The organism is Archangium lansingense, from assembly GCF_026626635.1.
GTDB lineage: Bacteria > Myxococcota > Myxococcia > Myxococcales > Myxococcaceae > Archangium > Archangium lansingense.
Genome location: NZ_JAPNKA010000001.1, coordinates 1,547,476 through 1,778,161, shown reverse-complemented (window position 1 = coordinate 1,778,161; position 230,686 = coordinate 1,547,476). Strand labels below are relative to the sequence as shown.

The 230,686-nt window shown below is 67.8% G+C and carries 189 protein-coding genes and 2 pseudogenes (2 of these 191 running past the window's edge); 95 read left to right on the top strand and 96 right to left on the bottom strand.

Translation table 11 applies throughout. The features are described from left to right. A protein-coding gene (locus OV287_RS07205) for a sensor histidine kinase (RefSeq protein ID WP_267533245.1) crosses the window boundary here: on the bottom strand, positions 1–166 show its 5' end (the start). The gene continues 1,298 nt to the left of window position 1, outside the view; the window shows 166 of its 1,464 coding nt (coding positions 1–166); the start codon lies at positions 164–166; its stop codon lies off the left edge, out of view. Positions 167–356: 190 nt separating this feature from the next. Here OV287_RS07205 and OV287_RS07200 point away from each other — a divergent pair, with 190 nt between their 5' ends. Continuing rightward, positions 357–1,661, top strand: a complete 1,305-nt coding sequence (locus OV287_RS07200; RefSeq protein WP_267533244.1) for a hypothetical protein — start codon at positions 357–359, stop codon at positions 1,659–1,661. A 60-nt stretch (positions 1,662–1,721) separates the two neighbouring features. On the opposite strand, the gene OV287_RS07195 is transcribed toward OV287_RS07200, so the two are convergent. Together OV287_RS07195 and OV287_RS07190 are read right to left on the bottom strand one after the other, a co-directional pair. Beyond that, positions 1,722–2,366 (bottom strand): hypothetical protein, encoded by a 645-nt coding sequence (locus OV287_RS07195; protein ID WP_267533243.1) that lies wholly within the window; start codon positions 2,364–2,366, stop codon positions 1,722–1,724. Continuing rightward, positions 2,363–2,941 carry an RNA polymerase sigma factor gene (locus tag OV287_RS07190; protein WP_267533242.1) on the bottom strand — a complete coding sequence of 193 codons (579 nt, stop codon included), beginning with the start codon at positions 2,939–2,941 and terminating at the stop codon, positions 2,363–2,365. Before OV287_RS07190 ends, OV287_RS07195 begins: the two co-directional genes overlap by 4 nt. Before the next feature lie 385 nt (positions 2,942–3,326). Between OV287_RS07190 and OV287_RS07185 the strand changes: the two genes are divergently transcribed. Genes OV287_RS07185 through OV287_RS07170 form a run of 4 tightly spaced genes read left to right on the top strand, consistent with a single transcriptional unit; the run spans position 3,327 to position 11,069 of the window. Continuing rightward, complete coding sequence (locus tag OV287_RS07185; protein ID WP_267533241.1) at positions 3,327–4,976, top strand: SulP family inorganic anion transporter; 1,650 nt, start codon at positions 3,327–3,329, stop codon at positions 4,974–4,976. 22 nt (positions 4,977–4,998) lie between these two features. Continuing rightward, positions 4,999–8,190 (top strand): YbcC family protein, encoded by a 3,192-nt coding sequence (locus OV287_RS07180; RefSeq protein ID WP_267533240.1) that lies wholly within the window; start codon positions 4,999–5,001, stop codon positions 8,188–8,190. Further along, complete coding sequence (locus tag OV287_RS07175) at positions 8,177–9,595, top strand: NADH-quinone oxidoreductase subunit 5 family protein (RefSeq protein WP_267533239.1); 1,419 nt, start codon at positions 8,177–8,179, stop codon at positions 9,593–9,595. The genes OV287_RS07180 and OV287_RS07175 overlap by 14 nt, the downstream gene beginning before the upstream one ends. 1 nt (position 9,596) lies before the next feature. Beyond that, positions 9,597–11,069, top strand: coding sequence for a complex I subunit 4 family protein (locus tag OV287_RS07170; protein ID WP_267533238.1), 1,473 nt, complete (start codon positions 9,597–9,599; stop codon positions 11,067–11,069). Positions 11,070–11,174: 105 nt separating this feature from the next. Here the strand turns inward: OV287_RS07170 and OV287_RS07165 are convergent, their stop codons facing one another. Continuing rightward, on the bottom strand, positions 11,175–12,803 hold the full coding sequence (locus OV287_RS07165) for an acetate--CoA ligase (RefSeq protein ID WP_267542306.1): 1,629 nt from the start codon (positions 12,801–12,803) through the stop codon (positions 11,175–11,177). Positions 12,804–13,049: 246 nt separating this feature from the next. Here OV287_RS07165 and OV287_RS07160 point away from each other — a divergent pair, with 246 nt between their 5' ends. After that, positions 13,050–13,559 carry a hypothetical protein gene (locus tag OV287_RS07160; protein ID WP_267533237.1) on the top strand — a complete coding sequence of 170 codons (510 nt, stop codon included), beginning with the start codon at positions 13,050–13,052 and terminating at the stop codon, positions 13,557–13,559. A gap of 134 nt (positions 13,560–13,693) precedes the next feature. On the opposite strand, the gene OV287_RS07155 is transcribed toward OV287_RS07160, so the two are convergent. Continuing rightward, complete coding sequence (locus OV287_RS07155) at positions 13,694–18,997, bottom strand: trifunctional serine/threonine-protein kinase/ATP-binding protein/sensor histidine kinase (RefSeq protein WP_267533236.1); 5,304 nt, start codon at positions 18,995–18,997, stop codon at positions 13,694–13,696. 415 nt (positions 18,998–19,412) lie between these two features. Between OV287_RS07155 and OV287_RS07150 the strand changes: the two genes are divergently transcribed. Next, a complete protein-coding gene (locus OV287_RS07150; protein ID WP_267533235.1) occupies positions 19,413–24,692 on the top strand; it encodes a trifunctional serine/threonine-protein kinase/ATP-binding protein/sensor histidine kinase in 5,280 nt (1,759 codons plus the stop codon). Between the two features lie 9 nt (positions 24,693–24,701). Here OV287_RS07150 and OV287_RS07145 read toward each other — a convergent pair whose 3' ends face one another. Beyond that, positions 24,702–25,901: a cytochrome P450 gene (locus tag OV287_RS07145; RefSeq protein WP_267533234.1), complete on the bottom strand. Its 1,200-nt coding sequence runs from the start codon at positions 25,899–25,901 to the stop codon at positions 24,702–24,704. A 130-nt stretch (positions 25,902–26,031) separates the two neighbouring features. Continuing rightward, a complete protein-coding gene (locus OV287_RS07140) occupies positions 26,032–26,916 on the bottom strand; it encodes a LysR family transcriptional regulator (RefSeq protein WP_267533233.1) in 885 nt (294 codons plus the stop codon). A 134-nt stretch (positions 26,917–27,050) separates the two neighbouring features. Here OV287_RS07140 and OV287_RS07135 point away from each other — a divergent pair, with 134 nt between their 5' ends. Beyond that, positions 27,051–27,683, top strand: coding sequence for a CHRD domain-containing protein (locus tag OV287_RS07135; RefSeq protein ID WP_267533232.1), 633 nt, complete (start codon positions 27,051–27,053; stop codon positions 27,681–27,683). A gap of 127 nt (positions 27,684–27,810) precedes the next feature. Here OV287_RS07135 and OV287_RS07130 read toward each other — a convergent pair whose 3' ends face one another. Next, positions 27,811–28,800, bottom strand: a complete 990-nt coding sequence (locus tag OV287_RS07130; RefSeq protein ID WP_267533231.1) for a type VI immunity family protein — start codon at positions 28,798–28,800, stop codon at positions 27,811–27,813. A 639-nt stretch (positions 28,801–29,439) separates the two neighbouring features. On the opposite strand from OV287_RS07130, the gene OV287_RS07125 reads away from it, so the two are divergent. From OV287_RS07125 to OV287_RS07105, 5 genes are all read left to right on the top strand, one after another. Beyond that, complete coding sequence (locus tag OV287_RS07125; RefSeq protein WP_267533230.1) at positions 29,440–29,646, top strand: hypothetical protein; 207 nt, start codon at positions 29,440–29,442, stop codon at positions 29,644–29,646. Between the two features lie 960 nt (positions 29,647–30,606). Further along, positions 30,607–31,719 carry an S-(hydroxymethyl)glutathione dehydrogenase/class III alcohol dehydrogenase gene (locus OV287_RS07120; RefSeq protein WP_267533229.1) on the top strand — a complete coding sequence of 371 codons (1,113 nt, stop codon included), beginning with the start codon at positions 30,607–30,609 and terminating at the stop codon, positions 31,717–31,719. After that, positions 31,719–32,570 (top strand): S-formylglutathione hydrolase, encoded by an 852-nt coding sequence (fghA, locus tag OV287_RS07115; RefSeq protein WP_267533228.1) that lies wholly within the window; start codon positions 31,719–31,721, stop codon positions 32,568–32,570. Before OV287_RS07120 ends, fghA begins: the two co-directional genes overlap by 1 nt. A 181-nt stretch (positions 32,571–32,751) precedes the next feature. Next, positions 32,752–33,783, top strand: a complete 1,032-nt coding sequence (locus OV287_RS07110) for a polysaccharide lyase family 20 protein (RefSeq protein WP_267533227.1) — start codon at positions 32,752–32,754, stop codon at positions 33,781–33,783. Between the two features lie 166 nt (positions 33,784–33,949). Further along, the gene (locus OV287_RS07105; protein ID WP_267533226.1) at positions 33,950–38,419 is read left to right on the top strand and encodes an AMP-binding protein; all 4,470 of its coding nucleotides are present in this window, start codon (positions 33,950–33,952) and stop codon (positions 38,417–38,419) included. On the opposite strand, the gene OV287_RS07100 is transcribed toward OV287_RS07105, so the two are convergent. Then, the gene (locus OV287_RS07100) at positions 38,356–38,625 is read right to left on the bottom strand and encodes a hypothetical protein (RefSeq protein WP_267533225.1); all 270 of its coding nucleotides are present in this window, start codon (positions 38,623–38,625) and stop codon (positions 38,356–38,358) included. The two genes, OV287_RS07105 and OV287_RS07100, sit on opposite strands and share 64 nt — an antisense overlap. A 242-nt stretch (positions 38,626–38,867) precedes the next feature. Between OV287_RS07100 and OV287_RS07095 the strand changes: the two genes are divergently transcribed. From OV287_RS07095 to OV287_RS07085, 3 genes are all read left to right on the top strand, one after another. Beyond that, the gene (locus OV287_RS07095; protein WP_267533224.1) at positions 38,868–39,365 is read left to right on the top strand and encodes a Wall-associated protein precursor; all 498 of its coding nucleotides are present in this window, start codon (positions 38,868–38,870) and stop codon (positions 39,363–39,365) included. Further along, positions 39,355–40,047: an imm11 family protein gene (locus OV287_RS07090; protein WP_267533223.1), complete on the top strand. Its 693-nt coding sequence runs from the start codon at positions 39,355–39,357 to the stop codon at positions 40,045–40,047. Before OV287_RS07095 ends, OV287_RS07090 begins: the two co-directional genes overlap by 11 nt. A 265-nt stretch (positions 40,048–40,312) precedes the next feature. Continuing rightward, a complete protein-coding gene (locus OV287_RS07085; RefSeq protein WP_267533222.1) occupies positions 40,313–40,984 on the top strand; it encodes a hypothetical protein in 672 nt (223 codons plus the stop codon). Here the strand turns inward: OV287_RS07085 and OV287_RS07080 are convergent. After that, entirely contained in the window at positions 40,932–41,642 is a 711-nt protein-coding gene (locus OV287_RS07080; protein ID WP_267533221.1) for a DUF3883 domain-containing protein, read from the bottom strand. The genes OV287_RS07085 and OV287_RS07080 overlap by 53 nt on opposite strands. Before the next feature lie 731 nt (positions 41,643–42,373). On the opposite strand from OV287_RS07080, the gene OV287_RS56190 reads away from it, so the two are divergent. The 3 genes from OV287_RS56190 (at position 42,374) to OV287_RS07070 (ending at position 44,333) form a co-directional block, all read left to right on the top strand. Further along, positions 42,374–42,934 carry a hypothetical protein gene (locus OV287_RS56190; RefSeq protein ID WP_308809550.1) on the top strand — a complete coding sequence of 187 codons (561 nt, stop codon included), beginning with the start codon at positions 42,374–42,376 and terminating at the stop codon, positions 42,932–42,934. A gap of 74 nt (positions 42,935–43,008) precedes the next feature. Next, the gene (locus OV287_RS56185) at positions 43,009–43,866 is read left to right on the top strand and encodes a hypothetical protein (RefSeq protein WP_308809549.1); all 858 of its coding nucleotides are present in this window, start codon (positions 43,009–43,011) and stop codon (positions 43,864–43,866) included. Next, positions 43,863–44,333, top strand: a complete 471-nt coding sequence (locus tag OV287_RS07070) for an NUDIX hydrolase (RefSeq protein WP_267533220.1) — start codon at positions 43,863–43,865, stop codon at positions 44,331–44,333. The genes OV287_RS56185 and OV287_RS07070 overlap by 4 nt, the downstream gene beginning before the upstream one ends. A 108-nt stretch (positions 44,334–44,441) precedes the next feature. On the opposite strand, the gene OV287_RS07065 is transcribed toward OV287_RS07070, so the two are convergent. Continuing rightward, on the bottom strand, positions 44,442–45,194 hold the full coding sequence (locus OV287_RS07065) for a TetR/AcrR family transcriptional regulator (protein WP_267533219.1): 753 nt from the start codon (positions 45,192–45,194) through the stop codon (positions 44,442–44,444). A gap of 169 nt (positions 45,195–45,363) precedes the next feature. Here OV287_RS07065 and OV287_RS07060 point away from each other — a divergent pair, with 169 nt between their 5' ends. Continuing rightward, positions 45,364–46,143 carry a DUF2306 domain-containing protein gene (locus OV287_RS07060; RefSeq protein WP_267533218.1) on the top strand — a complete coding sequence of 260 codons (780 nt, stop codon included), beginning with the start codon at positions 45,364–45,366 and terminating at the stop codon, positions 46,141–46,143. A gap of 67 nt (positions 46,144–46,210) precedes the next feature. On the opposite strand, the gene OV287_RS07055 is transcribed toward OV287_RS07060, so the two are convergent. Then, the gene (locus tag OV287_RS07055; RefSeq protein WP_267533217.1) at positions 46,211–48,022 is read right to left on the bottom strand and encodes a serine hydrolase; all 1,812 of its coding nucleotides are present in this window, start codon (positions 48,020–48,022) and stop codon (positions 46,211–46,213) included. Positions 48,023–48,334: 312 nt separating this feature from the next. On the opposite strand from OV287_RS07055, the gene OV287_RS07050 reads away from it, so the two are divergent. The 3 genes from OV287_RS07050 to OV287_RS07040 all read left to right on the top strand — a co-directional run bounded on the left by OV287_RS07050 (position 48,335) and on the right by OV287_RS07040 (position 54,831). Next, positions 48,335–49,750 (top strand): DUF2380 domain-containing protein, encoded by a 1,416-nt coding sequence (locus OV287_RS07050; protein WP_267533216.1) that lies wholly within the window; start codon positions 48,335–48,337, stop codon positions 49,748–49,750. Positions 49,751–49,753: 3 nt separating this feature from the next. Then, positions 49,754–50,224, top strand: coding sequence for an NUDIX hydrolase (locus OV287_RS07045; protein WP_267533215.1), 471 nt, complete (start codon positions 49,754–49,756; stop codon positions 50,222–50,224). Positions 50,225–50,799: 575 nt separating this feature from the next. Beyond that, positions 50,800–54,831 carry a serine/threonine-protein kinase gene (locus OV287_RS07040; protein ID WP_267533214.1) on the top strand — a complete coding sequence of 1,344 codons (4,032 nt, stop codon included), beginning with the start codon at positions 50,800–50,802 and terminating at the stop codon, positions 54,829–54,831. A 6-nt stretch (positions 54,832–54,837) separates the two neighbouring features. On the opposite strand, the gene OV287_RS07035 is transcribed toward OV287_RS07040, so the two are convergent. Next, positions 54,838–56,658, bottom strand: a complete 1,821-nt coding sequence (locus OV287_RS07035) for an OPT/YSL family transporter (protein ID WP_267533213.1) — start codon at positions 56,656–56,658, stop codon at positions 54,838–54,840. Further along, entirely contained in the window at positions 56,655–58,970 is a 2,316-nt protein-coding gene (locus OV287_RS07030) for a serine histidine kinase EspA (RefSeq protein ID WP_267533212.1), read from the bottom strand. Before OV287_RS07030 ends, OV287_RS07035 begins: the two co-directional genes overlap by 4 nt. A 208-nt stretch (positions 58,971–59,178) precedes the next feature. Here OV287_RS07030 and OV287_RS07025 point away from each other — a divergent pair, with 208 nt between their 5' ends. Together OV287_RS07025 and OV287_RS07020 are read left to right on the top strand one after the other, a co-directional pair. After that, the gene (locus OV287_RS07025; RefSeq protein WP_373371811.1) at positions 59,179–60,573 is read left to right on the top strand and encodes a serine/threonine-protein kinase; all 1,395 of its coding nucleotides are present in this window, start codon (positions 59,179–59,181) and stop codon (positions 60,571–60,573) included. Between the two features lie 326 nt (positions 60,574–60,899). Further along, positions 60,900–61,832, top strand: a complete 933-nt coding sequence (locus tag OV287_RS07020; RefSeq protein ID WP_267533211.1) for a hypothetical protein — start codon at positions 60,900–60,902, stop codon at positions 61,830–61,832. Here OV287_RS07020 and OV287_RS07015 read toward each other — a convergent pair. Both OV287_RS07015 and OV287_RS07010 read right to left on the bottom strand, forming a co-directional pair. Next, positions 61,829–62,611 (bottom strand): YqjF family protein, encoded by a 783-nt coding sequence (locus tag OV287_RS07015; RefSeq protein ID WP_267533210.1) that lies wholly within the window; start codon positions 62,609–62,611, stop codon positions 61,829–61,831. The genes OV287_RS07020 and OV287_RS07015 overlap by 4 nt on opposite strands. Positions 62,612–62,708: 97 nt before the next feature. Then, positions 62,709–64,319 (bottom strand): Na+/H+ antiporter, encoded by a 1,611-nt coding sequence (locus tag OV287_RS07010; protein ID WP_267533209.1) that lies wholly within the window; start codon positions 64,317–64,319, stop codon positions 62,709–62,711. Positions 64,320–64,518: 199 nt separating this feature from the next. Here OV287_RS07010 and OV287_RS07005 point away from each other — a divergent pair, with 199 nt between their 5' ends. Next, positions 64,519–65,721: a hydroxymethylglutaryl-CoA synthase gene (locus OV287_RS07005; RefSeq protein WP_267533208.1), complete on the top strand. Its 1,203-nt coding sequence runs from the start codon at positions 64,519–64,521 to the stop codon at positions 65,719–65,721. A gap of 21 nt (positions 65,722–65,742) precedes the next feature. On the opposite strand, the gene OV287_RS07000 is transcribed toward OV287_RS07005, so the two are convergent. Further along, entirely contained in the window at positions 65,743–67,065 is a 1,323-nt protein-coding gene (locus tag OV287_RS07000) for a M24 family metallopeptidase (RefSeq protein ID WP_267533207.1), read from the bottom strand. Positions 67,066–67,268: 203 nt separating this feature from the next. On the opposite strand from OV287_RS07000, the gene OV287_RS06995 reads away from it, so the two are divergent. After that, positions 67,269–67,496 (top strand): hypothetical protein, encoded by a 228-nt coding sequence (locus OV287_RS06995; RefSeq protein WP_267533206.1) that lies wholly within the window; start codon positions 67,269–67,271, stop codon positions 67,494–67,496. A 21-nt stretch (positions 67,497–67,517) separates the two neighbouring features. On the opposite strand, the gene OV287_RS06990 is transcribed toward OV287_RS06995, so the two are convergent. The 5 genes from OV287_RS06990 to OV287_RS06970 form a co-directional block, all read right to left on the bottom strand. Then, a complete protein-coding gene (locus OV287_RS06990; RefSeq protein WP_267533205.1) occupies positions 67,518–68,594 on the bottom strand; it encodes an NAD-dependent epimerase/dehydratase family protein in 1,077 nt (358 codons plus the stop codon). A gap of 93 nt (positions 68,595–68,687) precedes the next feature. Beyond that, positions 68,688–69,302, bottom strand: coding sequence for an MBL fold metallo-hydrolase (locus OV287_RS06985; RefSeq protein ID WP_267533204.1), 615 nt, complete (start codon positions 69,300–69,302; stop codon positions 68,688–68,690). A gap of 21 nt (positions 69,303–69,323) precedes the next feature. Further along, positions 69,324–70,676, bottom strand: coding sequence for a coproporphyrinogen-III oxidase family protein (locus OV287_RS06980; protein WP_267533203.1), 1,353 nt, complete (start codon positions 70,674–70,676; stop codon positions 69,324–69,326). Beyond that, positions 70,673–71,812: a DegT/DnrJ/EryC1/StrS family aminotransferase gene (locus OV287_RS06975; RefSeq protein WP_267533202.1), complete on the bottom strand. Its 1,140-nt coding sequence runs from the start codon at positions 71,810–71,812 to the stop codon at positions 70,673–70,675. Before OV287_RS06975 ends, OV287_RS06980 begins: the two co-directional genes overlap by 4 nt. Before the next feature lie 22 nt (positions 71,813–71,834). Then, positions 71,835–72,263 (bottom strand): hypothetical protein, encoded by a 429-nt coding sequence (locus OV287_RS06970; protein ID WP_267533201.1) that lies wholly within the window; start codon positions 72,261–72,263, stop codon positions 71,835–71,837. Positions 72,264–72,610: 347 nt separating this feature from the next. On the opposite strand from OV287_RS06970, the gene OV287_RS06965 reads away from it, so the two are divergent. Together OV287_RS06965 and OV287_RS06960 are read left to right on the top strand one after the other, a co-directional pair. After that, complete coding sequence (locus OV287_RS06965; protein WP_267533200.1) at positions 72,611–74,566, top strand: thiamine pyrophosphate-binding protein; 1,956 nt, start codon at positions 72,611–72,613, stop codon at positions 74,564–74,566. A 46-nt stretch (positions 74,567–74,612) separates the two neighbouring features. Continuing rightward, positions 74,613–76,166 carry a peptide MFS transporter gene (locus OV287_RS06960; protein WP_267533199.1) on the top strand — a complete coding sequence of 518 codons (1,554 nt, stop codon included), beginning with the start codon at positions 74,613–74,615 and terminating at the stop codon, positions 76,164–76,166. 22 nt (positions 76,167–76,188) lie between these two features. Here the strand turns inward: OV287_RS06960 and OV287_RS06955 are convergent, their stop codons facing one another. The 21 genes from OV287_RS06955 to OV287_RS06860 all read right to left on the bottom strand — a co-directional run bounded on the left by OV287_RS06955 (position 76,189) and on the right by OV287_RS06860 (position 100,485). After that, entirely contained in the window at positions 76,189–77,553 is a 1,365-nt protein-coding gene (locus OV287_RS06955; protein ID WP_267533198.1) for an amidohydrolase family protein, read from the bottom strand. Between the two features lie 282 nt (positions 77,554–77,835). After that, entirely contained in the window at positions 77,836–78,369 is a 534-nt protein-coding gene (locus tag OV287_RS56385; protein ID WP_373371810.1) for a Mov34/MPN/PAD-1 family protein, read from the bottom strand. Next, the gene (locus OV287_RS06950) at positions 78,356–80,188 is read right to left on the bottom strand and encodes a HesA/MoeB/ThiF family protein (protein WP_267533197.1); all 1,833 of its coding nucleotides are present in this window, start codon (positions 80,186–80,188) and stop codon (positions 78,356–78,358) included. The genes OV287_RS56385 and OV287_RS06950 overlap by 14 nt, the downstream gene beginning before the upstream one ends. Continuing rightward, on the bottom strand, positions 80,185–81,276 hold the full coding sequence (locus OV287_RS06945; RefSeq protein WP_267533196.1) for an SMODS domain-containing nucleotidyltransferase: 1,092 nt from the start codon (positions 81,274–81,276) through the stop codon (positions 80,185–80,187). The genes OV287_RS06950 and OV287_RS06945 overlap by 4 nt, the downstream gene beginning before the upstream one ends. A gap of 61 nt (positions 81,277–81,337) precedes the next feature. Continuing rightward, on the bottom strand, positions 81,338–82,762 hold the full coding sequence (locus OV287_RS06940; protein WP_267533195.1) for a hypothetical protein: 1,425 nt from the start codon (positions 82,760–82,762) through the stop codon (positions 81,338–81,340). Then, on the bottom strand, positions 82,759–83,175 hold the full coding sequence (locus OV287_RS06935; RefSeq protein WP_267533194.1) for a hypothetical protein: 417 nt from the start codon (positions 83,173–83,175) through the stop codon (positions 82,759–82,761). The genes OV287_RS06940 and OV287_RS06935 overlap by 4 nt, the downstream gene beginning before the upstream one ends. A 49-nt stretch (positions 83,176–83,224) precedes the next feature. Further along, a complete protein-coding gene (locus OV287_RS06930) occupies positions 83,225–86,197 on the bottom strand; it encodes a CHAT domain-containing protein (RefSeq protein WP_267533193.1) in 2,973 nt (990 codons plus the stop codon). Then, positions 86,197–86,742, bottom strand: a complete 546-nt coding sequence (locus OV287_RS06925) for an RNA polymerase sigma factor (RefSeq protein ID WP_267533192.1) — start codon at positions 86,740–86,742, stop codon at positions 86,197–86,199. Before OV287_RS06925 ends, OV287_RS06930 begins: the two co-directional genes overlap by 1 nt. Positions 86,743–86,825: 83 nt before the next feature. Next, complete coding sequence (locus OV287_RS06920; RefSeq protein WP_267533191.1) at positions 86,826–88,775, bottom strand: SAVED domain-containing protein; 1,950 nt, start codon at positions 88,773–88,775, stop codon at positions 86,826–86,828. A gap of 6 nt (positions 88,776–88,781) precedes the next feature. Continuing rightward, positions 88,782–89,663: a nucleotidyltransferase domain-containing protein gene (locus OV287_RS06915; protein ID WP_267533190.1), complete on the bottom strand. Its 882-nt coding sequence runs from the start codon at positions 89,661–89,663 to the stop codon at positions 88,782–88,784. A 291-nt stretch (positions 89,664–89,954) separates the two neighbouring features. Beyond that, positions 89,955–90,860: a MerR family transcriptional regulator gene (locus OV287_RS06910; RefSeq protein WP_267533189.1), complete on the bottom strand. Its 906-nt coding sequence runs from the start codon at positions 90,858–90,860 to the stop codon at positions 89,955–89,957. A gap of 27 nt (positions 90,861–90,887) precedes the next feature. Further along, positions 90,888–91,748: a MerR family transcriptional regulator gene (locus OV287_RS06905; protein WP_267533188.1), complete on the bottom strand. Its 861-nt coding sequence runs from the start codon at positions 91,746–91,748 to the stop codon at positions 90,888–90,890. Beyond that, positions 91,745–92,428, bottom strand: coding sequence for a lysophospholipid acyltransferase family protein (locus OV287_RS06900; RefSeq protein WP_267533187.1), 684 nt, complete (start codon positions 92,426–92,428; stop codon positions 91,745–91,747). Before OV287_RS06900 ends, OV287_RS06905 begins: the two co-directional genes overlap by 4 nt. Then, positions 92,425–92,772, bottom strand: coding sequence for a lycopene cyclase domain-containing protein (locus OV287_RS06895; protein ID WP_267533186.1), 348 nt, complete (start codon positions 92,770–92,772; stop codon positions 92,425–92,427). Before OV287_RS06895 ends, OV287_RS06900 begins: the two co-directional genes overlap by 4 nt. Further along, positions 92,769–93,155 carry a lycopene cyclase domain-containing protein gene (locus tag OV287_RS06890; RefSeq protein WP_267533185.1) on the bottom strand — a complete coding sequence of 129 codons (387 nt, stop codon included), beginning with the start codon at positions 93,153–93,155 and terminating at the stop codon, positions 92,769–92,771. The genes OV287_RS06895 and OV287_RS06890 overlap by 4 nt, the downstream gene beginning before the upstream one ends. Next, complete coding sequence (locus OV287_RS06885; RefSeq protein WP_267533184.1) at positions 93,152–94,288, bottom strand: glycosyltransferase family 2 protein; 1,137 nt, start codon at positions 94,286–94,288, stop codon at positions 93,152–93,154. Before OV287_RS06885 ends, OV287_RS06890 begins: the two co-directional genes overlap by 4 nt. Next, on the bottom strand, positions 94,285–95,262 hold the full coding sequence (locus OV287_RS06880) for a carotenoid 1,2-hydratase family protein (RefSeq protein ID WP_267533183.1): 978 nt from the start codon (positions 95,260–95,262) through the stop codon (positions 94,285–94,287). Before OV287_RS06880 ends, OV287_RS06885 begins: the two co-directional genes overlap by 4 nt. Then, positions 95,259–96,716: a phytoene desaturase family protein gene (locus OV287_RS06875; protein WP_267533182.1), complete on the bottom strand. Its 1,458-nt coding sequence runs from the start codon at positions 96,714–96,716 to the stop codon at positions 95,259–95,261. The genes OV287_RS06880 and OV287_RS06875 overlap by 4 nt, the downstream gene beginning before the upstream one ends. Positions 96,717–96,816: 100 nt before the next feature. Next, complete coding sequence (locus OV287_RS06870; protein ID WP_267533181.1) at positions 96,817–97,845, bottom strand: phytoene/squalene synthase family protein; 1,029 nt, start codon at positions 97,843–97,845, stop codon at positions 96,817–96,819. Then, positions 97,842–99,386, bottom strand: coding sequence for a phytoene desaturase family protein (locus OV287_RS06865; RefSeq protein WP_267533180.1), 1,545 nt, complete (start codon positions 99,384–99,386; stop codon positions 97,842–97,844). The genes OV287_RS06870 and OV287_RS06865 overlap by 4 nt, the downstream gene beginning before the upstream one ends. 13 nt (positions 99,387–99,399) lie before the next feature. Continuing rightward, a complete protein-coding gene (locus OV287_RS06860) occupies positions 99,400–100,485 on the bottom strand; it encodes a polyprenyl synthetase family protein (protein ID WP_267533179.1) in 1,086 nt (361 codons plus the stop codon). Positions 100,486–100,598: 113 nt separating this feature from the next. Between OV287_RS06860 and OV287_RS06855 the strand changes: the two genes are divergently transcribed. Both OV287_RS06855 and OV287_RS06850 read left to right on the top strand, forming a co-directional pair. Then, positions 100,599–101,153: a peroxiredoxin family protein gene (locus tag OV287_RS06855; RefSeq protein ID WP_267533178.1), complete on the top strand. Its 555-nt coding sequence runs from the start codon at positions 100,599–100,601 to the stop codon at positions 101,151–101,153. Further along, complete coding sequence (locus tag OV287_RS06850) at positions 101,150–102,052, top strand: TIGR01777 family oxidoreductase (RefSeq protein ID WP_267533177.1); 903 nt, start codon at positions 101,150–101,152, stop codon at positions 102,050–102,052. Before OV287_RS06855 ends, OV287_RS06850 begins: the two co-directional genes overlap by 4 nt. A gap of 6 nt (positions 102,053–102,058) precedes the next feature. On the opposite strand, the gene OV287_RS06845 is transcribed toward OV287_RS06850, so the two are convergent. Further along, entirely contained in the window at positions 102,059–103,543 is a 1,485-nt protein-coding gene (locus OV287_RS06845) for a serine hydrolase (RefSeq protein WP_267533176.1), read from the bottom strand. Positions 103,544–103,737: 194 nt separating this feature from the next. Here OV287_RS06845 and OV287_RS06840 point away from each other — a divergent pair, with 194 nt between their 5' ends. Continuing rightward, the gene (locus tag OV287_RS06840) at positions 103,738–104,928 is read left to right on the top strand and encodes a metallophosphoesterase (protein WP_267542304.1); all 1,191 of its coding nucleotides are present in this window, start codon (positions 103,738–103,740) and stop codon (positions 104,926–104,928) included. Positions 104,929–104,974: 46 nt separating this feature from the next. Beyond that, on the top strand, positions 104,975–105,610 hold the full coding sequence (locus tag OV287_RS06835) for a TetR/AcrR family transcriptional regulator (RefSeq protein WP_267533175.1): 636 nt from the start codon (positions 104,975–104,977) through the stop codon (positions 105,608–105,610). Between the two features lie 105 nt (positions 105,611–105,715). Here OV287_RS06835 and OV287_RS06830 read toward each other — a convergent pair whose 3' ends face one another. Further along, on the bottom strand, positions 105,716–110,389 hold the full coding sequence (locus tag OV287_RS06830) for a lamin tail domain-containing protein (protein WP_267533174.1): 4,674 nt from the start codon (positions 110,387–110,389) through the stop codon (positions 105,716–105,718). A gap of 256 nt (positions 110,390–110,645) precedes the next feature. Between OV287_RS06830 and OV287_RS06825 the strand changes: the two genes are divergently transcribed. Further along, positions 110,646–111,197, top strand: coding sequence for an FHA domain-containing protein (locus tag OV287_RS06825; protein ID WP_267533173.1), 552 nt, complete (start codon positions 110,646–110,648; stop codon positions 111,195–111,197). A gap of 24 nt (positions 111,198–111,221) precedes the next feature. Here the strand turns inward: OV287_RS06825 and OV287_RS06820 are convergent, their stop codons facing one another. From OV287_RS06820 to OV287_RS06805, 4 genes are all read right to left on the bottom strand, one after another. Next, positions 111,222–111,914, bottom strand: coding sequence for a tetratricopeptide repeat protein (locus tag OV287_RS06820; protein ID WP_267533172.1), 693 nt, complete (start codon positions 111,912–111,914; stop codon positions 111,222–111,224). Continuing rightward, positions 111,886–113,343, bottom strand: a complete 1,458-nt coding sequence (locus OV287_RS06815; protein WP_267533171.1) for a serine/threonine-protein kinase — start codon at positions 113,341–113,343, stop codon at positions 111,886–111,888. Before OV287_RS06815 ends, OV287_RS06820 begins: the two co-directional genes overlap by 29 nt. Before the next feature lie 177 nt (positions 113,344–113,520). Next, a complete protein-coding gene (locus OV287_RS06810) occupies positions 113,521–114,942 on the bottom strand; it encodes a MopE-related protein (RefSeq protein ID WP_267533170.1) in 1,422 nt (473 codons plus the stop codon). A gap of 2 nt (positions 114,943–114,944) precedes the next feature. Beyond that, positions 114,945–116,198 carry a PEGA domain-containing protein gene (locus OV287_RS06805; protein ID WP_267533169.1) on the bottom strand — a complete coding sequence of 418 codons (1,254 nt, stop codon included), beginning with the start codon at positions 116,196–116,198 and terminating at the stop codon, positions 114,945–114,947. 238 nt (positions 116,199–116,436) lie between these two features. Between OV287_RS06805 and OV287_RS06800 the strand changes: the two genes are divergently transcribed. Beyond that, entirely contained in the window at positions 116,437–116,988 is a 552-nt protein-coding gene (locus OV287_RS06800) for a hypothetical protein (RefSeq protein ID WP_267533168.1), read from the top strand. Here OV287_RS06800 and OV287_RS06795 read toward each other — a convergent pair. Then, the gene (locus OV287_RS06795; protein WP_267533167.1) at positions 116,970–117,440 is read right to left on the bottom strand and encodes an SMI1/KNR4 family protein; all 471 of its coding nucleotides are present in this window, start codon (positions 117,438–117,440) and stop codon (positions 116,970–116,972) included. The two genes, OV287_RS06800 and OV287_RS06795, sit on opposite strands and share 19 nt — an antisense overlap. 2 nt (positions 117,441–117,442) lie before the next feature. Continuing rightward, positions 117,443–117,991 (bottom strand): hypothetical protein, encoded by a 549-nt coding sequence (locus tag OV287_RS06790; RefSeq protein ID WP_267533166.1) that lies wholly within the window; start codon positions 117,989–117,991, stop codon positions 117,443–117,445. 98 nt (positions 117,992–118,089) lie between these two features. Here OV287_RS06790 and OV287_RS06785 point away from each other — a divergent pair. The 4 genes and pseudogenes from OV287_RS06785 to OV287_RS06770 form a co-directional block, all read left to right on the top strand. Continuing rightward, positions 118,090–118,761 (top strand): annotated as a pseudogene (locus OV287_RS06785) (AHH domain-containing protein); the annotation flags it as partial. Continuing rightward, positions 118,758–119,366: an imm11 family protein gene (locus OV287_RS06780; protein ID WP_267533164.1), complete on the top strand. Its 609-nt coding sequence runs from the start codon at positions 118,758–118,760 to the stop codon at positions 119,364–119,366. The pseudogene OV287_RS06785 and the gene OV287_RS06780, both read left to right, overlap by 4 nt. 55 nt (positions 119,367–119,421) lie before the next feature. Next, entirely contained in the window at positions 119,422–120,768 is a 1,347-nt protein-coding gene (locus OV287_RS06775) for an AHH domain-containing protein (RefSeq protein WP_267533163.1), read from the top strand. A 59-nt stretch (positions 120,769–120,827) separates the two neighbouring features. Then, positions 120,828–121,373, top strand: a complete 546-nt coding sequence (locus OV287_RS06770) for an imm11 family protein (RefSeq protein WP_267533162.1) — start codon at positions 120,828–120,830, stop codon at positions 121,371–121,373. Between the two features lie 44 nt (positions 121,374–121,417). Here OV287_RS06770 and OV287_RS06765 read toward each other — a convergent pair whose 3' ends face one another. The 4 genes from OV287_RS06765 to gcvA all read right to left on the bottom strand — a co-directional run bounded on the left by OV287_RS06765 (position 121,418) and on the right by gcvA (position 126,421). Continuing rightward, complete coding sequence (locus tag OV287_RS06765; RefSeq protein WP_267533161.1) at positions 121,418–122,224, bottom strand: hypothetical protein; 807 nt, start codon at positions 122,222–122,224, stop codon at positions 121,418–121,420. Between the two features lie 118 nt (positions 122,225–122,342). Then, on the bottom strand, positions 122,343–123,302 hold the full coding sequence (locus tag OV287_RS06760) for a DUF2381 family protein (protein ID WP_267533160.1): 960 nt from the start codon (positions 123,300–123,302) through the stop codon (positions 122,343–122,345). Between the two features lie 110 nt (positions 123,303–123,412). After that, entirely contained in the window at positions 123,413–125,392 is a 1,980-nt protein-coding gene (locus OV287_RS06755) for a serine/threonine protein kinase (RefSeq protein ID WP_267533159.1), read from the bottom strand. Positions 125,393–125,506: 114 nt separating this feature from the next. Beyond that, positions 125,507–126,421, bottom strand: a complete 915-nt coding sequence (gcvA, locus tag OV287_RS06750; RefSeq protein WP_267533158.1) for a transcriptional regulator GcvA — start codon at positions 126,419–126,421, stop codon at positions 125,507–125,509. Positions 126,422–126,628: 207 nt separating this feature from the next. Here gcvA and OV287_RS06745 point away from each other — a divergent pair, with 207 nt between their 5' ends. After that, on the top strand, positions 126,629–126,910 hold the full coding sequence (locus OV287_RS06745; protein ID WP_267533157.1) for a hypothetical protein: 282 nt from the start codon (positions 126,629–126,631) through the stop codon (positions 126,908–126,910). A 74-nt stretch (positions 126,911–126,984) separates the two neighbouring features. Next, positions 126,985–127,767, top strand: a complete 783-nt coding sequence (locus tag OV287_RS06740; RefSeq protein WP_267533156.1) for an SDR family NAD(P)-dependent oxidoreductase — start codon at positions 126,985–126,987, stop codon at positions 127,765–127,767. 46 nt (positions 127,768–127,813) lie between these two features. Here the strand turns inward: OV287_RS06740 and OV287_RS06735 are convergent, their stop codons facing one another. The 3 genes and pseudogenes from OV287_RS06735 to OV287_RS06725 form a co-directional block, all read right to left on the bottom strand. Further along, positions 127,814–128,044, bottom strand: a complete 231-nt coding sequence (locus tag OV287_RS06735; RefSeq protein WP_267533155.1) for a hypothetical protein — start codon at positions 128,042–128,044, stop codon at positions 127,814–127,816. A 304-nt stretch (positions 128,045–128,348) separates the two neighbouring features. Next, positions 128,349–129,357, bottom strand: a pseudogene (gene sitA5 / locus OV287_RS06730) (SitA5 family polymorphic toxin); the annotation flags it as partial. A gap of 129 nt (positions 129,358–129,486) precedes the next feature. Further along, on the bottom strand, positions 129,487–130,650 hold the full coding sequence (locus OV287_RS06725) for a M20 family metallopeptidase (RefSeq protein WP_267533153.1): 1,164 nt from the start codon (positions 130,648–130,650) through the stop codon (positions 129,487–129,489). Positions 130,651–130,845: 195 nt separating this feature from the next. On the opposite strand from OV287_RS06725, the gene OV287_RS06720 reads away from it, so the two are divergent. The 3 genes from OV287_RS06720 (at position 130,846) to OV287_RS06710 (ending at position 133,991) form a co-directional block, all read left to right on the top strand. After that, entirely contained in the window at positions 130,846–131,280 is a 435-nt protein-coding gene (locus OV287_RS06720; protein WP_267533152.1) for a host attachment protein, read from the top strand. Between the two features lie 202 nt (positions 131,281–131,482). Next, the gene (locus tag OV287_RS06715) at positions 131,483–133,378 is read left to right on the top strand and encodes a methyl-accepting chemotaxis protein (RefSeq protein ID WP_267533151.1); all 1,896 of its coding nucleotides are present in this window, start codon (positions 131,483–131,485) and stop codon (positions 133,376–133,378) included. 10 nt (positions 133,379–133,388) lie between these two features. After that, positions 133,389–133,991 carry an HAD family hydrolase gene (locus tag OV287_RS06710; RefSeq protein WP_267533150.1) on the top strand — a complete coding sequence of 201 codons (603 nt, stop codon included), beginning with the start codon at positions 133,389–133,391 and terminating at the stop codon, positions 133,989–133,991. A 6-nt stretch (positions 133,992–133,997) separates the two neighbouring features. Here the strand turns inward: OV287_RS06710 and OV287_RS06705 are convergent, their stop codons facing one another. Beyond that, entirely contained in the window at positions 133,998–134,651 is a 654-nt protein-coding gene (locus OV287_RS06705; RefSeq protein ID WP_267533149.1) for a glutathione S-transferase family protein, read from the bottom strand. A 39-nt stretch (positions 134,652–134,690) separates the two neighbouring features. Continuing rightward, positions 134,691–135,287 (bottom strand): adenylate/guanylate cyclase domain-containing protein, encoded by a 597-nt coding sequence (locus OV287_RS06700; RefSeq protein WP_267533148.1) that lies wholly within the window; start codon positions 135,285–135,287, stop codon positions 134,691–134,693. Between the two features lie 233 nt (positions 135,288–135,520). Between OV287_RS06700 and OV287_RS06695 the strand changes: the two genes are divergently transcribed. After that, on the top strand, positions 135,521–135,916 hold the full coding sequence (locus tag OV287_RS06695) for a hypothetical protein (RefSeq protein WP_267533147.1): 396 nt from the start codon (positions 135,521–135,523) through the stop codon (positions 135,914–135,916). 109 nt (positions 135,917–136,025) lie between these two features. Beyond that, positions 136,026–136,565: an OsmC family protein gene (locus OV287_RS06690; protein WP_267533146.1), complete on the top strand. Its 540-nt coding sequence runs from the start codon at positions 136,026–136,028 to the stop codon at positions 136,563–136,565. A 272-nt stretch (positions 136,566–136,837) separates the two neighbouring features. On the opposite strand, the gene OV287_RS06685 is transcribed toward OV287_RS06690, so the two are convergent. Next, on the bottom strand, positions 136,838–138,835 hold the full coding sequence (locus OV287_RS06685; RefSeq protein ID WP_267542303.1) for a S46 family peptidase: 1,998 nt from the start codon (positions 138,833–138,835) through the stop codon (positions 136,838–136,840). A gap of 192 nt (positions 138,836–139,027) precedes the next feature. Here OV287_RS06685 and OV287_RS06680 point away from each other — a divergent pair, with 192 nt between their 5' ends. The 12 genes from OV287_RS06680 (at position 139,028) to OV287_RS06625 (ending at position 149,876) form a co-directional block, all read left to right on the top strand. Continuing rightward, positions 139,028–140,161, top strand: a complete 1,134-nt coding sequence (locus tag OV287_RS06680) for an esterase/lipase family protein (RefSeq protein ID WP_267533145.1) — start codon at positions 139,028–139,030, stop codon at positions 140,159–140,161. A gap of 36 nt (positions 140,162–140,197) precedes the next feature. Beyond that, positions 140,198–140,920: an esterase/lipase family protein gene (locus tag OV287_RS06675; protein ID WP_267533144.1), complete on the top strand. Its 723-nt coding sequence runs from the start codon at positions 140,198–140,200 to the stop codon at positions 140,918–140,920. A gap of 54 nt (positions 140,921–140,974) precedes the next feature. Continuing rightward, positions 140,975–141,502: a gamma carbonic anhydrase family protein gene (locus OV287_RS06670; protein ID WP_267533143.1), complete on the top strand. Its 528-nt coding sequence runs from the start codon at positions 140,975–140,977 to the stop codon at positions 141,500–141,502. Between the two features lie 156 nt (positions 141,503–141,658). Beyond that, positions 141,659–142,210 carry a DNA starvation/stationary phase protection protein Dps gene (gene dps, locus OV287_RS06665; RefSeq protein ID WP_267542302.1) on the top strand — a complete coding sequence of 184 codons (552 nt, stop codon included), beginning with the start codon at positions 141,659–141,661 and terminating at the stop codon, positions 142,208–142,210. Between the two features lie 87 nt (positions 142,211–142,297). Then, positions 142,298–143,146 carry an SDR family oxidoreductase gene (locus OV287_RS06660; RefSeq protein WP_267533142.1) on the top strand — a complete coding sequence of 283 codons (849 nt, stop codon included), beginning with the start codon at positions 142,298–142,300 and terminating at the stop codon, positions 143,144–143,146. Continuing rightward, positions 143,143–143,769 (top strand): glutathione S-transferase N-terminal domain-containing protein, encoded by a 627-nt coding sequence (locus tag OV287_RS06655; RefSeq protein WP_267533141.1) that lies wholly within the window; start codon positions 143,143–143,145, stop codon positions 143,767–143,769. Before OV287_RS06660 ends, OV287_RS06655 begins: the two co-directional genes overlap by 4 nt. Before the next feature lie 52 nt (positions 143,770–143,821). Further along, on the top strand, positions 143,822–145,288 hold the full coding sequence (locus OV287_RS06650) for a protein adenylyltransferase SelO (protein ID WP_267533140.1): 1,467 nt from the start codon (positions 143,822–143,824) through the stop codon (positions 145,286–145,288). A gap of 63 nt (positions 145,289–145,351) precedes the next feature. Beyond that, a complete protein-coding gene (locus OV287_RS06645) occupies positions 145,352–146,359 on the top strand; it encodes an FG-GAP repeat domain-containing protein (protein WP_267533139.1) in 1,008 nt (335 codons plus the stop codon). 86 nt (positions 146,360–146,445) lie between these two features. Continuing rightward, positions 146,446–146,922: a hypothetical protein gene (locus OV287_RS06640; protein WP_267533138.1), complete on the top strand. Its 477-nt coding sequence runs from the start codon at positions 146,446–146,448 to the stop codon at positions 146,920–146,922. Between the two features lie 82 nt (positions 146,923–147,004). Continuing rightward, entirely contained in the window at positions 147,005–147,553 is a 549-nt protein-coding gene (locus tag OV287_RS06635; protein ID WP_267533137.1) for an inorganic diphosphatase, read from the top strand. Between the two features lie 13 nt (positions 147,554–147,566). After that, positions 147,567–148,457 carry a CHAD domain-containing protein gene (locus OV287_RS06630; RefSeq protein WP_267533136.1) on the top strand — a complete coding sequence of 297 codons (891 nt, stop codon included), beginning with the start codon at positions 147,567–147,569 and terminating at the stop codon, positions 148,455–148,457. Between the two features lie 168 nt (positions 148,458–148,625). After that, entirely contained in the window at positions 148,626–149,876 is a 1,251-nt protein-coding gene (locus OV287_RS06625; protein ID WP_267533135.1) for an Hsp70 family protein, read from the top strand. Positions 149,877–149,888: 12 nt separating this feature from the next. On the opposite strand, the gene OV287_RS06620 is transcribed toward OV287_RS06625, so the two are convergent. The 3 genes from OV287_RS06620 to def all read right to left on the bottom strand — a co-directional run bounded on the left by OV287_RS06620 (position 149,889) and on the right by def (position 153,341). Continuing rightward, complete coding sequence (locus OV287_RS06620) at positions 149,889–151,229, bottom strand: alpha/beta fold hydrolase (protein ID WP_267533134.1); 1,341 nt, start codon at positions 151,227–151,229, stop codon at positions 149,889–149,891. 135 nt (positions 151,230–151,364) lie between these two features. Continuing rightward, on the bottom strand, positions 151,365–152,645 hold the full coding sequence (locus OV287_RS06615) for a cellulase family glycosylhydrolase (RefSeq protein ID WP_267533133.1): 1,281 nt from the start codon (positions 152,643–152,645) through the stop codon (positions 151,365–151,367). A 93-nt stretch (positions 152,646–152,738) separates the two neighbouring features. Continuing rightward, entirely contained in the window at positions 152,739–153,341 is a 603-nt protein-coding gene (def, locus tag OV287_RS06610; protein ID WP_267533132.1) for a peptide deformylase, read from the bottom strand. A gap of 124 nt (positions 153,342–153,465) precedes the next feature. Between def and OV287_RS06605 the strand changes: the two genes are divergently transcribed. After that, positions 153,466–154,485 (top strand): M28 family peptidase, encoded by a 1,020-nt coding sequence (locus OV287_RS06605; RefSeq protein WP_267533131.1) that lies wholly within the window; start codon positions 153,466–153,468, stop codon positions 154,483–154,485. Between the two features lie 58 nt (positions 154,486–154,543). Continuing rightward, a complete protein-coding gene (locus OV287_RS06600) occupies positions 154,544–154,960 on the top strand; it encodes an SRPBCC domain-containing protein (RefSeq protein WP_267533130.1) in 417 nt (138 codons plus the stop codon). A 16-nt stretch (positions 154,961–154,976) separates the two neighbouring features. Here OV287_RS06600 and OV287_RS06595 read toward each other — a convergent pair whose 3' ends face one another. Beyond that, positions 154,977–155,336 (bottom strand): helix-turn-helix transcriptional regulator, encoded by a 360-nt coding sequence (locus OV287_RS06595; protein WP_267533129.1) that lies wholly within the window; start codon positions 155,334–155,336, stop codon positions 154,977–154,979. Positions 155,337–156,315: 979 nt separating this feature from the next. Beyond that, positions 156,316–156,555 carry a hypothetical protein gene (locus OV287_RS06590; RefSeq protein WP_267533128.1) on the bottom strand — a complete coding sequence of 80 codons (240 nt, stop codon included), beginning with the start codon at positions 156,553–156,555 and terminating at the stop codon, positions 156,316–156,318. A 198-nt stretch (positions 156,556–156,753) separates the two neighbouring features. Here OV287_RS06590 and OV287_RS06585 point away from each other — a divergent pair, with 198 nt between their 5' ends. Beyond that, the gene (locus tag OV287_RS06585) at positions 156,754–157,983 is read left to right on the top strand and encodes a cyclic nucleotide-binding domain-containing protein (RefSeq protein ID WP_267533127.1); all 1,230 of its coding nucleotides are present in this window, start codon (positions 156,754–156,756) and stop codon (positions 157,981–157,983) included. Here OV287_RS06585 and OV287_RS06580 read toward each other — a convergent pair. Then, complete coding sequence (locus OV287_RS06580; RefSeq protein ID WP_267533126.1) at positions 157,980–158,573, bottom strand: chalcone isomerase family protein; 594 nt, start codon at positions 158,571–158,573, stop codon at positions 157,980–157,982. The genes OV287_RS06585 and OV287_RS06580 overlap by 4 nt on opposite strands. A gap of 165 nt (positions 158,574–158,738) precedes the next feature. Here OV287_RS06580 and OV287_RS06575 point away from each other — a divergent pair, with 165 nt between their 5' ends. The 8 genes from OV287_RS06575 to OV287_RS06540 all read left to right on the top strand — a co-directional run bounded on the left by OV287_RS06575 (position 158,739) and on the right by OV287_RS06540 (position 165,720). After that, the gene (locus tag OV287_RS06575) at positions 158,739–160,103 is read left to right on the top strand and encodes an erythromycin esterase family protein (protein WP_267533125.1); all 1,365 of its coding nucleotides are present in this window, start codon (positions 158,739–158,741) and stop codon (positions 160,101–160,103) included. Positions 160,104–160,149: 46 nt separating this feature from the next. After that, a complete protein-coding gene (locus tag OV287_RS06570) occupies positions 160,150–160,932 on the top strand; it encodes an alpha/beta fold hydrolase (protein ID WP_267533124.1) in 783 nt (260 codons plus the stop codon). A gap of 16 nt (positions 160,933–160,948) precedes the next feature. Then, positions 160,949–161,740 (top strand): ZIP family metal transporter, encoded by a 792-nt coding sequence (locus tag OV287_RS06565; RefSeq protein WP_267533123.1) that lies wholly within the window; start codon positions 160,949–160,951, stop codon positions 161,738–161,740. A gap of 78 nt (positions 161,741–161,818) precedes the next feature. After that, a complete protein-coding gene (locus OV287_RS06560) occupies positions 161,819–162,244 on the top strand; it encodes a hypothetical protein (RefSeq protein ID WP_267533122.1) in 426 nt (141 codons plus the stop codon). Positions 162,245–162,304: 60 nt separating this feature from the next. After that, entirely contained in the window at positions 162,305–163,186 is an 882-nt protein-coding gene (locus OV287_RS06555) for a GspE/PulE/PilB domain-containing protein (RefSeq protein ID WP_444546328.1), read from the top strand. Positions 163,187–163,217: 31 nt separating this feature from the next. Next, complete coding sequence (locus tag OV287_RS06550) at positions 163,218–164,492, top strand: alpha/beta hydrolase family protein (protein ID WP_267533121.1); 1,275 nt, start codon at positions 163,218–163,220, stop codon at positions 164,490–164,492. A 114-nt stretch (positions 164,493–164,606) separates the two neighbouring features. Next, positions 164,607–165,374, top strand: a complete 768-nt coding sequence (locus OV287_RS06545) for a hypothetical protein (RefSeq protein WP_267533120.1) — start codon at positions 164,607–164,609, stop codon at positions 165,372–165,374. Positions 165,375–165,492: 118 nt separating this feature from the next. Next, positions 165,493–165,720 carry a hypothetical protein gene (locus OV287_RS06540; RefSeq protein WP_267533119.1) on the top strand — a complete coding sequence of 76 codons (228 nt, stop codon included), beginning with the start codon at positions 165,493–165,495 and terminating at the stop codon, positions 165,718–165,720. On the opposite strand, the gene OV287_RS06535 is transcribed toward OV287_RS06540, so the two are convergent. The 3 genes from OV287_RS06535 to OV287_RS06525 are packed head-to-tail and all read right to left on the bottom strand — an operon-like array spanning position 165,647 to position 167,949. Beyond that, complete coding sequence (locus OV287_RS06535) at positions 165,647–166,519, bottom strand: nucleotidyl transferase AbiEii/AbiGii toxin family protein (RefSeq protein WP_267533118.1); 873 nt, start codon at positions 166,517–166,519, stop codon at positions 165,647–165,649. The genes OV287_RS06540 and OV287_RS06535 overlap by 74 nt on opposite strands. After that, entirely contained in the window at positions 166,516–167,190 is a 675-nt protein-coding gene (locus OV287_RS06530) for a hypothetical protein (RefSeq protein WP_267533117.1), read from the bottom strand. The genes OV287_RS06535 and OV287_RS06530 overlap by 4 nt, the downstream gene beginning before the upstream one ends. A gap of 12 nt (positions 167,191–167,202) precedes the next feature. Next, positions 167,203–167,949, bottom strand: a complete 747-nt coding sequence (locus tag OV287_RS06525; protein ID WP_267533116.1) for an RNA ligase family protein — start codon at positions 167,947–167,949, stop codon at positions 167,203–167,205. A 108-nt stretch (positions 167,950–168,057) separates the two neighbouring features. Here OV287_RS06525 and OV287_RS06520 point away from each other — a divergent pair, with 108 nt between their 5' ends. Then, positions 168,058–168,180 carry a hypothetical protein gene (locus OV287_RS06520; protein ID WP_267533115.1) on the top strand — a complete coding sequence of 41 codons (123 nt, stop codon included), beginning with the start codon at positions 168,058–168,060 and terminating at the stop codon, positions 168,178–168,180. Here the strand turns inward: OV287_RS06520 and OV287_RS06515 are convergent. From OV287_RS06515 to OV287_RS06505, 3 genes are all read right to left on the bottom strand, one after another. After that, positions 168,170–169,843: a glycoside hydrolase family 183 protein gene (locus OV287_RS06515; protein ID WP_267533114.1), complete on the bottom strand. Its 1,674-nt coding sequence runs from the start codon at positions 169,841–169,843 to the stop codon at positions 168,170–168,172. The two genes, OV287_RS06520 and OV287_RS06515, sit on opposite strands and share 11 nt — an antisense overlap. A gap of 278 nt (positions 169,844–170,121) precedes the next feature. Next, positions 170,122–172,452, bottom strand: coding sequence for an alpha-2-macroglobulin family protein (locus OV287_RS06510; protein WP_267533113.1), 2,331 nt, complete (start codon positions 172,450–172,452; stop codon positions 170,122–170,124). Beyond that, complete coding sequence (locus OV287_RS06505) at positions 172,449–175,523, bottom strand: MG2 domain-containing protein (RefSeq protein WP_267533112.1); 3,075 nt, start codon at positions 175,521–175,523, stop codon at positions 172,449–172,451. Before OV287_RS06505 ends, OV287_RS06510 begins: the two co-directional genes overlap by 4 nt. A gap of 295 nt (positions 175,524–175,818) precedes the next feature. Between OV287_RS06505 and OV287_RS06500 the strand changes: the two genes are divergently transcribed. Beyond that, the gene (locus tag OV287_RS06500; protein WP_267533111.1) at positions 175,819–176,046 is read left to right on the top strand and encodes a hypothetical protein; all 228 of its coding nucleotides are present in this window, start codon (positions 175,819–175,821) and stop codon (positions 176,044–176,046) included. A 15-nt stretch (positions 176,047–176,061) separates the two neighbouring features. Here OV287_RS06500 and OV287_RS06495 read toward each other — a convergent pair whose 3' ends face one another. After that, complete coding sequence (locus OV287_RS06495; RefSeq protein ID WP_267533110.1) at positions 176,062–176,823, bottom strand: GNAT family N-acetyltransferase; 762 nt, start codon at positions 176,821–176,823, stop codon at positions 176,062–176,064. 206 nt (positions 176,824–177,029) lie between these two features. Here OV287_RS06495 and OV287_RS06490 point away from each other — a divergent pair, with 206 nt between their 5' ends. Beyond that, positions 177,030–177,500: an Lrp/AsnC family transcriptional regulator gene (locus tag OV287_RS06490; RefSeq protein ID WP_267533109.1), complete on the top strand. Its 471-nt coding sequence runs from the start codon at positions 177,030–177,032 to the stop codon at positions 177,498–177,500. Between the two features lie 2 nt (positions 177,501–177,502). Next, on the top strand, positions 177,503–178,714 hold the full coding sequence (locus OV287_RS06485) for an aminotransferase-like domain-containing protein (protein WP_267533108.1): 1,212 nt from the start codon (positions 177,503–177,505) through the stop codon (positions 178,712–178,714). A 21-nt stretch (positions 178,715–178,735) separates the two neighbouring features. On the opposite strand, the gene OV287_RS06480 is transcribed toward OV287_RS06485, so the two are convergent. Continuing rightward, on the bottom strand, positions 178,736–179,182 hold the full coding sequence (locus OV287_RS06480) for a nuclear transport factor 2 family protein (protein WP_267533107.1): 447 nt from the start codon (positions 179,180–179,182) through the stop codon (positions 178,736–178,738). Between the two features lie 167 nt (positions 179,183–179,349). Next, positions 179,350–180,180, bottom strand: a complete 831-nt coding sequence (locus tag OV287_RS06475) for a GlxA family transcriptional regulator (RefSeq protein WP_267533106.1) — start codon at positions 180,178–180,180, stop codon at positions 179,350–179,352. 57 nt (positions 180,181–180,237) lie between these two features. Between OV287_RS06475 and OV287_RS06470 the strand changes: the two genes are divergently transcribed. From OV287_RS06470 to OV287_RS06440, 7 genes are all read left to right on the top strand, one after another. Beyond that, positions 180,238–180,627, top strand: coding sequence for a PaaI family thioesterase (locus tag OV287_RS06470; protein ID WP_267533105.1), 390 nt, complete (start codon positions 180,238–180,240; stop codon positions 180,625–180,627). A gap of 258 nt (positions 180,628–180,885) precedes the next feature. After that, a complete protein-coding gene (locus OV287_RS06465) occupies positions 180,886–181,329 on the top strand; it encodes a hypothetical protein (protein WP_267533104.1) in 444 nt (147 codons plus the stop codon). Between the two features lie 62 nt (positions 181,330–181,391). Beyond that, positions 181,392–182,060 (top strand): hypothetical protein, encoded by a 669-nt coding sequence (locus OV287_RS06460; RefSeq protein WP_267533103.1) that lies wholly within the window; start codon positions 181,392–181,394, stop codon positions 182,058–182,060. A gap of 268 nt (positions 182,061–182,328) precedes the next feature. After that, positions 182,329–183,360, top strand: coding sequence for a hypothetical protein (locus tag OV287_RS06455; RefSeq protein WP_267533102.1), 1,032 nt, complete (start codon positions 182,329–182,331; stop codon positions 183,358–183,360). Between the two features lie 40 nt (positions 183,361–183,400). Next, the gene (locus OV287_RS06450) at positions 183,401–184,426 is read left to right on the top strand and encodes a ferredoxin reductase domain-containing protein (RefSeq protein ID WP_267533101.1); all 1,026 of its coding nucleotides are present in this window, start codon (positions 183,401–183,403) and stop codon (positions 184,424–184,426) included. A 49-nt stretch (positions 184,427–184,475) separates the two neighbouring features. Then, entirely contained in the window at positions 184,476–185,837 is a 1,362-nt protein-coding gene (locus tag OV287_RS06445; RefSeq protein WP_267533100.1) for a tetratricopeptide repeat protein, read from the top strand. A 302-nt stretch (positions 185,838–186,139) separates the two neighbouring features. Then, positions 186,140–188,932, top strand: a complete 2,793-nt coding sequence (locus tag OV287_RS06440; RefSeq protein ID WP_267533099.1) for a discoidin domain-containing protein — start codon at positions 186,140–186,142, stop codon at positions 188,930–188,932. An 85-nt stretch (positions 188,933–189,017) separates the two neighbouring features. Here OV287_RS06440 and OV287_RS06435 read toward each other — a convergent pair whose 3' ends face one another. From OV287_RS06435 to OV287_RS06420, 4 genes are all read right to left on the bottom strand, one after another. Next, positions 189,018–191,339, bottom strand: a complete 2,322-nt coding sequence (locus tag OV287_RS06435) for a Kelch repeat-containing protein (RefSeq protein ID WP_267533098.1) — start codon at positions 191,337–191,339, stop codon at positions 189,018–189,020. 53 nt (positions 191,340–191,392) lie between these two features. Further along, entirely contained in the window at positions 191,393–193,090 is a 1,698-nt protein-coding gene (locus OV287_RS06430; RefSeq protein ID WP_267533097.1) for a Kelch repeat-containing protein, read from the bottom strand. A 114-nt stretch (positions 193,091–193,204) separates the two neighbouring features. Continuing rightward, entirely contained in the window at positions 193,205–193,507 is a 303-nt protein-coding gene (locus tag OV287_RS06425; RefSeq protein WP_267533096.1) for a putative quinol monooxygenase, read from the bottom strand. 66 nt (positions 193,508–193,573) lie between these two features. Beyond that, complete coding sequence (locus OV287_RS06420) at positions 193,574–194,368, bottom strand: hypothetical protein (protein ID WP_267533095.1); 795 nt, start codon at positions 194,366–194,368, stop codon at positions 193,574–193,576. A gap of 642 nt (positions 194,369–195,010) precedes the next feature. On the opposite strand from OV287_RS06420, the gene OV287_RS06415 reads away from it, so the two are divergent. Continuing rightward, entirely contained in the window at positions 195,011–195,223 is a 213-nt protein-coding gene (locus tag OV287_RS06415; RefSeq protein ID WP_267533094.1) for a hypothetical protein, read from the top strand. A gap of 84 nt (positions 195,224–195,307) precedes the next feature. Here the strand turns inward: OV287_RS06415 and OV287_RS06410 are convergent, their stop codons facing one another. The 6 genes from OV287_RS06410 to OV287_RS06385 form a co-directional block, all read right to left on the bottom strand. Beyond that, positions 195,308–196,147 (bottom strand): HNH endonuclease, encoded by an 840-nt coding sequence (locus tag OV287_RS06410; protein WP_267533093.1) that lies wholly within the window; start codon positions 196,145–196,147, stop codon positions 195,308–195,310. Next, positions 196,147–197,859 carry an AAA family ATPase gene (locus tag OV287_RS06405; RefSeq protein WP_267533092.1) on the bottom strand — a complete coding sequence of 571 codons (1,713 nt, stop codon included), beginning with the start codon at positions 197,857–197,859 and terminating at the stop codon, positions 196,147–196,149. The genes OV287_RS06410 and OV287_RS06405 overlap by 1 nt, the downstream gene beginning before the upstream one ends. Positions 197,860–198,106: 247 nt before the next feature. After that, a complete protein-coding gene (locus OV287_RS06400) occupies positions 198,107–200,359 on the bottom strand; it encodes a hypothetical protein (protein WP_267533091.1) in 2,253 nt (750 codons plus the stop codon). A 160-nt stretch (positions 200,360–200,519) separates the two neighbouring features. Then, positions 200,520–200,951: a hypothetical protein gene (locus tag OV287_RS06395; protein WP_267533090.1), complete on the bottom strand. Its 432-nt coding sequence runs from the start codon at positions 200,949–200,951 to the stop codon at positions 200,520–200,522. Between the two features lie 33 nt (positions 200,952–200,984). Continuing rightward, positions 200,985–202,091 (bottom strand): chymotrypsin family serine protease, encoded by a 1,107-nt coding sequence (locus OV287_RS06390; RefSeq protein WP_267533089.1) that lies wholly within the window; start codon positions 202,089–202,091, stop codon positions 200,985–200,987. A gap of 594 nt (positions 202,092–202,685) precedes the next feature. Continuing rightward, positions 202,686–203,273 (bottom strand): hypothetical protein, encoded by a 588-nt coding sequence (locus tag OV287_RS06385; RefSeq protein ID WP_267533088.1) that lies wholly within the window; start codon positions 203,271–203,273, stop codon positions 202,686–202,688. Between the two features lie 188 nt (positions 203,274–203,461). On the opposite strand from OV287_RS06385, the gene OV287_RS06380 reads away from it, so the two are divergent. The 6 genes from OV287_RS06380 to OV287_RS06355 all read left to right on the top strand — a co-directional run bounded on the left by OV287_RS06380 (position 203,462) and on the right by OV287_RS06355 (position 208,914). Further along, positions 203,462–203,935, top strand: a complete 474-nt coding sequence (locus tag OV287_RS06380) for a hypothetical protein (RefSeq protein ID WP_267533087.1) — start codon at positions 203,462–203,464, stop codon at positions 203,933–203,935. 247 nt (positions 203,936–204,182) lie between these two features. After that, a complete protein-coding gene (locus OV287_RS06375) occupies positions 204,183–204,545 on the top strand; it encodes a helix-turn-helix domain-containing protein (RefSeq protein ID WP_267533086.1) in 363 nt (120 codons plus the stop codon). 120 nt (positions 204,546–204,665) lie between these two features. Beyond that, complete coding sequence (locus OV287_RS06370) at positions 204,666–204,941, top strand: carboxymuconolactone decarboxylase family protein (RefSeq protein WP_267533085.1); 276 nt, start codon at positions 204,666–204,668, stop codon at positions 204,939–204,941. A 126-nt stretch (positions 204,942–205,067) separates the two neighbouring features. Next, positions 205,068–205,982, top strand: coding sequence for a hypothetical protein (locus OV287_RS06365; protein WP_267533084.1), 915 nt, complete (start codon positions 205,068–205,070; stop codon positions 205,980–205,982). Between the two features lie 60 nt (positions 205,983–206,042). After that, positions 206,043–208,106 carry a hypothetical protein gene (locus tag OV287_RS06360; RefSeq protein ID WP_267533083.1) on the top strand — a complete coding sequence of 688 codons (2,064 nt, stop codon included), beginning with the start codon at positions 206,043–206,045 and terminating at the stop codon, positions 208,104–208,106. 370 nt (positions 208,107–208,476) lie between these two features. Then, on the top strand, positions 208,477–208,914 hold the full coding sequence (locus tag OV287_RS06355; RefSeq protein WP_267533082.1) for a DoxX family protein: 438 nt from the start codon (positions 208,477–208,479) through the stop codon (positions 208,912–208,914). A 238-nt stretch (positions 208,915–209,152) separates the two neighbouring features. Here the strand turns inward: OV287_RS06355 and OV287_RS06350 are convergent, their stop codons facing one another. From OV287_RS06350 to OV287_RS06340, 3 genes are all read right to left on the bottom strand, one after another. Continuing rightward, positions 209,153–210,457, bottom strand: a complete 1,305-nt coding sequence (locus OV287_RS06350; protein WP_267533081.1) for a hypothetical protein — start codon at positions 210,455–210,457, stop codon at positions 209,153–209,155. Between the two features lie 247 nt (positions 210,458–210,704). Next, on the bottom strand, positions 210,705–212,294 hold the full coding sequence (locus tag OV287_RS06345; RefSeq protein WP_267533080.1) for a hypothetical protein: 1,590 nt from the start codon (positions 212,292–212,294) through the stop codon (positions 210,705–210,707). Positions 212,295–212,630: 336 nt separating this feature from the next. Then, positions 212,631–212,954 carry a hypothetical protein gene (locus OV287_RS06340; RefSeq protein ID WP_267533079.1) on the bottom strand — a complete coding sequence of 108 codons (324 nt, stop codon included), beginning with the start codon at positions 212,952–212,954 and terminating at the stop codon, positions 212,631–212,633. A 273-nt stretch (positions 212,955–213,227) separates the two neighbouring features. Here OV287_RS06340 and OV287_RS06335 point away from each other — a divergent pair, with 273 nt between their 5' ends. Together OV287_RS06335 and OV287_RS06330 are read left to right on the top strand one after the other, a co-directional pair. Next, complete coding sequence (locus tag OV287_RS06335) at positions 213,228–214,142, top strand: formylglycine-generating enzyme family protein (RefSeq protein ID WP_267542300.1); 915 nt, start codon at positions 213,228–213,230, stop codon at positions 214,140–214,142. An 839-nt stretch (positions 214,143–214,981) separates the two neighbouring features. Continuing rightward, positions 214,982–215,602 carry an SMI1/KNR4 family protein gene (locus OV287_RS06330; RefSeq protein ID WP_267533078.1) on the top strand — a complete coding sequence of 207 codons (621 nt, stop codon included), beginning with the start codon at positions 214,982–214,984 and terminating at the stop codon, positions 215,600–215,602. A gap of 1 nt (position 215,603) precedes the next feature. On the opposite strand, the gene OV287_RS06325 is transcribed toward OV287_RS06330, so the two are convergent. Genes OV287_RS06325 through OV287_RS06310 form a run of 4 tightly spaced genes read right to left on the bottom strand, consistent with a single transcriptional unit; the run spans position 215,604 to position 219,045 of the window. Continuing rightward, positions 215,604–216,368: an Imm49 family immunity protein gene (locus OV287_RS06325; RefSeq protein WP_267533077.1), complete on the bottom strand. Its 765-nt coding sequence runs from the start codon at positions 216,366–216,368 to the stop codon at positions 215,604–215,606. A 28-nt stretch (positions 216,369–216,396) separates the two neighbouring features. Continuing rightward, complete coding sequence (locus OV287_RS06320) at positions 216,397–216,981, bottom strand: imm11 family protein (RefSeq protein ID WP_267533076.1); 585 nt, start codon at positions 216,979–216,981, stop codon at positions 216,397–216,399. A gap of 3 nt (positions 216,982–216,984) precedes the next feature. After that, positions 216,985–217,890 carry an AHH domain-containing protein gene (locus tag OV287_RS06315; protein ID WP_267533075.1) on the bottom strand — a complete coding sequence of 302 codons (906 nt, stop codon included), beginning with the start codon at positions 217,888–217,890 and terminating at the stop codon, positions 216,985–216,987. 15 nt (positions 217,891–217,905) lie between these two features. Next, positions 217,906–219,045 carry a hypothetical protein gene (locus tag OV287_RS06310; RefSeq protein WP_267533074.1) on the bottom strand — a complete coding sequence of 380 codons (1,140 nt, stop codon included), beginning with the start codon at positions 219,043–219,045 and terminating at the stop codon, positions 217,906–217,908. A 212-nt stretch (positions 219,046–219,257) separates the two neighbouring features. Between OV287_RS06310 and OV287_RS06305 the strand changes: the two genes are divergently transcribed. Further along, a complete protein-coding gene (locus OV287_RS06305; protein ID WP_267533073.1) occupies positions 219,258–220,058 on the top strand; it encodes a UBA domain-containing protein in 801 nt (266 codons plus the stop codon). Positions 220,059–220,619: 561 nt separating this feature from the next. Continuing rightward, entirely contained in the window at positions 220,620–220,757 is a 138-nt protein-coding gene (locus OV287_RS06300; RefSeq protein WP_267533072.1) for a hypothetical protein, read from the top strand. Between the two features lie 311 nt (positions 220,758–221,068). Here OV287_RS06300 and OV287_RS06295 read toward each other — a convergent pair whose 3' ends face one another. Continuing rightward, the gene (locus OV287_RS06295) at positions 221,069–223,081 is read right to left on the bottom strand and encodes a hypothetical protein (RefSeq protein WP_267533071.1); all 2,013 of its coding nucleotides are present in this window, start codon (positions 223,079–223,081) and stop codon (positions 221,069–221,071) included. Then, positions 223,078–223,593, bottom strand: coding sequence for a hypothetical protein (locus OV287_RS06290; protein ID WP_267533070.1), 516 nt, complete (start codon positions 223,591–223,593; stop codon positions 223,078–223,080). The genes OV287_RS06295 and OV287_RS06290 overlap by 4 nt, the downstream gene beginning before the upstream one ends. Before the next feature lie 1,017 nt (positions 223,594–224,610). On the opposite strand from OV287_RS06290, the gene OV287_RS06285 reads away from it, so the two are divergent. Next, positions 224,611–226,911, top strand: coding sequence for a family 2 encapsulin nanocompartment cargo protein terpene cyclase (locus OV287_RS06285; RefSeq protein ID WP_267533069.1), 2,301 nt, complete (start codon positions 224,611–224,613; stop codon positions 226,909–226,911). Positions 226,912–226,936: 25 nt separating this feature from the next. Here the strand turns inward: OV287_RS06285 and OV287_RS06280 are convergent, their stop codons facing one another. Next, on the bottom strand, positions 226,937–228,169 hold the full coding sequence (locus OV287_RS06280; protein ID WP_267533068.1) for a hypothetical protein: 1,233 nt from the start codon (positions 228,167–228,169) through the stop codon (positions 226,937–226,939). 221 nt (positions 228,170–228,390) lie between these two features. Here OV287_RS06280 and OV287_RS06275 point away from each other — a divergent pair, with 221 nt between their 5' ends. From OV287_RS06275 to OV287_RS06270, 3 genes are all read left to right on the top strand, one after another. Continuing rightward, the gene (locus OV287_RS06275) at positions 228,391–230,235 is read left to right on the top strand and encodes a bifunctional metallophosphatase/5'-nucleotidase (protein ID WP_267533067.1); all 1,845 of its coding nucleotides are present in this window, start codon (positions 228,391–228,393) and stop codon (positions 230,233–230,235) included. Between the two features lie 162 nt (positions 230,236–230,397). Next, complete coding sequence (locus OV287_RS56380; protein WP_373371809.1) at positions 230,398–230,502, top strand: hypothetical protein; 105 nt, start codon at positions 230,398–230,400, stop codon at positions 230,500–230,502. 135 nt (positions 230,503–230,637) lie between these two features. Next, on the top strand, positions 230,638–230,686 hold the beginning of the coding sequence (locus OV287_RS06270; RefSeq protein ID WP_267533066.1) for a RidA family protein. It continues 395 nt past the right edge of the window; 49 of the gene's 444 nt are visible here — the first part of the coding sequence; its start codon is at positions 230,638–230,640; its stop codon lies beyond the right edge, outside the window.

Below are 230,686 nucleotides of genomic sequence, written 5' to 3'. Positions count from 1 at the left end.
CCCGGACGAAGGAGCCTCCCAACGTGTGGCCGAGCAGCCGATGATCATGCTGCATGTCCTGAGCCGAGCGGGCCAGCTCTCGCCGCACCTCCACTGTCTCCAGCCCCGCGATGACCACGAAGGCGAGCAGCACCAGGGCGAAAACGAGCTTCCGTGCGAGCTTCATGCCACCTTCCACAGCACGCCCGCCCCGTCCTGTCCAACCTGTCCGATAGCTAGGGGCAGAATGCCCCGTGGGGCGGAATGTCCCGAGCGCCCCCCGCGGCGCCCTCCTAGCGGCGGATGGAACCCCGACGCATCCCGTGCCGTCTCGTCGCACGGGACCGTCATACCGGTCCATCCCCCCAGGAGAAGCCATGAAGAATGCTCGACTCGCCGCCCTGCTCGTCTCGGGTGGGCTCTGCACCGCCACCAGTGCATCCGCCCAGGCCCCCACGCCGGCGGAGGCCACCCCGACCGCCAACTCCCAGCCTGCCCCGGCCCAGCCGGCCGCCGCACCCGCCGTGGACGATGGGAACTTCTTCCGGTTCTACGGCATGTTCAACCCGCGCTTCGTGGCCTCCACCGGCGCGATGGAGTCCTTCAGCCAGCCCAACGCGGTGGCCGTCACCGCCGCGGGCAACCCTGTCCTCTCCGTCGCTCCGGACAAGGCCCGCTACACCTTCCAGGTCGCGCAGTCGCGCGTCGGCTTCTGGCTCAACGAGAAGGGGCCCCTGCGGGCGCAGCTCGAGATCGACTTCGTGGACTTCGCCAAGTCCACCCCCACCACGGCCAGCCTGCCCCGCGTCCGCATCGCCCGAGTGGACTACTCCTTCGCTCCCGGCCACCAGCTCTCCATGGGTCAGGACTGGGATCTCCACGCCCCCCTCAACCCGCACGGCATCAACCTGGTGGGGGCCCTCTTCGAGTCGGGCAACTCCGGCTTCATGCGCCAGCAGCTCAAGTACGTCTACAACGCCCCGGACTTCGAGCTGGGAGCGGCGGTGGGCTTCCCCACCCCGAACAACACGGCCAAGGCGGCGTCGCTGGAGATTGGAACCCTGCCCACCCTGGCGGTGCGCGGCGCGTACAAGTTCGGCAAGAGCAGGGTGGGTGCATCCGCCATCGCCACGCGGCTGCCCTTCAACCTGGGCGAACCGGACGAGCGCATCAGCAACGCCTTCGCCGCGGCCCTCTTCTCCGAGCTCGCCCCCAGCGCGAACACCCAGGTGCGGATGGAGCTCAACTTCGGGCAGAACGCCGCCAACCTGGGCGTGCTGTCGCTGGCGCAGGGCCGGCTCTCCGATGATCTCCAGGAGGTGGGTGGCTACATCTCGGTGCGCCAGAGTCTGACGGACCGGCACGCCGTCTACGGGATGGCGGGTTACCAGAAGGTGCTGGACGCCTCGAAGGTGCTGCCCAGCTACGGCTATGGCGCCCAGTCGGGCGATGGCACGCCGCCGGCCTTCAGCAGCGCCACCCTCGCGAGCAACGGACCAGGCCTGGTGCACAACGGCACGGTGCGCCTGGGCTATGAGTTCAGGCCCGCCCAGAAGCTGGCCCTTGTGCTGGAGGGATTCCTCTTCCAGTCGCGCTTCAGCCTGCTGCAGATGGACCAGGGGCGGACCGGGTCGGAGCGCACGTCGCTGGGCCTCGAGGCGGGCGCACTGCTCAACTTCTGAGACAGGCGCCGCCCCGGAGTGCGGCCTCACCTGCACGGACGAGCCGGAGGGCCAGGCTCGTCAGTGCTCCGCCTCCACCACGAAGTGCTCGTTGATGTGACGGTCGTCCGAGGCGTGCGAGACGCGGAACTCGTAGCGCCCGGGCTTGTGGATGCGCACGCGCAGCGGCTGGGCGGACGGCCCGGTCTGGGCCTCGAACTGGTGCAGGCAGCGATTCCCCTCGCAGCTCACGAGCTGCAGGGAGGGGAGATGCTCGGCGTGGTGCTCGTGGAAGTTCATCTCGGCCGGAGTCTCCATGTGCACCATGGCCATGCCCTTGGGGTGCGCGTCGATGCTCCAGGGGAGCTCGACCCAGCCGAAGCCATCCTTGGGAAGCTGGATGGACACGTGCCGGGACGGAAGGGACTCGCCCGAGACGAACTGAGTGTCATTGCCGCCGTCGAGCTGGACCGTCACCCCCAGCATGAGCGCCCCCGTCAGCACCGCCCCCGCCAACACCCGGAGCCCGGCGGAGGAACGCCAGGGCGCGTGTTTGGGAGGCGGCGGGGAGCGCTGCGGCAGGGCCTTGCTGGACTCGGCCGCCTGGAGCGCCGCATGAATGCGGAACCGGGCCTGTTGCGAGGGACGCTCGGCACGGAACGCCTGGATGGCGATGCGGGCTTCGTCGGGCAGCGGCGGCAGCTTCGTTTCATCGTCCTTGCTCACGGGCTTCCTCCTGTGCGCGCGACGCACGGCTGTTGGTCCAACTCGGCCTGGAAGGCTGTTCCCAGCTGAGCCCGTCCCCGGGAGTGGCGGCTCTTCACCGTCCCCACCGGCAGCCCCAGGATGGAGGCTACTTCCTCGTAGCCCAGCTCTTCCACGTCACACAGCAACACCACCAGCCGGTACTTCTCGGGCAGCGAGTGCAGACAACGCAGCAGCAGCGCCGATTGCTCCGACTGGCAGGCCTGGGATTCCGGGTCCGGATGCTCCACCCCGCCCGTGAAGAGCGCGCCGAGCACCGAGGACGCCCCCTCCAGCACGCTGTCCAGCAGGGAGCGGCGCCGGGCGGCGGACCGCCGACCCTCGATGAACTGGTTGCGGATGATTCCGCACAGCCAGCCAAAGAAGGAGCCGTGCCCCTGGTAGCTGTCCCGGTGGAGGTACGCGCGCACGAGGGAGTCCTGGAGCAGATCCTCCGCTTCCTCCCGGTCTCTGCACAGCGCCAGACAAAACCGGTGCAGCCGGGGCATGAGCTCCTCCACTTCGGTCTCGAAACGGGCCTGCTCGTTATGGGCCACGTTGCCCCTGCCTCTCCCACCCCCCGCCGTGACCTCCATCCACCTGGCCGCCTGTTGTCCCATCCCTCTGCCCGCTGGGTGTGCCGTCCCTTCCGGCCCCGCGAGCACCTCGCCTCTTCATGGTGTCCTCTCTCGAGATGGAATGAACCGTCAGCTGGTTCCCGCGCATCTCGATTTCTTGGGGTTCGAGCCAAAGCGCCGTGAAAACCAACGGATGCGAGCCCTCGCCCGTCCGCATGCCCAACCGGAGTGCGAACGAGCGACGGAGAAAAAATCCAGCGCTGGAACCGGCGCGCAGCTTGTCCCGTCCTCGATGCGTCCGATGCAGAAGTCCGGCGATCCCCTTCGGACCGCCGGCTTGTGTGCACGAGGAGTATTCAATCCAATGCAATCGCCCTCCACGCCGTCTCCCGAGCAGCGTCCCAGCCAGGCGGACACGTCGACCTGGAAGAGTGACCTCGTCTCAGGCTTCCTGGTCTTCCTCATCGCGCTGCCCCTCTGCCTGGGTATCGCCATGGCGAGTGGCTTTCCCCCGGTCTCCGGCATCCTCACTGCGGTGGTGGGCGGCGTCCTGGCCTCATGGCTGGGGAGCGCCCGGCTGACCATCAAAGGTCCAGCCGCGGGTCTCATCGTCATTGCCATCGGCGCTGTGCAGGAGTTGGGCCAGGGGGACATGTCCCTGGGCTACCGCCGAGCCCTGGCCACCATCGTGGTGGCGGCGGTGATACAGATTGTTTTCGCACTGATGCGGGCCGGGAAGCTCGGGGACTTCTTCCCCTCCTCGGTGGTGCACGGGATGCTGGCGGCCATCGGCGTCATCATCTGCTCCAAGCAGGCCCACACGCTCCTGGGCGTGGCGCCGAAGAGCAAGGAGCCGCTGGCGCTGCTGGGCGAGATTCCCCAGAGCCTGGCGAGGATGAACCCGGAGATCGCCCTCATTGGCGTCATCAGCCTGGTGTTGCTCTTCGGGCACATGGCGCTGTCGAAGCAGGTGGCGTTCCTCAAGCGGGTGCCGGCGCCCCTGCTGGTGCTGCTCGTCGCGGTGCCGCTGGGCCTCTACTTCGACCTGGACCACGAGCACACCTTCACCTTCTCCCAGAGCGTGTACTCGGTGGGCCCCAACTTCCTCGTCAATCTGCCGGGCAACCTGCTGTCCGCCGTCACCTTCCCGGACTTCTCCGTCGTCACCTCCGGGGCCTCGCTCAAGTACATCGTCATGTTCGCCCTGGTGGGCAGCATCGAGTCGCTGCTGAGCGCCAAGGCAGTGGACATGTTGGATCCGCAGAAGCGCCGCTCGGACCTGGACAAGGACCTGCTGGCCACGGGCGTGGGCAACCTCATCGCCGGCCTCATCGGTGGCCTGCCGATGATTTCGGAGATCGTCCGCAGCTCGGCCAACATCGGCTACGGGGCGAAGAGCCGGCTGTCCAACTTCTTCCACGGCCTCTTCCTGCTGCTCTTCGTCACCTTCGCGCCGATGCTCATCCATCGGATTCCGCTGGCCGCGCTCGCCGCGATGCTCATCTTCACCGGCGTGCGCCTGGCCTCGCCGAGCGAGTTCGTGAAGACGTTCCGCATCGGCGTGGATCAGCTCACCATCTTCAGCTTCACGCTGGTGGTGACGCTGGCGACGGACCTGCTGGTGGGCGTGGCCGCGGGCATCGTCCTGAAGCTGGTGATGCACCTGCTCAACGGCGCGCCGTTCGGCGGCCTCTTCCGGCCCGTCATCGAGGAGCATCCGCACGCGGAGGGCGTGGTGCTGCGCGTGCGGCAGGCGGCCGTCTTCAGCAACTACCTCAAGCTCAAGAAGCAGATCTCCCGGCACGCCCACGCGAAGCACGTGGAGCTGGACTTCGAGCACGCACGCCTGGTGGACCACACGGTGATGGAGCGGCTGCACGAGCTGGAGGATGAGTTCGCCCGAGCGGGGCGCCACCTGCGCATCCGCGGGCTCGAGCAGCACCGCGGCCTCTCCGCACACCCGCTGGCCGCGCGCAAGAAGCTCCCCGGTACCACCCCCATCGGCGCCCAATAATCCTGAGACAGGAGTTCTTCAGATGAGCCACCCCCGAACCTCCCCTCATGGGACTCCGGCGGACCGAGGCCAGCACCTGCGTGAGGTGCTGGCGCACACGGCCCACCTGCTGCCAGTCCAGGGACCCATCAGCGTGTTCGTGCACCACAACACGCTGCACGCCTTCCAGCACCAGCCCTTCCACGAGGCGGTGGAGGCCGCCAGCGCCGTCTTCGGAACGGAGGGCTACCTGCCGGAGGCGCGCTACCGCGAGCTGTACCGGAACGGCCGCATCACCGCCGAGGACCTCGAGGCGGCCCTGGCCGAGCGCCATGCGGGAGCACCGGTGGACGAGCTCTCCCCCGGCTCCCTCACCCGGCTGGAGGTGGAGCGCCTGGCGCTGCGCCACGCGATGCCGGTGGAGACGCCGGCCTCGCTGCGCTGGAAGATGACGGAGCAGACCTCCTCGCGGCGGTTGCGCCCGGACGTACCGGAGGCGGCGCGAGCCCGGCTGCTGCAGCGCTCCACCGCGGGCCTGCGCACCTGGCTGGAGCGGGTGGGCAAGGACTGGACGATGAACGACCTGGCGGCGGCGCTGCTCGGGCCGGCGTGGAAGTCGGCGGACCCGAAGGCGGTGACGCGGGAGCTGGCGGCGGCCTTCGGTGGCAATGGCAGCCTGCCCTCGCTGCGCGAGCGTCTGGCGAAGGAGCTGGAGGCCTTCGCGGTGAGCGCCCTGTGGGCCGCCTGCCAGCAGCCGCTGCTCGTGCCGGAGCCCTCGCGAGCCCAGGAGGCGACGGCTCCGGAGGCAGTGCGCAGCCACCGAGAGGTGCTGCGGGACGTCACGGGTGAAGACCCGGCTGACCTGGTGCACCCGCACCTCATCCGCGCCTGCGCGGCCTTCCTCGACGAGGGGGTGTCGCACTGGCCCATGCCGGAGCGGGAGCGCGGGCTGTATGCCGCGTGGCGCGCGTTGAAGCTGCGGGGCAGCGGCGTGTTGCCCCACTGGCTGGAGGGGCTGACGGAGGAGCTCACCGAGGCCGAGCGGCAGGGCACGACCTCCGAGCAGGCGGTGCTGACCGCGCTCGACACGCTTGGCGTGCCCGCGGAGCAGTGGGAGGGGTACCTCACCCGAGTGCTGCAGGCCCTGCCCGGATGGGCCGGCATGGTGAACCGCCTGGAGCACACCCCCGCGGACCGCCCGGAAGGAGCGCCTCCGGCCTCGCTGATGGACTTCCTCGCCGTGCGCCTCGCGCTGGAGCTGTATGCGCTGCGTGACGTGGCCCGGCGGCGCCTGGACTACACGGGCCCCCTCTCGGGGCTGCTGGCGCACGTGCGGAGCACGCCTCCTCGGCAGGCCACCCAGGAGCGTCCTCAGGAGGAAGGGAGCTGGCGCTTCTTCCAGCTCGCACAGCTCGCCAGCCTCTCCGCGTTGGATGTGACTGAGCTGCCGCTGTCCCGGCGCCGTGCCCTGCTCGGATGGCTGGAGTCCTTCGACGAGAAGTCCCGCCGCCGCGTGTGGCAGGAGGCCTACGAGCACCACTACCGCATGGAGGTGCTGCACGGCCTCGACCAGAACCGGCGCCGCCCGGAGTCGCTGCGCACGGTGCGCAACGCCCGCTTCCAGGTGTTCTTCTGCCTGGATGACCGCGAGGAGGGCATCCGCCGGCACTTCGAGGAGCTGAGCCCCGTGCACGACACGTTCGGCGTGGCGGGCTTCTACGGCGTGGCCATGGACTACCGGGGCCTGGATGACGCGAGCCATGCCTCGCTGTGTCCGGTGGTGGTGACCCCCGCGCACGAGGTGGTGGAGCACCCTCACCCGGAGCACGAGCACCTGGCGCAGGCCCGCGCGCGGGTCCGCGCCCTGTGGGCCCGCTTCGACCACTGGCTGCATGGCGGGGCGCACTCGCTGGAGCTCGGCTGGCTGCTGACGCCGCTGGTGGGACTGCTCTCCGCGCTGCTGCTGCCACTGCACGTGGTCTTCCCGCACCAGGTGGACCGGATGCGCCGGGCGCTCGCCGCACGGATGGTGCCCCAGCCGCGCACGCGGTTGGCGAGCCTGCGGGACGAGTCGCAGCCCACGCCCGCGGTGGGCAAGGCCCGAGGCTTCAGCCTGGCCGAGAAGGCGGACCGGGTGGCCAACCTGCTGGAGAACGTGGGGCTGGTGGAGGGCTTCGCCCCGCTGGTGGTGCTGTTGGGACACGGGGCGGTGAGCGTCAACAACCCGCACATGTCCGCCTATGACTGCGGCGCCTGCGGCGGACGCCACGGCGGAGCCAACGCGCGCCTCTTCGCGGAGATGGCCAACCGGCCCGAGGTGCGGGCGCTCCTGCGCGAGCGCGGCATCCACATCCCCGCGGGCACCTGGTTCATCGGCGGGATGCACAACACCACCACGGACGAGGTGGTGCTCTACGACACGGAGGAGGTGCCCCGGGCCCTGCGCGGCGAGCTGGACGAGCTGCGGCGGGCGATGGACGAGGCACGAGCCCTCTCCGCGCATGAGCGCTGCCGGCGCTTCGAGTCCGCTCCGGCTCGACTCTCCCCCAGGGCGGCGCTCCGCCACGTGGAGGAGCGCGCGGTGGACCTCAGCCAGGCCCGTCCCGAGCTGGGCCACGTCACCAATGCCAGCTGCATCGTGGGCCGGCGCGCCCTCACCCGCGGCCTCTTCCTGGACCGGCGCGCCTTCCTCGTCTCGTACGACCCCGCCCGCGACGCCACGGGGGCCATCCTCGAGCGCATCCTGCTGGCGGTGGGCCCGGTGGGCGCCGGCATCAACCTCGAGTACTACTTCTCGTGCGTCGACAATGACCGCTACGGCTGTGGCACCAAGCTGCCCCACAACCTCACCAGCCTGCTCGGGGTGATGGACGGAGTGGAGAGCGATCTGCGCACCGGGCTGCCCCGGCAGATGATCGAAATCCACGAGCCCATGCGCCTGCTCGTCGTGGTGGAGGCGAGCGTGGCCACGCTCTCGGCCATCTACGAGCGCCAGGCCCCGATTCGCGAGCTTGTCGGCAACGGGTGGATACAACTCGTGAGCGTGGACCCGGAGACGGGCGCCATGTCTCGCTTCACGCCCCAGGGCTTCCGCCCGGTTGCCCCTCCGTCGGAACAGCTGCCGGTGGTAGCCACCTCGCCCGATTGGTACAGCGGGCAGAGGGACTTCCTGTCTCCGGCGTTGATCCAATCCCTCTCCTCACCTCAGGGAGACTCCAATCATGCAGCTCAGTGATGTCATGGTGGGGTGGATTGCCACCACCGTTCCGTTCTGGCCCTTGCTCGCGTTTCTGGGGCTTGGGCTCGTGACGTTGGTGCACCGCACGCCGCACGAGCGGACGGTGAGCAGGTGCGTGCAGGGAGCGCTGGGGCTGTCGCTGGCCGGCTCGGTGCTGACGGCGCTCTTCATGGCGACGCACCACCAGGATCTGCTGATGGTGGACGTGGCCCCCTGGTTCTCCACGGGGACGTACACCTTCGAGGTGTCCTTCCTGGTGGACAAGCTGTCGGTGACGATGATGGTGCTGGCGAGCGCCATCACCCTGCTCATCGGCCGGTTCTCGGTGAACTACCTGCACCGGGAGCTGGGCTTCACGCGCTTCTTCCTGCTGCTGGCGCTCTTCGCCACGGGGATGTTGCTGCTGGTGGAGGCGGGCAGCATCGACCTGCTGTTCGTGGGTTGGGAGCTGGTGGGGCTCACCTCGGCGCTGCTGATTGGCTTCTTCCACGAGCGGTCGACGCCGGTGCGGGCGGGGCTGAAGGCCTTCACCATCTACCGGCTGTGTGACATCGGGCTGCTGCTGGCGGTGGTGCTGCTGCACCACTACGCCGGGAGCGCGGAGTGGATGGACGCGCTGGGCGAGAGTGCCTGGCCGGGCCCGTCGGTGGTGCTGGGGGTGGGGCCGGCGACGGTGCTGGGGCTGTGCCTGGTGCTGGCGGCCATGGGCAAGTCGGCGCAGCTTCCCTTCAGCAGCTGGCTGCCGCGGGCGATGGAGGGTCCCACGCCCTCGAGCGCGCTCTTCTATGGAGCGCTCTCGGTGCATGCGGGGCTGTACCTGCTGCTGCGGGCGGCGCCGCTGCTGGAGCGCTCGCCGGTGGCGTCCGCGGTGCTGGTGGGAGTGGGCCTGCTGACGGCACTGCACGCCACGCTGGTGTGGCGGGTGCAGACGGACGTGAAGAGCGCGCTGGCCTATGCGGTGCTCACCCAGGTGGGACTGATGTTCGCCGAGGTGGGCCTGGGGTGGTACCGGCTGGCGCTGGTGCACCTGGTGGCGCACGCCTGCCTGCGCTGCCTGCAGTTGCTGCGCGCCCCGTCCGCCCTGCGTGAGGTGCAGGCGCGGCACTCGGCCATCCAGGGCCAGAAGCCGCCGCGAGTGGCGGTGGCCCACCACGTGCTGCCCGAGAGCCTGCGGCAGCGCTTCTACCGGCTGGCGCTCGAGCGCTTCGCGCTGGATGTGCTCCACGAGCAGTGGGCGCTGCGCCCCCTGCTGTGGATTGGCACGTGGATCGACAAGGCGGAGCGGATGTGGGTGGGGCTGTTGAGCGGCTGGATGCCGCGCGCGGCGGAGCCTGGCCCGGTGGCGTCTGAGCGCCGTCCGGCCAACGAGACCTCGCGTAACGAGTCGACAGGAGTGGTGTGACATGCGAGCGGGTTTGATTCCTCTTCTGTCGATGCTGGTGGCGTTGCCAGCGCTGGGCGGCGCGGCGCTCTGGCGGGTGTACTCGCCGGAGCGGGCCCGCCGGGTGGCGGTGACGGTGGCGGCCCTCACCCTGGTGCTGGCATTGGGCGTGCTGGTGCTCTTCCAGGCCGGCGGGGCGGGGATGAGCGGGATGAGCATGGTGGCGATCCTGCTGGCCACGCTGCTCACCCTTGGGCTGGTGGCGGCCGGTCCCCGCCAGATGCTGGACCGCGGGACACTCGGGGCCCTCCTGCTTACCGAGAGCGCCGCACTGGGCTTCTTCTGCACGCAGCACCTGGGACTGATGCTCTTCTTCTGGGTGGCCATGGTGCTGCCGGCCGAGGTGCTCATCTCCCGCCGGGCGAAGGCGCAGCCCGAGGCGCGGGCGCTGCGGACCTTCCGCATCTACCTGCTGGCGGGCTCACTGCCACTGGTGGCCGCGGTGGTTCTGCTGGGGTTGCCGGGCTGGCAGTCCGGGGCGGAGACGCCGCTCGGCCTGTCCGAGCTGCTCGCGCGCGGGGTGCCTGCGCCGCGGCAGACGGCCATTCTCGCACTGCTGATGCTGGCGGTGGCCTTCCGGATGGCGGTGGTGCCCTTCCACTCCTGGCTGCCCGTGCTGCTGGCGCGTGGCCCCTTCGGAGCGGGGCTGCTGATGGTGAACGTCCACGCGGGGCTGTACCTGCTGGTGCGAGTGGCGATGCCACTGCTTCCGGAGGCGTGGAAGGCGGCCAGCCCGCTGCTGGAGGGCCTGGGCCTCTTCGGCGCGCTCTACGGGGCGGTGCTTGCGCTGGCACAGATGGACCTGCGTCGCACGGTGGGCTTCCTGTTGGTGAGCCAGTCGGGGCTGATGCTCGCGGGGCTCGCGGAGCGCAATACCGAGAGCATCGCGGGAGCCCTGCTGCAGAGCGTGGCCGCGGCGGTGCCGCTGACGGGGCTGATGCTGGTGGTTCGGGCGATCGAGGCGCGCACCGGCACCACGGACATGACGCGACTGGGCGGCCTGGTGCGCCGCGGCCCGCGAATGGCGGCCCTCTTCTTCCTGCTCGGCGTCGCCAGCCTTGGCTTTCCGGGCTCGATGAGCTTCGTAGGGGAGGACCTGCTGCTCCACGGCATCCTCGGGGCCCATCCGCTGGTGGCTCTCCCGCTGCTTCTCACCACCGCCATCAACGGCATCACCTTCCTGCGCGCCTTCCAGCGCACCTTCCTCGGGACGCCGGCCCACGGCCAGGCGTCGGTGCTCGATACGGTGGAGGACCTGCTGCCGCGCGAGCGGATCGCCGCGCTGGCGCTGTGTGTGCTGGCCTTCCTGGGAGGAATCCTCCCCGGGCCGCTGCTGCGCCTGCGCGAGCACGAGGTGTCGGCACTGGCGGGCCCGGCGGCCAGCACGGGGCACGCCGAGTCCGGGAGTCACGGTCCAGCACTCGCCTCCCACTGAGCGGGCCTTCTCGCACAACTGCGGCCATTTCCCCTCTCCCGGAGGGAGAGGGAACATTCGGTCACATCCCTGAAGCGGGTTGGCCCGTATTCATCAAAGGCCGGCTCAGTCCTTCTTCGCTGGCTGCTGGGCCATGGCCCGCAGCTCCGTGCGGCGAATCTTCCCGCTCACCGTCTTGGGCAGCTCCGTGACGAACTCGATCTCCCGCGGGTACTTGTACGGGGCCGTCGTCTTCTTCACGTACTCCTGCAGCTCCACGATGAGCTCCGGCGAGCCCGTGAACCCCGGTGCCAGCACCACGTACGCCTTGATGCGCTGACCGATGCGCTCGTCCGGGACGCCTACCACCGCGGACTCCGCCACCGCCGCGTGCTCCAGCAGCGACGACTCCACCTCGAAGGGCCCCACCCGGTAGCCCGACGTCTTGATGACGTCGTCACTGCGCCCCACGAACCAGAAGTAGCCGTCCGCGTCCTTCACCGCCCGGTCTCCCGTGACGTACCAATCGCCGCGGAACGCCGCCAGGTTGGCCGAGTCATCATTGAGGTAGCCGGTGAAGAGACCCACCGGCGGCACCGGCTTCACCCGCACCGCGATGTCTCCCTCCTGGCCCTGCGGTACCTCCTTCCCCTCCCCGTCGATGACGGAGACGTCGAAGCCCGGAGAAGGCTTGCCCATCGAGCCCACCCTCGGCTCCAGCGCGGAGAACATCCCCACAATCATCACCGACTCCGTCTGCCCGTAGCCCTCGCGGATGTGCAGCCCCGTGGCCTGCTTCCACGTGTCGATGACCTCGGGGTTGAGCGGCTCGCCCGCGCTCAGCGCATGCCGGATGGAGGACAGGTCGTACTGCGACAGGTCCTGCAGCACGAGCGCCCGCCAGGCCGTGGGCGGCGCACAGAACGTCGTCACCCGCTGCTGCTCGAGCATCCGGAGAATCTTCGTCGCGTCGAAGCGCCCTCGGAAGTCATACACCACGTTGCACGCGCCCTGGCTCCACGGACCAAACAGCTTGCCCCACGCACACTTGGCCCAGCCCGTGTCCGACAGCGTCAGGTGCCGGTCCTCCGGCGTCAGGTCCAGCCAGTAGCGGCCGGTAATCTGGTGCCCCAGGCCATAGCTGGCCTGCGTGTGCTGCACCATCTTCGGCATGCCCGTGGTGCCCGAGGTGAAATAGATGAGCATCGGGTCATCCGCCCGCGTGCGCTCGAATTGCGCCCCGTGGTGGCTCGTGTCTGCCCCGCCCGACGCGTAGCTCACCCAGGGCGAGGGCGCATTCCCCACCGCCACCCAGGTCTCCACGCGGCCTGTCCCCACCAGGCCCTCGAACCGATCCAGGCAGCTCGCTTCCGAGATGACGCCTTTGGCATCCGCCGCCACCAGGCGGTAGCGGATGTCCTTGGCGGTGAGCATGGGCGTCCCCGGCATGAAGACGATGCCCGCCCGGATGCAGCCCAGCACGAGGAACCACCACTCCGGAATCCGCGGCATCATCACGAAGACGCGGTCGCCCTTGCGCAGACCCTGACTGGTGAGGAACTGCGCCGCATGCAGCGAGCGCTGCTTCACCTCCTTCCACGTGAAGAGCTGCGTGTGCCCGGCCTCGTCACTCCACTGAAGCGAGGGAGCGTCAGGGCGCTCGGCCGCCCAGCGGTCAACGAAGTCCATGGCGAAGTTGAAGTACTCGGGACGCTCCCACTGGAAGGCTCGGCGGGTCGCCTCGTAGTCGGTCATGTTGCGCGGTGAGGGTGTGGACACGACTCGCTCCTGTCGAAGGACTCCCCGAGCCTGCCACGGACGCCCCCTCCCGTGAGCCGTCCGTTCCTCCCGAACCGGGGAACAATCGTTCACGGGCTGGCAAAGCACCGGGCACTGGCGCCAGAATGAAAGCAGTTGACGGCCCGGGAGAAGCGGCGGGGTCTGCACTGGGGCAAGCAGTGGCTGTCACGTCACCCAACCCGACCTTCCCCGAGGAACGCGATGAACGCGATTGCTCTGCCCGCCGGCGCCCAACGCCGCCCCTTCAGCCTCTATGCCCGGGTGCTGGCCACCCAGATTCTCTACATCGCCCCGCTGCTCTGGCTGCTGGAGCTGAGCCAGAACCAGGCGTGGAAGGCGGTGAACGGAACGTACGGCTGGGTGTACCCGGATTCGCCCTACGGCTGGTTCTCGTTCGGGAGCATGGTGCTCTGGGCGGGCTCGGTGTTCCTGATGTGGACGCTGCACTACTACTGGTTCCATCCCAAGGGCATGAAGCTCTGGACGCGCGTCGCCATCGCCTCGGTGGTGTGCTGGGTGGGCGAGTGGGTGGGCGGCTTCATGGCGGTGGAGCTCACCGGGAAGCACCTGCACGTGTGGCCGGGCACGACGCTCGTCTACGTGAGCTTCCCGGCCATCTTCTTCTGGGTGAGCAACGTCATCATCTACCACCTGCTCACCGCGTATGTGATCGACCTCACGCCCGATTACGACGCGCCCGCGGACGTCTGAGCGCCTCATGAATCCCATCGTCCACGCCGAGCTGTCCTGGTTGATCCCTTTCAAGTAGATCCGTGAAGGAGTGCCCGCGGTAATTTCCCCTCTCCCCCCGGGAGAGGGAACATTGGTCACTTTTCTGACGGGGATTAAGGCGTGAAGGGAAGCTCGAAGGTGGCGATGGCGCCCTTTCCCGGCCCATCGCTCTCCAGCGTCAGCCGTCCTCCCATGAGCTGGGCCGCCAGCACACTGGCATGCAGGCCGTAGCCATAGCCGTCCTTGCGCGTGCTGAAGCCCTGCGTGAAGAGGCGCTCGCGGACTCCCGGCGCCAGGCCCTCTCCATTGTCCATCACCTGGATGCGGACCCACTCGCCCTCGGCGGCCAACCGCACCCGCAGGCGCCGCTCCGCCTCGGGAACGGGCTCCAGGGCTCGGCGGGCATTGCTGAGCAGATTGAGGAGGATCTGCAACACCCGGTGCCTGTCCACCCTCACCAGGGGTAGAGCGGCGAGCTCCTTCGTGACCGTGACCTGGGATTGCCGCGAGGCCACCTGGTGGAGACGCAGGGCTTCCTCCACCAGCGCGGCCAGGTCGTACTCGTCCGTCAGCAGCGTGGACTTCGCATGGGCCCGCTGCATCTGGATGATGGCTCGCACCCTGTCCACGTGCCCATCCAGGGTCTCCAGGCCCCGCTGCAGCGCCGCCTGCTCCCGCAGCAGTTCCCCGGCGAGGATGGTGAGGTAGTCCGGCAGGAGGCGACCACGCGGATCCCCGGAGAGGAAGTCCGCCAGTCCTTCACGCTGCGACGCCAGCAGCTCGGCGATCCGCCTCACCTGGCTCACGCGCGAGGCCTCCACCGTCGAGCGGAGCATGCCGGAGTCCACCACGACGCTGGTGAGGGCATTGCCAGCCTCGTGGAGGATGTTGGAGGCGATCTCCGCCATGCCCACCATGCGCGCCGTCTCCACCAGATGGGACTGGGCCTGCTTCAGCTCGCGCGTGCGCTCCTCCACGCGCCGCTCCAGCTCGTCATTGGACCGGCGCAGCGCCGTCTCGGCCCGCCGCACCTCCTCGTACAGGCGCGCGTTCTCCACCGAGATGGAGGCCTGGGAGGCGAGGTGTTTGAGCAGGGCGATGCGGCTCGGGGAGAAGGCCCCGGTGGCCAGGTCGTTCTCCAGGTACAGCAACCCGCCGAGCGCCTCTCCACGTCCCAGGGGGAGGCACAGCAGGCAACGGGCCGTACCGTGCGAGAAGTACGGGTCGTTGGAGAAGGCGTGGGGCTGGGCGGTGTCGTCGAGGAGGACGTGCTCTCCCGAGCGCCGCACGTACGTGAGCAGAGACCAGGGCAGCCGCTGGGCCGTCTCCTCCAGGAGTGAGGTCCGCTCGGAGGTGGAGTCCACGAGGGCCGCCACCTCCAGCGTGTCCTGCCGCAGCAACAGCAGCGCGCCGCGCTGGGCTCCGGCGGTCTCCAGGGCCACCCGCATGAGGGTGTCCACCAGCCGCTCCAGGACGATCTCACTGGAGATGGCCTGCTGGGCTTTGACCAGCGTGAGCGCATCCAGGTGGTTGGTGTCCGTGTCGTAGCTGGTGCTGGAGCCCTCGCGCTTCACGACGGACGAAGCCAGCGCGGGCCACTGCCCATCCAGGTGCCGCGCCTTGCCCTCGGCCCCCCACTGACTCCAGGCCTCGCGGGCCTCGCGGATGAAGAGGAGGGCGGTGGTGGACATCCCCCGCTCCTTCCAGAAGCGCGCCGCCAGCTCACATGCCAGGGCCGCGTTCTGCAGGGAGCCCTGCTCGCGGGCGGACTGGAGCGCCTCCTCGTAGGCGCGGTGGGCCTTCTCCACTTCTCCGTTCAGGCGCGCCAGCTCCGCGAACACCAGTCTCTCGGCCGCGCGGAAGTTCTCCGGGCAGTTCCCGGCCCACTCCGCGAGCTGCCGGTGGTGTTGCTCGATGTCCGCCAGGTATTCGCTCCGCCGCGGCGGTGGAGCGTCCCGGCAACACGCCGCCAGGGTCAGCGCCCGGTACAGGTGATGGAGGTAATCGTAGACCTGCCCCGCGATCGACCAGAGCAGCTCCTTGACGAGCTCGATTGCCTGGCGCGCTTCCTCGTGAGCGCCGCACATGAAACGCGACATCATCTTCACGATGCCGTAGCTGGCGCGCAGCGGGAGCAGACTCCCGGCGGCCAGCCTCGCTTCGAAGGCCGCCTCATCGAAACCCTCTCCGTTCAAGGAGGAGAAGGAGTCGGAACGCCCCTGCAGCTGCGCCACGTAGCGCTGGAAGACGCCCATCATGTGGGCGACGTCCCCGAATCCCACCTTGGAGGCGAAGTCGAACCCCACCACGGCTTCCCGCTGTACGTCCTCCAGCTCGCGCCCCATGGCCAGGGGGAGCAGCGTGCTGTGATTGAAGCAGAGGCTGGCATTACGGAAGTCCCCGGCCAGGACGGACTGCTGGTGGGACTTGTGGATGAACTCCCGCGAGGAAGAGAACGGGTGCACCCAGACCCCATTGATCGACCGGGCATGGAGCGCCTCGCCCTGGAAGGCGGGGCTGTCCTGGCGCTCGGCGAGCCGGCACGCGATGTCGCTGAAGGCCAGCCCCTCCCGGTACCGCTTGAAGATGTTGATGCTCTGGAATCCGAACCACGCATACGCGTGCGCGGAGGACTCCACGTTCCCATGGCGGATGGAGAGCGTCACCATCCGGCAGATGTGGAGGAGGAGCAGGTTCCTCCGGCTGAAGAAGGAAGGCGCGAACAGGGCCGAGAGGACGCTCATGGCCGCCCTCAGGTCCGGGTCCGTCGGGGGCGGCAGCTCCAGGAGGCTCTCGATGGGACGCGCACCCAGCAGGGACCACACCTCCTCGTGGGCGGCCACCACCTCCTCCCAGGAGGGCTCCAGCGGCAGGGGCATGCCGAACTTCTCCAGGCACTCCAGCAGGCAGGCGACGGCGCCCTCCGCATCACTGGACGAGACGAGCAGATCACTCTTGAAGTGATAGGCCTCCGCCATCTCCGCGCGCGTGCGCGCCCGCGGCAGCAGGTCCTCCACCAACCGGCGCGCCTCGGCGATGTTGCCGCTCATCACCTCGCTGCCCGCCTGGGCCAGGCGCAGCTTGAAGACCCGCTCCCCCTCCTCTTCCCAGGGATCGCCGGGCAGCAGGGAGAAGGCCATGGTGAAGCTGGCCACGGCCGAGCGGTGGGCATTGGCGGCCTTGGCCCTCCAACCCGCTTCGGCGTTCAGGTGCGCCAGGCGGGAGCGCTCCGCGGCATCCTTCATCAACTCCACGCTCGCGTTGAGGTGGCCCACCACCTCGAAGAGGCGCTCGTGCAGCTCCTCCGGTGAGAGCCGCTCCAACAGCAGGCGGCCCACGCGCAGGTGGACGGCCTTGCGCTCCTCCTCGGAGAGGAGGCTGTAGGCCGCCTGCTGGATGCGGTCGTGCGAGAAGCGGTACCGCTCCGCATCCACCCGCACCAGCAGCTCCTCCTGGAGCGCCGGCTCCAGGCCCTGCTCCACCTGGGAAACCTCCTGGTGCGACAGGAAGGCCAGCATCTGCACGGGAAAGACATTGCCCACGCACGCGGCCAGCCGAAGCAACTCGCGGGTCTGCTCCGTCAACTGCCGCAGGCGGCCCACCATGAAGTCGACGACGTTGTCCGAATACCCTTTGGCCCGGACGCCCTCGGCGTCCCAGCGCCAGCCGCCCTCCGAGGCCCGCACCACCAATCCGTCCTGATGGAGCGTCTGCAGCCACTGGAGGAGGAAGAAGGGGTTGCCCCCCGTCTTCTCCTGGACGAGGGACGCCAGGGGCACCACCAGCGCCTCACCAGCCCCGGGAAAGGCATCGGCCACCAGCCGCTGCGTCTGCTCCAGGGACAAGGGGGCCAGGTGGATGTCCCCCAACCGCCCCCCTTCCTCGCGCACCTCCGCCAGGGTCCGCGCCAGCGGGTGCGAGAGGCTCACCTCGTTGTCCCGGTAGGCGCCAATCAACAGCAGGGGCGGCGTATCCGGATGCGTGGAGATGTACCGGAGCAGCTCGAGGCTGGCGAAGTCCGCCCACTGCAGATCATCCAGGAAGAAGACGAGAGGGCGCTCGGGGGTAGCGAAGACGCCGAGGAAGCGCTGGAAGACGCGGTTGAAGCGGTTGCGCGCCTCGACGGGGGGCAGCTCGGGGAGGGAGGGCTGCGCGCCGGCGACCCGCTCGAGCTGGGGCACCAGGTCCACCAGCACCTGGCCATGGCCCTCCCAGGCCTCCAGCAGCCGCTGACGCCAGAGCGCCACCTCCTCGTCGCTGCCGGCCAGCAACTGCTGCACCAGCTCCCGGATGGCCCGGGCCAGGGTCGAGTAGGGAACGTCATGCTGGAGCTGGTCGAACTTACCGCTGAGGAAGAAGCCACGCTGCCGCAGCACGGGTCGGTGCAGCTCGCGGACGACGGCGGACTTGCCGATGCCGGAGTAGCCACGCACCAGCATCCACTCCGTGCGCCCCGAGAGCGCCACCCGCTCGAAGGCCTTCAGCAGGGAGTCCACCTCCGCCTCGCGGCCGTACAGCCGCTGGGGGAGTTGGAAGCGGGCGGGAACGTCCCGGCTGCCCAGGGGGAAGGGCTCCAGCGTCCCATCACGCAGCGCCTCCTGGCAGCGCTCCAGGTCTGCCCGCAACCCCTCGGCACTCTGGTAGCGCTCCTCGGCCACCTTGGCCAACAGCTTCATCACCACCGCCGAGAGCGCGGGGGGAATGGACGACACCACCCGGTGCGGAGGCACGGGAGCCTGGGCCAGATGAGCGTGGAACCACTCCAGCACGTCCTGCCCGCGGAAGGGCAGCCGCCCCGTCAGCACCTCGTAGAACGACACGCCCAGCGAGTAGAAGTCCGTGCGGTAGTCCACCGCGCGATTCATCCTCCCCGACTGCTCCGGGGACATGTAGGCCGGAGTGCCCTCGATGAGCTGGTGCTGGAGGACGGCATCCACGTGCTCCACCCGCTGCAGGGTGGCGATGCCAAAGTCGATGAGCCAGGCCGCTCCCGACGAGGACACGAGGATGTTGGCGGGCTTGATGTCCTTGTGAATGACGCCACGCCGGTGGACCTCCGCCAGGGTGGCCGCCAGGGAGAGGGCCCACGTGAGGAAGTGGGACGGCTCGAGGGGCTGGCCTGGCCGCTCCGAGAGGGCGCTGCCCCCCACGTCCTCCAGCAGAAGAACGGGCCGATCCTGGAGCACCTCATGCGCGTGGACGGTGAGCACTCCGGGTGTGCCCCGCAGGTGCCGCAGGAAGTCGTACTCGCGCTGGTAGCGGGCGCGCTCGCGCGGGCCGGGGTGCCAGGCACGTGGCGTCTTGACGATGACGGGCAGCCCGTCGGCATCACGAACCGCTCGGTAGAGGAGGTTGCCCCCCGTCTCCTGGAAGGGGCCCTGGAGCGTGTACCCAGGGAGGAGAGAAATGATGCTCATAGTGTGGGGGGCCTGCTCTTCCACCATGACATACCACCTCCGAAACGCACGCCGCCCTGACGAGTGCAGCGCGGCGCTCTCGCGACGCTCGCCCCCGAGGCCCTGGCACACGTGCGTGCCGCCGCGGGCGGTCCCCGCGGTGAGGACCCTCGGCTTCAACATCGGCAACGGATGGGAAGCAGGGTCCGGCTCCCCGGCCTCCAGAGGAGCCTGGGTGGGGAGCAGAGGGGCGAGCAGGCCATATCGGGCCTTTGTCCAGGGGTGTTTTCTCGATGCGGCCGCTCTGCGGGGGAGGAAGCGCGCTCGGAGGACACACTCCTGCATTGCAGAACCCACTCGGGTCTGGTCCCATCTGAGGGTCGCCCAGGGTGACCGAGCCGCCGTGCGGGGCGGCTCCTAGCCCAGGACTCCCCACATGCTGAACACCCCAGGTTACACGCCACGAGGAACCGTCAAGTCCACGGGCATGAACCTGCTGTTCCACGCCGTGCGCGACGCCGACGGGATTCCGCTCATCCTCAAGACGCCGGCGGCCGCCTCCCCGGGTCCGCGCGAGCGTGAGCGCTACCGCCGCGAGTTCGGCATCCTCCAACGGATCCGGGACGTGCGCGGAGTGACTCGGGCCCTGGGCTGCGAGCAGCTCCAGGAGCGCCCGGTGCTGCTGCTGGAGACGATCGAGGGCTCCCCGCTGTCCGAGCTCACCGGCAGACCGTTCGAGGTGCTCCATGCCCTGGAGCTGGCCATCTCCCTGGCCTCGACGCTCGCGGAGCTCCACCGCCGCGGCGTCATCCATAAGGACATCAAGCCCTCCAACATCATCCTCACGCCCTCGGGAGAGACCTACCTCATCGACTTCGGCATCGCCAGCATCCAGAGCGTCGAGCACGTGGACGCGCTGCAGGCGACGGTGATCGAAGGGACGCTGGCATACATGTCCCCGGAGCAGACCGGGCGCATGAACCGCACGGTGGACTACCGCGCCGATCTCTACTCGCTGGGCATCACGCTCTATGAGCTGCTGACGGGCAGCCGGCCCTTCCATGGGCGCGACGCGCTCGAGTGGTTCCATGCCCACATGGCGCTGGCGCCTCAACCCCCGCACGAGCGGGAGAAGGGGCTGCCGCCCGTCCTATCCGCCATCGTCCTGAAGCTGCTGGCCAAGGTGGCCGAGGAGCGCTACCAGAGTGCGGAGGGGCTGAAGGCGGATCTGGAGCGGTGCCGCGAGGGCCTGAGCCGGGGCACACCGGAGGACTTCCCGCTCGGCGAACACGATGTCCCCACCCGCTTCCAGCTCCCGCAGCGGCTCTACGGGCGCGACACGCAGGCCGCCGCCCTGCTCCAGAGCTTCGAGCGCGTGGCCCGGCACGGTCGGCCGGAGCTCATCCTGGTGCGCGGCTACTCCGGCATTGGCAAGTCCTCGGTGGTGCACGAGCTGCACAAGCCGGTGGTGCGCCAGCGCGGCTTCTTCCTCAGCGGCAAGTTCGACCAGTTCCAGCAGGACATCCCCTACTCCACCCTGGCCCAGGCCATCCGCGGGCTGACACAGCAGCTCCTCTCCGGGACGGACGAGGAGCTGGCTCACTGGCGCAAGCAGCTGCTCGACACCCTGGAGGGCCATGGTCAGGTCCTCTTGGACGTGGTGCCGCAGTGGGAGCTCATCATCGGCAAGCAGCCGCCCGTCAAGGAGCTGCCGCTCGCCGAGGCGCAACACCGCTTCAACCGCGTGTTCCGCAGGCTCCTCGGCGTGTTCGCCACGCCCGAGCATCCGCTCGTCGTGTTCCTGGATGACCTCCAGTGGGCCGACCTGGCCAGCCTCCAGCTCCTCCAACACCTGCTCACCCACACGGAGACACCGCCCGTCCTGCTCATCGGGGCCTATCGGGACAACGAGGTGGGGCCCGCCCATCCGCTCTCAACAGTGCTGGAGACAGTGCGCAGGGCCGGCGCACGGATGACGGATCTCCAGCTCGAGCCGCTAGGCCTCGAGGATGTCCAGCGGCTGGTGGCCGACACCCTCCCCGGCGCCGGGACGGACATCATCGAGCCGCTCGCGGCCACGGCCCGGGAGAAGACCGGCGGCAATCCCTTCTTCCTGCTGCAGTTCCTGCTCACGCTCAACCAGGACGGCCTGCTGGCGCGCACGATCGAGGGCACGTGGCGTTGGGATGCCGAGGGAGCCCGGACAAAGGGCTACTCCGACAACGTCGTGGACTTCCTGGTGGGCAAGCTGCGCCAGCTCCCCTACGGGACGCAGCACCTGCTGCGGCTGGCCGCGTGCGTGGGCAACACCTTCTCCCTGCGCATCCTGCTCCTCATCTCCAACATCGAGGAGGCCACCGAGGTGGAGCAGGACCTGGAGCCCGCGCTCCAGGAAGGCCTGCTGATGTGCGCCGGCTCCGAGCAGTACCGCTTCCTGCATGACCGCATCCAGCAGGCGGCCCATGCCCTCATCCCCGAGGACCAGCGCAAGGCCGTGCACCTGCACATCGGCCGCCTGCTGCTGGCGAGCCTGTCTCCCGAGGAGGTGCATGAGAAGCTCTTCGACGTGGTGGGCCAGCTCAACGCCGGCGTGGAGCTGATCGAAACCCCCGAGGAGCGCCACCGCGTGGCACGCCTCAACGCCGAGGCCGGAGGGAAGGCCAAGGCCTCGACCGCCTTCCGCTCGGCCGTCACCTATCTGTCGACGGCCTTCCACCTGCTCCCCGGAAACCCGTGGGAGGCGGCCCCCGAGCTGGCCTTCAAGCTCCGGCTGGACCAGGCGAACTGCGAGTTCATGAGCGGCAACGCCGCCGAGGCCCGCCGCCTGCTGGAGGAGCTGCTGCCCCGGGCGAGCACCCGTGCGGACCTGGTGACCGTCTACCGGTTGAAGAGCAGCCTCCAGATCGCCGCCGGTGAGATCCACGCCTCCACCCTCAGCCTCGTGGAGTGTCTGACCCTGGTGGGAATGCCCATCTCACCGCACCCCTCCTGGGAGGAGGTGGTCGCCGCCAACGAGGAGGTCCAGGCCCTGCTGGGGGAGCGCCCCATCGAGAGCCTCATTGACCTGCCGCGGATGACGGACCCGGACACGGAGGTGGTGATGCGTGCCCTCGCCTCGCTCTCCGCGCCCGCGTCCTTCTTCGACCGCCACCTGTTCATCCTCGTCCTGTGCCGGATGGCCTCTCTCACCCTCCGCCACGGCATCACCGATGCGGCGGCCTATGGGCTTGGCTGGTACGGCGCGGTGCTGGGCTCCGCCTTCAAGCGGTACCAGGAGGGCAATGCCTTCGGCCGGCTGGCTTGCGCATTCGTCGAGCGCTACGACCTGACCGCCTTCCGCAGCCGGATCATCTACCTGATGGCGATGATCACCTACTGGACGCGGCCCCTCTCCGAGACCCTGGAGCCCCTGCGCAGGGCCTTCCAGCTCGCGCTCCAGGCCAGTGAGTTCCAGACCGCCTGCTACTGCTGCATCAACATCGTCACGGACCGCCTCGCGGTGGGGCACCCCCTGGACGAGGTCCATCAGGAATCCGTCGCGCGGCTCGGCTTCGTCCGCAAGGCGGGCTTCCTGGACGCGCAACACATCCTCCACCACCTCCAGCGCTTCGCTCAGCACCTGCGCGGTTTCTCGCGCTCGTTCGGCTCGCTGAGTGGGGATGACTTCGACGAGGAGACCTTCGAGGCCGCGCTGTCCGCCAACCGCATGAGCACCATGCGGTGCTTCTATTGGATCCTCAAGATGCGGGCGCGCTTCATGAGCGGGGCGTACGCGGAGGCGCGCGAGGCGGGAATCCAAGCAGCCGGGCTCACCTGGTCCACGATCGTCCAGCTCCAGCTCCTGGACTTCCACCTCTACCGCGCCCTGACGCTCGCCGCCTGCTTCCAGGAGCTCAGCACCGAGGAGCAGCAGCAAGCCCTCGAAACGCTGCGGCAGGACCAGCAACAACTGGCCGAGTGGGCCAGCAACACCCCCTCGACCTTCCGCGCGCCCGAGCGAATGGTGTTCGCGGAGCTCGCCCGTCTCACGGGTCGCAAGGATGAAGCCCTGCACGCCTACGAGGAGGCGATCCAGTCCGCCCGCAAGCATGGCTTCATCCAGAACGTCGCCCTGGCCAGCGAGCTCGCGGCCCACTACTGGAACGAGCGGCAAGTGCCCACCATCGCCGAGACCTATGTGCTCAAGGCTCGGGAGGCGTACGTGCGCTGGGGTGCCCATGGGAAGGTCAGGCACCTGGACGCCCAGTGGCCGCACCTGGCCTCCAGCGCGTCCTCCGAGGAGACCGTCACGGACACGAGCTCGACGCAGCTCGACGCGCTCACGGTGGTGAAGGCCCAGCAGGCCATCTCCGGAGAGATTGTCCTCGAGCGGCTGGCGGCCACGCTGCTCCAGGTGGCCATCGAGAACGCGGGTGCACAGCGCGGCGCCCTGCTGCTGCCTCACGGCAACACGCTCTCGGTGGTGGCCCTCTCAGGCGCTGTGCCCGAGGACTCCCTTGCCGTCCCGGACAAGGCCCCCCTGCCGTGGACCCTCATCTCCTACGTCAAACGCACGCGCGAGCACGTGCTCATCGGCGATGCCTCCCAGCCGCACCCCTTCTCGTCTGATGCGTGGCTGGAGCGCGGCCGGGCCCGCTCGGTGCTCTGCCTGCCCCTGCTGCGCCAGGAGGAGTTCCGCGGGCTGCTCTACCTGGAGAACTGCCTCGCCACCAACGCCTTCACGCCGTCGCGCATCTCCCTCCTGGGACACCTCGCCTCGCAGGCCGCCATCTCCATCGAGAACGCGCGGCTGTACGCCGACGTCCAGCGCGCCGAGACCGCCCTGCGCCGTGCCAACGACGAGCTGGAGAAGCGGGTGGAGGAGCGGACGCGGGAGCTGCGGCAGACCCAGGCGCAGCTCGTGGACACGGCTCGGGCGGCGGGTATGGCCGAGGTGGCCACCAACGTGCTCCACAACGTTGGCAACGTGCTGACCAGCGCCATCATCAACGTGCAGATGATGAATCAGACGATGGGCACCTCGCGCCTGGGGCGGTTGAAGCAGGTCTCCGCCATCCTCGAGGCGCACCAGCAGGAGCTGGCGGACTTCATCACCCGGGATCCGCGCGGTACCCACCTGCCGGAGTACCTCTCCGCGCTCACCGACGAATTGCTCCGCGAGCAGGCGGAGCTGAAAGAGGGCCTGGAGGCGACGACCCAGCACGTCGAGCACATCCGGGCCATCGTCCAGGTGCAGCAGACCTACGCGGGGGACACGCTCGTCACCGAGGAGTGCGATCTCCCCCTGGTCGTCGAGGAAGCGCTGAGCATCCAGATGCCAGCGCTCAGGCGCCACAGCGTCAACGTCGTCCGGGAGCTGTCCACGCTCTCCCGGATGCGGTTGGACAAGCACAAGGTGCTGCAGATCCTCATCAACCTGATCAGCAACGCCAAGAACGCCATGGTCGCGCAGCCGCAGGGAGAGCGGAACCTGCACGTGCGGCTCGACGCGGAGGGCGGCGTGGCGCGCATCCAGGTGGTGGACAACGGCATGGGCATCGCGCCAGAGCTGCGCGAGCGGCTCTTCTCCCAGGGCTTCACCACGCGCGAGGGCGGGCATGGACTGGGCCTGCACTCGAGTGCACTGGCCGCCCAGATGATGGGCGGGCGCCTGAAGCTGGAGAGCGACGGGCCGGGCAAGGGTGCCACGGCCACGCTGGAGTTGCCGCTGGCGTAGGCCCTCGGCTCAGCCCAGCACGAGCGGCAGCGACTTGTAGCCGAGGCTCACCGGGGCGGCCCCCTGGCGCACCGCGGCGCCCTCACCCCGGCCGAGCTCCGGGATGCGCTCCAGGAACGCGTTCAGCGTGATGCGGGCCTCGAGCCGGGCCAGCGGAGCACCCAGGCAGAAGTGCGTGCCGAGCCCGAACCCCAGGTGCTGGGAGTTCGTCGGGCGCTCCGGCCGGAACGAGTCCGGATCCTCGAAGACGGCGGGATCCCGATTGGCCGCGCCATAGACGATGTCCACGATCTCCCCCGCGCCGATCTCCACGTCGCCGATCTTCACCGGCTTCGCCGTCACCCGGGGGAAGCGCTGCACGGGGCTCTCGTAGCGCAGCACCTCCTCGATGATGGGATCGACGAGCGAGCGGTCCTCACGGGCCCGGCGCCAGAGCTCCGGACGGTCCGCGAGCAGGGCCATCATGTTGCCGATGAGGTTGGTGGTCGTCTCGTTGCCAGCGACGAGCAACACCGCGGCGAAGCTGCGGATCTCCGTATCGGAGAGTGCCGCGCCCTCGACCTCGGCCTGCACGAGCGCGGAGATCAAATCCTCAGCGGGCTGCGCGCGGCGCGCGGCGATGATCCGGGCCAGGTAGCCCATCATCTCCTGCATCTTGCGTCCGCGCTCCTCCGCGGACATTCCGGCGTAGCCGATCACGGCCTCCGACCAGAGCTTGAACGACGGATAGTCCTCGTCCGGGACGCCCAGCATTCCGGCGATGACCCGCATCGGCAGGGGAACGGCATACGCCGACATCAGCTCCACGGAGCCCTTCCCCGCCGTGTCGAGCAGCTCGTTCGCGAGGCGGCCAATCCACTCCGAGAGCGAGGCGATGCGCTGCGGGCTGAACGCCTTGCTCACGAGCCGCCGCAGGTGGGTGTGGTGGGGCGGGTCATCGTGCAGGAGCGCGAACTTGGGCATCGTCTTGAACACCGTCGGCGTCTGCGAGGAGAACGTGGCGGGGTCGCGGATGGCGGCGAGGACATCGGCGTGACGGAGCAACGCCCAGGCGTAGAGCGGCTCCGTCCGGCCCGTCAGAGGCCCCGCCGGGAGCCGCAGGTAGCGCACCGGGTTGGGGCCCTGGAAGGCACGGTAGGCCGGGTAGGGATTGGCGATTCCCTCGGGGGTGCTGAGCACATCGGGAGAGAGCGGGACGGGAGCGAGCATGGGGCGCATCTGACCGCAGGCGGCTCCAGCGCGGCAATAGCCGGATGGTCCGCGCAGGGACCCGTCCGGTGAAGCCGCCTGGTCCCGGAGTGGGCTTGCACGCTCGACGGCACGCCCGGGGAGCTACCGCTCACAGCGGTTCCAAGGCCCGTCGGATGTGCGTGAGCACCTGTTTGATTTTTGGGATCTCGGAGAGCGCCTCGGGCACGCTGAAGCGAACCGGACGCTCACGCCCCACCAGCTCCGGCAGCACAGGCACCAGCAGGTCCGTGGGAGTGTCTGGATCGGCCAGCTCGACGCTGGGGATCAGCCCTATCCCCTGCCCCGCGAGGCAACAGGAGCGAATCAGGTGGATGTCCGGCGTGATGAGCGCCGGCTCTACCGTGAAGGTGGCGCCCCGGAGCGTGGGCCAGGTGCGTGCATCCTCTCCCGGAGCTTCCCAGGAGAAGAGCTCATGGTTCTGCAGGTCCTGCAGCGAGCCCGGAGTGCCCCGCCGCTGCAGGTACTCCTTGCTGGCGAGCAGCCCCTCTCGCACGCGCATCACCACGTAGGAGAGCCATGGCCCTCGGGGAGTGTCCTCCCCGAAGTGGATCGCCATGTCCACGCCATCCAGCGGCTCGGCCAGGGGGTTGCTGCTGAAACGAGCGTGGACGCGCAACAGCGGATAGGTGGTCCGCAACAACCCGAAGAGCGGGGCGAGGAGGTGCGGCGGCAGCCCCACGGGCAGCACCAGCCGGAGCACCCCCGAGGGCTCCTGACCCACTTCACGGATGGACGCCAGCAGCGCGCTTGTCTCCTGCATCATGATCCGCCCGCGCTGGGCGAGGACCTCACCGGCCTCGGTCAGGATGATGCCCTGCGCCGTGCTCTTGAGGAGCGGCACGCCGGCGCGCGCCTCGAGCGCCTCGACGCGGCGCCTCAAGGTCGTGCGCGATACACCCAGGGACTCCGCGGCGGCCAGGAATGAGCCCGTCTCCACGACGTCGAGAAAGGCGCGCAACTCTTCGAGATCCATGCTCCTACCTCGCTGCTCCTGGCCGCTGTGAGGGCCGCTGTACAGCGCACGGCCACCGCCTGTCCGTCTTTGGCCATCGGCCGCGCGCCGCTGGGGCTACGAAGGAAGCCGCAGTTCCCAAGGAGGAATGCACCATGCGCACGCCTACGGCCCTCGCCTTCGCTCTCGCTCTGTCCACCCTGCCCGCCCAGGCCAAGGACCCTTCACTCGGCGCGACGACCTACACGGTCTACGAGGCCTGGATGAGTCCCGCCCAGGAGCCCGGAGAGGAGACGGAGGTCCCGAAGCCGCTGGAGAAGAGCCTCGGGTCCACGGCCCCGTCGGTGCTTCGCGAGAACCGCAAGTCGAGGGGCCATGGGCAGCTCCGGTTCGCCAAGGACCTGAGCAAGGCCTATGTCGAGGTCCAGATTCAAGGAGTGAACCCCGCCGACATCCTCATGTTCCACATCCACTGCGGCCCCCCGGGGATCCTCGGCCCCATCATCGTGGACTTCGGCGAGTCCGGGAGCCCGGCGAAGAAGTTCGTCGACGGCAAGTTCTCCGTGGAGCTCACCAACAAGAACGTCGTCTTCGTCAAGGACATGCCGGGCCTGAAGCCCTCGCTGCCCGAGGGCTGCCCCTCCGAGCTGGGACTCCCCGGGCAGGTCAAGACGCTCGCCGGCCTCGAGAGCCTGGCGAGGAAGGGCGTGCTCTATTTCAACCTCCACACCAAGGCGCACACCTACTACGGCGAGATGCGCGGTCAGCTCTACGCCGTTCAGGAGTAGCGGAGCGGAAGCGGGAGCGAGCATGACGCTCATCTGAGCGCACAGCATGCCAGCGCGGCAATACCCGGGAGGCCCGAGCAGGAACCCTCCCGGTGGAGCCGCCTGGCCCTGGCCAAAAGGACCTCCATCAATCGAGAAAGCGGCGCCACCACTTCAGTGCCTCTTCCTCGGTGAAGCCCAGGAAGGAATTGCCGGCGGCCATCCAGGTAACGGGAGATGAGCTCTCCAGCGGTTCGAGCAGCGGCGCGAGAACGTGCGAGAGCTCCCGGTAGGCTGGCAGGGTAAGCCCTTGGACCAAATCACCCGACTCAGGCCACTCCCCGAGCGAAACGACCACACGCTTATCGTTGATCGTCTCGACACGAGTGTTGTCGGAGCGTAACCGCGCTCGGAGACCGTGTGCCCCCCCGAGCTTCTTGAGCACTGGCGGAGCGAAGAAGTTCAGCCAGTGGACACCATCCACGTGGAAGCCCACGTCCTCCTCCCAAAGCCAAGCCGGGCGCAGATCGACACCGGGGTAGCGAAAAGCCGCGGCTCGAAGGGCGTCATCCGTGGACCGCAAAGGCCAGTAGAGCTGAAGATTGAGGCCTACATGCCCCGTGGTGAATTGCAGTTGGGAAGCCATCGTGCGAGCGAGCTCAGCCACACGGGCAGGCCCATGGGCTTCCAGGAACTCGGTGGGGACGGTCGCCGTCAGCAGGCTCACCTTGTTCGAAGCAGGCGTCCGCCAGGGGATGCGTGCTCGATACCGGAAGCTGTAGCCAGTCCGAGCGCCACCTCCATCGAGGAAGAGCTGCGTCTCGTAGCGCCTTTTCTCCACTCGATTCGCGTAGGACTCGCTGTAGTCGTCAGCGAAGCGCCAATGCCGCTCGGGCCGGAGACGGTGTCGGATGGACTTCCATCGGTCCGGTGAAAGCGGTGCCCCCTCGTCGTCATCGACGAAAGCCTCGTTGATGCTCTCAGGGCCTTCCCCCACCATCTGCATGTAGCTATCGAGGGCAAGACTCACACCCGAAGCGACGTCCGGATGATCGTGCGGCAGGAAGAATGCGAGCCGGATGACCTCACGGGCGAGCAGCTCCTCGCGGTCAGCGCCGTCCACGAGAGGGACGCCCACAGGGCGAATTCGAGGATAGGGGTACGTCATTGCGGTAGGCGCGTAATACCCAACTGTGCGAGCAACGCGGCGCCACATCTCCCGGTTGCACCGGAAGAGCGCCTTGCCGCTGACGCACAACATGGCCGCCAGACCACCACTGCGGTCCCGGTTACCCTGTTCCCAGACTGCACTGTTGAAGAGCGTGTATGCCGTGTCCGACACCACCACGCCCGACATCTGCCGGCATCCCTAGTGGAGTGTCTACGGAGCTCTTGGACGTATTCGCGCAGTGGGGAGAGACGACTTCCGGGCGCGAGTTCGCGCAACTGGTCCGATGGTCGGACCAGTTCGAGCCACGTGCGACCGGAAGACCTCCCGCCTCCGGGTTTGTGGCCAGGGGGCCAGAGCTCTCTGGTGCTGTACCTCCGGAGAGCAAGGCATCCAGAAGGACCGGTGCTTTCCGTAGCCCTGACCACTCTCCTGACTATGTCCAAAAACTTCGTGGACACGCCCTAGCCCTGGAGGCGCGGCATCCCATAGGCCCGCAATGGCGAGTCGAGCGCGGTATTCAGCGCGATCTCCAAGCGGAGGGCTGACGCGATGTTCCTGGTGGTGTTCTAGAGCGCGTCGCTCCAGGCCACCTCGGACAGGCCCAGGATGAGGCGGCCCAGCGTCCCATTCGAGACGCCTGCTCGCCACGCGCCCACGCCTCGCGGAGGCGTGCAGGTGCTCGGGGCGCAGGCCTATGACTCGGCGCGTGCCCTCCCGTCCTATCACCGGGTGTGCTCGAGGCGGTGGGCCCTCGGGCCCGCGCGCGAGCACGAGCCCGCGTCCTCCGGCAGCACCACCGGTCACGGCGGTTAGTGGTAGCCCTGCCATACGCCCGTAGGAAGCCACACAGCTCCCGTGAGCGCATAGCGCCTCTTGACCTGGATGACGCCCCACCGCTTCAGGTGGACGTCTCCTCGGCCCCTCCACACCCGCGGTCCCGTCAGGTGCCCTGACGGCGTCGCGTTGCGCGAGGAGTTGCGGCGGGGATGTTCCGCCCATCCCCATCAATGGACGCTCCACGTCCGACGGTTCGGTGGATTGAATCCACCTGCCTCGGACGACGCCCTGCAGCCGCGGTGCGCTCACGCTGACTGCCTGACGGATGGCCTTCACCGGCTGCGGACCGGCGGCCAATAGCCGCGCCATTCCCTCGGGCGCGGCAACCCGTGTCCGCACCATGGCGGACCCGACACCGGGTGAGAGTCCCTTCTTCACCTGCGGGGACTCATATCTCCGGGCCTGCCTCGGAGGCTGTGCCTCCTGACCCGGTGGGGACCGTTGAAGCCCGGTCCCCGTTACGACAGGCGGGGTGTCCGCGCGGCTGACCGCGAGGCCCGCGATGAGCGTCCCCCGTACTCGGGCGGAACGCTGCGCTGGCTCCGGCTCCCACTCACGCACCGAGGCCTGGTGCGGGAGAGCCGTGCCCTTTCCGGACTTCCCGGCGGTGTCGTGCCGGTGCCGGCTCAGCTCCTCCAACTGGAGGGTGAGGGAATCAATCGAATCGTCCAGCTGGCCGCACCCGGAGGCCGACACGACGAGCAGCAGCGACACCAGCAGGACACTCGTCCCGCCGGGCCGCCCTACCGCCCTCGCTCTGTCGGCCACGCCTCTCATGCGCCTCGTCCGGTGCTACTCAGGTGACCAGCAAATCCGACCATGTGTTACCGCGACTGTCGGGAAGCGCAATTCTTCGGCCGGTGAAGCCCCCAGGGCCCGCCCCTGCCCGCTACCCTCCGCCGCAACTCGCTACATCCCGCAACTGGAGAGCACAGCATGGACATCAAGGCAGCGGTGGCGTTCGAACCCGGCAAGCCCCTGCGCATCGAGACGGTTCACCTCGAAGGTCCCAAGGCCGGCGAGGTCCTCATCGAGCTGAAGGCCACGGGCATCTGCCACACCGACGAGTACACCCTCTCGGGCAAGGACCCCGAGGGCCTCTTCCCCTGCATCCTCGGCCACGAGGGCGCGGGCGTGGTGGTGGACGTCGGGCCCGGCGTCACCTCGCTGAAGAAGGGCGACCACGTCATCCCGCTCTACACCCCCGAGTGCCGGCAATGTAAGTCCTGCCTGTCGCGCAAGACGAACCTCTGCACCGCCATCCGCGCCACCCAGGGCAAGGGACTCATGCCCGATGGCACCAGCCGTTTCCGGATCGGCAAGGACCCCATCCACCACTACATGGGCACGTCCACCTTCGCGAGCCACACGGTGCTCCCAGAGATCGCCGTGGCGAAGATTCGCGAGGACGCCCCCTTCGACAAGGTCTGTTACATCGGCTGCGGGGTGACCACCGGTATCGGCGCCGTCATCTACACCGCCAAGGTGGAGGCGGGCGCCCGGGTGGTCGTCTTCGGGCTGGGCGGCATTGGCCTCAACGTGGTGCAGGCCTGCCGCATGGTGGGCGCGGACCAGATTGTCGGCGTGGACATCAACCCCTCCCGTCGCGCCATGGCCGAGAAGTTCGGCCTCACCCACTTCGTCAATCCGAAGGAGGTGGGCGCGGACCTGGTGCCCTACCTCGTCAACCTCACCGGAGGCGGCGCCGACTACAGCTTCGAGTGCATCGGCAACGTGCAGACCATGCGGCAGGCGCTCGAGTGCTGCCACCGCGGCTGGGGCGAGAGCATCGTCATCGGCGTGGCCGCGGCGGGGCAGGAGATCAGCACCCGTCCCTTCCAGCTCGTCACCGGGCGCGTGTGGAAGGGCAGTGCCTTCGGCGGTGCCCGCGGCCGCACCGACGTGCCCCGCATCGTCGACTGGTACATGGACGGGAAGATTCAGATCGACCCGCTCATCACTCACACCCTGCCCCTGGAGCGCATCAACGAGGGCTTCGACCTGATGCACCGGGGCGAGTCCATCCGCGCCGTGGTGAGGTACTCGTGATGGATGCAGTCCTCCGGCTCGCCTCCGAGCACCGCTGCTTCGGAGGCACCGTCGCCTTCTACCGCCACGACTCGGCGGTGTGTGGCGGCGAGATGCGCTTCTCCGTCTATGTGCCCCCGCAGGCCCAGGCGGGCAAGGTGCCCGTGCTCTACTTCCTCTCGGGCCTTACCTGCACCGAGGAGACCTTCCAGATCAAAGCCGGTGCGCAACGGCTCGCCGCGGAGCTGGGGCTGATGCTCGTGGTCCCCGACACCAGCCCGCGCGACACCGGCATCCCGAATGAGAACGCCGACTGGGAGGTGGGCACCGCCGCCGGCTTCTACGTGGATGCCACGCAGCAGCCCTGGGCCTCACGCTTCCGGATGTTCAGCTACGTCACCCGCGAGCTGCCGGAGCTCATCGGGAAGAACTTCCCCGCCCGTATGGACCGCGAGGGCATCTTCGGCCACTCCATGGGAGGACATGGCGCCCTCGTCTGCGCCTTGCGCCAGCCCGGCCGCTACCGCTCCGTCTCCGCCTTCGCCCCCATCTGCGCGCCCATGCGCGTCCCCTGGGGAAAGAAGGCCTTCACCACCTACTTCGGGCCCGACACCGAGGCCTGGAAGGAGTGGGACTCCCTCGAGCTCATCCGCTCCGGGCGCTCGCGCCTCCCGCCCCTGCTCGTGGACCAGGGCACGCGCGACAAGTTCCTCGTGGAGCAGCTCAAACCCGAGCTCCTCCGCGAGGCCTGCGACCAGGCGGGGCAGCCCCTGACGCTCCGTTCCCAGGACGGGTACGACCACGGCTACTACTTCGTCTCGACCTTCATCGCGGACCACCTGCGCCACCACGCCGTGGCTCTAACCTCCTGAAATAATAGAGGGCACGTGCCTCCTCGCCGGACGGACTTCCGGCGAGGCGCTCGTGGGTCCCGAGGCTGCACAAGAGGGCCAGGAGGCACCTACTCCAGGGAGGGCTGACAGGGAGTCACACCGGGAAGTCTGAAGGGGGTCCGTTTGTCCGTGGGAACCCAACGGAACGAAAGGACTGAGCTTGAAGCGTTTGCTGAAACTTGCCCCCTTCGCATTGCTGCTGCCCACCCTGGCCACCGCTTCCACCGTGTGGACGGGGGATTTCGAGACGGGCAACACCTCACAATGGGATCGCGCGCAGACTGTCTCCTCGAGCCGCTTGCAGGTGGTCGACTCGACCGTGCGAGAGGGCCGCTACGCGCTGAAGACCATCGTCCGCCAGGGCGATGATCCCATCAACGCCAGCGGCAACCGCAACGAGCTGGTCTACATGGACCGTGAGCCGGCTGGCTCCGAGTTCTTCTACAAGTGGAGCACGCTCTTCCCGAGCAGCTTCCCACGCTCCCCCAAGTGGCAGATCTTCACCCAGTGGCACCACGAAGGAAACGGTGGCTCTCCGCCGCTCGAGTTCTACGTGGTGGATGATCAGCTGCGCCTGCGCGTGGGCGGTAGCAGCGGGAATATCGTCTGGCGGGCCCCGCTCCAGCGCGAGCTCTGGAACGACTTCATCCTGCACGTGAAGTGGTCCCCGGATCCGAAGGTCGGCTTCGTCGAGCTGTACCACAATGGCAAGGTCGTCCTGCCCCTGACGAAGGTGGCCACGCAGTACGCGGGCCAGCTCAACTACCTCAAGCTCGGCCTCTACCGCGATGCGTCCATCGCCCCAGAGGGTGTGGTCTTCCACGACGGCTTCATCCAGGCCACCCAGCTGGAGGACGTCCTACCCGCTCCCGTCGTCGCCACCCCGGAGCCGCAGCCGGCTCCCGAGGGCACGCCGGATGATGGCGCCTCCGGCGAGGGAGATCCCCCTCCTGAGCAGCCCGAGCAGCCCGAGCAGCCCATTGCGCAGATGCCCCCGGACTCCGTCCCGGGCACGGGCGGCCTCGTCCCCGATGACGCGACGCTCGCAGGCACGGCGATGCCTCCCGGGGGCTGCGGTGCCTCCTCGACCGGTGGCGTGCCCCTGCTGGCCGCCGTCGGGCTGGCCCTGGCCACCCTGTTGCGCCGGCGCAAGGCCACACCCGCCCACGCTCGCCGTTCGCGGCGTCGCTGAGCACCCGGGTGGGGTCTGCGTACCCCACCCGGCGCCTCAGAGCTTTTCCCACCGCCATTGAAGCCCACGGGCGGGCGGATGAAGATCCGTCTGTCGGGGACAACTCCAGTTCCCCGGCACCGCCGCGTCCCCCACGCGGCGTCCCCCTGAAGCGGTGCCGAGAGACATGAAGCCCCTGGCAGTGGTGCGGCCCGAGCCCGGCTCGACCTTTGTAGACCTCCTGCGGAGGAGGGCACAGCAGCAGCCCTCGCGCCGCGTCTTCACCCTCCTGGAAGATGGAGAGACGGAGACCCGGCACCTGGACTTCGCGGGATTGGACCGGCAAGCCCGGGCCATTGCCTCCGCGCTCCAGCAGTCCGCCGCGGCCGGGGAGCGGGCCCTGCTCCTCTACCCCTTCGGGCTGGACTACGTCGCCGCCTTCTTCGGAGCGCTGTACGCCGGAGTCGTGGCCGTGCCGGTGTATCCGCCGGACCCCACGCGCCTGCACCGCACGCTGCCGCGGCTGCGCGCCATTGCCCAGGACGCCCAGGCCACCCTGGTGCTCACCACCAGCGCCATCCGCGACCTGGTGGACGGACTCACCAGCCACGCGCCAGAGCTCGCCAGTCTGCGCTGGGTGGCCACCGATGCCCTGGAGCCGGGCGCTGAGCAGCCGTGGCGGCCTCCCGAGGTGACGCCCAGCACGCTCGCCTTCATCCAGTACACCTCGGGCTCCACCGCCGTCCCCAAGGGCGTGCTGCTCACGCACGGCAACCTGCTCCACAACTCGGCCATCATCCAGCGGGCCTTCGGCGGAACGGAGGACTCCGTCGGCGTGAGCTGGCTGCCGATGTACCACGACATGGGGCTCATCGGCTGCGTGCTGCAACCGGTGTACGCCGGCTTCCCCATCGTCCTGCTACCGCCCGAGTCCTTTCTGCAGAAGCCGGTGCGCTGGCTGCAAGCCATCTCCCGCTACCGAGGCACCCATAGCGGCGGGCCCAACTTCGCCTTCGACCTGTGCGCGCGCAAGGTGACGCCGGAGCAGCGCGAGGGGCTGGACCTGAGCAGTTGGAGCTACGCCTTCAACGCCGCCGAGCCCGTGCGCCCCGACACCCTGGAGCGCTTCACCCGCGCCTTTGCATCCCGCGGCTTCCGCCCGGACATGCTGCGTCCTCTCTACGGGCTGGCCGAGGCCACGCTCATGGTGACAGGTGGCTTCCAGGGCACGCGCCGCTCGGTGCGCACGGTGGACGGCGCGGCGCTGGAGTCCTGGTGGGTCGTCGAGCTGCCCGAGGGCACTCCGGGCTCGCGGCGCACGGTGGGCCTGGGCCGCCCGTGGCTGGACGTGCAAGTCGTCATCGTGGACCCCATCACGCGCACGCGCTGCTCCTCGGACCGAGTGGGGGAGATCTGGGTCTCGGGCCCCAGCGTTGCCCAGGGCTACTGGAACCGCCCCGAGGAGACGGAGCACACCTTCCGCGCCTTGCGCGCCGACACGGGCGACGGCCCCTGGCTGCGCACCGGAGACCTGGGTTTCCTCCAGGAAGGCGAGCTGTTCTTCGCCGGCCGCATCAAGGACCTGGTCATCATCCGGGGCCGCAACCACTACCCGCAGGACCTCGAGCGCACCGTCGAGGAGAGCCACCCCGCGCTGCGCCCCGGCTGTAGCGCCGCCTTCTCCATCGACTCCGGACAGGAGGAGCGACTCGTCGTCGTCCAGGAGGTCCACCGCGACCGAGAGGGTGACAGCCTCGAGGACATCACCCACGCCGCCCGGCAGTCCGTCACCGCCGCTCACGGCATCCACCTGGACACGCTGGTGCTGGTGCGCCACGGCACCATGCCCAAGACGTCCAGCGGCAAGATTCAGCGCAACGCCTGCAAGCAGGACTTCCTCGCGGGCACACTCGAGGTGCTTCACACGGCCCGGCTCGCGCCTCCCCGCGCCGAGCCCACCGACGCGAGCCCCTCAGCCTTCCTGCGCGAGCAGCTCGCCCGCTTCATCGGCATCGCCCCCGAGGCGGTGGATCCACGGCGCACCCTGGCGGAGCTCGGGCTGGACTCCATGCGCCAGCTCGAGCTGCAGCAACTGCTGGAGAGCCGGTACGGACTCGCGCTGCGGATGGAGGAGCTGCTGAGCCATCCGCTCGGACAGCTTCTGGAGGAGTTGGGCACGCGCAAGCCGCGCGCGGAGTCGGGCCCCTTCTCCATCGCCTGGGACGTGGCCCGCGATGCCCCCGCCCTCTGGCGCTACCTGCGCAAGGCCGAGCCCTGGGTGGCCGAGGAGCTGGAGCGGATGAAGCGGGACATCCCCGTGCCGCCCACCAACGGCACCTTCGACACCGAGGGCTACTTCCGCCCGCAGGGCCACTTCCGCTCCTTCTACCGGCGAGGCCCCGGCGAGAGCGTACTGGCCATCAAGGGCGCCGAGGTGCGGTGCGAGGATCAGATCGGCTTCTTCCAGCTCCTCCAGCAGCGGCTCTTCGAGCGCTTCGCGAAGCACTCGGTGACGAACACGCTGGAGTACTTCCTCATCCAGGAGCGCAAGGTGCCCGGCGCCGTCACGCTGCCCGAGGCGCTCAACGAAGCGCAGCGCGCCGCCGAGCTACAGGGCCGCTTCCTCGAGGAGTTCCACGAGCCCGGAGGGCTGCCCCTGCCCCTGCTGGTGGTGCGCTGGTCCGAGGAGGTGGTGGCGCGCTTCCGCTCCCGGCTGTTGCCGCTGCTGTCCGGCTTCACGCTCACCATCGCCCAGAACGAGCTGCGCGACGGGCTGGCCTGCTACGTCTACTGGTTTCCCAAGGCGCCCTTCCCGCGCGTGAGTCATTTCGCCGGCACACTCGCCCAGGAGAGCCAGCGCACCGGCTCCGGCGGCTTCTCCAACACGCGCCTCGTCTACGCCACCCTCAAGCACAACCTGGACCCCGAGGCCGTCGTCGACTCCTGGGTGCGGCTCACCGCGCGCTTGCTGCTGCTCGGCTACTTCCCCAGCGACATCCAGCACTTCAAGAACGGGCAGTGCATCGAGCCGCAGAACGTGCTCCTCAACGGCACCTTCGCGGACCTGGACTCCGTCATCCCCATGCGCCAGCTCGGAGGAGATCGCGAGTTCTACGCCAGCTTCCTCGCCATGCTGAACCTGCTGGCGCACACCGTCCGCGTCTTCCTCACCGCCGAGAGCAACGGCACCACCACGCTGCCCAGTCCTTTCCCCCACCAGTTCCAGCGGCCCGACTTCTTGGAGATGCTCTCCGTCCTCCACATCTGGGAGCGGCTGAAGGTGCACTTGCGCGAGCAGCGCCACGGCCTGCGCGGCACGCTGGACCCCAGGCTGGAGGAGCTCGTCTCGTCCAACCTGTCCTTCCCCGTGCTCTTCGAGAAGGTGCTGTTCTCGCTCTACTACGCCGGCCCCACCCTGCCCGAGAGCGCCGTGCACCTGCTGTCCGTCGCCGATGTCTACAACGACGTAGGCTCCGAGGAGCGTCAGCCCGCTCGCAAGGTGGAGTACAGCGCGAAGCTCTCCGTAGACGCCGCCGCACTCGCCACCCTGCCCCGCGCCTTCCTGGAGCAGCTGCGGCTCACGCCCCGCGAGTTCATCCGCGACTGCCTCCACGGGGAGGCCTCGCTGGTCAGCGTGTACGAGACGTTCCTCGGCCGCATCGGCCTCATCGTACTGCCGCTGGAGGACGCCGCCCTCTACGTGGACAAGCAGCGCACCGTGGATGCCGTCGTCCGGGGACTCGAGGAGGCCGCACGCCTGGGCGCCGATACCGTGTCCCTCACTGGACTGGTGCCCTCGGCCACGGACTACGGACACGCCCTCCAGGACGCCATCGCCGGCCGCTCTGGCCTGCCCCGCTTCACCACCGGCCACGCCACCACCGCCGCCTGCTTCGTGATGATGGTGGAGCAGGTGCTGCGCGCCGGGGGGCGAAGGATGGAGGACGAGCATGTAACGCTCCTCGGCGCCGGCTCCATCGGCACCGCCATTCTGCGCCTGCTGCTGCGGACGCTGCCCCACCCGCGCGGCCTGCGGCTGTGCGACGTCCCCGCCAAGCGCGAGCACCTGCTGCACCTCACCGAGGAGCTGATGACGGAGCTGGGCTTCCGGGGGAAGGTGGAGGTGACGTGCATCTCCGGCAACACCGCGCCCGATGAGGTGTACGAGGCCTCCGTCATCCTCAGCGCCACCAGCGCCGCCAACCTGCTCGACGTGGACAGGCTGCGGCCCGGGACGCTCGTGGTGGATGACTCAGCGCCCCACTGCTTCGACCCGCGCCGCGCCATCCGCCGCTTCCAGGAGCGCCGCGATGTCCTCTTCACCGAGGCCGGTGCCATCCGCAGCCACAGGCCCGTCGGAGAGATTCGGGAGATCACCTTCGCCACCGGCTGGGACCACAAAATCCGCGCCGCGCTCAAGCTGCTCCACCCCATCGACGACACGCTCATGGGCTGCGTCTTCTCCAGCATCCTCAGCTCCCGCTTCGAGGATGCTCCCTGCCTCGTGGGCACGCCGACGCCGAGGGACCTCGACCTGCACTACCGCAAGCTGCGCGAGCTGCGGTTCGAAGCGGCACGGCTGTATGTGGAGGACTACGTGCTCGACGAGGACCTGGTGGGCATGTTCCGCGCACGGTTCGGCAGGGGAGCCCGGTAGGAACCCACCCGGGCCCGGGCCCGGGCCTCCGAAAGCAACCCCGCCAGGGTCTCGTGTCCCATCGGCGTCTCCGCCATCACCCGCTCCTGGACGCGGAAGAGGAGCGTGGCCACCTCCAGCAGCAGCGGGCGCAGATGCTTGCCCAACAGCAGTGAGCTGGCCCCCACGCCACAGCCCAGCAGGAACGAGGATAGATCGAGCTTCACGGAGACACCTCCCGGAGTGGCACGCCCCACCTCCACCCGTGACCCTGACCCCTTCTAGGTGGAGCCGCTTACCCCACGGCGCAAGGTGTCACGCCACCTACCCTCTTGTACCGGCGGACGGCGCGCCCCTCCCTCGTCCACTTGCACCCGGGAAGACTCGTGCCTAGGTGCTCACGGCCCCATCAACAAGGCCGCGCGGCGACGGTATCCTCCGGGCCCGCTGACTGACTCGGAGGAGCCCCATGATCGCAAGCCTGCTGCTGCTGCTGCTCACGCAGAGTCCATCCACCCCCGGCGAGACAATGGCGGGGTGTCTATGCGAGGAGCAGATAGCCGATGAGGCCGTGAAGCTCGTGGACAAGATCACGGCGCATATCAGGGGGGCGGAGGAGGTCGTCCGCAAGGGGGATGATGCAGCACAGGCTGCGGCCTCGGACTGTTCCGAGCCCAAGGAGTGCACGGGGCAGAACCACCACGTCATCTCCCGGCCCATCGCCAAGGCGTTGGAGAAGCACAAGACGCTCAAGGGCCAGTACAAGCCACGCGACGAACGCTTCGTCACCCGGGCCGTGGATGAGCAAGCCCATTGCGGCTACCAGCAGTGGCACCGCGACGTGGACGCCGAAGTCATCAAATGGCTCGAGGAGAACGGCGAAGCGACCGCAAAGGAGTTCGAGGCCTTTCTCCGGCTCATCTACAACCGGCCCGACATGCGTGCGAGGTTCCCCAATGGTTTCTGAGCCGGCTGCTTCCCTGCCCTTCTTCGTCCTGGAGAAGGGCGCGCTCTGGTCCCGTTACGATGTCGACGTCGAAACGCTCGAGCCCGTCAACCTCGGAGAGGCGCCTGACTGCCCGCGGTGCGGTGGTGCGATAGGGATGCTGCCGTGGCTGCCCCCCTATCGTGTCGAGCTGGTACTGCACGGAGAGGAACTCGGGGACTTCCTCAAGCCCTCGGGGCATGACCTGCTCGTCTCCGAGCGGTTCGCCCGGGCCTTCCAGGAGGAAGGACTGACGGGGCTGGAGGGCTTCCACCCGGTGGAGGTGGTCCGGGTGCGCCGCAAGCGGCGCGGTCCCAAGCCCGCCCACGTCCCCCACTACCTCGTCGTCAGGACCCGCTTGAGCCGTACGGCCGTGGACCTGGCGCGCAGCCGCATCGTCTACGCCGACAACCCGCCCACGTGCGAGGACTGTCGCGAGGCGACCAAGAACGCCATCTACGGCTACACCCTGGAGGCGGACACCTGGCGCGGAGAGGACATCTTCCGTCCCCGAGGACTGTATGGACGCGTGACCGTCTCCGAGCGCTTCGCCCGTTTCGTCGAGCGCCACGGCTTCACCAACATGGTGCTGACGCCCACCGAGCAGCTCGTGTGGGACCCGGCGGAACTCGGGCCGCCGGGCCCGAAGCAACACCCCGTCTGAGTCATGCCCCGCTTCACCCGGGCGGACTCGTGCCCAGGAGCCCGTGAACCCTCATGCACCCCGAATTCGGGTGGAAATGCCGTCACTCGTTGACGTCAACGAGTGACCGTCCCCTATTTCGGACTCCCTGCCCGGAAAGCAGACGGTTCTGGAACCGCTCCATCGCGCAACCGTCCGAAAACAGGGACCGCCCATCCTGGCACGTGGCTTGCCATGGCCGAGGGCAGCCGCACTCCAGCGGCTCCACCCAGAGGGGGGAAGTACCATGGCAGTGATTCAGGCAGTTGGCACCGACATGACGCTCGAGCAGATCCGCGACACCATCAACTCGCTGATCCAGCAGGGGAACACCGCCGCGCACCAGATCGGCACGCTCTACAACCACGTCGTGGACCGGAAGCTGGCGGAGCTGGCCGGCCACAAGAGCGCCCAGGAGTACTTCAGCAAGAACGTGAAGGCGCTCTCGCAGTCCACCCTGACCGTGTACGGCACCGTGGCCCGCAACTTCCCGGAGGCCATCTGCACGCATTTCGGCGTGTACACCCTGCGCGCCCTGCTCCGCTACGTGGAGGCGACCGGCATCGTGCTGGACAGGGGCAACCCGGGCGCCATGCTCATCGACGTGCCACAGGATGACGGCAAGGTGGTGAACAAGCCCTTCGCCGAGTGCAGCGTGGACGAGGTGGAGCGGGCCACGAAGGCCAAGAAGACCCCGGCCCCGGTGCGTGTCCCCGTGCCGGACCGGGCGCGCCTGCTCTTCTTCGAGGACAGCCTCTTCCGCAACTTCGATGGGGTGGCCCCGGTCCGCCTCAGCTCGCGCACCCAGGACGGCAAGACGCTGCTGAGCGTGCAGGACGTGCCGGTGTCCGAGGTGGCGCGGCTCCTCAAGGCGCTCCAGGAGGGCATGAACGCGGAGCCCACCCTGGCCGCGAAGTAGAAGCACCCATCCGCATGAGCTGAAGCACCCGGGCAGGGAGGGATGCCGACCAGACATGGCCGGTGTTCCCTCCCTGCTTCTTTTCGTGCCCGCCAGGGACGCGGCGCGACGGGAGCGTCGTCCTCAGCTCGACCTCGAACAGCCCCGGGTCGAGCTGCAGGCTGACCACCGTGACGCCCTCTGGCAGCGCCTCCAGCCGCTCGAGAATCCGCGCCGCCACCGGCTGGACGCCGGAGAGAATCCGGAGTTTCGGCGTCTCACCATCAATCTTGTACAAGCGCGCGATCCGATAGCTCCCCGTCTCCGCCGCGAAGCGCAGCTCGGAGATGCTCAGGTGTATCTGCCGGTCGAAGGGGCCTCGCGTCGTCTTCACGTCGATGAAAACCTTCGGTGTGCCGTCAAGCCACCTGGCCGAATGCACTTCATAGTCGTACGCCGAGCGTGCATGAGTCTCCGAAATCCACGTGAAGTCCCCCTCCTCGTGGCCCATGGAGGCAAGCCACGCCCCGAAGAGCTCTTCTCCTCGCTGACCGGTCTCCTCGGCGGCGAGGAGTTGTCGGCGCAGGGCCTCGGATGAGAGGGGGGCGAGCCGGCCGGAGCGCCGGGCTTCGGTGGGCGCAGGAGCGCCCGTGCCAAAGAGCGCATCCCAGGGAATCAAAGAATTTCAGCTCCGAGACCTGCTCATGACTGCCTGGGCACGTCGTCCAGAAAGATGCCCCACTCGAGCAGCCCGGCATCCTCGCGCCGAGGGGAGACCTCCGCCTCCGTCCGCGCCACAAACAACTCCGACACGACCGCCTTCGCTCCATAGGAGTCCTCGCGCAGAGCCCGCCGGCACGCCTGGAGGTCGGTGTGCCCGTCGACAGCTCCACGCCCCTTCCCTTTCCAACAACCTCACACGGGAGCACGAGAATGTGAGGGAGAGCGCCTGCGGGCAAAGCGAACCGCCGCGCGCCTGCTGGGCCCGGGCCAACAAGGCGGGTAGACATACCGCACCTCTCAACGAGCCATGAGGCTTGGGAACTGGAGACTCGCGGCAGCACAGGAAAGCATGGACGGGCCCGTCAACGAGATGAGCAGCAAGGGCGGCCTCTCCCCCTCCTCAATCGTTGACGTCAACGAGCATCGCACATAAACCTACATCACTCATTGACGTCAACGAGTGCGGGGCACATCCAGGTGCTTTCGCGCATGACGGTCCAACTCGTCTCGGCGCGCTGAGCTGACAGCCCCCGCGTTGCTCGCACGGGCTCACACCACACACTTCCTGTGAAGGTCCGGCTTGGGTACCAGACCTGGGAATCCGGATGCATCCACCCGTCTTTTCCCGGCTGTCCGGAGTCGTCGGAGGTGGCCCTCAGAATGGGAGTCCCCCAACCGGAGGTGCTGATGACGTCCATACTGCTGGCGCTGCTGCTCGCCCTGGCTCTGCTGTCCACCGGCTGCGCGTCGCTGACGCCACCGCCCGGCCGGGGGACACACCTGCGCTACACGCCACACGAGGCCGCCCCGCCCGCCTGGGCACAAGGCCCGGGTGAGCCATCCGCGCCCGAGCCCGAGGGCCCGCAGCGGCTGCACCGCCGCCAGGGCGCAAGGGAGACAGTGACGGCGGTGGGCCCTGGCGGCGCGGAGGAGACGGCATGGCAGAGCGCCCTGGCGGCCCACCTGGCGTTTCGCAAGGGCGTCAGTGAGCTGTCCGGCTCCACCCGCCGCATCTCCGGCGAGCTCTCCAGACTCAAGGCCAGCCACCTGGGCATCGCTGGCGCGGGCAACGGCATCTTCGTCCGCTACGTCGATCATGGCGTAGCTCAGGTGCGGTGGATTGAATCCGAGCTGGCCGCCGCCTCGGAGTTGGCCACCGCCGCCTCGGAGGTGGAGGACCCGGACATGCAGCTCGCCCTGCTGCGCCTCGCTGGCCCACGGCTGGAGGTCGCCATGATGGGCTCCTAGCCGTATGGGTTGACTTCCTCAACCTCACCGACGCCGCGCTCTCCCGGCACCTCTATGACGTGGAGACGCTGTTCGTGAAGTTGGAGCGCTGGCAGAAGATGATGGAGCCCTCCATGGAGGCGCTCTCATCCCTGGAGCCAGAGCAGGTGGAGGCAGCGGCGCACGACGTCCCCGCCCTGGTAGGCCACCTCACCGGCGAGTTCGCCGCACTCCTCGAGGCCGTGCACAAGGGGGCGAAAGTCCTCGAGACGGCGCTGGTGCTGAAGGAGTCCATTGAGGCGCTCACCCTATTGTCGGCGCTGAGGTTTTCGCTCCCCGCCATGCGCCCGTCCGCTCCCGCCATGCTCGGCGTGGGCCTCATGGTGGGCCCCAACGGCGTGATGATTGGCACGCGGATTGTGGTGTCCGCCGAGTGGGTGGAGATGATGCGCCAGTTGGTGCGCGCGGGCGTCCTCTCCCTGCCCGCCGTCAGCGCCGCTGTGCGGATTCAGGCCGGCCACGTGATGATGGCTCAGGGACACGGCGACCTCCCACGGGGTGTGCGCGACGCGCTCGGTGATGCGCCCGAGGTGCGGGCCATGCGCGTGACGGGCAAAACGGGCGCCGGTATGGCCGAGCCCCCACGTGACCACGTCATGCCGAAGGAGTTCCGCGAGTGGTTCGAGAGGCGCGGCTTCACCGGCAAGATGAGCATCGAGTGGTTCTGCGTCACGTTGCAGCAGGCTCACCACCAGGCAATTCACGGTGGTGGAAACTGGAAGCTGGGGCGCAAGTGGCCCGGTGAATGGAACCGGATGCTCATGGAGGCGCTGCTTGAAGCCGAGACAACGACCGGTCGGATGTTGACACGGAGCGAGGTCCTGGGAACAGTCGCGAAGCGCATGATGGACTACGACATCCCGATGAACTTCATCCGCTGTCGTGGGAAATGAGCGACGGGCGTGCTTGGGAGGGCAACATCAAAGCGCGCCTGTATGAGCGGGTCCGCGGGCGCGGCTACGACTCGCTCACCGCCTTCGCCGAGGCACGCCCCACCGCCTCGCTGTTGGAACTGGCGGACGAGCTTGGCCCGGATGACATCGCGGCAGTGCAGGTGTTCAGCGGGTTGGTGGCAGAGGCGGAGCGGAGCCGCAGGATCACGCGTTTGGTGCGCGGGCAACTCGTGCGCGAACTGGCTGAAGCACTCCCCAACGGCTGGCCGGCCGTGCTTGACGACGCAAACCGCCTCAAGGTTGCCGTGGCGCTCGCCCATTGGGGGGCCTACACCCCAGAAACACATGAACAGCGCGTCGACAAAGTCGGAGATGCACTCCTCGCCACGCCACCGCCTCCCGGATGGCTCCCGCTCGGCCCCGACGACGAGCTGCTGCTCACCCTCCTGCCCGACGAAGAGGCTTGACCCCCTGCGCCTCCAGGGCAGAGGCCGCCTGACGTGACAGGACGCGGGCGAGCCGCGTCCATAGCATCTGGTGCCCGCTACGGGGGAAACGTCACGTTGCCGAGGGTGCTAGCGGCGAACGAGCATCTCGACACCATCGAGGATGCGCGACAACCCGAAGTCGAATTCGGCGGACTCGCTGGCCTCGTCGTCACCCGGCTCGAAGGCGCCGGCGGCGGAGAGCTCGGCCAGCGCGGGGAAGCGCTCGGCGTCGATCAACCTGGCCAGTGTCCGCCCGTACCAGGCCTGCATCTCCCGGCTGTTCCAGTCCTGGTGCTCTTTCGCCTGCGACAGGCTCAGGTGGAGCTGCGCCTCGCCGCGGACGTAATGGAGGATCAGCATGCACGCCGCCAGCTTCTCATGCGGGCTCAGACCGATACCGGCCATGGTGCCAAGGCCGCAGTCGAGCCAGGCGAGCTGGCCCGGCTCCAACGGTGGCCGGCCAGGGGTGATCTGCAGGATCCAGGGGTGTCGGTAGTAGAGGGCCCGCAGTTCCCGGGCCCAGCGCTCCAGCCCGCCGCGCCAACCGTGGACGGCAAGCTCGATGTCGGGTGGTTCTCCCGGCGCGGTGTCCATCATGAAGACCAGAAGGTCGTCCTTGCTCGCGACGTGCCGGTAGAGCGACATGGTGGCGCAACCGAGCCGTTCGGCGAGGCGGGCCATCGACAGCGCTTGTAGGCCCTCGGCGTCGGCCAGTTCGATGGCCGCGGCGACGATGCGCTCCAAGCTGAGCGCCGGTTGGGGTCCGCGCGAGCGCCGGTCGGCCCGCTTCCAGAGCACCTCCAGGCTGCGCGGGAGCTTGTCGTCGATCTCGTTGCTCATCCTCACCTCCGTTCCCGTGCATGCAGATACAACATCGCCCATTCGCGTGCAGCGCACGCATTGCGTATCTCGTACGCATTGCGTATATTATACGCAGATACCGCCGAGACCCCCTGCTGCCGAGCAAGCAGGTGCGTTTCCGGGTGCCACGACCCGACTGGAGCCACTCATGAGGACGACGACCGACTTGCCGGATGTACAGCCGCGGCCCACCAGTACCGCTGCCTCGACAGGCCGAACCCTGGGGCGGAAGTGGTGGCAACGCCCCTGGATCGCTCCGCTGGCGATCATCTCGATCCTCTTCGTGGCGTTCTCGCTGCCACCTTATCTGTCACTGAACCCAGAACGTTCCCGGGTACCGCAGCCGGATGACTTTGCGGCGCATTACCCGTTCCTGGTCGTGCACGTGGTCTTCGGCGCGGTGGCGCTGCTGACCACCTGGTTGCAGGTGTGGCCATGGTTCCGCCAGCGTCATCCGGTTGCCCACCGGCTCATCGGCCGGGTGTACGTCTTCGGTGGGGTGCTCCCCGCCGGACTCACGGGCCTGGTGATCGGCGTGTTCACTCCCTTCGGCCCGGTGGCCCGAATGAGTACCGTCCTGCTGTCGCTGCTCTGGCTGAGCTTCACGGTCATCGGGTACCGGAGGGCGCGGCAGCGCCGGTATGTCGAGCATCGTCGGTGGATGATCCGCAGCTTCGCGCTCACCGCGTCGACCATCACCAACCGGCTCTGGGGGGTACTCGCGTACCTCGTCCTTGCGCCGCAGTTGGAGACGACCTTCGAGGGCAGCGAGAAGATGCTCTCCTGGACCATCGCTGGCCTGACCACCTGGCTGGGTTGGGTGGTGCCGCTGCTCATCGCCGAGTGGTGGTTGGAGCGCGGTGAGTCCGCCAGGCACGGCGCCCGGCTCCCGGCCACCCTCGCCCCACCCTCCCTGGGGCCGGCGTGAGCAAAAACCAACGGGCCCTTCCCGCCTTGCAGGGGGAAGGGCCCGGAGTCATCTCAGGTGAGGGAGACTACGGATAGCAGGCGCTCCAGTTGGAGAGGGCCGCGCGGATGGGCTCGCGCAGAGGCTCGACCTTGGAGTTGGTGAAGGTGCTGTCCGCCGCGGCCTTGTTGCTGGCTCCGTTGATGAAGATGCCCCACACGTAGTTCTGCGTGACGGGCACGCCGAGAGTGCACCGGGGGACCTCCGCCGCGCCGGCCACCGAGCGGTACTCCAGGCACGAGCCGCTGCCGCACAGCGTGTAGCCGCCAGCCTTGTAGTGGGTGATGAGGCGGCTCTTGTACTGGCTGCGGGCGCTGGCGCTCAACCCGAGGCTCGCCCCCTCCTGGTCCACCAGCGTCATCAGCGCGCTGCGGATGCCGGTGAAGTCACCCGCCTGCTCGGGCATGCGCTGGTACAGGGCGGTGCGGCTGGAGGCGGAGAGCAGCGTGCCGTTGGCGATGCCCTCGTACATGCGGCCGGCATCCGCCAGCGTGAGCACGTTGGCCACCGGGCCACCGCAGCCCGGGTAGTGGTTGAGCTGGGTGGAGGCCATGCCCACGGTATCGGCCGTCTGGTTGATGGGAGCGAAACCAAACTCGTCAATCACCGCGCGGGTGCGCTGGTTGTCGGAGAACTCGAGCATCCGGTAGATGGCGTCTCCCAGCGTCTCCGAGCCGGTGACGGTGCTGGTGGGGCAGCTCCCGCTGGCGGGCGGCGCGTAGACGTTGACGAGCTGGTTCAGGCTCGCGCGGCCAGCGTCCACCTCTCGCATGGCGTGCAGGGCGATGAGCGCCTTGATGGTGCTGGCGGGCTCGAAGGCGCGGGTGTCCTGGAGAGCCGCCTGTACGGAGCCTCCCACCTGCTTGAGGTAGTGGCCCGTGGCGCCATCCGTCCCGTCGCGCATCAGCTCGCCGATGCGCGTGGTGGCCGCGTTCGAGTTATTGACCATGACGGCCGCGAACCTGCGCACGCCACCCGACCAGTACGTCTTCACATCCAGCAGCCGCGCACCATTCTGCGACAGCTTGTCGCCGAGCTGCGACGAGGTGACGCCGTAGTACCACCACCAGCCGATGCCCGGGTTCTGCTCCATGATGACGTTGAACGTGGAGCCGCTGGCGTCCGCGGGTTCGATGTTGGTCAGGAACGCGTTGTTCTGAGAGAGGTAGCTGGAGAGCTGGCTACCGGTGACGCCGTAGTACCACCACCACGCCCGCGCGTCGGAGCCGGTATTGGGAATCATCACCGCCGCGTAGCGCGTGCCGGCGCTGGTGGAGTAGCTCTCGAAGTCCACCAGCCGCGCGTTGTTCTGCTGGAGGGCGGTGCTGATCTGCGCCGGGGTGGCGCCGTAGTACCACCACCATCCCTTGGCATCGGCGCCGGTGTTGCTGATCATCACCGCCGCGAAGTACGTCGTCCCATTGAGCTCATAGGGAGACAGGCTGACGAGGCGCGCGTTGTTGGTGCTGAGGTACGAGGAGAGCTGGCTGCCCGTCACGCCGTGGTACCACCACCAGCCCTTGGCGTAGCTGCCGCTGTTCTTCACCATGGCCACGGTGAAGCGCAGGGGAGACTCCTGCTCCACCTGGAGGCTGACGAGGCGGGCGCCATTGGCGCTGAGCAGGTCCGAGACCTGCTCGGGAGTCTGGCCGTAGTACCACCATGCGGCGGTAGGCGTGGTGTTGAGCGACTCGCCCAGTGCGGCGTCCTCGCGCTGAGCCGGCTCGGCCGCGGCGGAGGTGTCGATGCCCTCCATGGGCTCGACAGGGCCGCATGCGGAGGAGAAGGTCACGCCGGCCAGGGCCAGCGCGGAGAGCAGTCGGGAACGAAGGTTGAACATGATTTGGCTCCTGCCGGGATGGAGCTCCCGGCGGCATTTGCGGTTGCGCTGGAGCCTGATTGCAGCGCGCGTGCCGAGGCTCGAAGCCCTGTCGAGACATGGGTGGACCGTCGTAAGCACGCGAATCCTGGCCGCGGGAGCCCGTGAACCGCGGGCCGATGGCACAGCAGTTGGCACACTTCAGGTGGCACACCGTGTCCGAAGACCTGTGCCACCGCGGTGCAGGCCAGTTACTCCGAGTCCGTCGTCTCCCGGCCGTCCAGAGCCGTCGGAGGTGGCCCTTAGGATGGGAATCCCCGTTCGGAGGCGCTGATGACGTCCACGCGGCTGGCGCTGCTGCTCTCCCTGGCCCTCCTGTCCAACGCCTGTGCGTCGTTGATGCCTCCGCCCGGCCATGGGGGGAGCCTGCGCTACGCCCCGCACGAGGCCACCCGGCCCGTGGTGGCCGGAGAGCCGGGCGAGGAGCCGCCGCTCGCCCTCGCCTCCCAGCCCCCCTCCCCACCTGGGCGCGAGGTACCGGAGCGGCTGCTCCGTCGCCGGGGCTCTCGGGAGGAGGTGACGGCGACCGGCCCCGGCAGCTCCGAGGGGACTGTGAGGCAGAGCGCGCTCGCGGCCCACCTGGCCTTTCACAGTGGCGTGAGTGAGGTGTCCAGCTCCACCCGCCGCATCTCCGGCGAGCTCTCCAGATTCAAGGCCAGCCACCTGGGCATCGCCGGCTGCGCTGGAGGCCTCTTCGTCCGCTACCTCGACTACGGCGAACGTCAGTTGCGGTGGATTGACGCCGAGCTGGCCGCCGCCACCCAATTGGCCACCGCCGCCTCGGAAGTGGAGGACCCGGACATGAAGCTCGCCCTGCTGCGCCTCGCCGGCCCACGGCTGGAGGCCGCCATGCTGGGCTCCACCCTGCTGACCGTCTGGGTTGCCTGGAGCCAGAGCAGGTGGAGGCCGCAGCGGACGACATGCCCGCCCTGGTGGGCCACCTCACCGGCGAGTTCGCCGCACTCCTCGAGGCCGCGCACAAGGGGGCGAAAGTCCTTGAGACGGCGCTGGTGCTGGCTGAAGGAGTCCATGGAGGCGCTCACCCTCCTGTCGGCGCTGAGGTTTTCGCTCCCCGCCGTGCGCCCGGCCGCTCCCGCCATGCTCGGCGTGGGCCTCATGGTGGGCCCCAACGGCGTGATGATGGGGACTCGGATTGTCGTGTCCGCCGAGTGGGTGGAGATGATGCGCCAGTTGGTGCGCGCGGGCATCCTCTCCCTGCCCGCCGTCAGCGCCGCTGTGCGGATTCAGGCGGGCCAGGTGATGATGGCACAGGGACACGGCGAGCTGCCGCGAGGCGTGCGTGAGGCGCTGGGGGATGCGCCCGAAGTGAGGGCTATGCGCGTGACGGGCAAGACAGGCGCCGGCATGGCTGAGCCCCCACGTCACCACGTCATGCCGAAGGAGTTCCGCGAGTGGTTCGAGAAGCGCGGCTTCACCGGCAAGATGAGCATCGAATGGTTCTGCGTCACGTTGCAGCAGTCGCACCACCAGGCAATTCACGGTGGTGGAAACTGGAAGCTGGGGCGCAAGTGGCCCGGTGAATGGAACCGGATGCTCATGGAGGCACTGCTTGAAGCCGAGACAACGACCGGTCGGATGTTGACACGGAGCGAGGTCCTGGGAACAGTCGCGAAGCGCATGATGGACTACGACATCCCGATGAACTTCATCCGCTGTCGTGGGAAATGAGCGATGACCGACGGACGTTCCTGGGAGGGCAACTGGAAGGCGCGCCTGTCTGAGCGGGTCCGCGAGCGAGGTTACGACTCACTCACCACCTTCGCCGAGGCGCGCCCTGCCGTCCCGCTGCACTTGCTGGCCGAGGAGTTGGGTCCGGACGACATTGCCGGCGTGCAGGTGTTGAGTGGGCTGCTCGCTGAGGCGGAGCGGCGCAAGCAGGTCACTCGCTTCGTGCGCGACGTGTTCACGCGCCTGTGGTCCCAGAGCGTGCCCGACGGCTGGCCGTCCGTACTGGACGATGCAAATCGCTTCAAGGTCGCCGAGGCGGTTGGCTCATGGATTGCCTACACCCCCGAAACTCATAAGGATCGTGCCAGGCGGGTCAGAACAGCGCTCCTCGCCACGCCACCTCCCCCGGGCTGGCGGCCACTCGGACCCGACGACGAGCTGCTACTCACGCTCCTGCCCGACGAAGAAGTCTGAGCTTCATCCCCTGGCGAGGGCCATGAGCAACGAACGTGCTTGGGAGGGCAACATTCACTCCTCACAAGCGAGCGCTCGACGACGGACGAGACAGAGGGTCCGGGTGAGCCCAGCGGATAGGGCTGTCGACGGCTACTGAGGAAACATCACGTTGCCGAGAGTGACGGTGCGCTGGCGCTCCGCGTCCCGCCGGGAACCAGCGTGGACACGCTGGGCATCATCATGACGTCACCCGTCTCGACACGGGGCGCATCCCCGCCGCACTCGTTGACGTCAACGAGCATCGCACAAAAACCCACATCACTCATTGACGTCAACGAGTGCGGGGTACCTCCAGGTACTTGCGCGCATGACGGTCGAGCTCGTTCGCGGAGCGCGGGGCTGACAGCCACCGCACCGCCTCGCACGCTCGGGCTCACGCCACACGCGCCCCGTGAAGACCCGGTGCGCCTGGCCGGGCCCACCATTCACGGCTTTCCGAGGATGAGCCCCTCCGTTCCACGACATCTCGACAGGAGCGGGTGTCTCTGTTGTCAAGCGAGGGAAACCTGGCCGGGTTGCGGTAGATTGGGGACGTGCCGCGTTGTGTGACATGTGGGCAGCGTTGGGAGGAGACCCACGCGCACTGTCCTCGAGGAGCTACCCCGACCAACGCCCCTTCCCCGGGGCGTGGCCGGTCGGCGGCGCCGTCCCTCGTCATTGCCGGCTACCGGCTGGAGGAAGAGGTCGCACGCGGCGGCTTCGGCACCCTCTACTCCGCTCGGCGCGAGCACGACGGCGTGCATGTGGCCATCAAGGTGGCCCACCCCGAAGTGCCCCTCGCCCGCACCCAGCTCGCCCGCGAGGCCGAGGTGCTGCGCATCATCGGCCCGCCCACCGTCCCCACCGTGCATGACACGGGCACCCTGCCCAACGGCGCCCCCTACCTCGTCATGCAGTTCATCGCCCAGCCCACCCTGGCGCAGCGCATGGCGCAGGTGGCTGGCCCCATTCCGCTCACCGAGTTCACCTCACGCGCACAGGCCCTGCTGGATGCGCTCGCGGTGGTGCACGGACACGGCTACCTCCACGGAGACCTCAAGCCAGAGAACGTCTTCCTGGAGGACGCCTCGCGCTCCGCCGGCTTCTTCGACTTCGGCCTCTCGCGCGCGGTGAGCACCCCGGCCCTCTCTCCCACCGATGAGCCCACGCCTCCCATCGGTGACTCCTTCGCGGGCACCGTCGAGTACATGTCCCCGGAGCAGTGTTCGGGCCAGGAGAGCCTCGACATCCGCTCGGACATCTACTCCCTGGGCATCCTCTTCTACGAGATGCTCACCGGCCGCCCGCCCTTCTTCGGCACCCCGGCCGACGTCATCCACGCCCACCTGGCGCGCCGGCCCCTGCGTCCCTCGGAGCTGGTGCCCGTGCCCGCCGCGCTCGAGCAGGTGGTGCTGCGCTGCCTCACCAAGGAGCGCGAGCGCCGCTATGACACCGTGGCCGCCCTGCGGCTCGTCCTCCAGGAGGCACTGGCCAGCGCGGAGAAGCCTCCCACCGCAGCCCCCGCCCCGCGCACGCTGGAGAAGGCCGCGCCCACGCCGCCCGCGCCCGTGCGGCGCTCGGTGGCGGTGCTCTTCTTCCGCTCGGGCGCCAACCCCGTCACCGTGCAGAAGGCGCTCGCCAGCTTCAGCGGGCAGATGGCCTCTCATGAGGGCACCCGCTTCGCTGGCGTCTTCGATCCGGACGCGGGAGAGAACCCCGTGCAGCGCGCCCGGCAGGCCGCCGAGGGCCTCGCCGCGCAGAACCTGGCGTCCGCCGCGCTGGTGGACGTGGCCACGGTGACGGTGCAGCGCCGCCCCGGGGGCCCCGCGCGCTACCTCGGCCCCATCTTCTCGCGCAAGGACCGCTACCCCACCGACGACGACCCCTCCACCCTGCTGCTGACCACCGCGGCGACCGAGGCCCTGCCGGACCTACCGTGCGAGCCAGTGACGGGCCGCGAGGGCGTCTTCCGGCGCGCCTCGGCGAGCCTGGGGCGCGAGGACGTCACCATCCTCCAACATGGCAGCGGCGTGTTGGTGGGCCGCGGCAGCGAGCTGGCCGAGTTGATGGAGAGCGCGGGCCAGGCGCTGGTGGAGGGCGCGCCCACGCTCGTCACCGTGCTGGGGGACCGAGGCCACGGGAAGACCCACTTGAGCGCCGCGCTCGTCCAGCGGCTCCAGGTGGGCCTGCCCAACGCGCGGGTGGTGACCTGGCGCGCCCGCGAGCCGGTGCAGGGCGACCCCGAAGGCACCCTGCGCATGCTGCTGCGCGGCGCGCTGTACGACTTCCGCGGCGACACCGAGCTGACGGGCTCCGACCACGAGGGCCGCGCCACCTGCTTCGAGCTGCTGGGGCCGCAGCTCGCCACCGAGCTATGGCCCGGAGTGGCCTCCACCCTGGGGTGGCTGGCTCCGGGCGCCGCCGGACTGCAGAGCTGGGCCGCGGCCCCTGGCGCACTACGCTCGCTGGCCATGCGCGCCGCCGGTGAGCTGCTGGCCGCGCGCGCCCGCCGCCGGCCCCTGTGCCTGCTGCTCGACGACGCGCAACATGCCGAGGAGACGGCCCTGGACGCGCTGGAGTACGCCGCGCTCGCCGAGTCCCGCCTCCCCCTCTGGGTGTGCGTGCTGGCGCGCCCTGGCTTCGAGCGCCTGCGTCCCTCCTGGGGTACGCGCGCCGCACGCCGCCACGTGCTGCCGCTCGGCCCCCTGTCTCCACCCAGCGCGGTGGAGCTGTGCCGCACCCTGCTGCGCCCCGCGGAGAACATCCCCGCCGCCGCGCTCGAGTACCTCGCCGAGCGCGCCCAGCGCGTCCCCCTCTTCCTGGTGGAGCTGGTGCGCGGCCTCAAGCGCCAGGGGCTGGTGCGCCAGCGCGCGAGTGGTGGCAGCTGGTACCTGGCCACGGACGAGCTGGACCGGATGCCGGAGCTGCGGCTGGTGGACTGGCTGGCGGACCGCGAGCTGGGCGCGCTGCCGGTGGAGCTGGCGGCGCACGCTCGGCTGTGCGCGCTGCTCGGCCCGGACTTCACCGCCGCCGAGGCCGAGGGCGTGGTGCACTCGCTGGAGGAGGACGGGGGCGCGGCGGACTTCCCCCTGGACCCGCGCCACGCCACGCGCCGGCTATTGGATTTGGGCCTGCTGGTGAGCCACCGCCAGGAGGGCCTCAGCTTCCGCAACGAGTTGCTGCGCGCCACGGTGGAGCGCTCGCTGCCCGAGGCGGACCGGGTGCGCATCCACCGCGCCGCGTTCCGCTACTACCAGAGCAAGGCGGGAGCCGCCGAGCGTCAGCGCCTGCCTCGCCTGGCCCTGCACGCCGCCGCCGCCGGCCTGCGCGACGAGGCCGCCGCCCTCTACATCGACCTGGCCGAGTCCGCGCGAGGACGGCACGCCTATATCGAGGCCGAGTCCACCTATACGCGCGCGCTCGAGCTGCTGGAGGCCGACGATCGGCGCCGTCGCCTCACGGTGCTCCGGGGACGGGGCCTCATGCGCTACCGCGTGGGGCGCTACGAGGACTCACTGGCGGACTTCGCCGCGGCGCGCGAGCTGGCCCGGCAACTGGAGGCGGTAACGGACGAGGTAGACCTGCTCCTGGACGAGGCCATGGCCTACGACTGGATCAACGACTACGCGAGCTCCGAGAAGCTGGTGTACGCGGCCCAGGAGCTGGCGTTCGCTGGCAACCTCAGCTCCCCGCTGCTGCAGGTGCGGCTGCTGCTGGGCCTGGGGCGCGCGCAGTTCCGCAACCACCAGTGGGAGGAGTGCTGCGAGCCGCTGCGGGAGGCGGCCGAGCGGGCCCGGAAGCTGGGGGATGCCGGCTACGAGTCGCTGGTGGTGGCGCAGCTGCTGCTGGGCGTCATCCTCCCCAACATCGGCCACATCGACGAGGCCGAGCGCATCTTCGAGGAAGTCATCGCCGAGTGCAGCGAGCGCGGGGACCGGCTGCACCTGGGCAGCGCCATCAACAACCGGCGCAACCTGTGGGTGGCGCGCAACGACTTCCAGGGGGCGATGCAGGACCAGGAGCGCTTCCTGCACCTGGGGCGCGAGCTGGGCATGGTGGGCTGGGAGTACTTCGCCGCGCACAACATGGGCGAGCTGCTCTACCAGGCGGGGGACGCGGAGGCGGCGGCCCCGCACATCGCCCGCGCCATGGCGCTGGAGCGCCACCACCCGGAGATGGCGCCGCGGCCCTGGGCGCTGCTGCTGCAAGCCCGGGCGCTGGCCTACACCGGGCAGGAGGAGAAGGCCCGTGCGCTGCTCGAGGACATCCGCCAGACGCTCAAACAGAGCGGGGCGGAGTTCAGCCCCTCGGAGGCCGTCATGTTCGACGCGGTGGAGCTGGCCACGCGCAACGCCACGCCCGAGGAGTGGAAGGCACTGCTGGAGCGCTCCAACGAGTACTCGGTGGAGCAGGAGCCGCTGGAGGTGCTGGAGCTGATGGGGCTGTCCTTGATGAGGCGGGGCAAGCGGGCGGCGGCCATCCGCTGCCTGGAGGAAGCGCTGCGCCGGGCCGAGAAGATTCCCAACGTCATGAGGGACCGGCTCAAGCGCAGCCTGCGGAGCGCGCTCGAGCTCCCCCCGGAGTGAGGCGCTTCACCCCGAGGACTGGAGCAGGCCCAGGCCGAGCAGCGCCGCGATGAAGACACCCAGGAGGGACTCGCCGATGATGGCGCCAGCCCCCGCCGACTGCACCGTCTGCGTGGCGGAGGGGCGGAGACGGCCCACGATGGCGGCCAGCAGCGCCCCCAGGCACAGCGTCACCGCGTAGTAGGGCGGCACGACGAAGCCGATGCCCATGGCCGCCGCCGAGGGCAGCAACCGCGCCAGCCGCCCGCGCGCGCCCACCGACAGCAGCACGCCCGCGAGGAAGGCGAGGCCCGTGGCCAACGTGGACGAGGGCGGCATTCCAGCCAGCCCCCGCGAGGTGAACTCCGCCACCGTCTTGAACTGCTGCCCCGTGGGCACGGGAAGCGCCTCCGAGCCCAGGCCGTGAGCGGACACCAGCAGGGAATAGGCGGGGATGGCCACGGCGGCGCCCAGCAGCACCCCCGGGAGCTGGACGAGGAGCTGGCGCGAGGCGCTGGCGCCCAACAGCCGCCCGGACTGGAGCGACCACAGACTGGCGCTGGTATGCGACGCGGCGCCCGACACCACCGCGCCGGCCGCGACATTGAGGCTGGGCTGCCCCGGCACCACCATGCCGAAGCCCACCTGCGCGAGCTGTCCCACAGGACTCATGGGCGCGATGTCCGTCTGGCCCGTGGCGCGGGCACACACCGCGCTGAGCGGGAAGGTCAGCAGCAGCGCCAGCAGGAAGTACAGCGGGCTGAGCTGGAAGGCGAACCACGCCATCACCCCAGTGAGCAGGATGGCCGGGAGCACCGCCCTGGACACCCACTGACCAGCCGTGGCCTCCCAACCCGCGCCTTGCCGCCCGAGCCCGCGCAGGTCCCTCACCACGGACGGAAGAGCGCGCACCTGGGACACCAGCGACGCGGCCGCGGCGCCCACCATCAACCCCACGCCAGGCCAGAGAAGCCACCCGGAGAACGTCAGGTAACCCGCCTCCTTCACCAGCCCCTCGCGCACCAGCCAGGGGGCCAATCCGCCCCACGCTACTGCCGCGCCCAGCAGGATGCTCAGCCCCACCTGGGGGCCCACCAGCACGCCGATGCCCAGCAGCATCGGATTCCAGCCGATGCCCACCAACAAGCTGTCAGCGCCCAACCCACCCACCTTCAACGTCCCGGGCAACAGCGACGCCGGAGGCACCAGGCCCCGCGCGTCCCTCAACCAGGTGAGCCCCATGGAGGCAAGGCCACTCACCCACAAGCCCCGGGCCCGCGCCGCGTAGGCCGAGCCGGTGGAGTGCAACGTGGAGATGAGCTCCGCGGTGGCGGCACCGGTGGGAAAAGGCAGGGCCTCGTCCTCGAGCAGGCGACGCCGCAGCGCAAAAGCGAACAGCACCCCCAGCGTCCCCAGCCCCACGCCCCACAGCGCCACCGCCCAGCCAGGCGGCTGCGTTCCCAGCATGGCGAGCGCGGGCACCGCACCTAGCAACCCCGCACTGGCGGGCAACGCACCTACGGAGACAGCGGCCGTCTGGGAGAGGTTCGTCTCCAGCGGAGAGAGCGGAGTGCTCCGCCGGGCCACCGCCGATAGGCCACCGAAGGCCAACAGCGCGGACAGCACGCACCCGGACTCCCAGAAGCCCGTCTTCAGCCCCGTGTAGACGTTGGTGACAGCCACCACCGAGCCGATGAGCCCTCCGGCCACCAGCGCACGCACCGTCAGCTCGGGCGAAGGTGGCGCCGGGAGTGACGCCGCGGGAACCGGGTGGAGCGCGGGAGACGCGGACTCGTCCGGGACGAGCACGGGGGTGGCCGCAGCACGCCCGGACGGCCGCTCACTCATCTCGCGCCTCCCTGAGCCACGGCCACCAGTTGGGGCGCGGACGGCGCCGCGGCGGACGCAGGCGACTGGGCGGAGCGGCTCACCAGGGCCCGGAGCTGACGCAAATCCAACGGCTTGCTGAGCTTCGGGTTGGCCACCTCCTGCAGGAAGCTCAGCGCCCGCGGGGTGAAGGCTCCACCCGTCATGAAGACCACGCGCTGGGCCTGGTCCGGCGCGGTGCGGTTCAGCTCGGCGTACAGGTCCATGCCTGTCATCCCCGGCATCATCACGTCACAGAGGATGAGGTCGAAGCGGTTGCCCTGATCCATCAACTTGAGCGCGGCCCGGGCGCCATTCACGGTGGCCACCTCATGGTCCGGCGACAGCGAGCGCTGGAGCGCCCGAGTCACGTAGGGCTCGTCGTCCACCACCAGGATGCGCGCCCGACCCGCGGTGGGCACCGGCGCGGGCTCGGCCCGCACCTCCACCTGCGAACCGGCCACGCCCAGGCTCACGCGGAAGGAGCTCCCCTTGCCCGGCTGACTCTCCACGGTGATGCGGCCGCCCATGGAGTCGATGATGCCGTGGCAGATGGACAGGCCCAGCCCCGTGCCCTCACCCACCGGCTTGGTGGTGAAGAAAGGATCGAAGATGCGCGCCTGCACCTCCGTCGACATGCCCACGCCCGTGTCGCGCACCTCCACCACCACATCGCCCGTGCCGCTCTCGCGGATGACGACACGAATCTCGTGGTCCTTCGCATCCCCCTCGGGAATGGCGTGCGCCGCGTTGAGCAGCAGGTTGAGGAACACCTGGCACAGCCGCGACTCGTTGCCCTGCACCGAGGGCACCGGCTCGAACTGCGTCACCAGCCGCGCCCGGTGCTTGATGACGTTGTCCGCCATCTTGCACGCCAGCTCCACCGCCTTGCTCACCTCCACCGGCCCCAGCCTGTCCTCCTGCTGACCGCGGGCAAACGTCTTCAAGTCGCGCACGATGGAGGCGATGCGCTCGGCGCCCTCCACCGTCTCGCGGATGACCTGGTGCAGCGGATCCACCGTCTCCGCCACCGACGAGCTCCTCAGTCGGTCCAATCCCTCGGAGATGAGGTGCAGGTTGACGAGCATGTAGGCCAGCGGGTTGTTGATTTCATGCGCCACGCCCGCCCCCAGCGTACCCACCGAGGCCAGCCGGTCCGCCATCTGCAACCGCGACTGGAGCAGACGGCGCTCGGTGGTGTCGCGGTGGACCATGATGTGGGCGATGGTCCGGCCCTCCGCGTCGCGCAGCGGCGCCACCACGGACTCGCAGTAGCTCTGCGTGCCGTCGGCCCGCTTGAAGTCCATCTCGCCCGTCCACCGGCCGTCGCGCTCCAGCGCCGCGAGCACTTCCCCCGTGCGCTTGTCCTCCGCACCCGGGTGCAGCAGCGAGAAGAGCGTCTGTCCGAGCGCCTCGGCCTTGCCCCGGCCGAACATCTTCTCCGCGCTCGCGTTCCAGTCGATGATCCGCCCGGTCCGGTCCGTGACGACGACGCCCTCACACAGGCTCTCGAAGATGAGCGCCTGGCGGCGCAGCTCCTGCTCGGCCACCTTGCGCTCGGTGATGTCCATCACCGTGCCGGTAATCCGCACCGGGGTGCCCGTCTCATCGCACAGCACGTCCCCCTTGCAGGACAGCCACCGGCCGCGCGCGCCCGTCATCTCGATGCGGTACTCCACATCCAGGTGCGCGCGCTGGGCGAGCGCCGTGGCCAGCGCCTCGCGCACACGCTGCAGGTCTCCCGGGTGCACCACCTCGGACAAATCCGTGGGGCGCCCCGACAGCGAGCCCACCGGTAGGCTCAGCAACCTGTCCACCTGCTCGGACCACGTCACCGCGCCGGTGACGGCGTTCCAATCCCAGATGCCTACACGCGCCGCGCTCAACGCCTGGCGAAGCTGCTCCTCTCCCTGCTCCACCAGCTCGCGCATGGAGAAGCGCAGCACCGTCACCGTTCCAATCTGGACCCGGTCCCCCTCGTGCAGCTCGGCGGACGCGATGCGCACACCATTGAGGTAGGTGCCGTTGGTCGAGCCCAGGTCCGACAGGTGAAAGCTGCCCTCGGGCGCCCGGGTGATGCGCGCATGCCGGCGCGACACCCCGTGGTCGTTGATCTGAAAGCCCGCGTCCGCTCCCCGTCCAAGCACGTGCTCCGCGGACTCGATGCGGAACACCTTTCCGATCGCCGCCGGCGTCGTCGTGCTCGTGAGGATGAGGCACGCGCTCTCCGAGGACTGGAGCGGCTTCGCGGGCCCTCCACACATCGTGAGATCGTCCACCATCTTCATGGCCATGCTCTTCCCGGGGGCAGGAGTTGTTCAATCAGCCGTGGAAGTATCCAGCAGAGTTGGGGCCCAGAGCACCTCACCCTCCCGGCGTCCTGTGGGCCCCTCCATCCACCACTGGACACAACACCCCACGAGGGTAACTCAAGTGCCGTGCGCTCGACAGAGGGGGGCCCCCCGGCGGAGGCGCTGAGCCGGCGGTGGTAATCTTGAAACGATGGCGGACACGGACAGCACTTTTCACATCCTCCCTCCTCGCGGCGAGCGCACCCCGCCCCGAGACCAGCCCGCCCGCATGCAGCTTGCCCCCGGAGCCCTCGCGGGTGAGTACATGCTCAAGGCAGTCCTCGCCTCGGGGGGCCACGGCGCGGTGTACGAAGCTGAACATCGCATCCTCGGCCGGCGAGCCGCGGTGAAGGTGCTGCATCCGCACCTGACGGACCAGGGAGAGATGTTGCAGCGCTTCGTGCGCGAGGCCCGGGTCGTCAATCAGATCCGCCACCCGAACATCGTGGATGTGTACGACTTCGGCATGCTGCAGGACGGCAGCCCGTACTACGTGATGGAGCTGCTGCCGGGCCGGACACTCAGCCAGCTCCTGCAGGAGCGGGGGCGGCTGACGGCGGAGCGCGCGCTGGCCTACCTGGAGCCGGTGTGCGCGGCGCTGGAGGCAGCGCACCAGGCGGGCGTGGTGCATCGAGATCTCAAGGCGAGCAACGTGGCGGTGGTGTCCGAGGGAGAGCCACCGGTAGTGAAGTTGCTGGACTTCGGCATCGCCAAGTTCATCCACCCCGAGCCGGGGCAGGAGGGGCTGACGGTGGCGGGCCAGCGGCTGGGCACCTCGCAGGCCATGGCGCCCGAGCAGTTCCGCAGCGGCAGCATCGGCCCCACGACGGACATCTACGCACTGGGAGTGCTGCTGTACCAGATGCTCACGGGCCACTACCCCTTCCAATCCGAGGATCGGCTGGAGGTGGAGCGGATGCACCTGGAGGCCCCAGCGCCGAGGCCGAGCACCGAGGTGCCCGTACCGCCCGCGGTGGACGCGGTGGTGCTGCGCTGCCTGGAGAAGGAGGCGGACCGGCGCTACCCGGACGTGGCTTCCTTCCGCGCTGCGCTGCGCGACGCGGTGGCCCCAGCAGGCGCCGAGCGAGTAGCAGCCTCGGGCAAGAGCGTGCGCGCCTTCGCCCTGCACGCCGAGGTGGTGCTCGAGGAGGGCGCTGAGGACGACGCCGCGTATGCCGCTGTCTCCGAGGTGCTCGACGGCCTGGAGCAGGAGCTGCGCGCGGCGGGCTTCGTCCTCGCCGTGCAGACGGGCATGGCGCTGCTGGGCGTGCATCCGCTGGAGGAGCTGCCTCGCACGGATGCCCATGAGTTGTTGGAGACGGCGCGAGCGCTGCACCAGCACGCCCAGAAGCTCGCGGCCGGCACGCGCGTGAGCGTCCACGCCTGCGTCCACGTGGGCCAGGTGGATGCACGACGCGGCCCCGAGGGCCTCGACATCACCGGCGGTCCCCTGGCGGACATCGCCGGCTGGGTGGTGCGCGACGCGAGCGGTTTCGGCATCACCCCCTCGGCCGCGCGCGCTTGCTCTCTGCCGCTGGCCGGCTGAGCCCCACTCCCCTCCCCTCTCAATCACAGACGACGTGAGGCGTTCCCTTGCCTCGCGTCGTCTTCACATTTCCACGTACAGCTCGTGAAAGGTCTTTCACTTGCTGACGTCGTACGTGGGTTGGTTGCCCAGAACCGACATCTCAGGTGTCTCAATTTTGACCGATTAGACGGTTTTAACCTGGGTATCCTTTTTTTCATCGGTCGCAGCAATCACACTGATGGCGTGGAGTTCAGGTTGTCGGGCAGCAATTCCGAGGGGCTCCACGAGGGGGAGTTACAGGCAGATTGAAATATCCCGCGTCATCCGTTCCCAGGGGGTGGACCATGCTGTTGAAGACCTTCGAGTCTCGGCGCAGTGGTTGGGAGTTTCTGGCACTGATGCTGGCCTGCGCTGTTGGCTGCGGACCGGCGGAGGGGCTGCCAGAAGAGACGGGCGGGCAGGAGGAGTGGGGGAGCACAACCCAGAAGATCATCGTGGGCAACGGGCTGAGCCTGAATGGACTGAGCCTGAATGGACTGAGCCTGAATGGACTGAGCCTGAATGGACTGAGCCCCACCGGGCTGTCGTCGAGCAGCTTCAGCACCTGGTTCAATGCCGACCCGACGGTGCGCAACGAGGTGATGAAGTACGTGGTGGCGTGCGCGGTGCCGTCGGGCCAGTCGCGCTCCTACACGAGCGGGGGCACCACCTATACGTGGAACGGAGTGCTGGGGCTCGCCACGGGCTGGGCCGGCGGCTTGGCGGCCACCACGGCGGAGCTGCACGTGGTGTCGGCGTGCATGGCGGCGCATGCCAACAAGTTCGGCATCAACGTCAACATCTCGCTGCTGGGGCTCGACGGGGCCGGCAACACCATCACCTATACGACCCAGGAGCTGACGGACTACAACGTCAAGGAGGCCTGCTTCTTCGGCAACCTCTTCGACGGCAGCACGGGCGTCTTCGGCGGCAACGACGGCCTGTCCCTGACGAGCAGCCAGAGCAGCCCGCGCGTGTGCGGCCTCGCCGGCTCCCCCAATGCCTCTCAGTGCACGCCCATGACGTATGTGGGGAGCTGCTCCACGTACTGCACCCTGGACGCCACCAACACCTTCTACACCTCGTGCACCTACAACAGCGTCACCTACCGGCCCGTCACCACGCGCATGAGGCCGGCGGACTTCTATAGCTGTGGCGACGGGGTGTGCCAGGCCACCGAGAGCTGCGGCACGGGCACCACCGCCAAGAGCTGCGCCGCCGACTGCGGCTCCTGCTAGGCCACGCGCCTGAGGCGGAAGACGTCGACGTCGACACCCTCCGAGAAGAGGGCCAGAGGGGGCTCGGAGGGACGAGGAATGCCAGCGGCCGCCAGGAGAGACTCGTCCAGTCCCTCCACGTCGGCGCCCCGCACCTGGTAGGGCGAATGGTGTACCTGGCCGCGAAAGAGCGAGCCGTTGGCGGTGGAGTAGAGGAAGTAGCGCTCGACGAGGAAGTGCTGGAGCGTGCCCGGGGTGGCGGGGGCGGCAGAGCCCCGGGGCGTGCAACGCACGGAGCACGTGGCGGGCGTGGGCCCGGGCCAGCGGCGCTCGGAGCGATAGGAGTAGGGCTTCCCCTCGCTTCCAGTGGTGAGCTCCATGCTTGCGTAGTGGTAGGGCAGCTTGAACCACGCCCGCGCGAGCCGCACCGCGATGGCGTTGGCGGCCTCCAGGCTGAAGAACCAGACGCCCGGATCCTTCCCCTGGAAGTGCACGTACGTGCGCACGTTGGTCTCGTGGAAGTCCGACAGGAAGCCCACCGCGGGCAAGCCTCGGGGACGCACGCCGCACATGGTGAAGGGCACCAGGCCCACCCAGGCCTTGCCGTCGAAGGTGTCCAGCGTCAGGCCCGGCGGCAGCAGCGGCGCCATCACCTCCGGCGGCAGCGCCCAGTGCAGGAACAGCAGGTGGCGCCAGCTCTGGTACATGACGGGCCGCTCGTCCGGCCGGCGCGTGGGACTGAGGCGATCAATCCCAGGCTCGGCGGAAGTGACGACGGACTCGGCGGGACGCTGGGACACGCAAGGCCTCCTGGGCGGACGGAACCGGCTTCATAGCTCCGCCCGAGGCCGAGGCCCACCACCGTCGGCTCCGCCGGCCCGGACACCGGCCAGCCGCTCAGGTACCGACCGCGCCCGGGGTGGCGGAGGGACCCTGCGCCGGGGGCGTATGACTCTCGGCGACGTCCGCCCGGGCGATCCGCTCGTCCAGGTCCGCCATCAGGTGCTCGAAGGCCTCCTTGCCAATGGCCGCCTTCTGGTACGCCTTGTGGAGCGACTCCTTCTCCACGATGAGCATGCGCCGCACCGCCTCCTGGTGCTCCTCCTCATGGAAGCGCATGGACTGCTGCTTGAGCGCGGTCAGCTCCTGCTGGGCGGCGGCCTCCTTCTGGTGGTACTCCCGCTCGAGCTGCTCCAGCACGTCGGCGGGAATCTCCCGATTGCGGCGCATGCCTTCCAGCGCGGACAGCGCGGCATGGACCGCCCCCAGCCGGCCCCGCGCCAGCTCGTACTGCTCCTGGTACTCATCCTTCATGCCGGTGATGCCCAGCCGCCGCAGCAGCGGCGCCATGGTGAGCCCCTGGAAGACGATGGCGAGCACCACCACGCCGAACGTCATGTTCACCAGCAGCTCCCGGTGCGGGAAGTCCGCCGGCAGACCGAGGATGAGCACCATGGAGATGGCCCCGCGCAGCCCGCTCCAGGTGAGCACCGCGGTCCAGCTCCAAGGCATGCGCTCCGAGGTGAACCGCAGCAGGCCCGACACGCCGTACACCACCAACGCGCGCCCCGCCACCACCGCCACGTACGCCGCGAGAATCGGCTTCCAGGAGGCCAGCAGCGAGCCAACCTCCACCTCCAGGCCGATGAGCAGGAACACCACCGAGTTGAGCGCGAAGGCCAGGTACTCCCAGAAGCTCTCCACCGCCACGCGCGTGGCGGGGCTCATGCCCTCGTGCGCCGCCCAGTTGCCGCACAGCATGCCCGCGACCACCGTGGCAATCACGCCCGAGTAGTGGAAGTGCTCGGCCACCACGAACGAGCCGTACGCGGCGATGACGGTGAGGGTGATTTCCACCATCGCGTCATCCACGCGCTGGATGACCTGGGCGACGGCGAAGCCCACCGCACCGCCCACGAGCATGCCCATGCCGGCCACCTTCACGAAATCCAACACCGCCCCGCCCACCGTGAAGGTGCCTCCGGTGGCCACCGCGACGATGAGCGTGAAGAGCACCACGGCCGTCCCATCGTTGAGCAGGCTCTCGCCCTCCACGAGGATGGCCAGGCGCTTGGGCGCTCCCAGCGCCTTGAAGAGCCCCACCACGGCGATGGGATCCGTGGAGACGATGACCGCGGCGAACACCAGCGCGTGGATGAAGCCGAAGCCGGGCGCGAAGTTCCACCGCGACACCACCGGCGAGAGGATGAGCGCGGTGAGCCCCGCCGACGCCGCCACCCCGGGAATGGCCATCGAGTGGATGGCCAGCTTGTTCTTCCAGAACTTGCGGAACTCCACATGGAAGGCGGCCTCGAAGAGCAGCCCCGGCAGGATGATGGCGAAGAGCAATTCCTTGGTGAGGTGGGGGGGCTCGAAGGCGTGCGCCGAGCCGAGCACCAGCCCCGCCACCACCAGGGCCACCGTGTAGGGGAACTTGAAATAGCGCGCTGCGATCGCCACCGCCGTCGCGATGGAGAAGAGCAGCACGAAGGCCAGCTCGAAATGCATCCCCGAACTCCGTTTGAGCTCAAAAAAGGCCGAACCCTAACCCGAGGTCCCCCCCTTCCGGCAACCCGGCGACATCCTCCCACCTTGTCACCAGGACAAGGGCGACACGGGAGGGTGGAAACACACCCGGCCGATGGGTCAGACTGTTCTCCCCCCAACAACAGTGACCCCCCCCACTGAATAATTGAAGGAGCGCTGGATGCAGGCAGGACTGGAGAGCCTCGGGATCGCGGTGCCGCCTACGTACGTGGAGCTGGCGGAGCTGGCCAAGGCGCGAGGCGTAGCGCCGGGCAAGTACGTGGATGGGCTGGGCGTGACGCGGATGGCCGTGCCGCTGGTGGAAGAGGACACGGTGACGCTGGCGGCGCGGGCGGCGCGGATGGCGATGGAGGCGGCCGGGTGCGCTCCGGAGGACGTGGGCATGCTGGTGGTGGGCACCGAGACGGCGGTGGACCACTCCAAGCCGGTGTCCTCATATGTGCAGGGCCTGCTGGGACTGCCCACGCGCTGCCGCGTCTTCGAGACGAAGCACGCGTGCTACGGCGGCACCGCGGCGCTGCTGCTGGCCATGGACTGGGTGCGCTCGGGCAGCGCCAAGGGGAAGAAGGCACTCATCATCTGCTCGGACATCGCCCGCTACGGCGTGGGTACGCCGGGTGAGCCCACGCAGGGCGCGGGCGCGGTGGCGCTGCTGGTGTCCGACAAGCCGAAGCTGCTGGCCTTCGAGAACGGGAAGACGGGCGCGTACGCCAAGGACGTGATGGACTTCTGGCGTCCGCTCTACTCGAAGGACGCGGTGGTGGACGGGCACTACTCGGTGCAGTGCTACCTGGACGCGCTGGAGGGGGCGTACAGGGCCTACCAGGAAGCGTCGGCAGACGCCAGGGAGGACGCGGGCGGCGAGGGCCAGTACAGCGACCGGTTCGCCGCGCTCGTGTACCACGTGCCGTACGGGAAGATGTCGCGCAAGGCGCACCGGCACGTGCGCACGCTGGACGGGGACAAGGAGCCGGACGCGAGCTTCGACCGGCTGGTGGGCCCGAGCCTCGTGCTGCCCTCGCAGGTGGGCAACATCTACACGGGCTCCATGTACCTGGCGCTGGCGAGCCTGCTGTCGTCCTCGCGCGAGGACCTCACGGGCAAGCAGGTGGGCCTGTTCTCGTACGGCAGCGGCTCGTGCGCGGAGTTCTTCAGCGCCGTGGTGCAGCCCGAGGCGCAGGCGCGCGTGAAGGCGCTGGGCCTGGAGACGCTGCTGGAGAAGCGGCGCGCGCTGAGCATCCCCGAGTACGAGGCCATCATGGCGGCGCGCGAGAAGCTGGACGACAAGCCCGCCGAGGAGACGCCCGGCGAGGGCTTCCGCTACCAGGGCACGCGCGACCACAAGCGCATCTACGCACGCTGAGCCAGCTCGAGCGGGAGGCGGCTATGGAATGACGTAGTACGCCTCCTGCCAGGGCACGAAGAAGTTCCAGCCGTCCGCGGTGAGGTACGCGGGGTCCTCCTGCATCACGAACACCTCCTGGCCGTCCCACTCGGGCACCGGGGTGCGCGTGTTGAGCTCGATGGCGATATACGAACCCTCGCGCAGCTTCTTGGGCTCCTCCTGCCGGCTCGTCGAACGGAAGTCGATGGAGGCGCCCAGCGCGTGCCCCTGGTTGCCCAGCGGGTGCGAGTACACCTGGGCCACGATTCCCTTCTCCCTCACCCAGGCGATCACCATCTCGTACACCTCGGCGGACGGGCGCCCCGGACGCGACGCCACCACCAGCGCGACCTGCACCGCGTTCGTGTTCCCCAGCGCCCGCTTCAGGCCCTGGGGGACGTCCCACTCCCCCTCGCGCAGCACATAAGCCATCTTCTGCCAGTCGCTGTGCAGGCCCAGGTAGCTGATGCCGAAGTCCACGTGCAGCAGGTCTCCCCGCTGGATGACCAGGTCCTCCTTCGCCACCGCGAGGAAGCCGCGCGACGAGGCGTTGCCCTGCCCCTTGCGCTGCACGCGCAGGTCCGGCTGGAACCAGGTGCCCACGCCCAGCCGCCCCAGCTCGTCATACAGCCAGCGGCGCACGTCCCCCACCTTCGTGACGCCGGGCTTCACCACCTCGGACGAAAAGGCCCGCTTCACCACCTGCTCCGTGAGCAACACCAGTGTGCGGTAGTGCTCCAGCTCCTCGGGAATGCGCGTGTCCAGGTACTCCTCGATGAGCGGTGCGGCGCTGATGAAGCGCGCCTCCGCCTCGGGCCCCAGCCCCGCGGCGAGGAGCGCGTACGAGTCCCGCGTCAGGCTGCGCGTCACCCCTCGCTTGCCGCCCATGCTTAGCGCGATGGTGGCCGGTCGGTACCGCGTGTAGAGCTCGGCCAGCTCCTCCTCCCTCGGCTTGATCGGCTCCTTGGGACACTCGAAGAAACGCGTGAGGTTCTCCTCGGGGTAGCCCGTTAGCGCGTACTTCTTCAGCCCCTGCGCGCCCGCGTCGATGAAGACGAAGATATCCCGGTTGCCCGCGTAGGGCCGCGGCGGCGCCACGTACTGGGTGAGCGGATCATCGTGGAACTCCTCGTTGACGATGATCCACATGCCCACGCCGTGCTGGCGCATCATCGGCAGGAGCATCTCGTGGCGCTTCACCAGCCAGGCCTCGCGCACGGCGATCTGCTCGGACCAAGAGAGCAACCGGGGCGGAACAGGGCGGGCCGTGGCACACGCCACGTTCAGGGCAAGCAGCAGACAGGGAACGAGCCAGCGTCTCATCACGGAGGGCTCCGGGCGGGGTGGTGCCCCCCAGCCTACCCCGCGTGCCGCCGCGCGGAATCACCCGAGGTGTCCCCCAGACTTCGAGCGGGTCCAACCCGGGTCTTCATCAAGACGGGCCACCGGGCCACGGCATGCCCGGTCCCAGGGAGGGATGGCCAGGGGACATAGCGGGTGGGGGAGCAGGCGGTTACATCCATCGGGTGACCGATGTGAGAGACCCGCGCGTACAGGACGCGCTGAGGCAGGCGTGCGACGAGCTCGGGCTGCCCCTCACCTACCGCGGCTGCGTCCATCCGCTCCTGCGCGACCCCGAGGGCGAGTGGCCCCAGTGCTGCGGCGGAGGCTGCTACCCGTGCGCGCAGACACTCGTTGATGTCGCGGTGCGCACGCTGCAGTTGCTCGGCACTCCGCGCACATCGCCCGTGTGAGCCCGGACGACTCCCAGCGGCTCACGAGGCCAACGCCTGGACGTGCTCCTGCCGCCCCGCCATGGAAGGCGCGCGAGTCTCCATCAGGTACTGGCTGTACCAATCAACGGTCTCCGCCAGACCTTCGTCCAACGAGTACCGCGGAGCCCAGCCCAGGAGCCGATGCGCCTTCTCGGCGGAGAGGTGCTGGTGGAGGATCTCCCCGTGTGTGGCCTGGGTGAGGAGGGGCTCGAGCTCCTCTCGGTGGAGAAGCCGCTGGAGCCGCCTCACGACCTCGAGGACCGTCCAACTGCCGCCCATCGCGAAGTTGAAGGACTGCCCCCGAGCCACTCCGTCGTCGAGGCCGTGGAACATGGCCATATAGGCCCGCACCGCGTCGCGGACGTAGAGGAAGTCGCGCATGAAGTCACCCCGAGGAGGGCTTCGGACGATGGGCGGCTCGCCCGCCAGCAGCCGGCGGATGGTGTTGGGGATGAGCCGGCTCCAGGTGAGGTCTCCTCCTCCGTAGATGTTGCCGAACCGCCCGATGGCCACGGGCAGCCCGTAGCTGTGCGCGTAGGCATGAGCGATGAGGTCCGCGCAGGACTTCGAGACGTCGTAGGGATGCCGGCCCTGGAGTGGCAGCTCCTCGGTATAGGGCAGCACAGGGCTGTCACCGTACGCCTTGTCGCTCGAAGCAACGATGACACGCCTGACGTTCCGTGCGTTCTTCCTGCACGCCTCCAGGACGTTGTACGTCCCGCGGACGTTGACCTCGAGCGCCAGGTGCGGCGACGAGAAGGCGAGCCCCTCCACGGAGATGGCCGCGAGGTGGAATACCGTATCCACCTCCTGCTCCGTCATGAGCCGCTCGAGCAAGAGGTAGTCCTCGACGTTTCCGACGACGTTCTTGACCCGATGGACGAGCCCGCTGCGGACGAAGTGTCCCTGCGGATCCCAGTGCGAGAGCAGGTTCACGACGAACGCGCCCCGCTGGAGGAGGTGCTCGGCCAGCCAGGAGCCCATGAAGCCCGAGGCGCCCGTGATGAGGATCCGATGGGCGTGGAGATCCTTACCCATGGGGGCCTGAGGCGATGGAGACGCTCCATCGGGTGACATGGTCTTCTCCTGGTTGGCGTGGATGTGGCCCGCGAGCGCGGCACCAGAAGGATCGATGGCCGAGCCAGGAGTTGTGATGGAGCCGCGCGTGACTCAGCGAGTGGCCGCCAGGGTGGCCACCAGTTCCTGCAGGATAGCGTGCCCGCCGCGGAATACGGGCCATCCATCCCCCACCAGCACTGCGTCGATGCGCGGCCAGGATGCAACCAGCTCGCTCACTGAGGCGCGGGCCTTGGCAGGGTCCTTCAGCTTCGCTTCTGGCAGGAGGTTGAGCCGGCCGCCCACGTGGCCACGGATGAGGTCTCCCGTCACCAGGGTCGTATCCTCAAGAGTCAGAGCCAGCTCGCCGGGCGTCTTGGAGCCGTGCAGTTCCGTCGCCACCAGCCCAGGAACAAGCGCATCACCCGTGGCAAGCGATCGATCGCACTTGAGAGGAAACGTGTCGGCCTCGGCGCGGGGACCAGCCACCTTCGCGCCGAAGGTGGAGACCAGCTCGCGCGTGGCGCGGACATGCTCCGAGTTGGTCACCACCACCCACGCCACGCCGCCGAGCGAGCGCAGGTGCGCGGCATCGTGCGCGGACAGGGGAAGCGGATCGATAACCACGTTGCCCTCGGGGCGCACCCACAGGGCGCTGTGGAAGTCCAGGTTGCGCGACTCATCGAAGACGGACCAGCCGTAGAGGTCTTTGCGGTGCAGGGCTTTCATGGCGCCCCAGACTACGCGGGCTCACCCCGTGGTCCGCAACGCCTCCGGCAACGACATCCGCTCGGACAGCCACTCCACCGCTCCCGGTGCATAGAAGAGCGCGCGGATCCACGGCAGCTCGCGGAACCGGCCTGGCTCCACTCCGTACACCCCGCCCTCCTTGCGCAGCCAGCCCACCTCCTGCGCGTGCTCCAACTGAGGCCCGTACATCGCCTCCAGCTCCGCCCCCGCGAAGGCTCGGAAGCGCACCGGGTCGATGAGCCCGAAGTTCAACGAGAGCAGCACATACTTCGCGCACCGCTCCGCGTCCGGCAGCGTGTAGCCGTCTTCCTCCGGCAGCACGGCCCCGCTCTGCACCGCCGCCACGTACGCATCCACCTCGTACGGCGCGAACCACCAGCGCGTCCCTACCAGGCTCGACGCATAGTTGCCCGCCCCCACGTAGGGCAGCCCGTCCAGCAGCCGCCCCTCGAAGTACGGCGACGTCCCCGTCTCCCCCGCATGCCGCGAGAAGTTCACCGAGCCATAGGGCGCATGGAAGCCGTTCGCCGTCAGGTGCTCATAGGCCAGGTCGTACAGCGCGCCGTAATCCCCCGGCGTGGGCCGCACCGCCGTCAGCTTCGGCATCGCCCTCCCCGCTCCCCGGTACAGGCAGTCGTACGTCGTCACCGAGTCCACCGGCAGCGCCGCCACCCGCTCCAGGTCCTGCCACCACTGCTCCCGCGTCTGCCCCGGCAGCCCGAACACCAGGTCTACGTTCACCCGGCGGAAGCCCACCGCTGCCAGCGCCTCTACCGCCCGCTCGCCCAGGCTGCGCTGCGCCCGCCGGTTCACCTGCGCCAGGGTCTCGTCGTTCGTGCTCTGCAGCCCCATCGACACCCGGTCCACCCCGCCCGCCTTCAGCACCGCCAACCGCTCCCCGTCTGTCGCTGCCACCCGCGGCGTCGTCTCGATGGACAGCGGCCACGCCACCTCGTACCGACGCCTCCATGGGCGCAACGCCTCCAGCACCCTTCCGAGCAACTCTGGCTCCAGCAGCGTGGGCGTCCCTCCGCCGATGTCGATGCCAGGCACCGTGCACCCCGCCGGCAGCGCTGCATCCAACCGCTCGAGCTGTGCGCACAGCGCGTCCACATAGCGCGCGTGCACTCCCGCTCCCTTGCGCAGGTCCACCGCGAAGTTGCAGTAGAAGCACTTCGCCTCGCAGAAGGGCACGTGCACGTACAGCAGCACCCGCTTCAGCGCCTCCAAGGCCACGCCCGCTCCGGGCGGTGACATGAAGCGCTCGCGGAAGTACTCCCGCGACGGCGGGTATTGAATGGTGAAGTCCAGCGGCCGCGCCGAGGCCAGCGCCAGCGCCCGCCTCCAGCTCACCGCCGAGCCTCTTCGGAGACGATGCGCGCCACCGCCGCCACGTCTTCCTCGCCCAGCGTCTGGTGGATGCCCACGAAGAGCGAGGCCTCCGCCAGCGCCGTGCAGTTCGCCAGCCCGTCGTGCGGCAGGTCCTTCCATGCCGGCTGCCGGGTGATGGCTCCGCCCATCAGCGTGCGCACCTCCACCCCGCGCCCCATCAGCCGCTCGGCCAGCCCCGCCGCGCTCCCCTGCTTCACCGTGAAGGGAAAGACGAAAGGCGAGCCATTGTCCGCCGGTGCCGCGTACACCGTCAGGCCCGGTGCGTCCCGCAGCACTTCGTACAGCGTGGCGTAGTGCGCGCGCCGCCTCGCCTCGTGCGCCTCCCACTTGCGCAGCTGGAAGCGGCCGAAGCAGGCATTCAGCTCGGACATCTCCAGGTTGTGGCCCATGCGCACGTAGTGGAAGTTGTGGTGAATGCCCGGCGGCGCCGTGCACGCTCCGGGGTCATAGTGACAGGTGCACTCGCGACCCCAGTGCGTCACCGACTCCACCACCCGCAGCCAGCTCGCGTCCGGGCACACCACCGCGCCCCCTCCAAACGAGGACAGGTGGTGCGGGTGGTAGAAGCTCCACGTCGCCAGCGTCCCGTACGCATGCGCCGGCTTCCCGCCGATGCGCAGGTCCATCGTCTCGCAGGCGTCCTGCAGCACCAGCAGGTTCCGCTCCCGCGCCAGCTCGAGCACCGCCTCCAGCGCCGCCGGGAAGCCCAGGAAGTGCGTCACGCACACCACCCGCGTCTCCGGCCGCAGCGCGCGCCGCACCGCCTCCGGGTCGATGCAGAAACCGCCCGGCTCCGTGTCCACCACCGTCACCGCGAAGCCCGCGGTGCGCAGCGACGACAACGTCGTGGGAAAGGTGAAGCCCGCGGTGACCGCATGCGCCCCGGGTCCCGTGCGCTCCGCCAGCGCGAGCGCCGCCGCCAGGTTCGCCGAGCTGCCCGAGTTCACCAGCGCCAGCTGCCTCGCACCAAAGTGCTCGCCCAGCTCCGCCGCGAAGGCCTTCAGGTTCGCCCGCGCGGGGCCCAGGTGCTCTGCCACGAAGTGCTCGAAGCCCTCCGTCTCAACGGGGCCCGTGCACGGATAACGGTAGCGCGCCATGGACAGCCTTCTCCCTTCGGCGTCAGCGAAGCTGCTTCTGCTCCGGCTGCGGCAGATCCGGATCAATGCTGCGGATGATCCAATCCAGCGCCTTGCTCTCCCACTCCGAATCCTTCAGCGCGTCCAGGTAACGCTCGTAGGCATACACGCCCGTGGACTTCGCCAACCGGAGGATTTGAATCAACGCCACCGTGCTGTCCAACACCACCACCGAGCGCTCCATGCCATGGCTGCGCAGCCACACCATGGACTCCTTGATGAGCTCCTGAGTGTCCGGCGGGTTGGCCTTCTGCGTCCTCGAGTCCACCAGCAACCCGAAGGACTTGCCCTCCAGGGCCACCACCCGGGACTTCAGATCCTCGAACCAGGCCCGCGCCTCCGCAGGCGTGATGTACCCGGGCGCGTGCACCCGAAAGCCATAATCCGTGCCGAAGTTTTGTGGGACAGGCATCACTTGCCTCGTGTCTCGGCGGGGGAAGAGCCTCGCGCCCGAGGCAGCCGAGAGAGTGGCGCGCAGCTTAGCGCGAACTGACTTCCGCTCGGAAATTCAAGGGGTTGGGCATGGTGAGAGCGCGCGCCCCCTAGCACATCTCGAATCCAGCAGACCTGAAATTTTTTAATTTAGTTGTTTGCTGGATGGAGGAACTGGGGTAGTTTGCGAGACCGTCACCGTCCCGACACACCGCGTTGCGCGCACGCGTTCCTCGCCTTCTCATCACCCGAGATTCAGTCGAGGTCCACAAACCCGCTGTTCTGGGGGCGCGCACACCCGGAACGTCCCAGAAGAAAGGGGAGCCCGTGTCCCAACCCGCCCTCACCAAGGCCCTGCCGAGTCCTCTGCTGCTCGGAGAGCCGCCCGTCCAGTTCTCACAGGGGACGCACTTGTTGAGGGACGGAAGGGTGGAAGCGGTCGCGGTCTCGAGGGACGGCGGAGCGATTCCGGAGCCGCTCGTGCGGCCCGAGGAGCCCAAGGCCGAGCTGAAGAAGCTGCGCTCCTTTGGAACGTTCGAGAACATCACGGTGGCCGAGGCGCTGCTGGCGCACCTGGAGGCGGAGCAGGTGGATGCGGTGTTCGGCATCCCCGGAGGCAACATCGCGCCGCTGGTGCAGGCCCTGCGGCGCCAGCAGCGCATCCGCTTCATCATCGGCAGCCATGAGGGAGGCACGGCCTTCATGGCGGACGGGTACGCGCGCGCCACGGGCAAGCTGGGCGTGTGCGCGGTGACGGCAGGCCCCGGGGCCACCAACGCCATGACGGGCGTGGCCTCGGCGCACTTGGATCAGGTGCCGGTGCTGACCATCAGCGGCCAGGTGTCCACCGAGCGCTTTGGCCTGGGCGCCATCCAGGAGAGCACCGACGAGGGCGGCATCAACACGGGGGAGATGTTCCGTCACTGCACGGCCTCCAGCACCACCGTGGTGGACGCCAAGAGCTTCCCGCGCCTGCTGGAGCGAGCGCTGAAGACGGCGCACGCAGTGCCGCGCGGGGCGGTGCACGTGAGCATCCCCACCAACATCGCCCGGCAGACTCTGCCGAAGGTGAGCGTGCCCACGGCGCCGGGCGCATGGAAGGGTACGCTGCCCGCGGCGCCGGCCTCCGAGGTGTACACGGCCTTCGAGCTGCTGCGCCATGCGAAGCGGCCCCTGGTGTACCTGGGCTCGGGCGCGCGCGAGGCGCTGGAGAGCCGGGGCGCGGAGTTCGCCGCGCTCGTGCGCCGTTACTGCCTGCCGGTGGCCACCAGCCTGCGCGGCAAGGGGCTCTTCTCCGAGGAGGATCCGCTGTCGCTGGGTGTGCTGGGCATCGCCGGCAGCAAGCGTGCCGAGCAGTACCTGAGCGAGGGCGTGGACGTGCTGCTGGTGCTGGGTAGCCGTCTGGGGGAGTGGGCCACCAAGAGCTTCTCCTCGCTCTTCCAGGCGGCGCACACCGTCATCCAGGTGGACGCCACGCCGTCTGTCATTGGCCAGTTCCTCCAGGTGAACCTGCCCATCGTGGCGGACGTGAGCTCGGTGGTGGCGGGGCTGGTGGAGTTCGGCCACACGGCCTCGCCGGGCAACGAGGCGCAGGTGCGCGAGCGCCGCCAGCACCTCAACGCGCTGAACCTCGCCCACCGCTCGGCCGCGCCCGTGCTGCCCGAGGACGGTCCGCTCAAGCCGCAGCACGTGATGGCGGAGCTCAACCCGCACCTGCGCGCCCACACGGACCTGTACGTGGACATGGGCAACTGCACCGGCTGGGCCACGCACTGTCTGCGCATCACCCCGCCGGCCCGCGTCTTCTATCCCTGCGGCCTGTCCTCCATGGGCTGGTCCATGGGCGCGGTCATCGGCGGGAAGGTGGGCAAGCCGGAGAACACGGCCATCGCGCTCACGGGGGACGGCTCGTTCCTGATGAATGGCACCGAGCTCGTCACGGCGGTGCGCTACGGGGTGGGGGCCGTCTACATCGTCCTCAACGACAACTACCTGGGGATGGTGAACCACGGCGAGCACGCCCAGTCGGCGGGTGAGTACCCGCTGGATGACCCCTATTTCAGCCTGGGGAACCCGGACCTGGTGAAGTTCTCCGAGTCGCTGGGCGCGAGGGCCTATGAGGTGACGCGACCGGGCCAGCTCGCGGAGCTGCTGCCGCAGGTGCTGAAGCGCGCGGACGAGGAGCGCCGGCCGCAGGTGTTGGTGTGCCGCATCGACTACCGCGAGGTGCCACCGTACGGGGACCGCTTCGCCGCCGTCGCCTCGGCGCCGAAGGAGGGCTGAGCGCGAACCCGCCTTCGCGGGTAGAGTCCGGGTCCAGGAGCCCGGAATGACCCAGACCCCCGCCACGCAGTCCGCCAGCGGCTCGGCCGCCCCCCTCGTTCCCCCGGGAGGCACGCCCTCCCCCATCCCGGACCAGCGGGGCTTCTTCGGCCACCCGCGCGGGCTCTCCACGCTCTTCTTCACCGAGCTGTTCGAGCGCTTCAGCTTCTACGGCATGCGGGCGCTGCTCATCCTCTTCATGACGGCGGCCGTGGAGAAGGGTGGACTGGGCTTCGACAAGACGAAGGCAGGCGCCATCTACGGCCTGTATGGCGCGGGCGTGTACCTCACCGCCATGCCGGGAGGGTGGCTGGCGGATCGCTTCTTCGGCCAGCGGCGCGCGGTGCTCTACGGCGCCATCCTCATCGCGCTGGGCCACTTCAGCATGGCCTTCCCCAGCGTGAACCTCTTCTACCTGGGGCTGCTGCTCATCGTGCTGGGGACGGGCCTGCTCAAGCCCAACATCAGCGCCATGGTGGGCGAGCTCTACCCCGAGGGCGGCGCGCGGCGGGACGCGGGCTTCTCCATCTTCTACATGGGCATCAACCTCGGTGCCTTCTTCGCTCCCCTCATGGTGGGCACGCTGGGACAGCGGGTGGACTGGCACCTGGGCTTCGGCCTCGCGGGCTTCGGCATGGTGATTGGCATCGCCATGTACCTGTGGGGAGGGAGGAACCTGGGCGAGATAGGCAGGAAGCCCAGGAGCGCGGGGGAGCGGAACGGGGAGCAGGGGAAGAAGGCCTCCCCCGTGCCGGCCCTCGCGCTGGCGGGCGCGCTGGTGGGCCTGCTGGTGGTGCTGCAACTGCTCGGCATGGTGGAGCTGACCACCGCGGTGGGTCTGAACAGCGCGGGCGGGTTCATCATCCTGACGCTGGCGGTCGCATTCTTCGTCTATTCGTTCATCGCCGGCGGGCTGGACGCGACGGAGAAGCGGCGGCTGGGGGTCATCGGCATCCTCTTCATCTGCTCGACCATCTTCTGGGCGGGCTTCGAGCAGGCGGGCTCCTCGCTCAACCTCTTCGCCGAGGAGCGCACGGACCGGGTGGTGTTCGGCATCGACATCCCGGCGAGCACCCTGCAGGCCATCAACGCGCTGTTCATCATCTGCCTGGCGCCCGTGTTCGCCTGGGTGTGGGTGAAGCTCAACAAGCGCGGCCTGGAGCCCTCGAGCCCGGCCAAGTTCTCACTGGGGCTGGTGCTGATGGGCGCGGGCTTCCTGGTAATGGTGGCGGCCTCGTTGGCGTCCGAGGGCAGCGCCAAGGTGAGCCCGATGTGGCTGGTCCTCACCTACCTGCTGCACACCCTGGGCGAGCTGAGCCTCAGCCCGGTGGGACTGAGCACGGTGACGAAGCTGGCGCCGCACCGCATGGTGGGGCAGATGATGGGCGTGTGGTTCATGTCCATGTCGCTGGGCAACCTCATCGCCGGGCGCGTGGCGGGGCAGCTCGGGACGGATCCCACCTCGACCTTCGGCGCCGTGGCCGCCGTCGGCATCGCCGCGGGTGTGGTGCTGGCCCTGCTCGTGCGCCCCATCCGGCGGATGATGGGCGGGGTGCACTGAGGGCCACCACCGCCCGGGAGGCTCAGCGCTTGGAGAAGGCCTCGGCGGTCTTCTCCCGCTTCTTCTGGAGCCACTCGCGCGGGAGCCACTGGCCGCGCACCATCACCCCGAGCGCCCGGTTCGCCTGGCTCACATCCTCCAGGGGATTGCCGGGCAGCAGCAGCAGGTCCGCCCGCTGTCCCACCGCCACCGTCCCGAAGCGCGCCGCCGAATCCACGTGCTCCGTGATGAAGCTGCCCGCATTGCGCGTCCCAGCGGATAGGGCCTCGTAGGGCGACAGGCCCGCCTTCACCAGCTCCGCGAGCTCCAGCTGCGTCGACTTGCCGGGAAAGAGCCCGGCATCCGAGGCGTTGGAGCCCAGCAGCAACCGCACGCCCTCCTTCTGCAGCGCGAGCGTGAGGTGCTGGACGAAGGGGTATGCCGCCCGCTCGCGCTCGGCGTACGCCGCCACGTCCACCCGGCGCGTGGGGTTGGAGAAGCGCCAGTTCCGAATCACCTCCGGCGAGAGGTACCGGGCCTCCGGGTCCGCGAAGACGCCCTCCAGGTCCGTCAGCATCCGCAGCGCGGTGTCGATGTGGACCAGGTCCGGCACCACCGACGTCCCCGCCTCCTTCGTCGCGCGGGCGAGGCCAGCAATCCCCGCCTCATCCCGCGCCCCGGAGTGGAAGTACTCCTCGCCATGGGAGATGAGCGCCTGGCGCGAGCGCAGCACCGCCTCCACTCCCACCGTGCGCGGCACGTGCCCCACCACCGGAATCCGCTGCTGCCGGGCCATCGCCACCAGCGTGGCGTACACCTCGGGCGTGATGTTGTCGTAGACCTTGAGCGCCTCGTAGCCCGCGTTCTTCTGCTTCACCACGGCCACGCGCGCCTGCTCGGGCGTCCTCACCGACACCACCTTGCCGCCCGGCGGCCCTCCATCCAGCAGCGGGCTGCTCGTGTAGAGCGTGGGGCCCAGGGCGCTGTTCCCCTTCAGCTGCACCCCAAGCTCGAGGTGCTCGCGCGAGCCGTCCAGCTCGAAGAGGCTGGTGACGCCGTGGGCCAGGTACGACAGGAGCTGCTCCTCCGAGTGCAGGTGGACGTGGAAGTCCGCCAGCCCCGGCATCAGGTAGCGACCCTTGCCATCGATGCGCTCGGCATCCGCTGGCACGGTGATGGTCGCGGACGGGCCCAGGGACGTGATGAGCCCGTTGCGCACGATGACCGTGTGGTCCTCCAGCACGCGCTCGGCGTCCATGGGGACGACATTCACCCCAATGAACGCGGTCGCATTCTCCGAGTTGGCCGGAGTGGGCTGTACCTCGCGCACGCAGCCGGGCAGCAGCAGCGCTCCGGCGAGGGAGAGAAGGCTGGCACCCAGCAGAGTCCAGGTCCGCGAGGTCTTCATGTGTGAGGTCCTCTCGACATTGCAGCTGTGCAACGAATTATAGAGGGAGTGACACCAGCTGACGAAGGCCCGCACTCGGGGTGCGCTCACCCGCCCAGCAGGCGAGACCAGTCGTCCCCGCTCACCACACATCGACGGGCGAGCCGGGCGGGGGCACCGCAGAAGTTGGCATCTTAATCCTACTGTCCACGTAACCGGGGCAAGCCCATAACCGAGGCGAGCCCAGCCCATACGTCCGGGGCGAACCGCTGCGCGTTGGAACAATTCCTCCTCCTTCATGGCTCAGTCGCTGCCATACGAACGCCTGACAAAGTCTGACTCAGCAAGGTCCGGGAGCCGCTGGAGCGGGACGGCAGCCTGACCGCTAGGAACAACATGGGCACTGATCAACCACGCCCCAGCAGGGTCCCCACCCACAATGAGCAGAATGGGCTCAGGGCAACGGTAATCGGCAGTGCGTGCAATGCGCCCGAGTTGCTGGAGGTCCGTGCCGCTCGGCACCGGCGCGGCATAGGGGTGGAAATGCCACTCGCCCAGATAATGTTCGCCACGCGAGGCCCACCGGCGCTCAAGCCAGACCTGGAGGCCCCTCGTTCCGCGCTGGAACGAGCTTGGCCCACGAACCGAGTCCGTGGGGGGGTCAGAAGCGGCACGCACCCGGGCACAGTCGAGCGTGGCGGAGTACCCACCGACGAGGATGCCTCCAGTCTCCATCGTGCCAGACGAGCGGCACAGATGGAGAAGCCGCCGGACGGTGGCTCCTGGCACGTACACCCGGAAGCGTGCATCCGCGGAACGGAACTCAAGGGCTGGCATGCGCTTCCACAGGGGACACATGGGTTACTCCACGAAAGCTGTCTTCGTGTTCCTCACGCTCGTAGACATCGAGCCGCGCGTCGGGGCGCGTGGCCGTGGCTCGCACCAGCGCCTTCACCGCGATCGCGGCGGCCAACGCTACGTCATCCGCTCGAGCAGGAAAGACGGGATGCCAGCAACCGAGTCCCTCTCTGGGCAGCGAGGTGCGCCGGAGCTCCTCGTTCTCCTGCTGGATCCACGCTCCGGCCCGTTTCCAAAACTCACCCGACGGGAATGAGGAGCCCGTGGCGCTGAAGCACAGCAGGCGCCGCGCCCCCACACCAAAGGAGGCGGAGAAGAACAGGTGGGGCCTGTCCCATGTGTGTCGGCCCAGCACCTCAAGAACCTCGTCCGAGGCGGTACAATCCAGGATGGTTTCGCATCGGGAGACGAGCCAGTTGCTCCGAGCAGTCTGCTCGTCCAGCGGCTCAGGGATGGCGTGGACCTGCAAGTCCGGATTGAGGTTGCGTAGGCGACGCGCGAGCGCATGGGCCTTGGAGCACCTCACGTCCATCACATCCAACGTGTGGCGGACGAGATTTCCCGCCTCAAGGACTTCCCCATCCATGATGACCAGGCGGGAGATCCCACCGCGAACGAGCAACTCCGCCATGGCGGAGCCCAGTGCCCCCGCCCCGAGCAGCAACACCCAGGAGTTCCGCAGAGGCTCCGGCATTGCACCCCGGCTGCGGAGGTCCTCGGGTGCCCAGTTGTCGGTGCGGAGCCAGTTGAGGGGGAGTGAGTGCTTGAACAGTTGGGTCTGGTCATGAAGCCAGTACGCCCGCTCGTTACGGCGATAGCCGCGCGGAGCCACGTTGCCATGGGCAAACATGGGCAGCCGAAGCGCCCACCAGTGCATGCGTAGGTCCGGCTGGCCCACCTTCTCCGGAATGGGAAAACCGATGAGACACAGGTGGCGCTTGCCGTCGCGAAGCCGCGAGGCGAAGGCTTGAAGCTCCTTGCGCAGGTCCAGCCGCTGGGAGCGCAGCACCTCCTCCAGCTCGGGCCAGGTGGTGGGGGGCGCGTAGGGCTGCAGGACCGGGAGCGAGTCACACCGCATCCACGGCACACGGATGCGGTTCCGACGAGGCCCCGCGCGGAGCAGGTCTCCCCATTCGGGAGAGAACACGCGGCGGCCATCGAGCGATGAGAACGCTTTCACGGCGAGCAGCCGCGAGTTGCCGGGGACGGGGCTCAGTTCCACCCATCCTCGGGGCTCCGTGCTCGCCGTCCAGGTGCCAAGCGACTGGGCCGTCTCGCGGAAGACCACCTGCGGGTTTCCACCCGTGGGCAGGTCGGGGAGCTCGAAAGCGTGACCCGGGGCGAGAAGCTGGCCCCGGGCCGCGGTTTCGAGCCACTCCCGTGCGCTCGCGACGTGCCAGGAAAGCCGCGTCTCCGCACTCCGTGGCTCCTCCGGACGCGCCCTCAATCCGAGAGACGCCAGTCCTGTCTGCAGACACAGCCGCCCTTCCCGCCACGGTCGAGCCGCCGACCCTGGCCGGTTCAGGCGCTGGTGCGGATGCGTGTCCTCGATGCTCCCCTTCTTGGAGGGAAGGATGTCGATTCGCCCCCAGGGGTAGTGCTCGTCGATGAGTACGTACCAGTCCGTCCACTCGGGAATGCTACTCCCCGAGGTGTCCGCCCGTAGGCGCAGGGGAAGGACCCAGCACTGCTCCTGCGGAGCCCAGAGCACCTCGGCGAGCAGCTCCACGCCGGCTACCCCGTCTAGGGCGCGGCGGCCCACGCGGAGCTCGTCCGTCAGCGCGGGAGCGCCTCTCACGCGAACCTACCGGGTCCTACAACTCCAGGCCCGCCCTGGTGGGGCGTGAAGCCATCCTTCTTCGAGGAGGGGCCGCCATCGGGAGCCTGGGGGAACTTGTCGCCGAAGAGCTCGCGCCACAGCGGTGCCGCGGTCTGCGCGTCCGGAGCCTCGAAGGCATTACGTGCCGTCTTCGAGGCGGCCACTACCTGTGCATGGAACTTCGCGAAGTCCTTACCGTCGATGCGTGCCAGGACGTTCTGGTCCACGCCCCGATCCGGTGAGTAGGGGACTTGGTTGCAGGCGGCATAGAAGGCGTAGCGCTGGCTGAACTGCTCCAGGGTCCGGACCACACCCTCGGCTACCGAGGAAATGCCGTCCGGGCAGCAGTCGCCGATGAGGTGCTCCAGAGGGTAGCTCTTGGGTCGGTCCGGCAGTTCACTGGCGTGAACGAGCCGCCACCACTTGAGGGCCTTCACAACGTTGACGTAGTGCCCCGAGCATCGGGCGTTCTTCTGGTTCGTCCAACTCAGCTGCACCAGGGGGTGGGTGTCCTGCCACCTGCCAAGGTCCCGGTCCGGAATCCGCAACGGCTCCGTCTTCCACTGGGGGAGGCCGTCCAAGGCCGTCTTCACGAGCGGCTGCGTCTCATCCTCGTCGAGATGGAGGTCATCCTCACTCTCGGAGAGGGAGCTGTAGACACCCGCCTCGGATTCCGACGGCGCGGCGGTGATGACGAGGTCCATCTCCACGGTGGACATCTCGATGCCGAAGGAGCGGCCCTGCTGGCGGTACTTGCCCTTGTAGTGCTTCTCCAGAAAGGGTTTGAAGCAGGCCATGGCCTCGGTGGGCGTGAACTCGGACTCCTTCATGCGGGTGACGACGATGAGGTCGACATCCGCCCGCTTGCCGTCCTTGGGCCGGACCGCCGTGTGACGCCTGTAACTGCCCTGCAGAAACATGCTGACGAACCCTGTCTTGAGCTGCGTGTCCGACTCCAGGCGCTCCCGGAGTCTGGTGTGCCCGTCGATCATGTCAGCACGCTGGGCAGGCGTCGGGCGGATGTCATTGAGGAAGTCAGTGAAATACGAGGGAAGTGGAAGTGTCATTGTATATGGATCACGAATGGCGCGGCGTTTATTACGTGCACCGCCATCCCCTTCCCGCGGCTCAGCGGGAGGGCCGATCCACAAGCCGCACCGCCGGATCTCCCAACAGCGTGTAGCTCGTGACGTCGTGCCGCTCCATCCACAGCCATGCGCGCTCCGCCATATTGGGGGCCAAGGGATGACCGGAGGAGTGGGCCACTGCGTCCGCCTGGTATTGCTTGCGCAACTCCCGGTCCGCCTTCGATGCGAAACGTGACAGGGATTGGAGCGCCAGCCCCGCCCGGTAGCCCTCCACCAAACTCGTGAGCACATCCTCCAGCCGGTTGGCGTGCGTCTGCCCGGTGCGGGGATCGTGAAAGGAGCAGATCCACGCCTGGTCCAGGTGGCCGATGACGGCGAGCGGCCCCTCGGGATTGGCCAGCGCCGCCTGGGGTAAGGCGGCGATGAAGGGCCGAGCCCCCACGGGGCGGGAGCGCTCGACTCCCTCCAGTTCCCGTTGTCGCATCTTGCCCGACCGCACGAGGTGCTCCATCCATGGCTGGTACACGCTCCGCGCCGGCGTTCCCGCGCCGAAGCAGGCGAAGTAGAACCAGATGCCTCCAGGAAGGAACGCCCCCTGGCGGACATCCTCGGCGGCCAGGTGGGTCCGGTCGCCGAGCCACATGTTGCCCTGCGTCCGCCGCTGTTCTTCCGCGCTCTGCCAGCCCGACAGCGGTCCCCCAACGCCATGGCTCAACGTGAAGAACAGACTCGGCTCCTTCACACCGGCCAACTCCAACAGCCGCCCCTTGGCGCCTGCTGGCAGTTCCTCCGTGAGAACCCCGCTCGCCGGAAAGTAGCCCCTCGCACGCGCCTCTGAACAACGCCGTGCCGCCGGGCTGGTGATGAAGTCGTGGCCACTTCGCACCTGGGGCGACATGTCCTGTGCGGTCAGGAAGACGGCCCGGGCCTTCCGGGGGCGCGCCGCTTCCCTCTCACGGGCCACCACCTTCTCCACGTAGGCCGCGTAGTCATCCTCCCGCTCGAAGGGGAGGCGTCCTACGAAGCAAGAGCCATCGCCCGTCAGTTCCTCCTGCAGTTCCATCGAGAGTTCTTCCGGCGTCCCTGCGAGCAGGACGTAGCGGGCGTGCTCCCGCGAGGCTCGGGACGTCGGATACATCTCCTCGTCCACGAACTCGCGAGCCTTGGCTGCGTCCATCCCAGGCCGGGCGCGGTAGACATCCACCTTCCGGCCCTGCTCCTCCGCACGGCGCTCACACAGCGGCGACAGGATGGCCTCGAGTTTCCGGCCCCGGTCGTTGTCGGGAACCACGAGCGCCCATCGCTGTTCCCGCAGCGAATCGGGTTCGGCGGACATGCTGTACAGGTGGGAGGGGCTCGGCAGGGGCTCTGGAAGCGGGGCCTCCAGCAGCGACTCCGTAGGCAGGGGCGTCTCGATGACGGGGCGCCCGTCTCCAGCCTGAGCAAGCAACAGTTGCAGTGTCACTTCTTACCTCCGCGGTTGCGCTTGCTGCCGGGTTGCCTGGTGCCGGTGGCCTTGTCTCCCTCCGTGGGGACAGATTGGCGGGTGCCGTCCGTCTTATCGTCCGCCATGAGGCCGGGCCGGCTGGTGGTAGTGGCCTTGTCTCCCCCCGTGTTGGTGTCGAAAGGAGGCGGGCCATACGTCACCTTGGCCCCCTCCTTCTCCACTTGCGCCACGAAGTCATCGAGCTGCGCCAGCGTCCCCTGGACCACGAAGATGGCCTGCTGCTGGTCATCCAGCGCTCCATAGGCGGTGAAGCTCCCTTGTTCGCGCGATTTGACGATGTAGACGTACCGCCCCTCCTCGGGATACCCCTCGAAGAACGGCGTGCCATCCCACGTCGAGAAGTCCTGCGTCTCCGGCGACTCACCCTGCATTGGCCCTCCCCTGCTCCATTGTGGCTGCGCGTGATGTAGCAATCGCTCTTCACTCGAAGACGAGGACACCGTTGACCCACTCGGCGTCCTTCCCGTTGCTCAGCCACTTCATGCGTTCGTCGCGAGCGGCCACGCTGGCAGGAACGCCCCCACGGGTACGTTCGCGCACGGCAGCGAAGAAGGCCGACGCGTCGTCGTTCGGGATTGGCAGCGTCGCCGCAAGCACCGTGCGCGCTCCAGCGGCGAGGAATGCATTCGGCAGGCTGCCATGCTCATGCAGGGCCGAGGTTCCCCTCGCGGCCTCGCACGCCGCCAGGACGACGAGCGGAGCGCCCGAGAGCCGTTGCCCTCGGATGCGGTTCTCGTACAGCGCATCGTTTCCGTCCGGACCTGGAGCCAGCAGCAGATAGGCCGTGTTCGAGCCAGGGTCGATCTTCCCGTGGGTCGCCAGGTCGATGTCCGTCGCCTCCGACATGGCCGCCAGCACGCGGTTCGGGGTGGCATCCAATTCCCGAAGGGTCCGGACTGCCGCTCCCGGCGTGATGGTGGGCGACCACGTCAGGACGCGGTCATTGTGCTGCTCGTCGTACCGCACCTCGCTCACCACGAGGTGCAGGCCTCGTCCGTCTGGAGGTTGGGGCGAGATGGCTCGCGTTACGTAGCGCCAGGCGAGCTCGGGCGGAAGGAGCCCCGCTCGCCCCTGCAAGGGAGGCCGGGCCAGGACGTCCACGGAGGCACAGGGACGAAGGGCGTCCACCATGTCCGCGGGCACCACGCCCGCGAGGCTCGCGGGGTCGAACCGTGCGCTCCGCTCGGGGGTGTACCGGCTGACCAGTTGCCCCTCCGCTCCCCGCGCCACCAGCAGGCTGCGCTCCGTGTCTGCCGTGAGCGCGAGGATGCACCGGCCCGAGGCGGCCAGATCCAGCTCCGAGCCGAAGCGACCCAGGGCCGCGACGAAGTCGCTCTTCGCGGCGTCGGCGAAGATGAGGGACGTGTAGCTGTACGCACGTGCATGCCTTGCCGTGACGTCCTCAGGGGCTGCGGACTCCGCCTCGTGGATGGACTCCTCCAGCAACGCGCGTCCCCTGACGTGGTCTACCTCCAGCAGGAAACGCCCTCGAAGGAACTTCGCGTAGGCGCGCTGCCCCGGGGTGTTGCCGGGCTCCAACGTGAGCGCCTGTTCCACGGCTTGCGCGTCCCGGGGGGAGCGGCGCGTCCGCGCCACATCCACCAGCGCCGCAATTCCATGCTGTGTGAGCGGCAGCCCGACGTCCATGGCCCGGTCCAATTCGGCCCGTGCCTCATCCAACTCCAGGGCCTGAATGGCCAGGTGGGCGAGGTTCTGATGGATGTTCCGCAGGCTCTTCCGGTCGCCCTCGGACATGAGGAGGGCCTCACCGAAATAGGCGCGGCCCAGCGTGACGTCCGCCGCCACGCGCATGGCATTCCCCAGCGTCTGCAACAGCATCCGCTCCTGGTCCCATTGGGCCTGCCGCGCCATGGCGAGCCCAGCGCGCGCGTGCTGCTCGGCATCGCTCACGTGGAAGAGCCAGCCGGACACATGGGACAGGTCGTTTTCGACCTCGATGCACCGGTAGACCAACTGCCCCCGCTTGCAGAGGCCGAGCGCCTCCTCGAGCAGCTTTTGTGCCCGGTCGTAGCGCTCCTGCTTCTGCTCCTGGGTTGATTCCACCTGGAGGCCCACCACCCGGAACCAGGGGTCCGGGCTGTTTCGGCTCCGCTCCACGAGCTGGCGGGTGTATTGCGGCAGGTGCGGGACCGCATACATGAGCGCGCCCAGGGCGATGTCGTCCTCGCTTGAGGCGAGGAATGTCCGGAGCAAGGCTTCCTCGTCGCCCGAGGCCACCTGCCCCGTCATCAGCCGGGCATATTGCGCCGCCAGCGGGGCGCGGACGGTGAAGTCCCGTGCGGCAATGCGCTGGACGTATTCCTGGAGCACCGTGCCACCTCCCGCGAGCTCATCCAGTCTCTCTGCGAGGGGAAGGAACTTGCGCACCTCCGCGGCGGTCGTCCGGGCACGTACGGCGTGATAGAAGTCACGGCGCATCAGCGGGACGTCGGCGTAGCGGAGTGCCTCTGGCAGCGCGGAGACACCTCGGGAGATGAGCTCGAATCCCGCCGTGTCGGCGGCCTGCCAGTTGGCCTGTCGTTGCAGCACGCCCTCGAGCCGCTTCCGCTTCTCCCGGGCCTCGTTCCGCCATTGCGCATCCGTCTCGGTGTGCTCCAGCGCCGCGAAGTCCTCCATGGCCAACAGCGGCAGTCCCAGGTCCCGGTACACCAGGGCGCGATTCCACCGGGCCTGGACATGCGTGGGCGCCCCGCGGAGCACCTCATTGAACAGGCGGAGGGCTTCGCGCAGCACCCCCGTTCTGTGTGAATCTTTCTGGGCCTGGGCGTCCACATAGTGGGCCACCCCCAGGTCGCAGAGCACGTTCGCGTCCCACTTGCGCTCGCTCCGCATCCGCTCCAGGAGTTGCTTCGCTCGTGAGGTGTCGGGCGTACCGCCAGCGAGGTAGGCCGCGACAAGCTGAGGCAGGTCTCCCCTCTCCTCCAATTGGCCCATGACGACATGGGAGACCTCGGTTCCCGCCGGCGCTTTCGTCGCGCCCATGAGGGATTGGACCATCGGGCGGTACGTGTCCGCCTCGGGGTATGTGACGCGCGCTTCCAGTGTCCGCTGTTGCCCTGCCCACAGCTCGGGCACTGCTCGCGCCGTCAGCCCGCCCGAGAAGCGCGGGGTGATGAGCAGCAGAATGGCCACGGCGGAGAGCACCGCCGCACCGGCCACCAGCCGCCGGTTCCGGGGGATGGCGTGCCATGGAACCTCGACCGGGCCGTGCCGCTCGAGATAGCGCCGACCAAGTTGTTCGAGCTGCAGCAGTCGAGTCAGCTCTGACTGGCACCGCTCACACCCGGCCAGGTGCTTGCCGAAAGCCTGGGCGTCCGCGGGCGGGAGTTCCCCATCCGCGAAGGCCTGGAGTGAGTCGCAGGACGTGGACATCAGTGGGTTCCCTCATCGAGGTAGGGCTTGAGCAGCTCGTCGAGCCTCTGGCGGGCATAGAACAGGCGCGTGGCCACGGCGTTGGGTGTCACGCCCAGCTCGCGGGCGATCTCCTTGTTACCGAGTCCCTGGGCGCGGAGCAGGAAGGTGAGCCGCTGCTGCCGAGGCAGCTTCTCGACGGCCCAATCGAAGCGCTCCTGGGGAATGCGCTCGTACGTGTCCGGGTCCGCTCCCTGCGCAAGGGTCCAGCGGGTGATAGTCGGATCGTCTTCCGCCTTCTTGCGTCCCATGGAGCCTCGGAGCAAGTCATAGAAATGATTGTTCATGACGCGGATGAGCCAGCCGTCCGCCCGTGCGTCGTCGAGTTCGCCCAACGCACTGCCGAAGCGCTCGATGAAGCGCAAAAAGGTCTCCTGCACGAGGTCCTGGGGGTCGATGCCCTCGGCGCCACGGCAGAGTCTTTTGGCAATAGGCAACAGCAGCTTGTCGCACTTCGCGTGCCACTCGTCGAACTTGCTGGCCACAATCTCCCCGGCGCTCGTCATGATCGCGTCTTTGGTCCGTCCCCATAGGGGATACGGAGGGCACGCCGGATATTACGTCCCGCCCCGCAGGCGACTGGGCGAAGTCATGAGCGGCGCCTGGGCTTGGGGGTAACGCCTCCGGTCCAGGGGACCTCTACATAGCCTTCGGACTTCCGGAAGTTGAAAAGCTTGAAAGTCGCCTGGGTCTTCGGGTTGTAGGCCCTACCCAACGCCGCCGCCAGACTGGCTGGGCACGCCATTGCGAGCCACACCTCGCGGACGTCGGGCCATTCCGCGTGGATACGGTCCAGGGATGCGCGGAACTCGTCCACGGCGCGAGCCGTGTCCATCGGTCCCCGCACCACCGTGGGAGAGGTGCCTCGAGCTGCCACCAGGCGCACCAACGCGGGAGGGTTTTTCGTTCCCAGCCACTTCGCCAGTTCCTCCGGGTGGATGGTCAGGTTCACCTCGATGGTCATGGCCAGACGGCCCCCTGCCGCTTGGCAAGCCTCGGAATCCGGCCAGGCCTCCTCCCGGAAGAACCTCTCCTCGGGCGAAGGCTCCTGCATGGAGTCGTAGCCGCAGGTCCACCTGCCGGTGCGTCCCCGCTCCTCCTGGTACACGCGAAGCTTCCACCGGCTCAGCCTCCACCCCAGGTGGAACATGAGCGGCAACGGGGCTCGCCCGAAGAGGTTCACCATTGAGACCTGGGTCCCCAGCGCATCCACGAGTTGATCGGCTTGCCCGAGTGCGCGCCGCCACTGCTGGGAGGTCCTGGGAAGCGCATCCTCTACCCCGCCAAGGGGTTGCAGCACGATGATGTCCGGATCCCCCCCAGCGCGTCCTTCCAGGGCCTCGATGATGGCGGGGGGCGACACGGAGGAGTTCACCTCATAGGACACGACAAGCTCCTCTGGGAGCTCAGGGAGTGGCTCGGTCGGCGAGAAGACGATGCGCCGCCCTCCGGAACGGGCCTCCGCGGGCGGAGACAACGTGAAGAATTGGAGCGATGCCCAGTCGAGCGACGAGGGACTCAGCGCCTCATGGGCGTTCTGGAAGGCCTCGTCGATGGGGAGCTTCTTCTGGCAGAGAGCTTCATAGAACGCCCCCGTCATCTGAATGGAGCCATTGATCGTCAGAGGCATCAACGAGGCGATGACTGCTGGGATGCCGAGGCGGTTGAGGTCATGCGCCACGCCTCCGAACGTGCTCCCCACCTGACCGGGATTGCTTCCGTGACAGGCGCTCAGCACGACCGCCTGCAGGTCGCCTTGAAAGGGACCGAGCACGTTGCAAAGGCTGTCCCCATCCACAGGGATGGGCCTCTGCGGCCGATAGGGATTCGTCCAGACAAGCCCGAAAGTTCCTCCGGGAGTGGGCCCACCGTGACACAGGATGTGGAGGATGCGAAATGGCCTGCCCTCCTGGCGCGCCTTGTCCAGCGTGTCGCGAAGGGAGTCCAGCGCCAGGTTCTTGAGCTCGTCCTGCTCCGGATTGAATTCCGGGCACGCCTTCTGGATGGCCTCGCGATGGAGGTCCTCCGAGACATCGTCCTCCGCGTTGGACCACGCGAACAGCACTCGGCCATGGCCAAGCGCGGACTGGGGAACCCAGATGTCGTTGGCCCATTCGAATTGCAGGGGATACGGCTTGATGTAACCAAGGCTCCGGTTCTTACGGAGCGTGGTCAGCGCCCAGGGCAGGCTGAACAGCTCACCCGCGCTAAAGCGAAAGCGCAATCTGATGGGCGTTTTCTTCGCCTCGGCTTCGAGTAAAGCGTTTTCGTAATGACCCCAGCCTTCCAGCTCTTGCAGTACGTCCTCGAGGAACCGGCGCAGCAGATCACCCATCTGCTTCCGCGCAGCTGACGTTGGAGCCGCGCGCACGAACTCCGCACGTAACTTCTCCACCTTGTCCCACCGGAGCTCGGCCACCCCCTGCTTCCCCTGCTTGTGTCGCGCTGAGTACTGCTGCGGCCTCCCGTCGAACGCAAAGGGCTCATTGGGCCTCTTCACGCGGCCCAGCTCGATGGTCAGGATTCGTGGTCCAGGCATGGCTTCCTACCGTTCCGGGTAGTCCGTTCCGAGCAGCTCCCGCCAGAGTGCGTTTGCTCCGGCCATGTCGCCCACCCGCTCCAACTCCAGGGCCTGGGCGGCCCTGCGGGTGGCTCCCGACAGCCGTTGTTGTCCTTGCAGGAGGTTCGTCTGGCCCACCCCGGAATTGACGGGAGGCCCGAGCCCCGCTGGCTCCGGCCACTGCTCCATGATGCGTCCGCTCATGAACTGGAACAGGTGGGCCATGCCTTGCGCGTAGACGGATAGGCGGCCATCGGGTTGGAACGAGTCGATGCCCTTGTAGGCCATCACCTCCATGAGGAATGACGGCACGGGTTTGCCCTGGAGTTGGTTCCAGCGCTTGAGGGCCTTGATGAGCGGTTTGAGCCGCTGCGTGGCCCTGGCGTTCGCCGCGTCACAGGCCTCGATGTGCTTGCGTGGATCGCTCTGGATCCAGTCGCCTTTGCGCACGTCGGGAATCCAGTAGATGCCCGGCCGCCGCGGATCCTCCAGCGCGGGGACGACATCGAAACCGATGCCCGTCCCGCTGAACTCGATGTTGACCGAGCGGTTCTGCAGTTTTGCCTGCTTGCCGGGGAACTCCTGCTCGAGTGCCTGCTTCACGCGCTTGAGGAACGCCTCGGGGCCGACGGCCTCTCCCGTGCCGCTCGCTGCCGCCGTGAAGATGAGGAAGAGGTCGATGTCGTGCAGCGGTCGGATGGCCGTATTCCGGCCGTATGAGCCACTGAGGATAGACTCACGGGGCCGCAGATGGCGGCGCATCGCCTCGAAGACATTCCGCTCCTGACGCTTCGCCTCACGATCCTCGCCCGCCTGGAGTTCCAGGTTGTGCATGAACTGCTCGAACGCCTGCGCCACGGTCAGCATTTTGTGGGGGTCTCCTCTCCTAAAAGAGATACGGAGGAGACTGCGGGCATTACATGGGCTGGTACGCCAAAGAGCCGAACCCCCTCGCCGACACCGCCACACCTCTTCCAGGCTGACACAAGCCCCCACTTGCGGCGAATGCGTGAAGGTGAGACCCAGCACCGCGCTCAGGGCCACGATGACGTCCCGGGCAAGGCGCCCGAAGAATCAGGTCTGATACTCAAGGTCCAACAGACGCCCGGTGATGTGCTGCCCATTTCCCAGGTAAGACCGCAAGCGCCAACTGAGAACTCACCCGCCCAGCAGGCGAGACCAGTCGTCCCCGCTCTCGAAGAGGTGCACGCCCAGCCGCTCGCACACGTCCTGGTGCACCAGGGCCGCCGACCCGCCCACCCAGACGGGCACCCCCCTGGGCACCCCCGCCACGATGCGCGACAGCGTGTCCTCGAAGTCCTGCGCCCCGTGGTCCGTCACCGCGGATAGCCCCACCAGCTCCGCCCTCAGCTCGCGCGCCACTCGGCCCACCTCCGCCGCCGGCGTCCGCTGGCCCAGCAGCGTCACCGCCAGCCCCGCGTGCCTCATCCTCAACGCCGCCCCCAACAGGCCCAGCTCGTGCTGCTCGTCCGGGAAGCAGGCCAGCACCACACGCCGGCGCCCCCCCGCTCCCGGTGCCGCGTGCAGCAGGCTGATGAGCCGCGCACGCACCTCCTGCGTCACCAGGTGCTCCTGCGCCACCGAGAACGCGCCCGAATGCCAGCGCTCGCCCACCTCGCGCTGCAAGGACACCAGGACCTGCTCATAGGCAGCCAGGGGCGTCAGCGCCGACAGCACCTCGTCCAGCACCTCCGATACCCGCCGCTGATCCAACGCCGCCGCCGCCGCCAACGCCTCCTCCTGCCACGCCTTCAAGCTCGTGGCGCTCGGCTCGGCACTGGCTGGGGGAGCGGGCGGCGCCGTCTCGAGCTCTGCCTGCAGCTGCGGCAGCATCGTCGCCGCCTCGCTGATGGACACGCCCTCCTCGGTGAGCTGCTTGAGCCGCCGCAGCAACGCCACGTCCCGGTCCGTGTACACCCGGTAGCCCGAGGGCGTGCGCCTGGGCGTCAGCACCCCATAGCGCCGCTCCCAGGCGCGGATCAGCTCCACCCTCACCCCGGACAACTCCGCGGCGACATGGATTCTATAGGTGCGCTCGGCCATCCCACTCCTCCTCGCCCCACAGCCTCCTCAGGTGCGGTTCGATGCGCCGCGCGCCTGCTGCCAGAGGGCCACCAGCTCCTCCGCGGACTCCGCGTACTGCGCTCCCGCACTGAAGACGGCCTTCAGGTGCTCGCGAGCGCCCGGCCCTCCTACTACTACCATCGTCGGAGCACACGCCTCCACCGCGGCCTGCAGCACCTGTCTCAGTTCCTCCACCTCCCTCCGCCGCACGCACGAGAGCGCCACCACGTCCGGGTTCACCTGCATGCACGCCCCCCGCAGGGCCTCGGCCGGGGTGTCCGCCCCCAACAGCGTCACCCGCCATCCCCTGCGCTTGAGATGCAGGCCCAGTGCCAGCAAACCGCCCTCGTGGATGTCCCGCTCCGGACAGGCCAGTACGACCCGAGGGCCCCCCGGGCGAGCCTCCTCGGCCAGCAACAACGCCCCCAGCCGCTGACGGATGAGCGCCGAGGCCAGATGCTCCCGCGCGATGTCCAGCCGGTGACCCATCTCCCGCAGCAACGGCAGGAGCAGGGTGTCCACGTAGGGCTCCACCTCCATGGAGTCCTGCGCCTCGCCCAGCACCTGGTCCGCCTCGTCCCCATCCAGCACCATCACCGCCGACCAGAAGCGATCCTCCAGTTGCTCGAGCACTGGCAGCGCCCCCACCGGCACCGTCCGCACCTGGGCAATGGCCTCGCTCACCGACAGGCCCTCGGTGATGAGCTTCGCCACCCGGCGGACGTTCTCCACCTCTTCGCGGGAGTAGACGCGATAGTTGCTCTCGTTGCGGCTCGGGCGAGGGAAGCCATAGCGCCGCTCCCACGCACGCAGCGTGGCCTCGCGGATGCCCGTCAGCCGGGCGATGGTCCGGATACGCAGCATCATGCCGAGGGCGCCCTCCCCCGCACCGCGTCCCAGCGCTCCGCCACCCCCAGTCCTCCCGACACCACTCGCGAGAAGCCCTCCAGGCCCGTCACCCCCGTCAGCCGGCGCACCGCGCCCTCCAGCTCCGACTGGAAGTGCGGCAGCGCCCCCGCCGCGTGGGGCGAGCCCACCTCCACCAGCACGTCCGGCCGCTCGTGCTCGAAGAAGGCGTAGCGGATGGCCAGCGGCACGCACTCCACCTGCCCCACCCGCCCCAGCAGCTCCACTCCACGCTCCAGCCGCAGGGGCAGCACTCCGAATGGACGCAGCTCGCCCTCCGGGAAGATGCACACCGCCGCCCTCGGCTTGCGCAGCAGCTCGCGCGCGTAGCGCAGCGTCTCCAGCGACGAGGCCCCCTCACCCCGGCGAATGCTGAATGCCCCCAGCCTCGCCAGGAAGCGGTAGCGCTCCAGGTTCTGCTCCTCCATCACGCAGTACGTATCCCAGCCCGCCGCCATGCCAAGTTGGTGCAGCACGAAGCCGTCCCACCAGTTGGAGTGGTTGGCGTACACGAGGCGCGCGCCCTCTCCTCCCGGTAGCTGCCCGCGCACCCACAGGCCCCGGAACGACGACCGGAACTTCCACCCCACGTACCCGTCCAACACCCACCCGAAGAGTCCGCCCTTCGCCGCGCGTATCACGGCGCCCGCGCCTCCCGCCGCGACAGGAGCACCGTGAAGAGCGTCAGCCCCAACGACACCATCACGCTCGTCAGCAGGAAGAAGAGGATCTCCTCGAGCGGCACCCCGGCCACGTAGACGCCCAGGTGCTTGCCCTCGCCGAAGTTCCAGATGCCCACCCGGATGGCCAGGTGGTCCGCCACCGCCAGGTACGTGCCCACCACCAGCGCCGGCGGCAGCACCGCGCGCAGCACCGCCCAGGTGCGCCCCTTGAAGTGGTGCATCAGGAATCCGAGCTGCAACACGATGAAGGGCACCGCCCACGCCAGCAGGTGGATGATGTACGCCCAGCGCGACTCCATCATGACGCCACCTCCCCGGCGTCCAGCCGCGGCTTGCTCGCCTCGCTGCCCTCGGTCGGGCGCAACTGCTGAGGCTCGGGCGCCTCCAGCACCCGGCGCAGGCGCTCGCGTGCCCATAGGCCCACCAGCAGCGTCTGCAGCCCGAAGAAGAGGTACTCCTCCAGCGGCAGGTAGCCCAGCTTGATGCCCCAGATGAGCTCGGGCTTGAAGCCCCACAGCCCCCACTTCACCGCCAGGTTGTCCCACGGCGACGTCGCCGCGTAGACCACCACCAGCAGCAGGCCCATGGGCGCGAGCCCCCTCATCGTCAGCGTGCGCCGGTAGCGCACCAGCAGAAAGAGGATGGGCAACACCACGAACAGTCCCAGAAAGCGTGCGTACGTCATCCCCGGCCTCCACCGAGCTCCGGCGACATGCGGCCCCCGGAATGCAACGCGTAGGTACGGCCTCGCCACGTCACCCGCGACGGCCGCACGAGAGATGCCATGAATGCGGCGAGCAACAGGGCCTCGCCTAGCAGCCAGTCCCACAGGACAGGGCTCGGAGTGGCGAACCCGATACCCTCACCCCGTCCCTCTCCCGGAGGGAGAGGGGTACTGAGCACGGTCAGGCGCCAGGAGAGCAGGGTCCTCACAGTCAGGAGACCCGCGACTCCCACGGACAGCCAAATCGAACCCGTCAATAGACAGAGCGCCAGCAGCGGCCACGTCGGCGTGAAGAGCAGCGGCACTGTCGGGTACAGCCCCGGACGGTGGCTTCCCAGGACCTGCATCCACCTCGTGAAGCGCTCCAGCGCCGCGCCCCAGCTGCCCGGCGCCATCGGCACCAGGGCCGGCACCTCGCACAGCTCCACGTCCAGGCCCCGTGCGTGCAACCGCTTGGAGAGCTCCAGGTCCTCGCCGATGTGGTCCGCCAGCGCCCGCAGCTCGTCCACCGCCCGGGTGCTCAACCCAAGCGCCTTGCCACACACCGCCTTGGCCCCCGCGCTCATCACATGCAGCGCCCGGAAGCTGTGGTGCGTTCGGCGCAGCAGCCCCGCCACCGCCCGGTCCGCCAGCGCACGCTCGCCCACCGGCGTCGGCACCGCCGTGCTCAGCGCCGCCCCCGCCACTACCGGTGCCGCCAGGCCCTCTACCAGCGCCCCCGTCACCGCCACGTCTGCGTCCACCACCAGCACCACCCGCCCGTCCCTCGGCAGCGTGTCCAGCGCGTGCAGCAAGTGCCCCACCTTCCGGTTCGGCGCCACCGGGTCGCTCCGCAGCCACCTCACGCCCTCTGGCAACCGCGGCTCATGGGGCGAGAGCACCACGTGCTCCAGCGGCCCCGCGTAGTCGATGGGCCTCGACAGGTTCTCCAGCTCCCGCTCCGAGGGTGCGTCCACCGGCCGCAGCAGCAGCACCGGTACCCGCGTGGGCTCCACGGCACGGAGGCGCCGCCGCAGCAGCCGACTCAGGGCCACCGCGCTGAAGCCTCCGGCAAGCACTACCCAGCCCAGGCCCATGGCTACCAGCGCACTCATGCCGGGCGCTCCACGCGCGTGCGGAAGTGCGCCATCCACCGAATCAAGGGCGAGTGGAAGCGGCGAAAGTCCGCCACCTCCCCCATCACGTCCAGCCCATCCCGCCGCGCCTCCACCCGCGCGTAGAAGGGCGAGGACTCCAGCAGCCTCGGCTCGCCCACCGCCTGGTTGCCCGCGTACAGCTGCGCCGGCACGCGCAGGCCCCAGCCTGTCAGTCTCGTGTCGCGCGCCTCCGCCAACAGCGGCCTCCGCTCGGCCTTCGTACCCAGCACACCCGCCGTCACCCGCAGCGGCGCCACCCCGCCCGGCAGGTGGTAGTCGACCACCGTCTCCTCCGGCCCGTGCACGCGCGCCCAATGCCATCCCGGCAACCGTGCCCCCAGCAGCTCCGCACCATGGTTGCTGTCGTGGTAGCCGATTCCCTCCGACGCCACGCCTTCGGAGAACACCTCCAGCCGCGCCTTCGCCCGCGGAGCCAGCACCCGCCAGAAGTGCGGCAACTCGGGCACCAGCTGCACCTCCTCGGCCGCCGCGGCCTGGGGCTCCAGCACCAGCCTCGCCCGCACCTCTCCACCGAAGGGCGCGCAGCGCTCGTCCACCTCCATGCGCACCGTGCCGTCCAGCCCGTATTCCAGCACCGAGCGGCCAATGTGCAGCACCCGGCCTTCCTGCTGCACTTGCACCGCCGCTCGCGGGTACTCGCTCAACACCCAGCGCCGGCGCGTGCTTCGGTGGTACAGCGCGAAGTTCACCGCGCAGTGCTCCAGGGGCAGCGCTCCACGCCTCGCCCCCACCGAGTAGCGCGGAGAGAAGAGCGAGCCCACCATGAAGATGAAGACCGCGCTGTACTCGCCCGCCGTCACATCGGCGTAGAACCAGCGGTAGGCCCCCGGACTGTTCGGCAGCGCCGGCAGCTCGTCCCACCACGCAGTCCCCTTCGGAGTGCCCGGGATGGCGAGGTCCATACGCCTCATGCACTCCTCCGCAGGTGCTCGGAAGCCATCTCCGCGGCGAAGCGACCCGACAACATCACCAGCGGCACACCACCACCTGGGTGCGTCCCCCCGCCCGCGAAGAAGAGTCCCGGCGTACAGCCCCGGATGCGCGGACGGCGGAAGGGACCGAACTTCCCGTGCGGCAGGAAGCCGTAGATGGAACCCCCCGGCGCGCCCAGGGCCGCCAGATCCACCGGCGTGCGCTGCCCCACCACTCGCATGCGTCCGCGCAGTTCCGGGTAGTGCGCCAGCAGCTTGTCGAACATCTGCGCCTTCACCCGCTCGGCTTGCAGCTCCCATGCAGCCATCGCCTGCTCGGACGCGCCCGGCTCGCGCGGCAACGCCGGGGCATTCACCATGACGAAGAGGCCCGTCTTGTCCGGCGGCGCCACCGTCGGGTCCGTCGCCGAGGGGTTGCAGAAGTACACCGTCGGGTCATCGGCGAGCTGCCCACCGAAGAGCTCGTCGAACTCACGGCGGTAGTCCTGGCTGAAGAGCACGGTGTGGTGCGGCAGCGCGGGACGGCCGTCCACCTCCAGCAACAGCACGTAGCCCGACAGCGACAGGGGCTCGCTCCCCCGCCCCAGCTTGTCCAGCGGGTCCGCGTTCACCACCACCGAGTCGAAGCGCTCCTCACCGCCCTGAGGCCCCACCCGGTAGCCCCGCGCATCGCGCGTGTAACCCACCCGCTCGTTGAGGTGCACCTTCACGCCCTGGCGCTTCACCGCCTCCCCGAGCGCATCCACCAGCGCGCCGATGCCGCCCCGCACGTGGTGCACGCCATACGCGCGCTCGATGTGGGGGATGAGGGCGTAGGCCGCACTCGCCTCGTAGGGCGAGGCCCCCGCATATGTCGCGAAGCGGCCCACGAACTGCTGCAGGTGGTCCGTCTTGAAATGCTTCCGAGCCAGCTCGTCCAGCGTGGCCAGCTTCATTCCCCTGGCCATCGCCATCACGCCCCGCCGGGCCACCCGCGCCATGAAGCCGGCCATGCCCTCGAAGGGCGCCTCCAGGTACGGCTCTCCCGCGGCGCGCCAGATGGCCGCGGCCTCCTCGTAGAAGCCGTGCACTCCGCGCCGCTCACTGGGGCGCAGCTCGCCCGCACTCTCGGCAGTGCGCTCGAGGTCCTTGTAGGCCACGAAGCTGCACCCATCCGCGAAGCGATAGGTGCACTGGGGCTCCAGCTCGGTGATAGGCGGCAGCAGCTCCGCCGCGCCCAACCGCTCGAACAGCCCCTTGACCACGTCCGGTAGCGTGAGCAGCGTAGGCCCAGTGTCCAGCCGCAGCCCGTCCACTCGCACGCACTGCGCCTTTCCTCCGAGGGTTGGGCCTCCCTCGAAGAGCGTGACGTCGTGGCCCTCCTTCGCCAGGAGCCCGGCGGCTGTCAGCCCCCCGATTCCGCCGCCCACCACCGCGACACGCATTGTCTTCATCGCGCGGACTCCTTGCGCCGGACCTCCTCGGTGAGGCGCTCCACCAGCCGTGTCCGGAGGCTCTCCGGCAACTGCCGGTAGACACCCGTTTTGTCGTCGCTCATGGACTTACTCCCGTGGGGGCCCCCGTCGGAAGAAGAGGCACCGACACCTCGGGCGTCGGCGGCGCGGGCAGCACGGCCGAGGGCCGCACCAGGATGGTGGAAGCCAGCGCCAGCTTGCGCTTGCCCGGCACCGACAGCCGTCCCTTGAAGACGTCGTAGTCGTTCTGCTCGATGACGCGCAGGATGTCCCCGTAGATGGAGCCCATCAGCTTCACCATGCGCTGGCAGCCGAAGCCGGTGAGCGCCGGAATGCCCGCCGCCGCCCGCGAGTAGTAGGCACGTGCCCGGTCGATCTGAAAGCGCATGAAGCCACGCCACCGGTCATCCACCACGCCCCGGCGCAGGTCATCCACCGTGAGGCCGAAGGCCGCCAGCTCCTCCAGGGGCAGGTAGACACGATCCCGATCCAGGTCCTCCTTCACGTCCCGGAGGATGTTGGTGAGCTGCATGGCCCGGCCCAGGTCCGCCGCCGGCCCGAGCGCCCACTCCTCCGAGCAGCCCAGCATGGGCGCCATCATCAGGCCCACCACACCGGCCACCCGGTAGCAGTACAGGTCCAGCTCGGCCCAGCTCTCGTAGCGGCGCTTCGTCAGGTCCATCTCCATGCCGGAGATAAGGTCCTGCATGGGCTGCTCGGGGACGCGGAAGCGGTGGATGACGTCCTGCAGGGCAGCGAGCTCCGCCGAATCCCACGGGCCATCGCCATCGCTGGCGCGCGTGGCGGGCGGGGGCATGCGCGGGTCTCCCAGCTCCGGCGTCTCCAGGAAGAGCTCGGCCACCGCCCGGCGCGCACGCACCAGCCGCTCGGCGAGCCCCTCGGGCACCGCGCCCTGGTCCGCCCCGTCCGCCACATCCACCATGTCGTCCAGTCGCCGGCAGTAGGCATAGAGCGCGAAGGCCGCCTTGCGCCGCAGCCCGAAGAGCATGAACGAGGCAAAGAAGAAGCTCTTGGCGTGATGACGCGTCACGCGCTCCGCCATCTCGTAACCACGGGTCACCAGGGTGTTGTCGTGCTTCTTCGTCATGCTGCCTCCTCGATTACTCCGCGCCCGGCACTCCCGGGCTCCGCCACCGCGTCTGTCGCTCCCGTCCAGGTCAGGATGCGCTCCACCACCAGCCGCGCCGAGATGAGCACCGTGGGAAGACCGGTGCCCGGCTGAGTGGAGGCCCCCACGAAGAACAGATTCCGCACCCGTGCATCCTGGTTGGCGGGGCGGAAGGGGCCAATCTGGAAGAAGTTCTGCGCCAGCCCGAAGGCACTGCCCCGGGCCAGGTTGAAGGTGGAGGCCCAGTCGTCCGGCGTGTAGACGCGCTCCACCTCGATGTCCTGCTCCAGCTCCGGGTAGCCCAGCTCGGCCAGGCGCCGGAACACCTTGGCCCTCACCTTCGGGCCCTCCACCTTCCAGTCCAGGCCCGGGTGCTGATGCGGCACCGGCACCAGGATGTAGAGCGCGTCCTTGCCCGGAGGCGCGAGGCTCGGGTCCGTGTGGGCCGGAGCGTTGACGTAGAAGCTGGGGTCGTCGGGGACGCGGAAGCGCTCGAAGATGTCGTCGAACGAGCCCTTGTAGTCGTTGCCGAAGACGACGTTGTGGTGGTGCAGCCCCTCGTAGCGGCGGCGCAGTCCGAGATAGAGCATGTAGCCGCTGGAGGTGTAGCGCAGCTTCTCCGCGCGCTTGAGCCGGGTGACGCCCGGGTCCAGCAGCTTCTCGTACGCGTAAGGCAAATCCGCGTTACACAGCACCACGTCTGCCTTCACCACCTGCCCGTCGGCTAGCTCCACGCCCACCGCACGAGAGCCCTCGGTGAGGATGCGCTTGACCGGCGTGCTGTAGTGCAACCGCACGCCCTCCTCGCGCGCCACCTTCTCCAGCGCGAGGGGAATCGCGTAGAGGCCCCCCTTGGGGAACCACACGCCCACGCCCAGCTCGGTGAATGGCAGCAGCCCGTACACCGCTGGCGAGGCAAAGGGCGACACTCCCAGGTACATCGTCTGGAAGGTCATCGCCGCGCGCAGCCGCTCGTCCTGGAAGAAGCGGCTGACGTCCGCGTACATGCGGCGGTGGGCCCGCACCTGAAAAATCTTCTTCAGCACCGAGGGCGCGAAGTAGTCGGAGATGCCCTCGTAGTTGCGGCCCACCAGATGGTCCAGGCTGGTGCGGTACTGGGTGCGGCCCTGCGCGAGGAAGGCCAGGTAGCGCGCGTAGCTGCCAGGCTCAATCCGCTCCAGCTCGCGCCCCATGGCGCACAGCTCCGAGGTGAAGGTGATGGCCGAGCCGTCGCGGTAGTGGATGCGGTAGTTGGGATCGCACCGCAGGAAGGTGAGGTAGTCCTCCAGGCGCCGACCGAGCGCGGCGAACGTCTCCTGGAAGACCTCGGGCATGAGGACGATGGTGGGGCCGATGTCCCAGGTGAAGCCGTCCACCTGGAGGCGGTTGCAGCGCCCGCCCGGGCCGTCCGTCTTCTCGAAGAGCTGGACGTCGAAGCCCTGGTGAGCCAGCCGCGCCGCCGCTGCCAGTCCGCCGACGCCCGCGCCCACCACCACCGCCTGTCGCTTGCCACTCCTCACGGTGCGTCTCCTCTCAGGCGATGCGGTGGGCCAGCTGGCCGATGAGTGCCTGCACCAGCTCGCGCAGACCGTTGGGGTTGGGCAGCTCCGCCAGCGCACGCACGGCCCCGTGCGACGCCCGCGCCACCAACCGCTCGGTAGCGCTCCGCCCCCCGGCCCCCTCCACCAACTGGCGCACCCTCGCGAGCGCGGCCTCGTCCCTGCGTTCGATGGGCAGGCCCCACAGCGACTCCAGCTCCCAGCGTACCTCGGGGACAGCCCGCGACCAGGCCGCGACCACCGGGAAAGTGCGCCGGCCCCGGATGAAGTCGCAGCGCGGAGCCTTCTCGCTGCTCCTCGGCTCGCCGAAGAGTCCGAGCAGCTGCTCACGCAGCTCGTAAGCGAGCCCTACGTGACAGCCCACCCGTGCCAGCCGCAGCCGCAGGTCCGCGTTCGCTCCGGCCAACATCCCCCCGCACACCAAGGCCGAGGCGAGGCCCTCGCGCACCATCTTCATGCGCGCCAGCCGCAGGGCTTGGACGACACCGCCCGGACCCAGCCGCGCACCGCCCTGCTCCAGGTCCACGTAGCGCCCCACCGCGGTGTAGCGGCACAGCCGCAGGTAGTACCGGCTGGCCTGGGCCGCCCCCGGCAGCTGCGAGCTCAGCAGCGTCTCCATGGCGCGGGCGAAGAGATGGTCCCCCACCACCACCGACAGGTGCTGCCCCGTCGCGCCCGGAGCCAGCACGTGGTGCAGCGTCAGCCCTCCGCGCCGCAGCACCGTCTGCTCCGCCGCGTCCTCATGGATGGACTGGAAGGCGTGCAGCAGCTCCATCCCCGCGGCGAAGCGCCACAACCCGGCCGGCACCGACGCCGAGCCCCGGGCCAGGCAGTAGCCCGCCAGCAGCAGCGCCGGGCGCATCCTCCAGGTGGGGCGCAACACGTACTCGCGCACGTACCCCAGCGCCTGTGTCCAACGAATGTCCAACCTGGACTCGTCCGGCAGCTCCAACAACTCCGCCAGCGAGGCCTCCACCCGGGCCTGCACCAACTGCAGCCAGGCCTGCTCCACCGAGGGAGCCGGCACGGGCGGTGCAGCGATGTAGGGCGTGAGGCCCATACAACCTTCCTCCAAGCGGGTAGGTGCTTTCAGGAGTGGAGGTAACCTTTGCGTCCAGCCTATGTCAAGGCGATGTTCAATGTTTGTACAAGCTTCGTTCACGGGAGTCCCCGATGACCAAACGGATTGCTGGCATGCTGACGGCCGCCCTATTGGCCACGAGTCCGGCACTCGCCGCCGAGTCACGGGCAGGACCGATGGACGCAACGTTGCGGGGTTCCAACGGAAAGGAAGTGGCCCTTTCTCGATGGCGGGGAAAACCCGTCATTCTCTTCTATGAGGATCGCCACTCCACGACACTCAACTCGCCCTTGAAGGAGGCCCTCTTCTCCCGAGGCCAGGAGTTGGGACTGTTGGACGCGGCGCACGTGGTGGCGGTGGCCAACCTGGAGTCGTTCGATTTTTTCCCTGCCCGGGGCATCGCGCTGTCCCATGTGCGCGACGAGGAGAAGAAGTGGGGCATCCCCATCCTGGTGGACCTGAAGGGCACGCTGGGGCGAGCGCCCTGGAACCTCCCCACCAAGACGTCCTCGGTGGTGCTACTGGATGACCATGGGACGCTCGTCTACCGGTACTCTGGGCGGATGAAGGAAGAAGACCAGAAGACCTTCTTCCAGACGCTCGGCGCCCTGCTGGGCAAGGACATTCCCCAGGAGTCGAACCCGTGAAGGTTGCCCTCACCGGAGCCAGTGGATTCCTCGGTCCCCTCTTCGTGCAGCGGTTGCTGGAGAAGGGCCACAACGTGCACGTGCTGGCGCGAGACGTGAAGCGCGCACTCGGGCGGCTACCCCAAGGGGTGACGGGGGCCGTCTTCGACGCGGCCACGCCGCTGTCCCCGGACGCGCTGGCGGGAGTCGAGGCGGTGGTGCACCTTGCGGGCGAGCCAGTGGCCCAGCGGTGGACGGTGCAGGCGCGCCAGCGCATCTACGACAGCCGCGTGGTGGGCACACGACTGCTGGTGGAGGCCATGCGGGCAGCGGGCACGGTGCGGCACTTCGTGTCGGCCTCGGCCATCGGCTACTACGGCGATCGAGGCGCCGAGCCGCTCACGGAGAGCAGTCCCCCTGGAGACGACTTCCTCGCCCAGGTGTGCCGGGACTGGGAGGCCGAGGCACAGCAGGCCGCCACGGCGGACATCCGCACGGTGATGGCGCGCATTGGCGTGGTGGTGCACCCGGAGGGAGGTGCGCTCAAGCAGGTACTGCCCGTCTTCCGATTGGGGGTGGGCGGGAAGATGGGTTCGGGGCAGCAGTACATGAGCTGGGTGGACCGAGAGGACACACTGGGTCTGCTGCTCTTCGCACTGGAGCATCCGAAGCTGACGGGCCCGCTGAACGTGACGGCACCCGAGCCGGTGACGAATGCGGAATTCGCACGGCTCCTGGGGACAGTGCTGCACCGGCCGGCGGTGCTGCCGGTGCCCGCCTTCGTGCTGAAGGCGGTGATGGGAGAGATGTCCGAGGCGGTACTGGGCGGCCAGCGGGTACTGCCCCGGCGCGCCCTCGAGGCCGGCTACCGCTTCCAGCACCCCGAGCTGCCCGAAACACTCCGGGCGCTCCTGGGGTGAGGGCCGCTACGGTGCGGCCTTGGACGCGGGCATGTCACCCGCCGGACTCTCGAGCTTCCGGATGAGCTCTTCCACGGCCTTATTGCCAGGGCTCAGCTCCAGGGCCCGGCGGTAGTTCGCGAGCGCCTGCTCCTTGTTTCCGCTGGCCAGGTACGCCTCACCCAGGCTGTCGTAGGGGTTCGCCGCACTCGGAAACATCTCCACGTTCAGCTTGAAGAGCTCGATGGCGTCCGCCACGCGCCCGGCTCTGAGAAGCCGATACCCGGCGCCATTCAACTGGCCCTCGGAGAAGTCGTACTCGTTCGCCTTCGTGGCCTTCAAGGCCCTGTAGCGGGCGATTCCCTCCGCGACGGACGCCTTGTCGATGACCTGCGACACGACCTCTCCAACCGACACCCGGGGCTGCTGGGGCGTCATGCCGTGGAGGATGCTGAACAGCCCGGCCGCGAGCTCTTCGAGCCTGCCGTCCGCCGCGTTGCCGAGGAGGACGACGAGCTCTTTGCGTTCAGGTGCGCGGACGATGATCGTGCTGAACCCGTTGATTCCGCCATTGTGGCGGATGGTGGCGAGCTCCGTCTTGCCATCGTGCAGCTTGAGCGGATTCACGACCCAGCCATAGGCGTACTGGTTCAGCCCCGGCGTGAACAGCCGCTGCTTGAGCGGCGCGGGCAGCAGCTTGTCGAGGTAGAGCGCCCGGTCCCAGAGATAGAGGTCCTCCACCGTCGAATACAGGGAGCCGGCAGCGTACGGGAGCGACATGTCGAGGTAGGGAGCGTTGACGTACCCGTCAGGCCCGGGCTGATAGCCGCTCGCGCGCTTCGAGAGCACCGTCGCGGAGACATCGTAGCCGGAGCTCTTCATCCCCAGCGGCTCGAAGATGCGCTCCCGCAGCACCTGCGCGTACGTCTTCCCGGTGACCTTCTCGATGATGGCGCCGAGCAGGAAGTACCCGGAGTTGTTGTACGCGTACTTCGTCCCGGGTTCGAACTCGAGGTCGCCGCTGGCGAACTTCTTCACGAAGTCCGCGACGGTGTACGGGTCGCGTGAGTCGTTCTGGAAGAATCCGGGTGCTGACGTGTAGCTCGGGATTCCAGAGGTGTGATTCAGCAGTTGGGCAATCGTGACGCGGTCTCCCGTGTCCTTGCGATAGTCCGGAAGGTGCGCCGTGAGCTTGTCCTCGAGTCCGAGCTTTCCCTCGGCGACGAGCTGCATGATGACCATCGAGGTGAACTGCTTCGTGATGGAGGCGAGGCGGAACTTCGTGTCGGGGGTATTCGGCACCTGCCATTCGAAGTTCGCGAAGCCGTAGCCCTTCTTGTGGACGACTCCCTTCTCATCGGCGACGAGCACCGAGCCGTTGAACTGTCGCAGCTGGTGGTACTTCGTGACGAGCCGATCCAGTTCCTGCTGCCGCGTCGCTGCGTCGGCGGCGGGTACGACCAGTACGAAAACGGCGAGCGCGCTCACGACACGCGTATTGAACCAGTTCATTCGGTCTCCCAATTCATGCGCGGATATACGGTTCAGCGGTGCGGCGATTGCCGCGGTGGGAAGCGTTCACGGAGAGCAGCGGCTAGCAGGGACTCATGGCATGGGGTGACGGTGGGCACAAGCGAGCGGCTTCACGTTTCTTCACGTACGATTGGGTTGCGGCGCGCGGAGCGCCGGTGAGTATTCGGAACGCCATGCGCTTCTCTCTGCAATCCATCCTCTTCTTCGTCGTCATGAACGTGGTGGTGGTGCTGGGGCACATCTACCTGTACCGCCGGCTCTTCCGAGACACGGCGAAGCACCCCCACTGGCGGCGGGCCGGCGTGGTGCTGATGGGGCTGCTGGCCACGATCATGACGGGCGGGTGGTTCGTGCCGCGCCTGCTGCCCGGGGAGACGGCGGCCATCGTCTCGAGGCTCAACTGGGTATGGATGGGCGTGGCCGTCTACCTGCTGCTGGGGGTGCTGTCGCTGGGAGGCCTGCGCAGGCTCAGCGCGTGGCTGAATCGCCGCCAGGCGGACGCAGCCCCGGCCCCGGTGGTGGACGAGGAGCGGCGTCAGTTCCTCGCGCGGGCGACGGCGGGCGCAGCGATCGCGGCCACCGGAGGGGTGGCCAGCTACGGCGTGTGGCGCGCCTTCCACCCGCCGGTGGTGAACGAGGTGGCGGTGAAGCTGCCCGGCCTGCCCAAGGCGCTGGACGGCTTCAGCATCATCCAGCTCAGCGACGTGCACGTGGGGCCGCTCATCCAGCGCCGCTTCATGGACGCGGTGGTGGCCCAGTGCAACGCCCTGAAGGGCGACCTGGTGTGCATCACGGGAGACCTGGTGGACGGCCGGGTGGCGCACCTGGCTCACGGGGTGGGCGCGCTGAGCAACCTGCACTCGCGGTACGGCACGTACTTCGTCACCGGCAACCACGAGTACTACTCGGGTGACGAGGAATGGGCCGAGGCGCTCACGCGCATGGGAATCACGGTGCTGCGCAATCGCCACGTGCGCATCGGCGAGCCGGGGGCCTCGTTCGACCTGGTGGGCGTGGACGACTGGGGGGCCCGGCGCTCAGGCTATCCCGAGCGCAGCTATGATCTCACGGCAGCCATCGCGGGGAGAGACCCCTCGCGGGCCTCGGTGTTGTTGGCGCACCAGCCCGCCGGCTGGCGTGAGCACGCGCTCGAGGCAGGCATGGGGCTGCAGCTCTCCGGACACACCCACGGCGGGCAGTTCTTCCCCTTCAACCTGGTGGTGTCCGCCATCTGGGAGCATGACGCGGGGCTGTTCCGCGAGGGCGACAGCCACATCTACGTGAGCCGTGGCACAGGCTTCTGGGGCCCTCCCCTGCGCGTGGCCGCTCCGCCGGAGATCGTCAAGGTGACGCTGCTCGCCTGACACAAACGTGACGTTGCGCGCCCGGGGTGAGTAGGATACCGGACAGATGCGTAAGGCAGCGACGAAGCGGGAGATCAAGCAAGAGCGCGCGGCTCGGACGCGAGTGGAAATCATGGAGGCGGCCATCACGCTGTTCGCTCGCCGGGGCATCCTGGCGACGACGATGGCGGAGCTGGCCAAGGCCATCCGGATGACACCCGGAGCGCTCTACTGGCACTTCCCGACGAAGGAGGACTTGCTGCTGGCGGCCATCGACGAACTGCACACCCGCTACCTCCAAGAGTTCCAGGAAGTGCTGAGCGAGCACCGCAAACAGCCGGCGCGGGTGCAGCTCAAGACGTTCATGCAGCGCACGCAGCAGTTCCTGCGCTACCACCGCGAGTACGGCATCTTCTTCGGGATGGTGGCGGCGGAGTCGGCGGAGAACAACGACCGGGTGGCCGAGGCCATCCGGGAGAAGCTGGGGCTGTACGTCGCGGTGGCGGAGAACATCATCCGCTACGGCCAGCACAAGACGAAGGAGTTCCGCCTGGACGTGGACGCGAGCCAGGCCGCGAACTCCATCATCGGCGGCTTCATCGGCGCGGTGCTGCACCAGAACTTGTTCCGCGAGTCGGTGACGTACGACGCCACCCTCACGACGCTGGAGCAGTTGCTGGTGGACGGCATCGTCTCGCGCTGAAACGACAACGCCCCCCGCATCACCCGGACTGCGTGACACGGAGGGCGTGAGGACCGCGGCCGGCCCCGCCCGCCCCACGGTGGAGGCGGGCAGGTCCGGAGTCAGTTACGGCTGCTCGGTCGGGCTCGTCGAGCTCTGCGGATCCCGCACGGTGCGCAGCACGAAGTCGGTCGAGTTGTTGTCCGAGTCGTAGCCATTGCCCTTCGCCACGTCAGCGCCGCCCGAGGCCATCGAGGCGACGGTCGAGGTGACGTAGGCCTTGCGCTCGAAGCTGCCGGCCACGTCGGCCATCGGGGTGATGGCGGTCCCCTCGGGAGAGTTGCCCGTGCCGTAGCCCACCGTGTCCACCGCCAGCGGGTCGACAATGGCGACGGAGGTGCCCGGCATGCCCAGGCGCACGTGGCCACCACCGGTCGCTCCCGCGGCCATGGAGAGCGTGGTGCCGTAACTCGCGTCCCCGGTCACCGTCCCGATGTAGCCGCCCGCGGTCACCAGGTAGTAGCCGTTGGGTGCGATCTTCGCTCCCGTCGGCAACGTGTACGTGCCCGCGTAGGTCGAGCCGGTGGCGCTCTTGTACTGGAGCACCCAGCCCCCCAGGTCCACCTCCTCACTCGTCGGGTTGTAGAGCTCGATGAACTCGTTGGTGGCGGTGGTTCCAGTACCCGCGCTGTTCGGGCCCTGCGGGGCGAACTCGCTGATGACCACGTGCGGAGGCAGCGTCTCCACGGTGATGTCCGCCGAGGCCTTGCTACCCGCGCCCAGGGTATTGGAAGCCTCCAGCTTGCCAGTCCCATCCACCGCGCCCGAGGTGAACGTCACGTTGGCCGTATTGCTACCCTCGGCGATGGTCACCGTCGCGGGGACCGTGCCCAGCGAGGAGGGCGTGAGGGTGAGCGCCACGATGAACCCACCGGGCTCGGCGTTCTTGTCGAGCTTCACGGTGAAGGTCCGCAAGGCATTGGGAATCATCTTGGCCGTGGTCGGGCTGAGGCTGGCGATCTTCGGGTAGGGCAGGCGCACCGTCACGTTGGCGGTGGCATCCTTCGTACCGAGCGAGGCCTTGATGGTGCCCGTGCCACTGGCCGTGGCATCCGCGGCGAAGTCGAAGGTGGCCGAGCTGGCCCCCGCTGCCACCGGCACCGCGACGGGCACCGTGCCGAAGGCCGCACCCGCCGTGGTGGGCGCCGCCACCAGCTTCACGAGCATCTCTCCAGGCGCCGCCCCGTTCAGCGTCACCGTGAACGGCTGGGTGGTGCCCTGGAAGACGATGACCGGGCTCGGGGTGATGCTGACGAGCTCCGGGAGGCTCGCGACGACCTCGATGTCGGAGGTCACCCCCGTGGAGGCGCCCACGAACCGGGCGGTGATGGTGCCCGAGCTGGTGCCGGGCGTCGCCGACGCCGACGTCTTGAAGGTGAAGGGCACCACGGAGGCGTCGGTTCCGAACGTCACCGTCGCGGGCTCCACCGAGCCGAGCTCCGGAGGCGTCACCACGAACTCCAGGGTGGTGTTGGCCGGCGCGGGGATGTCCAGGGACGCGACGAGCGTCACGTCGTTGGACGGCGCGGTGAGGACGCGGCGCGGAGTGAGGCCGTTGAGCGTGGGCTGCTCCGCGGTGCCCAGCACGCGCACCGTCGTCTGCTTGCTCGAGGGCCCCAGGGTGGCGGTCAGCGTCACGCTGCTGGCCGCGGCCAGGGGGATGAGCTTCACCTCGGCACTGAGCAGCCCCTTGGGGATGATCACCTTGCCGCCCTGGGCCACCTGCAGGCTGGCCGTGTCGGACGAGCCGACGGTGACCTCGAGGTCCTCGGGATAGGCGATGGCCATTGTCACCAGCAGCTTCGTACCGATGAGCGAGCACCCGTTGGGGCTGCACGTGGTGCTCTCCCGGATGAACTGGGGAGAGGACGACCCGAGCGAGGCGAGCGGCGGCGGGGGCAGGAGCAGGTCATCCACGTTGCGCGGCTCGACCTTGGAGTTGCCGTTGCGCCACTCGAGGATGCCGCGAACCTTCCGGTACTCCGTGCCCACGGCCGGCATGGGGTGCCGGTAGATGATGTCGTTCACGCGTACGCCCTGGACCTCCGTACCATCCGCATGGGTGTCGACGACGAACTCGTACGTCGGCGCGCTGTCGGCAGTGCCCGGGGTGGGCTCCTGCTTGGACACGAAGACGTTGTGGAGCTCCACCAACACGCTCTCGAGCGCGGCGGCACGAGAGCCCCCCGTGTTCACATCGGATGGGGCGACGATGATGGGCGTCGGCTGTGCGGCGGTGCCCAGCTTCGTGAAGGTCACGCTGGTGAGCTGGAGCTGCCCGAAGTAGTCAGCCACCAGGGCCGAGGTGATCTTGATGTGGTCACCGACGGCGGGCTTGATGGCGGTGGAGGAGGAGTTGAAGACGTAGGCGCCGGACCACTCCGGGCCGTTGGTCAGCTCCGCCGTGGGAATCTGGACGAAGTAGCTGTTGCCGGCGATGGCCGTCACCACCGCGCTGGGGATGGTGACGTTGTAACCCATGAGCGGGGTGACGCCGTTCACCGGCTTCTTCACGTCGTAGAGGGAGACCTCGCAGACCGAGTCACCCGGGTTCTCGGTGGGGCACGCGTCGCACACATCACCGCGGAAGTCGCCGTCCGTATCCTCCTGGTCCGCGTTGGCCACGCCGGGGCAGTTGTCGTTGGGGCTGAGGATGCCGTCGCCGTCCTCGTCCGCCGGGTTGGCGGCCGTGCAGGTCGTGGAGTTGGCCGCGAGCGGGCACGGATCGCACGCATCACCCACGCCGTCGGAGTCGGTGTCCGCCTGGGCGCCGTTGTCCATGGGGCGCACGGGGTTGAAGACGATGGGGCAGTTGTCCTGGGCGTTGGCGACGCCGTCACCGTCGTAGTCGGCGAGCCGGCGCGCGCCGGTGTAGAGGGTGGAGCCGTTCTGCGAGGCCGCCACCGGGGTGGTGGCGGTGCGCTGCGGCTCGCAGGTGGGCTCGTTCGTCGGCACCGTATCGCTGCAGAAGAACAGATCGTAGGCGCTCTTGTTGGCGTCCCTCAGCTCGGCGAGGGTCTTGCCCGTCTCGGACTTCACGCACGCGGCCTTGGTGCTGCCGCACACGGGCAGCTCCTCGCAGGGGTCCGCCGCGCCCACGGTCAGCGCGTCCACCACGGCCTTGTCGCCGTAGAGCGGCTTGCCGCCACGCACGGTGAGGACCACGTCGTCCGGATTGGCCTGGATGACGGCGCGGTGCGGCGAGAAGGCGTTGTCTTTCAGCTTGAAGATGGCCAGGTCCGCCACCTTGCCGGGGGCGATACGGCCCAGCTTCTCCCAGATGTCCGTCAGGTCCGCCGCGTTCACGGTGACCATCCGCCAGAGCTCCTCGTCGGTGAAGGCCTGCGAGTAGTGCGACTGGTTGAGGTAGCTGGCGCACCGCAGCTCGCGCAGGATGTTCATGGAGCCCGCCTGCAGCCAGTCCGTGCCCAGCGCGATGTTCACGCCCATCTGCTTGTAGGTGGTGACCATGGCCGTGTCGCCGTACAGGGCGATGTTGGTGCGCGGCGACCAGATGAGGCCCGTGCCACGCTCGGCCATCTTGGCGATGTCCACCGCCGTGAGGCCGACGCCGTGGATGATGGCCGTGCGCGACGTCAGCACATCCTTGCTGCCCTCGCCCTGGCCGGACAGGCAGAGGAACTCATTGCGCGCCGAGGTCGAGATGCCCTCGGCGATGTGCGGCATATAGGCCGACAGGGGCGGAATCGCGCTCGGCGAGTCGAGGGGGGTCTTGTAGCCGCACCCGCTCTCCAGCTCCTCGCCGGCGGAGTCACCGATGGGGAAGGTCTGGAAGTTCACCTTCGGCTCGCCGAGGCCCTCCTGGGCCGTGCCAAAGGAGTTCAGGTCGCGCAGGAAGCCGGGACGGCCGCCGCTGCTGACGATGGCGGTGGTGCCCGCCATCACCTGGCGCAGCTCGGCCCAGCGCACGCCGAGGTCGGTCGCGGTGCTGCCAGCGGCAATCCGGGTGTGCCCGGCATGCGCGGCCCCGCCCACGCGCCAGTCGTGACGGTGCTCGTAGCGCTCCGCGGTCCAGTTCTCCGGCCCCCTCTGGAAGTCGATGTGGTCGTGCGCGTTGATGAGCGCCGGGGAGATGACACCCTGCGGGCAGGAGATGCTCGTGGCCCCGGTCGCGGCGGGCACACCCGAGCAGTCGCACGACGAGCACGCGATCACGCCCTTGTCGTCCACCAGTACCTGGCCACCGATGAGCGTCTTGCCATCCATCAGCACCACGCCCATGTAGAGGCGCGCCTTGTTGTCGGCGGCGCCCGGAGTCACCTTACAGGTGGCACCCTCTTCCGGCTGCGGCAGGCTCGCCGCCCCGGGGCACGTTGTCTGCGCCAGCGGCGTGACCACGCAGGTGCTCTCGCACCCGTCACCGTTCGTCGTGTTGCCGTCGTCGCACGCCTCGAAGATCTCCCGCTTCCCGTTGCCGCACACGGACAGGACTTCATCCCCCGGCTTGGTGACGCTGCAGTCGTTCTGGCAGCCGTCACCGTTGACGGAGTTGCCGTCGTCACACGCCTCGCCTACCTCCGCCTCGCCATTGCCGCAGACGGCCGGGGCGACCTCGTTCGTACAGGTCCTCGAACAGCCGTCACCATTGGAGGTGTTGCCGTCGTCACATTGCTCCTTGCCCTCGACGCGGCCATTGCCGCATTGCTCTGATGGGCACGCGGTGAGCAGGAGCAGTCCTGCACTCAACAGTGCGAGGAGTAGGCGGGGGTGATTGCGCATGCAGTCCCTGGGGGGTTGTGGGTTGGTTGGACCTGCGCAGTGGGCTCCGGGTTTGTGACAACCATGTGAAGCCCACTGAAACATTTGAGCGACACCTTACGCCGGAGGTGGGCCTGGGGAAAATCCCTACCCCCCGGTTGGACGCCTGCTTTGGCCCGCAAACCCGCCTTCCAAACGCGCACTCTTGGACAACCCGGAGACTCCCGACGACGGGAGTAGTGGCGATCACGCCCCGAAGGTGTTTCTCTCCCGCCTCATGGCGCGTTCCCTGCTGCTCTCGCTGCTCGTGCGGCAGCACCTCGCACTCAAGGAGAAGTTCCGAGCCCGCTACCCACACTGCTGGCTGGTGTGGGAGGCAGGGGTGTGGAACGTCCCGGAGAACAGCGAGCAGAACCACGGCACCACCCGGCTGCCCACCTCGGATCTCCGCGACTGCCTGCCCTCGGGAGATGCCATGTGCTTCGAGCTGGCGACGGCTCCGGGGCGAGAGGTGCTGTCGCTGGGAAGGGCCTCGCACAACGACTTCGTCATCAACGACGCCACGGTGTCACGCGAGCACCTGGTGCTCCACACCCAGCCAGACGGCCGGTGGATGGTGGAGGCGCTGGCCCAGGGAGGGCCGGCCATGCTCAGCGGCAAGCGGATGCGGCCCGGACAGAACCTGCTGCTGGAGTCCGGCATGCAGCTCCAGCTGGGCGACGTGCGGCTCACCTTCCACGATGCCGAGAGCTTCCACACCCGCATGGGCCACACGGCGGCGCTGATGCTCGCCCACCAGCGGGGCGGGACTCAGGAGACCCCGGCCTGAACGCCCGGGGCGTCCGGCCCCGCACTAGCGCACGGTGCCCAGCGTGGTGGGGCGCGGCTGGGGCGCGGTGGCCGCGTAGATGACACCGCCGGCGATCACCGCCACGGCGCCCGCTCCCGCCCATACCCACCACTTCTTCAACAGGCTGTCCCCGCCCTTCACCTCGGCCTCGGCCTGACCGGGCGCGCGAGCTCGGGGCGCAAGGGTGCGCCTGCCCTCACCCTGCTGGACCCGGCGCGCGGCGGTCGCCTCCGCCTGCGCCCGCAGCGCCGCGGCCTTCGCCTGATCCCTCGCCGTCTCCTCGCGCGTCAGGCGCCGCTCCTGCTCCTTGCGCACGGACTCCTCCACCTCCGCGATGAGCTCCTTCACCAGCGCGGCGTTGGACGGCTCCTCCTTCGAGAGCGTCAGGTAGCGTCGGTAGAAGAAGCCCGCGCGCTCGGGGCGGCCCAGCTGCCGGTGGCACTGGGCGATATTGAAGAGGAAGCCCGGCAGCGGCATCAGCCGGTACGCCTCGCTGTAGGCGTCCAGGGCCTTCTGGAACTCGCCCAGGTCATAGGCGAGGTTGCCCTCGGAGAATTTCGCACGGGCCTGGGACTCCACCTCGGAGCCCCCGTCCACGTTGGCAGCGCGCGCTGTCAGGGGCGACACGGCGAGCACCACCGCCACCAGCACCGGCAGCACGGAGCGATCAGCGAGCGAATGGATCAATGACGTCATCGCGCACTCCGGGATTCTGCTGACGGTGGACAGGGGTACGTGAGGGCTCCCGCGCCGCTGGGTGGCCCGGCTGCGGCGCCACCGCCGGGACAAGAGGAACCTCGAGGGTGGCAGACGAGTCGAGCCGTACCTCCTGCTCGCTCGGTGCGAAGCCGGCCAGCTCCACCCGAAGGCCCAGCGGATTGGCGGCCCGCGGCAGTTGCTTCACCAGCGGCGTCACTCCGAGCGCCTCGCCGGTGTCGGCTCGCACCACCCGCGCGCCCTCGGGCACCGAGTGCACGGTGAGGGTGACGGGCGCCAGCGCGGCCAGCTCTCCCGCCACGACCGGGGAGGCGCCACGATGCACGCCCCATGCGAGCGAGAGCCCCGCGACGGCCACGGCCACCACACCCGCGGCGATCAGCGGCCACGGGCGCCGCGCACCGAACAGGGCCGCGGGTACCGCCATGGGCTGCGTGGGCCGCTCATCTTCAGAGAGCACCGGGGAAGGCACCGACTCCGGCCCCGCCCCCACCAACAGCGCGGTAATGACCTCGGCGAGCTGCTGCGGCCGGTCCCCGGGCTCCTTGGCCAGGCAGCGCAAGGCGAGCTGTGCCAGCACCTGCGGCACCGGCTCTCCCGCCGGGGTGTGCGAGGGCAGCGGAGGCGGCGGCTCGGTGAGGATCTTCACCATGAGCTGGCCGAAATTGGACGCTTGGAACGGCGGCTGCCCGCTGAGCAGCTCGTAGAGGACGGTGCCCACCGCGTAGATGTCCGCGCGGTGATCCACCGGGAGGCCCGCCGCCTGCTCCGGCGACATGTACGTGGGCGTGCCAATGATGGTGCCGTCCAGCGTCCCACTGGTGCCCTCGGCGGTGAGCAGCTTGGCCACCCCGAAGTCGAGCACCTTCACGAAGTCCTGCTGCCCGCCCTTGTGGGTGACGAAGAGGTTGTCCGGCTTGATGTCCCGGTGCACGACCCCGAGCCGGTGTGCCGCGCTCAGGGCCGCGCACACCTGCACCAGGATGCGGCGGATGCGTGACACGGAGAGCCGCTCCTCCTTCAGGAGGGCGGAGAGGCTCTGCCCGCGCAACAGCTCCATCACGCAGTAAACATGCCCCTGCTGCTCATCTTCGATGAAGTCGAAGATCTCCACGATGTGCTCGTGGTTGATCTGATTGACGGCGCGCGCCTCCTGGAAGAAGCGCCGCACGAAGCCGCCATCATGGGCGAAGGCGGAGCGCAGCACCTTGAGGGCCACCTGGCGCCCGAGCCGTGTGTGGCGGGCCTGGAACACCTGGCCCATGGAGCCCTCGCCTAGCAGGCGCTCCAGTTGGTAGCTGCCGAGAATGGCGCCTTCCTGAAGCTCGCGGTCCGCGATTGTCGAACCGTCTGCGGCTTGGAAGCTGCCTGAGAGCACCGTGCCCGAGATGAGGTCGTCGCCGCGCATGGGCGGCAAAGCTTTTCATCCTCTCAATCCCCGGCAACCCACGTGTCCAACGTTGTCGCCAGGGTGACGACTCTTCTGTCCCACCCAAGGCGGCGGACGGCGCCAAGGAGCCATCAGTGGGAAGAGGCCCGCCCCGAGGGGCGAGCCCGCGCCCAGGAGTGCATCAACCGCACCCCCTCACGCGCAAGTACCGTTGCTCTGGCACTTTCCAGCGTTACCGTTGCTCCGGGTGCAGGTCGAGTTGGCGGGACAATCCACCTTGTCCGCGCAGTCGATCAAGGTGTCACCGTCGTTATCGGCGCGATCGGTGCAGGAGTTCTCCTTCTTCACCCCGCCCGAGCAGATGCAGTTGGTGCCACACGACTTGTTGTTGCAGTCGCTGTCCGCGCAGTCGATCGGCCCATCCCCATCGTTGTCGGTGACGTCGGTGCAGGTCGTCTCCGTCTTGACGCAGTTGACGAAGGCGCAGCCCGTGCCGCAGGTCCCACTGACGCAGTTGGCGTCCGAATTGCCGGAGACACAATCGATCCCGCCGTTGCCGTTGTTGTCCACGTTGTCATTGCACGTGGTCTCCAGCTTGTTTCCACCCGAGCACGTGCAACCGCCGCTGCTGCTGCACTCCTTGCCGTTGCAGTCGGAGTCCGCGCAGTCCGTGCCCTCGGTACCGTCGTTGTTGACGCCGTCGCTGCACACGATCTCCACGGCCTTGCCGCCCTGGCAGAGGCAGCCGGTGCCGCACGACTGGTTGGCGCAGTCCGGGTCCGCGCAGTCCGTGCCCTCGCGGCCGTCGTTGTTGAGGCCGTCGCCGCAAGCGATCTCCTTCTTGATGAAGCTCTCGCAGACACAGCCGGTGCCACACGACTTGTTGGAGCACCCCAAATCCGTGCAGTCGGTGTCACCATCCTTGTCGTTGTCGGCGCCGTCGCCGCACGCGACCTCGTCGAGCTGACGACCGGTGCAGATACAGTTCTTCTCGGTCTCGCCAGCCGCGCACGTGCGCAGCTGGTTGTCGCAGTCGGAGTCCGCGCAGTCCGCGCCCTCGTTGCGGTCGTTGTCGAGGCCGTCATCGCAGACCAGCTCGTTGGCCTTGCCGTTGTCGCAGAGGCAGCCAGTGCCGCACGACAGCTTGTCGCAATCGGGGTCCACGCAGTCCGTGCCCTCGGTGCCGTCGTTGTCGATTCCGTCATCGCAGACCAGCTCGCCGCGCGCCACGCAGGAGCCCGCGCTGCACCGCTGGGTCTCGACGTCGCAGGCCTTGCCGCACCCGCCACAGTGGGCGATGTCGGACTGGAAGTTGAAGTCCTCGTCCGCCTTGCCGTCGCAGTCGTCATCGAGGCCGTTGCACAGCTCGGCGGGAGGGTTGGCCAGGTTGTCCAGCTGGCCATCGCAGTTGTCGTCCTTGCCGTTGCACACCTCGGCGGTGGGCATGCAGCAGAAGCCGCGCTGGTTCGCGCGGGAGACACACACCGCGCCTTCGGCGGCGCAGTCTTCGGGCGCGTCACAGCTGAAGACGGCGTCGTCCGAAAGCTCCGGCACCCAACAGCCCGCGGCAGACAGCGCGAGCACCAGACAGCAAACGAGGGAAGAGAAGGACTTCATATTCAGAAGCTCCCGCCAATCACGAAGTGCAGCGCCGTGCTGCTGGTGCCCTTCCCGCTGGAAACGGGGGCCACCGAGGAGGACACCGGCTCGGAGCGTGCCGGGACGACGACGAGCCACAGCAGGCTGCCGCCCGCCACCGCGCCACCGCCCGCCATGAGCGCCGTGGAAAGCATCGACTGCTGCCGGAGGGCCAGGTACTCGGTGCGCGACAGGTCCATCACCCCGTCCCCGTTGGCGTCCTGGACCTTGCCCTGGAGGCCCATGCCCATGGCCACGCCCGCGCCCACCGCCGCCAGCCCCAGCACCGTGGTGTAGAAGGCGGGACGGCTGAAGAGGGAGGGGCCTCCGGAGGACTTGCTGCTCGACTTCTTCTTCTTCGCGCTCGCGACAGCGTCTGCCGGGGGGCCATCCGGCGCGGGCCCATTGAGCTCCAGCCGAGCCGCCACCTCCAGCGTCTCACCCGGGGCAAGCGTCAGCGTCTTCGTATAGGTGGAGTATTCGTCGGCCTCCACGAAGAGCTGCACCTCACCGGGCGGCAGCTTCACCTCGACATTGCCCACGCCCAGCATGCGCTCGCCCACGCGCACCACCGCCTGGGACACGTTGCTGGACACCTTGAGCATCGAGCGCGGCCTGGCCAGCTCCGTCACCCGCTTGGACAGCACGGTGCCCGCCTCGCGGATGAAGTTGCTGTCGGTCGGCTTGCGGCCCCGGACCACGTCCGTCTCCACCACGCCCCGGTCCCGGTCGTACGTCCACAGCCGCAGCGTCCAGCCTTCGTCCTCCAGCGCCAGACGCGCCGTGGTGAGCAGGTCCGCGTCGAGCGTCTCCGCCGGCCCGCTCAAGCACGAGGGCTCCTCGCAGCGCAGAGCGGACGCATAGTCCGACGCGAGCTGCTCCCGAGCTCCGGCGGGGTCAGAGACCTTCACCACCCGGCCGGTGCGCAGCGCCACCGACTGGAGCCAGCCCACCCACCGCTTCGCCGCCGCGGCACCAGCGCGCTCGGGCGTGTCCAACCCCACCAGTGCGAAGCGCGGCTGCAGGTCTGCCCCCGCGGTACCGCCGCTCAGGTCCAGGCCCAGGTTCCCAGCATCCTGCGGAGTGCCCTCACCAGAGTCCTCTGACTGCTCGTTGCTCTGGGTGCTCGAATCGCCGGACAGGTCCAGCCCGAGACCACCCTCCTGAGCCCTGGCGGGGCCGGAGGCCAGTGCGAGTGCCAGCAGGCCGGCCACATACACGACGGGGGTACGCATGGCCTCTGTTGTACCGCGAACAGAGCCCGCTGCGGAGCACCGCCAGCCCTTCAGCCCACCCTTGCCATGGGAGCAGGCATGTGACTGGTGGGCATCCAGCAGCCATGTGGCTTCCAGACACACCTCTGACTTCCCTGTGTAGAGGCGCTCTCGAGCCCCGGTGCCTGAGTCCGCGCATGGCAGACTCGAGCGAACGAGGTACCGCGCTCGGGCAGACCGGGCCGAGGAGGAGGCCACTGTGTCGAGCGATGGGGCGGAGTCGTCAGGCAGCGGTACGCAGCGGAGGGTGGCCGGGTATCTCGGCTCGCTGGCCTTTCACGTCAGCTACGTGACGCCCATCTTCTGGTTCGTGGAGCTGCTGCAGAACCAGCTCTACTGGAAGCTCACGGGCGAGCCCGGGTGGACCTATCCCCGCTCGCCCTACCACTGGTTCTCCTTCGAGAGCCTGGGACTGTGGGCAGGCTCGGTGGTCATCATCTGGTGCTTGAACTTCTTCTGGTTCCTGCGCCGGGACGTGGGACTGGTGAAGCGGATGGTGATTGCTGGAACGGTGTGCTGGGCGGGCGAGTGGCTGGCGGGCTTCGTCGCCGACCAGGTGTTTCACCTCCCCCTGCAGGTGTGGACGAACGCACCGCTCGTCTACGTGAAGTTCAGCGCGCTCTTCTTCTGGTGGTGGGACGTGCTGCTGTACCAGTTGTTGACCGTCGACATCGCGAGCCTGGGCCGTCCTGCCCAGGTGACGCCGGAGTCCAACGGGAGCGCGCCTCTTCGTCACTCCGGTAGCCAGTAGAGGCTGCGCCGCGTGCGGAGGACCTGCGCCAGGAACTCCGAGAACGAGCTGGCGATCTGCGTGCGGTATTCCGGGTCGGGCCAGGTCTCATGGTCTCCATCCATGAGTGGATATCGCCCGTCTACCTGGCGGCTCACGTCCAGAACGACATAGTTGCCATCACGCACGTAGCAGAGCGCATACATTGAGGCGGGGCCCCACTTGTCATCATCTTCGCGACGAATGGCTACCCGCGCCCGGATGATCTTCGACAAGGGTAGAAGCTTATAAGGTGAATCCTGCCATCGAATGAGTGATGCCCCATTGCAGTGCAGGTAGAAGGCGCGCAGATCCGGATCCAACTTCCAGCCCACCCGGCGCTCGAATTCTTCGATTTCCTCGGGGGTGGCAGGAGGCTGCGGAAAGTGCTCGCGGGAGACCTCTTCGAGCAAGCTGCTCATGGACGTGTTCATCGTCAGGTGTCCGTGTAGGGCAGGTCAGGTCCAACTGTATTCCAGGGCGCCTGACCAGCGTAGCAGCCGGGGTACTGCCTGCCGTACTCGTCGTGTACGTTGGGTCCAACGGGAATGATGTTGTTGGGGTCGACCGGATCGCCGCCATGCCAGAGGTCCCGGATGTGATGGCCCGGCCAGGACACGTCCCCTTCCTCGGGCCACTCCCCGAACCGCTTGCTCCACTTCTGCCGGAAGGATTCTCGAATGCCATCCCACTTCTTGCGCTCAACTTCCTTCTTCGCTTTTGGCAGCGTCGGGTAGTCACAGCAACAGTGATAGATGCCGTAGCGGCTCCCAGCCTTGACGGGGACGGGCAGGAGGACGAGGCTTCCCTCCCAGTCGAACTTGAAGTCGGCCAGCCACATGCAGCCCTTGAGCGGAAGGAGCTCCCGGGCACACTCCGTCTGGCAGCTGTTCATGAATTCCCGTCTGCATTGCCAGGGGCCATAGAAGAGCGTCGTCTTCATGCGCCCGCCCGACACGTTCAACCAGGGCAGTTCCTTCTTCACCGCGGGCGTGGCTCCTGGCGAGGGCGTAAGGCCCATGCCTTCCGGTCCGGACCCGCCCGTTCCTCGAGTCGTCGCGCAGCCTGTGAGGAGCACCAGAGAGGACGAGGGAGGAGTTGGAGGCAGTGGCCAGACGCTTCGGCAAGGCGTTGGGAGGAGTGGGACTGCGAGTGCTGGTGACGGTGGCGGGAGCGAAGCTGGCGCGGGGGCTGCCGGAGGTGCCGAACGGAGGGCTGTGGGCGAAGCTGTCGCCGCCGCGCTTCGCCCTGGCTGGAGGAGGGACGAGGGGAAGCGTGAGGGTGGTGGCAGGGACGAGGGCGCAGGTGAACGTGGCGGACGGGACGGTCGTGCTGATGGGGGTGACGGCGAATACGGCGGCGGCGGCGGTGACGTCGGCGGTGAGCACGGCCAGAACGACTGGGGCGTGTACGGAGTCGAAGCAAGACGGCCACCATCGCCACCACCTGTGTACCAACAAGAATGACCTATCAGAGAACAACGGCGGCCCCTGGACGCCCCGGTTCGAGGAGTTCTTCGAACGAGCGGGGATGAGCCTGGATGACCCGGCGAACATCATCTACCTGCGAGACCACAAGGGGCCCCATCCCGAGGCGTACCATCGCGAGGTTTTCAAGCGATTGAATGATGAGCTGAGGGGTTGTCGGCCTCAAGCCAATTGTCGAGATAGGCTTGTGGATGAACTCGACAAGATTGCAGGGGAAGTCTGTACGCCGGGCTCCACACTCAACAGGCTTGCTACGAGGAAGCCATGACCGCACAGATGAAGTATTACGAGATGTATGATGACGTCTACATCCCTGGGCGTTGGCATTTGAGGTTTCCTCTCTTCAAGGATGGTGAGAATGAACTCGGGCGTGAGGACGATGACGAGCGCGAGCTGTTCGACACCTGGCGATTCAGCGAGGGTCGAGTCCTGGAGATCGAGAGGCCGATCCGCTTGTCCGTGAAGCCGGCGGGTGTCGCGCTCGAATACACGGAGGCCATGGGGATTCCCATCGTCCACCGGCGGGTCGTCTCGCTCTTCGAGCGTCTGGGGCTCCAGAAAGAGGTGCAGTTCATTCCCGTGGAGGTGGAGGGACAGACGGAGCCCTGGTTCATCCTCAATGCCCTGCAAGTCATCCGCTGCATCGATGACGCCCGGTGTGAAGAAGTGTTCTACCGGCTACCAGAGCACGGCGATCCTTCCAGGGTGGGCCAATACAAGAACGTTCGAGGGCTGAAGGTGGACCCGGAGAAGGTGGGGAGCGCCAACATCTTCCGCACCTGGGGCTGGCTGGTGGTCCTCATCGTCTCCGAGCGCGTCAAGTCGGCCATGGAGCAAGAGGGCATCACTGGCATCAAGTTCATCGAAGTCTGAAAAGTGCGAACCTCGAACTTACCGCCCTGCATTCGAAGCGCTGGAGGAGCCGGACATGCAGACAAGAGTCATTCATGCCCTCTACGTGTTGCTGCTGGGGGGGCTTGCACTGGGGGCCACGGCGGCGGGAGCCGAGGAGAAGCTGCCAGTGCTGGAGCCAGTGGGGGTGAGCGGGTACCAGGGGGATGAAGGGCAAGGGCTGAGGCTGACGTTCAAGAGGTTGAGGCCGAACCCGGCACTGGCGCTGTGGACGGTGGGAGAGGCGAGAGAGGTGGTGGAGACGCTGGAGGAGGAATTCCAGCAGACGGGCAGGAGGCTGGAGGAGAAGCCGCACCCGGCAACCCTGGTGGGAATGCTGGGAATACTGCCAGTCGATGCGAGGTCGTCGTCCCTGGAGAGGAGGGTGAGAGAGGAGTACGAGGCGTTGCTGGGACCAGCGCTGGTGGAACTGCCAGGGACACTGGAAAGTGCGAAATGGTTTCAGGCGCTGAAGCTCTCGCCGAACTACATGGGAGAGGGGGTAAGGGAGGCGGCGCTGGAGCTGTTCAGCTCGCCGACGGTGCTGCTGTCGGTGGGGCTGTCGATGATGCTGTATGCGCTGGCCTGGGCGGCACCGGAGCCAGTGTTCTCCAAGGCGTTTGCGGGAGCTGTGACCCTAGGGCTGCTGCTGACGTATAGCGCGGCGGAACTCTACAACGTGGGGCAGGCGTGCCTGAAGCTGTACCAGGAGGCGGAGGCGGCGAGGACGAGGGAGGAGTTGGAGGCGGTGGCCAGACGCTTCGGCAAGGCGTTGGGAGGAGTGGGACTGCGAGTGCTGGTGACGGTGGCGGGAGCGAAGCTGGCGCGGGGGCTGCCGGAGGTGCCGAACGGAGGGCTGTGGGCGAAGCTGTCGCCGCCGCGCTTCGCCCTGGCTGGAGGAGGACCGAGGGGAAGCGTGAGGGTGGTGGCGGGGACGAGGGCACAGGTGAACGTGGCGGACGGGACGGTCGTGCTGATGGGGGTGACGGCGAATACGGCGACGGCGGCGGTGAGCGCGGCGCGGACGACTGGGGCGTGTACGGAGTCGAAGCAGGACGGCCACCAGCGCCACCACCTGTGTACCAACAAGAATGACATATCAGAGAACAACGGTGGCCCCTGGACGCCGGACTTCGAAATACTCTTCAAAAAGGCGGGGATGAGCCTGGATGACCCGGCGAACATCGTCTACCTGCGAGACCACAAGGGGCCCCATCCCAAGGAGTACCACAGCGAGATTTTCGAGCGGCTGAATGACGAGATTAAAACCTGTAGGACCCGCGCCGAGTGTCAAGCGAAACTCGTGGATGAGCTCGACAGGATTGCAGGTGAAGTATGTACGCCGGGCTCCAAACTCAACAAGTTGGCTACGAGGAAGCCATGACCAGACAGGCAAGGTATTACAAAATAAATGACAACAAATACGTCCCAGGGCGTTGGCATTTGAGGTTTCCTCTCTTCAAGGATGGTGAGGATGAGGTCGGGCGTGAGGACGATGACGAGCGCGAGCTGTTCGACACCTGGCGATTCACCGAGGGGCGAGTCCTGGAAATCGAGAGGCCGATCCGCTTATCCATGAAGCCGGCGGGTGTCGCGCTCGACTACACGGAGACCATAGGGATTCCCATCGTCCACCGGCGGGTCGTCTCGCTCTTCGAGCGTCTGGGGCTCCAGAAAGAGGTGCAGTTCATTCCCGTGGAGGTGGAAGGACAGACGGAGCCCTGGTTCATCCTCAATGCCCTGCAAGTCATCCGGTGCATTGATGACGCCCGGTGTGAAGAAGTGTTCTACCGGCTACCGGAGCACGGCGATCCTTCCAGGGTGGGCCAATACAAGAACGTTCGAGGGCTGAAGGTAGACCCGGAGAAGGTGGGGAGCGCCAACATCTTCCGCACCTGGGGCTGGCTGGTGGTCCTCATCGTCTCCGAGCGCGTCAAGTCGGCCATGGAGCAAGAGGGCATCACCGGCATTAGCTTCATCGAAGTCTGAAGCGCCGGACCCACCATTTCCAGTGAGTGCAAAACGTCCAAGCGTCAAGGGACAGGGCCGGGAGCGCCTCGGAGGTGCCGGGGGACGCCGAGTACCTTCATGCACTTCGCGGCCAGCGGGAGGATCTCTGGGGGCGTTGCCCACGACATGACGGCCTCGCGGAAGGTCAGGAATGCGGGCAGAGCGCGCCGGGCAACCTCCATGTCCTCACGGGAGGGGCTGGAGGGCTGGTCGAAGTCCGAAATGGCGAAGTCCACCCGTGCGACGAGCAGGTGAGTGGGGAAAGCCCCTCCGTATCGCTCGCGCTCGAGGATTCCCGAATAGAACAGCGGCGTGGCCACGGAGTAGAGGGCGTGCAGGGCGTCGGCCACATGAGGACCGCACCGCGCGAAGCCGGTGAGGTCGGGGGCTTTCACTGGCGAGGGCCAGCCTGACTCCCCAGGGAGTCCTCGTGCCCGGAGAGCCTTCTCGAGCGCCTCCGTCCACGCCGTGGGCCGCACGGGCGAAGGGGCCTCCGCGAGAAGCCACTCGTCGGTCACTCGTCCCTCCGCGCGGGCGAGCGCGAACTCCACCGCGAACGCGGCCTCACGCAGCAGAATACAGGCGACATTGAAGTGCGAGGCGAAGGTCGCGGGCGAGGTGCTGGCCTGCTCGGGATTGCCGGGGAGGGCGAGGCGCCGCAAGCAAGACACCGCCACGCGAAGCTGTCTGTCCAGCACGTCCCACTCCGAGCGGGAGGGACGTGTGCGCCGCGCGTGTGCGAGCGAGGCCCAGGCCCGGAGGGTGACGGCGTGCAGTTCCGGAAGACTGGAGACATGGTGGATCCAGTTCAAGGGGCGGAGCTGACGCATGGCGTATCTCCCAGCTTGCGGAGCACCACGGTCGCCGCGGAGTTGCTCCGGGGGAATGGCGGCGGTGGCGGCGAGAAGTCTCTTCAAGAAATCGTTCATGTGCGGGGTCCTCTTCAGCTCATGGAAAGGTCACCTGGCCGAGGGTGACGAGCCGTGTCCCCGTCTCGTCCCACAGCTTGAGGGTGAAGGTGTCCCGGGCTTCCCGGGCCGTCAGCTCCGTCTCCACCACGACCAGTTCCGACTCCCCCGCGCCCGGCAGGATGGGGGCGGACTGCCAGAGCACCCGCACGGGCTTCACCTCCTGGCCCTTGCCCACCAGCACCGCCTCCCTGGCCGTCCAGGGCCGCACGCCGGGATTCGTCAGCCTCATGGCCACGGCCACGCGCACCCCTTGCGACTCCCCCTCACCGCTCGTGGTGATGGAGCGGAAGCTGATGACCGTCTCGGCGAGAAGGGCATCGCCCGGTGCCTGGGTGACCTCCTTCTCCAACGAGCGGGCCACGACACCCTGCGCCTCCTTACTCACCGTCATCAACCCGCTGGCGATCAGCCCCGCGATGCCACCGGGCCCATTCTCCGCCCGCCTCCGCTCCAACTCCTGACCGAGCCGCCAGGACCTCGCACGCTCCTCCAGGTTCTCCCGCTGCAAGCCCTCCACGGTGCGCTTGTCGCGGAACACCTCCACCTGCCGTGCACCGAATGCCGGATGGCCCACGAGGATGAAGGTGGCACGCTCCGGGGCCGCTCCGTCCGCGAAGCGAACCACCACCCTGAACCGCTCCCCGGCCTGGATGTCCGCCGGGGGAAGGACGGTGAAGCTGCGCGTCCCTGGCGTCAGGTCCTCGAAGCGCCCGCGGTCTTGCAACTCCACCGCCCCGGACACCAGGGGTGAGTCGAAGCGGAAGGTGGTGGGCAATTCCAGGCTGATGCACACCTCCCGCGCGCCGCCGCCAGACCCGGCTGACAGCTCGATACGGGATGCGCACGCATCAACGTCCGGGAGGAGCGGCTGGGCTGTGACGCTGGTCGCCACGGGGAGCAGCAGCGCCAGGAGGGCGGCGGGGGACGAGACGGACACGGAGCGAGGACCTCTCTCGAGACGGGGAAGAGACCGGAAACGTGGTCCCTAGCATACCTTCCCGTCCGGTAGGGTACAGACGTCGTAGCCCACCGGGCCCCAGCCCCGCCCTAATCGAAGCGGCGTACCGCCTCCACCTCCAGGCGGGACCAGAGGAGCACGTGGTCCGCCGTGCTGCCTGGCTCCATCTCGACGCCGAGCTTGTCCCCCTCAAACACCTGCATGCACACCTTGAACGTGTCCCCCGAGGGCAGGCGGGCCTCGGTGAAGCGGCCATAGACGCGGCCCTCCCCGAAGTAGAACTGGCCGGTGAGCACGGTGCCCTTCGGCAATGACTTGTGCGCTTCTCCCCCATAGGGAGGACCGGCCGTGACCGAGACGAGACCCTCCCGAACGGGGAGGCGCTTCTGCGCTCCGATCTCGGCGAGTTCCAAATTCCGCAGCTTCCGCCCGATGGGAATGCCAAGCGTGTCCGTCATGGCCTTGACGGCCTCCGCGGGGCACTCCTGGGGTGGAGGCCTCGGGCTCACGGGAATCGCCTGCTGCGCGCTGACACAGGCTTGAAAGGCAACACCAACGAGGCCCGCACATGCACCGCGCACGGCGGCCGTCCCGCTCTTCGTGTTGTCCTTCTGCGAGATGGGAGTCTTCTGCTTCTTCACAGGGGCGTCGTCCTTCGGTGACACCGCCAGCGGGGCGGCGGCCGCAGGGGTGTCCTCCACGGGGGTCGGGGTTGCGGCCCGCTCAATCTCCAGTGGTGACCAGGGAGGCGCCACTTCCTGTCCGGAGATCGGCTGGCGCGTGGGATGGGAGGCGGACAACACCTCGGGTGGAGGCGGCTCGACTCGGGCCCGAGGACCGAGCCCCTCCGCCAGCAGGAGTACTCCGCCGAGCCCCAGCAGCCCGCCCAGCACAAAGCCCACCCTTCGCCGCGCAACCGTCCGCGCCGGCTCCGGGGTGACGCGTCCAGCCTGCTCCAGCTCCGGGGCGGACTGGCCCCGAGCCCGTCCGCGCCGTCCCCGCCGGGGCGGGTGGAAGGGAGGGAGCGGCGGGGGAATGACGAGCTTGGGTGGCGGAGGCGTCACGGGTCGGGTGGGCCACGCCGGGCGGCGGATGCGCCGCTGGGGTTTGTCCCCCTCCTTCTCCGGCGCCACCGCCTCCCAATCGAAGATGGCCGCATCCCACTGCTTCGGGTCGCCAAAGGCCACCGCCGCCACCAGGGCCTCGTTCAGCTCCCGACCGCTCTGGTAGCGCTCCTCCGGCTTCTTCGCCAGCAGGCGCATGATGAGGTCGCTCAACGCCCGGGGCACCCGGCGGTTGAAGTCACGAGGCGCGGGGGGCCGCTGGTGCACGATGGCGTCTTGCGCCAGGTCCGGCATCGCCTCGGGAAAAGGGTAGTGCCCGGTGACGGCCCGGTAGAGGCATATGCCCAGCGCGTAGAGGTCATCGGTGCGCTGGAAGGGGTAGTGAGCCCCGCGGTCCTTGTGGTTGCGCCACAGGAAGCGGACCGCCTCCGGACTGCGCATCTGCAAGGTGCCCGGCGGGAGCGTACCGCTGGTGAGTGGAATGGCCCCCTCGTACCAGGCCGCGCCGAAGTCGAGCAGCACCGGCTCCCCGTCCGGCTCGCGGATGATGATGTGCTCGGGCTTGAGGTCGCGGTGGAAGACGCCCCGCTCGTGCAGGGCCCCCATGGCCAGGGCAACCTTCCCGCCCACCTTCGCGAGCTCCCGGAAGGTGGAGCCCACCGTCTCGGCCCACAGGTGCAGAGGCGAGCCGGGCACCCAATCCATGACGATGCCGAGGAGTCCGTCTTTCGGATGGGGCCAGCGCGCGCAACCATGGAAGCGCACCACGTTGGGGTGCACCGCCCTGGTCATCATCAGCACCACCTCGCGCTCGGCGCGCTCGTCCCCCGCGTGTAGCGCCAGCTTGAGGACGCAGAAGTCGCCGGGACGGGCCATGTCCTCCACCCGGTAGGCAGCGCCATAACCACCCACGCCCAGCCGCTCCACCACGCGCCAGCTCCCCACCTCCGTCCCCGGCGCCAGCGCATCCGGGTACACCGTTACTCCCTCTTGGTTGGTGAACATCGGGCCCGCTCCCGCTTCCAGGGTGCTGGGAACGTAACCTAGCAAGTCACGGCCGGGTCTGACTCAAAAACCACCTCCGCCGTCAGCTCACCCGCTCGGGCCTAGCGCTCGGGCCTAGCGCTCGGACGCCTCGCGAACGAGCCATTCACGAAACGCCACCAGCTTCGGGAGCGTGGCGCACTCGGGCCGGTAGACGACGTAGTAGGCGAGCACGGAAGGGAACTCCACCTCCGGGAACAGGCGCACCAGCCGCCCGGCCGCCAGGTCGTCATGCGCCATGATGCTGCGGGCCAGCGCCACGCCCTGCCCGTCGATTGCCGCCTGCAGCACCGCGGCGGAGTTGTTGATACGCAGGCCTCGCTTCGTCTCGACGTCCTTTGCGCCCGCCTTCTCGAGCCAGGCATCCCACGTGGCGAATCCCGCGCGGGCATCCACGGACCGGTCGTGGATGAGTCGTAGGCCGCCCAGGTCCGACGGCCGACGCAGACGGCGGCTCTGCGGCAGGAGCGCAGGCGAGCAGACGGGATAGACCTCCTCGTCGAAGAGCTTGTCGGCGATCAGCCCGGGCCAGACCCCAGCTCCGTAGCGCACGCCGATATCCACCCCGCGCGCGGCGAAGTCGAGCAACTCGGTGGACGCGTCGAGCCGCACGTCCAGCTCCGGCCATGCGGCCTGGAACCGCTCGAGGCGCGGCAGGAGCCACTTGGCCGCGAAGGCGGGGCTGACCGTCACGGTCAGCACACCTGCCGACGAGCTCTCCTTCAACCGCGCGACGCCGACGCTCAGCCGCTCGAACCCCGCGCGGATTTCCGGCAGCGCCCGCTGGGCCGCTTCGGTGAGGACCAGCCGCTTCCGTCCGCTCGTGCCCCGGTGAAACAGCGGTAGGCCGAGCGCCTCCTCGAGGCTTCGCACGAGTTGTCCGACCGCCGCCGGGGTCACGTGAAGCTCGGCGGCCGCGGCGGAGAAGCTCTCGTGCCTGGCACTCGCCTCGAAGGCACGCAGGGCGTTGAGGTATTCGGGCGCGCTCATGGGCGGTCAGATTTCCTTTGCCGGGAGCCAAGAACATCTCGTTTGCGGCGGCGGGTACTCAGCAGCATGAATTCCTCGTCGGCCCTCGGTGAGAGGAGCCCGACCTGCCGTCCCCGGCTCGTATCGGAGCCGAAGACTGCCGTCGAAGCTGCCCCTGCGGGATAGCTCATCTTACACGCAGTACAGACGTCAAAATGGAGGAAACCCATGGTCTACCTGCAAATCACTCTGCAGATTTCTCCCGCCAACCGGCCCGCGGCTGCGGGCGTGTACCAGCACTACAAGGCGCCATTCCTCGAGACGATCGCCGGCGCGAAGTCGAAGGAGTTGCTCGTCCGTGACGAGGACGTGCAGGTGCTCCACGGGTTCGACACGGCGCAGCAGGCCAGCGCCTACCTCGAGAGCGACCTGTTCACCGCCGATGTTGTGAACGCGTTGAAGCCGCTCCTCGACGCCGCCCCGAACGTCCGAATCTATCAGGCCGCCTGAGGCTTTCCGTGTCGGGCCGCCGCCGACTGCGGTGGCCCGACGTTCACCAGGCACCAGCAAGGGAGCAACTTTCAATGCGTGCGCGCTTCACCAACCAGAAGCTCATCGTTGTGGGCGGTACCAGCGGGATGGGGAAGGCCGTTGCCCGAATCGTCCTCGAGGAGGGCGGGCGAGCCGTTGTCATCGGGCATCGAGACGACAAGCTCCAGGCCGCCGTCGCGGAGTTGGCTGCGTTCGGTCCCGTGGATGGCCTGCGCGCGGACATCACCTCTGGCACTGAGAGACGGGCTCTGGAGGCCCAACTGCACAGGGACCACGCCGACGCGACGCTGCTGGTCAACGCAGCGGGCGTCTTCCTGCCGAAGGCCTTCTTGGAGCACGAGGAACGCGATTACGACCTGTATCTTGACATCAACAAGGCCACCTTCTTCATCACGCAGGCCGTCGCCAGGTCCATGGTGGCGCTGCGCAAGGGGGGCGCGATGGTCAACATCGGCTCGATGTGGGCCAGGCAGGCCATCCAGGCCACTCCCTCCTCGGCCTATTCGATGGCCAAGGCAGGACTTCACTCGCTGACGCAGCACCTGGCGATGGAGTTGGCTGGCCATGGCATCCGCGTCAACGTGGTTTCGCCGGCAGTCGTCGAGACCCCCATCTACGAGGGTTTCATCCCGAAGGAGCAGGTTCACAGTGCGCTCCAGGGGTTCAACGGATTCCATCCGCTCGGCCGCGTGGGCCGCGTAGAGGATGTTGCGCAGACCATCGCCCATCTGTTGTCGAACGAGACCGCTTGGGTCACCGGCGCAATCTGGGATGTCGACGGCGGCGTCATGGCAGGACGCAACAAGTACAGCTGACCCTTGGAATGGTTCCCCAAGCAGTTGGGGTGCACCGCCCTGGTCATCAGACGAGATCCCGCTCCGGTTCAATGTCCTCCAGTCCAAGGGCTTCAAGCGCGATTCCAAAAGCCTGGGCCTGCTGCTGCATCAAGGAAATGACCTCATGAAATGCCATCAGACGACCCAGCGCGAACTCACGCTGGGTTTCCGTTGCGGAGCGGCTCTCGGCTTTGGCTTCCATCGCCTTTTCCTTGAGAAGGGTACACAGGTCGCGAACGTAGAGGTCCATGCTCATGGCTGTCCGTTTCCTTTCAGCTTCTTGAGCAGGCCCTCGAGAATCTCAAGCTGCTCGGTTTGCCGATTTATATCCGAAGGCCACTTCTTTTGGGTCAGGGCGTCTCGCTGCCGTGGCTCCAGTGATGACCAATTCGGGATGTGCTTATCTGGATTGGCTATTTTGTCCTTGTGGAGCTCAATCTGTTTCTGGAGCGACGCGATTCCTTTTCTCAGCTCATCTGGCGACTTTCCTTCGTAATTCCTCAAGAAGCCAGCATGCTTTCCCCCACTCTCGGCAATCTCCAGAGCGCTCCTGGGGGTAGCGCCGTTTCCGCCCGAGCCATGGGCCGTCATGGCGACAGCCCCTGGGGCAAGGGCGATGGTCACGGTTTCGGCACTCACGACGACCATCTCCACTTCCCCTACCGCCGCGAGACGAAACCCCACCTGCGTCTCTGCCTGCGCCGCCGCCTGCATCGCGCCGGGCAGTTTTGGCACCTTCGCAGCCAGCCCCGCCGCCGTGTTGCCAATGGCCGCCGTGGCCAGCAAGGCGAACGCCCGCGCCGCATTGCGGCCCATCCGCTTGCCGTAGCGCTCGCCCGCCTCGCGCAGCTCGTTGAACGTGGTGACCCGGTCCGATTCATCCATCAGCCGCTTGAAACCCACGACGAGGCCCCAGAAGGTATCGACGCCCACGTAGGATATAATCGTGGCGGTCATCACTGCCGCGATGCCCTTCGAGATCGTCACGTCGGGAATGGAGACGAGGATCATGTACGTCGTCCAGGTCCAGAGAACGGCCGCCACCATGGCGTGTGGGTCGGCCATGTCCTTGAACGCCTCCAGCATCTCGTCCAGCACGGCGCCCTTGGCCAGGGCCATGGCGAGCGCGAAACGACCATCCCCATTGACTGTGGGGCTTCCCGTCAGCAGGCGGAGACAGTCCCCGGGCCTGCCGGTGCGCTCGCACCAGCGCAGGTAGGCGCGCGTCAACTCCACCTCCGCCGTCGTTGTCTGCCCCTCCAGGTGCTCGCTCGCCCCGAGCGGAGTGATGCGGCGGCTGGGTGTCTCGTACGTGTACGAACCGCTCCGCGCCTCCACTTCGAACAGCCGCCGGGCGGCTTCCTCGGGCCGAGTTGGGGGCCGAACATCCCGAGCCAGATCCGACACGGCCTTCTCGAACTCGCCGTTGCCCAGTGCCACCGGCTCGGCGCCGGAACGAGGGGTGAAGACGATGGTGTCGGTCTGGCCCGTGTCCAGGCGCACGACCCGAGACGCACTACCGCATCCGGCGAGCAGCACCACCAGCACCGCCGTCCAAGACAGCTTCATGGGCATTCTCCCGGGATGATGGCTACGCCCTATTGGGTAGCCATACCGGGCAAATACCCCTTGGGTCTGACGAACACTGAAACACCAGAGACCCTATTGATTTGCTTGAAGCACCGGGAGAGGGCCGTGCTACAGCGCGCGGGACGCGAGGTAGCGCGCCAGCGCCTGGGCCTTGGGAATCAGGGTGTCCACCTCGATGAACTCGTCCACCGTGTGGAAGCCCTTGCCCCGGGGGCCCAGCCCGTCGATGGACGGAATCCCCATGGAGGACGAGGTGCTCGCATCCGAGCCACCGCCCACCAGCGGAGCCTCGCCATGGCCCAGCCCGGAGGCATGGGCACACGCGCCATACGCCGCCATCAGCGCCGCGGAGGCCTCGGTGCGCTCGAGTGGCTCGCGGGCCACCCCACCGCTCACCTCGACGCGGGTGCCAGGAACGCCGGCCGCGGCCTCCTCGGCCGCCTGACGGAAGCGCTGCACCAGGTCCTCCCCATCCGCGCGCGTGCAGAAGCGCAGGTCCACCTCCGCCACCGCATGGTCCGGCACGGTGTTCTTCCCCTGGCCACCCGTCACCTTGCCCACGTTGACGGTGATGCCGCGCGGGTAGTCGGTGAGTTGCTGCACCCGGTCCACGAAGCGGGCGAGCGCCCACAGCGCGTTGGCCCCCTCCTGGTGCGCATTGCCCGCATGGGCAGCCTTGCCGTGCGCCACCGCGGTGGCCATGCCCGTGCCCTTGCGCCGAGTGATGATGGCGTCCGCGGCCCGACCGGACTCGAAGACGAGACAGGCCTGCGCCCCAGCGATGGCCTTGCGAATGACACCAGCGCCCTCGGGCGAGCCCACCTCCTCGTCCGACACCACCACCAGCCGCAGCGGGGGCAGCTTGTCCAATCCCCCCGACGCCGCGAGCGCCTTGAGCGTCCAGGCGATGACGACGAGCCCACCCTTCATGTCCAGCACGCCCGGGCCGCGCCGCAGCGCCCCATCCTTCCGGTAGCCCTCGAACTTGCCCGGGGGAAACACCGTATCCAGGTGGCCCACCAGCGCCAGCGGCGCGAGCCCCGCCCTTCCCTCCGAGCGGAACACCAGGTGGTCCGCGTACCGCGTACTGGGCACCACCTCGGCCACCAGCCCCGGCATGGCGAACTGCTCGCGCAGCAGGGCGCCCACCTTGCGGCCGCCCTCCGCGTTCTCCGTCCAGGAGTTCACCTCCACCAGCGCGGCGAGCGCTTCCTCCATCTCCCCGAGCCTGCCCACCAGCCAGCTGGCCGCCGCTTCACCCATCTCGCGCATCGTCCTCGGCCTCCCGCCGAAAAGTTTCGCCCCGGGGTGCATCCCCGGTTGCAACCCGGGCATATGCCAGGCCCCCGCCTCCAGGGAAGGTGCCCCGGCGCCCGCCCGCCCGACGCCCCAGCACGTGCCACTCGGGGGAAGGAAGCTTGCCGGGGACGGTGGGGGTCCGCACCTCAAGAGGCAGGAGGATGAACGATGGCGGACGCGCTGTGGATTTTGGTGGCCAATGGGAGCCGGGCCAAGCTCTTCGCGACGGACGAGCGCGCAGAGGTGTGGGACCTGAGGGAGGAGTTCCAGCACGAGGAGAGCCGGTCCATGTCCCGGCAGCTCCTCAACCAGCCGGACAACCCCAACGCGGGCTCCCTGCACAAACCCCAACCCGAGAATCAGCCGGATGCTCGCCAGCAGCTCGAGCACGAACGCTTTGCCCGCGAGCTCGCCGCTCGGCTGGAGCGGGGCCTGAACGACCATGCCTATGACCGGCTGGTCATCGCCGCCCCACCCGGCTTGCTGGGCCTGCTGCGCAAGTTCATCAGCAACCGCGTGCACCAGCGGGTGATGCTGGACTACCGGGCGGACTACGTGAACGTGCCGGAGCGTGAGCTGCCCGAGCGCATCCCGCTCTCCTAGGTAGGCAAGCAGCCAGGTCGAGTGCCCGGAGCCCCTCCCCGCTCCGGGCCTCGTCCGTGCGGGGCTCTTGGCCCACACCTGGACCTACATTCTGGAACACGCCCCCTCCGCTCGGGCGCGCTCCGTGGTACAGGTGGGAGGGGCGTCAGTTGGAGGACATTGGAGTCCCTCTTGGCGCCATCACGCGGACGTAACGAGATTCATGAGACTTCCCCTGATCGGCACCCTCAAGCTGCGTGGCCGCCTGACGCTGTACGTCACCCTGCTGGCCGTTGCGCCACTGCTCCTCTCCACCTGGTTGGGGGTCGGCACCACGCAGAAGATGATGCAGGAGCAGGTGCACGAGATGCTCCGCATCGAGGCCGAGGGTCTGAAAGACCTGGTGGAGGCCTCGCTGGTGGAGCGCGAGACGAGCGTGCGCAGCTGGGCGGAGGACGCGCTGCTACGCGAGTCGCTGCAGCGAGACAGCTACGCGATGAGCGATAACGTGCTGGCGCGGCTGCAGCTGCGCTACACCACCTTCACCGGGCTGGTGCTCTTCACCGATGACGGCCGGGCTGTCTCCGCCAGCACGCCGGCACTGCGCGACTCCTTCGCAGGCCAGGAGGAGGCGGTACGCAACGCGCCCTGGTTCAAGGCGGCCCAGGAGGGGCGCTTCACCAGCACGACGCTCACCCAGGAGGACCCCGTCTTCGGCATGCAGGTGCTGCACCTGGCGGCGCCGGTGATGGAGTCGCGGAGCGGGCGGCGGATGGGCGTGCTGCTGGCGGCGTATGACTGGGGCCAGGTGGGCGAGGTGGTGAAGGCCGCGGTGGCCCGTGCCCGCTCGCGCAAGAACGAGAGCTTCGCCCTGGAGGTGCGCACCGCCTCGGGCACCGTGCTCTTCGACTCGCGAGGCCAGGAGGCCTGGAGCATCCCCAACGTCGTGTCCGAGCAGGCCATCAACGGCTCGGAAATCCCCGACGTGGGTGACGGCTGGCGCTTCGTGGCGCTCTCGGACCCGGAGGAGGTCTACGCCACGATGAACAAGCTGGTCGCCGCCATCGGTGCGGGAGCGATGGGCGTGGTGGTCCTGGCGGCCCTGGCCTCCCTGCTGGTGGCGCGCAGCATCACCGCCCCCATCTCCCGGCTGAGCCAGGTGGTTCGCCGCATCGTGAAGGAGGGAGACCTCACCCAGAAGCCCGACGTGCGCTCGAACGACGAGGTGGGCGAGCTGGCCCGCTCCTTCGTGCATCTGGTGGACCACCTGCGCGAGACGACCGAGAGCCTGCAGCGCGGCACGCAGGTGCTCACCGACACCGTGGCCGAGCTGACGCGCGCCGCCGAGGAGGAGGAGAGCAACCTCACCCGCCAGGCAGCGGCGCTGCAGCAGACGCAGGTGACGGCGCAGGAGATCAAGCAGACGTCGGAGGTGGCGGCCGAGCGGGCCGGCGCGGTGCTGATGGTGGCCACGCGCGCCGAGGAGCTGGGCCAGGGTGGCGCGCGCGCGCTCGCGGAGAGCATGAACGGCTTCCAGACGCTGAGAGATCAGGTGAACGAGATGGCCGAGCAGATCAGCGGGCTCAACGAGCGAGCCCAGCGCATCGGCGGCATCACCCAGACGGTGAAGGGGCTGGCGGACCGCTCCAACATGCTGGCGCTCAACGCGGCCATCGAGGCGGTGCGCTCCGGCGAGCACGGCAAGGGCTTCGGCATCGTTGCCAAGGAGATCCGCACCCTGGCCAACCAGTCCATCCACTCCACCGGTCAGGTGGGCGGTCTGCTCGAGGACATCACCCAGGCCATCCTCAAGACGGTGGAGCTCAGCGAGCAGGGCCGGGTGCGCATGGAGGCGGGCATGGCGCAGGCGCGCACCAGCGGTGAGAGCATCCAGGCGCTCAGCGGCATCGTGCAGGACAACATGAACGCGGTGAGGCAGATCTCCGGCGCGGTGAGCCAGCAGAACGCGGGCATCAACGAAATCTTCAGCGCCCTGACGGACCTCTCCTCCCTGATGCACGACACCATGGTGGGGCTGCAGGCCACCCAGCGCGTCACCCAGTCGCTGCGCGAGGTCGCCGAGCAGATGCAGCACGTGGCGCGCAGCTACCGGGTATAACCCCGGGCCCATGAGCCCTCCGCCCCGCGCCGTCATCCTCGACCTGGGCAACGTCCTGGTCTTCCACGACAACAGCCTGCTGTTCCGCAGGCTGGCGGCGAGGGCAGGACTGCCGCCCGCGGAGGCAGAGCAGCGGCTGTCGGGCGCGGGCTGGACGGCGGCCAACCGGGGCCTGCTAGGCGCCGAGGGCATCCGGCGCGACGTGTGCGGCGCGCTGGGGGTGGAGATACCGGCCGAGGAGTTCAACGCCCTGTGGAGCAGCCACTTCACCGTCCACGAGGCAGTGCTGCCTCGCGTGGAGGGGCTGGTGGGGCGGGTGAAGCTGGTGCTGCTGTCCAACACCAACGTGCTGCATGCGGCCTGGCTGCGGCCGAGGCTGCCGGTGCTGGAGCGCTTCGACCACCTGGTGCTCAGCTGCGAGGTGGGCCACGTGAAGCCCGAGCCCGCCATCTACCAGGAGGCACTCCGGCACGCGGGCTGCGAGCCACACGAGGCCGCCTTCTTCGACGACCTGCCCGAGTTCGTCCAGGCCGCGAACGCGCTGGGCATTCGCGGCCACCTCTTCACCACCGCCGCGTCCTTCGACGCACAGCTGAAGGCGCTCGGACTGTAGGGACGGCTACTTCTTCTCGTAGCGCGCCACGGGGGGCTCGTGGAGAGCGGCCTCCGTCCAGGCCTTCATCGCCGGCAGGGCGAGCACCGCATCCCGGTAGGCGGCGCACTCCGCGTCCAGCGCCACATCGTAGGTGACGAAGCGCGTGACGACGGGCGCGTAGAAGGCATCCGCGATGGAGAAGGCGCCAAAGAGGAACGGCCCGCCCTGGCCAAAGCGCGAGCGGCACTCCTTCCACAGCGAGGTGATGCGCGCGATGTCCTCGCTGACGCCGGGAGCGCGGCCCTCGCCAGGCAGGCGGGCGCGGAGGTTCATCGACATGTGGTTGCGCAGGTGGGTGAAGCTCGAGTGCATCTCCGCGGTGACGGAGCGGGCCAGGGCGCGAGCAGCGGTGTCCTGGGGCCACAGCTTCGCCTGGGGAAACTGCTCGGCCAGGTACTCGCAGATGGCCAGCGAGTCCCAGATGACGAGCTCGCCGTGCTGCAGCGCCGGCACCCGGCCACTGGGCGAGTACTTCGCGATGTTCGCGGCGGTGTCCGCCTGGCCCAGCGGCACCACCACCTCGCGGAAGGGCTGCCCAGTATGGGCGAGCGCGAGATAAGGCCGCAGCGACCAGGAGGAGTAGTTCTTCGAGGCGACGACGAGGGTGAGCTCTTTCATGGGGGCGCACCATATAGCGCCCCCGTCCCGCGCGAGGTCTCAGCTCGCGGGGCGGAGCAGGTTGCGCAGGCGCGACATCCACGAGCCACGGCGTCGGCGCACGGGCGGATCAATGCGGTAGACGGGCACTGGCAGGCGGATGTTCTTCAAATCTCCCCGGCCCAGGCGCACCACGGGAGCCATCACCTGGCTCTGCACCTGCTGCACCACCGGCTCGCTGACGTAGAGGGAGCCGGGCCGGGCGAGTGACTCCAGCCGGGCGGCCACGTTGACGCCCTCGCCGAAGATGTCTCCGTCCCGGTGCACCACCGAGCCCAGGTGGATGCCGATGCGCAGCTCCACCCGGCGCGTCTGCGGCACGCATTCGTTGCGCGCACACAACGCCGACTGGAGTTCCAGTGCACATGCCACCGCGGGCAGGGCTTCGTCGAACTCGACGAGGAAGCCATCCTCCAGCTGCTTGATTTCGCGTCCCCCATGACCGGTGAGAAGCCCGCGCACCAGCCGGCCATGCTCCTGGCGCAGCTCGTTGTTGAGCGCTTCGTCCCGCCGGGCCTCGGGGCTGAGCTCCACCATGTCCGTGAACATGATGGCCGCTACTTTCCTGGGTTCCGGTTGCGGCACTTCCGCCATCATCAACGCGTCTCCTTCTCCCCCCCACCTGACAGCCGCGAATGTTACCCTAGTGACACTCGCCTGGCCCGCCGGAGGGCAGCCCGACAGCCGCGCCTAATCCCACCTGCTGGTAGGAATGAGAGTAATTCATTCCTGACGCAGCGCACAACGTACGGCGAGAGCGAGGGTCTACGAGGAGACATCGGGCGTCACGAGAGTGTCGCCCTGTTACTGTTGTGGGCGAGCCTGCACCCATGTCGGCACCCGAGGACGAACAGGACGCACACGCCCCGCTCTGGCCGCCGCTGCTGGTGACGGCGGGAGTGCTGTGGGTGGCCACCCAGGCCCGGCAACAGAAGCTGGTGCTCGCCGCGCTGGCGACATTGGTGGTGCTGCCCACGCTGTGGCGAGTGCTGACACGCCGGTGGGTGCGCGGGGATGTGATTCGAGGGCTGGGCATGGGCTACATCGCCTGCCACGTGCCGCTGCTGCTGGGTGCATGCTCCACGCTGGACCGGCCCGAGTGCCGCATCCGCCTGTGCCTGGACGGAGTGCTCGCAGGAGCGCCCTACGTGCCCTGGGCGGGAGTGCTGGGCACCCTTCTCTACTGGGCCTGGGCTACTCCAAGTGGAAACCGCCGCGCGCTGTGACACGTGCCTGGCAGCATCCGTCACGGAGCACCCCCAACCGGTGGATGGCTTGCGGCTCGGAATGGCACCGACCTAGCGTCGATGGCCCCTCGAACATCTGGAGACAGCCATGGACAACCTCGGCAGCTGCTGCACGCTCGACCTCGACACGTTCCAGAAGACGAAGGCGCACGTGTCGGCCAACCCAGAGGCGGGCAAGGGCCGTTTCGAGACGGTGACGGAGTGGCGTGATGGGGCCCAGGCGGTAACGCGGGCTCGCAGCTTCACCCTGGAGACGGACGAGCCCACGGCGCTGGGTGGCAAGGACCAGCACATCGATCCGATGGAACTACTGCTGGCCGCGCTGGGCACGTGTCTGACAATTGGCTGGGTAACGCAGGCGCGGATGCGCGGCCTGGACTACCGCAACCTGCGCATCAAGGTGAGCGCGCCGTTTGACCTGAGGGGCTATCTGAACCTGGACCCGAAGGTGCGCGCGGGCTTCTCCGAGCTCCAGTACACCGTGGAGGTGGACACGGACGCGGATGCCGCCACGCTGGAGGAGATTCGCATGGCGACGGAGAAGACCAGCCCGATGTTCGACAACATCCTCAACCCGACCGCCATCTCCGGCCGCGTCATGAAGCTGAACAGCAACGTGGCCGCCTGAGCACATTTGCTCAAGCACATCTCCCCAAGCACATTTCCCCAAACACATCTCCCCAAACATTTCCCCAAGCACATTTCCCCAAGCACATTTCCCCTCTCCCCCCGGGAGAGGGACGGGGTGAGGGTATCTCGTGGACTCGGGTTCGCATCCACACGGGTTCAACCCGTGGGCCCCGATACCCTCACCCTGACCCTCTCCCGGGGGGAGAGGGAAGGGATTGAGGGAAGGGATTGAGGGAAGAAATTGAGGGAAGAAATTGAGAGGAGCGAGGCTCAGCGCTGATGGGCGCGCAGCTCCTTCACGAGCCGCCCGGCGCCGTAGATGTGCTCGAGGGCTTGCAGCAACCCCTCGCCATGTACGCCCACCGCGCGGTTGTTCTCCGGCACATAGGCGTACTCGCCGCCCAATGAGTGCAGGTTGCCATCGAAGATGAGCCCCACCACGCGGCCCTCACGATCCACCATGGGCGAGCCCGAGTTGCCGCCGATGATGTCGTTGGTGGTGGCCACGTCGAAGGGCGTCTCACCGGGCACCTTGCCCTGGGCCTTCATCCACGAGTCCGGCAGCCGGAAGGGCTCCTTGCCCGTGTGACGGCCGTAGGCGCCGGCGAACGTCGTCACCGGCGGCACCATGCGCCCGTTCTCCTCCCAGCCCTTCACCGTGCCGTAGTTGAGGCGCAGGGTGAAGGTGGCATCCGGGTAGCCCGTGGTGCCATGGGCCGCCAGCCGCGCCTGCGCGAGCAGCTCGCCATTCTTCTTCAGCACCGACTCCACCGTGTCCTCGTAGCGCTTGCGCACCTCGCGGGCCTGCGCGTCCACCCGGCGCGCCAGCAGAATCATCGGATCCTTCGAGGCCTCCACCGCCGCCTTGCCGCCCTCGAGCAGCCGCTGACGCTCCTTCACCTCGAAGAGCTTCGTGCCCTTCACCAGCGCGCGCGCCAGCTCCTCCGGGGCCTCGCGGCCGAGCACCGTCTGCACGAACGGGTCATCCGCACCGAGCGTCTCGCGCAGCTTGTTGAAGCCGAAGGTGAGCGAGACCACCTCCAGCTCCGCGGGAATGGGGGCATCGCGCAGCAGCCCCTGACGCAGGCCGGGGAGCTGCCCATCCGTGTACTCGCGCAGCCGCTCCGGGTTGGGCTTGGGCTGCTCCTCCGCTGCGCGCACCAGATTCTGCGCGATGTCGAAGAGCTCGGACGGGAAACCATAACCGTCCTCCTTCAGCCGGTACTCGGCCAGCAGAGGCCTGTAGGTGTCCAGAGCGCGAGCGATGGCGTCCCAGGAGCCCGCGGTGGTGGCCTTCAGCTTCGGATCCGCCTCCACCTTCGCCCGGAGCTCCGCCTCGGCCTTGCGCTTGTCGGCGAGCAGCGAGGGCTCGGCCAGGGCCTGGTGCCGGCCACGCAGCGCCTTCAGCGCGTTCTCCACCGAGCGCAGCCGCGCCCGCGTGGTGCGGAAACGCTCCGGCGTGGCCGAGGCGAACTCCCGCAGCATGCCGCGCCGCTCCGCCAGGAACAGCAGTTGGAACGGCAGCGCCACATCGCGCTGGAACTCCAGCTCCGCCACGGTGAGTTGCCGCTGGGTGGCACCGGGGTGGCCAGAGACAAAGACCAGGTCCCCCTCCTTCGTGCCTTCCTTGGCCCAGGGCAGGTAGTGCTCCGTCTTCAGCGGCTGGCCCTTGGAGTCCCATACGCGCAGGAAGGCCGCGTCGAAGCCGAAGCGCGGGAAGTGGAAGTTGTCCGCGTCCCCGCCGAAGGCCGCCATGGAGAACTCGGGGGCGAAGGCCAGGCGCACGTCCTGGAAGCGGCGGTACTGGTAGAGGTGGTACTTGCCGCCGTTGAAGAGCGTCACCACGTCACAGCGCACCTCGGGCCCGGTGGCGCACTCGCTCTCGATGGTCGACATCTCCGCCTTGAGGGCGGTGTTGAAGGCCGCGCCGCTCAAGCCCTTCGTGGCGCCCTGGAGGCGCGCGGTGACATCCGTCATCTTCATGAGCTGGTTGGCCTCCACCTTGGGGCAGCGCAGCTCGTCCTTCAGCTCCTTCGCGAGAAAGCCCGTGGCCAGGTAATCGCGCTTCGGAGAGGACAGGTCCTGCACACAGGAGCGGATACAATGGTGGTTGGTCATCACCAGACCATCCGGCGACACGAAGCTCGCCGAGCACCCGCCGGCCAGCCGGACGGAGGACAATCTCAGGGAATCCAACCATTCCTGCGAAGGCTCGAAACCATAGGCGGCCTTCACGGCGGCGCGGGGAAAGGCGTCATAGGTCCACATCCCCTCCTCCGCGGCGGCGGGGAGGGACAGGAGCAGGCCAAGGGCGAGCAATCGTTGCACGGGCAGACGTTCCTTCCAGGGAGGGAGAGGGGCCCGGTTGTGGCCCGGGAGTGGCGCGTCGTCAACCCGAGCGGACGGAGGGATGCACGTCGGGCTTGAGTTAGAGGCGGGGACTGCGGAAGGTTGGGCCCAATGGCGACGAAGCACCACATCTACCTGGTCCCCGGCTTCTTCGGCTTCGCCAACCTGGGAGAGCTGCTCTACTTCGGGCACGTGCGCGACTACTTCGTGACGGAGATGGCGCGCCGCGGCGTGGAGGTCGAGGTGGTACAGGTGCTCTCGCACCCCACCGGCTCCATCCGCACGCGCGCCGCGGACCTCTTCAAGGCCATCGAGGCGAGCGCGAAGGACGACGACGGCCCCATCCACCTCATTGGCCACTCCACTGGAGGGTTGGACTCGCGACTGCTCGTCAGTCCGGGCGCCTTGCTGGGCGACGACATCGACGTGGAGCCCTACGCCCGCCGGGTCCGCACGGTGGTGACGGTGTCCACGCCGCACTCGGGCACCCCGCTGGCGTCCTTCTTCCTGGGCCTCTTCGGGCAGAAGCTGTTGCAGCTGCTGTCGCTCTTCACCGTGTACGTGCTGCGCTTCGGCCGGCTGCCGTTGACCGTGGCATTCCGGCTCGGGAGCCTCCTGACGCGCTGGGACGAGCAGCTCGGCTTCCGCCCCACGCTCCTGGACCAGCTCTTCGAGCAGCTCCTGGGGGACTTCTCCGTCGAGCGCCGGGAAGACCTCGTCCGCTTCCTGGGTGACGTAACCAACGACGCCTCGCTCATCCCCCAGCTCACCCCCGAGGGTATTGATCTCTTCAACGCGAGCACCCTCGACCGGCCGGGAGTGCGCTACGGCTCCGTCATCACCCAGGCGCGGCCACCGTCGCTGCGCGCGCGGCTGAGCGCGGGGTTGGACCCCTACGCGCAACTCACACACACCGTGTACGGGTTTCTCTACGGGCGAACCCAGCGGATGCCTCTGACGGCGATTCCCCTGCACACCCCGGCGCAGACGGAGGCGCTGGTGCAGGCCTACGGAGCAATGCCGGGCCCGCAAGCCTGTGACGGCATCGTCCCGACGCGCTCGCAGGTGTACGGGCGGGTGCTGACGGCGGTGCGCGCGGACCACCTGGACGCCATTGGCCACTTCGACCAGCCGGCGCACCGGCCCCCTCACGTGGACTGGCTCATCTCGGGCTCCGGCTTCCGCCGGCTCCAGTTCGAGCGCCTGTGGAACACCGTGGTGGATTTCGTCCTGCTGGAGACCTGATACACAGCGGACCCAGCCGTCGACCTGGAGTCCATCATGTCCTCCCACCTTCGTGACGTCTCTCCACGCGCCCGCCAGGCGCTCGTGCTGGCGCTGCTCGCCGTCGTGACGGGCTGTGCCACCGTGCCCGAGGCGGGGCCCACGCCGCCGTCCGAGCACGTGCCCGTGCTGTTCGTGCACGGCACCGATGACACCCCGGGTGCCTTCTTCGCGATGCTCGATGCGTTCCAGGAGGCGGGCTGGCCAAAGGAGCGGCTGCACGCGGTGCGCTTGCACCCCAACAACGGCCAGCTTCCCATCGAGGTGATGGCCTATCAGGTGCGCCGCGCGGCGGAGGGCCTGCGCAAGCGCACCGGCGCCGAGCGCATCGACGTGGTGGCCTTCAGTCAGGGCACGCTGTCCACGCGCTACTGGATGCAGGAGCTGGGGGGACAGCCGCGCGTGCGCCGCTTTGTCTCCATCTCGGGGCCGCACCATGGCACGAGGGCGGCGTACCTGAAGGCGGACCCGGCCCTGGTGCAGATGCGTCCGGACAGCGCCTTCCTGCGCGAGCTGAACCGCCGCGAGAAGCCCTTCGGAGACACCCAGGTCTTCTCCTTCTGGACGCCGCTGGACAGCACCGTCGTCCCGGCCGACAGCGCGCGCCTGCCCGGAGCCACCGAGCGCACCTTCTTCGTGCCCGCCCACCAGCTCATGCTGAGCGCCCCGGCCGTCATCTCCGCGACGGTGGAGGTGCTGGCACAGGCTTCGCCGCAATAGGGCCACCCGACACGGCCCTTGCGGAACACCCCGCATCGCGCTTGGCTGCCGCGCATGCCTCTGTATGCACTGGGAGATTGGACGCCCGAGGTCGAGGGCGCGTACTGGGTAGCACCCACCGCTTCTGTCATCGGCCAGGTACGCCTGGGCAAGGACGTGAGCATCTGGTGGAACGCCGTCCTTCGTGGAGACATGGACCTCATCACCATCGGTGAGGGGACCAACATCCAGGACGGCGCCATCCTCCACACCGACGCGGGTATCCCGTTGGAGCTGGGCCGTCACGTCACCGTGGGACACCGAGCCATGCTGCATGGGTGCACCGTGGGTGACGGGACGCTCATCGGCATCGGCGCGACGGTGCTCAACCGAGCCCGCATCGGCCGCAACTGTCTGATCGGCGCCCACGCGCTCGTCACCGAGGGCGTGGAGATTCCGGACAACAGCCTGGTTCTGGGTGCACCGGCCAAGGTGGTCAAGACCGTGACCCCCGAGCAGCGTCTGGCGCTGGAGCACTCCGCGCCCCACTACGTGCAGAACGCCCGGCGCTACCAGGCCGAGCTGCGTCGCATCGGGGACTAGGGAGCGGGGGCTCGCACGCCCGTCTCTTCGCCCACGCCCGCCTGCCCTCCAGGCGGGTGACTGCCGGGTTGGCGTGGGCCCCCACCGTCCCCACCGTCAGTAAAAACCGGCGGCTTTCCGACCGGGCGGAACTACGACGAGGGACGACGCATGACCATGAAGTTCCCCAGCCATATCAATCTCCCACGCGAGGCCCGCGCGGAGCTCATCGAGCTGCTCAACACCTGCCTGGCTACGTCTATCGACCTGCACTGGCAGGTGAAGCAGGCGCACTGGAACATCCGCGGCAAGGACTTCATCAGCCGCCATGAGCTCTTCGACGAGGTGGCCGAACACGTGCGCAAGCAGGCCGACCAATTCGCCGAGCGCGCCGGTGCTCTGGGTGGCTATGCCCGGGGAACCATCCGCCTGGCCGCTGAGAACAGCGAGCTGGAGGAGTACGACCTGAGCGCGATGAACGGCGATGACCACGTCCGCGTCCTCGTGGATCGCGTCTCCCGCTACGCCGCCACCATCCGTGACGGCCTCCAGCGCATTGGCGATCTCAACGATCCGGTCACCGAGGATCTGCTCACCCAGACCCTCGGCCAGATGGAGCAGGATCTCTGGTTCCTGGAGAGCCACCTGTACGGCTCGGCCGCCACTACGCGCGACGAGGCCGCTCCCCCCTCCATCATCGAGGAGCGCAGCCCCTCTCCCAACGCCTGATTCCGCGCGTCGAGATGCGCGCGGGCGACTCAGCGGATATAGATGGCCCTCATTTCTGGAGGGCCATACTGGATGACGCCGGGACACATGCAAGGGAAGGTCTGCTTCATCACCGGAGCCACCTCGGGCATCGGGCTGGAGTCGGCCCGGGCGCTCTCGCGCCAGGGGGCTACCGTGGTGCTGTCTGGACGGGACAAGGGCCGAGGCGAGGCTGCACTCGCCGAGGTGCGCCGCACCGTGCCCGACGCGAAGTTGGAGCTGCTGCTCGCCGATCTCACCTCGCTGGCTTCCGTCCGCCAGCTCGCCCAGGACTTCCAGTCCAGGTACTCGCGGCTGGATGTGCTGCTCAACAACGCGGGCCTCATGCACGACCGCCGCAAGGTGACGCCTGATGGCTTCGAGGCCACCCTCGCCACCAACCACCTGTCGCACTTCCTGCTCACCCACCTGCTGCTGGACCTGATGAAGGCCAGCGGCCCCTCGCGCGTGGTGAACGTTGCCTCCGAGGCCCACCGCATGGGCTCGCTCGACTTCCTCGACGACCTGCAGGCCGAGCGCGGCGGCTACAGCGGCATGACGGTCTACGGCAACTCGAAGCTGGCCAACATCCTCTTCTCCCGCGGTCTGTCCAAGCGACTGCAGGGCACGAAGGTGACGGTCAACAGCCTGCACCCGGGTGTGGTGCGCACCGGCTTCGGTCTCAACTCCGAGGGCTTCTTCAAGCACCTGGTGAAGTTGGCCGGGCCCTTCATGCTCTCGGCCGAGGGCGGCGCCCGCACCTCCGTCTTCCTCTCCTCCTCACCCGAGGTGGAGGGAGTGAGCGCGAAGTACTTCATCAAGAGCAAGGTGGCCCGCGAGTCCAAGGCTGCCCAGAGTGAAGAGGGCGCCGAGAAGCTGTGGCAGAAGAGCGCCGAGCTGACGGGGGTAGGAAGATGATCGATCTCTACACATTCACCACGCCCAACGGGCGCAAGGTGTCCATCGCGTTGGAGGAGCTGGGGCTTCCCTATAAAGCCCACGTGGTGGACATCACGAAGGGGGACCAGTTCAAGCCCGAGTTCCTCGCCATCAACCCCAACAACAAGATTCCGGCCATCGTGGACCCCGCGGGTCCGGGCGGGAAGCCGCTGTCCGTCTTCGAGTCCGGGGCCATCCTGCTCTATCTGGCGGAGAAGACGGGGAAGCTGCTGCCGGCGGATCCTCGCGGGCGCACTGAGGCGGTGCAGTGGCTGATGTTCCAGATGAGCGCCGTAGGGCCGATGCTCGGACAGCTCGGCCACTTCAAGCGCTTCGCCAAGGAGCAGATTCCGTACGCCATCGAGCGCTATACCCAGGAGTCCGCGCGCATCCTGGGGGTATTGGACAAGCACCTGGCGCAGCACGAGTTCCTGGCGCCGGAGTACTCGGTGGCGGACATCGCCACGTACCCGTGGCTGGCGGGCGTGCCCCAGTTCTACCCGGAGCTGCTGTCGCCCGTGGCCAACGTGCGGCGCTGGCTGGATACCGTAGGCGCCCGCCCGGCGGTGCAGCGCGGCATGAAGGTTCCGGAGATCAAGTAGTCCCCCCGAGGGGCGCGGATGTGCTCCGCGCCCCCGATTGTTTCCTTCTGTCATGCCCACGCTCGAACAGCTCCGTTTCGACAACACCTACGCCCGCCTGCCCGCCGGCTTCGGGGTCGCCCTTCGCCCAACCCCCTTCCCGGATGCCCGCCTGGTCAGCGTCAGTCCGAGCGCCATGCGTCTGCTCGGCCTGGACCCCTCGGAGGCCAGCCGCCCCGAGCTCGTCCAAGCTTTGGGTGGCACGCGGTTGCTCCCCGGCATGGAGCCCTTCGCGATGGTGTACGCGGGCCACCAGTTCGGGGTGTACGTGCCCCGGCTGGGTGACGGCCGCGCGTTGCTGCTGGGCGAGGTGATCAACGCCGCGGGCGAGCGGTGGGATGTGCAGCTCAAGGGTGGAGGGCCCACGCCCTTTTCACGAATGGGGGACGGGCGCGCGGTGCTGCGCTCCACCATCCGCGAGTACCTGTGCAGCGAGGCCATGCACGGCCTGGGCATCCCCACCACGCGTGGGCTGTGCATCCTCGGCAGCAGCGAGCCGGTGTACCGCGAGGAGGTGGAGACGGGAGCCATGCTGGTGCGCCTGTCGCCCTCGCACGTGCGCTTCGGCACCTTCGAGTACTTCCACTACACCGAGCAGCACGAGCACCTGAAGACGCTCGCCGACTACGTCCTCACCCGGCACTTCCCGCACCTGGTGGACGCGCCGGACAGGTATGCCCGCTTCTACGCCGAGGTGGTGGAGCGCACGGCGCGCCTCATCGCTCAATGGCAGGCGGTGGGCTTCGCACACGGCGTGATGAACACGGACAACATGTCCATCCTCGGGCTCACCCTGGACTACGGGCCCTTCGGCTTCCTCGACGACTTCGAGCCGGGCTTCATCTGCAACCACTCGGATGACCAGGGCCGCTACGCCTTTGACCGGCAGCCGCGCATCGCGATGTGGAACCTCGCCTGCCTGGGCGAGGCGCTCCTCACCCTCATCTCCGAGGACGAAGCGCGCGCGGCACTCGGCACCTTCCAGCCGTCCTTCTCCGCGCACTTCCTCGCACGCATGCGCGAGAAGCTGGGCCTGCGCGAGGCTCGCGACGAGGACCGGAACCTGCTCGAGTCCCTCTTCGCGCTCATGGCCGGGGCGCGGGTGGACTACACGAACTTCTTCCGCGCACTGGGCCGCTTCGACACCTCGCCAGACGCGCGCAACGACTCACTGCGCGAGCAGTTCCCCGACCGCGAGGGTTTTGACACGTGGGCAGCGGACTACCGGCGGAGGCTCGCGGCCGAGGGCAGTCAGGACGCGGAGCGGCAAGCGCAGATGAACCGGGTGAATCCCAAGTACGTGCTTCGCAACTACCTGGCGCAGACGGCCATCGAGCGCGCGCAGAAGGGGGACTTCAGCGAAGTGGATCGGCTGCGTGCGCTGCTGGAGGACCCGTTCTCCGAGCATCCCGGGCACGAGGCGTCTGCCGAGCCGCCGCCCACGTGGGGCCGCCACCTCGCGGTGAGCTGTAGCTCCTGACGCCATCCCGGCTGCGCATTCCTCGTGGATGTTCCACACTGGCGTCCACGAGGAGGAGCGCACATGAAACGGATGACGGTACGTCTCGTGGGCACGGTGTTGCTGGGGCTGGCCACGGGCTGTGACAACCCCAATGGCCTTCCGGAGCTCTGCAGCGCCCGGGGCAATGCCGAAGGCAAGGTCTCCATCACCTGCTTCACCCGCTTCAGCGATGGCAGCTTCGACGACATCCCTGCCATCACTCAGACCCTAGCAGGCACCTCGGGCTACGTGGAGCGCTGGCAATATGGCGAGTCGCTGCACTTCACCGACTTCAACGGTGACGGGCGCGTGGACCTGTGCAGCGCTCGGGGCAATGCCGAGGGGTACGTCGACGTGGCCTGCCACGAGCGCAAGGCCAACGGCGACTTCCCGGGCACCGCCACCTTCAACCAGACCGTCACCGGCGCCACGGGCTGGGTGGACGACTGGCAGTATGGAGAGGCCCTGCACTTCACCGACTTCAACGGTGATGGGCGCGTGGACCTGTGCAGCGCCAGGGGCAACACCGAGGGCACCCTCGACGTGTCCTGCTTCCACCGCACCTCTGGCGGAGGATTCCCCGACGAGCCCTCCTTCCAGCAGACCCTCACGGCCAGCACGGGTTGGGTAGAGCGCTGGCGGTACGGCGAGGCCCTGCACTTCGTCGACTTCAACAAGGATGGGCGCGTGGACCTGTGTGGCGCCAGAGCCAATGACGAGGGCAACCTCGAGGTGTTCTGCTACCAGCGCGATGCCGAGGGCCGCTTCCCGGACACGCTCTCCTTCCAGCAGTTCCTGGGCAACCGGGGGTGGACCAACCGCTGGCAGTATGGCGAAGCGCTGCACTTCACCGACTTCGATACGGATGGGCGCGTGGACCTATGTGGTGCGCGCGGCGCGGGTCCGGGCCAGCTCGAGGCCGCCTGCTTCTTCCAGATGAGCAATGGCACCATGCGAGGCCAGGCCGACTTCCGTCATGCCTTCCTGGGCGCCACGCAATGGGAAGGCGACTGGGCCTACGGCGAGGACCTGAGCTTCGTCGAGCCCTAGCCGGACGGACTCCTCGCCCACCGGCCAGACGGGCGGGCAGTCGCAGCGGGAACAGGGCGGGCCCGGTGCCTAGCTTGAGGGGCACCATGAGCGAGCTCGTCTCCCAACCCCGAGGCTTCTTCCAATCACTCGGCCCCGGCCTCGCCGGCGCCATCTCCCTCACGCTCGTCCACCAGGGTGCGCGCGCCGTGCTCGAGCACCCTCCGCGCATGGATGTGCTCGGCATGCGCTCCATCAAGAAAGTCTCCAAGCGGCTCGGCGTGCGTCCGCCTCATGGCCGCGCGCTGTACGTGCAGACCCTCATCGGCGACCTGTTGAGCAACACCCTCTACTACGCCCTCGTCGCCATGGGCCGCCCGCGCCACATCTACCTGCGTGGTGCCCTCCTCGGTGCACTCGCGGGACTGGGCGCTGTGGTGCTCCCCCCTTACCTCGGGCTTGGTAAACGCCCTAGCCGCGCGAAGCGCTCCACCGCGTTCCTCACCGTGGCCTGGTACACCCTCGGGGGCCTCGGCTCGGCCCATGCCGCGAAGCGCTCGCTCCTGGCCTCCACCACGGACTGACGCGGGCGCCGAAGGTTGCCGAGGTGAAACTCGCCTCCGGAGACACTTGTCCCCGGAGACAGTCCGTTCGAGCCTCGACACCATGACCACGGACCTTACCCGCCTGCCCCTGCGCGGCAGGGATGGCGCCTTCCACGTCGTCGTCGAGTCACCCCGCGCCTCCACGGTGAAGCTGAAGTACGAGCCGAAGCTCGGCGCCTTCACCGTCTCCCGGCCCCTGGTGCATGGACTGCGCTACCCCTTCGACTGGGGCTTCGTCCCCAGCACCGAGGCCCCCGATGGAGACCCGCTCGACGCGCTGGTGTACTGGGACCAGTCCACCTACCCCGGCGTGGTGCTCCCCTGCCGCGCACTCGGCGTGCTGAAGGTGGACCAGAAGAAGCGGCGAGGAAGTGGCCGGGAGCGCAATGACCGGTTGCTCGTTGTTCCTGTCATCGCCGCGCGCGCGGAGAACCTGACGTCCATCAAGGACCTGTCGCGCCGGGAGCGCCAGGAGCTGGAGCACTTCTTCACCGCCGCCGTCGCCTTCGCGGACAAGGACGTGCGCATCCTCGGCTGGGAAGGAGCGGAAGCGGCCGAGCGAATGGTCGGGAAGGCCGCCAGCACGTACGAGATGAAGGCCCGTCGTTAGGGAAACAGAAGCCATGCCCCGCCCTACCCCCATTCGAGGGCTCGGTCCCGACAGCCGCCTGGCCGAGGCCGCCCGCCGCCTCGTCTCCAGCCGCCTGGCCGACGTGCGCCACGAGCAGGACGGGCTCGCCGGGCAGCTCACCGAGGACGGTGTCCATGACATGCGCGTGTCCACCCGCCGCCTGCGCGCGGCGCTGAAGGTATTCCGTAGCCTGGGTGGGCTGGAGCCTCTGGAGCGTGAGGTGAAGAAGCTCCAGGACGCCTTGGGCGAGGTGCGCGACGTCCACGTGCAGGAAGCCTGGTTGAAACAGACAGCCCGGAAGGAGAAGCCGGCGAAGCGGGCCGAGTTCGAGGCCCTGCGCGCGAGCGTGGAGTCCCAGCTCGGCACGAAGGAGAAGCGGCTGAGGCGCGCGCTGAAGCGCTGGGAGGAGCGGACGGTGCCCGCGCTCCTGGACGAGGCGAAGCACCTGGAGGGCCCTGGACGCTATGGGGGCCAGCGCGTCCGCCGTCAGCTCCGCCGCCGCCTGCGCAAGGTAGAGCGACTCATGGAGGACTACATGGCCGCTCCGGACGCACTCACGGCCCACGAGCTGCGCAAGGAGGTGAAGAAGCTCCGCTACGAGGCGGAGATCTTCCGCCCTGCCCTGCGCCGGAAGATGGAGGCGCTGCTGGAGGCGCTGGTACCCCTTCAGGAATTGCTGGGCGAGCTGCATGACTCAGACGTGCGGTTGGGATTGCTCGAGGGCTTCGCCGCGGAGGGTACCGCCGCCGAACGCACCGCCGCGCGCGAGCTACAGGAGCACGTACGCGAGGAGCGGGCCGAGCGGGCCGCCCGAACGGCTCGTGAGCTGCAACGCTGGCACGCCGAGCGGCTGGCCCGCGGCCTGCGCCAGCTCTTGGATTGAGGCCCTCAGAGGCCCTCACGGCGCGGTGAGCCGCCAGAAGCCTACATCTCAAACCGGGACTCCCATGCTCCATGCAACAGGCGGCACTCCACGGGCACGGCTACCCTCACCCCCGCATGCACTCGGCGCTACCCATGCGCACCGTTTGCGCGTAGAGGAGGCGCCCCCATGGCCGCCTGCGGACTCGACTTCGGAACCAGCAACACCGCCATCGCCCTGCCGGACGGAACGGTGCTCCCCGTCTCGCCCGGTTACAGCGACCCCCGCCTCTACCGCTCCGTCATCTTCTTCCCCGAGGACGAGCGCGAGGTGTACACGGGCGCCCCAGCCATCGCCCGCTATCTCGAGGACCATACGGGCCGCTTCATCCAGTCCGTGAAGTCCTTCCTGCACAGCGCCTCCTTCCGCGCCACGCAGATTCGCGGCCGTACCTGGCTCATCGAGGACCTGGTCGCGTTGCTGCTGCGCCGGGTGCGCGAGGCCGCCGCGCCCCACACCGGCGGCGCCCCCGAGTCCGTGGTGCTCGGTCGCCCCGCCCTCTTCTCCCCGGATCCCGAGGCGGATGTGCTCGCCGAGCAGCGCCTGCGCCGCGCCGCTGAAATCGCCGGCTTCACCCATATCCAGTTCCTCATCGAGCCCATCGCCGCCGCGCTCTCGTACGAGGCACAGCTCACCCGCGACGAGCTGGTGCTGGTGGCCGACTTCGGCGCCGGCACCACGGACCTCACGCTCATGCGGCTGGGGCCCTCGCGCCGTGGCAACCCGGATCGGCGTGCGGACGTGGTGGGCTCCACCGGCGTGCGCATCGGCGGCGACCGCTTCGACGCCGAAATCATGCGCTACAAGCTGCTGCCCCGCTTCGGCGCTGGCTCCACCTATAAGGTGCGTGGCTTCAGCGACAAGCGGCTGGCCGTGCCTCAGCACGTCATGTCCAAGCTGCTCTCCTGGCACGAGATGTCCTTCATCCGCGAGAAGTCCACCCAGGAGTTGCTGGAGCTGCTGCTGGAGTCCAGCGACAAGCCCGCCGAGGCCGAGGCCCTGTATGACCTCGTCATGGACAACCTCGGCTACCGGCTCTTCCGTGCCATCGAGGCCGTCAAGGTCCAGCTCTCCTCGCAAGAGGAGGCCACGCTCGACTTCGAGGAGGCCCGCATCCACCTGCACGAGCCCATCACCCGCGCCGAGTTCGAGGAGGCCTCCGCGGCGCTGCTCGCCGAGCTGCGCCAGGTGACCGAGGGGCTGCTGGAGCGCTGCGCAGGCGCCGGCGCGGTGGATGCCGTCTTCCTCACCGGAGGCTCCTCGCAGATTCCCGCCGTGCGCCGGCTCTACACCGAGCGCTTCGGCGAGGAGCGCGTGAAGACCAAGGACGCCTTCACCTCCGTGGCCGAGGGCCTCGGACGGGCCGCGGCGTCTCTCTGAGCCCGCCGCGCCTCAGTGGTGCTGCACCCAGTCGAGGATGCGCGCCCATACCGCCGCCTTCGCGCCGTCCGCCAGGAACAGGTCCGCATGGCCATAGCCCGGCACCAGGTGGGTGGAGACGTCCGTGCTCCCCAGCAGGGAGAGGCTGTGGACACCGTGGCCGCCCGTCCCCCCCGCGGCGCCCACGTACAGCACCGGCACCTTCACCTGTCCCAGGTGGTCGTCATACGGGACGTTGGGCGCTCCGCACCACATCGCCAGGGTGTCCACCTGCTCGCCAATGCTCTGGTAGGGCGAGGTCTGCGTGAGCGTGTCGAAGAAGAAGCGCTCGTTCGTCCACGCCAGCCCAGTGGGAAGGCCCGCCTCGCTGAACGCTCCCCCGGCCCAGTGGTAGTCATCAATAATGACGACTGGCTTCTGGAAGAAGTAGGTCGCCGCGCCGAAAAGGAGCCCCACCTCCCGGTTCGTGGCCCCCGTGAGAAAGTCCGAGGGCGCCGTCGGCTTGTCGATGGCGAGCGACCCGAGGCCCTTCAGGAGCAGCCCGAGCTGACCCCCCTCGTACTGCCCCAAGGCCTGACGCTCGACGAACTCCGCATGGGTCTGACACGCCGCCTGGCGCTCCTTCGTCGCCGTGGGCGCGAAGGAGTAGGCCATGTCCACGGGGATGAAACCACTCACGTGGCGCTTGGCCTGCGGTAGCTGCGTCTCCGCATTCAGGTACGCATAGGCGACGGCCGCCCCCCGGCTCCAACCCAGCAGCACCATCCGCCCGGCTCCGTTGCCGGTGAGGGTACGCACCCCACGCGCCAGGGCCAGCCCGGTGCCAACGTCCCGGGCATGCAGACCCAGGTTCCAGTCCTTCATGAAGGAGAAGTCGGTGGTTCCGCTCGGGACGTGCACCCAGCGCAGGTCGATGCCCCACACATCCACCCCCTGCTGCGCGAGGAAGACGGCCATGGACTGACCCGGCGACACCGCCTGGCTCGCGGCGCTGGAGAGGAACGCACCCCGGAAGCCCAGGGCATCTCCATGCACCAGGAACACCGACTTCGCCGTGCGCATCGGCGACCACGGGCCCGCCTCGCGCACCACCCGGTGGAGGGTGATGACGTCGTAGGAGCCGAGCCCCACCCGCACGCGGTAGCTGTATTCGAAGACGTTCTCGAACACCTGCCGGCGCTCGACGTTCCCCAGCGTGAAGGACTCGCTGGTGACCCCGTCGCTCCACGGCTCCTCGAGGTTCTCCGTGGCCATGGACGCGCGCTCCCCCCCCTCGTCCCCGGCGCGTGCCTGCGCTCCGACACCCAGCGCACCGATACACAGCCACGCGGCCACCCTGCTCGAGATCCTCATACGGCGGTCCTTCCTCATGAAAAATCCCCCCTGTCAGGAAAACTGGTCATCCCAGCCTTTCCTGACAACCCCAATCCAAAACGAATTCAGCTGGGGATGTGGTTTTCTTTGAGGGAAGCCGCGAGGAAAGACAGCTCAACGCGTGCCGGAGAGCGCCGCGGATTCAACGACAAGGTCCGCATAGCGATTGCGGGAATCCGCCGGGACGGTGCCGTCACGGTAATAGAAGGTAAACTCGTCCCAATCGTCCGGCCGCGCATCGTTGGCGAACATCCACGGGCCGCTGGCACCCGCGCCAGTGCGCCACGCACAGCGAAACCAGCCGCGGTACATGGCGCGCCGCTCGTCCAGGGAGAAGCCCTCCTGGTTGCGCAGGGCGAACTCGCCAATGAACAAGGGTTTGCCCACGTCCCGAGCGATGGCAGCGTGCTCGAAGAACCAGTGTGCCCCCGCGCGGGCCATCTCCTCCTGCTTCACCCCGTAGGCCTCCGGGTAGAAGTGCACGCTGGCGAAGTCGATGAAGGGCGAGGCCGTATTGCGACGGAAGCTGCTGCCCCCCTCGAAGAAGGGGGAGGAGGCCGCGCTGCGCCAGAAGAGCTCGTCATAGCCCGCCAGCGAGGTGTCGAAACCCTCCTCGCCCGTGCCCACCAGGTGCCCGGGCGCGTACTGCTTCACCACCGCGGCCACCTCGTCCACCCAGGCGCGCATCGCCACGCCGTCCGTGTCCAGCCCCTTGCCGCGCGGCTCGTTGAGCAGCTCCCACGCCAGCACGGCCGGGTGCTCGCCGTAGCGCAGCCCGTCGAAGGTGTTCTCACGCGAGAGCAGCCGGGCCACGTGCGCCTTGTAGTGGTCGATGACGGCACGCTCGGTGAAGAAGCGCGGGTCCCCCTCCACGGGCGAGGGCAGCCCAGCCCACTCCACGTAGCGCCGGGCGCCACCATAGGCATCCCAGTAGTTGCCCAGCGGCAGGATGAGCTTCACGCCGTACGCGGCGGCGCGGGTGAGCACCAGGTCCAGCCCGCGCAAGGCCACCTCGTCATACTCCAGCGGCGCCACCTGCATGGCGGAGTCTCCGCGCTTGTCGGCTGCGTCGTTGTAGCCGGTGGTGCGCACAGCATGGGCTCCGAGTGCCGAGGCCTTGGCGAGCGTCTCCTCCACGACGGGCGACTCAGTGCGGCCTCGCCGCAGGTCCCTCGTGGCCTCCTCCTGGAGGTAGTAGGCGTTGAGCACCACCGCTGCGGAGGGCGCCGCGCCGAGCCGCATCGCGGGCGCCTCGGGACAGTCCGAGGCCTCCTCCTGGAGCAACTCCAGGGAGTCCTCGCCACAGGCCACCGCCGTGAGCAGCAACACCGACAAGACAGGAGCACGCATGCACGACTCGCGGCGGTCGGGCACCATGCCGGACCACTGAAGCATCACCTCCAGGCTACCCGGCACTCTGACACGACGCAGCCCTCCCGAGGCTTCTCATGTTGGCCCGTGCACGCCTTCATCGCCCCACAACCAGGCTCAGCCCTGTCGCTCGGGCAGGCCGAGCACCTGGCGCACCTCGGCCACCTGGCGCATGGCCCAGTGGCGGCGGTGGTTCTCCAGGGTGGAGAAGCTGCGCGGCTCCATCCGGTCGATGTAGAGCGTGCCGTCCAGGTGGTCTATCTCATGCTGGAGGATGCGGGCGTACCAGCCACGGGCCTGGAGGGTGATGGCCTCGCCGTTCTCGTTGAAGGCCTCCACGCGCACAGCACGCGCCCGCCGCACCAGCGCGGAGAAACCGCTGACGCTCAGGCAGCCCTCGTAGAACTCCACTGGCTCCGGCTCCTCCACCACGAGGCGCGGGTTGATGATGACGTGGAAGTCCACTGGCTTACGCTCGCGCGCGGCCAGCTCCTCGGAGGAGAGGGGCGCCTGGTACTCGGCCCTGTCCTCGATGACCGCGAGCCGCACGTCCACGCCCACCTGCGGCGCGGCCAGCCCCACCCCCGGCGCGTCCCGCATGGTCTCGCGCATGAGGGAGATGAGCTGACGCACCACGGGACTCGTCATCTCCTCGGGGGTGAGGTCTCTCGCACGCCGGCGCAACACCGGCTCTCCGGCCTGGACAATCTTCAGCACCATGGCCCATGAGGATACGCCGAGCGGAGCGCGCGAGCACACCGGGAGTGTCCCATGCCCACCCGTGGACGAAAGGTCCGCATGGCCCCCCTGGACACGCCCCGTCCGGCGTGGCTTCGTCCTACCTATGAGCGCTTCGTGGCTGTCCAGCAGGCGCCCCCTCGTGCTCGGCGCGGTGATGGGGCTCGGTGTGATGGGCGCGGTGGCGGCCTGGCAGGGGCAGGCCTCGCCGGAGCCGGTGGTCCCCCCCTGTACTCCCGGCAAGGTGGACCCCGAGCGGCTGAAGGCGCACGTGCGCACCCTGAGCGAGACCTTCCACCCGAGAGACCATCAGCACCCGGACAACCTCGAGCGCACCGCGGGCTACCTCGCCGACGCGCTCGCACGGGCGGGCGGGCGCGTGAGCTCGGAGCCGTACTCGACGGGGGGCGCGAGCTACCGCAACGTCATCGCCACCTTCGGCCCGGACAGCGAGGAGCGGCTCGTCATCGGCGCGCACTACGACGCGGCGCAAGGCGCACCCGGCGCGGACGACAACGCCAGCGGAGTGGCCGGCCTGTTGGAGCTCGCGGCGCTGCTGGGCAAGCACCCTCCCCCCATGCGGGTGGACCTCGTGGGCTATACCCTGGAAGAGCCGCCCCACTTCCGCCGGAGCACCATGGGCAGCAAGGTGCACGCACGGGGGCTGCGCGAGCAGGGCGTGAAGGTGCGCGCGATGATCTCCCTGGAGAGCATTGGCTACTTCTCCGAGGCCCCCGACAGCCAGCGCTACCCGGTGACCTCGCTGCGGCTGCGCTACCCCACGCAGGGCCACTTCATCGCCGTGGTGGGCCGCACCGACGAGCGCGCGCTGGTGGACGCCGTGCACCAGACCCTGGGTGCCACGGGCGGCCTGCTCTCCGAGTCACTCGCCGCGCCCCGTGCCCTCAAGGGTGTGGACTTCTCCGACCATGCGAGCTTCTGGGACGAGGGCTACTCCGCGGTGATGGTCACCGACACCGCCCTCTTCCGCAATCCGCACTACCACACGCCCCAGGACACCTGGGACACGCTGGACTACGAGCGCATGGCCAGGGTGGTGCAGGGCGTCCAGTGTGCCGTCGGGGCGCTCGCGGCGCCCCCGCCCGCTTCCACTGCGGCCCGCTGAACGGACGATGGGAGGGTGCTTGGCATCTTCTCCGAAATAGGCTCTTAAGCGGGCAGTCATGAGCCAGACTCTCGAGGTCCGCCCCGTGCAGCAAACGGTGGAGCTATCCGGTCCGCCGGAGGCCGTCTACACGGCGTTGATGGATGCCCAGCAGCACGCCGCCTTCACGGGGCTGGACGCGGAGATCGACGCGCGCGAGGGCGGAGCCTTCGCCACCTGCGGAGGACGCAACAGCGGCTACACGCTGGTGCTGGTGCCTGGGCGCCGAATCGTGCAGGCCTGGAGGCACCGGGACTGGCCCGAGCACCATTACTCCGTCGCCACGTTCGACCTGGCACCCATGGGAAGGGGCACGCGCCTCATCTTCACGCAGATGGGGGTGCCGGCGGACGGCTACGCGTGGCTCGACGAGGACTGGCGCACCATGTACTGGGGTCCCCTGGCGCGCTACCTCGCCATGCGGCGCCGGGGGTGAGCAGCGGCGCGAGCCTCTATCTGCTCACGGCGGCGACGACGGCCGTGAGGGTGCGGAGCGCGGCGGGGGAGAGCGTGCGCACGAGAGCCGCGAGGCGTTGCAGCTCGGGCGGTGCATCCAGGATGGGCTCGGAGGAGATGGCTTCCCGCTCCGCCGCATCGAGGCCCAAGAGCACATCCGAGGAGGCCTTCAGGGTCACGCACAGCCGGCACAGCGTGGGCAGGCTGGGGAGCATCTGCCCGCGCTCGATGCGGCCGTAGACGGCCGAGGCAATACCCACCTGCGAGGCGACCTCGGCCTGCGTGAGCCCCGAGCGCTCCCGTGCAACCAGGAGCGCACTACCCAGCACGTGCTTCAACCTGCCGTTGTCATCCATGCGAGAGGATACTACCTCAAGAAGCGGATTCCGGGCAGCAACTTCCCAGGTTGATTCGCGACCCTACATCCCCTTGGAATCCGGAGGTCGCATCACGTGCCGGTAGCCGGCTCGCAAAGCCAGAGACGCTTGGGCACATACTCGGAACATTGCCGACCTGGGCCGCAGACGTCTTCCGCGTCCGGTCCACACTCCCGTCGGCATCCGCCCAGGAAACATGTGGAACCATCGGAACATGGGTGCTTTTGGTCACAGGGGGTCACGCACTCCATGGTGGCGCTCCACACTTCCGTTCCGGGCGTGTAGCTGAGGATCTTGCATTGCTGCCCTTCGGAGCAGGGTTGCCGCTGGCAGTTCTCGCCGATGACGGCCATGCACTCGGCATCATCGGTGCCGGCCCTCATGCATTCCTGTCCTGCGGGACAATCTCCGCCCTTGCAGAACGGCTGACAGGAAGGAGCCTCCGGACCTGCCCGGCAAACGAACCCCTCGGGGCAGCTCGAAGGCACCTCCAACTGGCAGGGACGGCCGCAAGAACCACCACCGCACAGCAGCCCTCGTTCACAGGCGGCTTCCTTTTCTCTGGCATTGTCAAAACAGGGCTGCCCTTCCTTTCGAACCCCGATGAGGACACACCGGCGCACCAAAGGGCCATTTCCTGGTGCCTGCCGGGTCCGGCAGGTGAACCCCTGTTTGCATTGCAGGTCCGTCATGCACGAGCTGTCGGCACAGACGCGGTCCCCTCCAGGAGCGAGGGCCAGGCATGCCAGCGGAGGATCGCAGTCCTTCGGCTCCCGGCAGGAACGTCCGTAGGTCAGGAGTGCGCGTCTTTCATCTCCAGCGAGGATGGGAACGAGCTTCGCGCCTCGTGGGGTGCGGACCTGTGTCTGGTGCTTCTGCAACCAAGCTCCGCAATGATCGAACATGAACGGCAGCGGGAGCAGAAAGCCCACGATGACGCCCAGAATCGTACGCCGCTTCATCGGCACTTCCAGTCACACGTCTCTGGCCGATTCTCATCGTCGCATTCCCAGACCCGCCGCTTGTGACCGCGACACGGAACATCCTTTCCCGACTCCCGCCGCCGCTCGTCCTGCTGCTCCTCCATGTCCTCGGCCATCGCGTCGTCCAGGGAACCCCTCTTTCCATAGACCTCCGGACACCCCGTCCCCAGAAATCCCGTGAGCAGCGCGATACCCAGCACGAACGGCCAACGCATGAAGCGCCCTCCTTCAGTGGTGAGACGGCACCCGGAACCGGACTCGTGCTCGCAGCATAACCCAGCAGGTCATGCGTTCAGCACCACGGAGCACAGCACACCCTCTGTGACTTTACCCGGCCCTCCATCTCGTCAATCATGCGGCCCCGGACGGCGCCCCCCCGATTTGCCGTCCGTAGCACCCGTCTGGAGGCACCCGTGGCGATCCCCCCCGCTGAAGCCCAGCAACTGATCCGGCAATACAAGGACAGCGCCGCCGCCAACATCCTCCAAGGCAGGCCTGAAGAGGCACTCGCCGACTACCGCAAGGTGGTGGAGCTCACCCCCCATGACTCCGCCGCCCGCCTCAAGGTGGCCGAGCTCCTCGCTCAGCTCGGGCACCGGCAGGAGGCCGTCCGCGAGTTCCACTACCTCGCCATCCGCTACGCCGCCGAGGGCAGCACCATCCACGCCATCGCCGCCTGCAAGCTCATCCTCGCCATCGACCCGCATCACGAGGAGACCCAGGAGAACCTGGCCAGTCTGATCGCCATGCAGAGCGCCGAGGAGCGCCAGCACCCCGGTGCTCCCGAGTCCGGCACCGAGGAGAAGTCGCTGCCCCCCACGCCCCTGTTCTCCAAGCTGCCCCGGGACGTGTTCCTCGCGCTGCTCGGGCTGCTGGAGATGCGCCGCGTGCGCGGTGGCGAGCACATCATCACCGAGGGGGAGCGGGGCAGCTCCATGTTCATCCTCGTCCAGGGCACGGTGCGCGTGGTGCACGCGCCCGACAACGCCCCGCCGCGCACGCTGGCCGAGCTGACAGAGGGCTCCTTCTTCGGCGAGATGGGGCTCATCTCGGATGCCCCGCGCGTGGCCAGTGTCATCGCCACCCGGGACTGCACCCTGCTGGAGGTGACGCGGGAGATGCTCGCGCAGCTCGGCGCCCGCTTCCCCTCCTTCGAGCTGGCGGTGCAGCAGTTCTACAAGGACCGGCTGCTGGACAACCTGCTCAAGTCCAGCCCCATCTTCCGGCCGCTCCCCGAGGAGCAGAAGCGCGCCATTGCCCAGCGCTTCCAGACACGCGCCGTAGAGCCAGGCACCGTGCTGCTCCAGCAGGGCCAGCGCAGCCACGCGCTCTACCTCCTGCTGCGCGGGCGCTGCTCCGTGGTGCACCAGGATCCCGAGGGCGGTGAGCGTCCCTACCCGGACATGACCGAGGGCGCCCTCTTCGGGGAGATCTCCCTGCTGTTGGATCTGCGCATCACCGCCACCGTGCGCGCCGCCACCTCGTGCCTGCTGCTGGTGCTCGACCAGGAGACCGTCAAGGAGCGGGTGCTCCCTCACCCCGAGGTGCGCCGCGCGCTCACCCACCTCAGCCGCGAGCGGCTGGACCGGACGGCTGCCCTGCTCGCCGAGGGAGCCGAGGTCCAGGGCTCCTTCCTCATCTAGCGCGCGTAGATGGGGTTCTCCGACAGCCACGCGTCGAAGAGCGCGTCCGCGAAGGCCTTGCCGGGAATCATCGCGCCCCGGCTGCCCTCACCGGAGATGAGCAGGCCTTTGTCCGGCAGATAGGTGATGAGCAGCGAGTCGCCCTTGCGCACGCTCTTGAGCGATTGGATGAGCTGCTCCGACTGAAGCTTCATCGCTGGTGAGCGCAGCACCCGGCTGTTGGAGAGGAAGGTGCGGAAGGCCTCCGCCAGTTGCTCGCGCTTGATGCTGCGCCGGAAGTGGAGCTGGAGCTGTTTGGGGCCCTGAAAGGCGATGGCCTGCTGGGTAGAGGCCGGCTTCTGCTCCAGGTAGAGACCCCAGACGTAGAGCTCGAAGAAGAGCTTCTTCTTGAGATCTATGTGCTCCAGCAGCAGCTCCTTGCCCTGAAGCGAGATGGCATCCGGCAGGCGAACTCCCGCCATCACCTTGGCCTGCGCCGTCCCCGCCATCAGCGTCATTGCCAGCACCAGCCAGCGCACGCCCAGCAAACCCCGCCCTACCATCCCCATGGTGTCTTCCCGCTTGGGCTCCATGTCGTCGAAGGTGGTCATACCCTCTAGGGTCGGCCAGCCTGCTTATTCCTGTATTGGCAGAGAGCGCTCGCCTGCTCGCCAAGGGAGGGCCAGTTGGGGAGCGGGCGCGCCCTCCCGTCTGTCAACCCTCCGGCTTGCGCGGGCCAATTGGGCAGGTCCGGGCCACCTGCCCACCTTCACTGCATGAATCCGTTCGATGAAGACAGGCAAGGCGCGCAGGAATTCCGTCCAGAGCTCATCGACGGTGTACGCACCGCGGCCATTCCCCTGAAGAAGGAGGATTCGGACTTCGACGCACTGCTGGAGGGCATCGGCGATGCGCGCTTCGTCCTGCTGGGCGAGGCCACTCACGGCACGCACGAGTTCTACAAGGCACGTGCCGCGCTTACTCGCCGGCTCATCGTCGAGCGGGGCTTCAGCGCCGTAGCGGTGGAGGCGGACTGGCCGGACGCGCTGCGGCTCAACCAGTACGTGCATGGCGAGGGCTCGGACGCGGATGCGAGGCAGGCGCTCGACAACTTCCAGCGCTTCCCCCGGTGGATGTGGCGCAACCAGGAGATGCTGGAGCTGATGGAGTGGCTGCGCGCGCACAACGCCGCGCGGGGAAAGGACTCGCCCCTCGTGGGCTTCTTCGGGCTGGACCTCTACAGCCTGCACTCCTCCATGCGCGAGGTGATTCGCTACCTGGAGCCGAGGGACCCCGCGGCGGCGGCACGGGCCCGGCACCGCTACGCATGCTTCGACCGCTACGGCACGGACCCGCAGGCCTACGGCCATGCCACGGCCTATGGCTTCGCCGACACGTGCGAGGCCGAGGTCGTCGAGCAGCTGCTGGACCTGCGCCAGCGCAAGGTGATGGATGGGGCTCGCGAGGAAGATGCGCTCTTCTACGCGGAGCAGAACGCCCAGCTCGCACGTGACGCGGAGACCTACTACCGCACCATGTACGCGGGGCGCGACGAGTCCTGGAACCTGCGCGACACGCACATGGCGGACACCACGGATGCCCTGGCCGAGTACCTCGGGCGCCGCTACGGCAATCCGGCGCGCCTGGTCATCTGGGCGCACAACTCGCACCTGGGGGACGCGCGCGCCACGCAGATGGGGGACCAGGGAGAGCTGAACCTGGGCCAGCTCCTGCGAGAGCGCCATGGCCGGGAGACGTACAACGTCGGCTTCACCACGCACTCGGGCAGCGTCATCGCCGCGCGGCAGTGGGACATGCCGGGGTTGAGGCGGCGGGTGCGGCCGGCGATGCGAGGCAGCTACGAGGCGCTCTTCCACGAGGTGGGCCTCCCCGGCTTCCTGCTGAGGATGGAGGACCTGGGCGAGGCGGGCTCGGGTCTGCGCGAGCGGCGGCTGGAGCGGGCCATTGGCGTCATCTACGCGCCCCACAGCGAGCGCTACAGCCATTACTTCTACGCGGACCTGCCGGCACAGTTCGACGCGGTGCTTCACTATGACCGCACCAGCGCCCTGCAGCCCCTGGATCGCGACGCCGGCCACGAGGAGGAGGATGCCGCGGATACCTGGCCTTTCGGTATGTGAGCGAAGACGCTGCGGTGCGGAGGCTCTCGGGCTATAGGAGGCAACCGTGATTCTCGAGAGCTTCCAGGTGGGTGAGGGGCAGCGGCCCACGGTGCTGCTGCATGGTTTCCTCGGCACGGGGCGCAACCTGCGCTCGCTGGCCACTGCGTGGAGCGAGGTGGACAAGAGCCGCCGCTTCCTCCTCGTGGATTTGACGGGGCACGGCACCTCGCCGCGGCTGCCGCCCGGGGCCACGCTGTCCACGGTGGCCGGGGACGTGCTGGAGACGGCGCGCGCGGCCGGGCTTCATGGACCGCTGGACCTGGTGGGGCACTCGCTGGGAGGGCGTGTGTCGCTCGCCGCCAGCCTTCGCTCCCCCGCCGACGTGGCCAGCGTGACGCTGCTGGACATCTCCCCCAACCCCATTCCCTCCAGCCTGTCGGAGAGCGGCAAGGTGTTGGAGATCCTCCGGGCCGCGCCTCCCAGTGCGCCGGATCGCAGGACGATGCGCGCGGAGTTGATGGGGCGCGGGCTGTCCGGACCGCTGTCGGACTGGCTCCTCATGAACCTCGAGTCGGCGCCGGACGGCACGGTGCGCTGGCGCTTCGACCGCGAGTCGCTCGCCGAGTTCCACGGGCGGGTGAACGGCGAGGACCTGTGGGCCGCGCTGGCACGCCCGGGCGCGAAGGTGCGCTGCATCCGTGGCGGCCGGGCCCACTACGTCTCTGACTCGGACCTGGCGCGGATGGAGGCCCTGGGCTGCCCGGTGGCCACGCTCCCGAACGCGGGCCACTTCGTCCACGTGGACGCCCCGGACGCGCTGCTGCGGTGGCTCACCTCGGAAACCTGAACATGGAAGCCTGAACATGGAACGCACCACCCTCTTCATCTTGCTGGCGGTCCTCGCGGACGGCCTCGCGGGATTGACGGGGGGGCTCCTCTCCGAGCGCTGGCTGAAGCGTCACCTGTCGGCCCTGGTTGCCTTCGCGGCCGGGGCACTGATTGGCGCGGTGTTCCTGGAAATCCTCCCCGAGGCCGTCGAAGCCGCGGGAACAGGCGCCTTCCGCTGGGCACTCGCCAGCTTCCTGGCCCTTACCTTCGTCGAGTGGTTCCTCGGGCCCCATCACCATGACCACTCGGCCCATGCCCCGGGCCATCCCCACCATCACGACGGGCTCACGAGCGCCCCCTCCACCGTGGTGCCGTCACTGCTGGCGGCGGACGCGCTGCACAACCTCGGAGACGGGGCAGCGGTGGCGGCGGCCTTCCTCGCCTCACCTGAGGCCGGCCTCGCCGCTGCCCTGGCCGTGATTGCCCACGAGCTTCCGCAGGAGGTGGGGGATTACGCGCTGCTGCGTGCCGCGGGGCTGTCGCGCGTGCGCGCCCTGCTGGCACTCGGGGCCGTGCAGCTCACCGCATTGGCCGGGGCCGGGGCGGTGCTGCTGGGCTCGCAGTGGATGGATGGACTGGAGGGCATCATCTTGGCGCTCGCCAGCGGCACCTTCCTCTACATCGGCGCCACGGACTTGCTGCCAGAGTTGCGCCGCATCCAGACTCCGGGCGCCGCACGCGGTCGCCTGCTCGGCTTCCTCCTGGGGCTGGCGCTCGTGGCCACCGTGGGTGTGATCGAGCGGCATGTCCTCGGCGCACACGGCTGACGTCACTTCCGGGAAATGCCCCCTCCATCTTCCGTGGCAGCCCTCTCGGACTGCATTGGACCCGACAGGAGGAACACCATGGAAGCCGCACCCGTCCACACCATCCCGGAGACCCGCACCGAGCCGGTCGCGCCCAACATGTTCGAGCTGTTGGGCCGGGGGGTCGCCATCCACTTTTCGACGACCAGCTTCACCGGCGAGGCCCGGTTCCAGTACCAGGACTCCTGCCGGGAGGTGAATGCGAGCGGAGATGAGATTCGTCAGGAGGAGACGGAGCTCGGGACGCTGGTCACCATCACGCTCGAGCCGGATGCCGATGCAGGCTCGCTCCTGTTCACCGTGGTGATTCCAAGGGCCCGCGTCGATGGCCCGGAGCGCGAGGTGCGCATCGAGACGCATGGATTCCTCACCCGCAGCCGGTTCGCTCGGCTCCCCACCGACGCCCAGCTACAGACGTACATCGCCGTTCCGCTCCGGGGCCGCGCCTCCATCGTCGACTTCTGACCGGAGGGCAGCCGGCAAGGCAAGGGCTCGTCTGGATGCCCATCGCCGGACAGGGGCCGCATGGCAACGGTTACAGCCATGCAGCTCGGGTCCAGGCGCATGCTCGGTGAAATCCTGATGGAGCTAGGGCTCATCGACCGAGCCCAGCTCCGGCTCGGTCTGGTGCACCACCATGAGACCCGTGTTCCGCTCGGACGAGCGCTGGTGCGCGAGGGGCTGTGCACCGAGGCCGACATCCTGCGCGCCCTCTCGCTGCAGCTCGGCCTGGACGCCATCGACCTGGATCGCGAACGGTTGGATCCCAAGCTCACTCGGCTGGTGCCCAAGCGCATTGCCCAGAAGTACCGGGTGGTGCCGCTGAGGCTCGAGAAGGGGGAGCGCGTGGTGCTGCACATCGCCATGCCTGCCCCCGCTTCGCTCGAGGCGCTGGACGCGGTGCGCGCGGTCTCCGGTAAGCCCCGCGTCGAGCCCCACCTCGCGTCGGACACAGCCCTGAACCATGCGCTCGCCGCGCTCTATGGCCTCCAGGAGGACATTACCGAGCCGGCCCTCGAGGCCAACGGCTCCCAGGGGCCGGACGCGCCCCTGTTGCTCTACGCGTGGCCCCCCGTCACCGCCACCCTCATCTCGCGGGCGCTCGCGAGACACGGCCTGCGGACCAAGGTCGCCTCTCCGCTGGAGGTCATGCACTCGACCTCCTCGGACATCGTGTTCGCGCCGGTGCAGGCCATGGAGGGACTGCTGGCCGGAGAGGCGCGAATCTCCGGCGCCCTCATCCTCTCCGGGACCTCCACGGACGAGGAGCTCGAGCGCGCCCACCAGATTGGAGCGAGGGGCTACGTCTCCAATCCGCTCGATGGCGAGCTGCTGCTGCGCGCCATCCGCCGGCTGCGAGCCTCGGTCGGCGACACGTCGCAGCCCCACTCGGGCCCGAACGGCTGAGCCGTCACCGAGCCGCCTCGGAGGTGTGACCATGAAGGCGTTCACCCGATTCCACGAGCGGCACCCGGTTGTGACAGCTATGGCCGGGGCGGCTGCGCTCACCTGGCTCTTCCAGCGGCTGCGCGCCCAGCTCTTCCCAGTCATCCTCCCGGAGCCAACGGGGCCCTATGACGTCGGCCGTGCCGCCTTCGACTGGGTGGACCCGCAGCGCGAGGAACCCTACGCCCGCCGAGGGAACCGGCTGCGAGAGCTGTCCGCCTGGCTCTGGTATCCCGCCGAGCCCGAGCGTGGGGCGAAGCCCGGCTCCTACCTGCCCGCGGGATGGCGCCTCACCAGTCTCTTCTGGCGCTTCCAGGCCTCGCGGGTGCGGGCCCACGCCATACCGGGAGCGCCCGTGGCTCGGCCCCGCCAACGCCATCCCGTGCTCGTCTTCTCGCCGGCCGGGTTCCCACCGCTCTACTACTCATCCCTCTTCGAGGAGCTGGCCAGCCACGGCTACATCGTCGCCGCGGTGAGCCACACCTACGAGGCACTCCCCCTCTCGGCCTTCGCGGATGGTCGGCTGCGGCTGTTCCGGCCAGCAAGCGTGGGAGGCGCCCTGAAGGCCTCACACGCCTCGCACGACGAGGACGTGCACGCCCGGGCCGAGGTCGTCCGCGTGAAGGCCGAGGACCTGCGCTCCCTTATCAACGAGCTGGAGCGACTGGACGCCGGCTCCGGTCTGCTCGCTGGGCGGATGGACCTGGAGCGACTCGGCGCCTTCGGTCACTCCATGGGTGGCAACGCGGCGGTGGAGCTCTGCGCGCGCGATGAGCGGTGCCGTGCCGCAGCCAACCTGGATGGAGGCGTGTGGAGCACCGTCGGCCAGGAAGGCCTGCCCAAGCCGCTGCTGGAGCTGTTCGCCGAGCACCCGGAGTACGTCCAGTCCTGCGCCAGGTCGGTGGACCAGAAGGTCTTCACGTCCGTCGAGTACTGCGAGGCGAACCGCGAGTTCGCGGTGGACGGTTGGCAACGGTTGTATGCGCGGGCCTTGCCCGGCTACAGCGTCCAGATTCTCGGCGCGGGTCATGCGAGCTTCACGGACTGCGGTCTGCTCCCGCTGAAGCGGGGCTCGTTCGCGAAGCAAGCCCTGGGCACCATCGAGGGCCGCCGGATGTGGCGCGTGCTGAGCGACTACCTGCGGGCCTTCTTCGACCGGCACCTGCAGGGCGCGCCGGCCCCTCTGTTGGATGGAGTCTCCCCCTTCTACCCCGAGGCAGTCCTCGCCCCACCGGCGTCGCTCTTCCCACCCTCTCCGGGAAGCTGACCCCGCCGTGACGCCCCGTGCTTCGAGCCCCCACTGCAGGCACGACTACCGAGCCCGTGCTGGCATCCGGTAGAGTCCTCGCACGTGATGATTCCGTTCCGTACGAAGGGGAAGATGAATCCGAAACCGGCCCTGGCCAGTGGACTGCTCGCGATGGCCTTGCTCGGGGGCTGCCCGAACCCGAGCCGTTCGCAGCTCCGTGAGCAGCCCGTCCAACCTGCCACCCCGGCGCTGAAGACCGCCTCGGCACCGCTGTCGTCCGCTCCGGCGCCCAAGCAACCCGTGACCGAGGGGCGCCTCATCGACTCCGGATTGATCATCGAGACGTTCGCGACAAGGTTCGGCGCGAAGGATCTCAAGCAGATTCCATCGGAGGTCATCGACGTCGGCATCTTCCGGTACGTCCCCTACTTCTCGTACGAGACGTCCCGGGGCGAGCTCAACATCTACGGGGACCCCCAACACCCCGCGGGCGTGGAGATCGGTATCTACGCGGGCAAGACCAGCACCAAGCAGGAGCTGCGGAACCTGATGGCCGGACTTCTCCAGCAAGCCGCCGACCGAGAGCTGGTCCACGGCCTGTCGCTCGATGAAGACAAGCTGGAGCGCGCCGGCCTCACGTTCGAGGTCACTCCCCCCACCGCGAATGACGGCTTCGGCGGGTGGTGGATCTCCATCTACGACGCGGCCGCCATCGACAGGGCCCGTGCCTCCGATGCCGAGATGAAGACAATCGCCGTGGAAGCTCCCGAGCCAAAGCAAGACACGCCAGTGGAGACAAAAAAGCCCCCGCGCAAAGGCAAGGAGACAGGCGCGTCCGATCGCGTCTACATCCAGGACTACTCCCGGGAGGACGGGGCCTACGTCCGTCCCCCGCTCTAGAGGCTCCCGGATTCCCGCCGCTCGCCCGAGTGCCCTGGAGCCGTGCCTTGTCCAGGTCCCTGGAGGTGACGACCGTTCAAGGAGCGGCCCGGTGCGCTCAGGCCGCGGGAGGCCGCCCATGATCCATCTCCGCACACTGCAAGTATTCCTGTGGTCGCTCTTCTTCACGCCAGCGCTGGCGCTCGCCCAGTCGGGTGAGCCCATCGAGCCCTATGAGGTCTACGACTCCACCCGCTGGGGTCTGGGCTGGCTCTGGCTGGCGGTGCTCGCCGTCATCCTCGTCGCGCTGGTGGCCTGGGGTTTGTCTCGGGACAGGACGCATCAAGGTCCGCCCTTGACGCATTGATGCCGAGGAGAGAGCGGCGGGAGAGGGCAACCTCCCAAACGGGCCGGAGCGCCGTGGCGACCGCGGTCACCACCTCTGCCAAGGCCTCCGGACGTCCCTCTGGCTGGCTGCTCCGATAGCGCGCCCACTTCTCGTTGCTCCATGGGCTCCGGCCGAACTCACCCGCCATCAACCGCTCCATCAGCTCCAACGAATCCCCGCGCGATTCGAACGCCAGCCGCAGCGCCCGTGGCAGCAACGCAGCATCCAGCGGCGCGTGCCGGGTGAGCAGGTACACGTCGAAGAGGTCCTTGGGACGGAAGCGGCCCTTTCCCCGCTCGAACAGGCCGTGCATCTTCCAGCCGAGCAGCGTCTCCGGCCGGCACGCGAGCACCCGCGCCGCGGTTGCCTCTCCGACCTCGTACTCCGTCCACGCGGGCCCCGGGTCCATGGGGTCTCCGAAGCCCGTGTCGATGCGCAGTTCGAAGCGCCCATCTACGCCCGGCAGTCGCGTCTCCACGAAGACACGCACGCCTGGAAACGCCGTCTCCGCCCAGATGACCTCGGACCGCAGTGCGCCAAAGGAGAAGCCATCCTCCACCCCAACACGGAGGACAGACTCCAACCGCTTCACGGTGTCCGCCGCGTCGAAAGGGAACCGAGCGAGGAAGTCCAGGTCCTCCACCGGCCGTGGCACCGGGCCGCTCCACAGCCGCATCATCAGCCCGCCGCGAAGGACCAGAGACTCCAACTCCGAGGATCGCGCGAGGCGGCGCAACACCGCCGCCCCCGCGCGAAGCGGCAACTCATGGACACTCACGTCGCCGCTCCCAGCCAGCCCCGGTCCAGCCCGTGGTTGGAGTCGTACACCGTCCACTCCCGCAGCCGCTGCGTCAGCGTCAGCCCCGTTCCCGCCAGGTCCTCCAGCAGCGCCGTGAAGCGAGCGTCCGCGTTCGCACGGCCCAGACCATACACCCGGAGCGTGACGAAGCGCTCGGACGCACCGTCCTCCCGCACCTTCCGCGCGTTGCGAGACAGGTGCGCGCCATGTTTCTCACAGCGGGCCCGTAGCGCGTCCACCTCCGTGTCCCCCGAGGGCAGCAGCACCTTCACGTGGAACTCGAAGTAGTTCGCGGGCTGGGCTCGTGCCGTCGCGTCGTCCTCGGGAATGTCCCGGTTCTTGCCCAGGGCCTCCAGCTTCAGGCGCGTCACGTCGAAGCCCTCCGCCGCCAGGGAGCGAGCCATGGCCTGCACTTCCTCGAGCGCCTGGCGGAGCGTGCCGTGATGGTACGAGGCCGTCATGGGCTGGAAGGGCTCCGCGCCTCGACCCAGCTCGATGAAGATGCACTTCACCGAGGCCGCGTCGCAGAACGCGCGGAACCGCCGCAAGTCCTCCTCGGAGCGCGCGGAGACAGTGAGGTGCGCCTCGAAGGCACCCCCTTGGCCCTCGGCTTTGGACGGGTTCCCGTTGACGACGATCGCGCGAGCCACGGCGGCACCTCCCTACGGCGGCGGCGCCTCGGGGCGCCAGTTCCACACGGCGGCCCGCCCCGTGTTCTCCGGCAGGAGGCTGCCATCCACCTTCTCCGGCCGTACATACTTGGCGAGGAACTCCACCCTGACAGCAGAGCCCTCTCGCCGCTCCACCCGCCAGACGGCCCCCTCCACCGGCTCCATGGCCCCATGGAAGCCACCCCCCTGGAGCCGCTCCATCGCCGCTTCGATTCCCAGCGGCCCTCCCTCGTGGATCAGCCCTGGCGTCACGAAGCCGCCCGCTCGGACGCGCTCGGTGACGGAATGCCACGGTAACCGCTCACCGTCCCGCATCAGGTCGAAGGCGACGAAGGGCTCATGCGGCAGCACGTAGCGGGTGCCGTGCGCGAGGGCCAGCCACTCGCCCACCAGCCGCTCTCCTGGCTGGAGCACGGCCAGGAAACGCTCCGTGTGCACGGCGACCCAGGCCGCCCAGAGCCGGCGGGACTCATTGGGAGACCGGGCCGCCAGACGACCCTCGCGGCCCAGGGCAAGCACCGCGTCCCCCACGCGCGCCGCGGCCACGCACGAGCCATCGAGCTTCTCCAGCACCACGATGTGCTCTCTCGCGTCACGGACTCGCTCGGTGCAGATGCGCGCCAGCGCGGGGGACAGGTGGCGATCCGCAGGCCCGGTGCGTGAGCCCGGGAGATGGGGAATCGAGCCATAGGCCTTGCGGCCCAGCGGACGGAAATCCGGTTCGGGAAGGGGTTCCACCGGTATGAAAGTAGCACCGATGCCGGGCCGTCCCCTGGAGCTCCTCTCCCCTGGGTAGATGGCGGACACCTCCGCTTCACGCTCGACGCGCTGCCGCCCGGCCGCTACGTGCTGAGCCTGACTGCAATCGCGCACGTGGGCGTGGAGGCCTGTGAGGGCTTCACTGCTTGCGAAGCCCCCATCTACCTCTACGACACCAACACCCTCTCGACGACCGTCGTCATCGAGTAGGGCGACCCCTCAATTCCGGGTCAGGCTGAAATCGTCCACCTGCATCCAGGTGTCGCTGGTAGCCCAGAGTCCCGCGAACAGCTCGACGCTGTGGTTCGCGCCGGAGTTGAACTGGACCGTCACCTGGGTGTACCCGGCCAACGTTGGTGCCACGGGTGAGGCTGACGTCATCGAGCTGTACCCAGGTGTCCCCATTGTCCGCCCACATGCCGCTGTAGACCTCGAGCACGGAGTGAGGCCCTGAGTTGAAGGACACGGTGAGCTGCGTGTAGCCCGTCGAGGCACCGAACGGCGTCTCACCCACGATGGGGCCGTTGTTCACGCCCCTCGCGCCGAAATAGCCCGCCGTGTTGTTGGCGGAGGTGCGCACCCAGCCCCGCAGCGTGTAGTCGGTATAGGGCTGGACGGCCACGCTCTGCCTGAGGGCATTCCAGCCGCTGCTGGCGCGCACGTAGCCCGCGTCCTGGCCCGTCCGCGCGGTGCCCAGATTGCGGTCGATGCCTCCGCTGCCCTGCACGTACCAGGGCGCCATCACGGCCGTGGCCGCCTGTGTCTCGAAGCCGGGCTCGGAGAGGAGGTTGTCGCCGAACGTGTCGCTCGTCAGCGTCGCCCTCATCAGGAAGGTGTTGTAGGGCGTCCACTGGGACATGACGAAGTACAGGTCGGTTCCGCTGGTGGCCCAGGGATGGATGAACGCGTTGTAGAGACCAGGATGCTGCGTCCCGCTCGCGAGCACCTTCTCGCCGCTCCACGGCCCCGCCGGCGTCGGGGCGTCCCGCATCACCACCGCCTGACGGTTCTCGTTCAGATAGGTCATGAGGAACCGGCCGAAATAGGTGTTGTAGGCCACTGAAAGCTCGCCCGCGCCCCCCATCGTCACGGGCACGGCCACGGCCTGGGAGGATGACCAGCCATTGCCATCCCAGTACCGGTAGTCATTGATGTTCAGCAGCGCGTTCTCGGGGACTCGGGCCAGGTACACGTTCCCGAAGCGGCCATTCGGCGTCGCGTACATGTAGACGAAACCACCGTTCTTCACGAAGGCCCCCACCTGGAAGTTGTTCGTCCAGGTGCTGGTGTTCTGCCACCTCGCGCTCGGGTGTTTGATCCAGTTCTGCCCGTTGTCGTCCGAGTACGCGATTCCGGCGTAGTTCGTGTACCACTTGCCCGGATCGCCCCAGTTGTTCACGGACATGTAGTGGATGTAATGCCGCGAGCCCACGGTGACGCCCGCCGTCGGGATGACGGTGATCTCATCGAAGTTGATCTTCTTCGAGTACAGGAGCTCCTTGGCGTGCCGTGAGGAGTCCTGGATCATCGTGGAGAAGGACAGGCCGTCCGTCAGGGTCCTGTCGGAGGACCTCGCGAGCACGTTGCTGCGCCATCCCCCTCCGCACCCGCCATTGCCACACCAGCCATTGCCGAAGGTGTCGCCAAACAGGATGAAGATCTCTCCGCCCCCCTTGTCCCACATGATTCCGAGGTCCGTGCCCATCACCTCGTAATTCGTATGGGTTTGATTGGGATTGGGGAGGCTCTCTCCCGCGGGCGTGGCTCCCGTCACCCGTGAAACCTTGGTCACATTCGTCGGCGCGACCGCTTCGGCTGGCCCCGCGTAAACGGCGGCCCGCAGGGCCAGCGCGAAGACATACGACTTCCTCATCCACCCGTGATTCATCTTCCGTCAACCTCCGTGCTTCGTGACCCAGACTTGAACGAGAAAAACCCGCAGCACGTTCTTAGTGTTTAAAACGCGCTTCTCATTATCTGGGGAGCACGGAGCGGGTTGCCTTCGCCCTCGTGAAATCGGGGGCACGGACACGGTGGCAACCCGGGGTACTCGATACCCTCACCCCGTCCCTCTCCCGAGGGGAGAGGGGATGTTGGGGGGATGTTGGGGGGATGTTTGGGGGATGTTGAGGGAATTGGAGGGAGCTGGGCTCAGCGCACCGCCCAGGTGGCCGGGGGCACGTGGAAGACAAGCTCCGGCCGCTCCACCAGCGTCAGGCTCGAGGCCCCCGCCTGCAGGGAGCCCGCCAGCGTGGGCACCACCCGGAAGCGAGCACTGAAGGGCTCGGCCGCGCCTCGTGGCGGCAGGGTGAGGCTCACCGCCCCATCCTCCACCTCGTAGGACGTCACCTTCCCCTCGTTCACCAGCGCATCGAGGCTCGCGCGGTCCACCTGGACTCCCGCGGGCAGTCCCTGGCGCAGCGTGAGCGCCATCCCCGCGGGCGAGGCCGCCTGCACCGTCACCTCCGCCGGCATCCCCACCTTCACCTCCGACGGGCCCTTCACGGCAAGCTCCAGCCCGCTGCCCGCCTCGCTCGCGCGCCACGGCACGTAGGCGCCCAGCGTGAGGGAGAAGCCCAGCCCCGGCACCGCCGGCTCCGCGCGCACCGTCCACGTGTGCTTGCCCGCCGAACCGGCCGCGGCGCCCTCCAGCGCGAGCACCTCGCGCAGCGCCTTCGCGTCGAACGTGCCCTCCGTCACCACCTTGCCGTCGCGCTCCAGCACCACGCTCACCTGAGCGGGCAGCGGCTCCTTGAAGAGCGCAATTGCCGCCTGGAGGCCCACGAGGTTGGCGCGCCCGTCACCCCATCCGCGCTCGGGCCGGTAGTCCGCCAGCAGCGAGGTGCCCAGGTCCGCCAGCGGCGCCTCCTTGTCGTCCACGAGCGCCAGCACCGCGAGCGCGGTGGCCTCGGCCTCCGAGGGAACGAGCCCGTCCGAACGCACCACGCCCGGGCCCACCGGAAGGAAGGCGGAGCCATCCGGCCGCTTCTGGATGGCCTCTCGCACCTGTTTTCGCAGCGTGTCCCGCACCGAGCCGGACACGCCTCCGCTGGCCAGCACCGCCGCCGCCGTGTAGCCGTCCTGCACCCGGGACGCGTAACGCTCGAAGGCGCCCGCCACACGCGCGCCAAAGCCCGAGGCCCTGCGGCGTCCCGCGTCCGAGCCCGCCCCGGCACGCACCGCCCGAGCACAGTCCGCGGTGGACACCAGCAACCGCTGCAACGTCCACCCGTCCGCGCCCTGGCACGTCCCATCAGGCCGCTGGGCCGTGGCCACCTGTCCGGACAGACGCTCGCCCAGCCGCGCCAGCACGGGGTTGTCCGGGTGCGCCAACGCCGCCTCCGCCAGCAACGCCGCGGTGGCCACGTCCGGCGCTCGGCCTGCCCGCAGCACCCGCTGCCCGGCAATCGCCGACAGGTGCTTCAACGACTCCGCGTCCGCCGTGCCGCCCAGTGACTTCAGCAGCTCCGGCGCGCGGCCAGCGAGCAGCAACGCATAGGCATCCTCGGCCACGCCCCCGCGCCCGGACGCGGCGGACAGCTCCGCACGCAGCACCCCCAACGCCCCTGGGAAGACGAGCAACCGCACCCGCTCGCTGCCCGCCACCGCGTCCTCGGGGCCCGTGAGCTCCAGGGTGCGCGGCGCGGCCAGGGTGCCTCCGTGCGTCCGCGCCACCGGCCGGCCCGTGGGCCACACGTCGAAGGTGCGCACCACCGAGTCCGTTCCCCCCAGCGAGGCCCTCAGCGTCACCGGCCCCGGTTGGGCCGCCCGCACCGTCACGTACTCCACCACGCTGCCCGCCGCCGGCACCGTCACCGTGCGCGAGCCGCCCTCCACCGCCGCGCCCTGGGCCTCCACCTTCAGCGGGCGCGTCACCGGCGTCCCCGTGGTGTTCACCACCTGCACCGGCACGCGCACCACGTCTCCAGCGCGCAGGAAGGGAGGCAGCACCGGGTCCACGTAGGTGGGCAGCGTGCCCGCGAAGCTGCTCACCGCCCCGGCCTGCGCCCCCGAGCGCGAGTGTGCCAACGCCAGCACCCGCCAGTTCGTCAGCCGGTCCGGCACCTTCACCGGCACCGAGGCCGAGCCGGACGCATCCGTCACCACCAGCGGCTCGAAGAGGAACGTCTCGGGGAACCAGGCCCGTCCCGGCGTAGAGGCAGCCTCGGCCGGAGGCGCGGGGGGTGGGGGCGGGGGCGGCGCACCCGGCGCATCGGCCCTCATCCCAAACCCCTCCCCTCCTCCTCCCAGCAGCCCGCCAACCACTCCCCCCGCGACCTGGGCAGGGGCGGGCGCCATCGCCTCCTCCAACTCATCCCCGTCCGCCTCGCCAAACGTCTTGAGACTCTTCTTCTGCAGCCGGTTGTCAGCCGCCAGCGCATACGCGGGAGCGGACTCGTAGAGCACCAGGTTCCGCACGCACGTGTTCAGCGCGAAGCCCGCGACAAGGCACACCCCACCCAAAACGAAGTAGCGCTTCATGGCGCCTCCCGGGCGACCCACGCGCCCCAGTTCTCGACGTCCTCGGGCAGCCGCGTGCCGTTCACCACCACCGCCCGCGGGTCGGTGAGGGCGAGCAGCTCCGGCGGCAACCTCGACAGCTTCAACCGGCGGCCAAAGGCGTCCGTCACCGCCTCGCCGCGCTTCTCACAGGCCTCGAGCGCCTTCTCCCACAGCTTCGCCATCCCCGCGGGCGAGAGCGTCTCTCCCTGGGGCGCCGACTCCTCCCAGGCGCGCGCCTGCACCGCCAGCTCCGAGAGCACCCGGTAGAAGGGCTCGGTCAGCTCCACCTCCGGCTCGAAGGGCTTCGACACGGAGAGCGACACCCGCCGCTCACCACCATCCCGCTGCGGCACACCCGACACCCGCAGCAGCGTGGCAGCGGCCGCGTTGGCGCCCCGGATGCGGCCCATGGCGAGCGCTGTCCCGTCCAGCACGTCGAAGGCAGGCGACGACACCGTGGGCGCCGGACGCAGGTCGTCGAGCGCCCCCGTCCCCGGCAGCGGCACGAGCTGCGACAGGCTCTCGTCCACGCCGAAGAGGCCCACCGCTGCCGGGCCATCCTTTCCATCCACCCGCGTGTGCACCTGGAGGTGGGCCAGCTCGCCGGGCGCGTAGGCCGTCTTGTCCGGCGTCACCTCGAGCGCGAGCTGCGCGCGCGGCGCCACGTACACCCGGGCCACCGCGCCCTCCCAGGTGGCCTCGGCCCAGCCCTCGAAGTCCTCGGGCAGACGGAAGCGCACCGCCTTGTTCTCCACCTTCTCCTTCAGCTCCTTCTCCCCCGCCCGCAGGACAAGCTCCTTGGGCAGCTCCCCATGGAAGTCCGGACCGCGCAGCAGCTCCATTCGGACCTCGTCCCCCGCCCGCGCGAGCACCGGCGTGGCCCTCAGGCGCGCGCGCGGCAACCCCGCCGGCGACAGCACCAGTTTCGTCGAGCCCAGCTCCTCCTTGCCCGCCTTCGCGCTCACCCTCAGCTCGTAGCCGAGCAGCGTCGTCGCCTGGGCCACCTCACTCTCGGAGCCACCACTCGCGGGACTGGCGGTGAAGCGCACCACCCCCATGGCACTCTCCGGCTCGGCCCTCAGCACCAGCCGCGAGAAGCGGGACTGGATACAGGACAGGTGGGCAGCGGGCAGCATGCCTTGCACCTGGGGCAGGGACGACCAGCCCACCTCCACCTCACGCTGCTTCGGGCGCGTGCGCCAGGTGAGCGCGGCCGGCAGTGGAGCGGGCAACGACAGTGCGCCGGGCAGACAATCGCGTGCATCGAGCGCCGCGAGCGCCAGTGCCTCCCGCAACCCCTCGCTGGCTCCGGAGACGTCGAGCACCTGGAAGTAGAACGAGGGCAGGCCCGGGTCGAACACATTCAGGGTGAGCACCAGCATCCGCTCACGGCCGGGCGGCAACGAGCGCGCGCGCACCACCGAGGCGAGGCAGGCGGCCAGCGGCGAACCCTCCGACATCACGTCCACCACCGAGCCCCCGGCTGCCACGCGCAGGCCCAATGTCACCTGGATGGAGCCCTCCTCGGGCGGCACGAAACGCGCGCAGGGATGCAGGGACTCCAGCCATCGCTCCAGGGCGAGCTGATCCTCCAGCGCGGGCGAGTGGGTGTCCGAGAGCAGGTCCCTCACCGAGCTCAACCCCACCGGAGGAGGTGGCGGCTGGCGGCGCACCGGCATGGGCGGAATGACAACGTTGACGGGAGGGCCCGGGTCGAGCTGGAAGGCGGCGACACCGTCCTCGTCCGTCACCGCGCTCACCCCCTCGTCTCGCGGGTCCCACGCACGCTTCACGGTGAGCTCCGTGCCGGGCAGCACCTGACCATCGGCGGTGGTAGCGCGCAGGTAGACACGGTTGCTGTAGCCCTCCACCAGTCCGTCCGACAGCTCCGTCACCGTCGACACGGAGAGCGCGTCCTCGGCAAGCAGCACCGAGGCGCCACCCTGCACCTGGTCTCCCGCGGGGTCCGTCGCGGACAGCCATGCGGAGAGGGTGGCCTGGCCACGCAGGTCATAGGGCACGCGCGGCAGGGCGAGCCGGAAGCGGCCCGAGGCATCCGTGCGCGCCTTCCGGGGCAGCCCGTCCTTCGCCTTCGCGTCCAGCCACTCGAGGGGAGCGGGCCACTCGCCCGAGACATTCCAGGAGACGTCCACGGCCGCGTCCGCCACTGGCGCGCCCGAGCTGTAGACGACCCGGCCCTCGACGATGGGCGACTCACCCACCCGCCAGAAGGGCCGGGTGCTGAGCGCCTCCACGCGGAAGCGCGGCAGGGTGAAGGGCTTCACTTGAAAGGAGGCCTCGCCGGAGACATCTCCGCTCGTCCAACGCGCCGTCCACCTGCCCGTGGGCGCACCCCGGTCGAGTGGGAAGTCTCCGGCCACCACGCCCCACGGACCCGCGGGCATGCGCTGCTCCAGCACCACCTCGCCAGAGGGGTCGGTGACGAACCACGTGCCCGGGCGCCCGTCGATGGGCGAGAGATCCTTCGCGCGCAGCACCAGGGCGCGGAAGCGGACCTGATGGCCGGGCTCGTAGAGGGGCCTGTCGGTGAGGACGTGAACGCGGGCAGGGGCGTAGAGGGCCAGCGGGACCTCCTCGGTGCCGGTGCCAAGCGGCGTGGTGACGCGGGCGCGTAGCTTGTAATCCCCATCTGGCAGCGCGGGCAGCTTCACCCGGGCACGCAGGATGAAGTCATAGTCCTCCTGCTCCAAAGGCGTCTCGAGGGCGAGAGGAGACTCCTTGCCCTCGGAGTCCACGAGGAAGAGAGAGGCCTCCAGGCGCCGCACCGGTGCGCTCAGCCGCTCCCCGGCATTCTCGGTGACACCGTGGGCCAGGGCCGACACCTGAACGGCACCCGTGACCTCCCGGGCGAGCCCGTCGACACGCAGGCCCACCGTCTGCCGGAAGTTCCCATCCGGACAGCGGTTCACCTTCACGCCCTGAAAGACCCAGGCGGACACGCACACGTCCGAAGTGGCCCACCACACCAGGCCCAAGGCGAGCACCGCGGTGATGCCGAGGGCGCCCCGGCGATTGAAACGGATGTTCATCAGCTCTCCTCGGCCAGCATCCTACGCCGATGGCCAGAGAAACCGCACGCGCCCGCCCCCCCGTGGACAGCCCGGGCCCGATTTCGGCGCGGGTCACCGAGGAAGAGCCGTGTCCCTCCTGTCAGGTACTTCGGTAGGCAACAACCGGCCCTGGCGCTGGAGGAGACTGCGGGCTGGAAGGCAGTGAGCCCAGACCCCCGGGCCATGGTCCAAAACCAGCCAATGGCCAGACATTGGCGGCCCCATGCTCATACATAAAATTTTCCGCCTGGGGCGCTGGTGCGGCGCCCTATCCGTGATTGCCCTCACGGGCATCCTCTTCGGGGCCTGTGACTGGAGTGCCCAGCCTTCGGGGACGGAGTCGACCTGGGAGGAGGCGGATGAACTCGAGCCGAGGCCCACCGTCATCCCGCCAGGCGCAACCATTGTCACCTTCACCTTCGCGGACACGCTGAAGAACCAGACGAAGGTATGGCCGCTGTTCTCCGACGACTTCACCCTGGAGGCGCTCCCGGGCCCGTGAAGCCCAGCGCTCGATTCAGGGCTCGGGCAGACGGCAGGCCGCCTGCTCGATTTCTGCCCATACCCGGAAGCCCGCGCGCGCGTAGATGCACTCCGCCTCGGGGTTGCTCACCTGGAGGAAGAGCGGCGTGGTGGCCCTGCGCTGCAGCCAGGTGATCAACGCTGTCGCCAGGCCGCGCCGGCGGTAGGAGGGGTGCGTCGCCACCTCCTGCACCAGCGCACAGCCCACTCCCTCGTGGAGTGCCGCCACCGCCGCGGGCACGCCTTCGACCCGTGCGAGGTAGTAGTGCGAGGCGGGGTGAGGAACCAGCCGATCCAGGTAGCGCACCAGCCACTCGCGTCCCTCCCAGATATTGGCTGCCCCCAGGATCTCCGCCATGGCCCCGATGGTCTCCGGGCCTGCCACCTCCAGTGTGAGGCCCGAGAACAACACCGGGTGCGGACGCGAGGGCCCCGGCGCCCAGTGCATGAGGCGCAGGTGCTGGGTGTCCGTCTGGAAGCCTCGCGCCATGAGCCGCTCCACCATGTCGCCAGGTGCGCTCAGGTCATCCAACCGCACCCGCGATGTGAGACGCCGGGCACGGTAGAGCGCCACCACCTCCTCGATGGCGGCTTCCGGCGCTTCCGCTCGCAGCCAACGCGCGGTGTTCGCATCCCAGTGGTCGGGATTTCCCACGTCGTGGACGAAATATCCCCACGGCCGCGCCTCCACCGAGGCGAAACGCCGGGCCAGCGCCAGGTCCAGCTCCAGGAACTGCTGACGGAAGGCGGAATCCATGGATGCGCTCCTCGAAGCCCGCAGGCGCGAGACGTGCACTGACTGTCTACAGGAGGAGGCTACCCGCGTTCGTGATGACCCGGACGCTCAGACGGGAGAGGCGCTCGCCTGACCGCCTGCTGGCCTCTTGCACTGCCTGTGAGAGACATATAGCTTATAGGTATCCGGTTTCTGGGACTTATAAAAATAAGGTCGCTGGGCTTCACATGGACGAGCTGGACCACCGCATCGTTGATCTGCTGCAGAGGGATGGCCGGGCCACGCAGCTCGAGCTCTCTCGCTCGGTGGGGCTGTCGCAGCCGGCGGTGGCCGAGCGCATCCGCAAGCTCGAGGAGCGGGGCATCATCACCGGCTACACGGCGCGCGTGGACGCGTCGAAGCTGGGCAAGGACATCACCGCCTTCATCGGCGTGAGCATCGAGCACCCGAAGTACTTCGAGGGCTTCGCGCGCAAGGTGCTGGCGATGCCCGAGGTGCTCGAGGCGCACCGCGTCGCCGGTCAGGACTCGTACATCCTCAAGGTGCGGACCTCGAACACGAAGACGCTCGACACGCTGCTCGTGGAGACGCTGCGGACCATCTCCGGCGTCACACGCACGCACACCACCATCGTTCTGACATCCATCAAGGAGGAGACGTACGTCCACGTCTCTTCCGAAGAGCTGAAAGGAGCCTGACCATGACCGCGGCCATCAGCATTCCCGCCCCCAAGCCGTTCCCACTCGCCCAGCGGATGTCACGAATGAAGGCCTCCGCGGTCCGGGAGATCCTCAAGGTGGCCGAGCGCCCTGACGTGCTCTCCTTTGCTGGTGGGCTGCCGGCGCCCGAGCTCTTCCCAGTGGAGGCCATCGCCCAGGCGCACGCCGAGGTCTTCGCCGAGGAGGGTCGCGCCGCGCTGCAGTACAGCACCACCGAGGGCTACGGGCCGCTGCGCGAGTGGATCTGCGCCCACCTGGCCAGGCAGGGCCAGCACGCGACGACGGACCAGGTGCTCATCACCAACGGCTCGCAGCAGGGCATCGACCTGGTGGCCAAGGTGATGCTCGACCCGGGAGACGTGGTGGTGGTGGAGAACCCCAGCTACCTCGCCGCGCTGCAGACCTTCAGCGGGTACGAGGCCTCCTACGCCGTCGTGGGCAGCGATGACCAGGGCATGCGCGTGGACGAGCTGGAGGGGCTCCTCCGTGGCGCTCGCAAGCCCAAGCTCATCTACCTGGTCCCCAACTTCCAGAACCCCAAGGGCACCACCCTGTCGCTGGAGCGCCGGCACGCGCTGGTGCGCTTCGCCCAGCGCCACCGCATCCTCATCCTCGAGGACAACCCCTATGGGGAGCTGCGCTTCCGGGGCGAGCACCTGCCGTCGCTGGCCTCGCTCGACAAGGAGGGAGTGGTCGTCAGCCTGGGGACGTTCTCGAAGACGCTGGCCCCCGGGCTGCGCATCGGCTGGGCGGCGGGCCCGAAGGAGCTCGTCCGCACCCTCACCGTCGTCAAGCAGTCGGCGGACCTGCACACCGCCACGGTCGCGCAGCGAGCCACGGCGCGGCTGCTGTCTCGCTTCGACTACTACGCCAACCTGGAGAAGCTGCGCGCCGTCTACGGGGAGCGCTGCCAGTCGATGCTCACCTCGCTGGAGAAGCACATGCCCGAGGGCACCCGGTGGACGCAGCCGGACGGCGGCATGTTCCTCTGGGTGGAGCTGCCGCGAGGCATGAGCGCGGACACACTCTTCCCGATCGCGCTCGAGAAGCGCGTCGCCTTCGTGCCCGGCGCGCCCTTCTTCGCCTCCGAGCCGCGCACCGAGTTCATGCGCCTGAACTTCTCCAACCGCCCGCCGGAGCTCATCGAGGAAGGCATGCGCCGGCTCGGTGCGGTCATCGCCGCCCAGAAGTGACAAGGCCCGGGTCCACCCGGTTCAGTGAATCGAGTGGACCGGTTCCTCCGGGCCGGTGATGGACGGGACGCCCAGGGCGCGGAAGGCTTCATCGAAGGCGCCCTGGTCGAACGGTAGCTCGTCGAAGGACGTGAGCTTGCCGTTCTCGATGCGGTACACGTGGAGCAGCCTCAGCTCATACGACTCCCCGCTGTCCTGGCGGGTGAGGGTGTCGCGCAGGAACACCACGCCGCGCGTGTCATCGGCGAGCACGTCCTCGATGTTCATCTGGAGCGACGGGCCGGCGATCTGCCCGAGCTTCATGGCAATCTGCGCCAGGCCCGCGCCGTCGTAGTCGCCCGCGAGCACGTTGTCGCCGCGGAAGTGGAACTGGATGTCCGGCGAGCAGAGCGCGAGGACACCATCGAGGTTGCCTTTCCCGAACTCGGTATAGACGGCGCGAATGAGCTGCTCATGAGGATGGGCCATGACACTCCTCCCTGGCGGGTGGCGCATAGCGCCACCGGTTCTCGAGATGGAGTCCCCCTCGCGTCTTTTGTGAGCGGACCCCGGGCAGCCAACCCCTCTAGGGCCCACTCTGGCGCACGGAGCCCTCGCGCGCGAGGGAGGCATGGACACGCTCAGCGTCGATTCGGTCAGTCCGCGGTGCCCGCGGCCGACTTGCGATAGGCGCTCGGCGTCTGTCCGTGGTGCTCCTTGAAGAGCGCGGTGAACGTGGATGGATCCTCGTATCCCACTCGGTGAGCGATCTGGGAGACGGCGTCGTTGCTGGAGAGCAGCAGCGCTCGCGCCCGCGCCAACCGAATGTCGGTGAGGTACGCCGACAGGGTTTGCCCGGTTGCTTCGAGGAAGCGTCGCCGCAGGTTGCGCGGACTCATGTGCACCATGCGGGCGGCTTCCTTCGCGGAGATGGGCTGGCCGTAGCGTGCTTCGAGCCATTCCTGCATGTCGCGCGCGGTCACGATCCTCCCCGTGACGGTGAGGCGCAGGTCGCTCGTCCAGTCGACACCCGGATACTGGCGCCGGCAGCGGTCCAGGCAGGCCCAGTGGGTCGTGGCCGTGTGGCCCTGGAGCAGACCTGTCTCCGCGAGCAGCCAGCTCCCCGTGGTCATCGTGAGCACCGAGCATCCTCGGGCATGTTGCCGGGTAATCCAGTCCGCCAATCCCGGCGGATGCCCCTCTGGCTCCAGGAAGTGGACCGCCCTCGACGGAAGGATGATCACGTCCACGTCCGTGCGGTCCCAGCTCTCCTCCGCGCGAATCGCCATCCCACTTGCCGTAGGCACGTCTCCCGGCCGCGCGCCCAGGAACCGGGCCTCGATGCCGCCGCTGCCGGGTCGCGCCCGCGAGATGGCCGACGCGATGTGGAGAACATCCCTGGCGAGGCTCGCGCTCGAGCCCCAGACACCTGGATAGAGGCAGATGCCAACGTGGGCGAGCCGCTTGGATGTTGTCCGTTTTGCCATGGTTTTCGTCCGCCGGCCCTCTGGGCGAACCGCCCCGTGCGAGCCATCCTGCGGACCATGGAAGCACATGCAAACAGCAGGGACTATTTCGAGAAGGATCTCCTCGCGCGCGAGCTGGGGCTCGAGCTGGTGGAAATCAGTCCGGGGGCCGCACGTGTCCGCTTACCCACATCCTCACGTCGGCTGAACGGGCTCGGGACGACGCACGGTGCCTTGATCTTCGCGCTGGCCGACATCGCCTTCGCCACGGCCTGCAACTCCCATGGCCAAACGGCCATCGGCATCCAGGCCAACATCACCTACCTGTCCGCCTCGGGCGACGGCCCCCTGGAGGCGCGAGCCCGCGAGCTCTCACGCGGGCGGAAGCTGGCCACGTACGAAGTGCGCGTGCTCGATTCGGAGGAGCGACAGGTCGCGGCCTTCCAGGCGACCGCGTACTTGAGGTGACGACGCGACGCTCTGCACACGCCCTTTCGTATGCCGACACGCTGAGCCCTCGGCGAATGTGAGCGAAGCCAGGAGCAGGGGTCTCATGGCCTCGTCTCTAGCTCTGGGCTCACCGTTCAGAGGGCAGGCTGCTGGGGCCTATTTCACGAACAGGGTGCACCGGAGGGAGGAAATCCGCGGAGGTAATAATCCTCACGGCCCCCGTCTTCTTCACAGCCGCCCAGAGGCGGTCATCCATCCCACAAGGAATGGCACACCATGAAGAAGACCCTGCTTTTGTCCCTGTTTTCCCTGACGCTCGGGCTGCTCCCCGAGGTCGCGTCGGCTCGGAGCGTCTCCGCGTTCAATGGCCTGGCGAGCCACCCCTCGGAGGCGAGTTGCTGGAACCATGGCTTTGGAGGCATCACCAACAACTGCACCGCGACTCGGCGGTGGTGCATGCCGCTGACCGTGGACCCCGCAGGTTCGTACAACGTGTACATCGCCGCCTACGGGGCCTCCCCCAGCAACAACGTGGGCTGCTTCGCCACGGGCGTCAACCGTGAGCTGACCGCGGCGTGGAGCTCGGCGACGACCTACCTGCCGGCGTTCGGCTCCAGCCAGGTGATCTCACTCTCAGGCGCCTACGTTCCCCCTGGTGGCTCGCTCTACGCGTGCTGCGATGTCGCGCCCGGGGGCCGGCTCAACAACGTCCTCTGGTGAGAGCCGAAGCATCCACCTCCAGGGGGGCTGCTCGCCCCCTGGAGCCCACCGCCGGAGTGTGTATGAAGAAGATCGTTCCCTACGCCCTCGTGCCGCTGCTGGGACTCGTGGCCTGGACGCTCTGGGCCCACCACGAGCGCGCCGCGGAGCTGGAGCAAGCCCGGGCCGAGATGAGCGAGCTGCGGGCCTCGATGCAGCAGCAAGCCCGGCAGAACGCGGCGGAGGTGGCCACGGCGCGCCAACTCCTGGAGCAGACCACCCAGGTGCAGGTGCAGACGGCACGCCGGCTCGCGGCAGCCGAGGCCCAGGCACCAACAGCGAGCACGGAGAAGGCCGCCCCGGCCTCACCTCCAGACGTTGCCCTCGCGCCCGAGGCTCCGACGCCTCGCGAGATCAGTGACCATGTGGAGGAGGTCTTCTACCAGGAGCCGTCGGATCCTCAGTGGGAGGCCTCCGCCGTGCAGGGCCTGCGAGACCGGCTGACGACCCTGCTTCCAGAGAAGGCTCAGGTGCGCTCCCTCGAGTGCCACAGCTCCTTGTGCCGGCTCGAACTCTCATTCTCGGAGGAGGAGCAGCTTCAGCGGTTCATGAGCGGGCAGACTCAAGGCGAGGGGCTCTGGAAGGGCGCCTCGATGACCTTCCGGGAGGAGAACACCGGGGCGGAGGTGGTCGCCGTCTCCTATCTGGTGCGCGAGGGGCACTCGCTGCCGTTTCCCCCCGAGGGAAGATGAGACCTGAGCCTGCCCCACGTTGCCCGGGGCAAGCCCACCCAAGCCGTGACTGGTGACAACAGACACCAGTGGTGACTGCACTCTCCAGGGGGCTCCGGTGTCTGCCGTCATCACCGAGGCCTTCCCGCGGGTCCGCCTCCGCGTAAACCCGCGGAATCCCGTTCGTCTCCGGGCCCATCCGCCCTGGCACGGGCGCTGCATTAACGCCTTCACATCAAGGCGTTCCCCTCTCGCGGCAGCAAGCCCCTTCCCTCCCGGAGACAAGTCCATGCGTATCGGCAAGAACTTCCCGAAGCTCTCGATCCCCGACCTCAAGGGCCCCAGCAAACTCCCGGGCAAGACGCCCGACATCAAGCCGGACACCAAGCCCACGTTCTCGCCCCGCCCGGACATCAACGGCAACCTCCCGGGCAAGAAGCCCGACGTCACGCCGGACAGCAAGCCCACGTTCTCGCCTCGCCCGGACATCAACGGCAACCTCCCGGGCAAGACGCCCGACATCAAGCCGGACACCAAGCCCACGTTCTCGCCCCGCCCGGACATCAACGGCAACCTCCCGGAAATGAAGAGGCCGGATTTCAAGCTCGATGGGTTCGACAAGCCCATGGGTGGGCTGGACAAGCTCAAGCCGAACGGCCTCGGCGGCCTGGGTAATGAGTTCGGTGGTCTCGGCAACAAGCTCGGCGGCATCGGCAACGGGCTCGGCAATGGTCTGTCGGCCGTGGGTGATGTCGTCGGTGGAGTGGCGAGCGGTGCGGCCGGGCTCGTCGGCGCGGGCCTCGAGGCGGCCACCATGCTGCCCGGCGCCCTGGGCATGATGGACCCGTACGCCCTGGCCGGTGGCCCGCAGATGGACCCGTACGCCCTGGCTGGTGGCCAGCAGGCGATGGACCCGTACGCTCTGGCCGCTGGCCCGCAGATGGACCCGTACGCTCTGGCCGCTGGCCCGCAGATGGACCCGTACGCTCTGGCCGCTGGCCCGCAGATGGACCCGTACGCTCTGGCCGCTGGCCCGCAGATGGACCCGTACGCCGCCGGTGGCCTGCCCCAGGAGCTGGGCTCCCCGACGGCGTCCGCCCCTCAGCAGTCGGACCTGGGGAACCTCCTCAACTCGGTGGCCAACGTGCTCAGCGCCGCGACCCAGGCCCTCGACACCGTGAAGGGGCTCGTGGACCAGGGGGCGACCCAGACCCTGAAGAAGGCTGCCACCGAGGTCGCGCCCCAGCTGGCGAATGTCGTCTCGCAGAGGATCGGGCTGGCGGGCGCCGCGGCCCAGCCGGAAGCGACCTCCGCGAACTGATGGGTCACAGGCAGACCCAACTCCGAACCACGGTGCTCCCATGACCATCCGATTCCGGCCGCCCCGAGTGAACCTCCCCCAGCCGACGAGCATTCGGCCTAGCTCTACCCCGGGCAGTACTCCGACGAGCCTCAACCCCATCAAGAGCTCGCCGAGCGGGCTCCAGAATCACCGGACCCAGGGGAGCACCGACGGCTTCGACAGCCAGCTCCGGACCCCAGCGCCCTCCCGTCGTCCGGAGCTGACGGGAACCCTGGCGGAGATGCGAGTCCCCGTGGAGCAGGCCATGGGTCCGGCCCTCTCGTCGGGCAAGCACAGCACCACCGCCGCCCAGAAGCTCGACCTGAACGCGCCCCTCTCGCACCCCGACGCGCCAGAGTTCCAGAAAGCCTTCACCGCGCTCGGCATGAGCGAGGCGAAGACCGCAGAGGTCTGGAGCGACATCCTCCACGGCGTGAAGCGCCAGGAGCAGATCCGGGCCGACGTGAAGACGAGCCGGACCACGCCCTCGACCCTGGACAAGCCCAAGCCGGACACCTCCAACCCGCACTACGAGAAGGTCGCCCAGGAGCTGGGACCCCACCTGCGCATCGAGGAGGGCCAGGGACCGCTGGCGCTCTGGTCGGGCGGCTACGATGTGAGCAAGCACGCCCAGCTGAAGGGCTACACCACGCTGGAGAGCACACCGGCCGGCCGGGCGCTCTCGGGGTTGGAGATCTACAAGGACCCCAAGGCCGTCACGCCGATGTGGAACCACCTCTCCGAGGAGTTCGTGAGGCAGAACCCGCAGGGGCCGGCACACGCCTTCATGCGGACCCATGATCCAAAGAGCGTGCTCTACCGCCAGGAGCTCCAGACCCTCGAACAGCTCTCGCCCAATCGCCCCGTGGTCTTCCATCCGCTCGTGGGGGACAAGCTGCAGGACCTCCAGGCCGTCCGGCCGGACAAGACGCTCGGTCCCGACTCGGCGTATGCGAGCGAGGCGGAGGCGCGCAAGGCACTCAAGGACTACCTCTCCCAATCGCAGAGCGAGTCCTTCTCGGCCCAGTCCATGAAGATCCTCTGAGCAGCTCACGGCGGAACGGCTGGATGGGCTCGGACCTGGTCCGACCGCTATGCTCCGTCCCATGGGTCTCGACCTGACATTCGAATTCAGCGAGTCCGGCGGCAAGGCCGGGCCGTCCGCTGCTCAGCCACCCGCTGTGACGCAGGTGCGACTGCGGCGGGAGTGGATCCGCTACCAGGACTCCGAGGGGAAGGACGTCATCCTGGACTTCGCTCGCCGCCGCCTCATCGAGGTCGACGAGGCCGCGCGCACCTACGTGGACGAGTCGCTCTATCCCATCGTCGGCTTCCGGCACATGGAGCTGCCCAACCGCGACCACATCCATTCCGTCATCACGGCCGGGGGCGGGGATGCGTCCGACTTCGCGCCCATCATGACGGAGCACCACCTGTCGGTGCTCGACCCGGAGCGAAAGCGGACCATCGACGGGGTGAAGCCCACCGGGCTCGGCGGGCGCTTGCGGTCCGTCTTCTCCAAGCCAGCACGGAGCGACATCACGGTCGAGTCCACCCAGGGACACACGGTGTTCAGCATCGCCGAGGGACGCCGACTGTTCGCGTACTCGGAAGGTGGCAAGAGCGTCGAACCCGACATCGCCCGGCGGTTCGTCCAGTTCCTGCGGTATCGCTTCTACGGCCATCCGCTCATCCTCGAACGGCTGGCCTCCGAGGGCAGCATCCCCAGGGAGATTCGCCAGGATGCCTGTCATCCCCAGGGGATGCCGTACAGCACCGTGACGCTGCGCCTCAAGGCCGTGGACGCGGTGCCCGAGACCGTGATGTCCCTCGACGGTTATCGCCGGGTGATGACTCCGAGGGAGTCGCCTGAAATCGACTCCGCCCTCGAGCGTGTGACGCTCGGAGAGGTGCCCAACCCTGAAGAGGTGATGGCCCGGAGGATGGCGGAGGCCGAGGAGTCCGCCGAGGCCGGCCGCCGGCTCGAGATGGTGCTCACCCTGTTCGAGCTCTCCCTGGAGACCGGTGATAAGTTGCCAGGGTTTGGGGAGGCCATACAGCGTGACCCGGACGTGCAGGTGCGGCGGCTGGTGGACGCGCTGACGCGGCAGCCGAACAACGAGGCGGAGGCCCGGGCTCAGGCCGCGACCTACGTCGAGCTGCGCGAGCCCGCGGGACGCAAGGCGCATGTGCTCGGGACCTTCGAGGCCACGACCCGGCGCTTGCTGCGCGAGCTGGATGAGGCGCGCGCGCTGCTGCTGAAGGCCATCGAGGGCAACCCGTTCCTCGCCGGGGCGTACAAGGACCTCGGAGACCTCTATCTGGGTGGCTATGAGGCGCGGCTGGCCTGGCTGTGCTGGGAGGCGGCGCGGAGGCTCGCGCCGGAGCTGTCGCTGGTGAATGACATCCGCGCCTGGGAGGAGCGGCTGGCCACCGAGCATCCGGAGTACTTCTGACCAGCACGCACCTGAACCCCTCTAACCCGGCGGATCGGGTTGGGGATTGAAGCCACCCCGAATGTTCGTCTTGACCTTCATGTGCCTGCTCCTCGGTTGTGCTGCGTTTCGTCCGGACTGAGCACGGGGTGCGGTTTTGTGATGCGTGCCCGAGCGGGGGAGCACCCAGGCGGGCGCCCCCCTCCGGTCTTGCCCCGCTCATCACCTGGGAGGCCGCTGCAACTGAAACTGGCTTTGCTGCTTGAGTCAGCTTCTCGCGCTCACTACGTTGACACTCGGGCCCCAAAAGGAGCGGTGCACACGTGAGAGTGACTTCTGCCTCATTACCGAGGTGCGGTGCACTGTGGACGCTGCTGATGCTGGGCGCGCTGTTCATCCCGGACCAGGCGGCCCGGGCCGAAGTGGTAACTCCCGTGGAAGATGTGAGCGGCTTCCTCAGGAATCCCGCCATGGGATGGGTGCTGTACCTGGAAGATTCGTCTTCGGGCTGGCCTGATCCGACCCTCTATTGGAATCAGCAGGATCCAAACCGCCACAAGGCGAGCATCCTGTACCTCCGTGTCCCGTGGTCGCGCATGGAGCCGACCGAAGGAAACTACGTCTGGAACAGCGACGCCAACTACAAGCAGCTCATCCAGATGACGCGGGACCGAGGCTTGAAGCTGGCGTTCCGCATCATCGTGGACAGCCAGGACTGCAGCTCGCAGGCGACGCCGCAGTTCGTCTTTGACGCGGGGGCGCAGGGTTATCCCAGTGGGAATCCAGCATTCAAGACGCCCTACGTGACGGACCCCGTCTTCAGGACAAAGTTCCAGAACTTCGTCCAGGCGTTCGCGCTGCAGTACGACAACCCCGCGGTGGTCGATTTCATCGATGCCCAGGGGCTCGGCTGGTGGGGAGAGATGCACCATCTCGACTACCTGGGCCCAGTGCAGAGTCAGGAGGTCTTCCAATGGTTGGTCAACCTCTACGCCTCGCGTTTCAAAAAGGTGGTCCTGGGCGGCCAGTACGGCCCGAACTCCTTCGACTACGCGGTGCAGGAATGGGCGCTCAATGAAAAGGGCTACGTGATTCGCAGGGACAGTTACGGCAGCCCGATCTACCTGCCACAGCTGGACAAGAACAAGCTCAAGTCCCACTTCCCGAGTGTCCCCATCTTCGCAGAGAACTGCTACCAGGGCCTGGGGCACTGGCTGGAATCCTGCGATCGCATGACGAGCCCGTGGAGCGATGTGATGCACCGGGTCTTCAACGATGCCATGGAGACCCACGCCAACACGCTCGACCTGAGGGGGCCGTATGATGCCTCATACTGGATGACCCACTACCCGGGCCTGGTTCAGGACTTCGCCGTCCGGGGCGGCTATCGTTTCGTCCTGACCCAGGCTTCCTTTCCGGGAAGCATCGTCTCCGGCGGTGAGTACACGGTGAGCCACACGTGGAAGAACACCGGCGTGGGCAAGCTGCCCAACGATCTGCCCAACTGGAGCTACAAGTACAAGCTGGCCTTCGCGCTCCTGGACCAGACCTCCGGGCAGCCCGTCTACACCCTCGTGGATCCGGCGGAGCCCGCCGACTGGCTCGGGGGACAGCTCTACAGCTACTCCACGGCCATGAGCTTCGTGGGAGTCCCGGCCGGGACGTACGACTTCGCGGTGGCCATCCTGAACCGGGACAACGCCGCCCGGCCGGAGCTCAAGCTGGCCATCACGAACCCCACCTCTCCAGACGGTTGGTACAAGCTGGGGACGACCGTCGTCACCGGGAGCAGCGCGGGCTACGCGGTGCAGACCGGAGCGGCGGCGTTCACCACGGAGTCCACTGGCAATGGAGCCATCCAGGTTGTCGCGGACGGCAATGACACGAGCATCTGGGCCAGCACCCCGCAGGTCGGCCTTCCGCAGGTCGTGGAGCTCCACTGGGGTGGCCGGACGGTCTCCACGAATGGGGTCTCCCTGTCGACGTCCTACGGCCAGGGTCAGGGTATCACCCACGTGGACGTGGAGTACTTCGATGGGCGGCGGTGGAAGCCCATCCTCAAGGATCAGCACCTCTCCTGGGCTACCAATGGCAGCGCCATCGAGACTCAGGAGCTCCCTTTCGGCGTGTATGTCTCCACGAAGAGCCTGAGGCTCAAGATTCACGGCGCGAACCTCTTCTGGGGGGTCTACGCGCTGTCCGAGTTCAAGGTGTGGGGGCGGCTTTCCGCCAACGTAGCCCCCGTCCAGAACATCGCACCGAACGCCGTGGCCTCCACCACCGCGACCACCCAACCTGCGTTCGGCAGCGTGCAGACCTTGATTGACGACGTGGACGGGACAACCTGGTCATCTCTCGCCGGAGTCACCTTTCCGCAGTACATCACGCTCGACTTCGGCCACCAGACCTTCCGGACCCAGAAGCTCACGCTGGCCACCCACTATGGAATGGGCCAGGGCATCACCCTGCTCGACGTGGAGTACTGGAACAGCGGCAGGTGGAACACCGCCGCCACCGGCGTGGCCCTCACCTGGAACAGCAACACGTCCACCGTGGAGTATCGAGACATCCCTTTGCCGGACATCTCTGGCAGCAAGCTGCGACTCAAGGTCCGTCAAGCGAACCTGCAATGGGGCAGCTTCTCCGCGAATGACCTCCGGCTCTGGGGCTCCGGCTCCTTGAGCGGCCGTACCAATGTCGCGAAGTATGCCGTCGCCAGCACGACGTTCGCCTCCGACTACCCCATCTACAACGTCAATGACCAGGACGACGGCTCCCCGTGGGCCAGCACGGCGGACGCGAGCTTTCCCGGCTACCTCGTCCTGGACTTTGGTACCAGGCAGGTGACCACGGGGAGAATCACCCTCGTGACCCACTATGGCCAGGGTCAGGGGCCCACCCAGGTGGACGTGCAGTCCTACGTGAGCGGTCTCGGGTGGGTGGACCTCCACAATGCCTCGCTGACCTGGAACTCGAACACGGAGGCCCTGGAGTCTCGGCATCTCGAATTCAGCGGTGTCACCACGTCGCGATTGAGGCTGAAGGTCAACAGCTCCAACCGACAGTGGGGAAACACCACTCTCGACGAATGGAAGGTCTCCGGCTGGGTCCAGTAAGGAGGGCCTCGCGCTCGAATATCGCTCGCTGATCGCCCGCCGAGGGGGTGCTGTTCGATGGGAGCACCCTGTGGGACCCGAAGGCTCAGGGGCTCGCGGGCAGCTGGTCGTACACCTCGGACGCCGCCAGGTAGCTGCTGCCGCTGTTCCGTCCCCCCACGACGAGCACCTGGCCATTGGGCAGCAACGTGGCCTCATGCTCGAGGCGCGGCGAGGACATGGAGGGCGCGGCGATCCAGGCTCCCGTGGCCGGGTCATACACCTCCGCCGTCGCCTGGTAGCTGCTGCCGTTGAATCCCCCCGCGACGAGCACCTTGTCCGACGTGAGCCGGGTCGCCGTGTGGTAGTTGCGTGCCACGTTCATGGTGCCGGTGGGACTCCAGGTACCCGTGGCCGGGTCGTACAGCTCCGCGGTCGCCAGGACGCCACTGCCGCTGCCTCCTCCCGAGACGAGCACCTTGCCGTTGGAGAGCAGCGTCGCCGTATGGTCCTGGCGCGGTGTGGCCATGGAGCCGGTGGGGCTCCAGGTGCCAGTGGCCGGGTCATACACCTCCGCGGTCAGGACGCCACTGCCTCCCGCGACGAGCACCTTGCCGTTGGAGAGCAGCGTCGCCGTATGCCAGCCGCGAGCGGTGGTCATGGCGCCCGTCGCGGTCCACCTTCCCGTGCTCGGGTCGTACACCTCCGCCGTCGCCAGCGGGGCGCCACTGCCACCCTGGCCTCCCGCGACGAGCACCCTGCCCGACGAGAGCCGGGTCGCCGTGTGGTGGTAGCGCGCCAGGGACAGGGCGCGGGTGCTGCTCCAGGTGCCCGTGGCCGGTGCGTACAGCTCCGCGGTCGCCAGGATGCCACCGTTGCCGGCTCCCCCCGCGACGAGGAGCTGGCCGTTGGAGAGCGGCGTCGCGGTATGCCAGGAGCGCGCCGAGGCCATATCGGCAATGGGGCTCCAGGTGCCCGTGGCCGGGTTGTACACCTCCGCCTTCGCCATATGGCCGCCGTAATTGGCGCCCCCCGCGACGAGCACCAGGCCGTTGGAGAGCAGCGTCGCCGTATGGACGCTACGCGACAGGCTCATCGCGCCCCTGGGGAGCCAACGCGTCGACCCGCATGCCGGCGGGCCCGTCACCGTGAAGCTCCGGGTCACCTGGAGTCCTAAGGCATTGGTGACGATGGCGGTGGGGCTGGGGGTCGTGCCCGGAAGGAGGCACACAGGCGCCGTCCAGCCCACCCGGCTGCTGGAGCCATCCGACGTGGGCGTGCCGAACGTGCCGAGGTTGGCCGCCCAGGCGAAGGTGAGCGCGGAGCCCGCCGGGTCGCTCGCCCCCACCTCGAAGGTGAGCGTCTGCGCATCCTTCGCCGTCAGGCCCGACTGGAAGGAGCGTGTCACCGTGGGCGGCACGCTCCGGGGACTCGCCGCCACGCACAGCGCGAGTCTGCCCGTGTTCTGTGCTCCCCGGCCGTCCTTCACCACCACGCTCACCTGACAGTTGTTGCACGCCTCCGGAGGCAGGGCCGAGGGCGTGAAGGTGGCCTTGGAGGAAGTGGCGCCCGTGAAGGTGCCCGCGCACGTGGCGCTCCACTGGTAGCCGAGCGTGTCGCCCTCCGCGTCCTGGGCGAGGACGGACAGCGCCGTCGTCTGGCCCACGTCCAGGAGGGACTGGGAGGAGGTCAGGCCCACCAGCGTGGGGGCGGAGTTGAAGCCCACCACCACCTCCCCGGCACCCGTGGTCGGGGAGACCGTCACCTCGACGAACGTGGCCAGGGTCGCGCCGCGCGAGTCGCTCAGGGTGAGCGTCAGGCGCACGAGGCCGGGGGTGGAGGGCGCGGTCCAGGTGGTGCTCGCCTGGTCTGGCGTGGAGAAGGTGCCCGAGGGGGCCGACCAGGCGTAGCTCACCGTGTCGCCCGCGTTCGGGTCATGCGCGGTGACGGAGAGGGAGAGGGTGCCGCCCGTGAGCACGGTGGCGGGAGTGGCCACCAGGGAGTCGACCACCGGGGCCTCGTTGGTGAAGGGCGGGGGCGGGGTGAGCTCCTGGAGGGTGATGGACACGAGCCCCGTGGCGCCGGCGATGACGGTGACGTTCTCGGCGCGGCCCTCGTAGCGCAAGGTGTCGGAGGAGGTGAAGGCCTGGGCGAGGAAGGTGCGCTCCGGGCCCGCCGGAAGCTCCCCGACGAGGCCGCCCCACGTGCCGTCGGTCAGCAGGAGGTCGGCGGAACGCGAGGCCATGTCGGAACCGGACACCGTCACGGTGACACGCGAGATGTCACCGGGCGCCGCGGTGGGCGTGGCGATGAGCAGCCGCATCGTGCCGGTGGAGGACGTACCGGGGGGGGTCGGCGGGGAATCGGTACAGCCCACGAGCAGGGCGAGCACGAGCGGGAGAACCGCGAAGGCAGGCAGTCGGAACACGGAAGATCCTGTGGGAGAAAGGGGTCGCACGCGAGGCGCGGAGGGGCGCTGCCTCAAGGGCTCGTGGCCGGAGTGTAGACCTCCGCCGTCGCCAGGTTGTTGAAGTTGCCGTAGCCGGCCATGACGAGCACCTGGCCCGAGGCGAGTGGCATCGCGCCATGTCTCCGGCGTGGGGAGAGCATGTTGAGGGTGGGGCTCCAGGTGCCCGTGGCCGGGTCGTACACCTCCGCCGTCGCCAGGATTTCACTGCTGCTGGAGGTGACAAGATTGCCCCCCGCGACGAGCACCTTGCCGTCGGGCAGCAGCGTCGCCGAGTGGAAGTGGCGGGCGGAGTTCAGGCTCCCGGTAGGGCTCCAGGTGCCCGTGGCCGGGTCATACAGCTCGGCCGACTTCTGGGAGACCAGGGTGCCGAAGCCTCCGGCGATGAGCACCTTGCCGTTGGGCAGCAATGTCGCCGTGTGGCTATCGCGCTGGACGGACGGATTGCCCGCGGCGCTCCAGGTACCCGAGGCCGGGTCGTACAGCTCCGCCCTGGAAGGCGCTGTCCCGGTGTATTCGCCGCCCACGACGAGCACCTGACCGTTGGGAAGCAGCGTCGCCGTGTGGCTATGGCGTCCCAGGCTCATGGAGCCGGTGAGACTCCAGGTGCGCGTGGCCGGGTCGTACAGCTCCGCGTTCACGGTGGGGCTAGAGGCCTGGAATCCGCCCGCGACGAGCACCTTGCCATTGGGGAGCAGTGTCGCCGTGTGCTCATAGTGAGGAGCGGCCAGGGAGCCGGTGGAGCTCCAGGTGCCCGAGACCGGGTCGTACACCTCGGCCGACGCCAGGGAAGTCTCGCCATTGCCTCCCGCGACGAGCACCTGACCGTTGGCGAGTGGCGTCGCCGTATACGCGTAGCGCGCCGTGACCAGGGAGCCGGTGGGGCTCCAGGAGCCCGTGGCCGGGTCGTACACCTCCGCCGACGCCAGGCGGGTGCTGGAGGTGCCCCCCGCGACGAGCACCTTGCCTCCGGGCAGCGGAGCCGTCGCATGCCGGTAGCGGGCCGTGGTCAGGCGCCCCGTCGCGGTCCAGCTTCCCGGGGTAACCGCCAGGACGGTGACGGACAGGCTCACCGAGAGGGCCGCGCCGCGCGAGTCACTCACGCGGACGGACAGGTTCACCTGGCCCTGGTAGGAGGGGGCCGTCCAGGTGGTGTCCGCCTGACCTGTCGCGGAGAAGGTGCCCGAGGGCGCCGACCAGGCGTAGCTCAACGTGTCGCTCGCGTCGGGGTCATGCGCTCGGACCGAGAGGGAAACGGTGCCGCCCGCCGACACACGGGAGGCACCGACCACCAGCGCGTCGACGAGGGGCGCTTCGTTGGTGAACGGCTTGGAGACCTCGTGGAGGGTGAGGGACACCAGCCCCGTGGTGCCCGCACTGATGGTGATGTTCTCGGCGTGGCCCTCGTAGCGCAAGGTGTTGGCCGTGGTGAAGGCCCGGGCGAGGAAGATACGGTGCGTGCCCACGGGAATGTCTCCCAGCACGCCGCCCCAGACGCCCGCGGTGAGCACGAGGTCGGTGGAGCGCATGGCCATGTCGGGACCGGACACCGTCACGGTGACGCGTGAGATGTCGCCCGGCACGGCCGCGGGCGTGGAGACGGCGAGCCGCACCGTGCTCGTGGAGAAGGTGGAGACGGACGGCGAGGAGTCACAGCCGGCGAGCAAGGCCAGCACGAGCGGGAGGACCGCGAGGAGTCGCAGCGAAGACAAGGAACGTCCTGGGAGGAGAAGGGGCCGCACCCCCGTGCGGTGCCGCGCACTGTAGAGCAATCCTCCCGGTCCTGTTCAAGGGGATGCTCCCCGAACGTGGGCGCACAGGGGCCGCTACTTCACGCCCTGCAAACCCAGCCCGCTGACGGGGATGGTCTCCACCCGGTTGTCGAACCCGGCGATGATCGGTCGAGCCTTGGCGATGGCCTCCCGCACCGCGGGCAACGACAGGGACGCCTTGTGACTCTCCGCGCTGTCCCAGACCTCGGTAATCCAGAGGGCATCCGGGTTCTCGCGGTCGAGCGCAATGACATAGCTGAGGCACCCAGGCATGCCGCTGGTGCTGCCACTCATCGCCGCGAGCAACTCATCCCGCTTGCCCGGTGCGGCGATCATCCTTCCAATCAATCCGTACATGTCACTTCCTCCTGAAAGTCAGTCAAACATCTCGAATGGCACGCGTCCCGGTCGGTCCCGCGCCACTCACTGCCCGAGCGAGCGCGGCAGCGGTGGGGACGCCATGGAGGCCGTGAAGCACTCCCCGTTGTACTCGTAGAGGTCCTCCGGGCACGGGGCCGTGAGTTTGTGGGGCACCCAGCAGGCGCCCATGATCTCCACCTCGACACGAGGCTTGCAGGGAGGGAGCCGCTGCCCTTTGTAGGGCTTGCGCGGAAAGGGTCGGGCGAGCACAGGTGGTCCTCCGTCCTCCGCAGTGGCCGAGAGCGAGCTGCCCGTGGGAGACAACTCGGTGTCCGTTGGCACCTCCTGGCGCATAGGCGCTGGCAGGGCACTCACCCAGGGCTCCGGATCACTTGGCGGAGACATGGGGGCCTGTCGGAGCAGGGCGAAGGCCAGGGCACACGCCGCGGCGGCGCCCGCCAGCACCAGCCCCAGGCGCCACCGGAGGTGAGGCTCCTTGTCCTTGGAGAGGGCCCGGGCCATGCGCCCCACCCCGTCGTGCACCTCCTCGAACAGGCACACCAGCGCCTCTGCGGAGTACCTGTCGGGAGCAGCGGCCCAGCGCGAGTCCTCCACCTCCAGTGCCACGTAGCCCGGTGAGGCCGAGGAAGTGCACCGCACCCGCCAGTTCTTCAGCGGCGCCGCATCGCCCCCGGTGGAGGGCACAAGCACCAGGGCCTTCGCCCCACTCGTCTCGTGCGTGGCCCGGTAGAGCTCGCCCTGGCTGAGCTCGTCCTGCGCCACCTGCTCGTGGAGCTGGTACGGCCCCACCTGCTCCACATCCTCCCCGCTCGACTCGGACTTCTTCCCCTCGTCCACGCGTGCTCCTCGCTGGCCTCCCCACCTGCGCGAGGCCCGAGTCCCCATGTCTGCACCGGGCCGAGCCACCGCTCCAGGAGCTACACGGTGACCACCGCGTGCCCTACTACCCAGGTGGGCGCGCCCAAGCACAGCGCGACCCTGTGGCGAGAATAGGAAGGAGGGAAGGCCAGTGGAGTGGTGAGGGCTGAAGCCGAGGGCCGAGAAGGGCCGCTGACGGAGGCCGCCCGAGCACTGCGCTAGGCCAGTGGATAGGCCGCAACAGTTCCCTTGGAGTACACGCCTGCCCAGACCGCCCTCCCATGAGGTACGCGGCAGGAGCCAGGGCCTGTTGGCTCCGTGGCGGCTCGAGCCTCTACACCACACGGCCTGAGTTGGCCCTTGCCCCGGGGCCAGGCTCGCACATGCCATGGGTTATCCCAGGTGCTCCACAATGGCGTGCACCCCACCGGGCGCCCTCAGGTACGCCAGCACCCGACGCCTGCCGATACAGCGGGAAGCGATCGGCACGCGGGCAGCCGCTGCAGCCCGAGGACGAGAGGGCGCTCCGGACGCCGCCCATGCGGTGGCGATTGGCTGCCCTTCTCCCCGGGCGGGGTGGAGCCCTGGCGGGAAGAGCGTTCCCGCGTCCGGGAGGAGGCCATGCTAGAGGCGGGCGTGCGCTTCGAGGCGGGGCGAGTGCTGTACCTGAGCACGAAGCAGGAAGAAGGCACGGTCTATGACGCCCAGGAGGCGCTGCCGTGCAAGGTGCTGCGCTCGGCGCGGAAGCAGCCCGCCCGTCCCCGATCGGCTGTGCTCGAGGGCCAGGGTGACGGCCTCGACGTGGAGGCCGCGAAGCGCCGGGGCTGGGACTAGGCTCGGCGCCTGGAGGAGGCCTACGGCACCAAAACGAGAGAAAGCACCAACAAATTTAGACAAAGGCTCTCATAGTTTTTTAGTTTATACAGTCGTTAGAACCACACCGACCTGCTTGGTCAAATAGTCCAAGGCCTTCGGATCTGCGAGGATGCCTCGGTAGATGCCAACCGTCCAGCTATTGAGACCGTAGGAGAACTGACCCGCCGTCATCAGCCATTGAATTTGATTTTTTATTTCATTGATTGTAGCTACAGATGCACCCTTCTTGGCTTCGAGCAGTAGTTTGGCCACCGTTTGAGGTAGGTTTGTCCAGAGACTGCGAGCGTGTTTCTTAAACTCATTTCCAAGCAGCCGTGTGATGTGGAAACGAACAATCTCAAGCTCATTCCCAGAGAGGCCTGGATCTGGGATTGCGCCAATTTTAACGGCATTGTACGGCTCTTTAAGCGCAACAAGCCAGAGGGGTTTGTTGAGGAAGTTGTCAAAGTATGGATGTATGAAGCGTTCTGGCGCCTTCGCCCCCTTGAACACAGTGCCTTTTTGTGAGGAGTTGCAATGACTGCATGCCGGAATGAGATTCAATGAAAAAATAGAAAACTCCGGATATTCATCCTTGGGCAGATAGTGATCAAGCGTTCCTGTACTAAGTGAGCCACACATAGGACAACAGCCCGTAAAGATGTCGCGCGCATCCTTAATGTACTTGCTATCGTGTCGGCTCTCGTAAAGATTTTCTAGTTTTTCTGCAATGATTTTTAGCGATGCGTTGGGTTGAAGAACCCAGGGATCACCTTGTGCGGCCTTGTATGCGACTACGGATTGTATCCACGATGTTTCGTGAACCGACCAGCCTGCTCTATCTTTGCATATTTTGCTTATTGTCGACTGATCGTCGTAAGGGACTGGTTGAGCGCTTTTCATTACGGCTCCTGCTCGCTGATGATTTTTCTGATGTAAGAAAGGCTCTCGGGATTGAGTTCTGCGCCATATTTCTCCAAAACCGCCTCGATGCTGGCTTCGTTGCTGAGCCACTTAGTCAAGAGCGTTTCGTGAAGATGCTCGATTTCCGAATCTCCGAAAACAAACTGCGAGATGGAGTCGATGCTCGAGCCGAATGTCTGCAATCTGGGATGGGATACTTCCGCCGCCTCATCTTGGACTCGGAAGACCAGAACTCTGCTGCGGGGAACCTCACGAACAATATAGGCAGAATGGGTGGCGATGATGGCGCAAGAACGAGTCGCCTCTAGTATTGTGTGTAGAACTTCAATCAAGACAGATATGAAGTTTGGATGAAGATGGGTTTCTGGTTCATCCATGAGGATGAGACTTCCCTGCTGAATGGACCCGATCGCTTGAACGGCGAACCGCATCAAGGCGACCTGCCCACTGCTGAGATGCCTAAAAACGCCGTCTTTGATAATGACAGGAGGCCGCTTCCAGTCCAAATAGCGAATAGTCTTCAGTGTTCGTTGTTCGCCGTTGATTGAATGCAGGGATGCATAACGGCCATTGGACAACTCAACTGTGCGTATGACGCCGCTTGGCGTTTCTTTTAGGATTGGCAGGTGGATGGATTGCCAGTCCGTAAAGTATTTAAGGGCGTCCTCCAATACGTCGGACCTTGTCTGTGTGTTGTCTTCACTACCGGGAGTGCCAAAAGAATCCTTGCTTCGAATTATATCGGCAAGTGCCGCAGTGAGTGTATCGATTCCATATGAGAGGCGTGGATCTTGGGGGAGAAGCGAAAAATAATTGTAGTCGAGTCCCCCATCCCACGGAGCGATTGCTTCTGGGTAACGATCGGATGAGACAGAGGAGAAAACCATAAGACCGTTGAATGAGAGTGCTGGCTCGATCTGCGCTTCAGTCAGCGCTCCTGGGATTAAATCGTTTTTTTTGGATTGGATTGCTCTCTTTATGATCGACAGAAGAAATTGCGTCTTTCCAACGCCGTTTTGACCGATAAGGACAGCGATTCGATTGCGAAGCAGCTCCTCCTTATTGAACTCAAAATTGACCTCGTAGGCGTTGGCCAAGCCCGGTATGTGGGTTTTGACCAGAAAGTTGGTAGCTGCATCGGTTATGGGAGGCGGCGGGTCATGTCGAAGGTGGCGCTTAGCGTGTCTCCATGCGGAGTATGACTTACTGTCTCTTAAGGCGCCCATATGAAATGATTCTGACTGAACAAGCTCCAAGCGTGGATGGGCGATGCCTCTGGATTCAAGAACTACAGCATCTCCGATTTGGCTAAGGCCATGCACAGCCTCTTCTAATTTCAATTCCGAAACCAGATCTCTGTAGGAACTATCTTGAGTAAGGATTGAGCAAAAAGGCTCCTTGACTTGGGTGCATGCGACTAGTGGCCCATGCTGATCGAAGAGTTGATTCAAGTACGAAATGGTGTTGTCTTGGCCTTGAAACATGAGGCGCATGGGGAAGTAGTCAAAGCCTTCGTCTCCTTGTGGAGTGGTTCTGAGTAAGTAGAGGCGGGCCTGGAATTTATGTCCAAAATCGTTCCAGCCCGTATCTGTGTCTGGTGTTACGATGAGGACTGGTCTTGGTATGCCTGATGCCTCTGCTATGGAGCGCGCGAAAAACGCAACGATGTTTCCGCTGTGGGCGTTACTCATTCTGATTCTTGGGGTGAGTGGTTTGTGTCAGGCGATGGTGTGAAGGTCGTTTGTGGGGCATGGTCATCGAGCGGTCATGAACTGCTCTCGAGCAGACGTCGCTGTCAATTAACAGTATCTAGCAGTGGATACTTGAGATCAAGCCCGGCCGAGGTGTCAGACGATTCGTAGGAGGCAATATGCCTGTACGAATCCTTTGACACCTTCCCCGGCAGGCGACGAACTCCGGCCCGTCAGGGGACGCAGCCTACGATCCCGCGTCCCTGGCCTCGCTCTGGGCGCCAGCAGCACTGGCTTCGGCCCGAATGCCGGCATCGCTGGCCTCCAGCTGAACACCCGCCTCCGCCGCACTTCCCTGCTCGACCGCAGGGGCAGGTAGAGACCAGAGCAGCATGTCGTCCTCCAGATCGAGGAGCAGCCAGCGCCCATCTGGAGAGGCCGCTTTGAAATAGCGCGCGCGCACCGGACGGCCCACGGTCTGGAATGTCTTGCCGTCCACCACCCGGAAGACATCGCCCTTGCGCAGCAGGAGCCGTCCCTTGGGCAGCCAGTGGCCCTCCGAGGCCCCCTTGAAGCGCTTCTCGACGGTGAACGCCCGGGTCTCCGGGTCGAGCCGCGAGAGCACTCCCTCCCGCCCGTAGTTCCCCTCGCGATATTGCTCGTTCACCGCGAACAGCCGCTTGCCCTCCGCATCGAACGCCCGCTCCCATAGGTGATTTCCCTCGGCCGTACCCAGCTTCTCGCCCGTGCTCAAGTCCCACAGTTCGAGCTTCGAGTTGCCTGTGACCAGCCATGGCCGCGTGGGATGGAGCGCGATCTGCGAAGACTCGAGCGGCAGTTGCACCACCGGACGCTCGGGGCTTCCCTCCGGTCCCAGGAAGTGTGCCTCCAGCGTCCGGTTCGGTCCGAAGCCCGCCAGGAGCGTGGCGTCCGCGTTGACCGCGACGTAGTCGAGCCGGAGCTGCATGAGCCACCGGGTGGTCTCCCCCGTCTGGGCATCCTGCATCCGCACCCCCGCCGGCCTCATGCCCTCCTCGAACTTCACCGCGAAGGTGCGCCCATCACCGCTGAGCACCACGTGGTCCACGCGGCTCGGCGCGGAGGGAATCGAGACACTCCGTTCGCTCCGCAGCGTCTCTACGTCCAGCCACTCCACCTGCCGCTCGGAGAAGGCGAGCAGCTGCTTGCCGTCCTCCGAGAAGAAGAGCTTGCGGGGCTGAGGCTCGGCCAGGCGGATGAGCCGGTCTCCCGTCTTCTCGTCACGAAACTCCGGTGAAGGCGTAGGCTCCTCGAAGAAGAGCGAGCCGTATTCCTCGACGGTCTGCTCCTCGGGGGTCTCCTGCTCGCCGTCCTCCCCCACGGGCTGCCCATGCCAGTCCCGGTAGACGATCTCGAAACGGGCGGGATCCGTCCTCCGGCGAGTCCCGAGGTACTCCACCCCTCGGCCATCATCGAGATAGGCGACCTTGTCCCAGATGGGATGGATTTCGAGCGACTTCAGCCACTCCCCGTCGTAGGCCTTCAGGACGCGCTCGATGGCCTCGGCGAGAACGGGAGCGGTGCCATCCTCGAAGCGGCGGATCCAGAAGCCCACATCCAGGGAGGTCACCTCGCCCGGGGCGATGCCGCAGTTGTGGGGGCCCCGGGTGTAATACACCCAGGCGTAGAAGGAACGTCTGTCCTTGGGGTTGTCCCACCAGGAACGGTCCCACGCGTGCTCGGACTCCCACCATCCATCGGTCTCGGGGGGCGTGTCCTCCAGCCAGCGGCGGGTGGTGGACCTGGACTTGAGCGCGGCGTTGAACTCGCGCTCCAGTTCGGGGATGCGCGGGGCCACGAGCTCGGCGAGGCAGCGGTGGAGCCGCAGTTCCACGCGCAGGCGACGGCGGAACACCGGGAAGAGCGCCTCCGTCGTGGTACCCAGCAGCGGTGTGCCCGGCGAGAGGTAGGCCGACTCCAGCAACTCGCGCAGCAGCCCGGGGTCATACGCGCGACGCCTCTTGTCATAGAGGGCCGCTCCCATCACCTCGCGCAACCGGCTCAGCGCGGGCAGCTCGGAGGTCACCTCCCAGTTGGCGGTGCGAACCACGCCCCGCCCCACCTGGTGCACTCCCCGGTTCTCCATGCGGATGAGGTGGGTGTCGCGCCCGATGTCGCGCGCCCCGCCCGCCAGCGAGAAGAGCGTATCGGCGATGAGCGGCAGCAGCTGGGTGCGCCGGTTCTGGACGAGTTGCAGGCGCTTCGCCTCCGCGTCGAGCCGGGCCTGGGCCTCGCCCATGTGGCGCCGGGCCTCCTCGGCGTGGGGATTGCCATGGGGGTTTGCTTCGGGAAAGCGCGCGAGAAAGGCCTCGTAGGCGCGCACGCGCTCAGTGTCCACCGCGGGCTCGCTGGCCGTGAGCCGCTGCCATTCGGATTCAACCCCCTCCAGGTACTTCTCGCGCTCGGACTTGCAGCCAGCCAGCACGAGTGCCGCCGCCACGAGCCACCCTCTGGCCTTCATGTTGCTCCTCCTCCACGCCGAGGGGAACCGCGTACGCCCCCCTGAGGAGCCGTCAGTCTACATGGAAGGCACGGAACGTTGCCCCCCTGGGGTAGGTCCACGCTCGCGCCCTCCTCCCCTTCTTGGGGGCTCGCTCGCGGACCCGGCCAGGAGACCCCGGCTACCGCACGGTCACGTTGAACTCGCTCCAGACCGCCGGATTGTCGAGCTCCTTTCGCCACGTCTGAAAGGCCGCCCTGAGGGACTCGCTCTGCGCGGCGGCGATGTGCCTGTCGAGCAACTGTCTCACCGAGTCCAGCGCCGCTCGCGACACGGTGACCGGTCGCCGATGGGCCAGCGCATCGAGGACGGGAAGGTTTTGCTCGAGGCTGTTCCGTGTCGCCTGGAACAACCCCGGACGCTGAGCGTAGAGCGCAACCCACTCCGCCGCGACCGAGTAGAAGGTCCGGATCCGCGCTCGCCCCGCTTCGCTCTCCGCGAGCACGTCATCGCGGAACAGGTAGAGCAGTCTCGTCACGCGCACTGGGGCCGAGGTGGCGCCCGCCAAGTCGATGGCGGGACAGGCGTTCTCCACACAGGCCGCATGGTTCATGGAGAGTCCTAGGAGCCTGTCGGAATACCTCGGCTACCCACTACATGAGGGGTAGTGCGACTCAAACACACCGCTATGGTTGGTATGTAGGAGTCGTTTTTCGGCGATTCTCCGACAAGCTCCTAGCGCGGAGAGGACGTTGCTCGCGGTGTTGGCCCAGCATGTGGTTCCGGCGGCATTGCGGGCGACGAGCAGTCCAACCACCTGCGCGGGGCTGCCCATGTCGAAGACCCCCGACCCTGAATCGCCGCCCGTGCAGAAGATGTCTCCCGTCGTGTCGACAATCCGCACCTGCTGGTTCAGGGTGATGGCGCCACAGTTGTAGCTAATCATGACTGCGGTGTTGGTCGCATCCACGGAGCCGGTGGTCTTGCCGGTGGTTCGCCCTGACTTTTGAACGTCATCCCCAAGGAGCGGGGTGCCGGTAGTCACCGCGAGTCCGCCGATGTCGCGCACGGAGGGGAACGTCAGCGAGACATCACTCACGACGGAGACGGCATCCACCGTCCCGTTGGGCACGGGAGGGGCCTGCAAGGAGACCGAGCCAACGTTGGTGGTCAGGTTGCACTGGAAGAACGCATCCCCGGGCGATGAGTGGTAGCTGGCCGTGCCAACCGGCGCGGTTCCTGGACAGAGCGTGGCATCGGTCGCGCAGTGCGCCGCGGTCACCCACACCGTGTTTCCTGTCTGGGGCTCGCAGGCCTTGAATCCCATGGTGCAGGAGCCGCAGGAGGACCCGGCAGCGACGGGCCTGCCGGAATTGCCCATCTCAACCGGCAGTACGAGCTGGTTGGCATGACACGGCATGCACGCCGAGCCGCCATCGACTGCGACCGGAGGGGTGTCCCGGACCACTCGCAGCGGCACGCCCTCCAGAGCCGGGGGCAACGTCGGGAGCGGCTTGCTCTTGTCGACGAACGCCTGGAACACGAATCGCCCCGTCGTGCGGTCCAGGCCAATTCCAAGGCCGAAGACACCGGGCACGGATAGGATCTTCGCTTGAGAGCGCGCTTGAATTGGCTTCAGGAGCTCGACGGCAGCGAGCGCTGCGTCACGCTCCGCACCGGTGAAGTAGTTGGCGGCAATGGCTGGGGTTGTGAGCAATGAGAGGATAACCAGACAGAATCGCAGGTGTCGCATGGGACTGTTCTCCTGGTCAGCAATTGGACGGAAAGTACAGGGATGTGAGGGACGGGGGCACTATTGAGGTTGGCGGGCTGAGCTGCCACCTGGAGGGAGTCCGTGCTTGTCATTTGTGACTAAGTGGGATTGCCCCAATTGCGTGGCTCTCCCGCGGTTTGTGTGGATTTTGGACTCATGCAGATGGCCGCGCGAATGAGGCTCGCCAGATCGCCGCCGCTGAATCGCCGAAAATGCGGGAGGGCCACCAAACCGGGGCGGACTCAGGGCACTGCCGCGTCGGTGAGCCCGCCAGAGAACCAAGCGAGTGAATGGGTGCCTCTCTCACATCCGGCACACCGCTCCTCTCTCTCCATGAGGTGAAAAGCCACAGGCACCTCACAGGGTGAGGCGCCCTGTTTCGCATGTCGAAGCAATTCTGGATCAACTGGCCGGGGCAGTCACACAACGAGAGGAAGACGCTGCCATGCAAATCGTAAAATGATGATGGCCGCAGCCTTGTTTGTCTCTACCCTGACCGCCGAGGTGTCAGACGATTCGTAGGAGGCAATATGCCTGTACGAGCCCTTTGACACCTTCCCCGGGCTCCTGACTTCAAGTATGGGGGAGCTTGCGCAGTACCTCGATAGCCTCCTCGTACACCCTGCCAAGCACATCGTCTTGGGACTTGTATTCCGCCAGCAGGTCGGCGTCCTCCCGATGTCCCACGTACTCAAGGATAGTCGCGGCTTTGATGATGCGTACAGTCTCCGGGGCCGCAACCATTCTCCGGGCCACCTCGCGCAATCCGGCGCGGGCCTTGGGTGGAAGCGCGGGAAGAAGACGCTCGCGGTGTAGGAGCAGCAGGGTGAACAGGCGATCACAGAAACGCCTTTCCTGCCCCTTGCGTGTGGATGCCACTCCAATGATGGACCGGGCCAGGAAGATGAATGAGGGGAGCAAAGGGACCAGTTCATCTAGTACCTCCTCGTCCAGCACGGTCAGGACCTTGGTCTTCTGCTCGACAGGCACCGACTCGTCCTCAATCCACACTCGCAGTTCTTCCGAAGAGTTCTCCAGCAAGCGAAGGAGGGCCAGCAGGCCCTCGGAAGCAGGTGGAGCGATCCGCTCCAGGGCTCCACGAACAGCGGGGATCAACTCTGGATGACGCTTGCGCCAAAGTGCATAGGTCAAGTCATCCACATCGGACCCCTCTGGCGCGCCAGCGAGGGCCCCGGCGGGACGATGCGCTGTGGCTCCAGCCCCAGCCTCGCCATCGCTCGTGCGTTCGTCCACGGATGGGCGGGCGGGTGTATAACGAGAATCGGTGGCGCGGGCATCACTTCGGCTGCTCCACCTGTCGCCGCGTGGAAAAAACCAGGAGGATCGAGATGTTCAAGCTCAAAAATGGCGCAGTGTTGCAGCAGGTCGAGGAGAGCGAGTTCGCAGTGGCGCCGAAGGCGCGGGACGCGTTCCAGCCCAGCACAGGGGTGACGGTCGCGTCGCCGCGGGAGGCCGCAACCCTTCTCGCACGACCCTCCCAAGCGGTCGCGTCCGCGGCGAGGGCCGCCGACGAACCGCGCCGGGCATGGCTCGAGACCGGCAAGAGCGTCTACGACCCGTATGTGCTGCACTGGTCTGGCACGCTGCACTCCCGCTACGACTGGGTGGCGCTCGGCTTCTACCGCGGCGAGGTCGGCTATGTGTTCTCCTCGTCGTTCCAGAACGGTTGGCAATGGGCCGAAAAGGGAGACTCGTACGTGACCAGCTATTCGCCGTACGACATCTCTCAGCGCGGCGGCTCGAATGCCCAGGCGTTGTATTTCATCTGGGACGAGCGATACGGCATGTATATGCAGCAGTGAGCGGCGGCGTGGTGGTCCGCGACAACGGCCGCGGGAGGAGCGTGTCGAGCGTTGCTCAGCGACAATTACATCTCCCCATCAACGACAACTACACCTCCCCATCCTGAGTGACGGCATCCGGGGCAGTATTGAAGGACTCGACGGGCGCGAAGGTGGGGCTTTCACCATGGCGATACGAGTCGTCTGACTACGCCGGCCAGTTGAATGTTCCGGTCAAAATTGTTCTACCAGGGCTGGAGGAGGAATCATGCCCCGACCCTATTCGGTGGACCTGCGTGAGCGAGCCGTTGCGGCTTTCAGGCGCGGTGGCAGAACCCTGGAGGAGGTGGCCGCTGAATTCAGTGTCTGCGACAAGACACTCTCTCATTGGCTGAAACTCGAGGCGGAGACGGGACGCCTGGAGCCCCGACCGAGGGGCGGGGGCCACTTCTCGCCCATCCAGGGAGAGGTCCTGGAGACGCTCGGGCGCCAGGTACGCATGCGGCCCGATGCCACGGTGCAGGAGCACTTCGAGGCGCTGGTAGCTCGCACCCAGGTCCACACCAGCCGCTCCGCGGTCATGCGAGCCCTGCGGCGCCAGGGACCGGCCGAGGTGTCAGACGATTCGTAGGAGGCAATATGCCTGTACGAGTCCTTTGACACCTTCCCCGTAGGAGGCAATATGCCTGTACGAGTCCTTTGACACCCTCCCCGGGCAATGAGCAGAAGGTCCAGGCCGTCCTGGAGGACCTTGAGACGGCTCCCATTCCTGGAGAAGGTGAATCGCGAGGCGGAGCACATCCGCGAGGAGGACGTGGAGGCCGTGAAGGTCGCGGGGTGGACGAACGAGGCCGTCTACGACGCCATCACCGTCTGCGCGCTGTTCGACTTCTACAACCGGTGGGCGGACGCCATGGGCGTTCGCGAGCACCCCGCCGAGGTCTACGAGCGCAGCGCCGAGCGGCTCTCCCAGGCGGGCTATGCCGCGGGCCCACCAGCGAGTCCGCCACCCGGTAAGGGCACCTGAGCACCATCGGGTAGCGCCAAAGGAGCACCCCTTCATTGTGCCGGAACGGCTTCACGGGGACGTGCCCTTCTTCAACGCTCCAGCGATACTGCTCCAGGGATTGGCTCGCAGAGAAAAGGAGTTCCTTTGGACTCGTTCACCGCTGGCATGTTGGTGGAGCACGCCTCGCTTGGCCCTGGCAAGGTCATTGCCGCCAAGGGAGACATGCTCCATGTCTTCTTCCCGTCCAGGAATGGGCACGCCGCCACACGGATCAAGCTCGACCCCAAGAGGCCACTCCTCCGACCCGCGGCGCGACAGAGCGACCCGTGGCTCGACCATCTGCCACCGTTCGTCCTGAAGGACGGGACCTACCAGTTGGCTCACGAGCGGCTGACCCAGCCTCAAGCCATCGGACACTTCAAGCAGGTCTTCCCTCTCGGCTTCAATGATCCGGCTTACGAGGGCAATCTGCAGACGGGAGAGCGCCACTACAAGGTGGCGGCTCACAAGGCCTTCAACGAGGCGTTTGGCGGTGGAAAGGCGGAGCAACTCCTCGCAGAAGGGAAGGTCGCCGAGCTGACGCACAGGCTCTTGCACATCGACGCCAAGACGAATCTGCTGCACCCCAACTGGGACAAGGCTCCACTTCGGGATGGGCTGAAGGATGAGCAGGCGGCGGAACGATTCCACCGCACGCTCTTCGCGCTTCTCGCGCTCCCCGAGCCTACCCAAAGCGCCTTCGAGGACTTCGTCGGCGCACTGGATGCGCTGCCAGCCCCTGGCTCCGCGGTCGCCACGTGGCCCGTGACCACCGTATTCCTCTACCTGGCACAGCCTGACCGGCACATGTTCTTCCGACCGAAGTACACGCAAGAGGCGGCCCAGCGGCTGGGCTATGAGTTGAACTACGCCCCACATCCGAACTGGCGGACGTACTCGTCGCTACACGGTTTCTCCCGTCTCTTGTTGGAGGAGCTCAAGCCACTCGGAGCTCGCGACTTCATCGACGTACAATCGTTCATCTACGTGACCGCCGGGGGCAGCGGCTACGACAAGTAGGACTCCCGCGGGGTAGGCCCTTTTGCCCCGCCTTCCCGCTCATTGGAAAGGCAGCGCCAGGTGGATTCCACTGCTCTTGAAGACGATCTGCGCAGCTTGCTCGACCAGCATTCAGGAGATCTTCAGTCCGTCTACCTCGGCCTGAACATCCCGGCGGACAAACTTCGCAATGCACGAACGGCCCACGGGTACTCCGAGGATGTCTTCTTCCTGTATGACGGCACTCTCTTCGGAAGCGCCAAGAAGAGCATCTTGCTCGGCAGATGCGGACTCTCCTTCAAGCTCGACGATGGCGAGCCCGCAGTCCATCTGACCTGGCAGGAGATAGATGCCATCAGTTCCTCGGGCTCGGTGCTCGCAGTGCAGGAAAAGGGAGCCCTGTCCCTGCTGAAATTACCCTACGCGACGACACCTCTGGAAGGAATCGCGGAGGGGGCGCTCCTGCGACTCTTGCAGTCCTTCGCCGCTGCCAGTCAGAGCTCCTGGCGCAAGAGCGTCGAGGCCATCGAGTCCACGGTCTCCGCGTGGGAGCAGCCAGGAGGGCAACGGCCAACGGACACGCAGGCAGCGACACTCCTCGGGCAACTGCACCAGAAACTGAGCGCCTTGGGGCAAAAGCCCGATGCGCTTCCAGAAAACCTCACCCCAAGAACCAGGATGGCTGACGGAAACATCGTGGTGATGCCCGTCGAGTACGCATCCCTGGCCGTGCTCCATGCGCGAGCATTGATTGCCTCGGGGCGGCCGGAAGGGGTGGAAGAACTCCGCCGCCTCACCACCGCATTGCGTAAAACCAGGGAGGCGCCGGATGAGTATTCCGCGTGGGTGGAACCCGTGCTGCGCCCGGCCCTGACTTGCGCGCTCCACTACCTCGCGAACCAGAGCGATGCTCCAGACGCGAAGCTGCTGCTGTACCGGATGGCGGCCTCGGAAGCCTCCGAAGCCTCCATAGAGCTCCGCCACGCCGCGCTTCGCGGAATGCACGAACTGGACCTGATAGCGGGCTTCGGCCGTCTACGTCCGGAGCGCCGTGACATCATCCTGTGCACGACGCTGCTGCCCTCCTGGCCGGCCCTCGAGTTCCGCTGCACCAGTCCCGAGGTGCTCCGTCAGCTTCCCTGGAAGTTCCCCGTGGGGCATCCCATCGAGGGAGAATTCTACGCACGGCATCCGCTGCGACCGGACCTCTACCTGCTCATCGACGATTATCACCAGCAGCTCTTCCAGGACCGCTTCGGCGAGCTCAAGGAGTTGATGGCGGCGTTAGGCGCTGTCGAGATCGAACTCGACGCCTCCGAGGAGTTCGGTCGGCAGATGCTGTCAGCCTATCGGACCAGGCAGAATGTCAGCGACTCCGCTGTGACAGGGGCTACAGCCGAGCTCGAAACGAAAGAGAATGAAAAGGCGCGGGCCGACGTCAAGCGAGCGGTCCACTACCGTCTGCGCCTGTCGCCGTCACGTACGCCACATCTTCCCAGCAACCTCGTCTGGCTTCCTCATGAGCCAACGTGGCAGCGGCTAGCCTCCACCGCGCTCTCCGGTGCATGCCAGGAACTCTCGGTCGAGTTCCGGATGAGCGATGAGTACGCGGTCTCGCGCAAGCGACTGGACCGGATGCGCGGGGAGCTGGCTCTATTCGGAGGGAAGATAGAGCTCTCGCTCCGGAATGAGACAGAGCAATTCCTCCAGGAGATGCGGCAGACGTCCTGGCAGATCACCGCGCGCTTTCAACCGCCCGTGGGAAGCGCGGCGGAGGAAGCCCCCTCTCATGCGAAGCCTGATATCGACCCGGAAGCAGAGTACGCCCAGGATGTCGCGGATGTTTGCGTCGATGGCTCACTCAGCGAACTCGCCTACCGCATCCTGGCACGACGGCGGCAACGCTTCGGTCTGAACACCGAACAAGCCGAGCGCATCGAGCAGAAGGTACTCGCTGAGTGGAAACTCACGGAAGCGGAGCGCGAATTCCTGGAGGACTTGAAGGATTGCTGGAGTGAAGGGGCACCTTCAGAGGATGCGCGGCGCATCCTCCATCGGCGCCGCACCAGGCTCGGCATCAGTGAGGAAAAGGCCCTTGAGCTCGAGGAGCTGATTCGGAAGAGCGCTGTCTCCGGGCTTCGGTAAGTCTCTGTTCGTAGGTTCAGTGGCTTCAGGACGCTCGGATGCGGCGGGCCCGGCGCAGCACGTCCACGCTCGGCTTGTGCCCCGACACCCGCCCTCCGTCCATCAGCTCCACCTGGAGAATAGGAAGGAAGGCCAGTTGACCTGAGCACCTTCCTCTAAATGTCATTCCCGCTCGACTTCATGTGCATTCCCCAAGGATGTGGCGGGCGTTCAAGGAACAACCCTCCATCGCGTTGAGGGCTGAAATCGATGGAAAAGCCGGCACGCAATGCATCCACCGCGAAGCCGCGTGATTCCAGGCCCCCCGTTTCCCTTCAAAAAACATTGCGGACTATTATATTGCGCACAACATAATTCCCTTGGAGGATTCATGTCTCAAGACATTGCAGTGGCACGGCCCAGTCTCCTGAAAACCATTGCACGCCTCTGGCTGGGAGCCTCCTTGCTCCTCGCGGGGGCGGGCCACCTCACGTGGGCCCGTACCGAGTTCCTGGCCCAGGTCCCGAAGTGGGTGCCACTCGACGCCGACTTCATCGTCCTCTCTTCTGGCGTGGTTGAGCTCGTGCTCGGCGCGGCCCTCCTCTTCGCGCGCCGCCTGCGCACGCAAGTAGGGTGGGTGGTGGCCGCGTTCTTCGTCGCCGTCTTCCCGGGCAACATCTCTCAGTACACCAACGGCATCAGCGCGTTCGGTCTCGACACCGACAGGGCGCGGCTCATCCGGCTCTTCTTCCAGCCCGTCCTCGTCGCCTGTGCCCTCTGGTCAACCGGCGCGTGGGCGGCCTATCGCGCGTCGAAGCGCCCGACGTGACGCTCGCACAAGGACCTCGGGGACCTCTGCCTGGGTGGCGATGAGACGCCGCTGGCCTGGCGGTGCTGGGAGGCGACGCGGAGGCTCGCGCCGGAGTTGTGCTCTCCGACTCCGCAAGAGACCCCTCCGGGGTGTCGGCCCGAGGTGTCGGACGATTCGTAGGAGGCAATATGCCTGTACGAGTCCTTTGACACCTTCCCCGCTGCGGCCAACCGCAGGGGCCAGTTGAATCCGAGGGTTACGTGATCGCGAGCGCCTCGCGGTGGGGCGGCCAGTCCTCGGGATTCTCCGGAACCTGCAGCCATCGTCGCGGGCCGAACTTCTTCTCGAGCTGCTCGGCCAGCACTGGCCGGGCGCCCGCATAGCGTCCTTCCATCACTTCCTGGCTGACCGGCGTCGGGTCCACGGGGTTTCCGTCCAGGCCGAGGAAGGCGACGTCGGCGAGGTACGTCGAGGCCGCGAGCGACTCGACACCCACCAGCGTGAGCTCGTCCTGGTTGAGGGAGATCCACTTCAGCCCCTTGGCGTGGGCACATCCCGCGAGCGCGCTCGCCCCGGCGTCCCCGAACGCGGCGCCGAGGAGGGGCATGTTCAGCGACGTCAGCTTCGCGAGCTGCGGCACCTCGAAGAACGCGATCACCGACGGCAGCGGCAGCGTGATGGTCACGTGCTGGATCGGCGCGAGCGTGAACAGCTTCGCCGCGCGCGCGACGAAGTCCGCGCCGCTGATCTTGATCTCGGCGACCAGGCCGCGTTGGAACTTGAAGTCCTGGACCAACCCGGCGAGCTCGCCAGCGAGCGCCTTGCCGTCGCGAATGAGCTCGACGTTGACCGCGCGCCGCTGCGGATCGACGTCGCCGCCCGCCTTCGCCGCCTCGAACAGCGCCAGCTGCTTCTCGAGCACCGACGCACGCCGATCGCCCTTACGCTTCCACTCCGCGAGCAGCTCCTTGCGCGCGGCAAACGAGCCCGGCTCCGCGAGCACTCGTTCAAACGCGTTCATCGTGGCAGGTCTCCCAGTTCCGCCGAGCGCTGCGACCAGGCGGCGATACGCTTCGATGCGCGCTTCCAGGCGCATCCTGCGGAATCGACCGGGTTGCGCGCGGTACAGCGCGAGTCCCGCGTCCGACGTGAACGCGACCTCGGGGACCGCACCATCGACCATGAACTTCGCCACCTCCTCGAGGTCGCGAATCGCCCAGCTCAGCTCCTCGCGCGCCGCGCCGCGCTTGTCGGCGGGAAGCGTCGCGGGGTCGGCGGGCCACCGCGCTGCCAGCTCGTCGGAGTGCAGCGCGAACTGCCCCGGGCAGATGAGCTGCGACGGCCGCTCACCACCGTACACGTCGAGCGGCGGTGTCTCGGGAGCGAGCGTGAACTCGAACGTGTTCTCGCGCCCGCACCGTTCGCACGTGCCCGCGTAGCGCGCGACGAGCCCGTTCTCCGTCGAGTGAACGCCCTGGCTCTTCGCGGGATTCGGCGCACCACAAGCACACGGATGGAGCTGGATGTACAGCAAGCACTCGCGAGCAGATCGGGCAATCACGGCGGACCAACTCCCAGCTGCGCACTGAACACGGGCGGCTCGCGCAGCAGCGCATCATGTAGGAGCGCGATGGCGTACTCAAGCACCCGGCTCGACAGCGCGCCCGACAAAGGTGTCAGAGAATTCGAGTCGGAGCCTGCTGCTCCGCGAGGAGGGCATCACCGGCAACGAAGCCGGCCGTCCTCCGGTTCAAGGAGACCCTCGGCTGTACAAATCCTCTGACACCTTCGGCCGACACCTTCGGCCGCTACGAGAAACGCTTCGACCACCAGGATGCGAGCTGTCGCCAGTAGCCGCGGCGCGCGACGCCTGGCCCCGACGCGAGGTGAGCCTCGAGGAGGCCTTTGGCCGTCAGCTCGTCGAACGTGCGCGGGTGGAGCTTGATGACCAAGGTCAGGCCGACCGAGTTGGGGACGACGTAGAGGTGCTCTTCCTTCCCGAGCGACTCGGCCGCCGCATTGAGCGTCGCGAGGTACTCGTCGTACGGAGCGGGCTCGGGCGGCTCGGGCAGCCCGAGCATGGCCACGAGACCGTCGACGAAATCATCCGTCGAGTCGTTCGCCCATTCGCCCGAGAGCAGCAGCCCCTCATGCGCGCCCCAAGCGCCATGTCCCCCCGTGATGGCCGCCTCGATCGCCGCCAGGATGTCGGAGATTTGCTCGACCCGGATCGGCATGCTCGGGGTCAGCCCCGCGGGCAGGAGCGCCGCCGCGCCTGTGTCGGCGACAATGAGGTCGCGAGCTCTCAAGCTGCCGAGCCGGCCCGTGATGCGCGCAAACGCATCCAGCCAGCTCTCCAGCGTGAGCCCTTCCTCGTCCGGCTGCGGCAGAGGCGGAACGAAGCGCGCGCGCGGATTGCGCCTGAACTCCTCGAAGACGCGCTGAACTTCGGTGACGGTCGGCGTCCAGCACCATGTCGGAAGCAACCAGAGGTCATCGAGTGGCTCATCGAGCGGCATCTCCAGCCTGGCGCTGCGGGCCATCGGCTGGCCGTGCGGGAGGTAATGAACGAGGTCGCAAACGACGTGCGCGGCGTCGACGTGCGCTGGAAGGTCCAGCTCGTCGATGCAGTCGGACATCGCGAGCGAACGCGCGGGCCCCGCCACACCGTCCACCCAGACCCGAAAGACGCTCGCTCCGCCATGCGCCGGATCGGCGGCCGGCTCGGTGGTGGCGAGTCGACGAGCGCGCTCCTCCGCCACGAGCGACTCGAGCTCGTCCCCGCGCACGGATGCGAGGACTCGCTCGAGGCCGTGAGCGTCGAGGCTCGCCGCGCCGCCGGTCAGGCGAAAGGAGAGGTCGGTCCCGGCGCCGCGAACCTCGAGCACGGGGCCGTCTGCCTCGCGTCGGGCCTGGAGCTGCAATGGGCCGACGGCGCCTGCCTTCGCTGCGACGCGTAGCCCGGCCTTTTCATCGACCTCTCCCTCGACGCACTCGCCCACCCAGGAGCGGACCTCGCTCACGAAGTCGGAGTCGTCCTCGAGCCGGTCCTTCGGCACCATCCCGAGCAACGTCGCCACGTGGAGCATGAACAAGTAAGCGGGTGCCCAATCGGTGCTCACGGTGCACTGGTAGAGCTCGAGCCCATGGCCCGTGAAGGAGGCCAAAGCGCGTATCGGGATCGGTCCTTCGATGGCGAGCTCGAGGTCGTCCTCCTCCTTGCCCGCGAGGAGCAGGGTCACACCGGACCCGCCCGGATCGTCGACCTCTTCGTCGTCGGCGGATACCGAACGCGCCACGAACGAGAGCGAGAGCGCGCGCCCGGTCTCCTCGATGGCAGCGATCAGCTCCTCGGGCTCGACGTAGCGTTCTCGCTGCCAGCTCAGGACGAAAGACATGTCCCGCCTTCGAGTTTCGGGCGCGCAATGTCAAGGGGAACCGGCGAGCTCGCGGCGGAGGGCAGCGCGTAGCGTGGCCCAGCACGCCGCGAGGGGTGGAGCCGCGCGACGTTGCCCTCCACGACCTTCTCGGTGTCACCTTCTCGGTGTCAGACGATTCGTAGGAGGCAATATGCCTGTACGAGTCCTTTGACACCTTCCCGCGGCAATAAAGACCTGACCCGCATCATGGCTCAAGGCTTCCGGCATGGCGACCAAGAGCGGGCCAGAAGTGCTTCGCGGGCGGAGGCTTTTCAGGTGCGCAGCCGGACCCGCTCCTCCCGCTCGGCCGTGGACTCAGCTCTCCGCGGAAGCGGACGGCTGGGCCTGCTCGGTGCACACGTCCCGGGAGGCGTCCTGCTGCTCCTGGGCGTCCTGGCTGAGGGAGGCCTGGCTGAGGGAGGCCTGGGTGACGCCGACCCCGCAAACCTCCCTGCAGAGCGCGCCATCCTCTCCACAGGTGGTCTTGAAGGTGGTGCCAGCGTAACAGTCCATGTTGCAGTAGCTTTCGCACGTGCACACATCCACGCACTGCGGTGGATATGCCAGGGCCGTCGACGAGACACCGAGGGAGACAACGAGGCTGAAGCGGGTACCGAGCTGCTTCATCCAATTCCGCATGCACGCTCCTGGGTGGGTTCGAGGGTACTCGTTCACGGGAGCGGTCTTTCGCTCCCCCCTCGAAGGTCAGGAGACGGCGAGTTGGAGAGTGATGCAAGGAAATGTGCAACGCCGCGCCGGCCGAGGTGTCGGCCGAGGTGTCAGACGAATCGTAGGAGGCAATATGCCTGTACGAGTCCTTTGACACCTTCCCCGCGCCTTCCCCGCGCTTGCCCGCTGGAGTTCGTTCTCGTCCGCTTGGACGCGCGCTTGTGATTGCGTAGCGTGACCACCATGGTCCGGGTCCTCGCTCTCAAGTCGCGTTCGTCAAGCACATGGCGGCTCGGCCTGGTTGTCGCCGGCCTCGTCGCTTGTTACTCCATCAAGCCGCTGCCAGAGGACGCCACGCTCGCCCCGCCGTCGCCCTTTGATGGAGCGAGTGCCGGCGACGCGCGGGAGATCCTCGGAGTGAAGCTCAGGTGGTGTCCCGCGGGGACCTTCATCATGGGCAGCCCGCCTGGCGAGCCCGAGCGACGGCCGGGGGAAGACCAGGTGGAGGTGATGATCAGCAAGGGCTTCTGGATGGGCCAATACGAAGTCACCCAGGGTGAGTGGGCCCGCGTCATGGGCGCGTTCCCCGCCGAGTTCAACGTCGGGCAGGGCGGTGACTTTCCGATGTACCGGGTCACCTACTTCGAGGTCGAAGACTTCTCCCGTCGACTCACGGAGCTCGCGCACGCCTCGGGCGAGCTGCCGGCCGACTGGGAGTTCCGGCTCCCGACCGAGGCGCAGTGGGAGTACGCCGCCCGCGCCGGCACCACCACGCCGACCTCCTTCGGTACGTCGCTGAGCAGCACCCAGGCGAACTTCCAGGGAAGGCCATACAACGGGGGCGCGCCTGGGCCGTCGATCAACCAGACCACCCCCGTCGGCAGCTACCCGCCGAACCCCTGGGGCCTGTACGACCTCTACGGCAACGTCAACGAGTGGTGCCGTGACTGGGTCCACGAACAGCTACCGGGCGGAGTGGACCCCGACTCATACTCCGTGCGCGGCGAAGCCAACCGCGACGGCACGTACCCCAGGGCGCGGCGTGGCGGGTGCTACGCCGACGATGGATGGGCGTGCCGGGCGGGGTTTCGCCAGCGGTTCGAGCCCGAACGCAGGCACGAGCACATCGGCTTCCGCATCGTCGCTGTCAGAACGTGAGGTGCCGTGTCACGGGAGGATTCAGGGCGATGCTGCGTTCACCCTGATGCGAGCCTGGCCCCGGCGCGAGGGCCCCGGCCGAGGTGTCAGACGATTCGTAGGAGGCAATATGCCTGTACGAGTCCTTTGACACCTTCCCCGCTGCGCGAGGCCCGAGTCCCCATGTCTGCACCGGACCGAGCCACCTCTCCAGGAGCTACACGGTGGCTCCCGCGTTCCCTACTACCCAGGTGGGCGCTCCCAAGCACGGCGCGACCCTGTGGAGAGAATAGGAAGGATGGAAGGCCCGTGGAGTGGTGAGGGCTGGAGCCGAGGGGAAGAGAAGGGCCGCTGACAGAGGTCACCCGAGCATTGCACCAGGCCAGTGGACAGGCCGCGCAGCCCCTCGAGGGACATGCTTGCCAAGACCTCCCTCCCATGAGGTGCGAGGCAGGAGTCTGGGCCTGTTGGCTCTGTGGCGGCTCAAGCCTCAACACCACGCGGCCTGCACCAATGGCCGCAGCACGAGGGCCACCCCGGACCGCGTGGTGTTGAGCGCCAGCCAGCCGTTGCCCTCACGCCCCCCATCCCCGGCCGCTCCCCCCTGGAGAGGGCGACCTGGGCAGGCATGTGCCAGAAAGGGGATGCACCGCCCGACGCATAGCCCGGGCGGCACCCGTCAAAGGCCCCCTCGCCCTCTCCGCACCTGCCCCCACCCTCTTCAGGGCTCCTATTCGTCCTATGTCTGCTCACAGCCGCGACTCCCCAGAGAGGGGGCTCGAGAAATCGTGAGACGACGAGCCACTGGCTCCTGTTCGGGCGGAGGACATCCGCGCAAGGACGCGGCTACAATCCAGCCCATGACCACATGGAAGGAGCATCTGGACCAGTGCGGGATTCAGTGGCGTGGCGCCCCGCCAGGCCCGCTGCCCACCGAGGTGGAACTGGCCGCTGCGGAGGAGCGCCTCAAGGTCACCTTTCCCGCCAGCTACCGGTCGTTCTGCACCGAGATCGGCCCCGGCCGGCTGGGGGATCTGCTCGAGATCATCGTGCCCTGGAACGTGAAGGGCTTCCTCGCCACGCCGAGGGGCATCCACCGGGATCTCGCATCGTTCGTGGACGCCAGCAACGGGTCGCGAACCAAGTTCACTGGCAAGGCGATCCAGATCGGCGTGGTGGTCCTGGGGCCCGGACCTGTCCCGCGGCCCTTCACAGATCAGTGCGGTCCGCTCTTCTTCGCCGCCTCGGAGCCGACCAGCGAGAGCGAGTGGGCGCTCTATGCACTCGACCGCAGGCAGCGCGCCAGCGCCGGGGAAACACCCCCGCGACTGGTCAAGCTGGCGCGCAGCTTCACGGACCTGGTCCTCCAGGGGTTCTGCCAGCGGCGGCTTGCAAAGCTCCCCTTCGTCGCCGCGCCAACGGAGGACCAGTTCAGGCCAGAGTTCCACCCCCGCCAGCTCCCAACCGCGGCCACCGGCTGAGCTATGGCGACCGCCAGGTGTCTGGCCCGAAGTCGATCCGCGGCACCGGCAGCGCGAGCGACGGCAGCAGCGGGTAGTCGGTCGAGACGCGGAGCCCGGCCAGTTCCGCCACCCTCAGGAGCGCCAGTCCCTCCACGAAGAGGCATCCGTCGATCGCCCATACCTCCTCGGGGATCCGGCCCTTGCTCAACCCGGTGGCGTAGTGGTCGCGGTGTTCCTGCACCAGCGCCGCGAGCGCCTCCTCGAAGGCCGCCGCGTCCGTTGCCAGCAGCGCGCGGCAAATGTCCAGGCGCGTGCTCGCCCCACCCTCCACCGCTTCCTCGAACCGGGCGAGGATCGCCTCGCTTTCTCCTCCCTTTCGGCCGCCGCGGAAGAACCGCTCCATCAGCAAGTCCACATAGTGGAAGTCCTCCGGCAGCTCGAGGTCCGGTTTCAGCGCGCGGGAGGACCGCCAGGCGATGCGCTCGGCGGTGGCCAGGTCCGTGCAGGCCAGCGCGTCAAAGAATGGTGCCGCCCGGCCTGTGGCTTTCTCCGCCTCCGGCGCATGCTCCAGGAACGCGGCGTGCGCGGCCCCGCTCCGCTGCAGGTCAGCATGGAGCTGGGCGGCGCGGCAGGAGATGAAGAACGCGGCGCACCCGCGGACGCGGTACGCCCGGCACAGACGCTGGAACACCTTCCCCGGCGCGTCGTGGCTGGCATCAGCGAGGAGCTCGCCGATCTCCTGGTCCGCGTTAGCGAGGATGACGGGAACGAAGCGAGAACCCATGTCGACTCAGCGCTCGGAGGGCGTGGCCTCAGCCTTCCTCGCGCACCTCGTTCAGGAAGACGTTGGTGAAACCGCCGCGTTGCAGGTCCGCGGCCACCCGCTCGCTGATGAAATACGACATGGGCTGTTCGCGGATCCGAAACAAGTCGCCAGCGTCCTTTAGCGCGTCTCTGCGGAACACCAACTCCTCGACGGCCACGATCTGCGAGGGGTCCGAGGTCGAGTACTGGATCTGGCTGGCGCGGCGGTCCACGCAGTCGACGAAGCGCAGAGGATTGACGATCCAGTAGTCCCGCCCGTGCAGCCGCTTCCGCTGGTTGTAGACGTTGACCGGGCGGATCTCCACGGGGTGCACGTCGTGGCGCTCCAGTACCGCCTTCATCGCACCGTTGACGATCAGGTAGCCCACCGTGTTGCCCAGCAGCGAGCACAGCTTGACGCCAGTGGAGTACGGGTCCAGGTGCACGCGGGCGTCCTGCGGGTACGCGTCGCCAATGGGCTCACCCTGGGCCAGCTTGAAACCCAAGCCCCCCATCCTGTCCGGCTCCTCGAGGACGCGCGCCAGAGCCTCGTCCACGTCGTCGCCCAGGGTGTTCATATGGAAATACGCCATCGCTCAGCGCCCCCCCACCCCGCCGAACTTGAGCTCATCCAGTGACTTGCCCTTCATGAACTTTCCGGCCGTCACGATGGCTTTGTAGATGGTCCGCGAGACCTGCTCCAGTTGCTGCCGGGCGAGTGCGTCCGGCGGGCCGGGGTGGTCCTCCTTCAGCTTCGCCGCCATGATGGCCCGGTACTGATTCATCACCGGCCGCATCAGGATCCGAACGCGATTGGAGTAGTTCGGGTGGTCCGTCTCGCGGCGTTTACCGAACAGGTCCTCTCCCACCTTGGCCTGGTGGCCCAGCAGGTGCCGTGGCAAGCCCAGTGCCTCCGCCACCGCACGGTCCATGGGCAGGATGACCATGTTGAGCTTGTCGTTGAGGTTGTACTCTGCCCTGAGGAGCCCCTGAGCGATCATCGGGGCGATGCGCGCGTCGTCCTTGCTGGCCTCCTGGAGTTCGTCCTGCAGGACCGACCTGGGGATGATGTGGTGCGCGTTGTGCCAATACGGCTTGACGATCTTGTCCGTGAAGTTGCCTGGATACTCCAGGTTCCACTGACCGGGCCGCGGCTTCTTCTTCAACGGCTCGGAGATCGGTGTCACGCCGTAGCCCGAGAAGGTATTCCGCATCGCGTAGGTGTCGGTAGGCCGTCGCGTCTTGGGGCCCGCATAGGCGGCGGTCGGGAAGCTGTCGCGGCGGGAGGGCTTGTGGTCGACGCTGAGGCTCTTGTAGGCGGGGTAGTTGTAGAGGTGCTTGTCCTCCTTGGCATGCTCGTACGCCTGCCAGCGGTGCGAACAGCGGTGGCCCTCCTTGTATTCGCTCTCATGTTCCCACAGGCAGCCCTTGCCGCCGGCGCCGCCCTTGGGTTGGTGGAGATCCTTGTAGTCCTCCAGTTTGATGTGATCCGAATCGGACATGGTTCTCGCTCCAGCTCAGGCCCGTCGCACCCTGATTGCCGCTGACTCCCCATTCTCCGAGGTGGAGAGCACCAGCGCCAGGTCGCTCCGGGCGTAGTTGCGTTCGAAGGCTCGGGTCGCCGCGCACAGCGCGATTGCGCCGCTGGCCGCGCCGGTGTCACCCAGGGAGCCCGCGGGTAGGATGAGGGCGTGCTGACCCAGGCGCGCTCCCAACCTCACCAGTGCGTTGCCATAACCCCGCGCCCGCCACTCCTCGCCATTGATGTCGCAGAGCACGTCCGCGGCGAGACCGGTGCCAGGCTCCAGCAGCGGCGCCACCGCTGCGGCCAGCCCGGCGCCGTCGCGCGAGGAGGCCCGGTCATGAGCGGCGCCGAAGGACACGCGGTCCACCCATGCGCGGACCTTCGCCTTCCGTGCCCGCACGCTCTGCTGCGACTCCACCATCACTGCCGCGGCGGCCTCTCCAGGCATCAACCCCACCGCCCGGTCTGGGACCTTCAGCCGCCGATGCCAGGCCAGCCAGTCCAGCGCGTCCGGATCCACATACGAGTCGGCGGCGACGACGAGGCAGCGCCTCGCGGAGCCGGCACGCGCCCGCTGGCCGGCGAGCTCCAGTGCTCGGGCGACGCCGACGTGGCCCGCGGAGAGCACCTGGATGCTCCGCGAGGCGACCGGCAGGCGGGTCAACTCCAGGAAGCCCTCCACGTACTCGCTGGTCATCGCCGTGACTGTCTCTGCATCCGTGAGGATGGGGAAACGCTCAGGGTCCAGGCACGGGGTGACCAGGAGCACGTCGCACCCAGCCCAGAAGTCAGCGTCCTCCGGACCGGGCACCTCGCCCCAGGAGAGCAAGTCACTCACCGCGCGCTCGGCGAGCCGGAGCCACACGCCGGAGAGATAGAAGCCGTCGGTGATCCCGGCGACGGGGTGCCCGACGACGGGGACAAGCTCGCCCAGATCCACGTCCAGCGCATCGCAGCCCGGCAGCGGCCTCGGGCGGACGATCCCGGCCCGCAACGCCGCGCACGCCTCGACCACGCTGTGGCCAATCGATGAGATCATCCCGAGGCTGGTGATCGCCAGTGTCAACGGGTCCTCGGCGAGAGATTTCCCCGGAGTGTACGGCACCGCCTGACGGAGGTCGAGATGTCGCATGCGCAGCGCAAGGTTCGTCGTGAAGGCGTCACCGAGGACGTCGCGAGCGCGGCGGACGGAGCCGTGCCGCGCTGCATCTCCTGTTATGATGGATGGCTCAGGAGAAGTGAACCCCGGAAACGCCGAGCCGCGTGCGGGAAATGTGCGCGCGTTTTTGAAAGGAGGCGCTGGGAACGGATAGGCACAAGCCTGTCCCGCACCAGCATTGACCCATGGCAGACCAGAAGTCGCCCGCCGTGCTGGTGCGCGAAGTCCAGCGCCGAACTGGGGCTCCGCTCGTCGAGTGCAAGAAAGCCGTGGACGCGAGCGGCGGAGATCTCCGGACAGCGATGAACCTGCTCGCGGAGGCGGGCTTCACGGGAGGCCGGCCCAGGTACGACCCGGCGGAGCGGGGCTCCTACTGCTTCGAGGCCTACGGGCGGCGCGTTGTGGAGGCGTGCGTGGACGCGCTGGCAGAGTACCTCCCGCGCGACGGCGCGCCGCTCACCGCGGTGGTACTTCGGTCCTACCAGGGGGTTCCGGTCAACCTCGTCACGGCGTACGCCGGGCCGCAAGGCAGGAAGGGTGAGCCCATCACCGAGGTCGACCTCGACATCCGGAGCGGCGCCATCCCCGAGCGCTCCGGAGTGGAGGATCGCCTCCTGCGGGCGTTCCTGTACCGCAACGGGCTGCAGGCCACCCGACCGGATGTGCCGGAGATCGACGAGGAGGAGCCCACGCTGCAGTGGGAGTTCTCGAGCCTTCCTGCCTGCCTCTACTGCTACGAGATGCTCCGTTGCGCGCAGGCGGTGCTCGAGGAACTGGCCCGGCAGGGATTCAAAGCCGCGCCCGGATGCGCCGCCATGTACGCCTTCGAGGACTACTTCCTGGACGCCTGTGCCGCGGAGCGTCAGCTCGCGGACGTGCGGAAGCGGATCGCTGAGTACCTCCCGAGCGCAAGCTTGGTGCAGGACTTCGCGCAGCTCTGCTACGAAACCGCTGAGAAGCAGCGTTGGTTCGAGGAGCTGGCCTGATCTGAGCCTGCCCCCGTTTCCGTGGACACCCAACCTCACGCCTCGTCCATAGAGGGGCTCAGTGAGCCCCTGGCTTCGTCTCCAAAATGTCTCCAAGACTGGAGGGGACTCCGGGTGACAGGTGGGACTGCCGAGGACTCACCCGTGGACTCGAAGTGCCTGGATTCACTCACGATTCTTCGGAGAGCGTGTACCGTGCGGGTTTAGGGCACCCCTCGTCCACGGGTTCAAATCCTGTCTCCCCCGCCCCGCGCTACGTGCCCCGGACACCCTGCGCCTGGGGCTTGCGGTGCTCTGGCAGCGAGAGCGCGACGATGGCTGCCACCATGAGGCCCGCGCCGAGGAAAATGCTCGCCACGATGCCCGCCAGGACGCTTGAGGCGCGGTTGAGCGGGACGCAGAAGGAGCTCTCGCGCGCATCCAGCCGGCCGAGGTGTCAGACTCGACTTTCGCCATTTTGAGGAGAGCTCCGCCGAGGTGTCAGACGATTCGTAGGAGGCAATATGCCTGTACGAGTCCTTTGACACCTTCCCCGCCATCCGCGAGGACGAGTTCGTCCACGTGAAGCTTGAGGACCTGGAGCTGGGCGAGCGCCGCGGCCGGGTGAAGGTAAATGGCAAGGGCTCGCGGAGAATAAGAAGGATGGAAGGTCAGTTGGGTCGTGATGGCTGGAGCCGAGGGGCCGAGAAGGGCCGCTGACGGGGGCCGCCCGAGCAGTACGCCCGGTCGGTGGAGAGGCCACGCAGCCCCTTGAGGGACACGCTTGCCTAGGCCTCGTTGCGTGCGCACCCGCTGCTCCAGTACCACCTCGCCACCCTCGCCCAGGATGCATACCTGGCTGTCCCGCTTGTGCACGTCGATGCCGATGTACTCAATCGCCCATTCCCCCCACTTCGGCGGTCACTTCCGCACCGCCGCAATGTAGGTAGGGCTCGGTGGGCCTCCACGCCCCGTGGCCGCCCGGCCGCTTCATCTCCTCTATACTTTCCGGACAGAGCGAGCGGCGGCGTCTACAGCAGTGCCGACAGCTTGGGGCTCATCTCCAAAGGCGAGTCGACCAGGAGCTTGAAGTTCACCAACTCCTCCCTCAACCTCTCGGCCTTGGGGTCCAGCAGCCCTCCAACTCTCTTCTCGAATTCGCCGAGACACTCGGGCAGGAAATTGCACACGAGAAGCTTTCCGTCTCCGTAGAACCTCTTGTACTCATCGAGGGAATGCGCCTTCAGGAAGAAGGCCATCTCATCCTCATCCGTCTGCCTCAACCATTGCATGAATCGCAACTGCGCCTCGAGCAGGAGCCGCGCGGGAGGCGACCTTCCCTGGTGCGGCTCTTCGCTCAACGTGAAATCCGGCACATCGGTATCCATCGCAACCTCGGTCATGTAGTCCAGATCCCTGGCGAGCAGTAGATACCCCTTGGCCACCGTTGCGGCGTACACCCTCGATTGCATTCCAGCCAGGAACGCCGCATCGCTTGGAAAGCAAAGAACGGAATCCGCCCACACGATCCGTTTCCGCCAATGCATGAGTTCATTGAGTGCCACGCGGATCGCATCGCTCTCGTAGCCGAACCAGCGGAGCACTTCGTTCAACTCCACGAGCCTCATCACTTGCTTCTTCGTACGAGACAGGGCCAGCAAGAGCCGCACCTTCAAGAGCGGAGAGCCCGCGACATCATCATGAATTTGGAAGAGGTTGTCGACCACGCACCTCTCCTTCCACTGATAGCCAGCGGGCTTCCCCTGGGAGATCATCATCCGCTTGAGATGATGCTTCCACAGGTGTTCATACTTCGGTGGATGTTCAAATGACAGCAACAAATGCTGAGCGAGGACGAACGCCTTTCGAATGCTGAAGCCACTCAAGCGATCGAGACACTCTGAAACCCTTGACTCCGAGCTCACGGCATCCAGCACCATGTCCACATGGGCCTTCCACTGCGACGGATCCTCGAATCTGACGCCATGCTCCTCCGGTGGGATGACTTTCGCCACCTGCAGGCGTTCGGCGACCGCTTTGCACGGATTTGGCCCAGTATGAGGGATGCTATCGATGGGAGTGGTGAACGCATCGTTGTTGGTCATGGACCACGTCGACTCGCGCATCATCACCAGGGAGCGGACATCGGCGGCCATCAGGATCGGGAAGAGACCTGGACGAATCACCCGCTGCGCATGAACCGAGAACTGATCGATGTTGTCAATATAGACGATGACTCCCCAGCGGTTTCCCGCGTAGTATTTGTGGCGAAGGTGGCTGATCAATTCGCAGAGATACCCGCAGAACCTGCGCTTGTCCTTCTTGAATTCAGCGCGCAGGGCGCGCCGTCCTTCCATCACCGCCTCATGATCAGAGCCCGCGTTCTTCTTCTTGAATTTCCAGCTATCGAGACCGTTCTCCCTCAGTGCGACAACGACACGCCTGAACTCCGAGCCCAGTGTTCGAGGCGGGGGATCTTTCAGGGCGTCATTCCAGATATGCTCGACCTCCTGGTCGACGGAGCACACCTTCGAGATATAGAAGCACAACTCATTCACGAGGTGCTCGTAGAAGACCTCCTCGATCTCCTTGTCGTTGGTGGACTTGTGCATCACTTCCGGCTTCAGATCGTTGAAGTCGACATAGATCTGGAGGGGGTGTAAGTCCGTTTCGGGAACGGTGACCGCCTCCAGCTTGCACTGGATGAATTTGCAGAGTGTCGTCTTGCCCGCCCCAACAGTGGCGACGATCACCGTGAGCGGTGTATTGCTGACCATGACCTTGTTGAGGATGATCTGCTCGTTGCTGCCGAGGCTGGCGAAGTCCGAGATGTATTTGTTCTCGAGCTTGATGGAGTCGGAAACGACGGGGACAGGGACACCATGGCGCGCATACCTCCGGGGGTCGGCTTTCGAATAGACGTAGTAATCAAGGATGCTGCGCGCCTTCGGCTCCTCTGGCATCATGATGTTGGTGACGAAGGTGTCGAGACTGTCCTGGCTCCTGGATAGCGGAATCTTCAAGCTGTCTCGTGGCTTCATCATCGACTCCTTGTTCGTTGATTCGAATCGAAGTGCCCGTTCAGAGCGGCCAGTAGCTCCTTGCACGTGTCCCTGTCGCAACCGCCCTGTACGGTGTTTTGCAGGGTCGTCGCTGCTTCAAGCGCGTCCTCCGGGAGGAGCTTGAGAGAAGACAATCGAAGCACCGCATCACGGAGCGCGCCCACATCCCTCAGGAGGGTCGTTCCATGGATTTCCTGGCGCCACTTCGCCTCCTCGCTCTCGGAGAGAGCGGAGCTGAGCCCGGGGCCCAGGAGCTTCTCCAGTTGGCCCAGCGTGAGACGTGCCGTCTTCCGCAGTTCCTGGAGCTTTGCGCCCTCCTGGCGCGCCCACACCAGGAGCGTGAATGCCGAAGTTAGAACAGCGCGGAACAGCGAGTTCCCGATCTCCACGGGGCTGATGACAAGGTGCTGACGCGCCTGGTACGCGCTCATTGCCAAACCCGCGATCGTCGCGGCGATGACGACGACGGCCGTGCGGGGGAGCAGCTCTCGCAAGAGGATCTGCTTGGGACTCCAAAAGAAAGATCTCATGATCCTGGGCGCGCGACGAGATGGAGACGAGCTCTTTCTTCGTCTAGAACGGGCGGCCCCGCGGGCCGCAACCGCCACCCCATGGCCTGCTCATGCCCCGAGACAGGCGCCCACACGCTCTTCCTCCTGCGTTTGCCCTTTGCAATCAGCCATGCCCTGATACGAATGAGCACTCAGGAAGCTACGCCTCCCGCCCACTCACTTGTGAAAGATGCGTTGCCGGCACTCGCGTCTCGCACTCCGCTCCCGCTCCGACGATGCGGGCCCTGGCTGATTACCGCCCCTTGTGTCATGGGAGGTAGCGCATGGCTGGGCGGCGGTGCTCGCGCACCGGGTCAGGCGCTCCAACTCTCCGCTCAACGGACAGGGGCCGGGGCAGGTGTGTGCCCGCCGGGGCTGCACGGTCCTCTCCACCCGCCTGGCGCATGGCCCGGACACCATCCGTCGTCCGGAAGGCCCGCTCGCCCGGAAAGCCAACCCTGAGCCCCCAGGAGAGACGGCCTGAGCGCCCGGAGTACCTCCCTACCGCGGTCAAGAACCGATATGGAGCGGGGAAGACCCTTCCTGGGCAAACCCTGAGCCCCGGCCGAGGTGTCAGACGATTCGTAGGAGGCAATATGCCTGTACGAGTCCTTTGACACCTTCCCCGGCGAACATGAGCGCGCCCAGGACTGCGCACATCAGACTTCGACGCTTGGTTGCTCCTCGTCGTCGGGAATGGGCGAGATGGCCTGAAAATCCGAATGTGACGCGGAATGTAAAATGGGGTCTGACATGGCGAGCCCGCTGACACGTCAACCGAGCCGTTGACGTGTCAGCCGGCCCCTTTGACGCGTTAGCGGCCTGAGCTCTTCGCCCTCGCGCGGGTTCTGAACGCCTGTTTCCGCCTCCTTGCGAGCCTTGTGGGCCTCGGCGGACGCTGGTACATCGGTTGCTCAGCGCACGCGCGCAGCACGCAGGCCCAATCCCAGAAGGCAATTCATGAAAACGCAAGCCAAGCAACCTTTTCAATTGCCAGACTTCTACGTCCCCTGGCCGGCGCGCCTGAATCCCAACCTCGAAGGGGCCCGCGTGCACTCCAAGGCGTGGGCGCGGGAGCTGGGAATCATCGGCAAGCCGAAGGACGGGAGCGCCCCCGAGATCTGGGACGAGGCCAGGTTCGATGCCATGGACTACGCCCTGCTCTGCGCGTACACCCATCCCGAGGCTCCGGGCCCTGAGCTGGACCTGGTGACCGACTGGTACGTCTGGGTCTTCTACTTCGACGACCACTTCCTCGAGCTGTACAAGCGCACGAAGGATCGCGAGGGGGCGAAGAAGTACCTCGACAGGTTGCCCGCGTTCATGCCGGTGGACCTCTCCGTCACTCCGCCGGAGCCGACCAATCCCGTGGAGCGCGGCCTCGCGGACCTGTGGGCGCGGACGGTGCCCAATCGCTCCGAGGCCTGGCGGCGCCGGTTCTTCACGAGCACGAAGCACCTGCTCGAGGAGTCCACGTGGGAGCTGTCCAACATCAGCGTGCAACGGGTCTCGAATCCCATCGAGTACATCGAGATGCGCCGCAAGGTGGGCGGGGCGCCGTGGTCGGCGGATCTCGTGGAGCACGCCGTCTTCGCGGAGATTCCCGACCGGATCGCGGAATCCCGGCCGATGCGCGTCCTCAAGGACACGTTCTCCGACGGCGTGCACCTGCGCAACGATCTCTTCTCCTACGAGCGCGAAATCCTGGAGGAGGGGGAGCTCTCCAACTGCGTCCTGGTGATGGAGAAGTTCCTCGAAGTCGATACCCAGCGCGCCGCCAACCTGACCAACGATCTCCTGACGTCGCGGCTCCATCAGTTCGAGAACACGACGCTGACGGAGCTGCCCTCGCTCTTCGCGGAGTTCGGCGTGAACCCGGTGGAGCAGGCGCACGTCCTCACGTACATCCGCGGGCTTCAGGACTGGCAGTCCGGCGGCCACGAATGGCACATGCGCTCGAGCCGCTACATGAACAAGGGCACCCGGAACGAGGGGCTGCTCCCGCTCGCTCCCACGGGCCTGGGGACCTCGGCGGCGCGCCTCCGCTTGTCGCCCGATTCCCTGGGGTTGAGCCGGTTCAAGAGCTTCGCCCACGTGCCCTACACCCCCGTGGGCCCGGTGAAGCTGCCCAAGTTCTACATGCCGTACAGCACGGGTCTGAACCCGCACCTGGACGCCGCGCGGAAGCACTCCAAGGACTGGGCGCGCCAGATGGGGATGCTGGACCCGCTGCCGGGCCTGCCGGGCGTGTACATCTGGGATGATCACACGTTCGACGTCGCCGACATGGCCCTGTGCGCCGCGTTGATCCACCCGGGCATGTCGGGCCCCGAGCTCAACCTGACCGTCGGCTGGCTCGTCTGGGGAACCTACACCGACGACTACTTCCCCGCGTTCTACGGGCACACCCGCGACATGGCGGGGGCGAAGGTCTTCACCACCCGGCTGGCGACGTTCCTGCCAGACGACCCCGCCACCTGCACGGCAGTCCCCATCAACCCGGTCGAGCGCGGACTGGCCGACATGTGGGCTCGCACCGCCGTGACCCTGTCCCAGAGCGCTCGGAATCTGTTCCGCAAGGCCCTCCTGGACATGGCCGCGAGCTGGTTGTGGGAACTCGCCAATCAGATCCAGAACCGCATCCCGGATCCGGTCGACTACGTGGAGATGCGCCGGAAGACGTTCGGCGCGGACTTCTTCATGAGCCTGTCCCTCCGGCTGTCGCAGGGCAACGAGATTCCGCCGGAGATCTTCCATACGCGGACCCTGCGCTCGCTGGAGAACTCGGCCGGGGACTACGCCTGGATGACCAACGACATCTTCTCCTACCAGAAAGAGATTGAGTTCGAGGGCGAGCTCAACAACGGCGTGCTGGTCGTCCAGCGATTCCTCGACCTCGACAAGCCGAGGGCCGTCGAGGTCGTCAATGACCTGATGACGGCGCGGATGCAGCAGTTCGAGCACATCGTCGCCACCGAGCTGCCCGCGCTCGTGGAGGATTACCGCCTGGACGCGAAGGCCCGCGAGAAGCTGCACAGGTACGTGGAGAAGCTGCAGCAGTGGATGCGGGGAGTGCTCGAGTGGCACCTCGCGGTGGGTCGCTACAAGGAATTCGAGTTGCGCAACACCCGGAAGCTCGTGCGGCTGCCGGGGAGCCCCACGGGGCTGGGGACCTCGGCCGCGCGCATCGCGTCGCTGCTCAGAGGCATCCAGCCCGGGGTCGAGGTCAGTGAGAAATCGGTGGAAAAAGGCGAGTCATGACGAACGAGTCGAACAACCGTCCGGATCAAGGCAGCTTCTGGGCCGTGCCACCATAGGGCTTCTTCAGCCCATCTCGGGTTTCCACCACACGCAGCAGCACCAGGTGCGATTTCGCGTTGAGCACGTCGGGCGACGTCCATTCGGAGTCGTCGGGCTGCAACTGGATCTGCTGGGTCTGGCCGGGAGCGAGTCCCCGTTCGCCGAAATAGGCGAAGAGGGCGCGCGGTGCTCTGGAGAAGCCCCTGAGCAACGCACCTCCCGCGGCCCGCCCATCCTGTGTCTCCAGCACGGGTGTGTCCTGGCCATCGAGGTACAGCCGTGCCTGGATCCCGGCATGGGAGAGGGTCCGATCGCCGATATTGGTCGCGTCCAACGTGATGACCGGCTGGAGCCGGTCGAAGCTGTCGCGCTCGAGCTTCACGTTCAGGTTCCGCAACGACAGTGCCTCGTTCCCCGCCCCAGCGCTCACGCCATCGCGCAAGGCCGCGGCGAAGTCCACAGGGCCGGCCGCTTTCGCTGGCGCGGAAGGCGCCGGCGCGGTGTAGATGGGGGTCGTGTCGGGCAGGAGCGTGAACGCGGGGGCCTTCACGTCGACGGACTTCCTGCTCCCATCTCTCACACCGCTGTTGCGGAGGACGAGCTGCCAGCGTTTGGCGTTGAGGATGTCCGGCATGGTCCAGGCGCGCTCGTTGCTCAGCAGCGGGGTGACCATGGCCGAAGCGCCGGCCTTCAGCCCCTGCTCCCCAAACGACACGAACAGCCCGCCTCGCGACAGCCCCGACGCCTGTTCCTTGAGCACGGGTTGCGGCTGGCTGTCGATGAACAGCCGCACGTCGTAGTCCGCGGACGAGAGGGTCTTCTCCGACGTGTTCTTCACCGAGAGCTGGATGCTCGGCTCGAGGTTGCCGAAGGAATCCTCGGCGATCGTCAGCGTGATCTTCTCGACCTTCAGCAGGGGCGAGTCCAGCGCGACGTGCTCACCCTGGGCGAAGCGCTCCGCTGCGTCGCTCGACGGTACCTCGGCCGTGGGCGCCTTGCCCCCGGCCGTCTCGGAGCGCTGGGTCTGTTTAGCCGGAGAATCGCTCGAGGCGGTCTGACTGGGCGCGGGCTCGCTCAAGGCGCTCGCTTGCGTGGGCGAGAGGACCATCGCGCTCGACATGATGACGCCCAGCAGGGCGAAGGCCAGCTTGAAGAAGGCGCCGTTCTCGTGCACGGCGCTCCGCCTGACCGCCTTCACGACCGGAGTAATGTCTTTCATGGGAGGGTGCTTTCGTCTTGTCTTGGGAGACGCCACTGGGGAAGGCTGCGCGATAGCAGCAGGTGGACGCGCCTTGCAACAGCACTGATTCTCGCGCTCCGCAGAGCCGGCTTGCCGTAGAAAAGAAACATGCGATTGCAATGACCCGTGGGGACTCGTAGGAGGAACGCGCCCGGGAATTTCATCCCGGGCGTCTGGATTCTCCTTCGAGGTCACCTGTCATGTCTCCGCGTTCTCCAGCCAGCCGTCGCCGCTCGGCCCTCCTCTCGCTGCTGGGCACCTGTGCCCTGCTCCCCCTTACCGCCTGCGACGAGCCCCAGCCCGAGCCCCAGCCGCCGGTGGATAGCTCGCCGCGCACGTTGCGGCTGATGCAGACGAGCGATCTGCACACCAACATCCTCCCCTGGGACTATTTCACCGGAAAGCCGGATCCCCTGCGCGGCCTGTCCAAGGTGGCCACGCTCGTGAAGCAGGCCCGGGCGGAGCATCCCGAGTGCAACCTGCTCGTCGACACGGGCGACACCATCCAGGGCACGCCGCTGGGCACCTACTACGCCCTGGTGGACAACGCTCCCCAGCACCCCATGGCCGTGGCCATGAACGAGCTGCGCTATGACGCCATGGCGCTCGGCAACCACGAGTTCAACTACGGCCTCGACGTCCTCAACAAGTTCAAGAGCGAGGCGAGCTTCCCCCTGCTCGGCGCCAACATCCGCCGCAGCTCGGATGGCGGCGAGGCCGTCATCCCCTACCTGCTCAAGGACGTGTGCGGAGTGAAGGTGGGCATCCTCGGCCTGGTGACGCCCGGGGTGACGACGTGGGAGCGCGCGGAGAACATCTCCGGCCTGCGCTTCGATAATCCGCTCGTGACGGCCCGGGAGTACGTGCCGAGGATGCGGCAGGCCGGCGCGGACGTGGTGGTGGTGGCCATCCACAGCGGCCCGGACAAGCAGCCCACCGGCAGGGCCACGGATCCCGCCTCCTGGCTGACCGACTACGCCGACCCCACGAAGTGGACCGACCGCGGCAACCTGCCCGGAGAGAACCAGGCGGTGCAGATCGCCCAGCAGGTCGAGGGCATCGACGTGCTGCTCACCGGCCACACCCACCAGCCCATCCCCAAGATGCTGCTCAAGAACACCCAGGGCCAGGACGTGCTGCTCATCCAGCCCAACCGCTGGGGCAGCCACCTGGGCGTGGTGGACCTCTCGCTCGTCCACGCGGACGGCCACTGGAAGGTGGAGGGCAAGGACTCGCGCCTGCTCGAGGTGAACGCCAGCGTGGAGCAGGACGCGCGGGTGACGCAGCTCACCCAAGGCCACCACGACACCACCCTGAACTACGTGAGCAGGAAGATTGGCACCACCCGCGCCGCCTTCCCCGGGGGCTACGCCGCCCGCTACGTGGACAGCTCGCTGGCCGATCTCATCAACGCCGTGCAGGAGCGGGCCGCCAAGGAGGCTGGCCACCCGGTGGACTTCTCGCTCGCCGCGCTCTTCACCGATGATGGCCTGCCCGCTGGCGACATCACCCTGCGCGACGCCTACAGCATCTACATCTATGACAACACGCTGTATGTGATGGAGATCAACGGCTCCATCCTGCGCCGCGCGCTGGAGCACAACGCCGGGTACTTCGTCCAGTGGAACCCCAGTGCCCCGCCCAATGCCTCCAGCCCGGAGGCGGCCAGGGTGAGCAGCGTGCAGCACTACAACTGGGACCTCTACTCGGGCATCGACTACGGGTTCGATCTCACGAAGCCCCTGGGCTCGCGCCTCACCCACCTGCGGTTCAAGGGCGCGGACGTGCGCGATGACGACGTCTTCCACGTCGCCGTCAACAACTACCGGGCCGGCGGCGGAGGCGGCTACTCCATGTTCAAGGAGGGCCGGGTGCTCTGGACCTCGGCGGATGGCGTGCGCGACTACGTGGCCCGCTACCTCCAGAACCACCCCAACGTGGACCCCAACGACGTGAACGCGTGCAACTTCTCGCTCACGCCCAGCGTCTACGACTACTACTTCGAGGCCACGCGCGGCCCGGTGAAGTGCTCGGCACCGCAGTGAGCGCGCGCCCTCTCCCCCCTGGGAGAGGGCACCTCTGGAGGGGCCACCTCCTACGGGAGCGGAAGTTCCAGCGTGGCGGTGGCGCCGTGCAGTACGGTGGACGTCATCGCACTCTCCTTCCCCGGACACCTTCCCCGGGGTAGGACGTAGCAGGGGAACGCGGTGGCCGAACAAAGCGGGTTCCAGAGCCCGGTGAGTTTCCGCCAGAGCTTCAAGCGCGCGCTGCATGTCAGTCCGAGCGAGTGGCGCAAGACGTTCGGGAGTTGAGGCGGGCGCGCATCGCCGCCCTGGCCCGGCGCATGCCGCGATGCCTCGCCGGAGGAGTGCGAGGCTCCCTCGAATGGGGGGTGCTGCCGGCGGTGGGGCCGTTCAGAATTCGGCTTCCACTCAGAGGGCGACATCATGAGCAGCTCGAATCGAAAGACCGCCAGCTTCGGGGTTCCTTGGGAAA

Excerpts from the sequence above, each read along its gene's own strand:
- OV287_RS06475 (WP_267533106.1), bottom strand. The coding sequence starts at position 180,180 with ATGGCAAAACGGACAACATCCAAGCGGCTCGCCCACGTTGGCATCTGC.
- OV287_RS06545 (WP_267533120.1), top strand. The coding sequence starts at position 164,607 with ATGAATCCGAAACCGGCCCTGGCCAGTGGACTGCTCGCGATGGCCTTG.
- OV287_RS06450 (WP_267533101.1), top strand. The coding sequence starts at position 183,401 with ATGACCATCCGATTCCGGCCGCCCCGAGTGAACCTCCCCCAGCCGACG.
- OV287_RS06400 (WP_267533091.1), bottom strand. The coding sequence starts at position 200,359 with ATGAAGGCCAGAGGGTGGCTCGTGGCGGCGGCACTCGTGCTGGCTGGC.
- OV287_RS07185 (WP_267533241.1), top strand. The coding sequence starts at position 3,327 with ATGCAATCGCCCTCCACGCCGTCTCCCGAGCAGCGTCCCAGCCAGGCG.
- OV287_RS06885 (WP_267533184.1), bottom strand. The coding sequence starts at position 94,288 with ATGAGTGCGCTGGTAGCCATGGGCCTGGGCTGGGTAGTGCTTGCCGGA.
- OV287_RS07010 (WP_267533209.1), bottom strand. The coding sequence starts at position 64,319 with ATGCATTTCGAGCTGGCCTTCGTGCTGCTCTTCTCCATCGCGACGGCG.
- OV287_RS07145 (WP_267533234.1), bottom strand. The coding sequence starts at position 25,901 with ATGCTCGCTCCCGTCCCGCTCTCTCCCGATGTGCTCAGCACCCCCGAG.
- OV287_RS06780 (WP_267533164.1), top strand. The coding sequence starts at position 118,758 with ATGACCGCACAGATGAAGTATTACGAGATGTATGATGACGTCTACATC.
- OV287_RS07160 (WP_267533237.1), top strand. The coding sequence starts at position 13,050 with ATGAACGCGATTGCTCTGCCCGCCGGCGCCCAACGCCGCCCCTTCAGC.
- OV287_RS06840 (WP_267542304.1), top strand. The coding sequence starts at position 103,738 with ATGCGCTTCTCTCTGCAATCCATCCTCTTCTTCGTCGTCATGAACGTG.
- OV287_RS06335 (WP_267542300.1), top strand. The coding sequence starts at position 213,228 with ATGGTCCGGGTCCTCGCTCTCAAGTCGCGTTCGTCAAGCACATGGCGG.
- OV287_RS06490 (WP_267533109.1), top strand. The coding sequence starts at position 177,030 with ATGGACGAGCTGGACCACCGCATCGTTGATCTGCTGCAGAGGGATGGC.
- OV287_RS06515 (WP_267533114.1), bottom strand. The coding sequence starts at position 169,843 with ATGAGGAAGTCGTATGTCTTCGCGCTGGCCCTGCGGGCCGCCGTTTAC.
- OV287_RS06295 (WP_267533071.1), bottom strand. The coding sequence starts at position 223,081 with ATGATGAAGCCACGAGACAGCTTGAAGATTCCGCTATCCAGGAGCCAG.
- OV287_RS07000 (WP_267533207.1), bottom strand. The coding sequence starts at position 67,065 with ATGAGACGCTGGCTCGTTCCCTGTCTGCTGCTTGCCCTGAACGTGGCG.
- OV287_RS06960 (WP_267533199.1), top strand. The coding sequence starts at position 74,613 with ATGACCCAGACCCCCGCCACGCAGTCCGCCAGCGGCTCGGCCGCCCCC.
- OV287_RS06580 (WP_267533126.1), bottom strand. The coding sequence starts at position 158,573 with ATGACCACCTTCGACGACATGGAGCCCAAGCGGGAAGACACCATGGGG.
- OV287_RS06650 (WP_267533140.1), top strand. The coding sequence starts at position 143,822 with ATGCCCACGCTCGAACAGCTCCGTTTCGACAACACCTACGCCCGCCTG.
- OV287_RS06875 (WP_267533182.1), bottom strand. The coding sequence starts at position 96,716 with ATGAAGACAATGCGTGTCGCGGTGGTGGGCGGCGGAATCGGGGGGCTG.
- OV287_RS07030 (WP_267533212.1), bottom strand. The coding sequence starts at position 58,970 with ATGGCCATGAAGATGGTGGACGATCTCACGATGTGTGGAGGGCCCGCG.
- OV287_RS06855 (WP_267533178.1), top strand. The coding sequence starts at position 100,599 with ATGACCAAACGGATTGCTGGCATGCTGACGGCCGCCCTATTGGCCACG.
- OV287_RS06700 (WP_267533148.1), bottom strand. The coding sequence starts at position 135,287 with ATGATGGCGGAAGTGCCGCAACCGGAACCCAGGAAAGTAGCGGCCATC.
- OV287_RS07175 (WP_267533239.1), top strand. The coding sequence starts at position 8,177 with ATGCAGCTCAGTGATGTCATGGTGGGGTGGATTGCCACCACCGTTCCG.
- OV287_RS07065 (WP_267533219.1), bottom strand. The coding sequence starts at position 45,194 with ATGAGCAACGAGATCGACGACAAGCTCCCGCGCAGCCTGGAGGTGCTC.
- OV287_RS06620 (WP_267533134.1), bottom strand. The coding sequence starts at position 151,229 with ATGAGGATCTCGAGCAGGGTGGCCGCGTGGCTGTGTATCGGTGCGCTG.
- OV287_RS07025 (WP_373371811.1), top strand. The coding sequence starts at position 59,179 with ATGGCGGACACGGACAGCACTTTTCACATCCTCCCTCCTCGCGGCGAG.
- OV287_RS06330 (WP_267533078.1), top strand. The coding sequence starts at position 214,982 with ATGACCACATGGAAGGAGCATCTGGACCAGTGCGGGATTCAGTGGCGT.
- OV287_RS06630 (WP_267533136.1), top strand. The coding sequence starts at position 147,567 with ATGCCCCGCCCTACCCCCATTCGAGGGCTCGGTCCCGACAGCCGCCTG.
- OV287_RS07135 (WP_267533232.1), top strand. The coding sequence starts at position 27,051 with ATGCGCACGCCTACGGCCCTCGCCTTCGCTCTCGCTCTGTCCACCCTG.
- OV287_RS06755 (WP_267533159.1), bottom strand. The coding sequence starts at position 125,392 with ATGTTCACCAACCAAGAGGGAGTAACGGTGTACCCGGATGCGCTGGCG.
- gcvA (WP_267533158.1), bottom strand. The coding sequence starts at position 126,421 with ATGAGCGCGCCCGAATACCTCAACGCCCTGCGTGCCTTCGAGGCGAGT.
- OV287_RS07140 (WP_267533233.1), bottom strand. The coding sequence starts at position 26,916 with ATGGATCTCGAAGAGTTGCGCGCCTTTCTCGACGTCGTGGAGACGGGC.
- OV287_RS06705 (WP_267533149.1), bottom strand. The coding sequence starts at position 134,651 with ATGAAAGAGCTCACCCTCGTCGTCGCCTCGAAGAACTACTCCTCCTGG.
- OV287_RS06410 (WP_267533093.1), bottom strand. The coding sequence starts at position 196,147 with ATGAAAAGCGCTCAACCAGTCCCTTACGACGATCAGTCGACAATAAGC.
- OV287_RS06445 (WP_267533100.1), top strand. The coding sequence starts at position 184,476 with ATGCTCCGTCCCATGGGTCTCGACCTGACATTCGAATTCAGCGAGTCC.
- OV287_RS06470 (WP_267533105.1), top strand. The coding sequence starts at position 180,238 with ATGGAAGCACATGCAAACAGCAGGGACTATTTCGAGAAGGATCTCCTC.
- OV287_RS06880 (WP_267533183.1), bottom strand. The coding sequence starts at position 95,262 with ATGAGGCGTATGGACCTCGCCATCCCGGGCACTCCGAAGGGGACTGCG.
- OV287_RS06915 (WP_267533190.1), bottom strand. The coding sequence starts at position 89,663 with ATGCTGACCGTGGCGCAGGCGTTCGAGCAGTTCATGCACAACCTGGAA.
- OV287_RS06495 (WP_267533110.1), bottom strand. The coding sequence starts at position 176,823 with ATGGATTCCGCCTTCCGTCAGCAGTTCCTGGAGCTGGACCTGGCGCTG.
- OV287_RS07060 (WP_267533218.1), top strand. The coding sequence starts at position 45,364 with ATGAGGACGACGACCGACTTGCCGGATGTACAGCCGCGGCCCACCAGT.
- OV287_RS06815 (WP_267533171.1), bottom strand. The coding sequence starts at position 113,343 with ATGCGCGGCGACGACCTCATCTCGGGCACGGTGCTCTCAGGCAGCTTC.
- OV287_RS07050 (WP_267533216.1), top strand. The coding sequence starts at position 48,335 with ATGACGTCCACGCGGCTGGCGCTGCTGCTCTCCCTGGCCCTCCTGTCC.
- OV287_RS06275 (WP_267533067.1), top strand. The coding sequence starts at position 228,391 with ATGTCTCCGCGTTCTCCAGCCAGCCGTCGCCGCTCGGCCCTCCTCTCG.
- OV287_RS07090 (WP_267533223.1), top strand. The coding sequence starts at position 39,355 with ATGGTTTCTGAGCCGGCTGCTTCCCTGCCCTTCTTCGTCCTGGAGAAG.
- OV287_RS06595 (WP_267533129.1), bottom strand. The coding sequence starts at position 155,336 with ATGGATGACAACGGCAGGTTGAAGCACGTGCTGGGTAGTGCGCTCCTG.
- OV287_RS06590 (WP_267533128.1), bottom strand. The coding sequence starts at position 156,555 with ATGCGTTGGCCGTTCGTGCTGGGTATCGCGCTGCTCACGGGATTTCTG.
- OV287_RS06315 (WP_267533075.1), bottom strand. The coding sequence starts at position 217,890 with ATGTCCGATTCGGATCACATCAAACTGGAGGACTACAAGGATCTCCAC.
- OV287_RS06465 (WP_267533104.1), top strand. The coding sequence starts at position 180,886 with ATGAAGAAGACCCTGCTTTTGTCCCTGTTTTCCCTGACGCTCGGGCTG.
- OV287_RS07170 (WP_267533238.1), top strand. The coding sequence starts at position 9,597 with ATGCGAGCGGGTTTGATTCCTCTTCTGTCGATGCTGGTGGCGTTGCCA.
- OV287_RS06540 (WP_267533119.1), top strand. The coding sequence starts at position 165,493 with ATGATCCATCTCCGCACACTGCAAGTATTCCTGTGGTCGCTCTTCTTC.
- OV287_RS06830 (WP_267533174.1), bottom strand. The coding sequence starts at position 110,389 with ATGCGCAATCACCCCCGCCTACTCCTCGCACTGTTGAGTGCAGGACTG.
- OV287_RS06460 (WP_267533103.1), top strand. The coding sequence starts at position 181,392 with ATGAAGAAGATCGTTCCCTACGCCCTCGTGCCGCTGCTGGGACTCGTG.
- OV287_RS06910 (WP_267533189.1), bottom strand. The coding sequence starts at position 90,860 with ATGGCCGAGCGCACCTATAGAATCCATGTCGCCGCGGAGTTGTCCGGG.
- OV287_RS06905 (WP_267533188.1), bottom strand. The coding sequence starts at position 91,748 with ATGATGCTGCGTATCCGGACCATCGCCCGGCTGACGGGCATCCGCGAG.
- OV287_RS06710 (WP_267533150.1), top strand. The coding sequence starts at position 133,389 with ATGAGCCCTCCGCCCCGCGCCGTCATCCTCGACCTGGGCAACGTCCTG.
- OV287_RS06945 (WP_267533196.1), bottom strand. The coding sequence starts at position 81,276 with ATGACACTTCCACTTCCCTCGTATTTCACTGACTTCCTCAATGACATC.
- OV287_RS06510 (WP_267533113.1), bottom strand. The coding sequence starts at position 172,452 with ATGAAGCGCTACTTCGTTTTGGGTGGGGTGTGCCTTGTCGCGGGCTTC.
- OV287_RS06735 (WP_267533155.1), bottom strand. The coding sequence starts at position 128,044 with ATGAGCATGGACCTCTACGTTCGCGACCTGTGTACCCTTCTCAAGGAA.
- OV287_RS06645 (WP_267533139.1), top strand. The coding sequence starts at position 145,352 with ATGAAACGGATGACGGTACGTCTCGTGGGCACGGTGTTGCTGGGGCTG.
- dps (WP_267542302.1), top strand. The coding sequence starts at position 141,659 with ATGAAGTTCCCCAGCCATATCAATCTCCCACGCGAGGCCCGCGCGGAG.
- OV287_RS07045 (WP_267533215.1), top strand. The coding sequence starts at position 49,754 with ATGACCGACGGACGTTCCTGGGAGGGCAACTGGAAGGCGCGCCTGTCT.
- OV287_RS06640 (WP_267533138.1), top strand. The coding sequence starts at position 146,446 with ATGAGCGAGCTCGTCTCCCAACCCCGAGGCTTCTTCCAATCACTCGGC.
- OV287_RS07085 (WP_267533222.1), top strand. The coding sequence starts at position 40,313 with ATGGCAGTGATTCAGGCAGTTGGCACCGACATGACGCTCGAGCAGATC.
- OV287_RS06615 (WP_267533133.1), bottom strand. The coding sequence starts at position 152,645 with ATGCTTCAGTGGTCCGGCATGGTGCCCGACCGCCGCGAGTCGTGCATG.
- OV287_RS56190 (WP_308809550.1), top strand. The coding sequence starts at position 42,374 with ATGACGTCCATACTGCTGGCGCTGCTGCTCGCCCTGGCTCTGCTGTCC.
- OV287_RS06565 (WP_267533123.1), top strand. The coding sequence starts at position 160,949 with ATGGAACGCACCACCCTCTTCATCTTGCTGGCGGTCCTCGCGGACGGC.
- OV287_RS06425 (WP_267533096.1), bottom strand. The coding sequence starts at position 193,507 with ATGTACGGATTGATTGGAAGGATGATCGCCGCACCGGGCAAGCGGGAT.
- OV287_RS06845 (WP_267533176.1), bottom strand. The coding sequence starts at position 103,543 with ATGAACTGGTTCAATACGCGTGTCGTGAGCGCGCTCGCCGTTTTCGTA.
- OV287_RS06305 (WP_267533073.1), top strand. The coding sequence starts at position 219,258 with ATGGCAGACCAGAAGTCGCCCGCCGTGCTGGTGCGCGAAGTCCAGCGC.
- OV287_RS06970 (WP_267533201.1), bottom strand. The coding sequence starts at position 72,263 with ATGCCTGTCCCACAAAACTTCGGCACGGATTATGGCTTTCGGGTGCAC.
- OV287_RS06805 (WP_267533169.1), bottom strand. The coding sequence starts at position 116,198 with ATGCGTACCCCCGTCGTGTATGTGGCCGGCCTGCTGGCACTCGCACTG.
- OV287_RS06550 (WP_267533121.1), top strand. The coding sequence starts at position 163,218 with ATGAAGGCGTTCACCCGATTCCACGAGCGGCACCCGGTTGTGACAGCT.
- OV287_RS06955 (WP_267533198.1), bottom strand. The coding sequence starts at position 77,553 with ATGAAGACCTCGCGGACCTGGACTCTGCTGGGTGCCAGCCTTCTCTCC.
- OV287_RS07105 (WP_267533226.1), top strand. The coding sequence starts at position 33,950 with ATGAAGCCCCTGGCAGTGGTGCGGCCCGAGCCCGGCTCGACCTTTGTA.
- OV287_RS06455 (WP_267533102.1), top strand. The coding sequence starts at position 182,329 with ATGCGTATCGGCAAGAACTTCCCGAAGCTCTCGATCCCCGACCTCAAG.
- OV287_RS06895 (WP_267533186.1), bottom strand. The coding sequence starts at position 92,772 with ATGATGGAGTCGCGCTGGGCGTACATCATCCACCTGCTGGCGTGGGCG.
- OV287_RS06325 (WP_267533077.1), bottom strand. The coding sequence starts at position 216,368 with ATGGGTTCTCGCTTCGTTCCCGTCATCCTCGCTAACGCGGACCAGGAG.
- OV287_RS06675 (WP_267533144.1), top strand. The coding sequence starts at position 140,198 with ATGTCCTCCCACCTTCGTGACGTCTCTCCACGCGCCCGCCAGGCGCTC.
- OV287_RS06285 (WP_267533069.1), top strand. The coding sequence starts at position 224,611 with ATGAAAACGCAAGCCAAGCAACCTTTTCAATTGCCAGACTTCTACGTC.
- OV287_RS06340 (WP_267533079.1), bottom strand. The coding sequence starts at position 212,954 with ATGCGGAATTGGATGAAGCAGCTCGGTACCCGCTTCAGCCTCGTTGTC.
- OV287_RS06660 (WP_267533142.1), top strand. The coding sequence starts at position 142,298 with ATGCAAGGGAAGGTCTGCTTCATCACCGGAGCCACCTCGGGCATCGGG.
- OV287_RS06740 (WP_267533156.1), top strand. The coding sequence starts at position 126,985 with ATGCGTGCGCGCTTCACCAACCAGAAGCTCATCGTTGTGGGCGGTACC.
- OV287_RS06280 (WP_267533068.1), bottom strand. The coding sequence starts at position 228,169 with ATGAAAGACATTACTCCGGTCGTGAAGGCGGTCAGGCGGAGCGCCGTG.
- OV287_RS06405 (WP_267533092.1), bottom strand. The coding sequence starts at position 197,859 with ATGAGTAACGCCCACAGCGGAAACATCGTTGCGTTTTTCGCGCGCTCC.
- OV287_RS06690 (WP_267533146.1), top strand. The coding sequence starts at position 136,026 with ATGGACAACCTCGGCAGCTGCTGCACGCTCGACCTCGACACGTTCCAG.
- OV287_RS06775 (WP_267533163.1), top strand. The coding sequence starts at position 119,422 with ATGCAGACAAGAGTCATTCATGCCCTCTACGTGTTGCTGCTGGGGGGG.
- OV287_RS06975 (WP_267533202.1), bottom strand. The coding sequence starts at position 71,812 with ATGGCGCGCTACCGTTATCCGTGCACGGGCCCCGTTGAGACGGAGGGC.
- OV287_RS06825 (WP_267533173.1), top strand. The coding sequence starts at position 110,646 with ATGGCGCGTTCCCTGCTGCTCTCGCTGCTCGTGCGGCAGCACCTCGCA.
- OV287_RS06600 (WP_267533130.1), top strand. The coding sequence starts at position 154,544 with ATGAGCCAGACTCTCGAGGTCCGCCCCGTGCAGCAAACGGTGGAGCTA.
- OV287_RS06720 (WP_267533152.1), top strand. The coding sequence starts at position 130,846 with ATGGCGGACGCGCTGTGGATTTTGGTGGCCAATGGGAGCCGGGCCAAG.
- OV287_RS07180 (WP_267533240.1), top strand. The coding sequence starts at position 4,999 with ATGAGCCACCCCCGAACCTCCCCTCATGGGACTCCGGCGGACCGAGGC.
- OV287_RS06625 (WP_267533135.1), top strand. The coding sequence starts at position 148,626 with ATGGCCGCCTGCGGACTCGACTTCGGAACCAGCAACACCGCCATCGCC.
- def (WP_267533132.1), bottom strand. The coding sequence starts at position 153,341 with ATGGTGCTGAAGATTGTCCAGGCCGGAGAGCCGGTGTTGCGCCGGCGT.
- OV287_RS06375 (WP_267533086.1), top strand. The coding sequence starts at position 204,183 with ATGCCCCGACCCTATTCGGTGGACCTGCGTGAGCGAGCCGTTGCGGCT.
- OV287_RS56385 (WP_373371810.1), bottom strand. The coding sequence starts at position 78,369 with ATGCCAGCCCTTGAGTTCCGTTCCGCGGATGCACGCTTCCGGGTGTAC.
- OV287_RS06415 (WP_267533094.1), top strand. The coding sequence starts at position 195,011 with ATGCTAGAGGCGGGCGTGCGCTTCGAGGCGGGGCGAGTGCTGTACCTG.
- OV287_RS06505 (WP_267533112.1), bottom strand. The coding sequence starts at position 175,523 with ATGAACATCCGTTTCAATCGCCGGGGCGCCCTCGGCATCACCGCGGTG.
- OV287_RS06670 (WP_267533143.1), top strand. The coding sequence starts at position 140,975 with ATGCCTCTGTATGCACTGGGAGATTGGACGCCCGAGGTCGAGGGCGCG.
- OV287_RS06810 (WP_267533170.1), bottom strand. The coding sequence starts at position 114,942 with ATGAAGTCCTTCTCTTCCCTCGTTTGCTGTCTGGTGCTCGCGCTGTCT.
- OV287_RS06745 (WP_267533157.1), top strand. The coding sequence starts at position 126,629 with ATGGTCTACCTGCAAATCACTCTGCAGATTTCTCCCGCCAACCGGCCC.
- OV287_RS06930 (WP_267533193.1), bottom strand. The coding sequence starts at position 86,197 with ATGTCCACGTCCTGCGACTCACTCCAGGCCTTCGCGGATGGGGAACTC.
- OV287_RS07155 (WP_267533236.1), bottom strand. The coding sequence starts at position 18,997 with ATGAGCATCATTTCTCTCCTCCCTGGGTACACGCTCCAGGGCCCCTTC.
- OV287_RS07070 (WP_267533220.1), top strand. The coding sequence starts at position 43,863 with ATGAGCGACGGGCGTGCTTGGGAGGGCAACATCAAAGCGCGCCTGTAT.
- OV287_RS06355 (WP_267533082.1), top strand. The coding sequence starts at position 208,477 with ATGTCTCAAGACATTGCAGTGGCACGGCCCAGTCTCCTGAAAACCATT.
- OV287_RS07095 (WP_267533224.1), top strand. The coding sequence starts at position 38,868 with ATGATCGCAAGCCTGCTGCTGCTGCTGCTCACGCAGAGTCCATCCACC.
- OV287_RS06380 (WP_267533087.1), top strand. The coding sequence starts at position 203,462 with ATGTTCAAGCTCAAAAATGGCGCAGTGTTGCAGCAGGTCGAGGAGAGC.
- OV287_RS06715 (WP_267533151.1), top strand. The coding sequence starts at position 131,483 with ATGAGACTTCCCCTGATCGGCACCCTCAAGCTGCGTGGCCGCCTGACG.
- OV287_RS06605 (WP_267533131.1), top strand. The coding sequence starts at position 153,466 with ATGAGCGCTTCGTGGCTGTCCAGCAGGCGCCCCCTCGTGCTCGGCGCG.
- OV287_RS06390 (WP_267533089.1), bottom strand. The coding sequence starts at position 202,091 with ATGCGACACCTGCGATTCTGTCTGGTTATCCTCTCATTGCTCACAACC.
- OV287_RS07005 (WP_267533208.1), top strand. The coding sequence starts at position 64,519 with ATGCAGGCAGGACTGGAGAGCCTCGGGATCGCGGTGCCGCCTACGTAC.
- OV287_RS06795 (WP_267533167.1), bottom strand. The coding sequence starts at position 117,440 with ATGAACACGTCCATGAGCAGCTTGCTCGAAGAGGTCTCCCGCGAGCAC.
- OV287_RS06310 (WP_267533074.1), bottom strand. The coding sequence starts at position 219,045 with ATGCGACATCTCGACCTCCGTCAGGCGGTGCCGTACACTCCGGGGAAA.
- OV287_RS06935 (WP_267533194.1), bottom strand. The coding sequence starts at position 83,175 with ATGCAGGGTGAGTCGCCGGAGACGCAGGACTTCTCGACGTGGGATGGC.
- OV287_RS07020 (WP_267533211.1), top strand. The coding sequence starts at position 60,900 with ATGCTGTTGAAGACCTTCGAGTCTCGGCGCAGTGGTTGGGAGTTTCTG.
- OV287_RS06480 (WP_267533107.1), bottom strand. The coding sequence starts at position 179,182 with ATGGCCCATCCTCATGAGCAGCTCATTCGCGCCGTCTATACCGAGTTC.
- OV287_RS06655 (WP_267533141.1), top strand. The coding sequence starts at position 143,143 with ATGATCGATCTCTACACATTCACCACGCCCAACGGGCGCAAGGTGTCC.
- OV287_RS06635 (WP_267533137.1), top strand. The coding sequence starts at position 147,005 with ATGACCACGGACCTTACCCGCCTGCCCCTGCGCGGCAGGGATGGCGCC.
- OV287_RS06870 (WP_267533181.1), bottom strand. The coding sequence starts at position 97,845 with ATGACGAAGAAGCACGACAACACCCTGGTGACCCGTGGTTACGAGATG.
- OV287_RS07165 (WP_267542306.1), bottom strand. The coding sequence starts at position 12,803 with ATGACCGACTACGAGGCGACCCGCCGAGCCTTCCAGTGGGAGCGTCCC.
- OV287_RS06835 (WP_267533175.1), top strand. The coding sequence starts at position 104,975 with ATGCGTAAGGCAGCGACGAAGCGGGAGATCAAGCAAGAGCGCGCGGCT.
- OV287_RS07200 (WP_267533244.1), top strand. The coding sequence starts at position 357 with ATGAAGAATGCTCGACTCGCCGCCCTGCTCGTCTCGGGTGGGCTCTGC.
- OV287_RS06860 (WP_267533179.1), bottom strand. The coding sequence starts at position 100,485 with ATGGGCCTCACGCCCTACATCGCTGCACCGCCCGTGCCGGCTCCCTCG.
- OV287_RS06890 (WP_267533185.1), bottom strand. The coding sequence starts at position 93,155 with ATGACGTACGCACGCTTTCTGGGACTGTTCGTGGTGTTGCCCATCCTC.
- OV287_RS06685 (WP_267542303.1), bottom strand. The coding sequence starts at position 138,835 with ATGTGGACCTATGACGCCTTTCCCCGCGCCGCCGTGAAGGCCGCCTAT.
- OV287_RS06575 (WP_267533125.1), top strand. The coding sequence starts at position 158,739 with ATGAATCCGTTCGATGAAGACAGGCAAGGCGCGCAGGAATTCCGTCCA.
- OV287_RS06820 (WP_267533172.1), bottom strand. The coding sequence starts at position 111,914 with ATGACGTCATTGATCCATTCGCTCGCTGATCGCTCCGTGCTGCCGGTG.
- OV287_RS06555 (WP_444546328.1), top strand. The coding sequence starts at position 162,305 with ATGGCAACGGTTACAGCCATGCAGCTCGGGTCCAGGCGCATGCTCGGT.
- OV287_RS06680 (WP_267533145.1), top strand. The coding sequence starts at position 139,028 with ATGGCGACGAAGCACCACATCTACCTGGTCCCCGGCTTCTTCGGCTTC.
- OV287_RS06345 (WP_267533080.1), bottom strand. The coding sequence starts at position 212,294 with ATGTCTTTCGTCCTGAGCTGGCAGCGAGAACGCTACGTCGAGCCCGAG.
- OV287_RS06395 (WP_267533090.1), bottom strand. The coding sequence starts at position 200,951 with ATGAACCATGCGGCCTGTGTGGAGAACGCCTGTCCCGCCATCGACTTG.
- OV287_RS06485 (WP_267533108.1), top strand. The coding sequence starts at position 177,503 with ATGACCGCGGCCATCAGCATTCCCGCCCCCAAGCCGTTCCCACTCGCC.
- OV287_RS07035 (WP_267533213.1), bottom strand. The coding sequence starts at position 56,658 with ATGAGTGAGCGGCCGTCCGGGCGTGCTGCGGCCACCCCCGTGCTCGTC.
- fghA (WP_267533228.1), top strand. The coding sequence starts at position 31,719 with ATGGATGCAGTCCTCCGGCTCGCCTCCGAGCACCGCTGCTTCGGAGGC.
- OV287_RS06725 (WP_267533153.1), bottom strand. The coding sequence starts at position 130,650 with ATGCGCGAGATGGGTGAAGCGGCGGCCAGCTGGCTGGTGGGCAGGCTC.
- OV287_RS07055 (WP_267533217.1), bottom strand. The coding sequence starts at position 48,022 with ATGTTCAACCTTCGTTCCCGACTGCTCTCCGCGCTGGCCCTGGCCGGC.
- OV287_RS07150 (WP_267533235.1), top strand. The coding sequence starts at position 19,413 with ATGCTGAACACCCCAGGTTACACGCCACGAGGAACCGTCAAGTCCACG.
- OV287_RS07125 (WP_267533230.1), top strand. The coding sequence starts at position 29,440 with ATGAGGCGGCCCAGCGTCCCATTCGAGACGCCTGCTCGCCACGCGCCC.
- OV287_RS06320 (WP_267533076.1), bottom strand. The coding sequence starts at position 216,981 with ATGGCGTATTTCCATATGAACACCCTGGGCGACGACGTGGACGAGGCT.
- OV287_RS06765 (WP_267533161.1), bottom strand. The coding sequence starts at position 122,224 with ATGCGTCAGCTCCGCCCCTTGAACTGGATCCACCATGTCTCCAGTCTT.
- OV287_RS07120 (WP_267533229.1), top strand. The coding sequence starts at position 30,607 with ATGGACATCAAGGCAGCGGTGGCGTTCGAACCCGGCAAGCCCCTGCGC.
- OV287_RS06560 (WP_267533122.1), top strand. The coding sequence starts at position 161,819 with ATGGAAGCCGCACCCGTCCACACCATCCCGGAGACCCGCACCGAGCCG.
- OV287_RS06925 (WP_267533192.1), bottom strand. The coding sequence starts at position 86,742 with ATGACGAGCGCCGGGGAGATTGTGGCCAGCAAGTTCGACGAGTGGCAC.
- OV287_RS06920 (WP_267533191.1), bottom strand. The coding sequence starts at position 88,775 with ATGCCTGGACCACGAATCCTGACCATCGAGCTGGGCCGCGTGAAGAGG.
- OV287_RS06990 (WP_267533205.1), bottom strand. The coding sequence starts at position 68,594 with ATGTCACCCGATGGAGCGTCTCCATCGCCTCAGGCCCCCATGGGTAAG.
- OV287_RS06695 (WP_267533147.1), top strand. The coding sequence starts at position 135,521 with ATGTCGGCACCCGAGGACGAACAGGACGCACACGCCCCGCTCTGGCCG.
- OV287_RS06985 (WP_267533204.1), bottom strand. The coding sequence starts at position 69,302 with ATGAAAGCCCTGCACCGCAAAGACCTCTACGGCTGGTCCGTCTTCGAT.